The sequence below is a fragment of the Arthrobacter alpinus genome (genome assembly GCF_001445575.1).
Taxonomy (GTDB): Bacteria; Actinomycetota; Actinomycetes; order Actinomycetales; family Micrococcaceae; genus Specibacter; species Specibacter alpinus_C.
In genome coordinates this window covers 2536891-2765928 of the sequence record NZ_CP013200.1, presented here as the reverse complement: position 1 = coordinate 2765928, position 229038 = coordinate 2536891, and the positions used below count along the sequence as shown (strand labels likewise).

The following is a 229038-nucleotide window of genomic DNA, read 5'->3' as shown; positions in this document are numbered from 1 at the left end:
CGCTACCCATGGCAGCTATGAAAAACCACGCCACTAGGGCCACCAGAAGTACCTGATTCACCCGAACACCACTACGGCGTGCCGTTCACTTCAGGACGCCTCGTGTCCGCCAGGTTTTCCTGTTCAGTCCACATAGTGGATAGGGCTTGCGTTATGCCACTACACTAATTCGGTGCCTTCTTCTCAACCAGTTACCGTGTCCATTGCCCGAACCGTCCAGCACGGCTATCACCGCCAATTCGCTGCTTGGGCCTTGGCCGGACAAGAGCTTGCCAGAGAGTGGCCCGGGTACCTCGGATCGGGCTGGGTTCGCAACAACCTGAACTCCAATGAATGGCACGTCATGTACCGCTTTTCCGACGCGGAAACACTCCGAGCCTGGGATGACTCACATGAACGTAAGTGGTGGATTGACAGCAGTGGTGGACTCATGGAGATCACCAGAGTCGAGCATCGCACAGGCATCGAGGGGTGGTTTGACCAGCCCGGGGATGTTTCTATTACCGTTCCGGAAACAGTGGTGCCGCCCCGGTGGAAGCAAGCCGTGGGCATCTTCCTTCCGTTCTTCCCCATGAGCCTGCTGGCCAATATCCTGTTGCGCCCTGTGACCGGCGACTGGCCGCTGGCACTGGCTGTCTTGCTGAATGTAGGCATCCTGACGCCGATCATGACGTATTACATGCTGCCGCTGAGCACGCGCCTATTGCGGCCCTGGTTGCAGGCAGCTCGTAAAACTCGCCGTTGAGGTACGACGGCGTAACTCGCCTAGGCGGGCCGGTCTGTGCGGCCGACGCAAACCCCTAGCTGTACCCCAATTTCCGTACGATCACGGGAGTTATGCCCCGGCAAAAGGCCATGCTAACCTAGCAATATTCCACGGACCTCCCGGCGTAGTCTCTCGCCGGTTGCAGATAACGGGTGGAGACTTAGATCCGTTAGTTCCTTGAGGAGGAATACATGCATTTGACGCCCCGTGAGAGCGAAAAGCTCATGATCGTTGTCGCCGCAGACTTGGCCCGTCGCAGGCAGTCCCGGAACTTGAAACTCAACCATCCAGAATCGGTCGCCATCCTCACCTATGAGCTGATCGAAGGGGCCAGAGACGGACGCACAGTTGCCGATCTCATGAGCTGGGGGAGCAGCATCCTCACCCGTGACGACGTCATGGAAGGGGTGGCGGACATGATCAAGGATGTTCAGGTCGAGGCCACCTTCCCCGATGGCACCAAGCTCGTCACCGTGCACAACCCCATCCGCTAAATCCAAGGCCCCCAGAGGCGCCAAAAGGAGTGACTCCCGTGAAACCAGGAGAATACATTTTGCGTTCGGAGCCAGTGACGTGTAATGCCGGCACGGACGCCATTTCGCTTCAAATCATCAACCGCGGCGACCGGCCCATTCAGGTCGGCTCGCATTACCACTTCGCCGAAGTCAATGATGCCTTGGAATTCGATCGTGAAAGCGCCTATGGGTGCCGTCTGGACATACCGGCAGGCACGGCCGTCCGTTTTGAGCCCGGTGACGCCAAGACCGTGAACCTGATCCAGCTGGCCGGAACACGGGAAGTCTTCGGCTTCCGTGACCAGGTTAATGGGAAGCTCGACGGCGCAGACGCCCGCCCAGGTGCCGGGCAGGCCCCCGCCGCTGACACGGCGACAAAAGCAGCCGAAAAGGACGGACAATGAGCTTTGAACTGAGCCGCAAGCAGTATTCCGACCTTTACGGCCCCACCACCGGCGACGCTATCCGCCTCGCCGACACCGAATTGTTTCTAGAAATCGAGCATGACCACACCAGATATGGCGAGGAAGTGGTCTACGGCGGCGGCAAGGTCATCCGTGACGGCATGGGCCAAAACGGCCAGCGCACCCGGGATGAGGACATCCCCGACACCGTCATCACCAACATCATCGTGCTGGATTGGTCCGGCATCTACAAGGCCGATGTCGCCCTCCGCGACGGTCACATCTTCAAGATCGGCAAGGCCGGCAACCCGGACATCTCCGACGGCGTGAACATCACGATCGGCGTCGCCACCGACATCATCGCCGGTGAAGGCAAGATCATGACCGCCGGCGGCATCGACACGCACGTGCACTTCGTCAGCCCCGACCAGGTCCCCGTCGCCCTTGCCAGCGGCGTCACCACGCTGATCGGCGGCGGCACCGGCCCGTCCGAAGCCAGCAAGGCCACCACCGTCACGCCCGGAAAATGGCACATCTCCAAGATGCTGCAGGCCGTGGACAACATGCCCATCAACATCGGCCTGCTCGGCAAGGGCCATGCCAGCGCCCGCGAACCACTCGCGGAACAGGTACGCGCCGGCGTCATCGGCCTGAAAGTCCACGAGGACTGGGGCGCCACACACTCATCCATCGATATGTCGCTGCAGGTTGCCGACGAATTCGACGTCCAGGTCGCCATCCACTCCGACACCCTCAACGAATTCGGCTTCGTCGAGGACACCATCAAGGCCATCGCCGGGCGTGTCATTCACACCTTCCACACCGAAGGTGCCGGCGGCGGCCACGCGCCGGACATCATCAAGATCGCCAGCCTGCCCAACGTGCTCCCGGCGTCCACCAACCCCACGCTTCCCTTCACGGTCAACACCATCGACGAGCACCTGGACATGCTCATGGTCTGCCACCACCTCAGCCCCGACATCCCCGAGGACGTGGCCTTCGCAGACTCCCGTATCCGCAAGGAAACCATCGCCGCCGAGGACGTCCTGCACGACATGGGCATCTTCTCCATCACCTCCTCCGACTCCCAGGCCATGGGCCGCGTCGGCGAGGTGGTCCTGCGCACCTGGCAGGTGGCCGATGCCATGAAGCGCCAGCGCGGGAAGTTCGACGACGACCCCGAGGTCGGTGACAACGCCCGGCTTAAGCGTTACGTTGCGAAATACACGATCAACCCGGCCATCGCCCACGGCATCTCCGATTATGTTGGCAGCATCGAGGAAGGCAAATTTGCCGACCTCGTCATCTGGGAACCTGCGTTCTTCGGCGTGAAACCGGAGATGGTGATCAAGGGAGGCCAGATGGTCATGTCCATCATGGGGGACCCCAACGGGTCCATCCCCACCCCGCAGCCACGCACCTTCCGGCCCAATTTTGCAACCCTGGGCCGCGCCGTGCATTCCTCCTCCATCACGTTCATGTCCCAGGCTGCAGTCGACGCCGGGGTTCCGGCCGAGTTGGGCCTGGCGCACGAGGTGCGAGCCTGCCACGGCATCCGCAATCTCACCAAGGCGGACATGAAACTGAACGGCGAAACACCCGACATCCAGGTGGATCCCGAGACCTATGAGGTGCGTGTTGACGGCGAAGTCGTCACGGCCGAAGCCTCCAGCGTGCTGCCCATGGCCCAACGCTACTTCCTCTTTTAACAGGAGAACCATTGATTATTGACGCCATCCTTGGCAATAAGTTCGATCCCGCCACACAAACCTTCGACCCCTCCGTTTTGGAAAAACTGCATGAGGAACGCGTGGTGCTGCCCTCGGCCCTGCTGGTCAAGCGCATCCAACGCGTCACCACCGATCATGGCCGTGAGCTGGGCATCCGGCTGGCCGGCGAGACGACAGCAGACCTCCGCGACGGTGACGTCCTGTATGTGGACGAGACGGACGCCATCGTGATCTCCGTCGAGCACAGTGACGTTCTGGTAATCGCCCCGGAGTCCGTCAAGGAGATGGGCATCGTGGCGCACAACCTGGGCAACCGGCACATGCAGGCCCAGTTCTTCGGTGAGGACAGCGAATACGAAGCCCAGGTCATGGTCCTCGCCTACGACCACACGGTGGAGGACTACCTCAAACACGTGGGCGTGCCGTATTCGCGGCAGGAACGCGTCATGCCCGTGCCCTTTCGCCACGCAGAGCACACACACTAAGATGGCGCCCGCACCGAGTTACCTGTTGCCGCTGCTGCAGCTGAGCGATTCGGCGCTGCCCACCGGCGCGTTCAGCCACTCACTCGGCATGGAAACCCACCTCGATCGCGGGATTGTCCACGACGAGAACAGCTTCGCGAACTGGCTGACCCAGTTCATCCGGATCCAGCTCGTCCACTCCGACGGGCTCGCCATCCGCTTGGTCTACGATGCCGAAACCCAGGCAGAACTGTTCCGCGTGGACCGGGAACTGCACGCGGCGGCCCTGCCCCGGGAAATTCAGGAAGCGGGGGTGAAGATGGGTGCACGCATGCTCGATATCGCCGGCTCGGTCTTCCCGTGCGCGGAACTTGGGGACTATGCGGTGGCGGTCGGCTCGGGGGAGTGCGCCGGCCACCCGGCACTGGCGTTTGCCATCGCCGGGAAGAACCTGGGAGTGCCGCTGGAGGAACTGTTGAGCACGTACCTGTTTTCCACCGTGACGTCGCTGACGCAGAATGCGATCCGCGGTATTCCCCTCGGCCAGAGCGCCGGCCAGCGTGTCCTTGCCGCTGCGCACCATGAGGTGCGGGACGGCGTCGTTCTTATCCAGACGCTGGGACGCGAGGACTTCGGCGTCACAGCCCCCGGGCTAGAAATTGCCCAAATGCAACACGAGCGCCAACGCGCCCGCATGTTCATGTCATGACCCACACACTTTAGAAGGAGAAACCACATGAAGCCCATCAAGATTGGCATTGGCGGACCGGTCGGCGCCGGCAAGACGCAGCTCGTGGAGCGCCTGACCCGCGCCCTCGACGGGCAGATCTCAAGCGCTGCGATCACGAACGACATCTACACGATCGAGGACGCGAAGATCCTGGCAGCGAACGGCGTGCTTCCACTCGATAGGATCATCGGGATTGAGACCGGCGGCTGCCCGCACACTGCGATCCGTGAGGACACCTCGATGAACTCGGCGGCGGTGGAGGAGCTGGAGGCGCGGCATCCTGACCTTCAGGTTATTTTCATTGAATCGGGTGGCGACAACCTCTCGGCGACGTTCAGCCCCGAGTTGGTGGACTTTTCGATCTACATCATCGACGTGGCGCAGGGCGAGAAGATCCCGCGAAAGGCCGGGCAGGGCATGATCAAGGCGGACCTGTTCATCATCAACAAGACCGACCTGGCCCCCTACGTGGGCGCTGACCTGTCTGTGATGGAGGCCGATACCTTGGAGTTCCGCGGCCACAAGCCGTACTGCTTCACGAATCTGAAGACCGACGACGGCCTGGAACACGTCCTCAACTGGCTTAAGCGCGACGTGCTGATGCTTGACTTGGAAACCAGGTGACCGCAGCCGTCACCGTGGGGCGGTTGGCTGCGCCTCAGGAGTGGGCGGGGACTTTGTCGCTGGACATCGACCGGCGCGAAGGCCGCTCAATCGCGGTCAAGCAGTTTCACGACGGGGCGCTGCGGATCCTGCGCCCGCACTACCTGGATGAGTCCGGGCAGGTTTGCTACGTGGTCATCAACCCAGGTGGCGCATATTTGGGCGGGGACAAGTACCTCATCGAGGTCGCGGTGGCCGACGGGGCCGAGCTGCTGTTGACCACGCAGTCGGCCACGAAGGTGTACCGGACGCCGAATAATCGCGCCGAGCAGCACATGCGCGTTTTGTTGGGTGCCGGTTCACGCTTGGAGTTGCTGCCCGATCCGCTGATCGCCTATCGCGAGGCCACCTATGCCCAGGTGACGGCGGTGGACATGGACCCTACGGCGTCGCTGGTCATGGCCGAGGTGGTCACGCCCGGCTGGTCGCCGGACGGCAAGCTGTTCCGGTATGACGAGATCCGCATGCGCAATGAGATCTCCATCGGCGGCCGGTTGACGGTCCTGGACAATCTGCTGATTCGCCCCGGAAGCGGCTCGCCCGTTGACAGCACATGCTTCATGGCCGAGTACACGCACCTCGCCTCACTGCTGGTCATGGATGCGCGCGTGGACCAGGCGCTGGTGGATGAACTCCACGCGCTGCTCGCTCCTAAGAACGACGGCGGCCAGCTGGGACTGACGCTGCTGGACGGCCCGGGTCTGGCCTTGCGTGCCCTGTCCCACTCAACGGAACGACTGAACGAAATGCTGGCTGCCGCCGTCGATCTTCTGCGGAAGCGTTGGCACGGCCAAGAACCCCTGAACTTAAGGAAATACTAGTGCCCGCCGTTGCCCGCCTCGGATATCTGGAACGTGAGAAGCTTCCGGTCGCCCGCAGGATGGGCGCCACGTTCCTGGCAGTGGCCTTGCTGCACATCGTCGTGGCGGGGCTCGTGGCTTTTTCACTGTTGACAGATGTTCATCCGCTGGCCATCGGCCTGGTGATCACTGCATATCTGGCCGGCGTGAAGCACAGTTACGACTGGGACCACATCGCCGCAATCGACAACTCGAGCCGCAAGTTCGCCGCCCAGGGCAGGGGGCCGGTGAGCGTCGGCTTCGCGTTCAGCATGGGCCACAGCTCCGTGGTGTTGCTGGCGGGAGTCCTCGTTGTCAGCGGTGCCAGCATCATGGGTGCCGTGCTGCAGGACGGGTCGGCAGCAAACATGACCCTGGCCGTTTTTGGTGCGAGTGTTTCGGCGTTGTTTCTGTTGGCCATCGGGCTGTTCAACGGCGCTGCGTTCCTGAAGGCCAACGTCCTGTTCCGGCGTGTCAGTGGGGGAGGGGAGGTTGCGGATGATGAGCTAGCACCGACAGGCATGGTCGCACGCCTCATGGACAAGCCGCTGTCCAGGGTGAAGCGGCCCCGCGATATTTACGTGCTTGGCTTCCTGTTCGGACTGGGCTTCGACACCGCGTCCACCATCGCTTTCCTGCTGCTGACAGCCTCGGCCGCCCTGGCCGGCATATCCATTGCAGCCCTGATGGCATTGCCGCTGGCGTTCGCTGCCGCCATGACGTTGTGCGACACAGCCAACGGCATGGCAATGATGAAAATGTACCGCTCCGCCGTCATGAACCCAACCCGACGGATCGGCTTCAACATGGTCATCACCGGGCTGTCTTCCACCTCGGCCCTGTTCATTTCGGCCCTGACCATCGCGGGCATCATGCAAGACGTGCTAGGCCTGAAGGATCCGGTCTCAACGTGGCTCGCCAACCTGGATCTAGGCCATGCCGGCTTGCTGCTGGTGGGACTGTTCCTGGCCGTGTGGGGAATTGCGGCAATGGGCTGGCGGCGGGACAGGCACGACGGCGGATCCCACCGCACCACGTCCTCGCCAAAGTCATCGTCCGGGTCATCGCCAGAATCGTAGCGGTCGTCGTACCAAGACCGCTGTCACGACTCCTGCTCCGGCACCACATCCCAGGTCCCCTTGATCTCAGCCAATCCCACCATGAACTCGCATCCGGCAGCCTCTCCGGCGCGTCCCCGAGCGAAACCCCCAGCACCACGGCCATGGCAGTCCAGGAAAAGCGTGAAGTTCCCGATGTTGCGGGCATGACCTACAGCGAGGCATACAACGCACAGGTCAGCGAAGACTTCTTCGCCAAGCTGGTCGATGATACCGGCGTCGAGTGGACCACGGAAAAGCCTGGAGATTTATGCCGAGCCGGGCAACACGCACCACAACGCGGGATCCGGGCGCGTGCGGCCACAGGGAATGGGTGTTTGCTAATTTGGCCAAGGGCAGTGACTCCCACCACTAATTCATGGTTTGTGGAAAAACCCCGTCATAATGGAGTGTTGCCCTCAGATATTGGGCTCCAGACAACCATTCTCCGCCACCGCTCCGCCCCCACAGGTCTGGAACGAAGAAATTGACGTCGTCCTGACATCCCAGGGCACGCACCAGAAGGTCGCAAATGCAGCAGAAACACTGTTCTTCACCGTGGTCTAGGGCTCGCCGGGCCGGGCAGGACCACCCATGAGCAGGACCTCTGTCGATTCAGCGATTGCTTCCCACGGTCAGGCTGCCGTAACCGGCACCAAGCAAGAAGGGTCCGGCGCTGACAACGAGCTCAAGCGCGGCCTGAGCAGCCGTCACCTGCAGATGATTGCGATTGGTGGCGCTATTGGCACCGGCCTCTTCGTGGCCTCCGGTGGCACCATTGCTCAGGCCGGTCCCGGTGGAGCCCTACTGGCCTACATTCTGGTGGGCTTGATGGTCTTCTTGTTGATGCAGTCCTTGGGTGAGATGTCCGCCAAGATTCCTGTGGCGGGTTCATTCCAGACGTACGCCACTCGCTTTGTTTCACCATCATTCGGGTTCGCCGTTGGCTGGAACTACTGGTTCAACTGGGCCATTACCGTGGCCGCGGAACTAGTGGCCGCAGGCATCATCATGGACTTCTGGTTTCCAGGGGTTCCTGGTTGGCTCTGGGCCGGAGCTTTCCTGGTGCTACTCACCGCAGTAAACGCGCTTTCATCCAAGGCGTTCGGGGAAAGCGAGTTCTGGCTGTCCTCGATCAAGGTGGTTGCGGTAATCCTGTTCCTCATCGCCGGTGTCCTGATGATCTTTGGCATCCTGGGCGACGGCCACTCAGGAATGTCGAATTGGCAAAACGGTGAAGACGTATTCCACGGTGGCTGGGTGTCCATCATCTCCGTCTTCATGATCGCCGGGTTCTCCTTCCAAGGCACCGAGCTGGTGGGCGTGGCGGCAGGCGAAGCCAAAAACCCACGGCGCGAGGTCCCGCGCGCTATCCGCTCAGTCTTCTGGCGCATCATGATCTTCTACGTGGGCGCCATCTTTGTCATCGGCTGCCTGATCCCCTTTACCGACCCAAGCCTGCTGGCATCCGGGGAAGCAGACATTGCCGCCTCACCCTTCACCTTGGTCTTCGAACGGGCGGGCATTGCCTTCGCCGCAGCTGTGATGAACGCCGTGATTTTAACTGCCATTCTCTCGGCCGGTAACTCCGGGCTCTACGCCTCAACGCGCATGCTCTACGCCATGGCGCACGACGGCAAGGCCCCAAAGATCTTCGGCCGCACCAACTCCCGAGGCGTGCCGATGGCCGCACTGCTGGCCACGGCCGCCGTCGGACTCTTCGGTTTCCTGAGCGCGATCGTGGGCCAAGGTGCCGCATACTCGTGGCTGCTGAACGTCTCGGGACTGAGCGGATTCATTGTCTGGGCTGGCATCGCGGTCTCGCACTACCGCTTCCGGCGCGGATTCATTGCCCAAGGGAACAAGGTGAGCGATCTGCCGTACCGAGCCTCGTTCTTCCCCATTGGGCCCATCTTGGCGTTCACGGTGCTCATCTTGGTGATCGCCGGGCAGAACTACGAGGCGATTCTTGCTGGCCGGGGAGCGGAAGTCCTCTCGTCCTATATTGGCATCCCCATCTTTCTGGGCCTCTGGCTCATTCACCGATTCGTCAGCAAATCCAAAGTTGTGCCACTGCTGGAGATGGACCTTTCCGGCCCCAAGGATGTTGAGGAGAGCGCCGCTTAGCGGTGGCACCTTAACCTGCGCCGTCGTTTCCAAGTACGACGGCGTCACTAGGCGATGGCGTCAAACTCACCTTCAGTGATCGAGAATGCCGTCAGTCGGTGTAGGCGACGGCGTCAATACGCAGACAATTGGGAACTGACAGGTCCTAGAACCACCACTCGAGGTCACCGCACCACCGCTTTATGTAAGCCAACACTGCGGGTTTCCTCAGGGGTGAATAGGGGGATATCCCCATGGTGGCGCCCCGCCGGTAACCGTAGCGTTGAAGACATGGATATCCCCGCAATGAACCCGACGGCAGCGTGCAGTCATGACTGACTTTTTGATGGCAGCGGCAGGACAGCCGTGGGCCTACGTGGTGGTGGTGGTTTTTTGCCTGCTGGACGGCTTCTTCCCTCCCATTCCCAGCGAGACCCTGGTGGTTGGCGCAGCTGCCCTGGCTGTAAATCACGGGTGGTCTGCGCTTTCACTACTGGTTCTCACGGCTGCTGTCGGCGCATTTCTCGGCGACAATGTCGCCTACATGATCGGGCGCCATCTAGGAAAACACCGCTTTGCCTGGCTGCGCCGGCCGATGATGCAGCGTGCATTTGCCAAGGCGGAGACAGAGCTGGAACAACGGGCAGTTTCAATGATCTTGGTGGCAAGGTTCCTCCCCGTAGCCAGGGTTGCCGTCAATCTCACCGCCGGGGCTACTCGGTACAATCGACGTAGGTTTGTGGCAGTGTCGGCCCTCTCCGCAACGCTGTGGGCCATCTACTCAGTAGCTATTGGAGCGCTGGCTGGATCCTGGTTGCGTGAACACCCGCTGCTAGGTCTAATAGGAGCCATGCTCGTTGCCGGTCTGCTAGGAATCGTGCTCGATAAAACACTTGGTGCATTCCGGGCTCGTCGCGGCGCAACGAATTCCAAACCAGAACCAGAACCAGCCAGGAGTCTGGCAGCAGCTAATCTGCTGTAGACCTTTCCCGAAGAAGACTCGAGGGAGGCACCCAGGGCCCCTCACATGTAAAGATGGACGCAGCAGCGCACCCCGACCCAGCAATCCGCAGACGCCCTGGAGCCACATGATTACCACCCATCCCATCCCGGCCAGCTTTATTCGCGGCGCCCTCGAACTGGAGAGCACGGCGACGGGCACCATTGTCCATCGCCTACCTTCCAGCGCACGCGCCCAGGCCAACGGGGATCCACAGCTCCTCATGGTCGAGCAGCAGCCCTCCGGAGTGCGCATCGTCTTTCAGACTGCGTCTACCACCATCGAGCTAGACACCGTACGCTCGCGTACCAGTTATGCGGGAGCCCCGTCTCGACCCGATGGCGTCATTGAAATCGTGGTGGACGGCTCAGTCTTCGGAGAGTCCGTCACCAACGGCGGCATTCTGACAACCATTGACATGGCCACCGGAGTCCCCTCACGTGAACAGGGCCCCAGCTGCACGAGTAGCTTCACGAACCTGCCAGCGGGGCTAAAAAATATTGAACTCTGGCTACCCCACAATGAGGTCACTGAGCTCTTGGAGCTTCGCAGCGACGCACCCCTTCAACCACAGCCGGTCAGCGTTCGCCCCCAGTGGCTGCACCACGGCAGCTCCATCAGTCACGGCTCCAATGCCACGCGTCCGACGGCGATTTGGCCCGCTCTTGCTGCCCGCTTGGGTGGAATGGAACTGACAAATCTCGGTTTTGGTGGCAGCGCCCTGTTGGATCCTTTTACTGCACGCACTATGCGTGACACACCGGCTGATGCCATCAGTATCAAGATGGGCATCAACATAGTCAACCTTGACCTGATGCGGTTGCGCGCTTTCGGACCGGCCGTCCACGGATTCCTTGACACTCTCCGCGACGGGCATCCGGAGACGCCTTTGCTGGTGGTTTCGCCCGTCTTCTGTGGAATTCATGAGGACACTCCTGGCCCCGGGGCCTTCGACATGGCCGCCCTTGCCGAAGGAAAAATGCGTTTCATCGCCACCGGGGACCCGCTGGAAACTGCCGCCGGAAAGCTCACCTTGCGGATCATTCGGGACGAATTGGAGCGGATAGTCCGCGCACGCGCACAAAGCGATCCAAATCTGCATTTCCTCGACGGATTGGCACTCTATGGTGAGAGCGATGCCCAAACGCATCCTCTTTCAGATGCGCTCCATCCGGACAGTGAAACCCACCGCCTCATGGGTGAGCGCTTTGCACGCCTGGCGTTCCGTCCTGGCGCTCCGCTGGAGGCGCGCTAACACCAACAAAAAGCCCGGCCCGCCACCTATCAAGCAGGCGGCAGGCCGGGTTCAAAGTTCAAGGAGACAGCCCAAGCATTAGTGCATTGCGCTAGTAGCCTTTGCAGTGGTGGACGCAGGCTCCGAGGAGGATGCGTCGCGGGACTTGCCCATGAACGCGGCAATGACCGCGATGCCCAAGGCCACGCATCCGGCCACCATGAATCCATTGCTGAATCCGGCAGTCTGTGCGGCGATCGGATCCTTACCAGCTGCTGCAGCCGCCAACGTTCCGGCAGACATGACGCCCACCAGCAGCGCTGTACCGGCCGCCCCACCCAACTGTTGCAGCGTGGAGAGTAATGCTGATCCGTGCGAATGCAGCGAATGCGGCAGCGGGTTCAGTCCGGCAGTGAAGGCGGGCGTGAAGATGAAGGCCAGCGCCACCGACATGACCAGGTGCATGCCGATGATCATGGCGAGGGGAGTGGTCTCGTTCAGCTGGGTGTAGCCAAACAGGACGGCAGAGAGCAGCAAGCCACCGGGCATCAGCAGCGGTCGAGCCCCCACCTTGTCGAACAATTTGCCCACCCAAGGAGCCAGCACACCCATCAGTATGCCGCCGGGGAGCATCACCAATCCGGTGGTGAGTACATCCAAGCCTCGAACGTTTTGGAGGTACATGGGCAACAGGATGATGACGCCGAACAGGGCCAACATCGCCATGACCATCAAGGCTAGGGCGAGTGTGAACTGGCGCAGCAGGAACGGACGCATGTCCAAAAGCGCGCTGTCTGTGCGCTGGAGTCGCAGCTGAAGGATCACGAACGCAGCCAGCGAGACCAGCGATACGCCAAGTGCCACGAGCGCAATCAGGTGAGTGCCGGCGTCGGGCGATCCAATGCCGCTCAAGCCGTAGACCAGACCACCGAAGGCGGGAATGGAGATGAGCAGTGAGGTTACCGAGAGCTTTGAGTGGCTCCGCTCCCCACCTGTTGGGAGAAGTCGTGAACCCAGGATCAGGGCAAACACCGCGACGGGCAGCACCAGCAAGAAGATGAAGCGCCAAGACAGCGAATGCAAAATCAGTCCGGACAGCGTGGGCCCGATGGCGGGCGCTACCGAGATCACGATGGAGACGTTACCCATGATCGCGCCCCTGCGGTGCGAAGGTACCAGATCCAAAATGGTGGTCATGAGCAGCGGCATCATGATGGCGGTTCCCGATGCTTGGATGACGCGGGCCACCAGCAACACCTCAAAACCGGGAGCTAGTCCAGCGAGGAGTGTGCCCGCCGAGAACAGACCCATGGCCACCATGAAGACTGTGCGGATGGGCAGGCGTGTGAGGAGGTAGCCGGTGGTGGGAATCACCACAGCCATGGTCAGCATGAATGCCGTGGCGAGCCACTGGATCGCAGACGCCGATACCTGGAACTTGTCCATCAGTTCGGTCAGTGCAACGTTCATAATGGTTTCGTTGAGGATCACAACGAAGGCTGAAACGAGAAGGACGCCGATGGTGGTGCGGTCCCTGGCCGAGAGCCGATCAGGCGCTTCAGCGGTGGAAAGTGACATGGTGGGTCCTGGTCTATTTTGGTGCGGAAATGATGAGGGTGCCGTGACGGTTCGAGGCTGGCTATCAGCATAGAACACCGGCTCACTGGGGTAAGCGCCAATGTCAGGGCATCTATTCCCATGTATTCGCAGCTTTTCCCAGTTTCTCTTCAGCGGGATTGCTGAGTCCACCGGCTAGTGTTGTTCGAAAACCACCTAAGGAAGGCATGATGCGAGTAAACACCGTAAAAACATGGGCCTTGGCGGCCCTCCTGGGCACTAGCGCCGTCAACCACGTGAGGAATCCTGCGTTTTACTATCCTGTGGTTCCGCCTTCATTGTGCAGCGACAAGGGTGGAAGGCTCGGCGTCATGACACGCAAGCAATGGGTTCTGGCGTCGGCCGTCCCGGAGGCGCTGGCAGTAGTTGGATTGCTGATACCGCGTACCCGCAACGTCACAGCCATTGCCACGACGCTGATGTTTGTTGGATTCACCGCCGGCCACCTCACCGCGTTGCGGCGAGCATTTGGGCCGGAGGGAACATCTCAGACCAAGCGAATCCATGCCGTGAGGCTGCCGCTGCAGGTGCCGTTGATCGCCTGGGCTTGGAGCGTTCGCAAGCCCTGAGCCCCGCCCCATCAGCGCGCGTCGATCACGCCCACCTGGGCAGCACAAAAGCCGGGCCCCCTTCGGCTAGGGGTGCCCGGCTTCTGTGTGCTCGTACCTAGTGCTTGCTCAAGCGCCTTCTAGATCCGGCCACAATGACCAGACCTGCGAGAAGCGCAAGGAGCGCACCACCAATCATGAGCGTTGACTTAGCGCCAGTGCTGGCCAAGCCATCCTGATTGGTCCCGTGAGACGGTGTCGCGGACGACGCCGTTACTTGCGTAGGAGCAGCACCGTTCGTGCTGTCCGTGGCTGGGTCTGTAACGGCCGGTCCTGTTGTGGTGGCCGAGTCGCTTGGAGCCGTCGTTGCCGACGGACTCGTGGGGTCCGTGGTGGGATCCAGTGTTGGGTCCACCGTGGGGTCCGTGGTCGGGTCCGTGGTTGGCGCCGTCGTGGGATCCGTTGTTGGGTCCACCGTGGGGTCCGTGGTCGGAGCCAACGTTGCCGGGGGCGTGGTGACGGGTGCGGACGTTTCCGGGGCCGCTTCCTCGGCGATCATCAGGCTGGCGAAACCAGCCAAGGAACCATCGGCGATTTGAACACTCACCACGTGCTCGCCAGCGGTGAGTCCTGTGGGGACAATCAAGGGAGCTTCACCTGCGGCGTTGCTTCGCACCCAGCCGTTGGTGCTGGTCGCTGAGAAGGCCGCAGTGGCGCCGTCGTGAACTGCCAGCAGCAGCCAGGCGTTGGCCGGCAGGTTCTTCAGCGTGACGTACTCGCCGCCGTCGAACTCGGTGGCAGGAACTGCCAGGTCAACCGGTGATGTGGCTGGCAGTTGCGCCGGATCCACCAGCGCAGGCGCTGCTGCCGGAGCATCTGGAGCCGTTGTCCAGTTCACGCCGGTGGTCTTGAAGTGCGTCAAGTCCTGAAGTGCCATGCGTCCGCCAAGCTGACCCGCACGCTTGGTGAAGTCTGCGTAGCTGCGCTCACTTTGAGCAGACCAGCCCACTTCAGCCGTGGCGAGGCCACGAGGGTACTGGTATGTTTCCGTCTGTTCCATGCCACGGATCCATTCGCCCCACTGCACGGTTTCCACCCCGAGAATCCGGTCATCCATAACGCCGGGGAGATAATTTTCGGGGTTCCAGTCGTAGTGAGTTTCCAAGGTGCAGGGTCCGCCGCAGGCCCACGTGCCGCCTGCGCTCTGGGCATTGTCCTGCTTCTGCGGGATGTAGGTCTTCTCAGCCGGGGAGAGGATGGCTTTGAGATTGTTCGCCAAGATCTTGGTAGCCGTACTTTGCCGGTTGCCGGCCCAGTACTGGACGATGGAATCCTTGGGCAAGTTGGCCGAAGAGTATTCGTTCCAGCCAATGACCTGCTTATCCAAGCCATGTACCTGGTCAACAAAGGCATCCACCATGGTGACGTACTTGTCATGCGGGGTTACATGGGACTCGTCCCCACCAATGTGCAGGTAGGGACCGGGGGTCATGGCCGCCAGCTGTGTCAGGACCTCCTTGGTGAACTCGTACGTTGCGGCGTTGTCAGCGTCAAACGTGGTGCCGCCAACGTTTCCTGATCCTTGGTGGGGCGGAGTGTCGGTCCCCGGCGCCGGCTTGGGCGCTGAGCCTGCCGAGTTGAGCTGGGGAATGGCGTGCAGTGCGGCGTTGGTGTGGCCGGGCATGTCAATTTCAGGGACAACCACCATGCCGTTCTCGCCGGCGTAGCTCACAATCTCTTGGTAATCGGCCTTGGTGTAGAAGCCCGTGTGGCCCAGTTCCGTGCCCTGCATGACGCCGGCATCGTTGTAGGTCATGGCGGTCTTGCCGGAAATGTCCGTCAAGTCCGTGTATTTGATTCCCGAGGGATTCGCTGCCGGCTGGTCCATGGCGATGCGCCAGCCCTGGTCATCGGTTAAGTGAAGGTGCAGGCGGTTGAACTTGAACTGTGCCGCGTTGTCGATGTGTTCCTTCATTTCATCAACGGTGTAGAAGGAGCGGGCCACATCGATCTGGATGCCGCGGTACTCATAGCGGGGGTAGTCGCTGATGACCACGCCGTCCACGGTCCACGGTGTAGTGACCACTGCATCGGACTCGATCCACTGTGGAAACAGTTGGCGGAGGGTCTGGACGCCATTCAAGGCACCGGCAGCCGTGTTGGCCTCCACCCGGACCCCCGCGGCGTCAGCCTGGAGGGCGTAGCTCTCTGCCTTGTCCTCGGACAATCCCGGGGCAACAGTGACGGCAATATCATTCGCTATGGGAGTCCCGAACACCACGGGAAGGGCAAAGCCCGTGCTCTTGCGGGCTTTCTGGGCGAAGTACGTCGCTGCCGCAACAGCATCGCCCGTGGCCACAATGCGGCTTGACGGAGTCAGCCGGAAAGTGCCGTCAGCGGTCTGGGCGACGGCAGATGGCAAGGGCACCAGTGCCGGATTGGCGGGTACGGCCTGAACGGCCTTGTCATAGATTTCAAACTCGGATATGGAATAGCCAAAGGTCGCCCACTGGGAGGCCAACACGGCACGGACGAACTTGACGTTACTGGCGCCAACCTTGATTTCATCCACGCGCGCGGGGCCGGTGGAACTGGTTATGACCTTGACGTCTGTCCACGTGGTGCCGTCGACGGAGGTCTGCAGTGTGTAGTTCCTGGCCGCCCCGGCCGGCCACTGGATCTTCACGTTGTCAACGGGGCCCGCAGTAGCCAGCTCAACCTGGAACCAGCCAGCGTTTCCGGCGTTAGAGGACCACCGCGTGCCTACCTTTCCATCGATGGCGTTGGCCGCAACGTTGCCAGGGATTGCGGTTTCCACGCTGTGGGCCGTCGCCGTCCCCGTCAACGCCAGATTATTTGGCAGGGCCACGGGAGCCGGTGGCGGCACCACAATGGGTGCGGCCTGGGCCGGTGGGGCTGCCTGGGCTGTGAAGGCTGTTGGCAAAACTGCTGCGAACAGACCCAGCGCCGCAGCACAGGCGAGCCCGGCCGTCGTCGTTCTTCTTAGTGCTCTCAATCCATTACTCGCTTACTTCTCTTGGGACCGCAAGAGGCATCCGTATATGGGTGGGACTACGCAGTGATAAAACGTTCGACGGCGGTGGCCGGGCGGACCCGCTCGTGCTCGGGGATGTCGCCGGCGAAGGCGAGCCACTGGGCAAACTTGTCGCCGCGCTCCACGAGCTGCCGGTACATGGTCCGGCGCATGGTGCTGACCCGTTCGCGGTAGATCGGCACATTGATGACGTTGGTGAGCTCGTCCGGATCGGCGATCATGTCGTAGAACTCATCGATGCCTTCCGGGTTGGCAATGTATTTCACGTCCTTGTTACGGATCATTCGCTGGGCATAAGGGAAGTGGTGGCCGTGAAACTCGCACAGGATGTCCTCACGCCAGCCCTCAACATCCTCCCCGTGAGCCAAGGGGAGCAGGCTGCGGCCGTGGACACCCGATGCATCCGCCCCGGCAATCTCATGGAACGTGGCCGTGAAGTCCAGGAGGCTGATGAAGCGGTCCTCGCGCCGCTCCACCTCACCTGGCAGGGCAAGGATGGCCGGAATTCGGTAAATGTCTTCATACATGGCCGGCCCCTTGTCATTAAGCCGGTGGGCGCCGGTGAACTCGCCGTGATCAGCGGTGAACATGACTGCCGTGTTCTCCGTCAACCCCAATTCGTCCAGGACGTCCAGGATGCGGCCAATTTCGTGGTCGATCATGGACACGTAGCCCCAGTACACGGCCGTGAGCTTTTTCCACTCATCCACTGTGAAGCAGTCAGTTGACCAATATTCCGCATAGGCCTGCTGGACCATGGGCTTACCGTGGAAGGTCTCGGCAAAGGACCCTGGCAGTTCAATGGTGGAGGGGTCCACCATGTCGTACCACTGCTGGGGGATGAGGTACGGCAGGTGAGGGCCAAAGATGTGGCAGGAGAGGAAGAAGGGGGTGCTCTCATCCTTCAGCGCCCCCGCCGCGAACTCCCGAAGCTTGGCAATGGTTTGGTCTGCAAGGAAGGCCTCAAAGGTGGCCTCCGTTGGCTGATCGGTCACACCGGCAATCAGGTGCCCTTGGCTGCCGTCTGCCCTGGTGGTGTAAACAGGGCTGGAGATCCGGAAGTCGGGGAAGTCGTTGGCCGCCAGCCAGTCCTCGTAGCCCGGATCGTCAAAGACGTTCAAGGCGCCGGGGAGGTGAATGCCTTCAAAGCCGTAGTGCTCGGGACCGCGGTCCTTGCCCACGTGCCACTTGCCCACGTGGCCCAGCCGGTACCCCTGCTCCTGCAGGGCGACCGAAAAGGTTGGCAGTCCGTCGGGCAGTTCTTCCCGGTGGCCAGAGTTCCATTCGTAGTTGGCAAGCAGTCCGTGTTCAAACGGTTGCAGGCCTGTGAGCAGGCTGGCGCGCGCAGGTGTGCAAATGGCCGTGGGCGTATAAGCCCGGTCAAAGGTGGTGCCGCGTTCAGCCAACCTGTCGAGGTTGGGCGTGTGTAAGGAGGTGTTGCCGTAGCAACCAAGCGTGTCGATGCGCTGCTGGTCCGTCATGAGGAACAGCATGTTCTGACGCTTGATGGAGTGGTTCGACGTCGACATTGATACTTATACCGTCGGAGTGCTGACGAACAGCTCGGAGTTGTAGAACGTCTTGGGATCGGTGATGGCCTTGATTTTCTCGTCCTTCTTGAACTGCTCCTGCAGGCCGTTGAGCCAGGTGTAGACGGTTCCTTCAGAGGACAGAGTCTCCAGTTCCTTCGAGGTGAACAACTTGGCGACGCTGGCCTGAGCTGCCATGTCCTCGTCCTTGAGTTTGAGGAACTTGGCGGTCAGGGCAATGGTGGTGTCCTGGTTGGCGTGGCGGTAGTCATTGGCGCTCTTGACGACGGAGATGAAGCCCGTAGCTAGGGCCTTGTCCTTCGCGGCGCGTCCCGGTGAGGCCACAAAGGTCGAGGGGAAAGTGAAGGTATCGATGAAGTCTTCGTTGGAGAAGAGCTCCACCAGATCCGGCTGCCCCTTCTTGGCACTGTCAATCAGCGGGTACCAGAGGGCGGCGCCGTCGATCTGTCCTGCGGCGAAAGCAGCAACGATTGCCGGCGGTTCCATGGCCGTGACCTTGAAGTCCTCACGGGTGAGACCCTCCTTGGCCAGAGCCAAGCTGAAGAGCTGATCTCCGGAGGTGCCTGTGGGAACGGCTACCTTCTTACCCTTGAGCTCGGCCAGGGTCTTGATGCCGGGCTGGGCGATGATGCGGTCGGCGTTTGAAACGGAGTTCACGGCCCAGATCTCTGCCTTTCCGGAAGCGGGCAGCCACAGGGCGCCGGAACCGATGTAGACAACATCAACGTTGTTGGTGCCCAGTGCCTGGATAGCCAACGGGCCATTGGTGAAAGGCAGGTACTTGGGCTTCAAACCAGCCTTGGCCCAGTACCCTTCTTGATCGGCAACTGCCATCAGCGCTGCGCCGTTGTAGTCGGCAATGTAGCCAACGTTGATGTCAAGGAGGTCCTTGGCGGCACCTGCGGAGCCGACGTCTTCGGTCTTTGCGCCGCAGGCGGCCAAAAGTGAGATGGCTGCTGCACCCAGGGAAAGCTGGAGCACATTTCGGCGTGAAAAGTTGGTGGTCATGATTTCTCCTAGAAGAGTCTGGCCCAGATTTGGGCAATGATTTGGGCAGTGCATACGAAGGGAATCAGTGCATACGAAGGGAATTGGTACAAGTGGGGCGGCGCAAAGGCAGTCCCCCTAAGGGGCTACCGCTAGAAGTAAGGCGTCCTACTGGTGAGCTTCGGCAACGCCGGGCTGGTGGTAGACCGCTTCCCAGACCTGCGTCCGGAGATGGGCGAACTCATCCGAGAGCCGGATTTCTTCGGTCCGTGGGTAGGGCAGGTCAATTTTGATTTCCTTGAAAATGCGTCCTGGCCTTGCGGCCATAACGATCACCCGGGAAGCGAGGAAGACCGATTCGTCAACGTCGTGCGTGACAAACATGACCGTGCGGCGTTCCTTTGTCCACGTCTGGAGCAGCTGCTCTTGCATGTGGACTCGGGTCAGGGCATCAAGGGCACCAAAGGGCTCATCCATGAGCAGAATCTCCGGATTGACGGCGTAGGCGCGCGCAATGGCGCAACGCTGCTTCATGCCACCGGAGAGCTCTTTGGGAAGGGCTTCAGCGAAACGGTTGAGTCCCACCAGTTCAAGGTAATGATCAACTATCTCGCGGCGTTCCTTGGCCGGGATCTTCTTCAGCTCGAGACCGAACTCAACGTTCTTGCGAACGGTGAGCCACGGGAAGAGCGCGTATTGCTGGAAGATGACCCCGGTGCGAGTACTGGGGCCGTCAACTTCCCGGTCATCGACCATGACGCGGCCGCTGGTGGGGTCAAGGAGCCCAGCGGCGGCGTTGAGCATGGTTGATTTACCGCAGCCGGAGGGGCCCACCACGGTGACAAATTCGCCGTCGGCAATGTCAAGATTAACACCGTCCAATGCGGTGAAAGTGGTGCCGCTGAGTGTAAATTCCTGGCGCAAGTCCTCGAAGCGGATCATGGCCTTTTGTGTTGCAATTGTCATGGTTACTCCTTAGCGGCGTTCTTGCCAGCGGGTCAGGTGGGCTTCAATCATCAGCAAGAGGCGGTCCATGAGGAGGCCCAAGACACCGATAACCAGCACGTTCACCAGGATGGTGGGCATGTCGTAGAACTGCTGTGCTTGCTGCATGCGCATGCCCAAACCGTTGGGAGCGGCGAGGAGCTCAGCGGCCACAACGGTGGCCCAGCCGGCGCCGAGGCCAATGCGCATGCCCACCAGAATGAAGGGTGAGGATGCCGGGACCACAACGCGGCGGAAGATGACCAAGCTATTGGCGCCCAGGACGCGAGCTGCGTTGATGAGGGTCTTGTCGACGCTCACCACGCCTTGGTATGTGGAGATGACGCACGAGAGGAACGCGGCGAGGAAGATGACGAAGATCTTTGGCGTTTCACCGATACCCATGGTGACCATAACAAGTGGAAGCAGAGCCAGCGGGGGAATGGTTCGGAAGAATTGCACCCACGGCTCAATGATGGCGCGGCCCACTTGATACCAGCCCATGAGGAACCCAATGGGAATGGCCAGGAGGCTGCCCAGCAAGAAGCCGCTGAGCACACGGGCAAGAGAAGCACCAGTATCCTCCGCGAGAGTTCCGTCGGCGAGCAGCTCGCCACCACGGACCAGAACCTCAACGGGGCCGGGTAGTCCAACGAGTCCGGCAGCGGAAACAGCCGCCCACCCAACCACTCCGGCCGCTACTGAGGCGACGTTGATGGCGAGAAATGCCTTCCGGCCAAGCTTGCGCCCGCTTGGTTTGCTGGACTTCTTACTTGGTGCCAACGAGCTTGTTTGCAACGCGTCCTTACGCGTCGGTATGCCGCCAGCGGCAGGGGGAATTTCGTTCTGGACGATGGAGTCTTTTGGGGCCATGCGCCAAACTTATGGCATTCATCACATGCTGTCAAGAGTGTTTACATAAGTGCAATAAATCTGTGAGAGATTGTTGCTGTGCTGCATAATATCCGGGCAATATTAAGGCGGACGAACAGCAGGAGGGACAAGAGTGGGGAATTTGTTCTGCCATAGACATTTGGACAGGGGAAACTCGGGCAACGTAAGTTCGGGGGAGCGCAAACTCGGGCAGTGCAGCTATGAGCCAGTGCAGCTATCGGGCGGCGCCGAGAAGCCGACATTCAGAAGAATATCTGGCTGGCAGTGGGCCCAAGTAGCGAGTTGCTAGCCGACGGTGGCCATCGACCAGTGCTTCAAGGCCATCTGCGATGCGCCATCACTGCCAGCGCTAGGCGCAAAGGTGGCTGCACTAATCTCGGTACTCCGCGGCCCGAGGTCCAAGTTCTGCTCGGCGAGTGCTCGCCTGGCAGGTTCGAGGAGGAGTTCACCAAATTGCGAAAGTTCACCGGTGACGACCACGCGACGCGGATCCAGCAGTACGCAGGCACCCATCAAGGCCCTGGCTAGCAGCTCACCGGCCCAGGACACAACATTGATGGCAATTCCGTTGCCTTCCGCGGCTGCCTGCGCCATAGCCTCAATGGACTGGAATGACTGACCCCGATGGGCGGCTTCAACAAGAACATTGGCCTCGTTGATGAAGCTCTCCAGGCAACCATGACGGCCACACCAACAGACTGGTCCTGCAAAATCAACGCTGATGTGCCCCAATTCTCCTGCGATGCCATTGCCGCCTCGCATCAGCGATCCTTGGGAAACAATGGCGGAGCTAATACCCGCAGACAACACCACGTAGAGCAGGTCATCGCTACCCTTCCCATACGCCATGGCAGCCAGCCTGATGTTGTTGTCCCAAAGCATGGGGCCGGGGATCACCTCACGCAGTAACGTCAGGGAAGCTCCCTGCGGATCACTTTGCGGTTCCACCCCGTCTGCTAGTGAATTCGGGTTGGCATGTCGGCTGGCGATACCAACGGCCGTACCGATGACCGTCTCCGTATTGATCCGTCCGTCGGCGATTAGCCGCTTGAGCATGTCCGCTGCCATGGCAACTTTGTCGGGAAGTGACACCGAACTGGAAATTGCACTGAGCTCGCGCACCACTGTGGAACCGTCAAAGCCCGTGACAGAAATGCTGATTCGGCGTCGACCCAGTTCAATGCCCACGGCAGCACCGGCATTGGGGTTGAGGGAAAGGACCTTGGTGGGTCGGCCGCTGCGTCCCCGACCATGGAATTCCGGCTCACTCTCGGTCACCACGCCTCGGAGTCTCAAATCACTGACAATCGCCGAAAGGGTAGTCCGGGAGAGCTTCGTGTCGGTCTCAAGTTCGCGTCTAGTCCGGTTGCCATGGGCCGCCAATGACTCCAATACGCGCAGCTCATGTCGGCGCCGCACAGCCTGCAGCGCACTATCGTCCGGTGTAAGCATGTCCCCCTCATTCCCAGATTAAGTTGCCGGAACCAGACAGTTTTCTAGCCTGTAGTGACCATTATGCAACAGAGTATGACATTTATGTTCAGTCTATTGTCCTTATTGCTCCGCCGGGATAGCTTAGGGCCAGATCAGGTCTCTATTGACGCGCGGCCTTCACGAAATCGCGAATCAAGTGAACGTCCTTGACTCCGCGGCTCGATTCCACACCACTAGAGACGTCCACACCTGCGGGCTTCAGGGCACTGACGGCGGCGGCAACATTGTTGGGGTTGAGACCTCCGGCCAGGAGCCAGAATCCCTGAGGTGTTCCATCAGTGAGCACATCAGCATCAAAAGTGACCCCCGCCCCGGGTTCGACGGCGTCGAGCAGGAGTCGCTCGGAGTCCCAAGCATGCCTTTCATCGGCGGACAGGCCGTTGTAGGCGTCGGCGGAGAAGGCCCGTAGTGACCTAAAACCGGCTTCGTGTACCCAGGCCATGTCGGCCAGGCTCTCATCACCATGCAATTGCACGGTTGACACTGCCGCTTGTCTAGCCATCTCTAGGACGTCATCGATGGGCTGATTCCGGAATACCCCAACGGTTTCAATGCCCTGGGGCACTGCTGTTACTAGCTCGGCGACCAATTCCGGGGCGACGGTCCGCGGGCTTCCCGGTGCAAAGATGAATCCAACGGCGTCAGCACCAGCGTCCACAGCCGCAGCGATGGTTTCGGCCGTTTGCAGGCCACAAATCTTTACGTACATGCCTTGTATTATTCCTCTATCTGGCGTCAATGCCCTGAACTGCCCCTGAAGCCGATGATCCTGCTGCCATGCTAGCGCCCATGTTAACAGTCTTGTTCGCCCAAGGCGCCCTGATGGAACTCAAAGCTGGAATGGGAGAGAGCGGGCTCCCTCTGCAACGCCCCGCACTGATAGCAATCGTGAACTGGAAATAACCAGCAGCGCTTAGGAGAACACAGCGTCGGCAATGGCCCAGATGACGTATCCGCTGATGGGAACCAGCACCAGCCACTCCCGGACGGAGCCGGCATTTCCCAGAATGGGTATGGCGACGTTGCCACTGGGACGCCAGATGGAAGTCACCAAGGGGACCTTGCGCAGCCAACGCGGCGGCTTGATCTTTAGCGGCCACAAGAGGTTACACCCGCCGGTGGTGAGCATGTCGCCGAGAATATGTGCAGCCACGCCCAGACCCATAGCCAGCGGGAACCAATACTCATGCTGCGGCGCAAAGAGCATGACGAAAATACCGACGGCGATCCCCAGCACCCAGGGGAACTTACGCATGGTGTCCGGAATCATTTTCAGTACCTTGCCGGCAAAGGCTGCCAGTAATACCGCCAGCATTCCTGCGCCTGGGAACACGGTGCCGTAGCCGGGGAGTTCAACAGTCCACATTCCGGCCAGCGCAGCGATGGCGACAAAAACGGCCATACCAAGGATCGAATGGGTGCCGTGCCGGTGCCCGCCAGACATTTTGCCGATCTGGATACACAAGATGTTAGAGAGCGGCGGCAGCGAATGGGCGATGGTCGCGTGCCGGTGATCGGCGTCCGGTACCAGCGCAGCTCCTGCGGTCACCAGAGCCCCTGCCACCACGGAGGTGGGCGTCAGATCCATCAGCCCCATGCCAACTGTCAGTGTTTCCGGGAGCACTGGAATCAGCTGCGAGAGTTGGCCAAGTCCCACGTCGAACTGAGTGGTGAGGGCCAGCCAAACGGCAGCACCGGTGGCAGCGTGATGGGGTCCCATCATGAGGGCACGTCCTAGCATTTGTGGGGTCTTCGTTCTGACCCGCAATACGTGGACAAAACCTGCTGTAACAAGCCTATGCCTAGCCACTGACAAAGCTCGACGGCGTGCGGCCCCGGTCACATTTCTGCCGGGGTGCGCCACTGGCCACCGTGCAAGAATTGCTCCATGACCGAGCAGATAACCACAGCTGCGACCGAGTTCCCACGCTCAATCGGCCAACCTGCAATGAGGGCGCTGGCCGACGAGGGCATTACCACCTTTGCCCAGCTCACCACGCGCAGTTCCAAGGCGCTGCTGGCCTTGCATGGTGTGGGGCCCAAATCCATCCGGATATTGGGGGAGGAGCTGGCCACTCGAGGCCTCACATTTGCCAGCGATTAGGCCAGGTTTTTGGGTTACTTCTTAAGCTTCAGCAGCATTTCAACGGCCCCGGAATTCTCCACTTTGACGAAGCCCAGATTTGGGGCGTCAACACCGTAGTCGGAGAACGTGACAGGAATAGTGCCCTGGACCTCGACCCCGTCCGCCGTGGTCTGAACATTCAGCGCAACCTTGACGTCCCGGGTAACACCGGCGATCGAAAGCTGACCCGTTGCCTCGGTGGTTGCGGCGCCTCCGGCGACGGCGCCAATGTCCACGGGCGAGGTTAGCGCGAACGTCGAGGTGGGGAATTCGGAGGTTTTCAGGATTCCCTGAAATTGACTGTCCCGGCTGCTGTTGTCGGTGGTGACGTTGCCCATGTCCACCACGGCCGTTGCGGCGACCAGGCTGGTGCCATCAATGGTTGCCTGCCCCGATACGGCTCCTGTCCGGCCAACCACCGTCACGTCCTGGCCGTTAAGCACTTCCTTGACGCGGTAGCCCGCTTGCGAACCGTCCGAGATGTTCCAGGTGCCGGACAGCTCGGCGGCCGCCATGGTGCCAGCCGGTGTTGCCCCCGGGGTCGGCGATGACAGCGAGAGTTGGTCGGGGGCCTGTTCATTGCCAATCTTGGCGTAAATGGCACTACCGCCCCAGACCGCGCCAAGCGCCACCACCAACAAGATTCCAAAAATCATCAATTTTTTACGCATACCCAGCCCTTTGCGAAACGTTTGTCTAATGGCAAGGAACTATGCCCGAAGAAGCTGCCATTTTCCTGTGATGGCCCCCGAGAGTTCCTTTCGGACGCATGACGGCGACCTGCCGCCAAAAGGGTTCCCTCACCGTTCGGCCAGGAGTAGCGTTGGCACATGAGCCAGGAACCAGTTGAAGAACGCCCGGCACGCGATGGACGCACGGCCGGCAAGCACTCGTCGGTGGAGGACTTCATCAAGCTGATGGTGCCGGAACCAGACTTGCTGGAGGAAGAGACCACCCCGGATCCGGATGTTGAACCGCGTGAGACCGGGGCATAGCAACTCACGTGATATTGCAACTTAGTGATAAGGAATGCCCCATGAACTCCAGTGAGTGGCCGTTGGCTGCCGCCAGCATCCCGGACCCCGAAAATCCAACCCGGCATCCGGATCCGACCCAGCCGCCGAACCCGCCTGCTCCACCTGATCCTTACCGGCCGCCCGAGCCCAACGAGCCCTATCCGCAGCCAGCCCCTCCGGAACCTGTTTTCCCGCCAGATCCCATGAGCCCGCCGGTGCGGCCAACCCCGCGCGAGCCGCCGCACTTCTGACGGGAGAGCTGATCCACCCAGTTCCTGACACCTTGGCCGCGCCAGTAACATCACCGGCCCGGCCCTTGGCAGCCCGCCGGACATGGCCTGCCTGCAAATTCATGGCCAAAAATGGGGCATCCGCCCAATGCCCCCGCCTACGTGGCAGTGTGTTGTTCCGCCCCAGGACGGTTTGACCATTTACGCGGACTGAGTGCCTCCGGGCTGGATCCGGGTCAGTGCCTCCTGGCTGCGGCCGACGCCTACCAGACCTACCTCGAGCCGCGTCCCCAAAGACCCGCACTTCCGGCGGGCACCGCTGCTGCCCGGCTGCGTCCGGAGGTGTCGGCAGGCAGGCTGGCGGAGGCCGCGGTCGAAAGTGTCTTGGTGGCTGCCGGACAGCAGGAGGCACGACGGCGGATCCTGCCGTCCGCCTTGACGGCCAGAGACGTGGAGGTGCTGAGGTTACTCTGCCGTGGGTTGGACAACAGGGCCATTGCTGTGGCGCTGTTCATTGCGCCGAAAACGGCGCGGAACGATGTTGAGCACATTTATGAGAATACGGGAGTCTCCAACCGGGTCAGCGCCGTTTAGTCACCGGGCCGATTCTTGGTGTTGGAGAACATGGAGTGTGGCCGGGGGACTGCCACCCCGTCAACAGTGATGTCAACGGATTCGTTGTAGAACGCGATCCTGTCTTTGATGCGGCCCACAGCCGGGTAGGGGTCCGGGTATGACCAGGCCACGGATGGTGACCCCGGGGCATCCCAGTAGTCCTCGGCGTACCCCTTGTAGGGGCAGTGGCTGCGGTTGTTTCCGGTACTAAGCCGGTCAAGGCGCACGTCGGTGCGTGGCAGGTAATAGCGGGTGGGCAGGTAGGTCTCAAAGAGCAGAACCGGCTCAGTGCTGTCCGCCAGCAGCACGCCACCGAGCGAGACGGTGATGTGGCGGGAGCTGGGGAGGGCCTCAACACGCTTGTGGGGATCACGCGGGTGGCTGTGCACTTCCTCCTCTTCCTCGAGCCACTGGTCGAATGCATCCGGGGTCCAAGTGAACGTGATGCGTCCCTCGAGTTCCGGAGCGTCCCGGAACCAGGCAGCGTTCGGCAGCACTCGGCCCTCTGCGTGTACGTCAAACCATTGGGCCACGGGTCCCTTGGGACCGAAGAATCCAGGGCTGCCGGTGGGAACGTTGCTTGTTGGCACCAGTAGGTCCATCCGGACATCATCCGGGGCAAAGGCATAAACAGGTATGGGGAACTTCTGCTCCCAGAACAACATGGCTGCCGTGCTGTCCACCACGGTTATGCTGCCCACCATGGCGCGCACCCATTTGTCGCTGATTTCGGTTCGCATCCACAACACCTGAATTCTGCTACCTATGGATGAAGAAAAGTCTACGCCGGGTACTAAGGGCGCCATAGCGAAATCATGTTCGACTTCGCGTTCCTAGGATGTCTGGATCCGCAGGAGCACCATGCCAAGGAGGCAGGTGACACCGCTGAACCAGACATCGCCACGGCCGTCACCCCCTGCACGGTGCGGCCAGGTCAGGATGGGATAATTGACGTAGGCGGCCGCGGTTCGGCCGCAATTAACAATTTAAGGGAGCTAATGTCCACGCTCAAGCAACAACTCAAGAGCGACGTCGTCGCGCACATGAAAGCCGGCAACAAAGTTGCCCTGACCACTGTCCGAAACGTTCTCGGAGAGATTGAGACACGCGAAAAGGGCGGCAAGAACCCTGTTGAGTTTGATGATGCCCAGGTCATCACCTTGCTCCAAAAGGAAGCTGCCAAGCGCCATGACACCGCCGGAATTTACACCGAAGCTGGTGAGTCAGACAGAGCCGCGGCAGAACTAGCTGAAGCAGAAGTTATTGAGGCATACCTGCCCAAGGCACTGAATGCTGAAGAAGCTGCTGCAATTGTGGACCGCATCATCAGCGGCCTTGAGGCAGAGCAGGGCGAACTATCAATGCGCCAGATGGGCCTCGCCATGAAGCCGATAACGGCCGAAATTGCTGGCCGATTTGACGGCAAGGCTATCTCAGAAATGGTTCGCAAGCGCCTGCAATAGACCTCTCCGTACAGTTATCAACTGATGTCAATTTATCCGATCGGCTAATTACTGTTAGCCACTTGGGTAATTAAACATTCGCATGATTTATTATCTGGTAAACATCCTGATGGAGCGTCAATAGGATGTGGAGCCCTGCTCGCAGGCCCTCATCACGGGTACGCGAGGTCATCGACTATTAATGCCTGCACTACCTTCACATTGGAGGCCGTGCAGGCATTATTGCGATCTGAGCGGAATTTTCTCCCGCATTTTCGGAAAAAATTTAATACCGTTGGCTGTAATCTTTGAAACAGCTAGTTCGTGCGAGTAATATTGGCCAAGTTATCAGCAATGGGGGATAACTCAATTCAATTGACGGGTTATCCGCTTGGCGGCCCGTCCCTACGCACAAAGGGTCTCATGCCGCCATCATCACAGAACCTCAATAGGCCCCTGCCCCGGGCTCGCAGACGGGCTGCGCCAATACTGGGCACGGCTCTTCTTGTGGCTGTACTAGCCGCCGGATGCACACCTGGAAATGACGCCGCCGCCAGCACAATTTTCGCCTGTCTTGACACTGCCGGCACACTGACGCAGGTTGCGAGTGGCAAATCTTCTGGTGACTGTTCTGACGGCGCCGTGGCAGTCTCCTGGGGAACAAATGCGGCAGCGGCCGTTGACGGCAAGGATGGCGCTGCCGGTACGGACGGACAAGACGGCGCAAATGGCACTCCTGGCGCAACCGGCCCGGCCGGCGCTAAGGGTGCGGCCGGCGTAGAAGGATCCGCTGGCGCTGCTGGAAGTGCTGGCGCCAACGGCGCTGCCGGAGCCAACGGTTCCAAGGGCAACGCTGGGGCCGAAGGCGAACCCGGTGCGGCTGGCGCTGCCGGAGCCAATGGCACTCAAGGTATTGCGGGAGGCAAGGGCGCCACTGGCACAAATGGAGCTGCTGGAGCGAAAGGCGACGCCGGAGCTGCTGGACCTGCTGGAGCCACAGGCACGAAGGGGGACACCGGAACCAATGGCACAGATGGCGCTACCGGATCCATTGGAGCCACCGGCGAGAAGGGCGACACCGGCGCTGCAGGTGCCGCCGGAACCGACGGCTCAGATGGTGCTGCCGGAGCGAAAGGCGAAACTGGCGCCGTCGGACCTGCTGGAGCCACAGGCGCACAAGGTGAGACAGGCCTGCAGGGCGTCCAGGGAAACACCGGGGCCACGGGCGCAACAGGTGCTGCTGGCATTGACGGCAGCAATGGAAAGTCAGTTCTCAGCGGCACGGGTACGCCCGGCGCTGACACCGGATCAGATGGGGACTTCTATCTAGATCTTTCGAGCTACCAAATGTTCGGACCCAAAGCAGGATCCATCTGGCCGTCACGGAGCCAACCCCTTGTTGGCCCGGCAGGCCCCATGGGCCCCCAAGGCCTAGCTGGCGCCGTGGGCGCTACTGGGGAAAAGGGCAACCAAGGCGAACAAGGGTTTATCGGAGCCTCAGGGCTTCAGGGTTTTACTGGCGCAAACGGTACCAACGGAGCCCCGGGACCCCAAGGACCGCAGGGCGCGACGGGACCAATGGGTGCAGCTGGCCCAGCTGGTCCCGCGGGCAGCTCAGGAGCCACCGTGTTCCTCGGCTCTGCAAAGTTCATTGACGCCGCTGACACCACTGGTTTCCTAGCCCTCTCCGGCGGCTCAGCTGTGGTTCCGGCGTTCGCAGATGCTTCGACGATCATGCCGGCGACTGGAACGATCAGCCACCTCAATGTCCAGATCAGCACGGGCGCAAGTGTGAAGGTCACCGTTGTCATCAACGGCGTGCCTTCTGGGGCAAGTTGTGTGGTGACGGCTCCCGCCGTGTCCTGCACGAACCCGGATAGCACAGCGACAATTGCAAAAGATCTTCCCGTGGCGCTCAAAGTGGAAAACCTCAATGGCCAGCCTGTAAGGAATCTGCGCTACTCGATGGCTTTCCAAGGCACGGCCCCATGATCACGAAATCGCAGTTAAGTAGGCGCACGCTGCTGGCTGGGGGTGTGGGGACACTGGCCTTACTGGCTATTGCGCCGCAAATGTCCACAGCAAGCGCTCCGGGCCCGTACGATCTGGCGGCTTGGCTGCCGCTGTTAGGCACAGAAGTCACAGCCGACGGCGGCGCTGTCCTGCGGGTACGAACCGTGGAAGACTTGCGCACGCCAGAGCGGCCTGACGCTTTCGACAGCAACGCGGACCGGTTCCGACTGGTCTTCACCCTTGTCTCCGGGGAAATGACATCTGACTCGATCACCGTGCACCACCCGCAGGCAGGCGAGGTTTCCCTGCTGACCAACCAATTCCAGGACACAGCAGTGGCCTACATCGACCGCAGGGGCGCTTCATTGCTGCCCTTGCAGAATTAGAGACTCTTCATGGATCCATTTCTTGGCGAAATTCGCATGGTTGGTTTCAATTTCGATCCGCGAGGTTGGGCGTTTTGCAATGGGCAACTAATGGCCATTTCGCAGAACACCGCCCTCTTCTCACTTCTCGGGACCATGTATGGTGGCGACGGTCGGACCACGTTTGCACTTCCCGACCTGCGTGGCCGTGTCCCCGTCCATGCAGGTCAAGTCGCAGCCAACGGTCTCACCCGCCATGAGATTGGCGAGACGTTTGGCCAGGAGTATGTGACCCTGACCCCAGGCGAAATGCCCGCGCATGCCAATGGCCTCACTGCCATGGCCTCAGAACAGACCACTGACCGGCCGGGTGCCGGCCTGGCTCCCGCACCCGGCGGCTCGTACGGACCAATCACAAGCACAGTTCCTGGCCAGATGGTGGGTGGAAATCAGCCCCACCTGAACATTCAGCCCAGCCTAGGAGTGAACTTCGTCATTGCTGTGGAGGGCATCTTCCCGTCACGGAACTAGCCTTGCCCAGCAACGTGCGAGTTCGCCGCCCCACAGCCACGGATGCACCCTGGTTGCTGGAACTGTCTTCCGCAGCCGTACCGGGGCGCGAATTCCTGCCTCGGGAGCTGCTGGTTATGCAGGAACAGGCGCAACGCAGTCAGTGGTCCCAGCGATGGGGCAGTGGAGGGGAATCGCTTGTGGAGGTCGACGGCGTTCCTGCCGGCCGAGTGTGGGTGGCGTGGACGCCTTCGGCCCTGAGGATTGTTGAGCTAAGCGTGGCTCCTGCGTTTCGGAGGCATGGTCTGGCGCGCCGAATACTGGCGGATCTGTGCAGTGCTGCGGACACTAGTGGAAATGCTCTGGAGCTAGCAGTCGATGCCGAGAATGTTGTGGCTCGCCATCTCTATGAGAGTCTTGGTTTCCGGACTTGGAACAATCCAGTGCACCAGAACGTCTTTTCACTCACCATGAAACGTACGCCAAAAGAAACGACTACGCCTTGATTCAACTTAAGCAAGACAGCGATGGATACATCCGAATGAGCCGGCATTTCCCTGCCAAGACGCTTATTTCCATCACCTTCAACGATGGCACCACCGGCGAATACACCGGTCAGCGCCTGAACGTGCTTTACGACGAGGCCCTCGCGGCATTCCGGCTCGGAAACAACATGGATGCCAAGGGTTTTAATCGCAACGACCAGCGGATCCATCGGCGCAACGCCGTCGAGCATGTTCTCGTTGAAGCCGGCATGGCGCCGTAACACAGGAGCCCCGTTTCTCCATCATGTGGAGAAACGGGGCTCAGTCCGTAGGATTGAACCCACCAGGCGTGCCGTGGGTCTCAGCATGGCCGCCGCGAACCCCGAAAGGCGTCATGTCTGTATTGACCCTCATTCCCTTGTTCATTGGGCTCGGTGTGCTGGTGGTGCTCATCATCATCGGCGCCGTCATCTCCCGCATGGCACTGCACATTGCCAGTCCCGACCAGGCACTTGTCATTTCCTCCAAGGACAACAAGAGCCAGCCAGATCCCAGCAGCCAGCGCGTGGTGTTCGGCCGGATCTTCATCAATCCGTTCACCCAGCGTGCATACCCGCTCTCGCTCGCGTCACGGCAGGTGGCCCTGAAAATTGAGGCCATCTCGCAGAACGGCATCAAGCTTCACCTGACGGGTGTTGCGCAGGTTAAAGTTGGCGGCGACGCTGATTCTGTCCGAAAGGCAGCCCAGCGTTTCCTCAACCAGCAGGATGCCATCGACCATTACACTCAGGAAACCCTCTCGGGTTCACTGCGTTCCATCGTCGGAACACTGACGGTGGAGTCCATCATCAAGGACCGCGCCACCTTCGCCAAGAGCGTTAAGGAGGAGGCTGAGCACTCCATGCACAACCAGGGCCTGGAGATCGACACCTTCCAGATCCAGTCTGTGGACGACGACTCCGGTTACCTCATCAACCTTGGGCGTCCCGAGGCCGCCTTGGCCGAGAAAAACGCCAAGATTGCCGAAGCCCAGTTCCTGCAGGAAGCAGAGCAGGCCAAGGCCATTGCCGACGAGCAGGTAGCCCTGGCCCAGCAGCAGCTGATCATCAAGCGCGCTGAGCTTAAGGAAGAAGCCGACGCACGTCAGGCCCGCGCCGACGCCGCCGGCCCCCTTGCCGCCGCTGAGCAGCAGGAGCAGGTCATCATCCGTGACCAGCAGGTGGCCCTGCGCCGTGCCGAACTGCGTGAACGGGAGCTGGACACGGAAGTCCGCAAGCCCGCCGACGCCGAGAAGTACCGCCTTATCCAGCAGGCAGACGCCAAACTGGAGGAACGCCGTCGTGCTTCCGAGGCTGCCGAAATCGAAGCAACCGTTGACCTGGCCAAGCGCAAGCTGACAGCTGAGGGCGACAGGGTTGCCGCCGAGGCCGACGCCGCGGCATCCACGGCCCGAGGTAATGCCGAGGCGTCAGTGGTCGAAGCTCGTGGCCGCGCCGATGCAGCTGTCATCAAGTCGCGCGGTCAGGCCGAGGCCGAGTCCACCGAGGCGAAGGGTGTTGCAGAGGCTGCCGGTATTGCCGCCCAGGCTGAAGCTTACGAGAAATTCAATGAGGCCGCTATCCTCAGCAAGGTCCTGGAAGTTCTTCCCGCCATGGCCCGTGAGGTGGCAGCACCCATGGCAGCTATCAAGGAGATGACTGTCATCTCCAACGACGGCGCCAGCCAGTTGAGCAAAAACGTCTCCAATGGCGTCCAGCAGACAACGCAGCTGATCAAGGACTCTACTGGTTTGGACATCATTGGCTTGCTGCAGGGCATGGTCGGGGGAGCGTCCAAGGATTCCTCAGCCGGCGTTGCAAGTGGTCTTCTCAGCGCCGCCAACACGAGTCAGTCACGGTCCAGGCAGTCGGGTGCCGGGCAGTCAAACCACGTTGCCCCGGACCTGGATTCCGAGAACCTCTAGTCACCCTCCCAAACCCGTTTCACTAAAACTGGTTAAATCTAAATGGCGACACCACGGACTGATTGAGCAGCCGCGGTGTCGCCGTTTGTTTTTAGGTGATGACCCATCGTGTGCGGCGGCCATCATGGCCCCCGCTGTGGTCCTGATCCGCCAGCGTTATCCAAGTTCGGGGTAGTGGATGGCCGCCGTCTCCGGGTGGGCGCGCACCCAACCCTTGAGGACGTTGGAGCCGTACGAGGACAGCATGGGATTATCTGGATCGTCGCTGACTCCACGAGCCTCTGCCAAGAGAGCTGGCGGCAGCGGGACGGGTTCGATCACGGAATCCAGGCGTGGTGACCAGAAGAACGGCACCGAGTAGCGGTCCACGCCGGGCGGGGGAGCAGTCACACGGTGGATGGTGGCCATGAGGTATCCATTGGTGGCTACCTCGAGCATTTCACCGAGGTTCACCACGAGGGCGCCAGGAATGGGTTCCACCGGAATCCATTCCTCTTGTCCGTGCGGCTGAACTTCCAAGCCACCCACAGTGTCCTGCAATAGCAAGGTAACAAATCCGTAGTCGGCGTGCGCACCAACACCCTGGGTGCCAGCCTCGGGAACCTGACCGCCAACGTAGTGCACCAACTTGCCCATCCATGCTGGCGAAAAGGTAAACGGCTCGGCTAAGTAGTTCTCCGGCAGGCCCAGGGCGACGCTGATGCCCTCCAAAAGGTCAACGCCAATCCGCGCCATCAGCGCAGTCCACTGCAAAGCCCTGCGCTCTAGTTCGGGGTATTGATCCGGCCACTGGTTGTGCCCCTGCAAACGCAGAAAGAGCTGGTCATCCGGAACATCGATCAGGGGCTCGCGATCGGGGCCGAAGTCGATCTGCTCACGGGAGTCCGCACGGCCCCGGGTAATTTCCTTGCCCAGTCGCGTGTACCCGCGGAACTGGGCGGAGGTCCGGTTATCCAGCTCCAGCCGCTGCTCCAGCGGCAAGCGGAAGAACCCTGCCACCGTCTCCAATAATTCCTCAACTTGGCCATCAGCGGCGCCGTAATTGATGATCTGGAAGAAGCCCACATTGTGTGCAGCATCGCGCAGCGAGTCGATGAAATCCATGTTGAAGAAGCCGTCCGAGTTGCGGGCGGTGGAAAGGTCTAGAACCGGGACTGATGTGCGTGTTGTGCTCATGTCTCCAGCCTGAACTCTTCGAACTCAAAAGCGAAGTAATATTTCTAATTGTTGCGTCATAAACTTGCTTCATGCCAATCGTATGGATCTCAGATGTTCGGCAACATGGCTATCCACGACGTCTTGGGTGAATCAAATGCCCAATATTCGCCTTTTTGCTCCCTTTAGTTCTGTCAATTCCCAAAATCAGAACAATCAGAGCCCTATGGCTTCCCGTGGCACGGGACTTGCTGACACACACAGCCGGACCCCCTTGACAGCGGCTAGGCTCCTGTTATGACTGCTGACACCTCACTGCTCCATGATCTTCCCGCCCACACAGTACGCCGGGCCGTGGTCTCGGCCATGGCAAACAACGTGTACCTGATTACCTCCAAAACCACCGGCGCACAGATCCTCATTGACGCCGCGGATGACCTTCCGGCCATCAATGCCCTGCTTCAAGATGCAGCCGGCGACGCCGACGCCCCCACGTCGTTGGCCATGATCGCCACCACCCACCAGCACTGGGACCACGTCCGGGCACTGTCCGCCCTATGCGCCCAAACCGGCGTAGCCACGGCAGCTGGCGAGGACGACATTGCCGGTATTACCGAGCAGGCAGGAGTTCACACGGATCTTGCACTGGTCCATGGCGGGACACTCTCCGTTGCTGGCATTGAGCTGGAAACCGTGCACTTGCGCGGCCACACACCCGGCTCCATGGCCTACGTGCTGGCGCCGGCAGCGGATGTTTCAGCCATCATTTTCAGCGGTGATTCACTGTTTCCCGGCGGTGTTGGCAATACCGAAGAAGATCCAGCGCGGTTCGCCTCCCTCCTGAACGATGTCGAAGAGCGCCTGTTCAACGTCTATCCCGAGGACACATTGGTTTTACCGGGCCACGGCGACGGGACCACACTGGGCACCGAACGCCCATCCTTACCGCAGTGGCGTGAGCGCGGCTGGTAGCAGCCACCCATGCGCTTGATCATGCACCCTGCCACCTTCCAGGAGATAGGCTAGAGGCATGTACTTCATTGTTGTTAAATTCCAAGTAAAACCCGAAGCTACCGCAACGTTCATGGACCTTGTGACCCCCTACACCGAAGCAACACGCGCCGAATCCGGCAACCTCTGGTTCGATTGGTCACGCAGCGTGGTCGACCCGAACGAGTTTGTCCTCGTTGAAGCGTTCCTAGACGACGATGCCGCCGGCAAGCACGTCAACAGCGATCACTTCAAGAACGGCCTGGAAACCATGCGCCCGGCCCTCGTTTCCACCCCCAAGATCATCTCCCGCAAGGTTGATGGCAGCGATTGGGACGACATGGGCGAACTGCAGATCGGCTGATTTTCCATGTCAATTCCCGCCCCGGACCAAATCCCAGGCGGAGCCTTCAATATTGCCGCGATCGGGCAGGGGCTGGTCTTTGCCCAGTCACTGCCCGAACTGGCCCGCATCCTCATGGGCGTCGGGCCGCAGGGCGCCAGCCAAGACAAAGCCAGCCAAGGCAGTGCCGAGTCAGAGAGAGTCGAGCCAGAGAGTGTCGCCGCTGTGGTCCAGGCGCCTCCCGGAACCGGTAAAACCACGCTGGTGCCTCCCTTGGCAGCCAACGCCCTCGGCGCCACATCCACTCATCGAATTCTGGTGACCCAGCCTCGCCGAGTGGCCGTCCGTTCGGCGGCCCGGCGCCTGGCGTCCCTTGATGGCACTGCCCTAGGTAGCAAAGTTGGCTACACGGTGCGCGGTGAGAGCCACACCGGCGCCGAGACCATCATCGAATTCCTCACCCCTGGAATCCTCTTGCGCCGCCTCTTGCGCGACCCCGGGCTGGATGGTGTGGCCGCCGTGGTCCTTGATGAGGTCCACGAACGCGGCCTCGACACAGATATCCTGCTGGGGCTGCTGGGCGAAGTCCGGCAGTTGCGCAGCGACCTCACACTGATAGCCATGTCTGCCACCTTGGACGCTCCCCGCTTTGCCATTCTCTTGGCTGCGGACGACGCCGGGTCCCCGGCTCCCGTGGTTGACTGTCCCTCTGCCCTGTTCCCCCTGGAAATCAAGTGGGCACCACCAGCCCAGCCGCGCATGGACCAGCGTGGAATCACGCGCGCATTTTTGAACCACGTAGCCGATACCGCTGCCGCAGCCCACGCCGCAGCCGTCGGCACAGACCCCTCCGTTGACGCGCTGGTGTTTGCCCCCGGTGCCTGGGAGGTTTCCTATATTGCATCCCGGCTGCGCTCGGCGGCCCCAGATTCCGGGCCGGGGTCTTCCAGGCCGGCAGCAGAGGTTCTGGAACTGCACGGACAAGTCTCCGCCCGCGAGCAAGACCGCGCCGTATCTGCGCGCGAGCCCGGCGGGCTGCCGCGCATCATCGTCTCCACGTCCCTTGCGGAATCCTCATTGACGGTCCCCGGCGTCCGTTTGGTGGTGGATTCTGGCCTATCACGGGAACCCCGACGCGATAGTGTTCGGGGCATGAGCGGTCTGGTCACTGTCTCCACTTCGCGCGCCTCGGCAGAGCAGCGTGCTGGCCGTGCCGCTCGGCTCGGGCCCGGAACCGTTGTGCGCTGTTATGACCAAAAGACCTTCGCGGCAGCCCCAGCGCACCCCATGCCTGAAATTGCTGTTGCCGACCTCAGCGGGGCCGCCCTGCTGTTGGCCTGCTGGGGCGCACCCGGGGGAGCGGGTCTGCGTCTACCCGATGCGCCGCCTGCCCCCGCCATGGCCGCAGCCGTGGAAGTCCTGTCTGAGCTGGGCGCCCTCGATGCCACAGGTCACGCCACGGCGCTGGGCAGAACACTGGCTGACATTCCAGCTGACCCCCGTTTGGCACGTGCCCTGCTCGACGGCGCACCCGTGGTGGGTGCCAAGGTGGCCGCAGAAATTGTGGCCCTTGTTTCCGGTGATGGCAGGGCCCCCGGCGCCGATCTCACCGCGCTACTTTCCGCCATGCGCGCGGGCCGGGATCCGGGGGCGCGCCGTTGGTCCCAGGAAGTGCGCAGGCTTGAGCAGCTTGTCCGCAGAGACGCCCGCAGCGCCGCACACTCCACAACCAGCACAACTCTCACCACTGGCACTTCTCTTGGTTTGGGGTCGGCGACGGTGGGGCCAGCCGATGTGGTGGGGTTCGTCGTCGGACTCGCCTTCCCGGACCGGGTAGCCCGGCTGGTGGCTAACGCACCCGGACAGCAGTACCTGCTCTCATCCGGCACTCGTGCTGGCTTGCCGGCAGGTAGTCCATTGGCCGGTCACGAATGGTTGGCTGTCGCTGAGGTCTCCCGCGCTGAAGGTCGCGATGCTGCCGGTACCGGTGCCATCATCCGTTCCGCAGCACCCTTGGATCAGCACCATGCGGAGCGCGTCGGAGCACACATGCTCCAGGACTCGGTGGTTGCCACCTTCGGCAACGGCAAGGTGACTGCGCGGCGAGAACGTAGGCTCGGCGCCATCGTCTTACTGTCGACGCCCGCAAAGGCAACCCCTGAGCAGGGCCGGGAAGCAGTGGCGCACGCGCTGGCTCAGGACGGGCTCGGGCTGCTCAGATGGAGCGGATCCGCGGATGCGCTACGGCGACGCCTGGCGCTGCTGCATCGCGAGTTGGGGCAGCCATGGCCTGATGTCAGCGATGCTGCACTGCTGGCCACATTGCCACAATGGCTGGGGCCCGAACTGGAATCCGTCGCGGCCGGCAAAGCGCTTTCTGCACTGTCGCTCACCGATCCACTGCGCCGCCTGCTGCCTTGGCCCGAAGCCACCAGGCTGGCGGAGCTGGCGCCGGAAACTCTGGCCGTCCCCAGCGGCTCGAACATCCGGATTGATTACCCGGAAGTGTCCGACGGCGGCCCTCCCGTGGCCGCTGTTAAGCTGCAGGAATGCTTTGGGCTGGCCGAGACTCCCCGTTTGGTCAATGGCCGGGTTCGAGTGCTGTTCCATTTGCTCTCACCCGCCCGCAGACCGCTTGCCGTCACGGATGATCTGAGCTCATTCTGGAGCGGACCCTACTCCCAGGTCCGGGCAGAGATGCGCGGGCGCTACCCGAAGCATCCCTGGCCCGAGGATCCCTGGAGCGCGCCGGCCACAGCCAAACTCAAGAAGTGGATGTAGCCTCTACCGGCGGTGCAGCTCCCCTCGCGGGCAGTAAGATTTCTGCGGCCGCGGACGGCCTATGAAATCCATCCCCGCTCCGGGGAGCTGTACCGCCGGTCTTAGGGTCTGGGTTGCGCCTGGCTGGTCCCATTCGCTGTTGCCACTCGCCAGTTGTTGCTGGTGAGGTGCGAGCTGGCTTGGGCTCCCATTTCCGCCATTCCGCCGTCCACCTCCCAGCTGGCCCCGGTCACGTAACTTGCCGCGGGGGAGGCCAGGAAGACGATCACATTAGCCACTTCCTCGGCAGTGCCACCGTAACCCAGCGGGATTCCCGGGCGAGGGATCTGGTGCGGGTGCCGGGTTTCAGTTTCGGGAAGGTGCGTGGCGATCTCGCCCGGTGCCACGGCGTTGACGTTGATACCGTGGCCGGCAAGTTCCACAGCGAGCGTTTTGGTCAGACCATCCAAACCATATTTCGAAGCGCAATACGCCCCATACCCAAAACGTGGCTGGTGGGCATGAATGCTTGTCACCACCACAATCCGGCCACCGGCACCGCCTGCAATGAGAAGTTTCGCGGCTGCCTGCAGGCACAGGAAGGCCCCATTGAGATTGGTGTCCAGAATTCGCTGCCACTCGTGCAACTCGGTGTCTACCACCGATTTATTCAGCCCGATTCCTACGTTGTTCACGAACACACCCAGTGACCCCAACGACTCACTCAGGCCAGTGATTGCCGGTGCACAGCTGGCCGAATCAGTGGTGTCCAGCCACAGTAATACTCCACGCTGACCCAGATCCTCAATACTCTTGAGAGTATGAGCCGCGCCAGCTTCGTCGTCGTGCCATGTGAAGCCAACATCAAAACCGGCGCGGGCCAAGGCAATGGCTGTGGCCTTGCCGATGCCCCTGTCGGCGCCCGTGACAATCGCTGTGCGCGGATAGTCTGCCAGGGCGCCTTGGACAGGGGCTTGTCCTGGCACTACTTGGATGCCTTGGATGCTGCCGAGCGTTCGGTCTTGCTCCCTGCGGTGGTGAGGTCTCCGGCGTCGTCCTCTAGATGTGCACGCATGAACCACTGGAACAATTCCAACTTGGCGCACTGGCCGATGATCATGTCCTCGGTGATCGGGTCCAGATCACCAACTTCTGCAAGGACCTTGCGGTGGCTCTTCAGGAATCCGGTGTAGACAATGTCCAATGCCGCCAGATGAGCCGAGGTATGCGCACGCCCAATGGAGTAATCGTCCCAAGGGCGGGCGGTCACCAGCGCACCCGGGAGTCCGTTGGGGGAGACACCCAACGTGGCAATACGTTCAGCTGTTTCATCGATCATGGCCCGGACCAGGTCAATCTGCGGATCCAGCATCTCGTGGACGCTGATGAAATCCCTGCCAACCACGTTCCAGTGCGCGTGTTTGAGCGTCAATTGGAGATCATTCAGGGCATGTAGGCGCAACTGGAGCAAGGTGGCGACCTTGTGTCCGTCCTGCAGTGACATGCCTGGAACTGTGTATCCTGCGTGGGCTGTCCTCTTGGTGACCATTAAAACTCCCTCGAATCAGATGTGCTTGTGCTTGTTCCTATCAAGTTCAAACTGCATTTTCTTTCGTGCGTGGCGGGTTCGAAAATCGATCCGCCTAGCCACTCACAGGCTAACCACAAAGGGCCCGAAGTTCTAGAGCCACTGAGTTTTTGCGAGATTACTCGGAACAGCGTTTATTCGAAGCGGCTAGGATCGCCCATGCCGCGGCGAACCACTTCCGCGTAGCCGCTGGAGAAGTCCACCACTGTGGTGGGCTCGGCGCCGACATCACCGGAATCAATGACCGCATCCACCACGTGGTCCAACGCTTCCTTGATTTCCCAGCCTTGTGTGAGCGGCTCTTCCTCGTCGGGGAGCAGGAGTGTGCTGGAGAGCATGGGTTCACCGAGCTCTTCGAGGATGTCGTGGATCAAGCGGCTGTCAGGGATACGGACTCCCACTGTTCTCTTCTTCGGGTGTGCCAGCCGCTTGGGTACTTCCGGCGTGGCCGGCAGGATGAAGGTGTAGGGCCCAGGGGTGACTGCCTTGATGCTGCGGAAAATATCGTTGTCGACCATAACGAACTGGCCCAGCTGGGCAAAGTCCTTGCAGACCAGTGTGAAGTGGTGATGCTTATCCAGCTGGCGAATGGTCCGGATACGGTCCAGAGCCTCGCGGTTCCCCAGTTGCGCACCCAGTGCATAACAGGAATCCGTGGGGTAGGCGATCAGTCCGCCGGACTGCAGAATAGCCACGATCTGGCTGACGGAACGCGCCTGCGGATCGTGCGGGTGAATGTCGAAGAATTTAGCCATGACCCGAGCATACGACTCAACGGCCCGCGGCGCCGCCATTACTAAGGTTTCATGCGTCCACTTTCAGCTAACTCCCATTTTTTAGGAGGACGCTGGAGAATAACTGTGCCGCGGATCGTTGACTGAACCGGTTGACCGAGGCCCGGCGTAGTCCACACAGCAACAGCGCAAGCAGCTAACGAGGGGAATGCATATGGCCCAGGTCTCACCATCACGTCCCGGCCCCCAGAACGCGTCACACATGAAGGCACCAGTGAAGGGCGGCCAATTGGGATCGGGGATGGCTCTGGCCCAGTTGGGGCGCTACTTCCTTATTTGTGCCATTGCCGGGACCTTGGTGGCTGCCATGTTCATGCCAGCAGCAGCCATCGCCACCACGGCGATGCACAGCGCCGATGACTTCATTACCAACGCGCCACTGACACTGGACTTGGCAGCCCCTCCTCAGACCACCAAGATTCTGGCCGCCAACGGTGCCACGATCGCAACCTTGTACGCCCAGGACCGTCAGGTTGTCGATCTAAAAGCGATGTCGCCCTTTATCAAGGAAGGCATCGTCTCTATTGAGGACTCCCGGTTTTATGAGCATGGCGGCGTGGATCCCACGGGTATCCTCCGGGCTCTTGTGGCCACAGCCAACGGTGGCCGGCAGGGCGCATCTACCATCACTCAGCAGTATGTGAACAATGTGCTAATCGAACAGCTCGTTGCCGATGGCAAGACCGATCAAGCCAAATTCGGGATGGACAAGACCGTCGCTGACAAGGTCAATGAGATGCGTTTGGCCATCAGTGTAGAGAAGACCAAGTCCAAGGATGAGATCCTGGCGGGCTACCTCAACATCATCTACTTTGGAAACGGTGCGTACGGTATTGAAGCAGCAGCCAAACTGTACTTCAACACCACAGCCGCCAAACTGACTCTTCCGCAGGCCGCATCGTTGGCTGGCGTGGTCAATAATCCCAACTTTTACGATCCCATCACTCAGCCCGAAAACTTGGTAGACCGCCGCAACGACGTGCTGGCCAAGATGTTGGTACAAGGAAAAATCAGCCAAAAAGACCACGATGCCGCCGTCAAAACACCCATGACCCTGCACGTGACCAAGTCAGCCCAGGGGTGTGCTGCAGCGTCCATGGCCCCGTACTTCTGCGACTACGTACAGCAGCTGATCCTCAACGACAAGGCCTATGGCGCCACGGTGGAAGAACGCACCAAGATGCTTTACCAGGGCGGATTGACCATCAAAACCACTCTGGATCCGGAACTACAAAAGGTGGCCCAGGACCAGGTCAATGGCACCATCTCGGCGACGGACCCGCTCCAGCGTGGTGCCGCCGTGGTCAGTGTCCAGCCCGGCACCGGGAAGGTGCTCACCATGGCTCAAAACACCATCTACAACCCGACTGCCCAAGACGGAAACTACATGGGCAACTTTGCCCTACCCGTCAACGATGCCAACGGACAGTCCTTGCATGGTGCCGGCGGCTTCGCTATCGGTTCCACTTTCAAACCCTTCGTGTTTGCCGAGTGGCTCAACAGCGGCCACTCCATGATGACCTCCATCAACGGTGCCGTTCGGGAGTACCCTGCAGGATATCCGTGGAAGAACTCCTGCGGTTCAACCACCGGCTCCTATGACCCAAACGTGCCCGGCGAATCCTTACTCCCCAACGACGGACCCAATGACTACCATTCCATGACGGCATACCTTGGGTTGGCCACCTCCATCAACACGGTCACGTTCCAGACGGCCACGGCACTGGACTTCTGCAACATCCAGAAAATGGCCACGGCGGCAGGGGTCAAGGACGGGCACACCAACCTGCCGTATGACGTCTCCGACAGCTCCAGCCTGATCGGAACGCACGATGTGGCGCCCATCGACATGGCTACGGGGTTTGCCACCTTCGCCAACGGCGGCGTACGCTGCAGCCCCATTGCCCTGGCCTCCGTCACGGATGCGGCAGGAACCAAATACGACGTTCCCGGCGCCGATTGCCAGCGGGCGATGAGCCGGGAAGTTGCCGCCGGCGTGACCCACGCCCTGCAATACATGCTTACCAACGGTTCCGGCTACGCCATCCCCCTCAACAACAAGGACTCCTCCTTCGCCAAGACCGGAACCACCGACGGCAATATCCAGACCTGGACCATTGGCGCCAACTCTGGCATAGCCACGGCCGCCTGGTTTGGCAGTTACAAGGGCAACGACGACAAGTACATCAACCAAGACCTCACCGTCAACGGCGTCTACTACCCCAACATTGACGGAAACCAGCTGGCCGGCAGCAACTGGGCTGCCGTCATGAACCAGGCCGCCCAGAACCCGTCCCTGGCACCTCAACCTCTGGTGGAGCCGCCGGCAAGCATGCTGGCACCCACGGCACCGTACATAGCGGGCGTCAACGATCCGAAACCAGGCGATTTCTCGGTGCCTGTGCCGGACAATCAGCAACTGAATGAATCACCCGCCCAGCCTTTACAAGCGACCTTGCCCGCTCAGCCAGCTGAACCAGCTCCTGCGCCAACACCAGCGCCGGCACCTGCCGCAACAGTTGAACCGAGCAAGGCCGCGCCGGCACCCTAATGACGGCCCAGGCATGTCGTTGTTGCCTTCCGGCGTCCAACTACCTCAATTGAGTTTTCTAGGGTTGAATTGGGGCATCAGTAAGTGCCCGCAGCCGTAAGGAGAAACCGTGTCTGAAGCTACGTCCCAGGTCCGAATTGTTGTTGGTGTGGACGGCTCGGCCTCCTCCGTCAATGCGCTGAAGGAAGGCGTCAAGCTGGCGGCAGAATTGGGTGGGGTGGTAGATGCCGTCGCTGTCTGGGAACTGCCGGTAAAACATGTGGCCTATGCAGCCATGGGCATTGGTAGCTTTGAAGAGGGCGCTCAGAAGGTGCTCAACGATGCCTTGTTCCAGGCCTTCGGCGAGAACGTTCCCGCCACCGTTTCCGCCCGGCTCGTGCAGGGCACGGCAGCAAGCACGCTGTCCTCCGTGTCGGAGGGAGCGCGGTTGCTCGTCGTGGGACGGCGCGGCCACGGCGGCATCATGGGACTGCTGCTCGGATCGGTCAGTGCCGCCGTGGTGAACCAGTCACCCGTTCCCGTGCTGGTTGTTCAGTAGCCCTGCTCAGTAAGCCTGTTCAGTAGCCGGAACCACCCCCACCTCGCAGATAGCGCTCACCCGCGCTGATAGCGGCGAGCGGAGTCCTCCGCCGTCTTCAAAGCAGCCGCCAGCTCGCTGACGGCACGCTGGTAGTCCGCAACGCCGTCGTCCATCACGGCTGGACACCCAGTGCCCTGTACACGAGTGCCCGGTCCAAAAGTGCCCAGATCAAGGGCCTCCACTGCACGCTGCTGCAGCCGGGTTGCGGCATTAATCGCCCGGATGAGCGCGGAGGTCTGGGGAACGCTGACATCGCTCATGGTGGGGAAGTCGATGGCGGCACCCGGATCGAGTTCGTACCGACTCCATTGCGCAATCAGATTTTGGTGACGCTGAGCAATCGCGGTGACGGCGGCTGCCAGCTCGGCTCGGTGACTGGTGAGCGCGGCGATATCTGCAGTGCGGCGGCACACCACATGCGTGGCAATCGCAGTTCCGGCGGCCAGCAGAACCAGCGCACCGGAGAGGACCCTGCTGGTCATCGCCGGGATCAGCAGCATCGGCGCCAGAACACAGAGCCCCGTAAAGACGTACCAAAAGGTGGCATCGGGATCGTCGTGGCGGTGGGCGCGCGAACCGGCCAGCCCCACGGTAGCCACCGTGGTCACCACGACCAGCGCTGCAAGAACGAGGATCATCATTTCCATCGACCTCCCGGTGTGGTGCCCGCTACTGTTGGGTCAGCTTCGTCCCAACCGACCAGCCTGGCCGCTGACTGGACGTCCTGGCCAGACCATCTGAATATGGTCATACTCCATTTGAGGCCGGTTTCAGTCGTAGGTCAAGGGTGGCCGTGAATCACGAATCAGCACCTGCAGATATATAGGTAACGATTCTTCGTTCACCACCGGCCGCCATAACAGTTCAGCGGAATTTCTCGCCAAACCACTCAGTTGGACCTCGTAAGCGCTTAATGTGAAATTACCCAAATCTCGGGTAATTCGTCACTTTCAAAGAGGGTGTTTCCCATGAAATACATCAAAGCATGGCTGGCCGTTGTGGGGCTGCTGGCCGCATTCATTCTTGTCGCACCGGCGCCGGCGCAGGCAGCGCCATATTGCGGCATCACGTGGGGCTCGATGGCCAAAACGGCCGGCACTGGTTCCAGCGCCACGGTCAGTAACGTCCGTGCCGGAGCGCATGCGTGCTTCGACCGCATGGTGATCGATGTCAACGGCCACGCCAACGGCTACATTGTGCAGTACGTGTCTGTTGTTCAGCGTCCTGGCAGCGGTCAAGCTGTTCCCGTGCGCGGAGCGGCCGATCTTCAAGTCACCGTTCTGGCTCCCGCGTACACCAGCACTGGATCAGCTAGTTACAATCCCGCCAATCGGAATGAACTCTTCAACACGGCCGGTTACACTACCTTCCGGCAGGCAGCGCTGGCGGGCAGCTTCGAGGGGCGCACCACGATTGCCTTGGGCGTCCGGGCTCGGCTCCCGTTCACCGTGTTTGTCCTGGACGGGCCAGGTAACACTTCGCGCATCGTGATCGATGTGGCCCACCTCTGGTAGGCACTATCCGCCACTTTCCGTATTTCCTAGGTGCCGCCGTCGTACTTTTTCAAGTACGACGGCGGCACCTGGTTATCCCTCTCCACTCACCAACAATGATGCTTTCTTAGCATATATATTCGTGAAGTTTATCATATCTATTGCACACGCCATACATTAGTTCTAAAATTGTGGTATGGGCAATTCGATGGGATTCCCGATGAATCGGGAGAACGCATCCGCCACAGCAACTGTGGCGGACCTCATCGCCGGCCTCACCCTTCCCGTCATTGAACCACTGGCCTCTGACATTGAGCCCTTGCTCGGCTTGCCGCCACTGCCACCTCCGGAAAACTTAACTTTTCCGCACGCCGGCCCACACTCGGGAACCCAACTGGGATCACAGCGTGGATCGCAGATTGAGGGCGTCAGGGGATTGATGGACAGTTATGGTGACGCCATCGCGGCCATGCGCAGGCACCAGAATCAGTGCGCCGCCCATGTTGCCGTCCTGGTGGAACGCCTCGATTCCCTATCCGTAGTGGAGGGCGGGCTGGTGGCTCTTGATGTGTGGCAGAAGGGTGGGGCCTTGGCTCAGATTACCGCTGAACTGGCCATCATCCTCCACGTGGGTGAAGGCGCGGCCGGGAGGTTGATCGAACAGTCGGTGACACTGGTTCGGCAGCTACCGGCCACCATGGAGGTGCTGTCCGCCGGTGAGTTGTCATGGGAGCATGCTGTGATCATTGCCGAAGAGACCAGCTTGCTGCGCTCAGCCCATGTGGCTCAGGCAACCATCGATGCCTTCGAGCAGAGACTGCTGGAGCACGCTGCCAACAAGACGCCTCCAAGCTTTCGCTCCGCGGCCCGCAGATTGCGCGAACGCAGCTACCCGGAGACCATTACATCGCGTACCCGGCACGCCTTCGCCGAGCGAAGTTTGCGAGTCACACGCGGGCAGGACGGCATGTCATGGCTGAGTCTTTATGCACCGGCACCCACCATCGAAGCGATCTGGGATCAATGCCACTTCACGGCGCAGGCCGCCCGCGGTCCTCACGAGGGCCGTACGCAGACACAATTGCGTGCCGACGTGGCGGCCGCCCTGCTTTTGCGGCAGAGCATGGACCAAAACGGCATCCACAGTCCCGCCACTGTTCCTGTGCCTGCTCGTTCAGACGAGTCGGATGATCTGGCTGCCAGTGACAGTACTGACTCCAGAGTGAGGACCGAATGCGGCGAATCTGGCGGGGAACCCATCAACGAGTCCGGCAGTCCTGAACAGTACCCGTGGTATCTCCAGCCGGAACCTAATCCTTGCGGAGAGGGCGCGTTCCCCGATCCCAACCGCCGGGCAGCTAGCTTCAGTCCCTGTCAGATCCCAGATTTTGATGATCCCAACTACAACGACCCCGCTTTTCAGGAACCTGATCGCCGCAACCAGCCTGAGTGGAACGGCGCGGCCCATCTTCCGGCCTTGACTCCAGCTGGAACTAGTGCCAATACCGGGCTCTGGCCGAACAGCAGCAGCGCAAGCTTCTTAGGCGAGGTGACGGGGCGGCACAGAATGTTCGCCAATGACATGGGAACCTGGCCGCCCCTGCCACAAGTAACACCCATCGTGTTGATCCCTGCCCTGTCGCTCCTCGGGGGCACCAATGAACTCGCATGGATGGAAGGTGCCGGACCCATCAGCATGGAAGTTGCCAAACGCCTGGCCTCCCAGGCAAGCAGCATGCTCCGGGTTCTGGTTGACCCCATCAGCAATGAACCCCTCGACATTGCGCCAGACCGGTACCGGATTAGCCAAGCAATGCGGACGATGCTCCGTATTACGGAAGAATATTGCCAGTTCCCGGGATGTTTGGCCAAGGCCATCACGTGCGATGTTGACCATGTAAAAAGCTTCGAAACGGGTGGGCGGTCCATCTACAACAATCTAGAGAACCTGTGCTCGCACCATCATTTGCTCAAGCACTTCAAAGACGACAAAGATCGGCACGGGAAGCGGCGCTGCATCGATGAACCGGAGCGCCAAGACGTGCGGCTTCGTGGCTGGACGCCATGTGTGGAGAACGATGGCAGGGTTTCCTGGACCTCGCCCTCTGGCAGGTACTGCCCACCAAATCTGGAGGAAAAGCAGCCACCGGCCTACCCGAAATGGTTGAAGAAGCTGATAGCTCGCGCGGTGAACCGCCGCGGGCGGAGCCCGGAGTACGTGCCGGATCAACTGCGGGAAACCGAGTTGGCCCAAGCCTTTTCACTGGCTCTCGAAGAGGCCGTCGCCGCCGCCCTAGCCCGCGCAGCTGATGTCGAGGAGACTTGGGACCCCGACAATCTGCCCGAGCCGCCCGCACCGACGCCTTACGATGAGGAAGACGATGAGATCCGGACACAGATGGCCTTCGAAACCGCCCGCAGGAATCCGCATTTGGGGCTACCGTACGCCGCGTAGATCCTCGCTCCCCTCGACCAAAGTTGGGCTCGGGCACTGCAGGGTTCAGGCTCAGTAGGATTCAGACTCAGTAGGGTTCAGACTCTGCAGGGTTCAGGCTCTGCAGGATTCAGAGTCAGTACCGCTCGGGTTCCGTACCCAGCTGGAAGCGGAAGCCTCGAACACTATTCGGGACGATTTCAACGAATGTGTACTTCAAGGTTTGTAGCCACGGCGTGAGGGGGAGTTCGCTGACGGCGTCAATCTCCGTTTGCGATTCCAAGACACGGGCGGTGCCCTTGAGTACCACGCTCCACGCTTCATCCTCTGCCAAGCCATCAATCTCAAACGCCACGGAATCGTTGATGGTCAACTCGGCCAACTTAGTGCCAGGGTTGGTTCGCATCAGGAGTTTGCCGTCGTGGGCGAGGTAATTAATAGGGAAGATGTCGGGCTGGTTGCCCACGCTGAGGGCTAGCCTTCCAAAGCTCGTGTGTTCAAGGAAGCGCCAGGCTTCATCATCGCTCATGATCTGACCGGGTCTCTCGTCTGTACTCATGCTGTGATTATGCCCCATCGAGCGCACTAGTGGGCGTTCCCGCACTTTCGCGTAGGACGACTGCTCCGGTAACCCGTGATTCAAGGGCCGATTCCGGCGCCAATGCCAGCCCTGCCGCTAGGCGCCCCATTTCCTGAAGTGGCAGTTGGTAGGTGCTCAGCCCGGGGGAGTAGTCGCGCAGCGTCGGAATGTCATCGAAGCCTGCCACCTGCACATCATCCGGGACTCGCAATCCCCGGGAGCGCAAAGCAGTGATGGCACCTAGAGCCATGACATCGTTCGCCGCCAAGATGCACAGCGGCGATTCCGTTGACCTCGCTCCAGCGATGATCCCCAGAGTGTCGATGAACTCAAGCGTGGCATCGAAGCCACCCTGGCTCGAGAACTCGCCACCTACAACAGCCAACGGCTCTAGCCCGCGGCGCTCCAAAGCACTGGTGAATCCCTCAACTCGCGATCGTGCCGTGTTGCGTTCGTGAGGTCCGGACAATATGACAAAGCGGCTCAGTCCACTGGTCACCAAAGCATCCACCAGGTCACGGGCTCCTTCAAAGTTGCCCACCGTGAGAACCTTGGCTCCGGGGATTGAAGTGTCACCTAGAGTGACAACTTTTCCGCCGTTCTGGATGTAGCGCCCCAGATTCTTGGCAAGAACCGGGTCCTCCTCTAAGAACCGGGAAGTGGCCAGAATAATGGCATCGGTTCGGTAGGAGATAAAAGCTGTTACGGCAGCAAGTTCGGCACTGCGCGGCGTGCCATCTTCGCCACCGAGGTCGGTTCCAGCTAGTAGCACCTGATGCCGTGATTGGAGCGCTACCTCCTGCACTCCGTGGGCGATTGCCGAGAAGTAGGGATCAGCGATGTCGTGCACCACCAAGCCGACCAGACCTGTCGTCGAGCGTGCCAGTGCCTGAGCTTGGGCGTTAGCAACATAGCCCAGTTCTTCAGCGGCCGCCTTGACTCGTTCGGTGATATCGGGAGCTGGACTCCGTGCGGAACCGTTCAAAACTCGTGAAGCAGTGGCCAGCGACACGCCAGCATGGCGAGCAACTTCAGTGAGATTAACAGGCACAGCGGTTCCCTATTCCTTACATGTATTGACGCGGCGAAGATTTGACTGTCGAAAAGTTGTTGACCGTCCAACGTGTTGACTGCCCAAAGTATTGACGGCTCACATTCAGGACCGGCCAAAGTGAGCCGACCTTGTGAACTCGTTGACCCAATGATATGTTGAACCCACCTTGGAAAGCGCTTTCCAAGTTTCAGGCCACGCCGATCCCTCCGGCTCCCGTTATCGACACACCACTCAGGAGCAACACCATGACTCTTACCGCATCCACCGACCAGGCAGCTGCTGCAACCGCAGGCAACGACGCCGCCCGTCCTGAGCAAAACAGCACTGGACGCAACAGCACGGAGTCAGACAGCAAGCAGCGCGTCATCCGCATCGCCATGAACGGCATCACCGGCCGCATGGGCTACCGCCAGCACCTCCTGCGCTCCATCCTGCCCCTGCGCGATTCCGGCCTCACGCTGGAAGACGGCACCAAGGTGGCTATCGAGCCGATCCTTATTGGCCGCAACGAAGCAAAAGTACGTGAGCTGGCCGAGCTGCACAACGTTGAGCACTGGACCACAGACTTGGATGCGATTATCGCGGACCCCACGGTCGACGTCGTCTTTGACGCCTCCATGACCAGCCTGCGTGCCGCCACCTTGAAGAAGGCCATGGCGAACGGCAAACATATCTTCACAGAGAAGCCCACGGCTGAGACGCTCGAAGAGGCCATCGAACTGGCGCAGATCGGCAAGGACGCCGGCATTACCGCAGGGGTTGTGCATGACAAGCTGTACCTCCCGGGCCTGGTCAAGCTCCGCCGCCTAGTTGATGAAGGCTTCTTCGGACGTATCCTGTCCATCCGCGGCGAATTCGGCTACTGGGTATTCGAAGGCGACCACCAGTCCGCCCAGCGCCCGTCCTGGAACTACCGCAAGGAAGATGGCGGCGGCATGACCACCGATATGTTCTGCCACTGGAACTACGTTCTTGAAGGCATCATTGGGAAGGTCAAGAGTGTCAACGCCAAGACAGCCACGCACATCCCCGCCCGCTGGGACGAGGCAGGCAGCGAGTACAAGGCAACGGCCGACGACGCCGCGTACGGCATCTTCGAGTTGGAAACCCCGGCCGGCGAGCAAGTCATTGGCCAGATCAACTCCTCCTGGGCAGTGCGCGTCTACCGCGATGAGCTCGTGGAATTTCAGATCGATGGCACTCACGGTTCCGCCGTTGCCGGCCTGAACAAGTGCGTGGCTCAGCAGCGCGCCCACACACCCAAACCTGTGTGGAACCCGGATCTGCCCGTCACCGAATCCTTCCGCGACCAGTGGGCTGAGGTCCCCGCCAACGCCGAGCTGGATAACGGCTTCAAGCTCCAGTGGGAGGAATTCCTGCGCGATGTTGTTGCTGGCCGTGAACACCGCTTCGGCCTGCTCTCGGCAGCTCGTGGCGTGCAGCTTGCCGAGTTGGGCCTGCAGTCCTCCGCCGAGCGCCGCACCCTGGACATCCCGGAAATCGAGCTCTAATCATGACTCTTTCAATCACCCTTCCGCTGCCCACCGGTGAGCTCGAATCACTGGCGCTGAACCCGGCCGGCCCATGGCGCAAGCCCACTGCTTTGATCACGTCGCGCAAGGTCTACGCCGCCGCACACGTCACCCCGAAGGTCCTAGGCAAAAACGTTCCCGGCGCCCCGGCTGACATCGATTGGGATGCCACCTTGGCCTTCCGCCGCGAGCTGTGGAGCTGGGGTGTGGGCATTGCCGATGCCATGGACACCGCACAGCGCGGCATGGGCCTGGACTGGGCCGCCACCCAGGAACTCATCAACCGCTCGGCCACCGAGGCTGCAAAGATTGCGACGCCGGAGCGCACCGTGCGTGACCTGCTTGCTTGCGGGGCGGGAACAGACCAGCTGGACCCGGCCGACGTCGAGTCTGGCGAAGCAGGACTGGCAGCAGTGCTGGCCGCCTACCGTGAGCAGATCGCGGTCGTCGAGGCCTCCGGGGCGAAGGTCATCATCATGGCCTCGCGCGCTCTGGCCAAGGTTGCCAGCGGCCCCGAAGACTACCTGAGCCTCTACGGCACACTACTCACCGAGGTCAAGGAACCCGTAGTCCTGCATTGGCTCGGCCCAATGTTCGATCCTTCCTTGGCTGGCTACTGGGGAAGCGACAACGTCGCCGCAGCCACCGACACGTTCCAGCAGCTCATCGGGGCGCATGCCGCGAAGGTTGACGGCGTGAAAGTTTCCCTGCTCGACGCCGGACACGAAGTTGCGCTGCGGGCCAGCCTTCCCGAGGGCGTGCGCCTGTACACCGGCGACGATTTCAACTACCCCGAGCTCATTGCCGGCGATGGAGAGCACTACTCGGATGCGCTGTTGGGCATCTTTGCCGCCATTGCCCCTGCCGCGTCAACCGCCCTGCAGGAGTACGACGCCGCCCGGCCGGCCGTGGCGCGTGCCATCCTCGATTCCACGCGGGATCTTGGGCTGCACATCTTTGAGGCACCCACGTACTTCTACAAGACAGGTATCGCCTTCCTCGCCTGGTTGAACGGCTACCAGGCTGGCTTCCAGATGATTGGCGGTCTGCACTCCGGGCGCGACCTCAACCACCTGGTCAAGCTGTTCCGTCTGGCCAACACGGCGGGGCTGCTGCTTAATCCCGAGTTGGCAACAACACGCATGGCTGGTTACCTGAACGCTGCTGGCGTCGCATCGGCGGCCAGCGTGGAGTCTGCTGTTCTGGAAGGGGCCGGCGCATGAGCACCTTTGAAAAGCTGTCCATCAACACGGCCACCATCAAGAAGGCCTCACTTGCCGAAGCCCTCGACCTCAGCGTCGCGGCAGGCTTGAAGCACATTGGCCTGTGGCGCGACAAGGTGGCCGAAGTGGGCCTGGAAACAGCAGTCGAGATGGTCAAGGCGTCCGGCCTGCAGGTGTCCAGTCTGTGCCGCGGCGGCTTCCTGACCGCTGCCGACGGTGCCGGCCAAGCCGCTGCGCTTGCGGACAACAAGGCGGCCATTCTGGAGGCCAAGGCTCTGGGTACCACCGAGATCATCATGGTGGTGGGCGGCCTGCCTGACTTCAGCGTCTCGCCCGGTGCCGTGGACCGCGCCGCTGCTAGTGCCGCCGGTGACTCTGATGGCGAGGCAAGCGCCGTCGTCGGTGGCAAGGACATTGTCCTGGCCCGGCAACGCGTGGCCGAGCGTCTCGCCGAGCTGGTGCCGTTTGCTCTGGAACACGGTATCCGCCTGGTGCTGGAGCCGCTGCACCCCATGTACGCCGCGGACCGGGCGGTGCTCTCAACCCTGGGCCAGGCCCTGGACTTGGCGGCCACGCACCCGGTTGCGGCCGTCGGTGTCGTGGTGGACACCTTCCACGTGTGGTGGGATCCGTACCTTCAGCAGCAAATTGCGCGGGCAGGAGCAGAGGGCCGCATTGCCTCTTACCAGGTGTGTGATTTCAACTTGCCCATCGCCGCCGATGCGCTGCTGTCCCGCGGATTCATGGGCGACGGCGTGATTGACTTTGCCTCGATCGGTGCGTGGGTGGCCGAGGCAGGCTACACCGGCGTGGTGGAGGTGGAAATCTTCAACGAGGACATCTGGAACTTGCCGTATGCCGAGGTGGTTGACACCGTCAAAGCACGCTACGCCGAGCTCGTGGAGCCGCATCTGGGCGCGTAGCCATTGCCAAGGAAGCCGCGAATTTCCATGTGGGGCTGTTCCCGAATTCAAGCATCGCTGAGATTGCCCCGGGTACTCAGAGGCTCAGCGGCTCGGACGCTGCGGGAGCACAAAGAGCAATGAAGGCCATGATGGGCAAGAAGAAGCTCATCATCGCCGAGCTGCAGGCCGCGTACGACGGTTAAATGTATTTCAGGAACCGCTGCGGCGCGTCCATGAAGGATCGCCAGTTCCGCACGAGCTCAAGGTCTTCCCAGACGTTGGGCCGCAGACCCCACGGTCCCACCTCGTAAATATCCGCGCCCGGCAGGGACGCCAACATGGGGGAGTGCGTCGAGAGGATGACCTGAGAGTCCCCGCCGTCGACCAATTGCGTCAGCACGCTCAGCAGCGAGAGGCAGCCGGAAAAGGACAGCGCGGATTCGGGCTCGTCGAGGATCCACAGGCCACCGCCGCGGAAACGGTTGAGGATCAATTCCAGGAACGACTCGCCGTGCGACATGCCATGGTAGTCACTGTCGGGCCTGCCCATGGAGGGGTTGTCTGCCAGGTATGTGAAGAAGCCGTGCATGGTTTCTGCGCGCAGGAAGTAGCCGTACTTGCTGGATCCGGGGTTGCGGGTGAGTTTCAGGCCCGAGTGAAGATCGGATTCAGTAGTTCGGCTGTGGTGCATGGCTCCGGTAGACCCACCCTCAGAATTCACCCCGTACGCCATGGCGATTCCCTCAACCAGCGTTGATTTGCCGGAGCCGTTCTCGCCCACGAAGACGGTGACTGGGCCCAGATCAAGCCCCTCGCGCAGGATCTGCTGCACCGGGGCCATTGTTGCGGGCCATACATCTGGGTTCGGTGGGTTGAACGGGTCCACTCCCACGTGGGTTACCGGCGTCTGGCCAAACATCATGGGGCTGCCTCTTCCTTGGGTGTGGCTAGTCCTTCCACAAGCACGACGGCGGGTAGCTTGCACAGTTCTGTCGGCGCTGCTTTGCGGGTGGTGAGAACGGTGGCGTCGGCAAGGACTTCTGGCAACATCAGAGTTGTTTGATCAGCGCTTGTCATGGTGCCATCCTGCCAGCTGGTCTCTGGGATACTGGCCAACATGGCTGTCTCTTTTGAATGTGTTACCCATACTGCCCTTGGCATGGCTGAGCTGTTTGACCTGTCGCGGAACATTGACGCCCACACTGGATCGATGGCGCGTTCCAGGGAAACAGCAGTAGCCGGGGTGACATCTGGCTTGATTGGGCTAGGGCAGGAAGTCTCCTGGCGGGCATGGCACTTCGGGGTCCCGCTGCGCATGACCAGCCGGATCACCGCCATGGACGCACCTTCGCGATTTGTGGACGAACAGGTCAAGGGGCCGTTTCGGCATTTCCGGCACATCCACGATTTTCAGGAAGGCCCTGAAGGCACCATCATGACCGACAGGATCGGCTTTGCCGCACCCTTCGGCCCTGTGGGTCGCTTGGTAGAAAAGCTGGTTCTGGCCCGCTACCTGGAGAGACTCATCGAGACGCGAAATCAGTTCCTGGTGCAGAGCGCGTGAGTAACTACGCAGATGAGGCCGCCAGCAGGGTGCTGCGAACTGCCTCCCACCAGTGAATTCGAACATAGATTCGAACCGAGATTGTGCCCATGCCATCCTGCGGGCGTTTCAGCGCAGCGCTCGCAGATAGCGGCGTCGGACAAGCTTTTGGAATACCAGCAGAACAGGAAAGAGTATCCGCCACGGCTGTTGCGGAGCGGCGCGGGTGAGGGAACGGATGGTTAAGTACACCTCATCGCCAATGCGGTGGACGATGAACGCCTCCTCACCACTAACGGGGTGACCTGGCAGCGTGCGGTAGGAGAATCCGACCCTGTCAGCAGCAGCCACCACCGCCACCACCTCAACCGGTTCAACGACCTTCACTCCAAGGAAGCTTGCGGTGACGTTGACGCGTTCCCCTTCTGACACGGGTCCGGGCGTATCCACCGTGAATCCACTGCGGGTTTTCACCTTCCACCGCAGCACGTCAGCACCAACGCGCTGCCATAGCTCATCACCTGTTCCCAGCAGCGCCATCACGGACTGCCCCCGGAAGTCACCATGGCCCCAAGACCAGTCGCTTCGCGCCGGAGTGGTCAGGCTCTTGCGCCTGGATCCCTGCAACTTCCAGGCCGGACCTTCCTGGTCCTGCAACCACGTCTGGCCGGCCTCGGCCCCGGGAACCACATCGCGGAGCCAGTATGTGGCATCCGGATCCCAACCTGCCAGCACGGTGGAGAACGTACCGTCCACGGGGATCTCACAGCCGGCGGTGCTCAGGTATCCGCCCATGGTGAGGTGGACGGCGTCGTACTTGTCCTTGAGAAGCGCCCAGTCCGGGATCACCCATCTCCCATGCCGCCCCGTGGTGCGGTACCAATCGTGAAGTTTGGAGGCGGTGACCTCCAGGGACTGCTCGCGGCATAGCTGCGCCCACGCCTCAGGGGAATCGATCTCGTAGATCCGGAGATTGTCTGGCGCCTGCAGCCGCTGTGCAACAGCCTCCAACTGTCCGAATCCGTCCTCCACCAGCCAGAGCCCCGTAGGACCACGGCTGCCCAATGCGCGGGTGCTGTTGGTCAGGCCCGACGGCGGCCGAGACCACCACTCTCCGCTCCAGTTGGCAGTGGGGTCGGCGGGACGCTGGGTGGCGGCATCCGTTTCCTCCGCCATGATCGCTAGCCGCCACTGTGCAAGCGTGTCCACTGCTCTCTTGGCAGAGACCTGCGGGCGGGGATCCTCGTCAACGAACGTCACGGTCCACTGCTCGGCTACATTCAGGGGCGCCGTCCACCACGCAGCGAGCGGCGACGCCAACAAGTGTTCGGCTACACGATGCAGTGCGTGACGCACGGGTGCGCTCGCCGCCAAGACATCCTCGCCGTCCGGTTCTTGCCAATAGCGGGCTGAATTCACGGTGGCGGCGAGCGCCTGGAGCAGAGCAGCCTCGCTGAGGACAGGCAGCGGCAGTGCGTCAAGAAGCGCCGCAACATCGGCGGCTGTGGGGTTGGCCGGCGGGCAGGCAACCGCGCCGGGACCATAGTAGACGGCAGACTTGCCGTGGCCCGGATCCATGCCGTGAGACGCGTAGAACTTGGCGGAGTGGAAGTCGTTCCGGTCAGGGCCCGTTGCTGCTGCAGCGGCGGCCAGGTCAGCCAGCTCCAGGCACAGCCGCCTGCCACGGGGACCGGCAAGCAACGCGGCGGGGACCAGTGGTGCAGGGTCCGGTGCTGGCGGTTCTTGCACGGCGGGGTCCTGTGCTTCGGGCATCGGCGTCATGCGCCCACCCTACCGGCGAACGGCAGCGTGCCATGTTCCTCACCGGCGAAGAAGGCATTCCGGTACTGGGTAGGGGAGAGGGACGTGGTTTTCTTGAAGATTTCCCGGAAATTGGCGCCGCTGCCCAGACCGGACTCAGCTGCGATCCGTTCTACGGGCGCCGTTGTGGTCTCCAGCAATTCCTTGGCGCGTTCCACCCGCTGCATCGCCAGCCACTTCAGTGGCGTGATGCCAACATGCCCCTCAAATCGACGGGCCAGGGTCCTCCCGCTGATGGCTGTGGCCTCGGCAATGTCTGCGGCGGTGATGGGGTGGTGCATATTCTGGACGGCCCATTCCATGGCACGCGCCACGTCGGCTGGTCGGCTGGCGCTGCCGTGCGGCACCCGGTGCTCGATGAACTGGGACTGGGTGCCCTCGCGCCGCGGTGCGGCGACGGTTGCTTTTGCGGTTCGGTTTCCCGCGGCGGCGCCCCAATCACTTCGGACCAGATGCAGACAGAGGTCGATTCCCGCAGCCACGCCGGCCGAGGTCAACACCTGGCCGTTGTCCACGAACAGCACATTCTCATCCACCGCGACGCGTGGATACAGCAGGGCCAGGTCTGCTGTGGATTCCCAGTGAGTTGTTGCCGGGAGGCCGTCAAGAATTCCGGCCTGGGCCAGCGCAAAGGCTCCCGTGCAGATGGATACCATGCGCACCCCGCGTTTGTAAGCGGCCTTCAGTGCGGCCAGAACGTCGCCAGCAAGGGGCGCTCGGCACGTGGTGTAGCCGGGAATGATGACAGTGTGCACCTCCTCAAGGAGGTCAAGGCCCCTATCGGGGGTCACCGTGAACCCGCCACCTGCTGCCGCAACGGGAAGTCCTCCCGCTGAACAGCTCGCCACGTCGTAGAGACCTGCGGTGATCCGGCCCAGAATTTGGAGTGGGATGCCGAAGTCCAAGGCCAGCACATCCGGCAGAGCAAGGACCGCCACCTTAATGGGTTCTTGGCTATGTCCTCTGACGTGGACGGGAGTAACGGTATTCACGAAGGCCGTGGCTGGAAACTTGCGCATAGTGGCTATCCTGCCACTGTTGGGACATAGTTACTCAATGGAAGTGTGGAATCATGACGAAAACTGTTCCCCGATTCCGGGTCCTGCTCTTCCAGCTGATCGCCGCCCAAGCCTGCTACTACATGATTGTCAGCATTGACCTGACACTCACGGCCCTGGTCGGCATGGCGCTTGCCCCAACACCAGCGCTGACCACACTGCCGCTGAGCCTGATTGTCGTCGTCGGCACCGCTTGCTCATTTCTCGCCGGACACGCGGCATCACGTTATGGCTATCGCCCGGTCATGGTCGCGGGGGCGCTGACAGCAATCCTTGGAGGAGCGCTCGCCGCCCTGGCTGTGGCAAATCATTCATTCGCCCTGTTCTGCGTTGGCACGGCCCTGACAGGAGGTTATCGCGCCATCGGAGGCTTCCTGCGTTTCGTCGCCTCCGAATATGCCCCGCCGGCCAAACGTGAGCGTGCACTAGCGTGGGTCTTGTATGGCGGAGTCATAGCTGCCGCGCTGGGACCGTTCGCAGCAGTTGCCTCCTCCCGCGCGGTGACTGTGCCCTATGTTGGTTCATGCCTGCTCATCGCGGCATTGGGTGTCGTGGCCTTGATCCTGGCTGCGACGGTGCCTCCCGCAACGGCGGCAGGCACCGAGCTGAAAGTGTCAGCGATCCAGATCCGCGAGCGCATCGGCAAGCCGCAGTTCCTACAAGCAGTTCTGATGCTGTCCGGGTCGGGGCTCGTGATGACGCTTCTCATGGCGGCGGGCCCACTGGCCAGCGCCCATGCCGGTCATTCCGCTGAATTAGGCGCCTCAATGATCCAGTGGCACCTGGTGGGAATGTTCGCACCCTCAGCCGTGAGTGCACAGTTCCTCAAGCGGTGTGGCATGGGAGCCACCATCGCTCTCGGCGGGGTGGTCATGGCAAGTGGGTGTGCCATAGCCGTCTTCAGCGATACCGGCTGGGCACTAGTGCTGACCTTGGCCCTGGTGGGGGTGGGTTGGAACGTTCTGTTCGTCGCCGGATCAGCGATGTTATTGCGGTCTTACCCACAGGGCCGCGGCGCCAAACTGCAAGGCTTCACCGACGGCATTACCGCCGCACTTTCAGCTGGTGGCTCATTCGCCGCGGCGGGGCTACTCAACGGAGTGGGCTGGGGTGGAATTAGCCTGATCGCTTTCGTCATGACCATGAGCGTCCTTGCTGCAATGGGCTGGCTCGCCGTTCGCGCACGTGGTTCCCAAGCAGGTGCCGCCGACACGAGAATCACCGATGCTGCTCCGGACGCGGCACGCACCGAGGTTACTGCGCGATAGCTGAGCGTCGCGTTGGCCCTCCGTCGCATGAGGGCCCACCCAATGGCCATCCAACGTCAGTCAAGTTGCACCCGGCAGCTCTTGCCTGTCAGTTCACCGTTGAGGGTGAATTCTATGGTGAGATGCTTGACACCGGCAGGCGGTTCGGGAACGAACACCCAGGAGCCGTCCCATTCGCTGCCGGTCCCCGCCACCCGACCGGCCACCAAGAGGTATTCGGTGTCATGGTTGTCAGTGATATTCGCCTTGACCACACTGAGCACCACATCTCCGGGCATGACGGGCGGGCGTCCTACCTTGTCGGAGCCATGCATTTTCCGTTGTTCACCCCAGGCTTCCAGTGCCTTCATGTAGTTGACGTGCAACTCCATGGTCGCCGGACTGGTGACACAGGCCAGATGCACCCTGATGCCGCGTTCGCCGGGCGCGCGTTCGATGTGTTCCGGAATCTCAGCAGTAATTTCAACGCCGGCAAACCGCACATCAACACCTTCAGTGCTCGCAACTACCAGATCCCCGGGCGCCCACACGATTGTCGTCATGAAGCCAGACTAACCACGGAGCGCCCTGTAGCGGTAGGCCTAGGGCTTGGACGCCGCCCACGCGGTCCGGTGTCCGCGCACTACGAGGTCCCCGCGGCGCTCCAGGGATTCTGGACCGTTTCCCAGCAGCAATTCCAGTGAGGCGAGGTCGGACGGGGAAACGGCACCTGCCAGCGTGGGAGCGATCCGCCCCAGAAAGGCGCGCCCATAGCGGGCGGCGAGTTCCGGCGTCGCACTTCCGCGGGTGGGGAAGTGGCGGCGTTCGACGGCGAATCCGGCACGTTCCAGCCCTGCCGTCCACTCGGGGTACTGGTTCCAGCCATTGCTGGCCAGAGAGGCGTGCAGCCGGGATTCCAGGCCAGCCCCTACGGCGGATCCCTCCTGCAGGCGGTCGGGAAGGAAACTCGGGAGGCCGTCCATCTCGATAACGATCAGCAATCCGCCCGGGTTCAGGTTGGCGAACATCTCCGCCATGGTCCGCTCCGGATCGGCCAACTCATGGAGCGACGATGAAGCCCACATCAGATCTGCCGTTGCGCTCGCAGGCCACTCCTCATTCAAGTTAACCTGCAGTCCGGCGATGCGGCCGTCCAGTCCGCTGCCTGCCGCCGATTCGAGGGTCGTTGCCAGCATCTGGGCAGACATGTCCAGCGCCGTGACATGCGCTGCGGGGAATCGACGGGCCAGAGCAAGGGAGCCAACACCAGACCCGGAGCCAATGTCAAGGATGGTCTCCGGCTCGTGCACGGCAAGCTCCGCCGCCCACGCGGTGGCGTCCGCCAGATATGAGCCCAGGATGAGCGCGTCAAGATCCAACATCTGTGCCAGTTCGGCGTCGGTGGCGTGGGAGTGGCCCGGATCGTGGCTGTGTCCAGCATGCGCGTCGCCAGCGCGGCCGTGTTCACTGTGTAAGTGCCTACTGTGTGCCGGCTCGCTGTTTGATTGTTCGTGGTGGTGTGCGTGTTCAGTCATGCTTCCACGATAGTGGGGGCATGCGTAGGGCGCATATACTTTTGCGTATGACGCAAGAATCCGATGTAGACGCCCTCATTCGCCAGCGGATCCGCAGCATCCGCACCGCCCGAGGCTGGTCGCTGGAGAACCTCGCGGGCCGGTGCGCCCTGAGCCCGTCAACGCTGAGCCGGATTGAAACCGGCCACCGACGCATCGCGCTTGACCAACTGGTACCCATCGCCCGCGCCTTCGGGACCACCCTGGATGCCCTAGTCGAATCTGCCGGCGACGAGGACGTTGTCATTCGCCCCCAGCCCGGCCATTCCAGGGGGCTGACCACCTGGGTCCTGTCCACCGACGACGGCCTCCACGGAAAAACCGTCGCAAAAATGCGCATCACCACCGACCGACCGCCGGAGCGCGGTATCCACCCGGGCCGCGACTGGTTCACCGTACTCTCCGGCATCGTCCGCCTCGAGCTGGGGGAGCGAACCATCTTGGTTCACCCCGGCGAGGTGGCCGAGTTCTCCACCATGGTCCCGCACGCCATCTGCGCGCACGAAGGCCCCGTGGAGATCCTCAGCATTTTCAACCACGACGGCGGACTCGCCCACCTTCACGCCGGGGCACACCCAGGGGAGTAGTCGAGGGCGCATCCCCGCGTGTCATTCCCGACGGGCGGCTCAGCGTACCGGTAGCGCCCCGGCGTCGCTAGTTGGAGATGGTGCAGTGTGCTACATCGATAGTCAGCCGCAGCACCGGCGCATCGGCGCCCAGCTGGCCCTCTACCGTGCACACTTCCGGCGCTGCGATGCTGACCCATCCGTAAGGGACATTGTCAATGGTGACGGCGGATCCCACGGACACCTCCAGGGATTCGACCAGCCCACCATCGGGTCCCAGCACGTCAACGTGGTGGGAACTGCTTGGGGATCCAGGCGCCATGGCCCGGACTTCAACAACAACACTTCCGGTTTCAGCAACCGGGGCGCACCCGGCAAGGGCCGCTGCAACGATGACCAGAGCAGGGGCTGAGGCAAGAAATCGACGGTTCATAGTTGCAGCCTGCCATATGGAACGGGCAGATGATGAGCCACGGATCACTAGCTAGCTGCTGACGGGCGGCTGCTGCCTGCGTCGCCAACGGCGCGCCTCCCAGCACTCTTACATGACCGTCTCGCCGTCAATTCATTGTAATGATACATTGAGACAAACCTCGATCAAAGGACTGCCATGAGCTCTGAACTGACCTTCACATGGATCGCACTTGGGATTCTTGCCGTGACTGTTGCCGTCCGTGCCATCATCGTGCAAACCACCAAGAGCCAACAGCACCAAGTGTTTCTGTTCTGGCAGCGTGTCGGACTACCCATGGGCAGCCAGCGAGTTAACGATTCCCTTCGTCGGCGTCTCCACCGAAGCGCCAATGCGACGTTACTTGGGGGAGTCGCCGGTGGGATGCTTGCCGTTGGCATCTACGTGTTTACGCATACCTCAGGGTTGCCGTTCAATTTCATGTGGCTAGTTGCACTCCCTGCCGTGATCATAGGCGCGACGGTGCTCGATGTTGCCCTGACCGTCCGTGACTCTCTGTTTGGCCGGCAGCCAGATGCGCCGCGGATGGCACGGCTTGAGGCCGTGGGTCTTCGTAACTATATGAGCCCCAAGAGGCTTTATGCAGCACCGTTGCTTTTGGTGCTGGCGGCAGCCATGGCAGTAGCGGGTTTGGTACTGGGAGCCACCGGGGCGATTGACTCCGGAGCCTTCTTACGCGGCCCCGCGCTGCCATTCCTACTGGCAGCTGCCGTTGTCCTAGGGCTCTGCGTCGTCATGGCGCGCAAGATCCTGGAACAGCCTCAACCGGCCGCGGACACCCTCGAACTGGCCTGGGACGACGCCATCCGGGCCGATGTGCTCCGGAAGCTGGGCGTGCTGGCCTCCGTCATGGCCTGGCTGGCCGTGTCGGCAGCCGGCCTGGGCATTTTGGACGGCCTTGGCGCGACGGCGGCGGCAAACATGGGCACCGCCCTAGGGCAAATGTTGAGCACGTGGGGATACTTCGCCGTTATCCTGACATACACCCACGGAAGTTCACTCAGCTGGTTCCGGCAGCGGCTGTGGCCTAACTTCACCCTGGTGCCCGCGGGCCCCGCACCGGACACCGGCGGTCAGGAGCAAGGTCACACTGGCACTCAGGGCCAGGGCCAGGGCCAGGGCCAGGGCCAGTCATGATGCTGAGCGTCGATCCCCGATCGGCCGTTCCGCCCTTCGAACAAATCCGGGTGCAGGTACTGGCGCTCATCCACAGCGGGGCTCTCAAACCAGAGACCCGGTTGCCCACGGTGCGCAAACTTGCCGCCGATCTTGGTCTGGCCCCCAACACCGTGGCGCGCGCCTACCGGGAGCTGGAACTCAACGGAGCTATTGAAACACGGGGCCGCCACGGCACCTTTGTCTCCGCTCACGATGACCCCGTCCACCGGCAGGCACAAAAAGCGGCCGAGGAGTACGCCCACCAGATCCGCACCTTGGGACTGGGATATCAGGACGCTCACGCCTTTCTCACCACCGCGTTTGGCGTTAAAGCGCCAAGCTTGCCCATCGACGAATCTGGCGAGCGAGCCGAGCGACTCATTCACGGGTAAGGGAAATGACGTTCACCCTTTGTTTTCTCGGTGGACTTCCACCGTAGGTGAAGTGGCTGAAACCGCCACCTACGCTCGACGCAGAACGTAGCCTAAAAGGGGCGGCGAGCAGTGTGGAAGGCAGTAATGACGGAGAACAACAGCCAAGCCAAATTCAGCCGCAGAACAGCATTAGCGGCAGCGGGTACCTTGGGCGCGCTCGGACTCACCATCGCTACAAGCACTGCCGGCACGGCCGCGCCTGGCGCCAAGGCCCCCAAGCCAACGTTGACCTTCCGGGCCGACGGCACCTTCAAGGTGATCCAGTTCAACGACACCCAGGACGACGAGCAGACCGACCGTCGCACCATTGAATTGATGGAGCGGACCCTGGATTCGGAGAAGCCGGATTTTGTTGTCATCAACGGTGACGTCATCAATGGTGGGTGCGTGACTGAGCTGGAAGTCAAGCAGGCGCTGAACCACGTGGTTGCCCCCATGGAGAGCCGCAGCATTCCGTGGGCCGTGACCTTCGGCAACCATGACGAGGACTCCGCGGCCGCCACCGGCATGACCGAATCCAAGATGCTGAAATTCCTGCAGGACTACGCCTGCAACATCAACGCCGATTCCATCCCCGGCCTGACAGGCACCTCGAACACCCAGTTGCTGATCCAGTCTGCCAAGAGCCCTGCCAAGTCCAACGCCAAGAACCCCGCCTTCGGCCTGTGGCTCATCGACACCGGACGCTACGCGCCGGATTCAATCAACGGCCAGGACTTTGCCGAGTACCCGGACTGGGACTGGGTACGCATGGACCAGGTCAGCTGGTACCGCGAGCAGTCCATCGCCACGGAAAAGAAGTACGGCAAGAAAGTCCCCTCACTCATGTGGGGGCACATCGCCCTTCACGAGCACCGTGCCATGTGGTTTGCCAGCATCGATTCCCGCACCGAAGCAGATCATGCCCGTGCCCTGACCAAGCATAAGATTGTTGGCGAGCGCAACGAGGACGAGTGCCCCGGCCCCTTCAATTCCGGCCTGTTCAACGCTTTCCTGGAACGTGGTGACGTCAAGGGCTACTTTGTGGGCCATGACCACGTCAACACGTATGTGGGCAATTACTACGGGGTTGAGCTGGGCTATGGTCCCGGCAGCGGTTTTGGTGCCTACGGCCTCTCCGGTGCTGAGCGTAACCGGCTCCGTGGCGCCCGCGTCTTCGAACTCGACGAGAACCACCCCGAAATCTACAAAAACACCCGTCTAGTGTTCGCCAGTGACTTTGGCATTGATCTGAGCGCCAACCGTCAGATCACAGCCCCGGCGCAGCCCATCACGCAGGGCAAGCCCGGCAAGAAGTAGCGCGCAAGCCTGAACACCCGCCCATGATCCACGGCCATGGGCGGGAGTTTCGCGTTGGGGTTGGAGAGCGTAGGCTCGTGTACGGCAACGATTCAGCCCTGACTAGAGGATCACCATGACAACGCTTCCGCACCGCAACAAAACCGCCCTGGTGGTCATAGATGTCCAGAACGACGTCATGGTCGATGCGTACCAGCGGGCTCCGGTGGTGGCGAACATCCAGTCACTCGTGGGTGCGGCGCGTAACGCCGGAACGCAGATTCTCTGGGTCCAGCACAACGATGACGGCCTGCCCCAGGGATCCGAGGCATGGAAGTACATTCCCGAACTCGTCCGCCTCGAGAGCGAGCCGCTGGTGCACAAATCGTTCGGGGACTCCTTCGAAGGAACCGATTTGGAGGACATCCTGGCCAGCGGCCGAGTAGGCACCTTGGTTGTTGCCGGAGCCCAAACCGACGCCTGTATCCGTTCCACCATCCATGGCGCCTTCACTCGCGGCTACGACGTCACCCTCGTCAGCGATGCCCACACCACCTCGGACAACAGCGAATGGGGCGCGCCGCCGCCGGAACAGGTCATCGCGCACACCAACTTGTACTGGCAGCATCAAGACGCCCCGGGTCGCACAGCAGCCGTCGTCACTACCAGGGACGTGGACTTCACCTCCTAAGCACGACGCCGGACCCCGCCCGGGTGCCGCACCCGGGCATGGTGCCGGGCTGCAACGGACGGATCCCGTCGCGGGGTGTACCGGGTACCCCTTAAGATGGGCAGAATGGTGCACACCGCGCGTCGACCGCGCTCATTTTCACTCAGCAGGCCGGAACTGGCCCTGCTGGCCATCACGGCGTTGTGGGGCGGCACGTATCTTGTCATACATCTGGCCATGCGCTACAGCGGTCCCATGTTTTTTGTGGGCCTTCGCTTCGCCGTGGCTGGCCTCATTGCCTGCCTGATCTTCCGCCGTGCCCTCCGCGGCATGACCCGGGCCGATCTTGGCGCCGGAGCCGCAATCGGCGTCATGATCTTCTTTGGCTACGGACTCCAAACGGTCGGCCTGCAAACCATCAGCAGCAGCACCTCTGCGTTCCTCACGGCACTCTTCGTACCCATAGTGCCGTTCCTGCAATGGGCCGTATTCCGCAAGCGTCCGCACATCATGGCTTTCGCTGGGGCGGCTCTAGCCTTTGCGGGGCTGGTGCTGCTGGCCGGACCAGGAGCCTTCCAAGTGGGCCTCGGCACGGGCGAGCTGGTCACCCTGCTGAGCACTGTTGCCATCGCCGCGGAGATCGTGATGATTAGCCTTTTCGCCGCGAAAGTGAACCTGGGCCGGGTGACAGTGGTGCAGTTGCTGGTGTGCAGCGTTCTGGCCTTCGTTGCCATGCCCGCCACGGGCGAATCCATTCCCGCATTTTCGTGGGTGTGGCTCGCCGCCGGCGTCGGGCTCGGGCTGGCGAGCTGTGTCATCCAGCTAACCATGAATTGGGCGCAGAAATCGGTGGACCCCACACGCGCCACCATCATCTACACGGGCGAGCCTGTCTGGGCTGGCGTTATTGGGCGGATCGCGGGGGACCGGCTGCCGCCTCTGGCAGTGATAGGAGCAGTGCTGATTGTGCTCAGCGTGCTCGTCAGTGAACTCCGGCCGCTGGGACGGACGGCCTCCAAACACCCAAGCACCGCCGTCGTGCTGGAGCCTCCGGAAACGGGACAGTAACAGGACGGGGAACGGGACACCGGGATTGAATGCACTGTGGACCACTACGTCGCAGTAACCCGGGCCACGCAGGAGCCCATGATTCTGGCATAACAGCCTGCGGCACGCTGGTTTTGTCAGTCGTCGATGACCGCGGCACCTTGGCGGTTCAGCTCGGCAAGCCCGTCCCGCATGGCCTGCAATGTGGTGGGGGAGTGACCCTTCCAGTTGACGATTTCTCCGATGACCTTGACTGGTTCCCTGGTGCGGTAGGACCGGGTCGGGTTGCCAGGAAATTTCTTGTCCGTGACATTGAGGTCATCCTCCAGCGCACCCAGTGCCTCCACGATGTAGATCCGGCCGCAACCTTCGCCCATCGCGAGTTCGGCACCCCACGTGGCCGCATCCAAGGTCTCCGTGACGTAAATGTGGTTCGCAACCCTGCCGCCACCGAAATTTGAGCGGCGGCCCGGCTCCAGCAGGTCGCCTACAGTGAGAAACGCTTTTGTGCCGTGCAGCAGTCGCCCAGACCCATCCGCCTTGAATGGTTCCGGCTCACCCCAAGCCTCCGCCTCCGTCATGTCATCTCAGCCATGTTTATACCGGTCACAGGAACACCTGCCCGCTCATAGACCAGGGAGACGGCACCCTTGGGAAATGCTTTTGGCGGCTGCACGAGGTTGAAGGCGGCCGGGACACCGGTGCCGTCCGTGAACAGCCGTTTCCCGGATCCAAGGGTCAGGGGATAGAGGTAGAAGTTCAGCCTGTCTACGAGGTCTGCTGCAAGCAGCGAGCGGACCAAGTTGCCGCTGCCGATCACGTGCATGTCGTTGAATTGGCTCTTCAGTGCGGCCACCATGTCCATGGTCTGCAAGGCCGTTGTGCCTTCCCACTCGGGGTTGCTCCTTGTCCGTGAAACCAGAAACTTAGGCAGGGCGTTCAATTTTGCAGCAATGGGGTTACTGTTGCGCAGGGCCGGCCAGTAACCGGCAAAGATGTCATAGGTTGCGCGGCCCAGCAGCAGGGCATCCATCTGTTCGATGCCGGCGCCGATTGCCTCGCCGGATTCGGCATCGGTGTAGGCACCTTGCCACCCGCCGAGGTTAAATTCGCCGCTGCGGTCCTCGTCCGGTCCGCCCGGTCCCTGGTAAACGCCGTCGAGGGTTATGAACAAGTCCACGGAAATAAGGCCCATGGCGCACTCCTTGGTCCGGTAGCTGCTGCCCGTTGCCGAGTCTACTCCCGCGGGAAACGGTGCGGTAGTACTGGAGGTGTCAGCTGCTGACGGCGCGACTCAACTGGCCACGAAGTAGTTGCGCTTAATGCCTGCCGTTGCGTGCCCCCACTCGCTGGCACTGGCCCGCACCTGGTGGAGCGCAAAGGAACGGGCATCCTCGAACCGCTCGGAAACGTCCCACACCATGGGATCGGGAGTCTGTGTCACCTCGAAGGAAAGGCAGCCCGGCTCGGCACGCGTCAATTCAAGATGGCGGGGCAGGTGCACCACTACGGCGGCCAGCTGCTCTTCGCCTTCGCAGATCAATTGGCCGGTCAACACAGTGTTGTTCATGAACAAGATCCTGCCATGTGTGAACCATGGCGGCTGCCACTTCGTGTCCTGGATATGGAACCGCCCTGGTTTCACCAGTCAAGGAGCCTCCTCATGAAATCTCACACCAGACTTTGGATTGCCGTCAGCGCGTTGGCACTGGCGCTCCTCACTGCCTGTGGCAGTCCCGCCGCACCTGCAGCTTCAAACCCCGCCGCATCCGCCGGCGAACTGCACACGGCCAGCACGGCCTTAGGCACCATCGTGGTGGACGGTGCCGGAATGACTGTGTACTTCTTCGATCACGACACACCCCAGGAGAAGGCCAGCACCTGTTCCGGTCCCTGCGCCAGCCTGTGGCCGGCCGTCAGCACCAGTAGCGCTGCTCCCACCATCACGGGAGTCACCGGAACAGTCGGCACCATCACCGGGGTTGACGGCACCGCGCAAGTCACACTCAACGGGCTGCCGCTGTACACCTACGCTGCGGATAAGAGTCCCGGGGATACTTCGGGTCAGGGTTACGGCGGGATCTGGTGGGTTGTCGGGGCCGACGGCGCAAAAGTCACCGCTGCTCCTGCCTCCACTTCTGCACCAGCGCAGGGCGGCAGCGGTTACTGACGTCTTATCCCGTTTGTTTCCATTGAGAGGCGAACCGGCAAACCTCTACGGGGCCGCGCTAAGCAGCGTGGCCCCGCCGCTGTCCCGAATATCCAGCCGTGCGATGGACTGGGCGGGGGTGCCTGTCGACGCGGTGGGCGTTACCTCACTACCGGGGCCAGCAGTCCAACTGGCCACAGTGGTCTCCACACCGGAGGCCGAGACCATGACCAGCGAATAGTCCTGGCCCGCCGGATCACCCGCATACTGGGCTGCTGGAGCGTAGCGGCAGCGCCAGCTGATTTGCGTGCCCCAAGGATAACTGGACAGCGTCCCCGTCGCGGTAAGTCCCTGCGGGGACGTGCCGGCGAAGGTCAGCGAGACACTCGAGGAAGCACTGCTGACGGCGGACGGCGGGGGAGCGGTACTGGAGTTGAGCCCGGTGGTGATGGCCGCCGTCGTACCTGCCACAATGATGGCAGCAGCTGCCAAAGCCACCGTAAACCGGCGGCGACGCCGGGCCAGCTGGTCAGCCAGCCCGGCATAGAGCGGCACGTGTCCAGCCACGGCGGGTGCCACGGCGAAGGCTTCAGCGTTTTCCGCACCGTTGCGCGCCAGCAAAGTGGGGATCCCGGACAATGCTGCCACCTGGCGCTGGCACGACGAGCACGTGGAAAGGTGCTGCTCAAATTCACGGCGCTGGGCCGCTGGCAGTGAGCCGAGCACATAGGCTGCGTCCCAGAGCGCATAGGAATCGGATGTTTCCATCACCCGCTCACCCCTCTTTCTTCCAGCGCCAGACGCAGCGCCCGCAAGCCGTAGTGCAGCCGGGATTTGACGGTTCCCTCCGGGATTTCCAGTGCCGCCGCGATCTGCGCTGTATCCTTGCCACCGTAGTAGGCCTGCCGAATCACCTCCCGATGATCCATGCTGAGGGATTCCAGCGCGTCACCAACGAGCCACGCATCGAGAACCCTCTCGGTCTGGTCATCGTCGGGGGTTTCGGGCAGTTGGGCTGTGCCAAACTCGTGCCGGTGGCGGGCGCTGCGCCAATCGTCAATGACCAGGTTTCGGGCCACAGTGAACAGCCAGGCACGCAACGCATTGGGTTCCCGGGTCAAAACTTCCGGATGTTGCCAGGCACGCAGCAAGGTTTCCTGAACCACATCCTCTGCCTGCGCCCGGTCATGCACCAGCCGCATGACAAACCGCCACAGCAGCTGGGCATAGTCGCCGTGCAACTCTCGCAGTGCCTGCTGCTGGTCCACGTGCATCGACTCCTCCTGCCGCTAATACGCAGTATGGGCCCGGATGGTTCAGCTGGCCAGATATTGTTTATCGACGCAGTGTTTTGCTGTGGCGAGGCCTGAAGAGTCCGACGGCGGCCAGTGCGGCTGCCGCTGCTTGCGCAACTGCACTGAGCGACTTTTGGAAGAACCAGATGGGCTCATACATGGCCGGGAACGGGCCGAATGCCGGCACATTGACGTAGCGGTACAGCAAGACCGCCACGACACCGCCGGCGGCAACAATAAAGGCGGCCGCATAGGCCGGACGGCTGCCGCGAAGCAGAACGTAGAGTCCGGCAAGGATCGCAGCGGCGGCCTCTATCCGGAACAGATTGCCCTGGCCGATGCCTGCCGGGGCTGCACTCTGGTAGTAGGAAGCGAGCCGCAGATGGACCACTGCGTCAATGGCCAGAGCGGCGGAAATCAGCAACCGCAGTACGATGCCGAGAAGATCATGGCGTTGTGGGATCGATGCGCTCATGTGGTGCCCCATGCTTCCTCGAAGATACGACGCTGATTCTGTGCTGATACGGCAAAAGATGCCTTCATCCAGTAATACGTCAGTGGTGCGGGAATGGTTCACTGCGCACAGCGGAGGAACGGGCTCGCAGAGCACCCTGACCGCCTGGCCGCCGTTTGAGTCAAGAGTCACCTTTAGGATGTAGAAATGCTGAATCCTCCAGTTGCATTGTTGCCTGTCTATGAGACGTTCGACGGCGTTGCCCCCTCGTCAGTTTGGGTGGAGGTCGCTGCAATCTTCAGTTCAGCGTTCTCGGTTGCACCATATTTTGAGGACTCGGTTTCTCTTGCTGAGATAGTCAACTGGGGCCCGGACCTGCTTGCCCTTGGTGGCGGAAGGCTCTCGATAGCTCGCTGCGCGGAGAGAGCTGTTGGGTTCGCGCTGGTCCACGGACTTCAGGGCGACGACTCCTGGGAGGGGACTCTCTCATCAATGGTCACTACAGATCTTCGGATCACCAACATGGTCTCGGATCCGGGCAATACCGTGGTGGTGCATGAGCTAGCTGTCCACTCTGACTATCGGGGCCAGGGCATTGCGAGGTCCGCCCTAGCCTCGGCGCTCGAGCACCGTACCGAATTGAATGTTGTCCTGGGTGTCTATGAGCAGGCCGAGAAGGCGCGCCAAATGTACGCCCGGTGGGGGTATCAGGACCTCGGTGCCGTGCTCATCCACGATGGCACGGTCCGGATGCGAGTCCTCATTGCGGAGCTACACACTCAGACCGGATGAACGGGGAGCATTCACAAAAATCGCAGCAATCGACAGAATGAGCAATGCCCAAGTGGAACAAACCCACAAGAACATTCCACCGATATCGCCCGCCGCTGCCATGGAGCTTCCCATGGAGAGTAAAAGTCCACTGGCCACAGCGGAAAGTAGCCCGAGGATTGCTAGACCAATCAACAGAAAACGACTCACGCCGTCGCTCTTCTGCGGATTACTGCGAAGCCGCCACCAATAGCAAAGGGGCGTAGCTAGTGCAAAGACCATTGCCGCGGCATGGCCTAGCAAGTACAGCGAATCTACACGGGGAATCAAAAGTCCGCTGGCAATAGCCAATGCTACAAACACCGCTGGGATAACGCGCATAATGGATCATTCCTCAGTGTGGCTGTGATGTTGCACCGAACCTCAGGCCGGACGGAGCCCAGTACCGGACTCTACTGGAATGTCCTCATCTGATAAAATTCCGCCTATGCCCATCAAACTCGAGAACGTCGGCATCGCCGTAAGGGATCTGGAATCGACCATCGCCTTCTTTACGGACCTCGGGCTGACCCTGGTCGGCCGGGATACGGTCAGCGGAGAGTGGAGCGACACCGCCGTCGGACTGGATGGCAACCATGCCAAAATCGCGATGCTCCAAACACCCGATGGTACCGGTCGTCTTGAGCTCTTCGAATACCTTCACCCGGACGCCATCGAAACTGAACCCACCCTGCCCAATGAAATCGGCATGCACCGTGTTGCTTTCTCTGTTGACGATATCGACGTTGCGCTTAGAATCGCCGCAAGCCACGGCTGCTACCCACTTCGTGGCGTGGCCACCTACCAAGACGTCTACAAACTCAGTTACGTCCGTGGCCCCAGCGGCATCATCGTAATGCTCGCCGAGGATCTAAGAGGAGGCTAACGGTGATCGCAGGTAGTGTTTAGCTGTGTTTAGTTCGCGCCAGCTTAATGAAAATATCATCATGCGTTTGCTGCGCCCAGGAGATGCCTCAGCACTTACTTCTGCTTATGCGCGCAATCGTGAGTACTTGGCGCCGTGGGAGCCAGTCCGCCCGGAGGATTATTACACCGAGACGTGGCAGGCCGCGGATATCGCCCACCGCCTGGTTGCGGCAGAAACCGGAGCGGGGTATCCCCTTGGGCTGTTCGCTGGCGATGTGCTGGTGGGCCGGTTTAACTTGGCCGGAATCGTCCGCGGCCCATTTCAAAGTGCAGGGCTGGGCTACTGGGTGGACGGCCAATATGCAGGCCGTGGCCTGGCATCGGCTGCCGTCCGAGCGATCGTAGAAACAGCCCGTGCCGACCTCGGACTGCACCGAATAGAAGCGAGCACGCTCCTCCATAATGCGGGCTCACAACGCGTGCTCTTGAAAGCGGGATTCCAGCAAATCGGAATGGCTCCACGGTACTTGCAAATTGCCGGGGACTGGCAGGATCACAATCTCTACCAAGTCGTCCTCCACGACTAGAACCGGCCCAAACCCGCCCTTGTGCCTCCGAAGCTATTTCCAGTTATGGCCTGTCCGCAGATCAAATCCTCTGCGGGAATCCTGACACTGGCAGAATTCTGATTCCGGTTCGGATCAGTTGCCCAACAAGTTCTTCTTCATCGCGTAGTTGGTTAGCTGCACGCCGCCCATGACAGGATGTTGTTCCGCCTGGACAACGAACCCGAATCGCTCAAAAAAGGGCCGGGCCGTGATGCTGACATTGGCCGATAGTTCCGTCAGGAGCCCGGCACGGGCATGGGCCTCCACATGAGCGAGGAGGTGGCGTGCCACCCCGAGGCGTAGGAAGCGCGGCCCCACGAACATCATGTCGATATACCCCTGCAGATCTACGTCGGAGAAGCCGGCTGGCTCTTCATTCACAGTCGCCACGTAACTGTTGCGCTTTTGCATTGCGGCGTGCCACGTGGACAAGTCTCGGTCATCTGGCCGTGCCCACGCCTGAATCTGCTCCGGCGAGTAATCGGCCGACGCTGTCTCGGTCACTGCGGCGTGGAAGATGGACAAGGTGTCTGCCGCATCGGCGAGACTGTACGGACGAATGGCAATGACTGGCCTATTGGTGCTTGTTTTCTCGTCCACAGAACTAGCATCCCACCTCGACTGGCAAAGAGGGAGTGCGTGGCACTTTAGAAGGCGCGTCCGACGACGTTCACACGAGTTGTGGACTCCAGAGCGGCCCTGACCTGACCCACGGGTGTCGGGCATTGAACTGAGGAAAGCAGCTGATCGTCGGGTGTGCTCTGGTCCGCAAGATAGATGTGCGTGTAGCCCGCGGACTCAGGTTCAAACTTCCACGTCTCCGAGAGAGTACCTGCATCGGTGCAGCAAAACTCCCTCGTTGGCACGCTGATTCGCCCGTCAGCCTCGACCACCTATAGCTCCAGAGCTGCCATTCCGACGGTACGGGCAAGTCTTCGACGCCTTCGAGCAAGGTGCTTCCCACTCCGCGTCCTCACGAATCTGGATCCACTGCCAGGTAGAAGATTTCCAGGTATTCATTGAGTGGCGCAAAAAGCGTGAAACCCACGCAAGCGTCGCCTTGCTTGGCAAGGTGTAGCTTGGCACTCGCCACACTCAAACGCCCTTGAATCACGGAAATTTTATCCTCACCTGTTTCCGGCGTCGGACGTCGGTCGCGCAGTGCTGTGGCGCGCGCCCAAAGCAATGCGGCCTCCCTGACCGCATTGATTCACGGCTTACGGCCAGCGGCAATTCATCGTCCATGCCATTCAGCCGAACATCGTGCTGCAGCGTCCGCTACCCGTCTGCGGAGGCTGACCGGATCTGTTTACCGGGACGTAACTCTTGATTGCGATTCTTGAGTTCCACACTTGCGCGCCAGAATGGCAAGGACCAGTGCAGCAGCCAACGCCATGAATCCGGAAGTGGCCAATGGCCCGGCCAATCCGTCGCGGTACGCGAAGCCGTCCTCGATGGCGACCACATGGGATACAGCGTTTCCGATGACCACTGCGGGATACAGCGAAAGAACAGCGCCCACCCCGTAGGCGCAAAGAGCGCTTACCGGAATCCAAGCCGACCCTCGTAAGCAAAGCCAGACAGTGATGACGACTGCGCAGGACCATAGGACTAGAGCAAGGATATTGCCAAAATTCGACCCTGTCTGGAACAACATATAGGCAGTCCACGTGTCGACGCCGGCATTGCTCGGAGCAATCAGAAAAATTGAAATAAACCCAATTAACCAGGACACTCCACCCGCCGCAGGGATTGTCCATGACCACCGAGGATAGGCGGTTGTCGTCTGTGCCGGATGGCTGGGATTCTTCATGGCTCTCACACTAGCCCGAAAGGAAATCCGGGGGTATTAATGCTGGGGGAGTGGTGCCGGCCAAGTAATCCGGAAGGGTTGGAACAGAACGAATTAAGCCGCCGCCAGGACGTGCGGGCCGGCTCCGGCGCAGTTGGTCAACGTCAATCATGACTTTGCTGATGCCGTCGTCGGCGAGGAGCCAGTGAGGTTTTCGCCTGCGGCTGTCCTGCTCAGTCGATTTTTTGGGATGGCGAGGGAATTGGCGCTACCGGGTTCAGGCACTCTTCGCGGGAAGTCTGCCTGAACCGGTTGCCTTGCCCTTGGGGTGGTCAGGCTTGCAGGGGCTGGCCGTTCGGTGCTTCCAGCGTGAGCCTGTCAAGAGTGGGGCCCTGCGTGCCTGCGAGCCGAACGGCGGTTGCGCCCGCCCCATTGGCAATGATTTTTCCGCCCACGGACAGCGAGTCCACGGGGCCCTCGAGGTCCACGGTGGCCAGGCCGTCGCCGGCGGTGGAGATATCCGCGCCTATGCTCACGGAGCCGATGTGGCCGCTGGGCTTCACGCTCAGGGCAATCGCAGACAGCGGCATCAGCACTCCCTTGACCAGGCTTTCGCCGGTGCCGCCAGAAGTGGACAGGCTGCCCTTGATGGTCAGCTTGGGAAGCTCGCGGCTGACCTGGACACCCACTGATCCATCGCCCGTGGTGATTATGGAGTCGAAAACTGCTTCGTTCAGTGATCCGTCGTAGACGTTGAAGCCGCGGGCACCCAGTCCTGTGGTTTCGATGGGCGCCTCAACCGTCAGCACACCTATGTCGCCAAAATTGACGAATCCGATTCCGCTCGGTCCATGCGAGGTGACCTTCGCCTTGGCCGTCCAGTTCTCCACAGCACCCCAGTTGTCTAGGACCATGTCATTCTGGCCATACGTGGTGGTGGTCCCGAGGTTGACGACGTCGGCCACCTTGGCGCCGCTGATGACGAACACACCGCCGCTGATCACATCCGGAGTGCCCGGGGCAATCCCGCCGTCGGAGAAAACATCGCCCGTGGACAACAGCTCTACGGTGACGGTGCCGCCGTCGGCCATGCCTGCCGTGTCACCGTGGCCACCCACGAAAACACCGCCGCCGCGCACCGGAGTGGTTTCGCTGCCCGCGGAGATGTTCTCGAGCCGGGCTGTAAGCGCCACACCGGCGTCGGATTGGCGGTTCCACACGGTGAACGCGCCCTGCAGAGCCTCCACACCAAATCCGGTGGGCCTATCAGCCTGCCCGCGGGTGTCCGCCTCGGCGACGTGCACGCCGTCGGCCTCGATCCGGCCTGCACGGACATTGCCTTGTGCACACAGGTAGATCTGGCCATAGCTGGTGACGTTTCTCAGGCGCAACGTGCCCAGATCAGCCACGGCTGAATCGTTGTAGATGGCCAGTTCCTGCAAGGAGGTGCGGATGGTGACGTCCTCCACCGAGTTGTCGCTGCTGAGGCGCAGGCCCTTGCCACCAAACACCAGTTCACCCCCGCGCAATGAAACCCCGGGCGGCAGCGCCACTGACGGCATTCCCTTCAAGGTTCCAGAGACCTCGATCTGCTCGGCTCCGAAAGCCAGCGCCTCATTGAGCTGCGCAACATTCGATACCTTGGTCCAAGCCACAACACCACCACCCGTTCTGCGAAAACTTACCGGTCAACGTCAGCCATGACTGGCTCCGCTTTCGCATAATACTCCCCAAGGCTTGAAGGAAAACCTGATGCCAGGGGAACGGCCTGCTGAACCTTGGCTGAGCGGGCCGACATCATGGTTCGGTGGTCGCTGCGGAACTCTGCACGGTGTCAGAAAGGGCAAAAGTAGTCGGCTAGGATCTGTTGATTGCTACCCACATGACCCCCAATGTAAATTTCCAGTCCTCCTGGTTCGAGGCTGCCGTTGAATTTGATGGGGCCCACCAGGATGGTGGCGGACGTGAGGATTGGTCATTGGAAGACCTCCGGGATCCGCTGCACTTCGGCCGGTTCGTTGACGAACTTGTTACTGCCGCACTGCCCGAGAACCCGCGGAAACCTGGCTATGTGACGTGTACCTATCTGTGGATCGTTGAAGCAGATGTGGTGCTTGGTTTCCGGGCCACTATTGAAAAGAATGGTGGCGTCTACGAGGACAGCCGTAAAGGTAAGCGGCGCTATTGGATCAACCAACGACAAAATATTGGCATCCTCGGCCAAAATCGCTAATAATTCCCGGCAATAGAGCACCCACATAGCCCGGTCGGAACGCTCAAAAGAGTGTCAGAGCTGTCGGCTCCAAGCGACTTCACGTCTGAGCTGCCCAGTTTCAGTAAACAGTTTCACCTGGTGTGTTAAGGCCAGGGCAGCCGCAAGATCATTCGTGTCCGCTGGCGAGAACCCGAGCTTCTGCCAGAATGGGCCAGACCTGCGGCTAAACAGCCAGGCCCGTTTGGCGCCAGCCGCGGCAGCTGTTTCCATCGCGAATTGAGCGATTTCCAGCCCAATTCCTGCCCCGCGAAGTTCCGGATCGACGGCTACGCTTCGGATAAGGACATGATTGCCGTCGTCGCTGCTTTCATATCCGGTCATGGCGGCGATATGTCCCGACGTTTGATCCCGCAAGATCCACAAATGCACCGTGGCTGAATCGAGTCCACTCAACGTCAGGTCAGCGATACGCAGGAACTCTGAAATCTCGGTCAAATCGGTGTCGGTTGCTCGCGCAAGCTTGATCATGCCTCAACGGTATCCACCCGGTGTCGGAATCTCGAACTATGCAGGAAGCTGCTGCAATCGATCGGGTGTTCCTCATTCCATACAACCCGAACACACTACGCCCAGATTTCATGTAGGACGGTGACGACATACGGCACAGCGTTAGGATTCAAACGCCGACCAAACCTTGGGTGCTGCTATTCGTTATTGGGTTGGAGGATTCAGTTAGATCCGAGAAATTCAGGTGGCCACGCTGACCCGAATGCTGGGGGAGTGGTGGCGACCAAGTGATCCGAAAAGGCTGGGATGAGATACCTGGGACATCTGGGTCGAAGTCAAGGGACATCAGGTTGTCGCGTTCGCACCAGGATTCGAATTCGACGTGGCGTTGGATCGTGGTGCACCACCAGAGGCCCGCGAAATTGCGTTGGCCCTTGAACGCTGCGGGTGCTCGGATGGGCTCGGCACGTTTAAATGGGATCATTCAGCAATCAGCCAGTTGGGAGGTTGTTGAGGCGCTGGCGAATTGCTCCCTGAACATCAGGACGCCTGATGGAGCGTGGTACCCGGCGAGAGCGTCGGACGCCTCGGTTGAGCGTCCCATAGCGCTAATTTCAGTCCCGGTCACGCCTCAGTTGCGTCACTTTGGAGGAGACAGGACAGGACCCTGGAAGGCAGCCCCTTCCAGGGTTAAGATTCACTTTACTTGACATAATGTAGATTATCGGCGCATTGGCAGTATCTTAGAAAGTATCGGGTTTCCAGGCTTTTTCATTACTACTGGCCGCTACGCGTCGGTTCTGTGTGCGACAAGATTTCCCTGATGACGTCGGTCTTGGCGTCGGCGTAAGCGTTCATGTCTACCCAGTCGCGCCGTAACAATGCCTTTTTAGTTGACTCGTAGAGTTTTCTATCATTGTCGCTGCGACGGAGCTGGTCTCGAAACCGCAGCTTGTCTGCCGCATGCCCGTCTTCGGCTTCATTCACGTGGATGTGCACGTCCCTGGCAGGCGTCCGCAACAGACGATGCCCTGGCTCCCGAACGCGCATTTCGTATCCAGCAGAAACCAATTGCTTGACATAATGTTCCTCGTCGGTGATATCAGGAACGGTGATCAGGATGTCGATAACGTCTTTTGCAGCTAGGCCACGGACAGATGTTGAACCAACGTGGTCGATCGACACAGGAAGCCCGCCCAGCGACGACTCGATCTTGTTCCGCTCGACTTCATATCGGACCGGCCAGCATGGGTCATATGCCCGGAGTTCGAGCTTGCGGTATTCCACTCCCCCCATTAATTCCACTTCCGTGACGTCTTCCCGTCGCCTGGGGCGGCAGGCGGACATGAGTAGACCCACACCTCCCAAAAATTCCGTGGTGTGGAATTTTACGGCGGTCTCAGCCATCCGAAAACCCCATCGTGCATGCATGTCTATAGAGGCAAGATTGGCTGCATTAACAACGTAAGAGGCCGTCGAGGCGCGCTCCCAGATCCAGGCCAATCGTGTTTCAGTCAAGGCGGTGCCAATCCCCCGCCGCCGCCATTCGGGCTTCACGCTGACACCGCCCAAATAGTGCCCAGCCGGAGCCAGCTCGTCCGGCTGCGCCCAGAAATGGGTCTTGGCCCAGCCGACAATGACCCCATCGGCACATGCGACGACAACGAGCCGCGCCTCATCCGAAATCGCTGCGGCGAGGGGAAAGAGTCCCACAGAATCCTGCCCCGATTGCTCGTTGGTCTCAACTATCCGTGGAATATCGGCCACAACGGCTTGGCGAATGACCAACTGCCCGGGAGCGAGAGCGTCACCAAGCGACTTCCCATCTGGTTCATAGTTGACGAAATCTCCCTCTGGGCGGGGCATGTGATTCAACGGTCCGTTAGGCGCCAACATAGGCCGCCAGATGCTGGCCTGTCAGCGTCTCTTTCGATGCCACCAGATCTGCCGGCGTTCCCTCGAAAACGACAGTCCCGCCGTCGTGCCCGGCACCGGGTCCAATGTCAATGATCCAATCGGCGTGCGCCATGACGGCCTGGTGATGCTCAATCACAATGACCGATTTCCCCGACTCGACCAGCCGGTCCAGCAGCCCCAGAAGCTTCTCGACGTCGGCCAGGTGCAGGCCCGTGGTGGGTTCGTCCAGGACGTAGATGCCGCCCTTCTCCCCCAGATGCGTGGCCAACTTAATGCGCTGGCGCTCACCGCCGGAGAGGGTGGTGAGCGGCTGGCCGAGCTTGAGGTAACCCAGTCCGACGTCGGATAGGCGGGCGACAATCTTGTGCGCGGCAGGCAGCTTGGCATTACCTTCCGCAAAGTACTCCACTGACGCATCCACCGACATGGACAGGACCTCGCTGATGTTCTTCCGACCCAGGCGGTACTCGAGGACGGCGGCCTGGAAACGGCGGCCCTCGCATTCCTCGCAGACGGTGGAGACGCCGGCCATCATGCCAAGGTCGGTGTAGATGACGCCGGCGCCGTTGCAGGTGGGGCAGGCACCTTCGGAATTGGCGCTGAACAGGGCGGGCTTGACGCCGTTGGCCTTGGCGAAGGCCTTGCGGATGGGGTCCAACAGGCCCGTGTAGGTGGCGGGGTTACTGCGCCGGGAGCCAAGGATGGCTCCCTGGTCCACCGTAACAACGCCTTCGCGTCCGGAAACGGAGCCGTGGATGAGCGAGCTCTTGCCCGAACCGGCCACGCCCGTGATCACCGTCAGCATGCCCAGCGGAATGTCGACGTCCACATTCTTCAAGTTGTTCTCATTGGCCCCGCGCACCTCAAGCACACCGGTGTGCGCCCGGAACGAATCCTTCAGCGTCATACGGTCGTCCAGATGCTTGCCAGTCAACGTGCCACTGGCCCGCAACCCCTCGAGGCTGCCCTCGTAGACCACCTCACCGCCGTCGGACCCAGCCCGCGGGCCGAGGTCGATCACGTGGTCGGCAATCGCGATGGCCTCGGGCTTATGCTCCACAACCAGGACGGTGTTGCCCTTGTCGCGCAATTGCAGCAGGAGCTGGTTCATGCGGGCAATGTCGTGCGGGTGCAAGCCGATAGTGGGCTCGTCGAAGACATAGGTGATGTCTGTCAGGGAAGAACCCAGATGGCGGATCATCTTGGTCCGCTGAGCCTCACCGCCGGACAAGGTGCCGGAGGGGCGGTCCAGCGAAAGGTAGCCGAGCCCAATGTCCACGAAGGAGTCGAGGCTCTCCCCCAGCGACCCAAGCAGCGGCGCCACCGACGGCTCGTCCAAGGACCGCACCCAAGCGGCGAGATCGCTGATTTGCATGGCACAGGCATCGGCGATGCTCACGCCGTCGATCTTGGAATTGCGGGCATGTGCGGCCAGGCGGGTGCCGCTGCACTCAGGGCAGGTGGTGAAGACGACGGCGCGCTCCACGAAGGCGCGAATGTGCGGTTGCATGGCGTCCACATCCTTGGCCAGCATGGATTTTTGCATCTTCGGAATGATGCCCTCATACGTCAGATTGATGCCCTCAACCTTGATCTTGACAGGCTCCTTGTACAGAAGGTCATGGAGTTCCTTCTTCGTGAACTTGCCCAGCTTCTTGTCCATGTCAAAGAAACCGGAGCCCGAAAAGATGCGACCGTACCAACCGTCCATGCTGTAGTTGGGCACCAGGACGGCGCCTTCGGACAGGGACTTGGTGGAATCAAAGAGGGCGTCGAGGTTGAAGTCATTGACCTTGCCCATGCCTTCGCAGCGCGGACACATGCCGCCGGTGATGGAGAAGCTGCGCCGCTCCTTGATCTTCTCCCCCGCTTTTTCGATGGTCACGGCGCCGGCCCCTGAAATCGAAGCCACGTTGAACGAATAGGCCTGCGGCGAGCCGATGTACGGCTGCCCCAGCCGGCTGAAGACGATGCGCAGCATGGCGTTTGCATCGGTCACGGTCCCCACGGTGGAGCGCGGGTTGGCACCTATCCGCTCTTGGTCAACCAGGATCGCCGTGGTCAGCCCTTCTAAAACGTCCACGTCGGGGCGCGCCAGCGTAGGCATGAAGCCCTGGACAAACGCGCTGTAGGTTTCATTGATCATCCGCTGAGATTCGGCGGCAATGGTGCCAAAGACCAGCGAACTCTTGCCGGAACCGGAGACGCCTGTGAAGACCGTCAGACGGCGCTTGGGGATCTCGACGCTGATGTTCTTGAGGTTGTTAACCCGCGCACCCTGCACACGAATCAAGTCATGTTTGTCGGCTGCATGCTGCCCCGTGGTCCTGTAGTTCGCTTCAGCGTCGATGCTCATGGTGCCTCTTTCGTAGGTCTTCTTCGCAGTCCACTTTAGTGCCATGGTCGCATGCTGGAGGAGGCTTGCGTTCTTCATTCCTGCTCGATGCTTCTGGGAATCATTTTTCGAGCACGACGGCGGTCCCCCGCCACTCCCCCTTCGCCCTTGGTGGGCGACTGTGGACTTCAATCGAAGCGGACAAAGGACCTCAAGGTACCGCCGCCATGTGCGGCCGTTTCCTCGAATCCCAGCGTCTCGTAGAAGGCCTTCTGCCCGGGTTCATCATCGGTTAGCAGCATCTTTTGGCGCACTCCTCCATAGCCTTCCAAGGCGTTGAGTACCAGTGCCCGCCCAATTCCCTGCCGTTGGAAGTCCGGCCGCACCAGAAGGTCCTGCAGGTACCAAATGCTGGCGCCGTCGGAAATGACGCGGGCCAGGCCCACCAATTGATCCCCTGACCAGGCCGAGACAAGCTTTGAGGAACCGGCTACGGCAGCAACCAGCATTTCCGGGGACTGTGCGTAACTGCTCCAGCCCACCGATGCGTAAAGGGCCGTGAGCTTGGCGGTGTCCACTTGCCCGCCATCGCTGTACTCGATGTCTCCACACGCGATGTCACCGGCAAAGGTGTGGGGAAACGTTTTTCGCGTATTCACGTGTTGCGTGCTGTCAGTGTCGGCGGGGGTCGCGCAGAGGATTTTCTCCTCGGCGTTCTGGCTGAGATAGTGGGCGTCGCGTTCGTACATCTCGGCATCATCATTTAGTGCAGGCTTGCCGAGCTCCGCGGCCTTCTTGCGAGAGAAATCCGCCAGGTCCCACAACCTGATGATGGCAACCCGCAGCACGTCCTCCCAGCTGGCCTCGGAACCGTACGCGTCCAGAATGAGCTGAACGCGGGCCCGTGCCTGGTCCGTCCCGGGCGCGTTCGACGGCGTGTCCCGAGTCAGCGGAACCGCCCGGGTTGCAAAATAGGCCAGGTCCCACAGCCGCGGCCCGGGCGAACACATGTCAAAGTCGATGGCGCCGGTCATGCGGCCGCCATGGAAGACAAGGTTGTGGGGTGCAAAGTCGTTGTGGCAGATGACTTCGGCGGGAATTTTTGCCGGTGACTGCCACATCGCCCCGTCCATACCAAAGCCAACGCTGGCGTCGTGGAGTTGGCGGAGGCTGCGGGCTCCGTCGATGAGGACGGATTCGTGCCACACCCAGTCAGGCAACGGATACAGCGGCACCTCCCCCGCAACAAAGCTCAGCCGTTCCCTCCCACCCTCGATGGCGACAGGCCGTGGGATCCAGTCGATGCCCGCCCGGTCCAGATACTGCAAGTATCGGTGGACGGTTGGCGTCCAGGAGCCTGCCGTACGCAGGACGGTGTTGCCGTCGCGCTCCACGGAATTCATGTTTCCGCCGGACAGGGGCTCAGCCATTGCTTCCTCCTGGGCATAAAAAGGCCCGGGCCAGGTGTCCGGCCCGGGCTCCGAGCATACTATTTGGCGGGCTGCGCTGCTGCCGGGTTCTCGATCACGAACAGCTCACACCGGGCGTTGTAGTACTTTTTGGTCTGCCCTTGGTGTTCCATGCCAATGCGGCGGCACACACTTTGCGAGGCCTCGTTGACGGGGTTGGTCACCGCCACCACCTGCTCCAAGCCAGCGTCAAATGCGTGCTCGAGAACTGCCGTGGCCGCCTCGGAGGCAAACCCGCTGCCCCAGTGGTCCGGGTGGAAGTGCCAGCCAATTTCGACGTCGTCCGAGGCTTGCAGCGGTTCCTCGCCTGAGGCGGGAATTGGCTTGAGCAGCAACGCCCCCACGGGCAGTCCGTCCTCTTTGCGGGTCACGGCCCAAATCCCATGGACGGGGTGGTCCAAAGCCTTGAAACGCTCGAGCCGCTCGACTGCTTCGGAGCGGCTTTCCATCACGGCCGGCTCCGTGCCAATGAAGCGCTGCACCACCCAACGGGAGTAAAGATCGAAGACAAAGTCGACGTCGGAATCCTGCCATGGACGCAGGGCAAGGCGGTCGGTTTTGATTTCAACTGTCATTTGTTCATTATGCACGTTCAGCGGCGGCCCGCTCATGGGCCCCGGATTCCCGGGCGAGTTCCGCCGTAACAAATGTTTCCACGAACGCCGTCTGCACTTCACATGTGCCCGCTAAAACCCACCTGCTTCAGGGTCCAGCAGTGTGAGTTGTTCAGGTTAGGCGCTGTCAGCTCGGAGTCGCCTGCTATATACCTACAATGGCGTTCCGCCACGCTGAGCGTTGCGCTCCCCCGTCCGGGCCGTGCCCTGTTGGCACCAAGGGGGCCATGATCGGTGAACTGCTTCTCCGGTGGCGCCCCTAGTGCCGGCGCCTCCTGAAGTGACCCTCCACTAGCTTGCCGCGGCGTGTTTGTGGCTGGACCCAGACAGCACCACTGGCGGTGCTGGCTGCTCTGCCGGTGGCAGAGTTCGTATCGATAACGATGCCGGCCGCGGGGCGCAGCGCATCGGCACGTTGGCGATTCGGACCCTCGAAGGCCGATTCCATAAAGGCAATCTCCGCTCGATCAATCCCGCCAGACGCAACATCTTCCTGCCAGTGCGACACGGCCTCGTTGACCACATTGATGCGTTCAACGGCCTGGGCCTGGGTGAGCCTGAATTCATCTGCGGCGTCCACGAGCAGACGGATGTCGCGGTTGTCAGGATCATCCTGGGGCGTAAGCGGGGTACTGGAGCGACCTTGGCGTGCCGGGTTCACATCAAAGGAAGGAGACAATCGCCAACCAGTTTTGGTGTGCAGCAGACCATGATTTCGCATGTGATCGTCAATGTTGTTGACCATGGCCAGCATCGCTGCGCGCGTGAATAGTTCGGCCGCATCTTGATCCGGGCTGGCCGAAATGTGCGTGACACGCCTGGCCAGACTTGCATAATAGGGGTTCTCAAAATCCTGAATCGCAAAGGCATCTTTGAAGCTCATGTACGGAATACGGGAGCCATCATGCCGATCGAAACGATAGGTCAAAAACGCCGAGTGCCCAATCCCAAGAGAAACGATTGATGAGGGCTGAACCCTAATTCGTGCACGAGCCTGAAGTTTCATTGCCATAAGTTCCCACGCGGAGCCATCAATGTTGTCTGAGCCCCGGGGGAACTTCGCCATCAGCATCTCGCCACCCCCACCCCTCACCCACGCTTTAGGCTGAGCACCACCCGGGGACGAGCCAGCGCCGATGAGGCACGCCATCTCATGGTCAATCTCGCCGCTATCCGCGAACCGCTGTGCCGCTTTAGCAAGTGCCTGCAATTCATGGACGCTGGCACGTGCACCCTCACGGGCCAGGAACTTACCATCTCGTCGGAATCGAAGGGCACCCTGCCTAGTCTCATCATCAACCGCAAACAGCCGGTCAATCTCCGTCGGCCCGACAATGGGCTTGCCGGAATCTTTCGCCGCCATGCGGGCACGGGCGTCCAACAGGTCTCGGCCCCACTTGTCCGGGACCGCATCATCAAAGGCTAGAAAAGTGACCCGGTGAGGGGCTGGCGTGTGGGGATCCAGCTGCAGCGGCAAGTCCGGTGAAATGGCGAATCCTCTGCCGTCAGCAAGCCACTCATCCTGGTACGTGAAAGTCAGCGACGGTTTCTGTAAACCTGCCCGCACCTCCACCACCACGTTGCCTACATGCCTCTGGTCGATCCACACCTCCACACTCACTTAGTAGTCCTCTGCGCTCGCTTGCGCCCAAGCAGGTGCGCCCTCAACCTACCCAAATCGGTGCTCAGCGGGTCGGTTGCCTCGGTAATACGACCAGTCAAATTCAACACCTCTGTGACGGCTAAGAAGCTTCCCAGACGCACTCCTTTATCACCGCGTTCAACACGTCGCAATGTTGGGAGCGAAATGTTGGCCCGTTCGGCTACCAGTTCCTGGCTGAGCCCAAGCAAGATCCTCCACTGGCGCAAGTAATTGCCCACGGTCGACGCAGAGTTTTCGTCTATTGAGGATGTGAACTGCATAACCGTACTGATACTCCTATGTTGCTCTAAGACCCAGACGGACATGAGATCCGCTTCTACACCACGGAATCCCACAAGAAAGCACCAGAGGGACAGGTCTATATGGTGGACAACGCCCGGTCGTCACACAATCCCTCGACGACGAAGCAGCCGCCCGCGGATATGTAGTTTCAATCGCCAGATTGCATGGATGGGCGGCATCTGGCTCGTAAGGCCACGGATACGTTCAGCGTGTGCCAGCGGGCACTGTAAAAGGTCCCAACCACTCGCCACCGCACTGTGAGGTACATGATCCGAAGTTGTGTTCCGCATGACGATTGATCAACTGATATGTAGGAACGTTTGTCAAGTAGCAGGGGTGAGCTGCTCCCAACTTCTTTGTTGGGGGCCGCCGATGGGGTGCCGTCCGGGTGTGTTGGGCGTGCTGGCAAGTCTTGTATTCGACTGCAGTGTCAGAATGATATGCGCGGGTTGGTTATTATGCAGAATTCTGCATAATAACCAACCCGGACAAAATTAGGGTTGGCGAACGTATCTGGATTCCCGGCCCCCCTTTCCAAGACCATTACACTCCCGGACACCGTCCGATCAATCGCAGCGTACTACGGGCTGGATGCGCGGTTCCTCGCGCGGCTCCACGGCCTGAACGGCCCAGACGCCGAAATATTCGTCGGCAGGACTTTGGTCATCAAGCCCTGATTGCAGCAACCAACTTTCCGTACCAGGTTCCAGGCACCAGTCCCGTTTGCCGGCTCGACAAGTTCCGTCATCGGTTCTCGTCGGAACGGTCAAGTTTCGATGTGTTGAGATTGATGGCTACTGCAATCTCGAGGTTCAGGACCTCATTCACTTTTACATGCTGCAGAAAAAGGAGTGGCTACGACCCAGCTGTGAGGTCACAGTGTTGGTGTTGCTCTCGCGGCTGCCTTAGATTCACTGAACCAACAGCCCTGAACTCCGAACCGATGAGACGACGTCGAGGATCGATTGGGTCGTGATGGCCGCTCCCTCTTGCTCTGCAACGAGCGCTTCGTGGCTGGCCCAGTCAATGGTGCGATGAACGGTATTTGTTGACAGCTTGGCCAATGCGTCCTGTGCTGCCTGGTGTTTACTGTCGTTGCCGATGCCAGCTGTGAGGACAACCAGTGGTTTGTTGGCAAAGTCACGCAGGGACGCAGCTTCTATCATTGAGGTATTTGCTTGGACGTACTCATCGATCGTGCTTCGCAGGTTACCTGGGCTCGCGATGTTGGCGCTGACCTCGTCCTGCGACCGCGGCGGCAAGCTGCCGACCTCGAACGGGGCGTACAGGCGGCCCAGACCGAGTCGACCCGAGGTCGAGATCAGCGTCGATACACGGCCCAATGCGTCGTAGGAGCCAGGGACTCCAGACGGCGCTTCGGGATTGTCTGCCGGCGCTCGGTCCGTGGAATCAATTAACACCATGCCCGCGACCTCCTCCGGGTAGTGCGCGGCGAAAGTGAGGACATAGAGTCCGCCGAAGGAATGGCCAGCCAACACATACGGTCCGGGGACGTTCCCGCGCTTCAGCAGGGTATGGAGGTCCGTGGCTATCTGCGTGGCGTCTTGGGCGGTGTCAGCGGGCTCGCTCCACCCTCGGCCCGCGCGGTCGTAGACGCAGACCCGGGTGTCACCGGCCACGGCCGGCGCAATCCACCCGTGATTCGAAGACATTTCCCCTGCGCCCGGTTGAAGCACAACCGTGGGACTGCCCGAGCCCGTGCAATTCAGGTGCAGGCTGTATCCGCCGACGTCGATCAGCTGACCAGGCATCGGGTAGGCCTTGGCATCCGCCGCTGCACCCAGGGTCTGATAGACCCCACCGATCGAGGCAAGAGCCAACAACGCCATCACTGGGTAGAGCAGCCATCCTTTGCTCCAGCTGTGAAGCTGCCGACGGGCGCGTACGAACATCCAGATCACCAATGCCAGCAGGGCGGGGGCCACACCCAGCTGAGCACCCCATCCACCGGGGAGCCGAACCATATGAGGAGAAGACCGCTCACGCCCATGAACACTGCCGGAACTGCCGCCCATCGCTGTGGCTGCTCGGTGAATCGCACCGAGAGGATGGCCAACATTGCCCAGCCCAAGGCGAATCCGCAGAGGACTGCCCCAGTAACCTCGCTCTCCTGTGCCCGAATAAAGGGGGCTGCGACAAGGAGCAGAGCTGCGAGCAGCCCGGCGGCCAAGGACCCGGCCACCACCCAGCCGATGCGCCACCTCGCCCTGGGGTCTCGGCGGGAAGGATGTGCCGGGCTGTTGTTCTTAGGGTCAGAGCTCGGGGCGGGCCTCTTAGGGGTGATGGCCACGGTGGACTCGTTTCCGTCTAAAGCTGGCGTCGCGCGAGTACAGCCATCTGCACTAGTGGCACGTGCCGACATGTTGACTATAGACCCACTTCTCCCACTTTGTCAGTGGGTGAACCCAGACTGCTGGGGGCCGTCCCTCGTGCCCGGCCGGAGACTCCTAGCTATGACGCCTACGAGGCTTCTACAGGCAAATATCACAGGGATAACTTTGCAAAGAGCCTCGTCTTTGGCTGTAGACATCCAGGGACGCGACCTCCGATAGTTTTCAATGAACGAGGCCAAGCGTGGCCACTGCAACTGACTGCGAGGATGTTGAAACGACGTGTCGGTTCGCACCGGCATCCGCGACCGTGCGAGCAATCATCGACCGGCCGATTGGTGGATCGGCATGGCCGAGCGCGCATCCCCGACCACCACTGGCAAAGTCTCGATCTCGGGGCACACCGGCCCCTACTCTGGCCAAGGCGTCTGGCGCAAAATGGTGGAGACGGACGGTGGCGCGCATGTCCGGTTGAGGACCACTGATGAACCTACTTTCAAAGGTTTCGCAGTCAAACCCCGATAACGTCAAAGGCTTGGGCAGTGCCACTCATCTTTTACCCATCAAATTCAACCCAAGACTACGGCGATTGCTGATATGTCGTAGTTGCCAAAGAGGACGAAGAGTCCCGGGAATGCATGAATTTTGATAGCCAACGGCACCCCTCAGCATCCAGATCGTGAGATTCTCTTGGCCGCCGGTTCGAGTCCAGCCCTGGGTACTAAAGGGCCTCTGACATGCGGTTATGCCTCGCATGTCAAGGCCTGCGGGGGACAAAATTGCCACAACTCATCTCTTAATCATCTAATTCACCCGACTTTTCCTGAGTATCTGGTCATCTTTTTTCAGCACGTGATGCTCATCACTTTCAACATTCAGTCACAAAAATTGGCTAGATTCCGCGGTTCTCACTTTCCCGAACGCGGCCGGGTAGAGACTGGCAGCAATAGGACCTTCGATCGTCCCACTCACCATAGTCAATAGCCTCGAACGAAAAGCGCTGACACCCACCCCACACCCACGGATTTGCCACCCGCAACAGCGGAGCCTCAAGCAGTCTTGAAGAAGCGGAGCGCGCTGGCGGAAACCTTCTGCCGCGCCCGACATGCACCTGAAGTCGCGGTAAACGACTGTGCCGTGTGCCGCCCGCGCATCGGACGCATCATCGGACAGGGCAAACGGAACACTCTGTACGGCACCAGTTCAAAACCACTTGTGTAATTTTCAGAAGTCGAGTGCACAGATGTCACGAGTCGTGTTCACTGGTCTGATTTGTCAGAAGTGCTTTGCACAGAATTTCAAGATGCGTCAGCACAATCTGATCTGTCCCTGTGCGGAACCATCTGCGGCGCCCGGAGGATCCGAAATGGAACATTCACGCGTAGTACCGCGGTACCGCATGCACTTGCTGGGAAGTGTCCCCTGGACCGATGTTCGGGCATCGGGCAATCCGTAGCGTGAAAGGCAACGCAGGGTGCACACACGGTGGCAGCCCGCACGTACACAGAATCGAGACCCCGCTCATGCCTTCCCGCTCACGACGCCTGTTCCACGCCGCTCTATCGGTGGCATTATTCCTGACCGCTGTGGCTGCGCTGGCCTTCGCCGGCGTAGCGGTAGCTGATGCCCAAAGCCACGTTGCGCCGCCACAGCAGAACCTGCAAGGATTCCCGGTGAACCAGCCTTCGTCCTCCGGCGCGATCGTTGTCGCCGTTGTTCTGGGCTCGTCGGGCACCGTGGGGAGCGACGTTCTGGCTCCCTATGAGGTGTTTGCCAGCTCCCCGAAGTTCTCCGTCTACACAATTGCAGCGCAGTCAGCTCCTGTGCCAATTGACGGAGGTCCCGCGATAGTGCCCACGTACACGTTCGAGGACGTTCGATCGGGCAGGGCCCGGCAGCCGGACGTCGTCGTTGTCCCGGCCGTTGGCGCCCCGGAGGGGCCGGAGGAAGAGCCGATGCGGGAGTGGATCGTGGAGCAATCAGACCGCGGGGCCAGCATCCTGGGCGTCTGCAACGGATCGAACGTCCTGGCCGGGACCGGCATCCTCGACGGGCACAAGGCGACAGGGCACTGGTCACGTCTGGGTTCGCTGAAGAAGAGCCATCCCCAGGTCCAATGGGCGGAAGGCCTGCGATACGTTCAGGACGGCATGATCACCACCACAGCCGGTGTCACGTCCGGCATCCCGGGCTCGCTGAAAGTCATGGAGGACCTGGCCGGCGCTGACGAAGCCAAACGGGTCGGCCGCCTAATGAACTATCCGGGCTGGTCGCTCACCGCGTCAGCAGCAATACCTGTCCAGTCCTTCGCCGCCTCTGACATCCCCGTCGGGCTCAACGCCCTCGTCCCGTGGTTCCGGCCGACGATCGCCGTCGGGCTCTTCAATGGAGTAGGAGAAGCCGACGTCGCCAGCGCGTTCGAGGTCTACAACATGTCTTTCGCTGCCCGCGCCGTGCCGGTCGCCGCCACGGAGACGGTCACCACCAGACACGGTATGGTTCTCCTCACCGTCCCGGAAGCCCAGGCACCTCGGGTGGACAGGGTCATCGCCCCCGGCGCGGCCCGGGACAAGGACATCAACCCCCAGTTGAGGGACTGGGCCGCGTCCCGCAACGTGCCCGTCGATGCGTTTGCCGGCGCTGGCGGCGTGCTCGGCTTCGATGGAGCCCTTGAGTATCTGGCGCAGCATACCGACCGTGCCACCGCCGTGTCGGCAGCCAAGATGATCGACTATCCCACTGCGCATCTGGAGCTGCCGGCCGGTGGCACCTCTGTCCGGGTTCCGGTCCTGATCATGCTCGGCCTGCTGCTCGCTATACTCACCGGCGCCCTGCCGGCGCTCATTCGCACCGCCGTCCGGCGTCGGGCAGAGGGGCAGATGAAATGACCCGGTACATCCCAGATTTCCGTCAGCGCCCGCCCTCCTCCCTGGTCGGGGCCGCGCAGGCCCGAAAGATCCGGCCGGGATACGTCTACTTCGCCAAGCACCTCGGTGTGATGGTTGCGTTGATGTACGCGGGAATGTTCGTACTGGACCCCGTTTACGAGATGGCTGTGGCCCTTGCCGGAGTCGACGACCCGTGGGGCCAGCTGCCCGTCCTCTCGAACATCATCATGGCGTTGAACATGAGTGTGCCGATGGTCCTGTACATGCGCAACCGGCGCCACACCTGGCGGGCCATCGTAGAAATGTCGGCAGTGATGCTTCTTCCCGCAGCCCTGACCATGGTCCCCTACCTTCTGGGTGTTATGACAGCCGCGACACTGATGTCTCTCAGCCATGCAACAATGATCCCACTGATGGCGATCGCCATGATGCTCCGCTTTCGCGAATATGCAGGACACAGGCAAGGGCACGGATTGGCCGCCACCGCAAAGGAGAGTGGTTTGTAATGCCGTTGGATCAGCTTTCCGCGATACTCGCCTGCGCGCTTTTGGCAGGCTTGGCCGTCTTCCAGGGCGCTCTAATTGCCGGGGCTCCGCTCGGGCGGTTGGCGTGGGGCGGACAACACCGTATCCTCCCGGCCAACCTCAGAATCGGGAGTGCAGTCTCCATAGGCCTGTACGCCCTCTTCGCATATGCCGCGCTGGCCAAGGCCGGCTTGGCCCCGCCGTTGATAGGAGAATCCTTTACGTCCGTCACTATGTGGGTGATGACGGCATACTTCGCGCTAGGCGTCCTGATGAACGGCTTCTCCCGCAGCAAACCCGAACGCTTGGTCATGACCCCCGTTACAGCTGCCCTCGCCGCCCTCTACCTGATCCTTGCACTCCAATGATTTTCCGCGCTGGCACTACCCGTCACCCGCCAAGTGAAGACCGGAGGCCCTTTATGCACGTCACGACAGGTAGAGTCCCGGGCATGACCGGGACGGGAAACAGGGAGCGCCTGAAGGCGTCGGCGGAGCTGGCTTTACCGACGCCGGGTCCCCCGGACGAACCGATCCGGCAACGAAGATGGCGCTCCCGCCCGCGAATCACAGACCTCCTTGTCGCTGCCTTGTACGCAGGGCCGGCCCTGGCGGTGACCGTTGCCGTCTACGGCATCGACGGACTGGGGTTCGTTCTCCAGTTGCTCGCTGTGGTGGTCTCCGGCACGGCGCTGTTGTTCCGCCGGCGGGCTCCGATGTTTTCGTTGGCCGTCACGGCCGGGATCATGCTCATCACGTTCCCGGCGCCGGGGAGCTTCGCCGCGGTGGCGACAGCCATGGCACTGTACGCCGTCGCCGTCTACAGGTCGGCGCGGCACGCCGTCGTTGCCCTGCTGGGGACCGGCGGCGTCCTCTTTCTCGCCGCGGTCCTCCTGCCCGGGTCGTTGGTCGACCTTGGCCAAGCCGGCCAGGCAATTGCCGTTCTCGTGATCGCAGCATTGATCGGGTTCAACGTCCACTCGCGCCGCAGCTACGTGGCCGCCCTTATGGACCGTGCCGATCGGCTGGTGCGCGAACGGCAGCACTTGGCCAGCATTGCCGCTGCCGCTGAGCGCAACGCGATCGCCCGGGAGATGCACGACATCGTATCGCACGGGTTGGCGGTAATGATTTCCCTGGCACATGGTTCTGCAGAGATCGCCCCGATTGATCCTGCCCGCGCCGTAGACGCCATGCGCCAGGTCGCCGAGACGGGCCGCACGGCGGTGGCGGACATGCGCCGGATGCTCGGAGTCCTGACCGAAGGCAACACCGGGGAATCGGCCGGCGTCGTGGCGCCTGCGCCCGGGGTGGGGGACGTCCCGGCACTGCTGGAGCTTTTCCGTTCTACCGGCTTACCGGTGGTCCTGCAGTCGGTCGGTGTCCCTCCTGCCGACCCAGGAATCCAGTTGGCTATTTACCGGGTGATCCAGGAAGGGCTCACCAATGCGCTTAAGTACTCGAAAGCCGCAACAGCGGTCGCGGTCCGTGTGGAGTTCAGCACGCAGGCGATCATGGTTTCGGTGACCGACGACGGGCAACCAGAGGGCGTTCCTGCCGACGGTACCGGGCGTGGCATTGTGGGCATGCGTGAGCGCGTCGCACTGTATGGCGGCACGGTGCAGGCAGGTCCTCTGCCCGGCCGGGGATGGTCTGTGACCGCACACTTCCCGCCGCCGGAGGGAATCTCATGGAAACGGTAACTGTCCTGCCCCCGATCCGGGTGCTGCTCGTTGATGACCAGACCCTTGTCCGAACGGGATTCCGGATGGTGCTTGATGCCCACCCCGGGGTCGACGTCGTTGGCGAAGCCGCTGACGGCAGGTCTGGCATCGACATGTGTCGTACCCTGGCGCCGGACGTGGTGCTGATGGACGTTCGCATGCCCGGCATGGACGGCATCGCCGCGACCGAGTTGATCGCCGAGGAGTGCCCGCAGTCACGCGTCATTGTTCTCACCACCTTCGATCTCGACGAGTACGCCTTCGCGGCGCTCCGGGCCGGCGCCAGCGGCTTTCTACTCAAGGATGTGGGACCAGCTGAGCTGCTCGCGTCCATAAGGGCCGTCGCCGGAGGAGACGCCGCCATCTCCTCAAGGGTCAGCCGCAGGATGCTGGACCTCTTCAGCCAAAGGCTTCCCTCCGGTCCGCCCTCCGGGGGCGACGAAGCCGTCACGGCTCTCACCCCGAGGGAACGGGAAATCCTCACGGCCATCGCCGGCGGACTCACCAACACGGAGATCGCGGAACAAATGTTCGTGGCCGAATCAACCGTGAAAACCCACGTGGGCCGCATCCTGATGAAACTCGGCCTGCGCGACCGCGTGCACGCCGTCATCTTCGCCTACGAACACGGCCTGACCGGCCACCTCCCGCCCGGCTGACCATCGGATGACGGCGCGCCCCGGTAACCCTCACGGAGCCAACTGCCGCTGTTGATGACACCGGGTGGGCCGTCAAAGACAGCACAGGCCAGACTACGGTCCCCGGTGTGTGGATAGCCGGCAAAGTAGCCAATCCCCGCGCTCAGGTAATCACCGCAGCCGGAGAAGGATCCGCCGCGGCAATCAACGCCGACCTCGTCGAGCGCAACGTACTGGACTACGTCAAAGCCTTCAACCTGGGCTTCTAAACCCACTTTCTACTTCAACAAACCAACGCCAAGCAAAAAATGATTCTTAGGAGCACTCATGTCCAATCCCTCCACGACCACCCGCCCTGCGCCCCCGACAAAACACCAGCTGGCACTGATGATCTGGCTCGCCGTATTCCCGACTCTGACAGTGATCAATCTGGTGTTCGGCGAACTGCTGGCCACTCTCCACCCTGTAATGCGCACCTTCGTACTGGCAACGGTCGCCGTTCCCATCGTCATCTACGGGATCATGCCGCACCTTCACCGGGTGCGCGCCCGACTAGCCAACCGCGCCACCAGCTGACGGTGAGCCGTGCGGAGGTGCACGATTGTAGCCTGCGGGCATCTCTGGAGCGCCGCAGAAAACGGAAAAATCGTACGCTAAGGGCGAGTTGAATCAGGTAGCCACTGGATTGCAGCTTGCCAATGGAAGCCGTCCAGAGCCAGTCCGTAGCGGGAACCCTTGGCGGGACGGTGCTGGCAGGTGAAAATGGCCTCTCACCGCAAGGGGATGGCGGTGAGATCGGGGCGAGGTTGGTTTTCACTGCGAGGGGGATGGCGCGTGGATATTCGAGGTAGCACTGTTCACCGCATCGGCATGCAGTGCATTCGGTAAGTCTTGGGTGGAGACGCTGAGCCAATAAGACGTACAAAGTCGTCTGTAAAGGGACGGAAGCACCGGCGGTGGTCGGCGTGTTTGTCACCGAATCACTGGCCATGCGACTCAGGACGGGACGGAAACTTGGGTGTTCTGCTTAGGTACTTTCACTCCCCTGATCAGCAGGTACAAGACCATCCAGACCTCGGCAAGTGTGGTCGGAATGGCCACGAACGGGGTGAGCATTGTGCCGACCTCGGGCCACAGGAACGCGAAGGGCAGGTGGGCTAGGTTGGTGAAGCACGCGATCATCAGCAACACACCCAGCGCCTTGGGGAACATGCCCGAGGTGAACGCGAGGTAGCCCATCGGCAGCAACCAGAGGCCGAAGAAGACCTGTGCGATAAGGAACCCGGAGTGCTGGAGGTCCATCAGGAGCAGGACCAGAGCGTTTGCCCCGTCTGGGCCGAACGCGGTCGCATAAGAGGAGTCGGTGGCTAGCCTCAGTGCCGCAAGATGTGGTGCCAGGTTCAGGCACTGGATGGCAGCGCTGACTGCGGCGAAAATCACGATTGCTCGGGCCACGTTCTTGTTGACGCGTTGGAACAGCAGGCACAAGGCCATAGCGACCAGCAGCATGCAGGCGGATTGTGTCAGATCTGCCAGGAACCCGAGGCGGAACAGGCCCTCGTTGGCGGCAATGTTTTGGGCCGTGGCGGCTGCATCACCGGCTACGTACACTTTGGGATGCACTAATCCGACGGCGAAGCCGGAGAGGATAGCAACGGCGAGATAAAGAACCCCCCGCAATTCTTGCTAGACGTTGGGGCGTTTTCATGATGGCTTCCTTTTAGGATGGGACGGAAAGAGGCTTCGAGACCGTATCCACGCGCATCAAGTGGTGCATGGGAGAATTGGACCATGGCTCCCGATATCTTGTTGACACCGATATATTGGCTAGCTGAATGATGCTAGTGGTGCTTTTGGTCATCGGAACCTTTCCACAATTCCTGAATGGAGCCCAACGTCTGACTCGCCGTAGTCAGTAGTCAGTAGTCAGGCAATTGTTCGGAGGAACCGAATGATGGCGGCCGACGTGCGTTCCGGTTGCTGTGACTGCGGGTAATGGCCGGCATCCTCGATCATCACGGTAGCCCCGCCCAGGGTACGACTGATCCAGTCGGCCTCACCCTTCGGGTCTGGGAAGTCGGGGTCCCTCTCGCCCATGACAACGAGCGTGGGTGAAGTAACGGCAAGCAGGCTCGTACCTGCCTGCCTGTGATCCGTGCGGGTGGTCAGGCTGAATGCTCGTGCGTAGCCGGGGCGCTTGATGGACGTTATTACGGCGGCCAGGTAGTCAGCGAAGTCCGTCGGTCGGTTGCCAGCGTAGAGTTTCGGCAGGTAGGCCTTCCAGGCGGCTGCAGCCCATGGGCGCGCCATTAGCAGGCGCAGAACAAGTCGGGAGAACGCCGTGCTGGAGGCAGGCTGCCGCACGAATGGTCCAATGAGGACGAGACCGACGACGAGGTTCGGGGTCTCAGCTGCTACGATCACGGCGGCGCCCGCGCCCATTGAGTTCCCGACGATGACGGCCGGGGCTCCTAGCTTTTGCAGTAGCAAGGTTATGTCTGCCGCTGTCTCGACATCCCCGTAGGCAGGGAACGAGGGATCGCTGTCACCGTGCCCGCGTAAATCGACAGTAGCGACCGTGTAGCCGGCGCTCACGATTGCGGGTGTGAGAAACCGGTAGGCAGCCCGGAGGTCACCCATTCCGGGAACGAGCAGCACGAGGGGTCCCATGCCCTGGATGTCGTACGCGATCATTCCGCCTGGAACGGACAGATGCTGCGTCATGGGACCGTTGCTGGTACTGCCGGTGTTCACGGGAAGGGCTCCTGTACTACTCGTCCACCTGCGACCAGCAGCTTCCCCGGCCAACGGTGTGCGAAGGAGACCGTATCGCGACTGAACGCCGTCGGCAATGGCCGACGTCGGACTCCGACGAGCAACAGCACGATGACGACCCAAGGTAGGAGGCCTGCCACGCCTGCGCCTAGGGCTACCCACACGACGGCGAAGGCCAAAACCTTGGCAATCTCAACGAGACGCTGACCCTTGCCGCTTAAGGGATCGCTGATGCCTACCGTTGCTTGGATCGGGTCGGAACTCGGGGCTTGGTTGCCGGACATCAGTGCCACCGGTCACCCTCCGCCATCGCGTAGCGTTGCCATACGTAACGCCATGGAACGACGGCCAGGATGATGACGACCAGCGAGCAGTTGAAGATCACAGCGCCGGTAGCGTTGTCGACGTCGCCGGCGAGGACCGCAGGCAGGGCGACTACTGCGAGCCAGATGAGCTTCCAGACGCACTCGAACAGCAGGACGGGCAGCAACCGAACAGGGTAGCGCAGCCCGAGGAAGGCCAACAGGGACATAGCAGTGAGTAGGCAGGTGACCACGCCTTCGAACAGCGGCAGGGAGCTGGCATGCAGGAGCAGGGGCCACTTGACGATGACCAGGCCCACGCCCATAAAGAGGTAGCCGACGCGCATCAGGTTCATTCGAAAGTGCGATAGCTCCGGCATGGCAGATCCCACGCGGCTCGTGGCGGTGCGGGTGTTCATGGCTTCGCCGTTGCTTGGGTATTGGGATGATCGTGACGGGTTGGTGGGTAGTCAACGGTCAGCGGTGTGGGCTTGAAGCCCTTGACGATCAGCCAGATGCCGAGGGAGAGTTCGAACACGGCGACGGGCAGTGCGGCGAAAAGAGCAATTGACGACACCGCGGCATAGATGCCAAAGTAAATCGCGATGTCGGAGACCAGCAGCAGCGGGGCTCCGATGAATGCGATGATCGGGAAAAAGCGGGGCACCAAGGCCGAGCGGTACAGCACGTAACCCAGGAATAGGTCACATGCTACGGGCATCAGGCTCTGCGAGAGCAGGAACGTCCAAGTGTAGTTTGCCATCAGGCTGTGGGCCATTGTGGCAAGTGTCGCCGGGTCCGCGTTTGCCGTTCCCGCGACGTCGTTGCGCAGCGTGATGATCGAGAGCAGGCTGACGACGCTCACAAAGATGAGACAGGTTTCGATAAGTCGGGCGGCCACGAACCCCAGCGCGGCGGTTTGGCTGACCCGCTTTGCCACGGGGTATAGCACCACGGCGGTGCCGATGCCGGCTAGGCCGACGATGACCTCGGACAGGGCACCCCACTGCACCCCGGTGGTGCTGCCGGCGCCCAGAACGAAGGCGCCTGCATCATCCTTCACCGCCTTGTAAAGTGCCAAGGTGGGGATGGAAACGAACGTGATGACGTACAGCACGCCGACGGTCAGCGAGATCTTTCTTATCGGTGACATTCGGCGTCTCGAGCTTGACGGGCTGAGGGGCGAGGTGGTGTGGGTGTTGGTGGCCATGGTGTGCTCCTTCGAAGCTGGATTGGCCGGTTGAGAACTGTCGGGCGCGGCTGTGGGTGCGGGATCATGTCAGCTTGCTGGCAGTGGATCCGGTCCAAGGCCGATGGGTGCGTCCGCGGATTTTGACACGTCATTGCCGCCCATGTCGAGGCGGAGCGGCGGGTACTGGTCGGTCATCAGTGCTGCGTAGGCGCTGACGCGGAACACCCACCTGTTCAGTCCCATGATGATGTCGAATAGACCGCGGGGGTAGAGGCCAGCAAACAGCAAGACGATGCCGGCAATGCAGACCAGCAGACCGATCAGACCACTGCCGTAGGCCCAGGCGTTGTTATCACGCACCTGGCTGTACCCGGCGAAAGCAGCACCAGTGAAGACGCCGATGATCAGGTAGTGCGGCAGCGCGAGCAGCCACCACTTCACCAACACAAGCCCGCGTGAGAGCGACTGTGGATGCTCCACGGTCAGCCGTGCCGGGTAGTTCGGATCATCGGCCAGACTGAACGGCGGATAGCGGTCGGTACCCAGCGCACTGTAGGAGTAGTAGCCGACCCGCCAGCTCCAGCGCAGCACGCCGACATTGAAGTCAAAGATTCCCCGCGGGTACCGGCCCGTGACCAGGATCGTGAAGAACGCGACCACCGACAGCACAAGGAACGCGATCCACAGGAAGAACAGCACGATGACGTGCGGGATGACCAACAGCCACTTGAGGAGCCACAGCCAACGGCTCAGATGGTGGGAATACTCGCCGTCGAGAACGAGGGGGTAGGGGAACTGTCGCTCCATGAGAAGTCCTTCCATGCGCCGGGGTGCCAGCCACTTTCACGTGGGTGACGCCAGCGTCCCAAATGAGGTTTGCGTCTCCAATCCGTTCAGATCCGCGACGCATGTCGGCGGGGAAGCTTTTTAGCCGACATGAGCAAGGGTATGCCTGCTATAAAAGACATGTCAATGGATACATGTCCCTAATAGCAGATAGGATGGATAACATGACTAAATGGGGATTCATGACCAATCACCTGCATGCGCTCTACTGCGTCGCGCTCCACCCGGGCATCCGGATCCGTGAGATCGCAGACAGCGTGGGAGTCCAGGAGCGGGCGGCACACCGGATCGTGTCGGACTTGGTAGAGGGAGGTTACCTGACCCGCAGCCGGGTAGGCAGCCGCAACTTCTACGAGGTGAATCCGACCCTGCCACTCCGTCGGGAAGGTCTCGATGAAATCTCGGTCGGTGCGATTCTCGACGTCTTGTTCAAAGCTGAACAGAAGCGGTCCACCACGCCAAGGGCAGATGTTGAGGCGCCCAGTTAAGTTGACCCCAGCGCCAGCTGACGAAAACTGCCCACTCGACGCTGCCACCGTGAGGGCACTACTCGTAACATGTCTTGTTTGCGCTTCAGGGGACTGATTCCAGTCCGACCAAATCGGCGCTCACTTGCCAGAGGCGTTTTGCGACGGTATTGTCGTAGCTTTGTTGCGAGGATTTCTTGGGCTTGCTGTTGGCAAAGTAACAACCCGTCACCTGTTCCAATTCCTGCGCTGACGCAACATGGATAGACGTGGCCGCGCCTCTAGCAGGAGTCTTCATGAACGGCCGCATGACAGGCAGGAAAAGGCGTTGGACGGCGCCTGGGTCCTCAGCCCCAAACGCTGTACTGACCACTCCCGGGTGCAAAGCGTTGGCGGTGACCCGGCTACCTTGGAGTTTTTGTGCCAATTCGTGGGTAAAGAGGACGGTAGCGAGTTTGGATTGACTGTAGGCGCGCGCACCGGAATAGTCCCGTTCGCCTTGGAGGTCGTCGAAATCGACGCGCCCAGTGGCTTGCACGTGGGAGGACACAGTGACTATGCGCGACGGGGTACATTCCTTGAGCCGCCCCAGCAGCAGGTTGGTGAGCAGGAACGGCGCAAGGTAATTCAGGGCAAACGTCCGCTCCAGCCCGTCGGCGGTCACTTGCCGGGTATTCCAATAGCCGCCGACATTGTTGACGAGCACCTCAAGCCGGGGCAGCTGATGGAGGACTTCCCCAACCAGCCGCCGCACCTCCGTCTGGGAGGCCATGTCGGCGGCGAATCCGTCCACCTTTCCGTTTCCGGCGGCACGAATCTCCCGCACTGCCTTCTCAAGGCGTCCCGGGTCCCGCCCGGTAATGGCTACGTTTGCGCCCAGCTTGGCTAGGCCGACGGCGGTTGCCTTGCCGATGCCTCCGGTACCCCCGGTGACCAGGACGCTTCGCCCGGCCATGTCAGTCGTGCTTGTTCGCCTCATGTCCGTACTCGCTAACTTGTTGGCAGAAATGGTGAGGGCAATCCGTAGCTAATTGCCGCCGTCGTCGTTACCTGCACCATCCGGCGACTGCCCTGATCAGCGGACATTGGGGCATAGGCCATGGGAGAGAACCCCTTGAAGATGAGCCATAAACCCAACGTCACCTCAAGCCAACCTCCGGGGATTGAGAGGGCGAGGCTGATGGGAAGACCGGAAATCTCGGCGATTTCGCCAACCAACAGCAACGCGTAGCCCGCCAAACCCCATACCGAAAGGAATCGCGGAATGAGTCCGCTGCGTAGCAGCAGAGAGAACAGAAACATGCACCCCAAAGCCAGGGTCATTTCGGCGATCTGGTACGCCGTGGCGTTGGCCTGCACGGCGAGTGACCCGAGCCCGCCAGCCCACGCCTCTTGTCCGGCAATGGCGCCTTGGTGGGCGATGGGGCTGAGCATTAGCAGGCTCAGCACGCCCACGGTTAGGACGACCACCTCTACAATCATTGCGGCTAGGTAGGCGATCGCCGTTCTCCTGCCGTAACGCTCCAGGATCGGGAAAAATAGTACTGCCTTTCCGACATCCACGACGGTGTTCAACAACATCAGAAAAGCACCTATCACCAGGGGTGCCTGATGGGCGGCAATACTCGAGAGAAGGTCGGGAGCGCTGATCACCGACGAGACCAGCGCGAATCCCACCCCATAGGTGAGAAACCCGGCTAGGAAGAACGCGCCAATAAGGCGCGAGCTCACGGTGCGTGAGGCTATCCACGAGCCACCGGCAGCGACAGGTGAGACCAAATGCTCGCCGGACCCACCACCGGCTATTAGTGCTGCTCTTTTGCTCATTTCGATGCCTTCAGTGCCACAGTTCGGGAGATTCCGGGATGCCCGCCATCGGTGTATTCAAAGTGTGATGGCAACTTTTCCGCGTGCTTTGCCGCTTTCGAGGTAGCGCATGGCCTCCGCCGCCTCCTCCAGCGGGAAGGCCCTGTCCAGGCACGGCGTCACCTTGCCGGCATTGATGAGGCCGGTAATTTCTTCAAGGTCTGCTGCGCGTTGTTTGGCGGCGAACATGGTCAGCCGTTGGGATACCAGCGGCGATATGGCTAGGGCCCGCAGCTGGCGGCCCATTCCGGTGAAGTTGCCGCCCTGTTCGCCTCCTCCGACGACCGCCGTGCCGGTCGACGTGAGCGCGCGGCGAAGCCGGGATAGCGACGGATTTCCGGCGAAGTCTATGATCAGGTCATAATGCTGACTGCCGTCGGCGAAGTCCACCCGGGTGTAGTCGATCACCTTGTCGGCCCCGAGGGAGCCGACAAAGTCGATCTTTGCGGTACTGCAGGTGCCGGTGGCTTCGGCGCCAAAGGCCTTTGCTATTTGCACCGCATAGCTGCCCACACCGCCAGAAGCCCCGGTGACCAAGACCTTGTGTCCAGCTTGAACGCGCCCGACGTCGCGCAGCGCCTGCAACGCAGTGACCGCAGACACCGGGATGACGGCGGCCAGCTCAAAGGACAAGCCTGCCGGCTTCAAGGCCAGTTTGGCTTCCTTGGCTGCCGCGAACTCGGCAAACGATCCTTGGCCGAAGCCAAAGACGGCGTCGCCGACTGCGAACCGGGTCACTGCCGCACCGACCGCCACGACTGTCCCGGCGAGATCCAGACCCAACGTCGGGTTCTTTGGCTGACGGAGCCCGGTAACGAGCCGCATGGCGTACGGCCGGCCGCTCATCAAATGCCAAGTCCCGCGGTCCAGACCCGCGGCCTGGACCCGCACGAGCACTTCATCGTCCTTCACATCCGGGCGGTCAACGTGCGCCACATGGAGGACACCAGCATCGCCATAGCGCTCCCGCACGATGGCACGCATCGAAGCTTCGTCCCTTACCTGATGGTCAGAACCCTGACTGCTTTCCTCGTTCCCAGCATGGCTCATCACGATGGTTTCCTTTCAATCCATTTCGCACCTTACTTAGTAAGTCACTCTATCTTACGGCGTACGAAAATACGATAGTCTTGGTCCATGATCGTGGAAGAAATTGTTGAGCCGATCCGGGACCGTCCGCCGCTTAGTCGGGAACGGGTACTGGAAGGCGCTGTTCAGATCGCCGACCAGTCGGGCATCGCAACATTAACCATGCGCTCGCTCGCGCAGGCCCTGGGCGTCAAGCCAATGTCGCTTTACTACTACGTGGCCAATAAGGGCGAGATCCTTGACGCCATCATTGACATGGTTTTCAGTGAAATCGAGCTACCCTCCACCCGGGGTGGCTGGCAGTCCGAGATGCGCCGCCGCGCCGACTCCGTCCGCCAGGCACTGCGACGCCACCCGTGGGCCATCGGACTGCTGGAGTCCCGGACGTCCCCTGGCCCGGCAACGCTCCGCCACCATGACGCAACCCTTGGCGTGCTGCGACACGCAGGGTTTTCGGTGGCCCTGACGGCGCATGCTTACTCCCTGCTGGATAGCTACATCTACGGATTCGCCCTCCAGGAGGCCGCACTCCCCTTCAGCGGACCAGACACGGCTGCGGAAGTCGCTACGCCAATCGTGGAGCTGTTCCTCGCCGGCGAATACCCCCACATGGCTGAGATTGCCACCGAGCACATACTCAAACCCGGTTACGACTTCGGTGATGAGTTCGAGATTGGGCTCAACGTCATCTTGCAGGCCCTGACCCAGTGGCTTCCACTTGGCGAGAGCAATGACAGTGTCACTGATTGATACCACGGTGAAGATTCTGCGGCTGCGACACCCGCTGATGGCGGGGCGACTGCCTGAGACGGTTAATAGACCGACCAATCTATCAAGCGTAAAATGGTAGCCATTGGCTCGGGCCTGCACCCGATTGCGTGGCGCTGATGGACCTGATTTGGCAGATATGCGAAGGTGAAGCTGAACGACGTCAACAGATGCTGGATCGTCGCTCATCTTTTACCCATCTAATTCAACCGAAAACTACGGCGATTACTGACATATCGTGGGAGTCAAAAAGGGAGAAGATTCCCGAAAAGACACGAATTTTGATAGCCATCTGCACCCCGTGACATCCAGATGGCTAGATTCTCTTGGCCGCCGGTTCGAGTCCGGCCCGGTGCACAAAAGTGCCTCTGACCTGCGGTTATACCTCGCAGGTCAGAGGCACTCAAGGCCAACACCCCTTTTACTCCCCCAATTCGTCAAAATTTTCCGCCAATTTTACTCCCCCTTTTCAGCAGGACGGACTCCCCCTTTTCCCGTCCACAGACGCAAAGATTGCGAGATTCCGCGGATTTGGAACAACATAACACCTACGGGTTGGCGCGGATTAGTGTTGGGCCTCCGATCGCCGCATTTGGCAGGCTACTGCATTGCTGCTTGGGAAGAGGAAGCTGTCGCAAGCAGGGACTTTACTGGTCACGGACGGAATCGAAATAGGATCCTTCGATGCCTGCTCCGTCGCTTGCCATCTCTCGGAAGCGATTCCTCCAGCGAGTGGAACGGACGCAACTTTGAAGGCGTCGTGATCAGCGGAAGTCGCGACCACGCAACCAAACTTGACGGCGCAGTCCTAGACGTTGGCGCGTCCAACAAGATGCAACGCTTTGTGCGGGTGTCCATGCCTGCCATCTAGGGACCAGCTTCCACCTGCCTCAGCGACTCCTAAACTGGTGGATTTTTCGGTTCTCCTCGACTGCACCTTCCCCCCAATGAGCAAATTCCCTGTCTGTGACGCCTAAATCACAATTTCCACGCCTTGACGCAGATACCCCTAGGGGGTATATTTGGAGTGTTGTCAGTGAAGTAGTTTGTCGCCGCCGTTGATCTTTCCGGTCGCCACTGCCGTTCAACCCACAACGCACAATTCATCCTCTTTCTAAGGACTCATCCGATATGTGCGGAACCAACAACCGTGAAGACCTCAACCTGACGCCTACCCAGGACAGTTCCTGCGCGTGCTGCTCTACTCCGACAATTTCCGCCCAGCCATCCGAGGCATCAGGGACGGTATATGAGCTGGAAGGGCTGACCTGTGGGCATTGCGTCCAGACCGTGGAGGAGTCCGTCCGCGCCGTAGCCGGCGTAGATTCAGTGACCGTTACTCTGGTAGCAGGGTCCACCTCAACCCTGACAGTCGCCGGTCCGGCAACACAGGAAACAATACGCGCTGCCGTTGTGTCTGCAGGCTACACGGTCCTCTGAAGTTGGTTGACAACCACCATTCCAAGCCATCAGGGAGAGCCATGGAAACGCCCGAGAACAAGCTCAATCACGAACACCACACGATGACGCAGACACAGGCGCCCAGTATGGATCACTCGGCCATGGGACACGGGGGCATGGACCATGATGACCATGCCGTTCATACTGCAGGCCAGCATGCCGGGCACAGCACCGCCATGTTCAAGAACAGGTTCTGGCTGACCCTGATCCTCTCGATCCCGGTCGTATTCTTCAGCCCGATGGTTGGGCACCTGCTCGGATACACCCCGCCGCAGTTTACGGGTTCAACCTGGATTGCGCCGCTGCTGGGAACCGTCATTTTCTTCTATGGCGGCCAGCCGTTCCTCAAGGGCGGATGGCAGGAAATCAAGGCCAGACAGCCCGGCATGATGCTGCTGATCTCCATGGCCATCACCGTGGCCTTTATCGCCTCTTGGGTGACCAGTTTGGGCATCGGCGGCTTCGATTTGGATTTCTGGTGGGAACTGGCCCTGCTGGTCGCCATCATGCTGCTGGGACACTGGATTGAAATGCGGGCCCTCGGATCAGCACGCGGCGCCCTCGACGCGCTGGCCGCATTGCTGCCCGATGAAGCGGAACGGGTCATCGACGGCGGCACCGAGACCATCAGCATCACCGAACTCAGGACGAACGACGTCGTGCTGGTCCGCTCCGGTGCCCGGATGCCGGCCGACGGCACCATCACTGACGGCTCCGCCGAGATCGACGAATCCATGATCACCGGTGAATCCAAAACTGTCCCCCGCACGATTGGGGACCCGGTCGTGGCCGGGACCGTCGCCACCGACAACTCCTTGCGAGTCAAAGTCACAGCAGTTGGGGACGACACCGCCCTGGCGGGGATTCAGCGGCTCGTCGCGGAAGCACAGTCATCCACCTCCCGAGCCCAGGCCCTGGCCGATAAGGCGGCTGCGTTCCTGTTTTACTTTGCCGCAGGCGCCGGCGTCATTACCTTCATTGTCTGGTCACTGTTGGGCAGCATTCCCGACGCCGTCACCCGCACCGTGACCGTGCTGGTCATTGCCTGCCCGCACGCTTTGGGCTTGGCCATCCCCTTGGTCATCGCCATCTCCACCGAACGCGCGGCCCGGGCCGGTGTGTTGATCAAGAACCGCATGGCACTTGAGAGGATGCGCACCATCGACGTCGTCCTCTTCGACAAGACCGGAACACTCACCAAGGGCGAACCCGCCGTCACCGGCGTAGTAGCGGCCGACGGCGTCACAACGGATGAGCTGTTGGCCCTTGCCGCCGCTGTTGAATCGGATAGCGAACACCCGGTCGCCAGGGCGATCATCGCCGCTGCCAAACAATCCGGCTATCCGGCCGTGGCCGCGTCGGGTTTCCAGTCCCTGACCGGACGCGGCGTCCAGGCCGTCGTCAACGGAGTCAAGGCTGCAGTGGGCGGACCGGCCCTGCTCGCAGAACTCGGAGCATCAGAGCCCGCAGGCTTCATGGATACGACCGCGTCCTGGAAGGAACGTGGTGCATCCATTTTGCACGTGATCAGGGACGGATCCGTCATTGGTGCCGTCGCGCTGGAGGATGAAGTCCGTGAGGAGTCCCGCCAAGCCATTGCGGCCCTGCAAAACCGTGGCATCAAGGTCGCCATGATCACCGGGGACGCCCGCCAAGTCGCCACAGCCGTAGCTGCAGAGCTGCACATCGACGAGGTGTTCGCCGAGGTCCTGCCCCAGGACAAGGACCAGAAAGTCGCCGAGCTACAAGCCCGGGGGCTGAAGGTGGCCATGGTCGGCGACGGCGTCAACGACGCCCCTGCCCTGGCCCGGGCCGAGGTTGGCATCGCGATCGGTGCCGGCACCGATGTCGCCATGGAATCGGCCGGTGTGGTGCTCGCCGGCAACGACCCCCGGGCAGTGCTGTCCATGGTGGATCTCTCCCACGCCAGCTACCGCAAGATGTGGCAAAACCTGATCTGGGCCACCGGCTACAACATCATCTCTGTCCCCCTGGCCGCCGGGGTCCTGGCCTTCGCCGGAATCGTGCTCTCCCCCGCCGCCGGGGCGGTGTTGATGTCATTGTCCACGATTGTGGTGGCACTCAATGCCCAGCTGCTCCGCCGGCTCAAGCTCAACCCCGCCGACGTCCGATAATCGGCTCGCAGCAATCACCCAGATTGCCCCCGTACACTACACAACGATTTACGCAACCGATCTGATGGACAGAAAGGACCCCACAATGCGATTCCCCAATAACGCCCCCACTGCGGGAGCCTTTCTGCGCTGGGGCGGGTTGCTCGCCGTCGTGCTTGCCATTATTGGCGGCATCATGGGAATGCATGTGGTCAATGGTGCACCAGCAGTCGCCTCGGCACACTCCGGCATGAGTGCCGCGATGATGGAACAGGCCATGACCAAGCACTCAAGCAGCCCTGTCCACCTCGCTGCAGAAGCTGGCCACTCGACCAGTGCCTCCGCACTGGGACAAGTCAACGCCGCACCCGAATGCGAGTGCTCCTCCGATGGCTGCGCCGCCTCCATGGCAATGCACGGAGACTGCACGCCCACGGTGAGCCCCCCGGTGCTCAACCTTCCACTGCCGGGAACACTGAGCACCCATGCGCCCGGAACAGGATTCGCCGTCGCTCCGGGGCACAAATCGTCGGATCGCATTCCCGATCCTCCATCACTTGAGAAACTCTCGATCAGCAGAACGTAATCCGATGAATCCGCCCGTGGAACTTTCACGGGCACTCATTGACGCGCCCTCGAACGGGTGCGACTGCCAAAATTCGAAGAGTTTGAGTGAAGGACTGTTTTGTTATGAAGAAATCACTGATCGTTTCCGCCACCATTGTTGCCGCCATGATCGCCCTGGCCGGTTGTTCCACAGGGACTGACGGCGGGTCCATGCCCGGCATGGACCACGGCTCCACGGCCACATCAACGCAATCGTCAGTCACCGGCACTGATCACAATGCCGCTGACACGATGTTCGCCCAAATGATGATCCCCCACCACGTCCAAGCCGTGGAAATGAGCGACATCATGCTCACCAAGACCGACCTCGACGCCAAGATCACGGCACTGGCCGAAGAAATCAAGGCCGCCCAAGACCCGGAAATCGAGAAGATGACCACCTGGCTGACCGGGTGGTCCGAACCAACGGCCATGGCAGGTGGCCACTCGATGAACGGCATGATGACCTCGGCCGACTTGGACAAACTCAACGCCGCCGAGGGCCAGGAGGCGAGCAAGCTGTTCCTCACCCAGATGATCGCCCATCATGAAGGAGCCGTGGAGATGGCCCAAACCGAGGTCGCTGACGGCCATGACGCCGATGCTGTGGCCCTGGCCAAGAGCATCGTTTCCTCCCAGGAGACCGAGATCAAGGCCATGCAGGACCTGCTCGCCACCCTGTAGGTCCGGCTCAGTACTTATTTTGGTGGTGGATCTGAAAATCTTCGGATCCACCACCGGCCATCCCTTCTTCCCCCGTCTTCTTTGGAGTCCCCCTTGCAACCCCGCACTTCCCTTTTTCGTGCCCGCCGATCCGCCGCAGTCTCATTGTTGGCGCTCCCTCTGCTCCTGACAGGATGCGCCAGCACCGGGTCCCCAGCTGCGGAGCCAAGCCCGCAGACCTCGGCACTGAGCCATGTTCACGGCATCAGCATCGACCCGGAATCCTCGAGGATCCTGCTGGCCACCCACGATGGCTTGTATGACGCCACCAGTGATCCTGCCGTCAAGATCAGTGACACCACCATTGACCTGATGGGATTCACGGACACAGCCGAATCAAACGTTTTCTACGCTTCCGGCCACCCCGGCCCCGGGTCCCCGCTGCCGAACCCTGTCGGACTCATACGATCTGACGATGCCGGAAAGACCTGGGAGTCGGTCTCCAGGGCTGGCGAGTCCGACTTCCACGCACTCACCGTCAGCGGCCACACAATTGTGGCCTTCGACGGTCAACTGCGCACCAGCACCGACGGGAAGACCTGGACCACCTCAACGGCAACGTTTGTCCCAGCTGTCCTGGCCGGCAGCCCGGCCTCAACGGTCGTGCTGGCCACGACCGAGAAAGGGGTCCAGCGCTCCACCGATAGCGGAACAACCTGGCAAACGGTTCCGAAAAGCCCGATCATCCAATATGCAGCCATGGTCAGATCCGCCGGCACGGCCCCCACTGACGCCGTCGGCATCGCCCCGGACGGCAGCGTTTTCATCTCCCCCGACACCGGACTGACATGGACCATCGCGGGGCAGATCAATGGACAGATTGAAGCCCTCACCGCCATTGAAAGCGACACGGGCGAGCTAACGATCTGGGCAGCCACGACCACAGGCATCCAAGTCTCCACCGACGGCGGCGCAACCTTCCGCCCCTCCGCCACCTAGATTGACCAATTCCTCACCTTCGCAGCACCCGCGAGGGCGCTGCCGGCGACGAGTGACCCAAAAGTATCTTTCACAAATGCATTAGCCAGATCGGGCAACAAACGGGCGGATCACGTTTCCTACTGTTCGAGGCGCCAACTGTGATAAATTAGTGTCAACATGACCGGTTCCGCCCCTAGGGGTCCAGGGCCGGTCTTTACTTTTCACCGCCGATGAGGGTAATTGGATGGATCCGAAACCGCACGTAACCTATTTTGAACAACTGGACATCCTCAGGCGGCGAGGCATTCACATCGCCGACGATGCGTCAGGAATGGCACTTCTGCAGCGAGCCGGCTACTACACGCTCAGCGGCTATTCGTATTCATTTCGGGTGAAGGCACCCGACGGCTCCCGAACCGGTCACTTTCGCCCGGGAACGTCGCTAGTCCAGGTTCAGGCGCTGTGGGAGTTCGACAACCGGATCCGCTCATCCACCTTTGCGGTACTACAGCACGTGGAAACTTATCTTCGCGCCTTGATGGGGTATTCACTAGGCGCTGTTGACCCGTTGATTCATCGCAAGCAGGAACTCCTCTCGATCGACTGTCAAGGGCCATGAGTTTCTGCCCACCAGCGGTCAGGTTTTCTGCCCGCTGGTGGCCAGCAAAAGTGCCCGGATATGGCCATGAGATCTGCCCACAACTTTAGATTTGTGGTTGGCCATTCCGATCCAGTGTTTTAGCTCAGTTTCGTTACTCCCTTCCCCGCCAGGGCTTGGGTGAGCCTGACGGAGTCACCACTGGTCTGGCAGACATGGGCATGGTGCAGGAGCCGGTCAACTGTCGCTGTCGCCAGGGTTTTAGGCATGAGCTCGTCGAAGCCGGCCGGGTGCAGATTGGAAGAGATCGCGATGGAGCGTTTCTCGTAGGCGGCATCCACGACCCGGTAAAGTCCCTCGGAAGCATCAGTACCCACGGGCAACAAACCAATATCGTCAACCACCACCAAATCAGCGCGCAGCACCCGGGTGATAGCTCTAGTGACACTGTCATCGGTGCGGTGGGCGCGGATGAGCTGACCGAGGTCCTCGAGCCGGAACCACACCACACGTAAACCTTCTTCGACGGCTTGCTGGCCCAGGGCCTCGAGGAAGAACGTTTTCCCGGTACCGGAGGGCCCGCAAACGACAAGGTTTTCCCCACGCCTAATCCATTCCAGAGTCCGCAGGGCTTGCTGAGTCGGGGCCGGGATCGAGGAAGCGGCCGGGTCCCACACATCGAAAGTTTTCCCGGTCGGGAACCCGGCCGCCTTGCGCCGGGTGGCGAGCATCGAGGCGGCCCTGCCACGGATTTCCTCGGCAAAGAGGGCTTTGATGACCTCTACTGGTTCCCAGCGCTGGGCACGGGCGGTAGCGATGAGTTCCGGCGCCAAGGTGCGGGCGTGGGGCATCTTCAAGGAACGCATCATCGCCTCGAGGTCCTGTGGCAGTGCCGGGGCGGTGGTGTTGATCGGGTTCACTGCTTTACCTCACTGACGGTGGCGGTTGTTGTGGTGATCGCGGCCCAAGCGCCGGTGCCCTGAGTCAGGGAGGTGCCCTCGTTCGCGGTGTGGGTGGTGATGTTGGCCCGTCCTGCTTGCAGGATTGAGGAAAGATCTCCATGGGCGAACCGTCCATGAATCGCCGCAGTCCCTAGGGCCCGGTCAACATCAATGACACCGGCGATCTTCGCCAGAGAAACAGCCTCAGCCATTTTCACGTTGATCCGTTGAGTGCCAACCGCGGCTGCTTCCTTGAGCCAGGTAACGGCACCACCACCGATGGCCAGGAACTCCGCCTCGGCCCCGGTACGGGCCCTGGGTGTGTAATCGCCCGGGATCCTTTCCACATACCCGGGAAAGTGATCGTCATTGATTGCAGGGCTCCCTGGTCTGGCACTGCCGTGGCGGGCGACTTCCACCGGGCCATTCACGCCGTGGTGCACGATGACGACCTTTTCATCCGGGCCAGCCCCGTGGGAACGAACGAACACCCGCTGCCCCAACAGGTGGGACGGCACGGAATACATGGCGTTGTTGAACGTGACCATGGGCGTGTTCGGTGGCACGGTGCGTGCTAATCCAAAAGAGACCGTGTGGGCGTCATCGGGAACCCGATGCAGGCGCAACACCTCCTCAGCAAGCATCAACGCCGGTTTACGCTTGGTGCTGCGGTGCTCACGAGCATTGATGTGGGCCATGAACTCCTCACACGCGGCCTCCACCTCAGCGAAGGAACCATACGCCTCGCGCAGGTTCGTGTCCTTGGGCACGATGTCAGCCTTAGCGACCTTTACCGCGTTCTCCACCCCGCCCTTGGAAGCAGGATCCGCCGGCTGACACGTCAACACGGTCACCCCGTAGTAGCGGGCGAAATCCACGGTTTGCAGGTTTCTCACCGGTACCCCGGCCACGTGGGAGACAGTTACCGTCTTCTCGTTGTCAGTGAGGATATAAACCGGAGCCCCGCCAATAATGCGGAAACAGCGATCGAGAGCAGCGAACACAGATGGTGCTGTCCGGTCCCGTAGCGCGATGACGATCCGGAATCGTGACCAGGCCAGCCACGCCACGAACAACACCGTCTTCACACCATCGATGGAGGGGCCGTCGCCGAAATCGTACTGTAGCCAGCCGCCAGGTTCTGTGATCCAGGGGCGGTGCACGCGTACCCGGCCGAGCTTCCACGCGTCTTTGACTTGGGCTATCGCGCGGCGGGTGGAACGCTCCGACCCTTCGAAACCCATGCCTACCAGTTTCTGGTGGGCGACATCAGCCCGGATCCGGCCACGCGTCTTTTCTACGAGTTCCTCGATCTTGGGCAGGTACTCATCAGTGATCTTTTCCCTGGATACTGGTTCCGCCAAAGGCTTGCCGGCAGTGCGGGCGGCGACGTGCTTGGCTACGGTGTGGTGCGAACAACCCGCGAGGACTGCCGCGGCGCGAAACGACTTCGTAAGATCGTACGCTTCAAGAATTTCCATGATTTCTCCGTCAGACTTCATACAGAGCCTCTTCCTGGTGTGGTTTGGTGCGACTAGACACCGACATCAAACCCCAGGAAGGGGCTCCCGCCGTTAAGAACACGACGAGGCTAGTAAAAAGAGTGGGCAGATCTCATGGCCACCAATGGGCATTTCTGCTGGCCAGCAGTGGGCACTTTCGTGGCCGCCTATGGGCAGTTTTTCATGGCCGCTAACAATCGACCGCTCCCAGGATTATCCAAAATGGCTCGCCAAGCTTGACCGCCAAGTGGCAGACTCACGTGAAGAGTTCATCATTCACCATCGGAATAACCGCAACAGTGTCATCCCCGTCTGGGTTGCCGTTGACGTTCTCGACTGGGGCGGCCTCTCCTACCTTTTCAGCTTCGCCCCATTGAACGTGCGCGATGAAGTGGCCCAGCATTTCGGGCTCAATGCTGCACAACTGAAATCGTGGTTGCGCGCCTTGAACGTCGCACGCAACGTCTGCGCACACCACGGGCGCTTCTACAACCGCTATTACTCACTGACTCCCAAGCTTCCCGCTCGAGGACGCAGCGACTCACTGGATTTCATCGCACCGCTAAAAGACACAACCTTCGCGATGCTCACCCTGATTCAGCACCTGGCCTCTTTCACGCTTGGTGCGAACCCCCGCATACTACCTACGGCGTTGCGGTCGTTTCCCACGGAAAGTGGGATGACTCTTGGATCAACAGGGGCCCGAGAAGGCTGGGAATCACTTTCGCTATGGCACCCGTGAATTGATTGCGAGAAAACCCTGTCCCACAACGCCTGAATAGATAATTACTGACGTCGCTATTTGTCAAAGAAGAACCACCGATGACCCACCAGCGCACTCTCCCTTGATTCTCCTGTCCTGAGCCAAAATCCGCAGTCAATACACAACAACTACGACCCACACCCTCGGAGTAAAATGGCGAGTACGGACGGTGGCTCTGCTGCCACAGGATGTGGCGATCGATGAGCCTATTATCATCTGACTTCGCACTCCACATGAGCCTCCTAGAGACTCCCAAATCCGCACCACTCCCCTTTTACTCCCCCTTTTCAACCAAGAACTATGGCAGAGCACGACATGCCACGACCTTCGAAAACTATGAAGTACCCCGGAAACACGCGGATTTTGGCAGTCGACGGCAACTGGCAAAATCCAGATGGTTAGATTCTCTTGGTCGCTGGTTCGCTTCCAGTCCGGGGCACGACATGGCCCTGGCCTGCGGTTATGCCCCAAAAGTCAAGACCTTCGGGGGCTAAAATTGCCCCAACTCATCTTTTACTCATCTAATTTAAGAGACTTTTCCTGAGTTTCTGGTCATCATTTTCAGCACATGTCGCTCATCATTTTCAACATGCAGTCGCAAAAAAAAGCTAGATTCCACGATTCTCACTTTCCCGAACGCGGCCGGGCAGTTGCGGTCAACAATAGGGCCTTCGATCGCCGTACTCCCGGCACTGGGCAACTTCGGTGAGCAAGGAACCATCTGTAGTAACATGTGCTTTCTGGCCCGGCATCATCTACCTTCCAGCTCACGTAATTCGGCGATCATGCCTCCAGCCGGCAGCCCAATGACTGGCGACAGCATGCCCTTTCCTGCCGGACTTTCATCGCCGCAGCTCAACAGCCTCTCAGTAGCAAGCTATTGAGAGGTTTTCGGCGCGATGACTTTAGGGTGACCGAACACCGCTCCACTTCAACACAGGCGATCGCGGGATGACAACTCGGTCGCATGCCTCAAGAATCTTTTGCTTCTTGAGGCTGAACTTGGTCGAATTGGTGAAGTCCCGCGGAGTGACGTAACCGTTGTCCTTCAACATCAATTCCGGTGAATCTAGGCCTTAGTTGGTGGGCATGCCGTAGTGGTCTGCGATGAGTTCCACTGTGCGCGCTTGGGCACTGCGCGAATATCCCTGAACGACCAGCATCACCTCGTCGACACCGGTTTGTCCGTGAAGCTCCTCCAAGCCTTCCGCCACCTCGGCGGCGGTTCCATGAAGTGCCCGATCGGTGTATTCCTCAATGACCGATCGCTCCTGGGCGGAGCCCTGGAAGGCTTCGACTTGCTCGGGAGGAAGCAGTGAGAAGGACCTGCGCTGGAACATTCTCAGCATGGCCATGGCGGTGGAAGCCGACTGGCGCCGTGCCTCGGCGGGATCCTCATCAGCAACCGCCCCAACGCTGACCAGGCTGTATGGCTCCGCGAGGAACCGTGACGGGCGGAAGTTCTCGCGGTAGATCCGCATGGCATTCAAGACGTCGGCACTGCCAAACTGCAGAGCGAAGGCATACGGCCTACCGAGCCGGGCGGCGACTTGCGCGGAGTAGGTCGATGACCCCAGAATCCAGATATCAGCGCTCGTCTCCGACCGTGGGACCCGGTTCTGCTCTGCCTGCCACGGCCCCGGCACTGCCGGCACCTCCTTGTAGGGGTGATTTTGCGGGAAGTCATTTTCCAGGAATCCCACCAGTTCTGCGATTTGCTCAGGAAATTCATCGTTCCCCGCGTGGTGACGTCGCAGGGCCGCGGCGGTTGCTCCGTCAGTGCCTGGAGCACGCCCCAGACCGAGATCGATCCGTCCCGGGGCCAGCGCGTCGAGCATGCCGAACTGCTCGGCAACCACCAGAGGCACGTGGTTGGGCAGCATGATCCCGCCCGCCCCGAGCCTAATGCGCTCGGTCTCGCCGATGAGCCGAGCCACCATAAGCTGCGGGGAGGGAGTGGCGGCACCAGGCATCGCATGATGTTCGGACATCCAGAATCGCTGGAAACCGCGCCGGTCGGCCAGCTGCGCGAGTGCAATCATCTCCTCGAAAGTTTCCCCCACAGAGTGGCCAACTCCGGTGAATGAATTGTCGAGTACCGACAGAACGAAGGGGGCGGTGCCGGAAAGGCTTAGCTTGCTCATGAACTACCTCACTTATCACGGGATAATGTATTTTTTGACGTGATAATCCACTGTAGGTTCTTATCACGCCAAAGTGCAACTGATACCGTGAGTATTATGACAAAGGTCCCACTGCCTCCCGCCCCAGGCACCGTCGGGCATCCGTGCCTGGCGTTGGCCAATAGCATCGTCACGCTCCCGGGCGGGCAACGCGTCGATGAGCTCAACACCCCGGAAGATGCCACCGCATGGCTCATCATGCACGACCTCGCGCCCGTTGACACCGGACTGCTGGCCTATTGCCAACTCCAGCTCACGGACCTCAGAGAGAACCTCCGGAGGGTGCTTGAGTCGCACACCGAAGGCGTCGCGCCGAATGCCGAGCCACTGAGCGGCATTAACCGTGCCCTGACGGCAGTGCCCAGCGCCGCGTTACTGCAATACGACCCCGACAAAGGGTTGTTGCGGGTTGCGAACCACCCAACAAGCCAGCTCGTCAATCACGCAATGGCTCACATCGCCGAAGATGCCGCCGCCTTGTTGACCGGTGCGGATGCACACCGCATCGCACGCTGCGCAGCCGCACCGTGTGATCGGTTCATGGTTCGAACCCACGCAAGGCGCCAGTGGTGCTCAGAACGCTGCGGCGCCAGACAACGGGCCAATCGCGCCTATGCCCGCAAGCAAGAGAAGTCTCCCGCCGGTTGACCGGAGCGGTTCCATAGCCATTCCTGAATGGGCCTGGCGGAAACCAAAAGCTAGCGACTGGTGAAGCGGGTCCGATACGAGGTCGGGGTCGTGGCGTAGGCTGCGACGAAGTTCTGTCGAAAGGTCACCGGGCTGCCAAAACCGCACGATTCCGCAATGCGGGCGATACTCCAGCTCGTGGTTTCCAACAGCTGCCGGGCATCGTCGAGGCGACGACCCAGTACCCACCGCGCCGGGGAGAGCCCCGTGACTTCCTTGAACCTGCGGGTAAAATTCCGCTTGCTCATGGTGGCGTGGGCCGCCAAACCCTCGACCTCAAGGTCCTGGTCTAGGTTCGCCAGCGCCCACTCAATTGTCCTACCCAAGGGACCGTCAAGGTCAGGGTCCTGAAGTGGCCGGGCAATGTACTGAGCCTGATCGCCTTCACGATGCGGGGCGATGACAATATGACGCGCCACGGCCGCCGCGGCCACCGAACCCAGACGCGTTCGCACAATGTGCAGGCAAGCATCCAACGCAGAAGCAGTGCCTGCCGAGGTGAGTACATCACCGTGGTCGACATAGAGCGCGGAGTCGCCAAAATTCACGGCCTGGACCTTGACCGCCACGGCTTGGGCTGCACCCCAGTGCGTCACCGCCGTGCGTCCATCAAGGACACCGCTACACGCCACCGGATACGCACCAAGGCACAGGCCGGCAATCATAGCTCCCCGCTCGTGGGAATCTCGGACCAGTCGAAGCAGGGCGTCGGAAGGATCAGGCAACCCTGACAACCACGATGGAAAAACCACAAGGTCAGCATCATCGGCAACCTCCGGCCCGAAGACGTCCCCAATCACGTACCCTTCGGCACTGCGCACTGACTGGCCGACCTCGGTAAAAACCCTCGCCTCCCAGTCGTCGCCCAGACCCAGCCGCGCCACTTCGCCGAAGACAAGTAGCGGAGTCGCCAGGTGGAACATGGTCATGCCGTCGAAGGCGTGGATGGCAATCTTCATCTTGGCCCATTTCCATCGAGAGTGTGCATATACGCCACTCACTGTATCGGAGAGAGCGATGACATGCTGGAATCACCAACCAAATACAACGAATGGAGCCCACCATGGCTGAATTGCGCCGCGCTCTGGTTATTATCGACGCGCAAAACGATTATTTTGCAGATGAAGGACCATTGGCGATCCAGTACCCCGATCGCAACGAGTCCCTGGCAAACATCATCAAGGCCATCGATCTCGCCGAAGCTCAGGGGATGCTTGTTGCTGTAGTGCAGCACCAGTACCCGGCCGGAGCCCCGGTGTTCGCCGAGGGCTCCGAAGGCTGGAAGCTGCACCCGGAGGTCGCCGCCCGCCGCCAGGATTCGTGGAAGCACATCATCAAGGGCTACGCCAGCGTCTTCGCCGACACTGACTTCGAGGCCTGGCTGCGATCCAACGATGTCGAGGCCATCACCTTGGTCGGTTACATGACCAACAACTGTGACTTGGCCACCGCAGCGGCAGCCGAACCCTTGGGCATCGGAGTTGAAGTGCTCTCCGATGCCAGTGGCGCGGTCCACCTGGCGAATGAGGCGGGTCAGATCGGAGCGCAGGAGTTGCACGAGACGCTGATGGTCCTGCTGCACTCCAACTTTGCCACAGTTGCCAGCACGAACGACTGGGTGCAGGCCGTCACGTCAGGAACCACCGTGCCCAAGGGCGACTTGGGATCCTCGGCTGTGCAGGGCCGGGCAGCGTTCGCACCGTCCGCCTGATCATTCCGGATAGTTGCACAACAGTGAGGCCGATCGTGGCCTGACTGTTGGCTTTATGACTGAATTAGTACGTGGGGGATGTTTGACGTGGACGTAGTCGTCGTGGGCGCGGGTCTGGCCGGCCTCAGCGCTGCCCGGAAGTTGGTGGCGGCAGGGAAGACAGTGGCCGTGCTTGAGGCCCGTGACCGGGTGGCAGGCCGAACCATGGGCGGAATTCTTAGCAACGGAGTTCCTGTGGAGATGGGCGGCCAATGGGTGGGTCCTACGCAGGATGTGGTGCTTAGGCTCATCGAGGAACTGGGACTTGAGACTTTCCAGACCTTTGATCAAGGCGAAGCACTGACCGTGGTCGACGGGGACGTCGTTCGTTACTCGGACAGGACGTATGGACTACCACCCGAATCGGCCGTGGAGGCTGGTGGGCTCTGGGACCAGCTGGAAGCCTTAGCCTCAACGGTGGTGCTTGGTGAACCTTGGGAAACCGAGGGGGCCGCGGACTTGGACCGCCAGACCCTTGACTCCTGGCTAGTTTCCCACACGGAAGACAGCCTCGCTCGACGGTTCTTCCGGATCCTCGTTCCGGCGCTTTTCTCGGCTGAGTCTCCCGAACTTTCACTCCTGCACTTTCTGTTCTACGCCAAATCCGGGACCAGCCTGGATTCACTGATGAATACCACCGGAGGTGCCCAAGAAAGGCGCGTCGTCGGCGGAACTCACCTCATTTCTGAGCGGATGGCCACCGCACTAAGCGATGCGATACGGCTCAATAGCGTGGTCCGGACCATCCACCAAGACGGTACTGGAGCCGTCATCAAGTTCCACATCGGATACGACACGCCGTTCTGGCGCGACGACGGACTCAACGGCAGTGTGTGGAGTTTCGACGACGCTTTCAACGTCGTCTTGGATAACAGCCCGAATGACGGATCCTGCGGGTATTGGTCGGCTTCCTTGAAGGCTCCCACGCCCGCACCGCCAGTTTGTTGAGCGCAGAGGACCGCCGCCGGCTCGTCATCGCGACTTTGGTGAAGTACTTCGGAGCTCAGGCAGCAGAGCCCTTCGACATCGTTGAGCAGGACTGGACGGCCGAGGAATTCACCCGCGGCTGCTACGGCGGACGGCTTGGCGCTGGCGCCTAGACGCAGTACGGAAAGGCCCTCGCCGCTCCCGTGGACCGCATCCACTGGGCAGGCGCGGAAACCTCTGCAATCTGGAATGGCTATATGGACGGCGCGATCCGCTCCGGCCGCCGGGCAGCGGACGAAATCCTCCAAGACTTCTCATAACCATTGCAGTCGCCTCGCGCGCCACCTCCACGCATCGATCGGGCTGACTTGAAAAATTCCGGTGGCAGCCCGGGGCGTTTACTTCCCTTAAAGCCGGAAGGGGGCTCCACCAACAACCAATAACTCTCGTCGAATTTTCGTCTAGGTTTTCGCGACAGCAGACTGATCCAAGTCGACTGGGCCCATCCGATGCCACTGCGTATCCCCTATGCCGTTGCTTGTGTCACGTCTTGGCTGCATAGGTGCTTGGGAAGAGAGGGTGTCTATTTTCCCAGAATCAGATAATATTGGGAAAACAACACTTATGGATTCCAATGATGAGGCCGGTATGAACCAACCACGCAACTCAACCGACCGGGTTCAAAGCCCTTGGCCAGCCATTGATTTCGAGGAAGTTCAGTGGGTCGGCGCAGCCGATGCCAGCGCTTCCCGTCGTCAGCGGCTGATGGCCAGGGGCCCCTACCAAGCTGCCGTGGTGCAACCCATAGCCAGCAGCCAACCTTTCATCAGTAGTCCCGTGGCAGCACTAGCCGAAGAGGCAACAATCGACATGGTGCGGTTCGACCGCGACCTCGGTGAAGACGCCGCGCCCTTCGCAGCACTTCTGCTACGCAGCGAATCCGCGGCCAGCTCGGAAATTGAGAATCTCACGGCTGGCGCCAAAAGGATTGCGTTGGCGCAACTTGGGGATCACTCGAGCACGAATGCGTCGCTGATAGCCTCCAACGTCACCGCAATGCGAGCAGCCATCGACCTCTCAGACGACATCAGTCTGGACAATATCTTGTCCATGCATCGGGCCTTGCTGGAGGCGACTCATCCCGAAATCGCCGGCCGCCTGCGCACCCAAGCTGTCTGGATCGGCGGAAATTCACCCCACTCGGCAAGCTTTGTCCCGCCCCGGCATGAAACCGTCAAAGCATCCATGGCCGATCTGGTGGAGTTCATCCAGCGCGATGATATTCCCGTCCTGACCCAGGCGGCAATTGCCCATGCTCAGTTCGAGACGATCCACCCCTTCCCAGACGGCAATGGCCGTACCGGTCGTGCCATTGTTAGCGCCCTGCTGCGAAACAAGGGGGTCACCGAGAAGGTAACCATTCCCCTCTCCTCGGGCCTGCTGGCGAACACGAAATCCTACTTTGAAGCGCTGGGCTCATACCAGGGCGGCAACCCAGAAACGATAACCGAGATGTTCGCCGAGTCTACTTTTTCCGCCACGGACAACGGCAGGGCGTTGGCCGCAAGTATCCGCGATGCCCAGATAGGCATTTATGCGGCACTGCCACACAATCCAAGTGAAAGCCTGCGTTGGACGGTTGACCTACTGATGCGTGAGCCGGCACTGACGGCTGAGATGCTGATGGAGCTCACAGGCCAGTCCTCAAGCTCGGCCTATCGAAACATCTCGACTCTGGAATCACTCGGCGCCCTCAAGCCAAGCAGTCACATCAAGGGCCGCAAAGTATGGATAGCGCCGGCCATCATCGAGGCCCTAGACGAATTCGCGCTGCGCGCAGGAAAACGAGTCCGCGGTTAACCTGTTGATCCTCCCTCCCGTCAGAACATTGCTTACCCACACGGAATGACCGGTAGCGGCCATGAAACGTTGCCCGCAGGACAGGCCACGAGGGCGCTCATTGCATGAATTGAAGGGACCCTGGCAACACCCTGAAATCACCAAAGACCGCACACCAGCATGCCGTCCAACTAAATCCTCAGGCCTAAAATGGTAATCACGGACGGTAACATTCACTGCGCCGAGGAGGATTACTGATGAACCTGATTTCACAGATTTCGCGGTCAAGCCCCGATAACGTCAAAGGCCCCAGCGGTGTCACTCATCTTTTACCCATCTAATTCAAGCGAAAACAACGGCGATTGCTGACATATCGTGGGAGTCAAAAAGGGAGAAGATTCCCCAAAAGAAACGAATTTTGATAGCCATCAGCACCCCGTGACATCCAGATGGCTAGACTCTCTTGGCCGCCGGTTCGAGTCCGGCCCGGGGCACCAAATGTGGCTCTGACCTGCGGTTTTACAGTTTGAGCCAGAAGCGTTGAGAGGCCAAGTCACGCTTTACTCACGTTATTGCACAAAAAGTTGGTCACGGTTTTGGCTTGACTGTGGTCAAATTGGGTTCAATTTTCAGTCAAGTCTATCGACAGGCGGGCTTGAAAATCGCTGGATTCCGCGGTTTTTTCCGGTCTGGACGAGTTGAGAGCTTAGCGGCCATGATTTGGCCCTCCGATCGCCCTGCTCCCGGCACTCACGACCATCGGTTAGCCCGTACCTTCCCTTGAGACCGCAAGCATCCGGGCGCTGCAGACTCGATCTTCCAGCTCCCGCGATCGCCATCCCGCCGGCCAGACTCCCAGCCCGTCCCCAATGAAGGAACCTTCCCGGACACTGAAAAACCGTGACCGAATGAATAGCTCATAGAAGTCCGTCGCGCGGCGCTGACGATCCCTGCTACTCTTCCTCCAAGGGAATTGAGGCCATTACATGGGCATTCTGATCCGCGACGCGGAGAGCGGTTGGCGTGAGCCCGCCGGCATGGGCTACGAGAATGAAAATGCCCTACAGCTGATCTTGCACGCCCACCCAAACCTGGTGCCCGGCGTCTCCGAGCATGCCGTGGCGTGCCGTGAATTTCAGTCCGGTGCAGGTCGAGCGGACGTCGTCATCTTGGACACGCAGGGGAAGCTGACCCTCGTTGAATGCAAGCTGGCCGCGAATCCGCAGGTGCGACGCGAGGTGATTGGGCAAGTCCTCGACTACGCATCCAAGATGTGGCGGATGGACGTGGACGAGTTCGAGCGGGTATGGCGGCGCACCGACGGCGGCAGGGTCTCCCCGTTCGAGGAGCTGGACGACCAAGATGGCCGAATTAAGACTGCGGTGAAGGAGAACCTCGCATCCGGCCGGTTCAATCTTGTCCTCGCCGTCGACGATCTGAACGACGACGTCAAGCGGATCGTCGAGTTCCTCAACGCCGTAACCGTCCCCACAACCGGGGTAATCGTCGTCGAATTCGTGCATGCTCAGGATGGGGACGTCGAGATTCTCATCCCCACCGCGTACGGTGCCGATTTCGTCGAGGCGAAGGCCGCGGCGTCCGCCGCAAGCTTGCGGACCTGGGAAGAGGAAGATTTCCTGGCCTGGTGCGATGCATATGACCCGACGGCGACGCCGCTGATCTTCGAGTTTTTGGGCGCACTGCGCTCCGCCGGGTTCCAAATTGTCGGCGGCAGAGCACAAACCCCGTCCCTGAACTGCTCGATCAGCTCGCCTCGCGGCGTGAGATGGCCGGTGGCCCTATATACATCCGCCTCCGCGAAAGAGGCTTCGGCGAAGGTCGAAGTGAGGTTTCCCGACTTTCGAGGGCAGCCTGAAGTTCGGGAGGCACTCGCGCAGGGAGTGGAGGCGATCCCCGGAATCCCGATCCCAATGGACCTTGTCCGGCAGACCGACTTCAGACGGCGACCGAACATCCCCGCCCGAGACTTTACGGCCGAACAGCTGCGGGCGCTGCCGACGGCTGTGGCCGCCGCGATCCGAGGCTAAGCCCTCACCACCTTCCACGGTGCTGCAAGTCCGACTTGCCCTGGTCTGTCGACGCAGCTGGATTACGGCCGTCGTCGCACTAGAACACGCCAAGCTCACAGCGGCCTGATACATGTTCTCCACCGGAGATCTCTACCGCGACCTTGGCGCCGGCTACATCACCCGGAGCGACCCGGCCAAGGCCCATGCCCGTGCCCTGCCCTGCCCTGCCATCAGCCAACCAGAAGCCACCGGCTACCTCGTCTGTATTACCGAATCCGCCCCGACCAGCCAGACCGAAACACACCCAACGAGCAACCCACCATGCTCACTCACCCAATTTTCGTGTCAGATGCCGAGTAAACCTTGGGCAAACCCTTCCGATCCATGATTAGTATTTCCATGCCCAACCGTCGCCACCAGCAGGGTTGAAGACGATCGTTCCTGTCGGCGTTGTGACATCAAGTATCACAAGGCCTTTCAACTTCTCACCCGTCCCGAAGTAGTCAGGAATGAGCCGGCCCCTGTCCTGCAGGCAGTTGTTCGCAGCACTCGAGTCCACGCTGTTCATGCGTGTGCCGTCCGGTTCGTAGCCTCGCCAATAGTAGGATCCGAAGCTAATTTGGCCATCGACGCCATTGACCTCCAGCGGGCCGAAGAAGTTTGCATCAGTAGCGATCTCAAGTCCAACTGCAAGTGCCGTCCCGCTAGGCTTGGCTCCCGACATGTCGCATTCAATAGGTGCGATCGACGTGACTTTGAAGTGCAGCGTGATACCTGTGTCGTCATAGCCCCAACTGGATTCTTGGCCGACCTTTTTTATAAGTTCTCCACGAACGGTCACTGGGCGTGCCGGCGTCGGCGATACCGTCGGTGGCACGGCATCCGATTTGGACTGTACAACTGGTGTGGGAGCCGTCGCAGTCATTTCTGCCTCGGTTCGCACAGCCTCTGTAGACGACTGGGAACATCCGGCCAAAAGCAACGTCGCAGCGATCCCGATTGCCGCCACTTCATAAAGTTTCAATTTTCGCCCATAGCGCAAGTGATGAATCTTCAGGATATGTGAAACCACGACACTGCACCCTAAGGCTGGCCTCACTCTGCCTGTCCACGATTGCAGGTTGTTCGCGAATGAGGCTGTGGACTCATCACGGAACCTTTTTTTGCCTAGACGCCGACGTCGTTTGCCCCGGAGTGGACCAGCTGTTTTACGCGTTTTCGTGGCCCCAGTGTCGGTGGCGGCAGACATGATGGGGACATGCACTTTCCCATCCGCACTTCGCCCAGCGCCCACGCCGTGCCAAAAGGGCGCATCCCCTACGCTATTCAAGCACCCGTCCTGCTCCTTCATACCGTGCAGTCCGAAGCGGCTTTTGACGAACTTTGCTCGACGGGGCGGATCGTTCCCAACCCCGCGCTGGCAGCACCCACCAAGGAGGACGCCTACTCGTGGTTGTACCGCCAAATGAACAAACGCCTCCCCACCCGCGGGGACGGGGCCCTGTGGTTTTGGGCGAAGATCCGTCGACCTGACTTGATCTCCCAATGTGGCTGGGCAGACGGAGATGTACTCCTGACGTGCCACATTCCACGGGAACACGTGCTCCTGTCGCAATACGACGATTGGCATCAAGTGCTGAATCACTGCCCCGTTGCAGCGCCACGACCCCATGAGAACGACGATGCCTACCGTAAAAGGTTCGATGACCAGCTCGACGACTTTTTTGGCCGGGTATCGGCCGCAGGGCAGTGGGGCAACAGGGTCAGCGATTGGCCCGAGAACTTCCAACATGAAATTGAAATGACATGGGAACAAATCATGGAACCTGCCAATTACCCCAAGACCGTATATTGGCGGGCGACCACGCACGAACTCCGGGCCGAAAACGTCACCGAAGCAGTTCACCTCAAAAAATGAACCTCACTAAAAAAGCATGTACCACCGGCGACCATGGCCGGATGACGGGCCGAACCGAAACCACGTCCTGAACAACACGAATTGTCGAAGTACGATGGCGTACCGTTCACATCCAGTGACATGCCATCCACCATGTCGATGCACCTGCAAACGGCCACCAGACAGCAGCTCCGGCACTACGCTGCAGGTGCTCGTCACGTTTTACTCACGTTTTTAAACGAAAACCCATGCCAATTATTGGTATGCCAAAGGGGCCTAGTTGATCGGCACTCCCCCGGAAAGTGGCGGTTTTTGGCGTCGATTGAAGGCTGTTGGCATGAGACTCCTGAGTTTCTCTTGGCCGCCGGTTCGAGTCCGGCCCGGGGCACTAAAGGGCCTCTGAGCTGCGGTTTCATTTCACAGGCCAGAGCCACATAAGGCCAAAAAATGGCCTAGGTCATCGTTTACTCATCTAATTCAACAGAATTTTCCGGAACTTCTGGTCATCCTTTTCAGCACTTGACGCTCATCACTTTAAACATTCCGTCACCAAAATCAGCTAGATTCTGCAATTCTCACTTCCCTGAACCCGGCCGGGCAGTTACGTGTAGTTCCGGGCAACAATAGCGCCTTCGATCGCCGTACTACCGGTAGTGGCACGTCGAATGAGCTGGGAGCTTTCCCCGGGACGTCAGGCTGGCTGGCGTCGCAGCACCAGCATTCCAGCTCACACAATGTGGCAGTCGAGCGTGAAACCCACGACATATTGAAGGCCCTTGGAGAAATCCTTCATAACTACCGACGCAAACGCACGGCAGCGTAGGCGTCAACGGTGACGATGACGGTGAGCAAGAACCCAAGGAATCCCATGGCCATCGAGCCCTCGAATACTTCGCCAGGGTTTATCCCAGCAGTACTGAAGGCAGTACTGCTGATGTTTGCCGATGCCACGCCGATGACCACGGATCCAAGGGCTCCGCACAAACGCCACCGCATGGCTTCCTGCTAATCAACATCAATGCGTTCTTCACAGATGTGTGTGCAAAGGCTCCGAAGGGAATATGAGGTAGCTCCGACCCTATTCCATCGACGTAATCCGGCCTAGGCTTAAAAGACCCTATGACCGAAGGAGCAGGCCGTGGACCGTCAAGTTCCCCCACTAGATGGCGTGCATCACCTCAAACTCCCGGTCTGCGACCTCGAACGCAGCCGAGAATGGTTCCAGAGCCGGCTTGGCTACGTCACGGCGATGGAGTTCCGTGAGGACGGCAAAGTCATGGGCCTTGCCCTGAATCATGCTAATGGCGGCCCCCGGCTGGCGCTTCGACTGGATCCGACCAAAGCAGCCGCCTCTTCCGGGTTCGATTTCTTCTCCATCGGCGTTCCAACAAAGGACGCACTGGACCAGCTTTCCGAGCGGTTGACCGAATTGGGGGACACTCATTCGGGTGTTCAGGTCGCCTCCCTCGGGTGGATACTGCCTGGACTCTCAGACCCAGACGGACATGAGATCCGCTTCTACACCACGGAATCCCACAAAAAGGCACCAGAGGGACAGGTCTACATCGTGGACAAGGCACGGCCGTCAGGCGATCCCTCGACGACCAAGCAGCTGCCCGCGGTTTTGTAGTTTCCATCGTCAGATTGCATGGATGAGCGGCATTTGGCTCGTAGGTCCAAGGATATTTTCAGCGTATACCAGAGGGCAGTGTGAAAGGCTTCAGTGCGATTTCTAGGTTCCGTTGCACCATTGTCAGCTCCATAGAAACTGGCGTACCCGATACCGCTAACCCGGATTTGACGCCACGCCGACGCGGAGGAAATCAAATGAGGCAACGTATATGGCTACGCGGAGATTTTCTATGAGTCAACGCGTGGCCTTGTGGCGCTGTGTCTCCCGGCGTATGATCTGCGCAACACGAGTGCGGCCATCTCTGGTCGGGGCCGGCGGCTGCTGTGACGAGCAGGGGTACGAACGTGAAGATCTTATTGGCAAGCCAGGCGATTGCCGGGCATTTCAATCCCATGACCGGAATCGCCATGCGTCTGAAGGACTCCGGGCATGATGTTGCCTTTTATACGGAGAGCGTTTTCGCAGGGAAACTGGCTGAGCTGGGCATTGGTCATTTTCCCTTCGTCCGGGCGATCGAACACACCGCGGATAATCTCAACGAGCTGTATCCGCAGCGTGCAAAGCTCAAGGGTCCCATGGCGGCCCGCTTTGATGGTGAACGGATCTTCGCCAGCAACGTGACCAACTTTTTTGAGGACATTCGCGAGCTCCACGCCGGGTATGTGTTCGACGTTCTCGTCATGGACGCTTCCATGTATATCCAGCACCTCGTCTCTACCCTGATCCGCAAGCCGGTCGTCAGCTTCGTGGCCATAGGCAACATGGAAATCGACCCCTGGGTGCCGCCCTTGTTCTTTGGTTTCCTGCCGGCGCGCACCCCGCCGCAAAAGTTGTTGCAGGCGGGCGCCCGGCTGGTGTCCCAACAAGTGGTGACCAAGCCCGCACGAGACAGCTACGTCAAGCAGCTCGAACACTTCAGTCTCCACACCGCCACGGGTGGGCCCTTCACCGATGAGCCGTACCGGTGGTCCGACGCCGTGATCCAAACAGGCACCGCTTCCCTTGACTATCCGCGCAGCAAAGTCAATCCCAAGGTCCATTACGTCGGCGCCCTGCTTCCCTACCGGCGTGCCACGGCGGAAGCAGGTATCAAGCAGCTGGGCAGCTACGCCCGAACGGTGGTAGTGACCCAAGGGACCGTGGACAACAAGGACCCCAACAAGCTCATCATCCCCGCTATCGAAGCGCTCAAGGACCGGGACATGCTGGTGGTCGTGGCCACCGGCGGGGCCGGCACGGACGATCTCCGAGAACTGTACTCGGGGCCAAACGTTGTGGTGGAAGACTTCGTCGACTTTGAAACGGTCTTCCCTTCCACCGACGTATTCGTCACCAACGGCGGTTTCGGCGGCGTGCTGCTGAGTCTCTCTCATGGGGTGCCCGTGGTTTCCGCCGGCATCAATGAAGGCAAGAACGACGTCAATGCCCGGGTTGAGCACGCCGGGGTAGGAATAAACCTCCGGACCGAGTCGCCCTCCGCGGACGCCGTCGCGAAAGCGGTCGACACCATTTTGGCCGGCCCGGGCTGGCGCGAGCGAGCACAGGCCATACGCCGCGAATTTGAGACAGCAGACGGATGCGCCGCCGCTGCGGCCATCATCGAAAGGATCGCCACGGACGCTCCCGCACCAAGCTGAGCACTCCCGGGCGCCTCCCCACATGTATTCCCCACGAAGGTTCGGCTTGCGGGCACAATCCTCTCCCACCTCAGACCGTGGCCTCACTGGGGTTGGTCCCGGGAGCGAGGCTCATATCGCTCTGTGGAAGCGCTAGGCCTTCGTGCGTCGTGCTACCAGGTAGAGCGGGAAGAAGAACGCGAACAGCACCACGCAGAACGTGAACCAAGCTCGGGGTTCCTCAATGACAAGGCTGCCTATTTGGACGGAGACCGGATGGTTCTTCTGCGCCTGTGATCGCGCATCGAGGTAGACCCAGGCGTCTAGGACCGCCAAAACGGCAATCGCTATCACAGTGACACTCAGCCCTACGGCGACGTTGTTTTCCATGACCACGCTCTACCCTTTTCTCGGTTCTATTCTACATAGTCGACTTTCGGACCGGATTGTGGGCCGAACAGCCAACGGCCATGCCGGGACCTTTGAGGCTTCGAAAAATCCGCCATTTGCTGCTGCGATACACAGTGGCGCAGGCCAGGATTCGCGCGCACACCGCCAAAGCTGTCGCCGTGACGCCGACGGTGCCAAGCATAGGGTGATTTGCGGACCCGTAAGGCTTCGGCTCATGGGACTATCTGCCACAGGGAGAGTGTTGCAGAGCTCCGACGCCGTAAGGATCCGTGAGAATAGGGCCATGCCACACCTCAACGACATTGTGACGTTTCACGACCCACCCGTGCCAGAAGGGCAATCCCCCTATGTTCCTGGCGCCGGACCATCACTGAGTTTCGACATAGTCGATTCGAGTGATGCATGGCCCGGGCAATTCCAATTGCTCGCCAGGAAGATCGAGGATGCTCTGGGCTGGCGCGCACTGGTCATCGAACATGTTGGTTCGACCTCCGTACCAGGCCTCCCCGCCAAACCGATTATCGACATTGACCTGATCGTCGCCGACCCCAACGATGAGGCGCCATACGTTTCAGCACTCGAACGTGCAGGCTTCGAACTAAGGGTTCGGGAGCCTTGGTGGTTTGGACATCGCGTACTGCGCCTCTTGGAGCCAGCCTGCCATCTGCACGTTTTTGGCTATGACAGTCCCGAGGTAATCAAGCATCGCATCTTCCGCGACTGGCTTCGCGCCAATCCCGACGATCGCGTTCTCTACGCAGATACCAAGCGTGAGGCGGCAGCTTTGTCACGGGCTGCCGGCGAACATTCCATGCAATACAACGCCGGCAAGGAACTCGTCATCAAAGCAATTTACCGTAAAGCGTTCATTGCTACAGGTCTACTCAAGGCCTAGGAACGACCAGAAGGGGCACACTGCCCCGCTAAGCGTTCCCCAGCGGACAGCCTTCTTGATCTCGTTGCTTTTGATGCATTGGGCGATCCGACTGGCCAGTTCCGTACCGGCTTACGGGACAGTTTGCTCAAGCATATAGGCGATGCTTTTTAGGGATGGTCTGACGCTTTCGGCGGCCAAAGGGCAACTATTCTCGCTGACATCCGGGACCGTGACTGTTAACTTCATTGGGCGGTTGTCGCAGTCCCGTTTCATGGGAATCCCAGCGGCCGCTTTTCTGACTGAATCTGAGCCTTGCAACCTTGAGTGCCGGGACCAAAGCCTCTGCCTGTTGTTCAACACGCAGGCAACACTGGAAGAAAGGGAGAGTTGACCATGATGTACGGCTGGGATGGAAACGGGATCACCGGATGGATCGCCATGGCCCTAATGATGTTGTTGTTTTGGGGCGCCGTGGTCACTGTCGTGGTCCTTCTGGTTCGCAGCAACCACGAACCAAGTGGGGGCCGCTCCTACGGTCACGTGCCCGATGACGCAGAACGCATCCTCAACGAACGTTTCGCTCGCGGCGAGATCGATGAAACTGAACTCAACGCCCGGCGGACCGCCTTGAGGCGCCGCACATGAACAGGCTGTCGAGCAAGGCCATCGTCCTACTGGGGATCCTCGCCACCCTGGTCCTGACCGGCGCTTCCCTGGTCGTCATTGTACTCACGGGCATCGGCCCAAATCCTGGTGGCAATGGATTCCAGGGCGCCGTCCGATGCTCGGTTCCCGCATTGACGGGGACGCTCGTTAGTGTCACGGCAACGGATATGGGTGGCCCGATGATGGGCGGTTCCAGGGGGTGGGCGGTATGCGCCTGACCGCAGACCGAGCTACCGTCCAGCACGGGCAGGTGTCCTTCTTGGTCACCAATGCCGGTCGTTTCACGCACGAAATGGTCATCCTGACGCTGCCCGACACTCAAGTCGCTGGAACACTCGTCATTGGCGCAGACGGGAAGATCAATGAGGCCGGCAGCCTCGGGGCAGCCGCCTCAACCTGCGCTCAAGGTGAGGGTGAAGGCATTCTCCCCGGAAGCTCCAGCTGGGTCACGGTGTACCTTCCACCAGGCCGCTATGAACTGGCTTGCAACCAGCCCGGCCATTACGAGGCTGGCATGTACACGCAGCTGACTGTCACATAAGGAATGCCAACACCAACAACGGAGACCACTCCTGGATGCCTCCCGGAGGACGCGGGCTGCGTCGACCCAAGCAACGTGATCAACCCTGCTCAGTTCCGCAAGAAGTTCGTAAAACGTTCCCTTGCCGAACGAGTTGACGCTGCTTTTTCACGTCCTGGACCCGATGATTTGGCGCTCCCCACCGTCCCACCGGAAGCTTAAACCCGGCCATTGCCGAATCCCTTCTCGCGACGATGGCATGGGAACGGATGCCGTTTTTAGTCTGGCTCGTTAGTTCGTGAGGGACGACGCCGACGGAGAAGTAAGCCGATTAGATTTGCGAGAGCGAAACCGAAACACAGGACAACGAGAGTCACCTTTAGGGCCACCCAGACCGGTTGCGAAGCAGGATTGAACAGGGCGCTTGTGCCCAAGACAATCCCTAATACTAGATACCAGATGCGAGGGAAATCATTCTTAAAGAAGCCTGACCTTGCCATATTCGGATCCTACAGCCTCCCTACCAGCGGACGATATACATCGTCCCGCAAAGCGTTCCGCCTACGGGCAGACTTGGCAGCTACTGAGATCTGAGGCCGGTGCGAATACCGGCGCTACTCCGTCAGGCGTGCTTCGTAAGCTGCATTCCGCGATACATGGCTGAAACCGAGCTGCAGTAGAGGGAATGGTTTGGTGTAGCAGTACATCTCTATACCCGTTCCGTCTACTTCCCAATATGAGGTCGCCTCGTCGAATGGACGGACAGTCGCGTCCGATGGCTGTCCATACCGAGCAAGGAGCTGGGAGTAGATGAATCGATATCCGAGGACCGCACCCGTGTCGTGGCTATCTCGTACGTCGTAAACAAAGAAGCCAATGGAGAAGAGCTCGCCTTTGTACGACGACCAAGACGCGTCGGTGACAGCCAAGCCATCACTGAGGAGTTCGCCTCCCAGGTCTGCCGCAGAATCAGGGCCCGGTGAGTAGCCGTACCCCTTGCGGAACCCCTCTTGGCCTTCACCCTGGTGAAATCCCAGCCGCAGAAGATAGTCGGCTTGATCATCGTCTCTGTCGGGCCAACCCGATGTCACGATTTCGTCGATCAAAGCCACGAGCTTCTCCGGGCTTGGCACAAGCTTCATGTTCACGGCTTCGTCCATGTGCTCACGATACTTGTCGGACCGGCACGTGCAATAGTGAATATTCCAAACGAAAACAGTGCTTCCCTCCCAATGGGCTTGCATTCTCGGCAACCGTCCCAGATAGCGTTCCCGCTGCGGGCCGGCCTGGGGTGGCTTCTATTGGCAAGCCGCAGTTCAGTGGGTACCTGGCTCCACGCGCCCCTATCGTACGATTTTTTCCGTTTTCTGATTCTGGCCGCAATTTCATCTGGTGGTCTATTGCGGTTAGTTGGAAAGATTCGAGATTCGTCGGCATTGATGCAGGTCAGAGCCGTATTTCAGGTCTGGATTCCTTCTGGTGGGCGTCTCGGTTCGGAGTCCGCGTGGCGGTGGAAAGCCTTGTGACCTGCACCCTTGCAATCAGATTGCATCTGATGAAAGATATGTTCATCGGATGTAAGTGGTGGAGGGAGGTGGTTTTGGATGGTTGGGAACAGCTTTGCGCCGGGGGCTGTGGGTTTGCATCTGATCAGTGATCTGCCCTTGTTGCGGCCAGAGGAGCAGGTCTTTACGGCCATGCTTGACGGCTGGCGCAACCAGCAGTTGGCCCGCAACCTGGCGTTCTCCACGATCGAGGGCCGTGAGAAGGCGGTGCGGGCGTTTGTCCTCCACGCCGACGCTTTCCCGTGGTCTTGGACGCCGCAGATGGTTGATGAGTGGATGGGCGATTTGCGGTCGGTCCGGAACCTGCATCACTCCACGTTGCGGACCTACCAGGGGACCCTTCGCGCTTTCTGCGGGTTCGTGACCGACCCGGGCTATGGATGGGCTGCCATGTGCCAGGAGCGCTTCGGCACCCACCCGGTGCAGGTGATCCACGAGTGGAACGCAGCCGTGCATGTTCAGGAAGCCGAATCTGGCCCGATCAAGCGTGCCTTCACCCGCGATGAGCTGCAGGCGTTCTTCGATTATGCCGATGAACAGGTTGGGCGGGTGCGCGGTCGTGGACGCAAGGGCTGGATGCCGGCGTTCCGTGACGCGATGCTTTTCAAGACTGCCTACGCCTTCGGGCTGCGCCGCAACGAGGCGAGGATGCTTGATGTTGTCGATTTTGGCCGCAACCCCCGGGGCCCGGAGTTCGGGGACTACGGTGTCCTCTACATCCGCCACGGCAAGGCCATGAAGGGATCCCCACCCAAGCGCCGCAGCGTGCTGACGGTCTTTGACTGGTCGGTGGAGATCCTGCAACAGTGGACTGAAGAGGTCCGTCCCTTGTTCTCCACGGCCGACTCCGGGGCGCTGTGGCCTTCGGAACGTTCCCCACGGGTCGGATTTACCCAGATGAATACCCGCTTCGGTGCCTATCGGGACAGTCTTGGCCTAGATAAGGGTCTGGATTTCCATTCCTTTCGGCGCTCCTACGTCACGCACTTGATCGAGGACGGTTGGGATGCGAGGTTCGTTCAGGAGCAAGTCGGACACGAACACGCCTCCACGACCTCGATCTACACCTGTGTCTCGTCCGACTTCCGCACCAGAACGCTCCGTCGTGCTCTAGACGCCACACTTACTGCTGCCCTGCAGCTGGAAAGGAAACCGTAGTGAAACGCCAGGTAAGTTACCAATGGAGACTGCGGGAAGTCATGGCCACCCGGGGAATTTTCACCGCCACCGATCTATCCCCGCTGCTACTTCAGCGCGGCATCGAGCTGTCCTCGGTGCAGGTCTGGCGGCTGGTCACCCAGGTCCCGGAACGGCTCTCTCTTCCTGTTCTTGCCGCGCTCTGCGACATCCTAGATGTGACAGCTGCAGAGCTGATCGCCACCCGGGCAGAGGCCGTGGCTCCGCACCGCACGGCATCCGGTGGTGCCGAGGTCGTGGACCTCGCCGCCACTATCAGGCCCAAGCGTGCCAGGATCACCCCCGAACGGTGAGCCCGGCCTACGATAGCCGTGAAAAGTATGAGCGGTGGCATGTACGCACATGTGCTCGCTGTGGCCGACAGGCTGCCAAGGCAGCGAACTGGTCAGATGGGCCAATCTGTCGGAACTGCTTGGATAAGGCCACTCGCACCTACGGTCCCTGCCCCGGCTGCGGTACGGAGCGTCTGTTGCCGGGCCGGGACAGCGCTGGCGCGCCCGTTTGCCGGGATTGTGCAGGAATTACCCGCGATTTCTTCTGTGACCGTTGCCATTTTGAGGGACGTTTACTCGGTGGAAGACTGTGCGAACGTTGCACCCTCACTGACCGTCTGCGCTCACTGCTCGATGATGGGACCGGCCGGATCCATCCACCGCTGATCCCGCTGTTTGATCAGTTGCGGACTATGTCGAAGCCTGTCTTGGGGCTGAGCTGGCTCCAAAGTGCCCAGCCCAGCACGATGCTTAGAGATCTTGCCGCCGGGCGACTAGCCCTGACCCATGAAGCATTCCAGCAACTGCCCAATTGGAGAACGGCTGCCTACCTTCGCGATCTGCTCATGCAAAGCGGCGTCTTGCCCCTCAAAGACAGGCAACTCCTTCTCTTTGAACGATGGCTGGAGACCCATCTTGGAGCCATTGCCAATCCCGAACACGCCAAACTGCTGCGGCGTTTCGCCACCTGGCACCAACTGCGCAAACTACGGGCCAAAGCAGCCAAAGCCCCGCTGGGCGATTCGACAGCCCGGGAAGCCCACGAGCAACAGATCCAGGCCGTGGCGTTCCTGACCTGGCTCACACGCCGTGGCACAGCTGTCAACGACACCGGGCAAGCCGATCTGGACGCCTGGCAAAGCGAGAATTACTTCACGCGCCGGGCATCCCACGCCTTCCTGACCTGGTGCATGAACACCAGCAATATGCCCGCCCTGACCATCCATTCCCGTCAAACAACGCCCCAGGCGCCGATGAGTCAACACCACAGAATCAGCGCCATCCAACGCCTCCTCACCGAGGAGAGCATCCCGCTGCACGCCAGAATAGCGGGCCTGTTGGTCCTGCTCTACGCCCAACCGGCAACACGCATCGTTAGGCTCACGATCAGCGACATAATCGTTAACGGCGGCACCACGACAATCCGTTTCGGCGATCCGCCTACACCGGTACCTGTCCCGGTGGCCCGGCTCCTGCAGGACTACCTGACAAACCGCATCAACCTGGACGCGGCAACCAACCCAGGATCCCACTGGCTATTCCCCGGACAACGCGCCGGTCAACCCATTCACCCGGTCACCCTCCGGGCCTTCCTGCACAAACAAGGCATCCCACCCCAACGTGGACGAACCTCCGCACTACGACACTTGGTGTTCCAGGTCCCGGCCCCTGTCCTGGCCCAGGCACTTGGCTACCACCACACCAGCACCACCAGATTCGCCGCAGAAGCCGGATCGCCCTGGGCCGGCTACGCACCAGGGGACCATGGCAAACCAACCACACTCCAGCCCCAGAATCCGGACGAAAACAGGCCACCAGAATAACCGTCGCCTACGCTAGCCCCATCCTCGGCCGCAAGGGGCGGTAATCACCCGTGACACGGGAGTCCTGAAATTTAAGCTCAGAATTCCTCGGGAAGGACGGCATCTGTCATCCGTATGGCATAGACATCGAGTTCGGGGTCGGAGAGAAGTGCCTTGATGCATTCTGAGTTAGCCGCAACAAAAACGCTTCGTGCATATGTTCTGGCCGACCCACCATGCATGACCTTCGGGCCACCACCGCAACCGCCGGCGCCCACTTGAGCTGGCATCAACACTCTGAATACCCGACTCAATGCTTCCGGAATAGATATCCATCTGTCGATCAGGAGGCAAGGTAACGCGTGCGTCTTCCCGCCGGGCAGGCCCGCCATACCCTTACCAGCTGGCGAAATAGCAGGATTCTGGTGATTGCGTATGTTGGGCAAGCACTCCAGCTAAGACGGTCGTTACCGTGGGGTCTAGATCCCCCAGCGATGGTTACCAACCACCGTTCAGGAAGATGGCCCTCAGCAGCAGCACTAACTGTCTCGCCCCACCGCATCCACTCGTAGACCGGGGCGCCCACGGATGCGGCGGCAGTACTCCGCCGGATTCGTTCCTGAGGCCCGTCCAATCGATCCACAAGCACGGGATAAGTACCCGAACATAACCTCCATAACCAGGGGGAACGTACCCAATTACTGAGCGGCCGCCTGGGTCAAGAGAGTCCCTGAGTCAAAGCGCCGGTCAAAAGTCTTCCAAGAAGTGCAACATTGTCCGTCCTGCCATGGTCGCATTCTCGCAATCCTAGGTCGTCCCGGAAATGCCCACCCTCCCGGCAACCTGGGCGTATCAGCCCAGCGGGCCCCCTAGGTCCTACCGGGCAATTAGAGCTCAACGTACACCCATAAAATCGACAGCATCGTTAGGCTAAAGTCCATAAATATCCAAAATTGACATGCATGCACTGTCACATGTAGGAGCTGATAACTGAGAATTTGGCGGGACGCCTACCACTCGCTTTGCCAGCATTGTGCTAGCGTTTGTCTACGGTCATCACTGGTCGTTCAACTTGGGGGTAAGAATGAGAATACGAACAAAGACCGCGCTGTCTAGTCTAACTATCGCAGCCCTGCTTGCAGTTGGCGGAGCCACAGCATTCGCTTCGATCAACACGACAGAGTCCGACTTAACGAAAGTCAGTCCATCTGAAGTAAGTCACCCAGAGTGCTATGACAGTGCCAAGATGAATGACCCGAGTGATTTTTGCTATCAAACCATGGGCATATGGAATAGCACAGAAGCTACTGTTGAAGAAGTTCGCAGCCATGTCAGTCTCGAATCCATGGTGAAATCAGGTAGGACAGCAGCTCAGATCCAGAAATATTACCCGGAGTACAAAGAAACAGCGAAGTAACAATTGGCTAAGTGTTAATTAAAACGTAACGGTGCGATAATCCCACACGTACAAATTTAAATGGAAAAATTTGGGGAATAATTGAATATTTATCGCAGAGCAATGACAATCGCACTTACGACTGTTTTAGCTGCAGCGTTCCTAACTGCAGGGACAAGCGCCTCTCTGGCAGATTCGCCGGAGGCAGTCGTGGTTTCAAATACTTTTCAGGAAACCATCATTCCTGAAACCAGTGTTGTGGCCACCGATGACGAAGTACGACAGGTAATGACCGTCAAAAATCTGGTCGTCAGCGGACTGACACTTCCTCAGGTACAGAAGTATTATCCTGGAACAACCGAAGCGCAGATAACTGCCATTAAGAATGCCGAATTATCCAAACCTCAACTCTTCATAACACGTCCCTCGTGCAACAACGTAGATTTCTACAGCGTAGTCAGAGGTGCTGACAACTTTGAGTGGTGCTTCGCGAATGCCGGTTCTGTTAATGTCTCCCTAGGCGGAATTAGCAAAGTTTGTCCTGGAAACAATAAGGGACGAGTTCTATGGTCGTCCTACGGAGACTTGAGTACATACTATTGGAGTTATACACGAGGACCCGTTAATCCTCGCAACACTTGCTACAAATTCGATGGAGTTGTTGAAGTCTCGGTCGTTCAAATATTCTAATTTCAATAAGTGTTTAATTTGAGATAATTATTTACTCGGCTTATTAACCCGATTAGACAGTAATTATGGAGGCCGGCACCTTTTGGTGCCGGCCTCCTTTGTATGCAAAACTACGAAGAGCCATATATAGCCGTTCATATTCGAGCCTGCCCCCCACTCGTAAACCGAACGGGTTCTCAGCGGTAATGCCCTTTAACGCTCAGATGTTTTCGACCGAATCGCGTATCTTCAAGGCCTGATTGGTCATTCGCGGTGCTAAGGGGTCAGGTTCGGAAACCGAAGCAGGCAGCCACTGCTGGCATACGTAGCTGAGTCATCAGCACAACCACTGCATCAGCGAGTCACGGGAGGGTGCACTCGACTCTCGAAACCGATAAGCCTCTCCCCTGGGGTGTCATCTAGGCAGACCGGCCCACGAGATGTCTCCTTCGATACGGATCAACACCTATCAAATAGAAACCATGCAAGAAGAAAGCCCCGTGGCCGAGACCGCGCCACCATAGGAATACAGACCACACGAATAGCGGTCGCTACCAGTAGGCGACCCCCGGGTGCGCGGTGAGCTGCCGTGATCGCGAACATCACCCGAGGCAAGAACCCCTGGGACATTGGTGCCTACCTGCACGGGGTGGGCAAGGCGAATGAGCATGTCTATGAATTCGGGGGTGTCACCCGTCCTGGTGGCATCGTGACCGCTTCGAATCTCGGTATGGAGGGACATACCGAGCCCAGCCGGTGGGCGGGTGAGCTGCTCAAGGCCATGAACACCCGATCGGAGATCAAGAACCCGGTCTGGCACGTCTCGCTGCGCAACACCGACCAGGACCGGATCCTGTCCGATGCGGTGTGGGCCGACATGGGTCAGTCGTTCGCCGAAGCGATGGGCTTCGCCGAGCATCCGTGGGCGATGGTCCGCCACGGGGCGGACCACGTGCACCTGGTCGTCTCCCGCGTGAGCGATGCGGGCGAGGTCTGGCATGGCCGCAACGACCGCCGGGCCGCGCAGAGCGCCTGCACGCGGCTGGAGCTCGAGCACGGCTAGAGCAGGCTCCGCGGCGACGGGTTGAGCCGAAACTGTCGGTGATTGCCGAGCGTGAACAGGCCAGAGCCCAGGAGTTGGCCCTAGTGTCACACCGGGCTGTGCAAGAGGCTGAGCGCATCGCGGCGGAAAAGCTTCTGGAGGAGCATTTGAGGATTCACCGGGCGAGCTTCCCGTATCCGCCCATGACATGGGTGCCGGGTCAGGAAACGCAGCCCGTACGACGTGTTTTCAAGCAGCCGGAGATTGACCGGGACAAAGGAATCGAACGGTAGGCGGGAGCTGGTACTTCCAAATGGGAGAATTTTTGATCGCTCTTACACCGCCGGCCGCCCGCGAACCTTCAGACAGTTTTAGTCTTTGAATGGCTCCAGAGCCTATTCACACAAGGGTGCGTTGGCCGGTATTTCCATGGTTTCAAGAACCTTACCCGTAGCAGTATCGATCATCAAGGCGTGGTTCATCGGCCAGGACGGATCCACATTAACCTTGTAATCGACGCTCTCTGGTGCAACGGCCTCCGCTGTCCCGTCCGATGTCCTACGCATGGCATCAATGACCCGTCCTGTCTCCGAAACCACTGTCACGGTCTCCTGGGGCATCCCGGATACATTGCCGTCAACTGGGGTCGAATTCCAGATGGACTCGAATCCCCCTGTGCAGTTTTCACCCGGTGAAGAGGTGATGCCCCCTGCAGCTTCAGCTGATGCATTTGCCTGTGCCGAGCAACCAGTCAGTGCCATCACGGCCACTACTGCAGTCATTGCCAGAATATTTTTTGAATTCATTTCCCCCACTTTTACGCCCAGAAAGTTTCAAAAACCGAGCCTACCAAGACCTCAGCTTACCGAGTGACAACGATGATTAATAGCAATTGTGTTCAGCGATGGTTCCCCTACGGACATCCCCATCAACCTCGCTGCCGTTGATGCTGTGAGCAATCCGAACGGCCATTGAAGGACCGGCTTGCGGGACGGTTGGGCAGCTCTATTCGGGACACCCCTTCCGGACATCAGAGGGAGGGGCTTGCTGGTAGTATCCGATACTCGAGCAGTCCCTATTCTCGCTACAGAGGGTCTCCGCACCGCCTGATTGGTTATGAATCTTGGCCAGGAGCTAACTACTTGGAACTCAGCAAAACCACGATGTCCGATTGCCGATATTTAGAAGCAAGCGCATGCACATCGACGGCAATCTAAGCCAGGAGATATGAACCCTCTATACCTTTTACCCCTTTGTGTGGGCATCTTCTGGATGATGCATGCCACCTTGCGTCTTTCCGGTCGCAAGGAGGCAAAATACACCGCTTGGCTACTTCTGGCCGGCCTGCCCGTCATGGCCATTGCTTTTTTCCTGTCGGCCATGGCTGCGGATAAACCTGCCCCTTCCATGTGGGCGTCAGGGCATGTGGGGGATGGTGGATTCGGGGCAATGTTGTTCACAATGGAATGCCTTGGCCTGTGGATCCTTGCGGGCTCCGCCGAGATTGCTCTCACCCTCATCGCATTGCTGCGCGACAAGTCAATGAGTAAATAGGACGAGGGCCCCAACCGTCGGTGACATGGTTAATGACATCCTCAGACCCGTCCCAGCCAGGGTTCCCCCTGCGGGCATGGGGAGCGCTGTGCAAACGTCTTCTGAAATTCTGTGTAGAGCACTTCTGACAAAACGGACGAGTGAACACGACTCCTGTCATTTGTGCACTCGTCTTCTGAAAATGACACTCGCCGAGATCGGCGGCCCGCCCGAAATGCTGGCCCATGTCAGGCAGGGACGCTCGGTCATATCGAAAAGCGAGCGATGTGCTGGTGGCGAGCTGGCCGCTGGTGATGGCAGGCACAGCCGTCAGCCCGTGGCAATGCCACGGGTTACTCGGCGCCCAGGCTCACGTCGCCTCAAGCCCGCGCACGCTCCAGTCCGCGCAGTTCACGACCTGCCCGCCTTCAGCCGTGATCAGGATCAACGTCCTGCCTCCGCGCATCGTCGCCGTACCGCTGACGCGGAGGTCCAAGGGACGTCGCTCCAGAACCTCCCCGTCGTTGCTGAACCGGAGCAGGGAGTTCTTCCCCTCGAAAGTCTCGTGGACCGCGACCCAGGTCCCCGTCACCGGGTCGTGGAGGACGTGACGAATGAAGTCCTCAGCCACCCTCGCTCGTTCCCGCCCGTCGGAGTCGAGGATTCGTAAGAACCCGTTGTCGGTGACCGCCAGGTGCTCCCCGTCGCTAGCCGCGAACCAAACCGGACCCAGCCCGGTCGCAATCCGGGACCCCAGCGGATCCAGCGAACGATCCAGCAGGCGGCACCAACCGCCACCCACTCCAAGCGAGAGGTCCGAAGTCAGCGCGATCACCCTCAACACCCCGCGCAGGGAACGCACCTCCTCCCCGGTCGCTGCCTCCAGCACGCGGGTGGCCCTGCGGAGGTAAGTGACAACCACACGACCTCCAGCCAGGGCAGTCACGGCCTCTACGTTCGTGCGGCTGCGGTCCTGCCACAGCCGCTGTCCCGTTAGGTCGTACCCGCACACGCCGTGGCGCTCCCACGCGCCAGCCACCACCACGGAGCGCTCACCGGGCACCAGCGCCCCCCGCCAGACGCCACCGGAGCCCCAGACCGTCTCGAACGTGGCGCAACGCGCACCGCGCACCAGCGACCACACGTCCACGACTCCCTTGGGCTGGGCGGTGACCAGCAGGTCCTCTTCCCACGGTGGTGCGGCCACATCGCGAAGGTCGATCACCACGGAGCACCCCCTACGAGCTCACCGAATATCATGCCAAGGACTCTGCCAGTGGATCCGATAGCGGTCAAGTCCACGGAGGTGGTGCACGACGTTCCCCTGCGGGACACCGAACCGATCATTCCAAACTGCGAAGAACCTCCCCCAATGAGCTGAACTAAAAGCGCCGCAATCATGGCCGAGTATCAGCCCCAGCCACCTCCGCCTGGTACCGATCACGGAAAAGACGGGCATCCCCTCGACCCACGCCAGAGGCGTAAAATAGTGAGAACAGTTGACGGCAAACACTGCGCCATGGCAATCTCTGGCAAGCCAGTTTTCACGGTATTAGCCACCGAAGGCCAAAAGAACATCCGGAGCGAAAAGCACGCACTCCCCTTTTACTCCCCCTTTTCAACCAAGAACTACGGCAATCCACGACATGCCACGGCCTTCGGAAACAACGAATAACCCCGGAAACACGCGGATGTTGGCAAGCAACCACACCCACTAGGATCCAGATGGTGAGATTCTCTTGATCGCAGGCCCGAATAAGGATCAATACCCATTGCAGCAGCGGGGCCTTCGAAGGTCATCATCAGGGTCCACTACTAGGTTTGTTGGTCGGAAACAGGAAACCCCCAAGTCAGTAACGACTCAGAGCTTCTCTGCTTCAGCGAAAATTACTCGCGACCCTCGACAGGACCTTGCTCACGGCCCAAACCCTCCCCCGCATCCACCGGCAGGAATCGTGAGCTGTTGGTCGCGGCTCCGCTGGCGAATGCGAGCATCACCGCCCCTTCAAAACTGAGCGCAGTGTTGATTTTTTCAGCTCAGCAGCGGGAGACCGCTGGCATCTCAAGCACGGAAATGGCACTAAACATCCAAAACCTGGCGCAGCACACACTGCCAGATACCTCCGCCTGACCCGCCCCGAATTGCAGAGGATTCACTCCCGTGCCCCGCCAATTTTCCCCTCCTCGGTATACATACGCGTATGCGTCCGGAGCACGTCAACGTTTAGGAAGCCTGCGAGCGCTGAAGGCCACCGGGTAAGGGCTGGGCATGATTCATCCCCGGCGTCTCTAGCTAACTGATCATCATTGCAACGTCCTGTCGCTCGCTAGCGAGTAGGTCGCGGACGGCGCGTGTTACGTTGCGGAGCACGATCCCTCCTGGTGGCAGATGCATGTATCCGGAGAGACTCCTGAACTGCCCGCACCAGTCCAAGCGAGTATCCACATCGCTATGACCCGCAACTGATGGGGGGCGGATCACCAGTCTGCGCCGGTAATAGCCCTGAGCGGCGAGCGCATCCCCCAAGGCTTGACACAATGGGGACGGGGATCGGCACAAGTGCCTCCTCATCAGACAACACCATCAACTGACTCATTCAGCAGGCACAGGAGCGCGCGGCATGACATTGCACGGTACGGATATGCAGGGCTTCACCTTTACAACACCCATCGAGCCAGAGACAGCTGGGGTCCCCCATGTCTGAGCCGCTGACCATCGACGAGGCCTACCTGCGCGCCACCGTTACCGCGATCTTGACCTCCGATGAACTGCCCGCCATTGTGCAGGCCGGCCACCCCGTCTTGCGCGCCCGCGCCCTGCCCTTCACGGGCCAACTCACCGCTCCGGAGCTAGCCCGCCTCATCGAGATCATGACAGCTACCATGCATGCAGCGCCGGGCGTGGGACTGGCCGCACCGCAGCTGGGCATTCCGCTGCAACTTGCCGTGCTCGAAGATATATTCGAAGTTTCTCCTGAGAACGCCGCTGCCCGCGATCGTGAACCCCTGGAACGCTTCACGATCATCAACCCGCACTACGAGCCACTGGGCTCGGAGCTGGCCTCGCACTATGAAGGCTGCCTGTCCATGTCAGGCTGGCAGGCGGTTGTTGACCGGCCCGCCGCCGTTGCCTTGAAGTACGACGACGAACACGGCACCGCGCGCACCCGCCAGTTCTCGGGGTGGCAGGCACGCATTGTCCAACACGAGACCGATCACTTGTTCGGCACCCTCTATATAGACAAGGCCCATACTCGCTCGCTAGCCAGCAACGCCCAGTACAGCGAGTACTGGGCCAATCCTGACATTGCCGCGGCGAAGGCCGGGCTGCAGTTCTAAACTGGACAGCTGCAACGCAGGCAACCCCACGGCTCCGCCTCAACTGGTCCGCCTCAATTGCCCAGCCTGCGAGCGCCTAAGATGAGTCCATGGAAATCTCTGCTGTCAATGCCCTGCTGTGCCCCCATTGCGGATCGGAGTTCTACACCCCGGACGCTAACGCCACGTCGCTGGCGTGCACGTCCGGTCACAGCTTTGACATTGCCCGTCAGGGATACCTGAACCTGCTGACAGGTCACGGTACTAAATTTGTCCCTGATACCGCAGCTATGGTCTCCGCCCGCGATTCCTTCCTTGACGCCGGGCACTATGCACCGCTTGCCCAAGCGCTCGCAGAGACGGTCAAGGAGCTCGTGCCGGGCGCAGGCATGATTGTCGATGCGGGGACCGGCACCGGTTACTACCTGCAACAGGTACTGGCCGGATGTGCCGAGCATCAGGAGCAAGGGCTCACGCCTGCGGTCACCGCCGTAGGTATGGACATCTCCAAGTTCGCGCTACGCCGGGCCGCCCGGCGCAACCCGGCTGCGCTGAACATTGTGTGGGACCTGTGGCGCGAGCTGCCGCTGGGAGCCAACACGGCCGACGTCGTACTTGTGGTCTTCGCGCCGCGCAACGCCAGCGAGTTTGCGCGCATCCTCAAACCGGGCGGCACCCTCATAGTAGTCACCCCGCTGGCGAGCCATCTGGCCGAGATTGCCCAAGAGGCCGGCCTGCTGGGCATTCAAGAAGACAAGGAAGCGGCGCTCAGCCATTCACTTGAGGACCACTTCACTCCGGGGGGTAGCCGCGAGCTACTGGTCCCCTGCATCTTGGCCCTGCGGACATTGGCAACGTTGCCCTCATGGGACCGGCCGGTCATCACCTTGAGGCCGTGGAGCTCGGCGAGCGCTTGGCTCATCTCCCTGATGAGACGCTGGCCACGGCGGCGTTCCGGATTTCCACCTTCACGGCACGCCATCCCTAACGCTAACCCCTAGCGCTGAGGCTCGGCCAGCTCTACCTTGGTAGCACGCGGGCTCTTAGCGTGCAGGTCAACGCGCAGCCAGCGCAACGTCACCTGGGTCAGTGGCCCACACCCAAGGCGAAGGCGGCGGTACCGGCACCCACCACCCCGCCCAGCAGGAATCCGACCACCACAACAGACAGCTCTATACCCGTGCGGATGAGCCACACTGGTCGGCCGGTGACACGAACCAGACCCGTCATGAGCCCATCACGTGGCCCCGGGCCCAAGCCCGCCCCAATGTATAGCGCCGTTGCAAAAGCGAGCACAAACAAGCCAGCGGCAAAGGATAGGACTTGCAGGGCCAGGTGCTCGGCCTGCGGGATCAGGGTCAACCCCACATCGGCGAAGACGCCCACCAGGATGGCATTGGCAATGGTGCCCACACCCGGGCGCTGCTTCAACGGTATCCAGAACAGCAGAACCACACCGCTGATGATGATGGTGCACAGGCCAAAGGAAATACCCACTGTGCGGGAGAAGCCTTGGGCGAAGACATCCCACGGTGAGGCGCCAATGTTTCCGCGGATCATCAACGCGATGGCAAAGCCGTACAGCACCAGCCCTACGAAGAGCCGGACCAGCCGGACGGAGAGGTTTTCGCTAGTGATCAGAGACGTGAAGAATTGGCGCATAAGTCCATCATGAGAGAAAGTGGCCTTACAACATAGATCCAATTCAACTAATGTGGCCCCATGAATACTTTTGTCACCGGGCGCAGGCTGGCTCGCGAACTCGGCGAGTGGCGCAGCAACGCCCCCGCGTACCGGTCACTGGCAGAACGCATCCGGGTCCTCTTGATGGACGGGCGCCTATCCAGTGGCGCCAAACTCCCCGCAGAACGGGAACTGAGCCAGGCCCTGGACCTGAGCCGGACCACCGTGGCCGCAGCCTATTCAAAGCTGCGCGAGGACGGATTCCTGGACAGTGTTCGCGGTTCCGGCAGCACCTTGCGCCTGCCCGGCATGGAACGCGGCGAACACGGCCTGCACCCCGGCCTAACCTTGGACTTCACGAAGGCTACAACTCCTGCCTACCCCGGACTCCAAGCTGCCTACGCGAACGCTCTGAGCGAACTGCCCCGTTACCTATCCCACGACGGCTTTGACATGGTGGGTCTGCCAGATCTGCGCGAAGCCATTGCCCAAAGCTTCAGTGACAGAGGACTACCCACCTCCGCAGATCAGATCATGGTCACCGTGGGCGCTCAGCATGCCTTGAACCTGGTCGCCCGGACGCTGTACTCCCCCGGCGAACGCATCCTCGTGGAACAGCCCACATATCCGCACGCAGTGGACACGTTCACGTCCCTGGGCGCTCGCATACTGGCATTCCCCGTGCGGCAGGAGACCGGCTGGGATTTGCAGCAAGCACTCTTGCAAATCCGCCGCGCCGCCCCGAGCATGGCCTACCTGATGCCGGACTTCCACAACCCCACCGGGCTGAGCATGTCTATTGCCGACCGCGAATATTTGGCGGCAGCAGCAGACCGGGAAGGCACCGTTCTGGTAGTGGATGAGACAACGGCCCTGCTAGATATCAGCCGCGGTCCACTGCCACCCATGGCATCCTGCTCCCCCAACATCATCACCCTGGGGTCCTTGGGCAAGATTGCGTGGGGCGGGCTGCGGATTGGTTGGATCAGAAGCTCACGTGAGATGCAGGCCCGGCTCCTGCGCAACCGCCCGGCCGCGGACCTCGGCACCCCGCTCATGGAACAGCTGGCTGCCCTAGCCCTCATGAATGATCTGCCGTCCATGGCAGCAAGCCGCAGCCTGGACCTGCGGCGCGGCCGCGACACGCTGGTGCAGTTGCTCCGTGAGCACCTGCCGCAATGGCAGGTGGATGTCCCCGAGGGTGGCTTGTCGTTGTGGATCAACACCGAAACCATGTCCAGTTCTGCGCTGACGCTGGCCGCTCGCGCCGAAGGGCTGGGACTGGTTCCGGGTCCCCGGTTTGGCCTTGACGGAGCCTTTGAGCGTCATTTGCGGCTGCCCTTTTGTTACAGCAGCGAGCAATTGCGCGACGGCGTGCAGATCCTGAGCTCGCTGTCCGGACAGGTTGGTTCGGAACCACCACGAATGCCCCTTCAGGCAGTAATTTAGCCGGATTTTTTCAGCTCAACGTAGTAGGGTCATAGATACGAAATAAGTCCTAAGGGGGACTCAATGCTCGAATGGATCAATGACTTCGGCTGGATCATCTGGCTGACGGTTTTCCTGCTTCTGGCTGTCGCTGAAATGCTGACGTTGAATCTGTATTTCATCTTGATGTCCGTAGGAGCACTCGCCGCACTTGTGGCATTCCTGTTTGGCGCTGAGCTCTGGTTGCAGATTGTCATCTTCTGCGTCGTCGCCCTGGCCACAACAGTTCTCATAAGGCCGCTGGCCATGAGCCACCTGCATCGTGGCCCTGCCGATCAACTCTCCAACGTAGAGCGGCTCATTGGTCACTCTGCGGTGGTCTTGGAGACTGTTGGGACCGGCGGCGGACTGGTCAAGATTGGCGGAGACATCTGGACCGCCCGGATTGCCGGCGGTGCCGAGATTCCAGTCGGCGCCACGGTTGAAGTTGCCGCTATTGACGGGGCAACAGCCATCATCAACCACCCGGCCGCGCACAAGAGCACCGAAACACCCGCAACAACAGCCTAAGCACTTTCGGCACAAGGACCACACCGCGCCTACGCGGAGGAGCCATGCGCTGATACACGATTCTTAAACATAGAAAAGAGGGGATTTCATGGGAGACGGAGCCGGCGCCATAGTGTGGCTGTTTGTAATTCTTGTCCTACTGATATTTGTCGTCATTGTTCTGGTGCGCTCGGTGCGCATCATTCCGCAGGCTCGCGCCGGTGTGGTGGAGCGCCTGGGTAAATACCAGCGCACGCTCAATCCTGGCTTGACCATTTTGATCCCTTTTGTGGATCGCCTGCTGCCGCTGCTGGATCTGCGTGAGCAAGTTGTCTCTTTCCCTCCGCAGCCGGTTATTACCGAAGACAACCTGGTGGTATCCATTGACACCGTGGTTTACTTCCAGGTCACCGATCCCCGTGCGGCAACGTACGAGATCGCAAACTACATTCAGGCCGTTGAGCAGCTGACCACCACCACCCTGCGTAACGTTGTGGGTGGTTTGAACCTGGAAGAGGCGCTGACCTCACGTGACCAGATCAACGGTCAGCTCCGTGGCGTGCTCGATGAGGCCACCGGCCGCTGGGGCATCCGCGTTAGTCGTGTTGAGCTCAAGGCCATTGATCCGCCCCTGTCCATCCAGGATTCCATGGAAAAGCAGATGCGTGCCGAGCGTGACCGCCGTGCAGCCATCCTTACCGCCGAAGGTACCAAGCAGTCAGCTATTTTGACCGCTGAAGGTGAGCGACAGTCCTCGATCCTGAAGGCTGAGGGTGACGCCAAGGCGGCCATCCTGCGTGCCGACGGTGAGTCGCAGGCTATCCAGAAGGTCTTCGCCGCCATCCACAAGGGCAACCCGACGCAGAAGCTGCTGGCCTACCAGTACCTGCAGACCCTGCCCAAGATTGCTTCCGGAACCTCCAACAAGCTGTGGATCATTCCCAGCGAAGTGGGCGAGGCTTTGAAGGGAATTGGCAACGTTTTGGGTACCAGTACCCCTGACACGGACGAGACGCACGATCCTCTCGCAGGTGCCGGGCAATAACCCGCCACTGGCAATCGCCACCAACTGCATAGTCCACGCGGCCAATCACGTATAATAGGTGATTGGCCGCGTGGCGTTTGCCCGGCCAAAGCTTTTAGCATCGCACCCATCAGTGCAGGAACAACTGATGAGCGTGATGCGTTGAAACAACAGTAATCAACTTGAGGGAGAAGTCATGAGCGATCGCAGCTTGCGCGGCATGCGTCTGGGCGCACAAAGCATGGAGACGGAATCAGGTGTGGAGCCGGCTCCCCGCCAGCGCGTGGAGTACCGTTGCGCGGATGGCGAGCAGGTGTTCGTCATGTTCTCGTCCGAGGCTGATATCCCTGCCACCTGGATGTCCAAGACCGGCAAGGAAGCCCTGCTGGTCAACGGAGAGGCCCCCGACACGTCCAACGACAAGCCCATCCGTACCCACTGGGACATGCTGCTGGAACGGCGCACCCTTCCGGAGCTGGAAGTCATCTTGGCCGACCGCCTGACCATCCTGCGCGAAAAGCGCGGCGAAAAGGTCTAAGCCTGACGGCAGATGCAAAGCAGCCGCAGCACACAGAACGCCCCTGGGATCTTCCCAGGGGCGTTCTGTTATTAAGGACTGCGTTCTGGACAGTTGTGGCCTGCCCCGCGGCCAGATAGCTGGGGCCAGCCATCGAGTGTCCACTTAACGTACGGTTAGGATCCAAAAACGGTCCAAAGCGTACGTTAAGTGAACACTCGAGCGAGCGCTACGAGAAAAATCACGGCTGACCGTCCGGAATGGGGCTACTGAGCTGCGCCATAGGCCCGTAGGCTTGAAGGACTCCGCTGAGCTACTGGACCGCGGGACTGACTTGCGCGGCTAAACTGTCCGGCAGAACTGTACTGAGCCGTACTCGTGAACCCAGTTGCTACTTGTTGCGTCCGGTCAGCTTGTTCCAGCGGGCAGCCAGTCCCCACTTGGTGACGTTGATCATGGCTTCCTGGACAATGTTCCCGCTCATCTTGGACGCGCCAAATTCACGCTCTACGAAGGTGATGGGGACTTCCACAACCTTCATGCCCTTTTGGCAGACGCGCCACAGCATGTCCACCTGGAAGCCGTAGCCCACTGACTCTACGGAGTCGAAGTCCAGCGCCTCGAGGGTGCTGCGCCGGAAGGCACGGTACCCGCCGGTGACGTCGCGGATGGAGATGCCCAAAATGACGCGTGAGTACAGGCTGCCGCAGGTGGAGATCAGCTTGCGGTGCAGCGGCCAGTTGACCACTTTTCCACCGGGAACCCAGCGTGAACCAAGGACCAGGTCGGCGCCCTGATCAATGGCGTCCAAGAGCAACGGAAGCTGCTCGGGCTGGTGGGAGCCATCGGCATCCATCTCAACAAGCACGTCGTAGCCCGCAGCCAATCCCCAGGTGAAGCCAGCCAAGTATGCGGCACCAAGGCCTTCTTTGCCGGCGCGGTGAAGGACGTGAACCTGCGGATCATTGGCGGAAAATTCATCGGCCCAGCGGCCGGTCCCGTCGGGGCTGTTGTCATCGGCAACCAGCACATCCGAATGCGGCACGGCAGCACGCAGACGCGCCAACGTCTTGGGCAACGACTCAATCTCGTTGTAAGTAGGAATGATCGTCAGGACACGCAACAATTGGTGCCTTTCCGTAGTGAATGTAAAGGTGGAGGGCCCAGGCCAGCAGCGGCAATCAACTCACAGTGGCTAGGACAGTGGCTAGGCAGATAACGCCAAAAGTCCATTATAGGTGAGGGTGCCTGAGAAAAGATAAGTTCACGCGCCTTCGGACCAAAACAGCCCGCGCCAAGGCGCAGATCTGCTTTGTTTTCTACTGGCGCGTGAACTTATCCCAAGTGTCGGCAGAACAGACATCCGTACCGACCGGAAACCTCCCATGGGAGGTTCTCCGCTCCCCTAAAACTAATTGCCTTGGCCGAGCCTGTCAACACGGCTCTGACCAGCGGATATGGGTATCCGTGCAGGTCAGAAGAGTACCCGAGTCAGCAAAGAATTTATGGTTCAACCGCGAATTCAGACCCTTTGGATAACCCTTTCCGGCAAGCCTTCCGCGGCTCCTAGAGTGTGGGAGCCGCCGAGGGGAAATCTGCCGCTGCGTAGAGTTCCCGGCCCCTATGGACTGTCTGCAAGCAACGAGGGTCACTTCCAGTGTCCAGCGCCGGCAGCAGGGGCGTGCGCGCCCGCGGATCAGTTGACCACGACTGAACACGCTCATCAGCAACTTGGACCATGAGCTGCTCCACGTCCCAAACTGCGAAGCTGGCAGGTGCACCCGGACCCAACTGGCCGTGGAAGGGGTCAGCCGCCTTTGCCGCACGCCAGCCGGCGCGGGTGTGTCCAATAAAGGCCGCGCGGGCGGAGATACGGGCCTCGCGTGTGTGGTGATTCAGAGCTGCCCGAACACTGGCCCAGGGGTTCAGGGGCGTCACCGGGGTGTCTGAACCAAAGCACAGCGGGACACCGGCAGCGTAGAAACGTCCCAGAGGGTTCAGTTCACTGGCACGTTCAACTCCCAAGCGGCGGGCATACATACCATCTGCACCACCCCACTGAGCGTCGAAGGCGGGTTGCACGGAAACAGTGACTGAGTACTTTGCCAAGATCTCCATGGCCGCGTCATCTACCATTTCGGCATGTTCCAGCCGGTGGCCAGCGGCACGAATCAAATCGATGCCCACACGCTGGGCAGCTCGTTCCAGGCCTTCCACGGCAATGGCCATGGCACCGTCTCCAATGACATGGAAGCCACCGGTCAAGCCAAGTTCCGAGGTAGCGGCAAAGTGATCGGTCACTTGTTCTACCGTGAGGTGTGCCGTCCCAGAGGTTTCTGGTGCGTCGGCGTAAGGCTGACGCAACAATGCCGAGCGGGAACCCAGGGAGCCGTCAATGTTTATGTCACCTGCAAGGCCCAACACGTCGACGTCGAGACTTGCCAACAGTTCACGGGCCTCGGAGGCGCTGGAGACCAACTGCCCCCAGTAGGGCAGCACCTCAGGAAGCGCCTCGGTGGCGTCGGAGGCGCCCAGCGCCACCAGTGCAGCCAGGTCTGCGGGCGACCCAACATGAGGGGCCGCCATCTCGGCCAGAGCCACATAGCCGTTGGCAGCCGCGTGCCGAAGCGCCGTGCGCTGCACGGCCTCACGACGCTCCGGTGTCAAACTGCGGGCGGCATCACGAGCGGCACTATGGGCAGCACCGCTGACCAGGCCGTCTCCATCCCAGCCCGCAACGTTGGCTAGCGAGCACCGCAGGGCCAAGGCTGCTGACACCAATCCAGAGTGCACATCCACGCGGGCCAGGTAAACCTCGCGGCCGCTGGTGGCGTTATCCAACTCCACGGCGCTGGGCAAGCGGGTATCCTGCCACATCGAGTTATCCCAGCCATGTCCCAGCAGCACCCCATCGACCGCAGAGCCAGACGCTGCGGCCACCAGGTCCAGAACATCCTTGGCGGAACGGGCAGCGGCAAGGTCCACCGATTCCATAGCAAGTCCAGTCTCGGTGATGTGGGCATGGGAATCCACAAATCCCGGCGTCACGAGAGCACCAGCCAGGTCCACTTCGCGCATGCGTGAATCCAGCAGTGAGGTGGCGGCATGCTCGGAGCCCACCCAGGCCACCACGTCGCCATCCACCAGCATGGCAGTGGCTAGAGGATCTACGGCGCTGTATACCGAACCGTTGCGGTACAGGGTCAATGACATGGCTAGATGGTCCTTTCACAATGTCCACGAGGGACAGAATTCAACAAAATAATCCAACAAAAATGGTTGGCTAGTTCTCCACGGCGGTGTAAGCGACAACGCCGCGGCGCACCAACTCCACGGCCTTGCGGCACGTGCCAGTAAATCCGGGAGGAGCCGAAGGGACGGCGGAAAGCTGCCCCAACAAGTCGATGACCTGCTTGGTCCAGCGCACAAAGTCACCCGCGGCCAGGTCGGTGCCACTCAAGGCATCGTGCAGGCTGCGGCCTTGAGCCCACTTGTACATGGACCACACCAAGCCCATCTCGGGCTCACTGGTCAGCGGCAGCTTGTGCGATTCTTCGGCATCCTGCAGCCGGGACCACAGCACCACCACGTCCTCCACTGCCTGTTCCAGACTCACACTGGGCATGCGCGGGCGGGTCCCTTCGGCGTCGCGCTTGGATTGGTAGACCAAGGTGGTAACAAACGCGGCCAATTCCGGCGCGTCAAGATCGGCAAAGGATCCCTTGCGCAACGTCAGCGCAATGAGCAGATCCTTCTCCCCATAGACGCGGCGCAACCGTTGCCCGTCCTCGCTGGGGACCAGGTTTCCGGCCGGATCGGCCACCACGAATCCGTAGCTGGCCAGCAGGTCAATGACGCGGTCAAAGGTCCGGGCAATCGTGTTGGTGCGAGCCTGGATGGCCCGAACAATTCCGTCGGTTTCCTTACGCAGCGTCCACCAGCGCTCCGACCACCGCGCGTGATCCTCACGGTCACTGCAGCCATGGCAGGGGTGTGCGCGCAGGTTCCGGCGCAGCGTGGCGATCGCCTCGTCATCGGAGGCAACCGAGCCGGCCAGGGTGAATGCGCCCGATCGGCTGGGGAGCTGCACGGCAGGCTCGGCCAGTTTGGCTTCAACGGCCGCCAGGAGGTTCCGTTTGTCCTTGGGCACCTTCGGGTTGAAACCCTTGGCAACCCGAACCTGGCCCAACGTTTCCACCGGTCCACTCACATCATGCAGGCTCAGCCGCCGGTATTCCCTGTCCATGCCCAGCACGCCTGGCCGCGGAACCCGCGCCTTACTGTCGGCATCGAGTACGACGGCGTAACCGGGGTTACGCCCACCACTCACCATGATCACATCCCCAGTCCGCAGCGCCGCCATGGACTGCGCGATGGCGTCACGGCGTTGTTTAGCCTTGGACTTGGACGCGCCGGACTCGTGATCCGAGAGTTCCCGGCGCAGTTTTGCGTATTCGTTGAAGTCGCCCAGATGACACGTCATGGCTTTTTCGTAGCCAGTGAGTGATTCCTCCCGGGAACGAACTTGGCGCGCCAGGTCAACCACCGACCGGTCAGCCTGGAATTGGGCAAAGGAGGATTCCAAGATACTGCGTGTACGGGTGCGGCCAAATTGTGCGATGAGGTTGATGCTCATGTTGTATGTGGGGCGGAAGCTCGAGTTCAGCGGGTAGGTGCGCTTGGACGCTAAACCACCCACAGCAGTCGGGTCGGTGCCCGGCTGCCACAGCACTACGGCATGACCCTCAACATCGATTCCACGACGGCCGGCGCGGCCGGTCAGCTGCGTGTACTCCCCCGCGGTGATGCCCACATGGGCCTCACCGTTGTACTTCTCCAGCTTCTCCAGCACCACGGTGCGGGCTGGCATATTAATGCCTAGCGCCAGTGTTTCAGTGGCAAAGACAGCGCGAACAAGACCACTGACAAAGAGGTCCTCCACGACTTCCTTGAAGCTGGGCAGCATGCCTGCGTGATGGGCCGCCAGTCCGCGCAACAGTCCATCCCGCCAACCCCAGAAACCCAGCACGTCTTTGTCTGAGTCCGGAAGTTCCGCGCAAGCCTTATCTACCCGGTAGGCAATCTCGGCTTGTTCCTCCTGCGTGGTGAGCCAAAGCCCGGCAGCGGCGCACTGTTGTACTGCCGCGTCACACGCGGCCCGGGAAAAGATGAAAGTGATAGCCGGCAGGAGGTTCTGGCTTTCCAGCGCCCTGATAACTTGTGGTCTCGAGGCAGCGCGGGCCCAGCCTTGAGGACTGCTGTTGCGGGTGTCACGATCTTGATGGGAACCGTCTTGATAACCGCGGCCCCGAGAACCTCCGCCGCCCCGGCGGCCATGGCTTGTGCCGCGGCCGGTGCTGACCGATTCGCTGCGGGCCAACTTGAGCAGCTCGGCGTTAATCTTTGGGTTCTTAATGGCGGGATCTTGGTGTCTGAACGGCCAGTGTCTGGCGCAATTTCATCAAAGGCCACGTTCTCGGCGAAGAGGTCAACCAGATCCCGGCGCACCATCACGTGCTGCCACAGCGGAACGGGCCGATGTTCGGAGACGACAACCGCAGTGTCGCCGCGGACAGTGCCCAACCAGGCGCCGAATTCTTCTGCATTGGAGACGGTGGCACTGAGCGAAATGACGGCCACTTCGCTGGGGAGGTGGATGATGACTTCTTCCCAGACTGCACCGCGAAAACGGTCTGCCAGGTAGTGCACTTCATCCATGACCACATAGGCCAACCCGGTGAGAGTGTCCGAGTCCGCGTAGAGCATATTGCGGAGCACCTCTGTGGTCATGACGACCACCGGAGCCTCGGCGTTAATGCTGGTGTCGCCGGTCAGCAACCCTACATTTTCCGCACCATACTGGGCGGAGAATTCTTGAAATTTTTGATTGCTCAGAGCCTTGATGGGGGTGGTGTAGAACGCCTTGTTACCGCGTTGGAGTGCCAAGTACACGGCAAACTCGCCAACAATGGTTTTTCCGGCACCAGTTGGGGCGGCAACCAAAACACCGCGGCCGGCCTGGACGGCCCGGCACGCGGTGTCTTGAAAATCGTCGAGTTCAAAATTCAGGCCGTCCTTGAAGTCGCCAAGGTCGGAACTGCTGTCTTGAATCCGCTGCTTGGCTGCCAAGTAGCGTTCGGAAGGGCTTGGCATGTCAGAGGTGAGCATAGTACAAGCCTACGCCAGCCAAGAGACCTCTGCGCTCAGAGTATTTCCAGATCTGTTGAGGGTGTGGCCACATCAGCGTTGGCTTCAGATTCGACCACCTTTTTGGCGTCCTTGCGGTCCCTGCGCTTGTCATTGAGTATGCACAGGCCGATGGCGCCAAAGTACAGCACCAACAGTGGAGCGGCCAGGAAGAACATGCTCATGACGTCCGAACCAGGGGCTGCCATGGCCGCGACGATGGTGACACCCAATATGGTGAAGCGCCACGCCTTCAGGTAGGTCCGGCCACGAACCAGACCAATGGCATTGAGCGCAAACAACAGGACGGGGACCAGGAACGCGACGCCCATAAAGAGCATCAGCTGCAGCGCAAATTGCAGGTAATCGATGGCCTTCATGATGTTACTGCCGCCAGTGGGCGTAAACGCAGTCAGAGCCTTGACAATGTTGGGCCAAATGATCCAGCCAACAAAGATGCCAGCCAAAAACAGGGGCACCGAGGCAAACATGTAGGACAGCGTGTAACGACGTTCCTTCTTGGTCAGCCCTGGCGTGATGAACGCCCACAGCTGATAAATCCAGACCGGCGAAGCAATGATCAGACCAAGAATCAACGAGATTTGAATCTTTAGATCAAAGGAGGTTGTCACGCCTTCAAAGTTCAGTGATGCATTAATGCCACGGCTATAGCTGATATCACGCAGGGGCTGCGTGACCGCGTACATCAGCGGGTCGTACAGGATCCAGCCGATGACAATACCCGGAATCATGGCGAGGGCACTCTTGAAAAGCCGGTTCCTCGCCTCGATCAGGTGTGCTTTGAGCGGCATCCGTCCTTCTGGATTGGCTTTACGGCCTTTTGTAGCGCCCACCTGCTCAGCAACCTTTTCTATGACTGAGCGCCGGTACCGGTTCCGGTACCTTCGCCCGAGATGTTGCCCTGTGCCGGGTTGTTGACGATCTTGCCTTCAACAGGGGGCTCAGGAGCCACGGGGGCCGCAGGAGCTGTCGGTGCCGGGGCAGCTGGAGCAGCCGAAGCAGACTCCTGCTTGCCGTCGTTCTTCATTTCCTTGACCTCGGACTTGATGATCCGCATGGACTGACCCAGACTCCGAGCCATGCCTGGAAGCTTCGGGGCGGCGAAGAGCAAGATTGCCACGATGATGATGATGCCAAGAACCCACGGTTCCCTAAAAATTGCCACGGTGTTGCCTTTCCTTTTGGTTCATCCTACGTCTTGTAAAGCTTCGATGTCGCGCAAGGATTGGAGCTGTCCGCGTTCTTTCCTGCGGGCGACGCGCCGTTGAAGGCGGGCGAAACGCCGTTCTTCTTTGGCGGCTAAGTAATCATGCTTCATTTCTTCAGGTGTTGCAAAAACAGCAGCGCCCGGAACTACATTACGCGGTTCTGTGACGTGCTGCACTGTGGCGCGCTCCAGGCTTTCGTCCCAATAAGTGGCACGCTCGGCCGAGACATCACTGAAGGTACGCATCAGCGCAGAGGCTCCCCGCCAAAGCCTGAAACCTAAAAAGACCACGAAAAGTAGTGACAGCGCTGACAGCGCTATCCATATCAGAATCCAAGACCACCAAGGCATTTCTTGAGTCTATCCGCCCAGACTGGGAGTAGCCGGAACGTTTTCGCCGTAAGCGTCATAGCTCGCCGCCGATCCCTCAAGCCAGGCCGTCACCTGCTGGCGGACGGGCTCCGGGCCGGCCACATAAGCATGTCCGCCCAGCCGTGCCATGAGCGGCGCGAGGATGGAGGTGTCCCCCACCAGGAGGCGCAGGCCCACCACGCCGTCACCAAGGTCAAAAAGCTTGGCGTTGTAGGCAGGCGCCAACCTCCGAGCTGTGGTGGAGTCAGCAACGAGCTGAACCTGTTCGTCACCACTTCCGGGATCGTAGATACTTGTTCCGGGCATCCACCCCACCGATTCGCTGGGCACATACTCTTGGGTACCGCCGTCGTGCAGGTCCTTGATCCGATCAACCCTGAAGCTGCGCAGCTCCCCCGCCTTACGGCACCAAGCGCGCAAGTACCACGTTGTATCGACAGAGAATAGCCGCAGCGGTTCAACCGTGCGTTCGCTGAGTTCGTCGCGGTGGCGCACCAAGTACGTGATGGCGCACGCGCGGCCATGCTGGATGGCCCGTTGCAGCGCTGCTACGTTCTCCATCTCGGTGCCGGACACCAAGTGAAGTCCGACGGCGTCTGCCAGCCAGGCGTCCTTGCCCGCCACCGTGGCGAGAGACTTGATGGCCTGCTCGAGCGGGAGTTTGCGTTCGGGTGCGGGAATGGCCGCCAGAGCCTGCAAGCCGATCAGCACCGAACATGCTTCCTCCTGTGTCAAGCGCAGGGGGCTGGCCAATGTTTCGGCGTCCCTGATGAATACCTGGCCGGATTCGGTGGTGACGTCCATCAGGTCCCCGTGCAGGTAGCCGGGAAGACCTGTGACACTGAGCGTGTCCCGGTCTTTTTCCCACTGCTTGGCGCTGATGCCAAATTCGGCCATCACCTCAGCCTCTTCAACGCCAGGGTTGGTCACTAAATACGGAACCATGGACAGTAGCCGGACAAGCCGGTCCCGGGTATCTGCTTTGCGCGCGCCAAGGACTGGCAGTGTCTTTGTCCAGACCAGAGGCCCGGGTTGGGTCGTGGCAGCCCGGGCTGCACGATGCAGCCGGTCCGCCACGGCGTCATACAGTTCGGGCGGATCCACCACGAGGGCTTGGGCGCCCATGGTGGCAACTTCGTCGGCCATGAGCTCCGCATCCCGGTAGCTGGCGCTCAGAACATCCCAGCCGTCCCGGCGCCAGCCGGGTTCAGGGCTCATGGGCCGATGTGCCGCAGCCGCATCGGTGCGCAGCCAGTGGGCGGACCCGCTCGGTACGGCGATGCGGGCGCTATGCTCGTCTCCTGTGCCCAGCCGCGTCAGGACGTTCGTGATGCGGAAGTCCTCGCGACGTTCAAACCGCTCTTTGTCGTGAACGCGAACCTCTGAGGTAATACGGGACAAACGGAAATTGCGCTCCGCCTGCTTGTCCGTATCAAAGGCAGCCAGGTACCACTGCCCGTATTTGTTGCCAAGACCCAGCGGTTCCACGGTGCGTGTAGTGGTCGCTGAAGTGGCGGATTTGCGGTAGTCGAAGGTGACCGGGTGGTGGTTGCGCAGTGCTCCCCAGAGTGGCTCAAAGGCCGGCTCGGCTGTGCGAATGCGTGACTGCGAGGTGGTGTCATCCTCATACCAGCCAGTTCCGGTCCGGGCGGCAATCTTGCGCAGCGCAGACTGGGCCGGAGCACCAAGGGAAGCACCAGCCCACAAGTTGGCCGCAATGGCCAGCAGCGTCATAGCCGATTCATCCAAGCGAATTTCCGGGACCCCGTAGTCCTCCGGGCGAATGCGGTACAAGACCTGCTCCTGAGCATCATCTCCGGAAACCTCAGACTGCCTCAGCGGTATACCCAGCTCCAACAGGGTCTTCTTGTCCCGTTCAAACATCCGCTCAAACGACACTTGGTCCTGGGCGTCGCCGGAATAGCCGTTGATGGTGTCCCGAATGTGAGACTTGCTGTAGCCGCGACGGGTTCCCAAGAGGGCAATCACCAGGTTCAGGAGGCGCTCTGTGGCATCAATTTTTGTGGACACCTTGTCAGCGTACTAGGAGCCGGGGCAAGTTGTTGATTCATCTACTTCTCTGTGACGCACCTAGGTCAAAAGCGGTGAACGCAAACGCTGAGAACGCGGATGGCACTAAGCGGGCGTTAATGCAGTACGGTCCCGAGGCAGCTGCCTCGGGACCGTACTTGCAAAGGACTACTGGCTATCGAACCGCTACCAGGTCAACCACGAAGATCAGGGCTTCGTTGGGGCCAATGGCTCCACCGGCGCCGCGTGAGCCGTAGGCCAGCTCCGAGGGGATCTCAAGGCGACGGCGGCCGCCGACCTTCATGCCCAGCAAACCCTGGTCCCAGCCCTGGATGACCTGGCCAATGCCAGCCTTGAAGTCCAGCGGTGCGCCACGACCCCAGGAGGAATCGAATTCCTCGCCAGTGGAGAAGGCGACGCCCACGTAGTGGGTTGAGACCGTGCTGCCGCGCACTACTTCGGTTCCGGTGCCCTCGATCAGGTCCTCAATCACCAATTCAGTGGGGACGGCGTGTGCCGGGAATTCGATTTCCGGCTTGGTACGGTCAAAGTTGCGTGCTCCGAAAGACATGGTGCTCCTTGGGGTTGGTGTTGTTACTTCTTCGATTCAATCTTAACAACAAATACCAGTGGTCCAGCCGGCTTGCCCTTGGATGCTGCATTTTCGCCGTAGGCAAGGTCCGTCGGGATGCTCAGCAATACGGTGGAGCCCACTTTCTGGCCGGTCAAGCCCTTGGTCCAGCCCTCGATGACTTCCTTCAAATTGAAGGCGGAGGCTTCGCCGCGATCGTAGGCCGAGTCAAACTTCTTGCTGTCGGACCAGGTCCAGCCGGTGTAGAAGGCTGTGATGTCGTCGCTGTCTTTGAGAACTACGCCGGTACCCTCGGTGAGAACCTGCACGGTCAGACCGGCCGGGGCGTCATTCTTGGGGATGGTGATGGTGGGGACGCCCTTGGCATCAAACTTGGCCGTAGGCAACTTGCCAGCCTTTTCCAGTGCAGCCGTCTCCTCGGCACTCATGAGTTTCGACGGCGCGGGGGTGTCCTTGACTGAGGTGATCTGGAAAACGCTCAAGGTTGCGGGCTGCGCATCTTGCGCCGGAGCGGCTGTGGAGCCGGTAACTGCGGCGACGGCTGGGTTGGCGTAGGCCACGTAGGCGCCAACCTTGGCATTGGTGAAGATGGAATAGACCAGAGGGAACTGGGTCTTCATGACGTCGTTGAGCTGCACCGTCTCGCCGGTCGCCGCGGAGAAGTTCTCAACGAGAGTGGCTCCGGTTTTGGTGTCAAGGTTGATGCCACGGAATTCCATGGTCTGGCCGGTCTTGACCTGCGCACCGGTTCCGTCGGTGACGACGCGCATTGATTCAGCCTTGATGTCCAGAGGCTTGTCAAAGGTGACCTTGGGGGCCTTGTCCTTCCCCTGATCTACTGCCTTGACCGAGGCAAGCACTTCGGCATTGGCTGGCGGAATTGCAACAGAAGAGCTAGTTGATGCATCCGATGCGCCGGGGCTGGAGGCTTCCTGTGAACACGCGGTCACAATAAGCAGAAGAGGAAGAAGAAGCAGTGCAAGAAGTCGACGCACAGATACACTTTCGGTCGCTGGATGATTCATGTCAGGGCGCCGTAACTGCACGGAGCTGCTACGGCAAAATTCAGTGGGGCCAGTGTCCGATCCGGGGAGTAAATCATGTGATCGGAAACACGAGCGCGTCCAGCTTATCCGTTAAAGCTGAACGAAGGCTGGCCCTCACATGGCTATTCGCTTTGTAGCGAGGCAATCAGCTCGTCAACGCGCTCGTCAACGCTCTTGAAAGGGTCCTTGCACAGGATGGTCTGATGGGACCTGTCATTGAGCTTCAAATGCACCCAATCAACCGTGTAGTCACGCCCAGATTCTCTGGCAGCATTGACAAATTGCCCGCGTAAATGTGCCCGAGTAGTGCTCGGAGCAGTGTCGACGGCGGCACTAATCTCTGCTTCGGTGGCCACCTTCGCGGCAGCTCCTCTGCGTTCGAGCATGTTGAACAATCCGCGTTGCGGATCAATGTCGTGATAGCGCAAATCCAGCTGGGCAACTTCCGGTGACCCCCACGCCACGTTGTGCCGGTCCGCGTATGAAGTTATGAGTTTGGCCTTGATGGCCCAGTCAATTTCCGTGTCAATGCTCGAATAATTCTGGGCTTCGACGGCGTCCAGCGTCCGTTCCCACAGGTCCAGGATCTGCGGGACCAGACTGTTGTGTGCGCCATGGGAGCGGACAAAGCCACTGACCTTCTCCAGATAGTGCCGCTGGATGTCCAAGGCGGTCATGGTTCGGCCGTCAGCCATCTTCAGAGGATGGCTTCCGGTGATGTCATGAGAGATTTCACGAATACTGCGGATGGGATTCTCCAGGCGCATGTCGGTCATGATGGTCCCGGCTTCCACCATACGCAGAATCAAATCAAGGCTGCCCACCTTCAGCATGGTGGTGGTCTCCGACATGTTTGAATCACCCACAATCACGTGCAGGCGGCGGTACAGTTCCGCATCTGCGTGCGGTTCGTCCCTGGTGTTAATGATGGGCCGGGACCGGGTAGTGGCTGAGGAGACGCCTTCCCAAATGTGGTCAGCTCGCTGAGAGAACGCAAATTTACCGCCTTGTTGAGCGGGCAGCACCCGTCCCGCACCGGCAATGAGCTGCCGCGTTACCAGGAACGGGATGAGGATGTCCGCGAGCCGGTTGAACTCGCCTCTGCGTGTAATCAAGTAGTTCTCGTGGCTGCCGTAGGAGTTGCCGGCAGAATCAACATTGTTCTTGAACAAGAAGATCTTCCCGCCGTAGCCCTCTTGAGTCAGTTTCGCCTGGGCTTCTTGCACCAGATCGTGCAAGATGAGTTCCCCTGCCCTGTCCTGGGCAATCAACTGGGCGATGCCGTCACACTCGGCCGTAGCGTATTCCGGATGCGAGCCCACGTCCAGGTATAGCCGCGATCCGTTAGGCAGGAAAACGTTGGAGGAACGCCCCCAGCTGACCACCTTGCGGAACAAGTATCTGGCCACTTCCTCTGGGGTCAGCGGCCGGGATCCGGGCGCAGAATAGGTAACGCCAAATTCGGTTTCAATGCCAAAAATCCGCCGGTCCACCGTCTCAGGTCTCCTTTAAGTTGCTGTGGTCACGCACAGGCAGTGTTGATCAAATGCTGTGCAAGGTTAGTGCTGCGCAGAGTTAGTGTTGTGCTGGGTTAGTGCCGTGCAGGGTCAGTGCTGTGAAAATTAAGTGTTGCGTTGGTCAGGTGCTGCGAAGGTCAATTGCTGTGATGCTTGAGCGTTGGTGATCCGGGGGCAGTCCCTCTAGCCACTGGCCAGATGTGATTCCACATCGACACGGTCCAATCGCCGGAAGGCCCTGTGGGAACCACGCACTCTCGAGGCGCTGCGTTCGAGCACCGCAACTTCCAATCTGGCTGCGTCAAGGGGCGGAAAGTCAACCGCACCCACGGTACTACTCGCGGAATTGCCTGTGGCCCCAGCTGCTCCGGCTACAGCGGAGGCAGCCTTCCGAGGAGCGTCCAGCGCACTGACCGCCCAGCGCAGGGCCGAGGTCAGTTCCGCTCCGGGCATCCACAGCTTTTCTAATGCGTTCTGCACGGTATCGGCTTGTCCACCCATAGCCAGAAATCCTGTTTCGTCGGCAATGGAGCCATCAAAGTTCAGCCGGAAGATGTGGTCCCCAGATTCGGTCTCACCTACCTCGGCTACGGCCAACTCAACCTCGAACGGCTTTTGTTCAGCGGTAAAGACAGTGCCCAGACTTTGCGCGTAGACGCTGGCCAGTCCGCGTGCTGTCACGTCCACCCGATCGTAGGAGTAGCCGCGGACATCCGCGTAGCGCACTCCCGCCTGCCGCAGGCTTTCAAATTCGTTGTATTTGCCCACGGCGGCAAACGCAATGCGATCGTAAATCTCACCGATCTTGTGCAGCGTGGGCGAAGGGTTCTCGGCAACTAAGGCCATGCCGTCACGGTAGCTGAGTACCACCACGGACTTGCCCCGGGCGATGCCCTTGCGAGCAAAATCTGCCCGGTCCTTCATGACTTGTTCCGGGGATACATAGAATTGTTGCGACATGTCAGGCCTCCCGGCGTTCGGCGGATCGTCGCGAAAGAATCCCAGCCACCACGGTGGCCAACGTTTCTTGGGGAACCCGGGCTGCGCCGTCGTGCGTCACTGTGTAAATCACGGGCCACAGTTGCCTGATGAGGTCGGGGCCACCGGTGGCGGAGTCGTCGTCGGCAGCGTCGATCAGGGCCTCCACGGCCACCGCTACAGCCTCATCAGCTGAGAGCTCCGGGCGCCACAGCTTCTTCAATGCACCGCGAGCAAAGACCGATCCGGAACCCACACTGTGGTGTTCAAGCTCCTCGTACCGGCCGCCGGTGACATCATAGGAGAACAGCCGTCCGGCCGGTTCGCCACATTCAATTCCGGCAAATAACGGCACTACCGAGAGCCCCTGCAAGGCCATGGGGAGGTTGGCTCGGACCATGGCACCAAGACGGTTAGCCTTGCCCTCGAGGCTGAGCAGCGTGCCTTCGATTTTCTCGTAATGTTCCAACTCGACTTGGAACAGACGCACCATATCAATGGCAATTCCGGCCGTGCCAGCAATACCGAGCACGGAATATTTGTCCGCCGGAAAGACTTTTTCAATGTGCCGATTGGCAATCATGGAGCCCATGGTGGCGCGCCGGTCCCCCGCCATGAGTACCCCGCCGTGAAACGTCAGGGCCACAATGGTGGTGCCGTGAGGTGTGGCGGGCATACTGCCGGCGGGAAGCTCGCGCCCAAAAGGCAGGAGCCCTGGATGACTGCGACTCACATGGTCAAGGAACGACGACGAGGAGCCTTCACCTTCCAGCGCTGGAAATCCGCTGAACCCACTGTGACCGCTGCGACCGGTGCCAGCCATGGGCCCTACTGACCACCCTTTTGGACAAAACCGCGCACGAATTCTTCGGCGTTAACTTCCAGGACGCCGTCAATCTCGTCCAGGAGATCGTCCACTCCGGAGGTAGCGGCCTGGGCGGCGGCTGAGTCCGGGGCGGGCGTTGGTACGGGAAGCTCGTCGACGTGCTCTTCCTCCGTACGCGAGGAGACGTTTTTCTGTTCCTGAGAAGCCATGATGCATCCTTCTTAGCTGATTACCCGGGGCCTTGATCGGCACCTGCTTCCATCCTGCCACGGACCCGCTGAGATTGCGTGCAGTCAGCAGGCAGTGGTTCACGACGGTGCGGGAATCAGCACGAGGAGCTAGGAAGCTGCGATGACCTGATGTACCGCTGAGGCCAACTTCTTGGCCGCTGCCTCACTGCCGTCACCGCCAACTTGAACCACCGAGACTAACAGGCCGCCCTGCAGCGCCTCGACCGTCACGGTGTTGGTGGTGCCGGTCGGCATGTCCTGGCTGACCAGCATTCCCTTTTCCACCTCAGCAGATGTATCTACAGTGACCGACTTCATGGTGGTCTTTGTCAGTTCCTGGCCCTGCTTAAGCTGAGCAGCCGGAATCATGGTCAGCGGCTTGCCATCGGCATCCTTGAGGCCTTCCAAGATTGCAGTCAGCTGGGCCTCCGTGTACTCCTTGGCTACTCTCGCGTCGAAGCCTCCGGAGTTGCTGCTCCTCTGCAGGATGTCAGCGCCAAAAGCGCTGCCGCTGAAACAGCGATGAAAACGGAAGGGCGTGCAGAACTGAATGAAAAAGTCACAGTGCCAAAGCGCTCAGGAAATCAGCCAGCTCTGGGTTGCCGTCGAACAATTCACGCGTCAGTTGCTCAGTGCCCCGTAACGGCTCCTTCGTAGAGATTCGTTGCAGCCGGCGAAGCTGCGGCACCTCAAAGATGACCGAATCCCAACTGGCGCCCACCACGTTACGGCCAAAGGCCTGGATGCAGCGGCCCCGGAAGTACGCCCGAGTGTCCGCCGGGGGTTGCGTCATGGCAGCGATAATGGAGTCATCGCTCACCAAACGCTGGATGCGCCCGTGCTGCAGAAGCTTGTAATAGAGCCCCTTTTCAGGGCGAATATCAGACCATTGCAGATCGATCAGTCCCAAGCGAGGATCGTCCCACGACATGTTGTCCCGCGTGCGGTATTGCTGGAGCAGGTTCAGTTTTGCCACCCATTCAAGCTGACTGGCCAGGCTCATGGGATCCGTCCCCAGCGCTGTGAGAATTTCTTCCCATTTGGCCAGTACCAGAGCGGTGTGGCCGTCCCCGGTATCCGGATGGCTGGAGCCATTGGTGGCGCAGTGGGCCTTGGCGGCGAACAGGTACAGCCATTGCACGTCCAAGGCGCTGAGCAGCCTGCCATCAGCCAGCAGGTGCTTTTGCTGCAGTTCCCAGTCATGGCTGACGGCTCGCAGGGTCTCCACGGAGTCTGCAAACGCCAATTCCGGAGCAGTTCCGTGTTCAATCATGTCCAGTACCAGCGCCGTGGTGCCGAATTTGAGGAAGTTGGAAACCTGGCACAAATTAGCATCGCCAATGATCACATGCAGGCGCCGGTACTTCTCAGCTGTGGCGTGCGGCTCATCCCGGGTGTTGATAATGGGCCGGCGAATAGTGGTTTCGAGCCCCACCTCGGCTTCAAAGAAATCGGCCCGCTGGGTGATCTGAAATCCACTGCCGGACCCGTCTTGGCCCAGGCCAACACGGCCAGCCCCGCACATGATGGCTCGGGTGACAAAGAACGGTGTGAGTCCGGCGACGATGTCCTTGAAGGGGACGCTGCGCGGCATTAAATAATTTTCATGACTGCCGTAGGAGACGGACTTGTTGTCAGTGTTGTTCTTGTACAAATTGATGGCCGGCACCCCGGGTGTGGCCGCAATCCTGCGGACTGCTGCAAGGGCCACGAGATCGCCGGCAGCGTCCCAGCGCACAGCGTCGAGTGGGTTGGTGACCTCCGGCGAGGAATACTCGGGGTGTGCGTGGTCCACGTAGAGCCGCGCCCCATTACCCAGCACCATGTTCATCATCAGTGGTGCGGAGCTCTCGCGAACCTCCCCACCCTCCAAGGCAATTTGAGCGGCCGTCAGAATTGGTTCTGAGTCTGTGAGCTGGCTAGGATCGGCAACGGTGCGCGGCATGGACCAACCGCGCGCATCGGCCAGCGGGTCCTCGTCGGTGTAGTCCCAGCGAGTTTCCCCACCAGCTGACGCCCGGTGGTTGGTTTCACGCGAATAGGCGTGCACCACCTGGGTTGAGAGCCACGTGGCGTTGAATTCCTGGGCGCCTGGTGCGTGGATGCCGTATTCAGTTTCGGCACCCATGACGCGGATGGCACTCACAGGTACTGTCCCGTGTTGGGCAGCGTTTCTAGCGTCCGGCCAGGGATCTGGCCTTCCTTGCTCTGCACGATGGTGCGGATATAGGTGATCCGTTCACCCTTCTTACCGGAGATCCGAGCCCAGTCATCGGGGTTGGTGGTGTTGGGCATGTCCTCGTGCTCACGGAACTCATCCACCACGGCACGCAACATATGTTCAATCCGGATGCCCTTCTCACCGCTGGTCAACAGGTCCTTGATGGCGTATTTCTTGGCCCGGTCTACCACGTTTTGAATCACGGCACCGGAGTTGAAATCCTTGAAGTACAGCATCTCGGTATCACCGTTGGCATAAGTCACCTCAAGGAACTCATTGCCCTTGTCCGTTGCGTACATGGCCTCAACAGTGCGCTGAATCATGGCGTCGACGGTTTCCTGCAGACTTCCGTGATTCGCAGCAAGATCGTCGGCGTGGAAGGGCAGGGAGGTGGTGACATATTTTGTGAAAATGTCCGCCGCCGACTCCGCATCGGGGCGTTGAATCTTCACTTTGACGTCAAGACGCCCGGGCCGCAAGATAGCCGGATCAATCATGTCCTCACGGTTGGAAGCACCGATGACAATCACGTTATCCAGCCGTTCGACGCCGTCGATCTCGCTGAGCAGCTGTGGCACGATGGTGGTTTCCACATCTGATGAGACGCCCGTGCCACGGGTGCGGAAAAGTGAATCCATCTCGTCGAAGAACACCACCACGGCGCTGCCATCGGAAGCCTTTTCGCGGGCACGGCTGAAGATCAGGCGGATCTGGCGTTCAGTCTCACCCACGTACTTATCCAGCAGCTCCGGGCCCTTGATGTTCAAGAAGTAACTCTTTTGGTCCTTGACCCCGGAGCGTTCGGCGGCTCGTTGCGCCAGCGAGTTGGCCACGGCCTTGGCAATGAGCGTCTTGCCACAGCCGGGAGGGCCGTAGAGCAGGATGCCCTTGGGCGCCTTGAGTCCGTGTTCGCGGTACAAATCCGGATGGAGGAAGGGAAGTTCCACGGCGTCACGGATCTGCTCGATTTGTGAGGCCAGTCCCCCAATGTCGGAGTAAGAGATGTCTGGAACTTCCTCCAGTATCAGATTCTCTACCTCAGAACGCGGAATCTTTTCCAAGGCGTAACCGGTGCGGCCGTCCATGGTGAGTGCATCGCCCACCTTAACGGCTCCCTGCAGGGCGCCGGAGAGTCGCAGCACCCGCTCCTCATCAGCCCGGCCTACCACCATGGCCCGGTCGGTGCCGAGTAGTTCCTTGACGGTGACGAGCTCACCAACATCGGTGATACCCAAGGCCGCAATGACGGTGAAGGCCTCGTTGAGCAGGACTTCCTGCCCGGCGGAGAGATCATTCATGCGCAGCAGGGGGCTCAGCCCAACGCGCATCTTCCGCCCTGAGGCATACACATCCAGGCTCTCCGCTGTCACGGCGCTGCTGGCCCCGGCGGAGTAAGACGGACGGTTCAGCGAGACGATTGTCCCGAAACTGTAGGGAGGCTCGCCGTCGTGCTCCAAAGCGGAACGCAACTTAAGAATCTCCGTCTTGGCCGTTTCCAGCACAGCCACCAACTTGGAGTTGTTGGCCGTTGCCGAGGCCAGCTGGCGGTCCAGATTGCGGGCCTTGTCCCGGAGCACGTTGAGCTGGCGCTCCAAGACTGCCTGCTGGCCCGGACCAATTGAATACGCGGCACCGTGGGAGCCGGGCGCGGGAGTGCCCGCGGCTGGCGAGGTGCCAGCCTGCGGGTTTTCGGGTGTGGAGTGCGCTGAGTCGTTCATGACTTTGTATCCTTCCGCAGCGGATCCCGCCGCAACCGAGCCTGACCGGTAGTGCCGAGCATACTGCTACTACTCGCCGAAGCCGTCCTGGCGGGTTTCTGTTTCCTCTGACTGCTCTTGATTGCGTTTGGTCTGCACGGTGGAAGAGGCGTCACGTGCGGCGCGGCGCAGCTTCTTGTCCGAGACCGAACGCTCCCCCACAGCCGCCGGTGTCCACGCATCGAGGTCTTCCTGGGCAAAATCGGTTTTCGACGCGCGGCGCTTGGGCGTCATGCCGGTGACACCATCAGCAAGACGGCGGGTCACCATCAAGAAACCTGTGTGGGCCACCATGCGGTGGTCCGGGCGCACGGCCAGACCCTCAAGGTGCCAGCCGCGAACCATGGATTCCCAAGCGTCGGGCTCGGTGAAGCGGCCGTCGGCACGGATGGCCTCGGCGGTGCGGGACAGCTGGGTCACTGTGGCAACGTAGTTGATCCAGACACCGCCGGGCGCCAGGACGGTGGCGACCGCGTCAAGGCACTCCCAAGGAGCCAACATGTCCAGGACAACGCGGTCAACGCTGCCGGGCGCTTCCTGCTCAACAACCTGATCTTGGAAGTCGCCGAGGGAGATCTTCCAGGCCGGGTGCGGGCCGCCAAAGATGGTCTCGACGTTGCCGCGGGCAATGTCGGCGAATTCCTGACGGCGCTCGAAGGAGTGCAGGTAACCGTTATCGCCCACTGCACGCAGCAAGGAGATGGACAGTGCCCCGGAACCAACTCCGGCTTCGACCACGCGGGCACCGGGGAAGATGTCTCCCATGGTGATGATCTGGCCGGCATCCTTGGGGTACACCACGGCGGCACCGCGGGGCATCGACAGCACGAAATCAGAGAGTAGCGGGCGCAGGGCCTGGTACTGCTGGCCAACGTTGCTCTCCACCATGGAGCCTTCGGGCTGGCCGATGAGCAGATCGTGATTCAAGAAGCCCTTGTGCGTGTGGTAAGCCGTGCCCGGGGTCAAGGTGATGGTGTTCATCCGGCCACGCTCATCCGTGAGCTGCACGCGTTCGCCCGCCCGGAATGGACCGCGACGTGCGGCTGCACCGTGCGGTGACTGCGCTGCTTCTTGGGTTGATTCGGCTTGCTTCATGTGATTATTCCTCACGTTGGTGCTCAAAAAGTCAGCGGCTGGGCCGCATCAAGGCTATGTCAGAGCAATACTAAAAAAGAAAAGATTAGAGAGAAAAGCTGTGGTGACTGGGGTGTTAGCGTGACACTACTGCAGACCCTTGCCGGTCATGGCCGCTACCACTTTTGCCTGGCTGAGCAGTCCGGTGACCTTGCCGTCCACATTGATCACGGCATATTCGGTATCAGGCAGCTGGGCCAGATAGGACACCAGCTCGACGCCGGCAGCCGCGTCAGGAACGTAGGCTCCCTTGGATAGTGTGCGGGCCACGGCGCTTGCCGGTGTGATGAGGGCGGCCTGCGGCGGAACATGGGCCAAGGCGTACTCATCAACCACTGCAGCGGGGCGTCCATCCTGACCAAAAAGCACAATGGGTTCTTGCGGGAACTTCCCCCGCAGTGTCCACAGTTGCGCCACGGTGCATTCAATAGACGCGCTGACCGCTCGCGTTGCCAGGGAGCCGGCGCTAATGGCCGGCAGCCGCAGGCGCATGCTGGCTCCCTTGATGGACGCCGAGGCTCCCATCCACAAAAACCCTGCCAGCAAGACCACAATGAAGCTGGTGGTCAGATCTGGTTGCCGGCCCTGCAGATACGGCACCACCAGCATTACGGCAACAATAACCACCACAATGATCCGTCCTGCCCAACCAGCAGCAACAGTGCCCTTCTCCTGGCTGCCCGTGGATTTCCAAACAATGGATTCCACCAGGCGGCCGCCGTCTAGAGGGAGGCCGGGGAGGATGTTGAACGCACCGATGAGCAGATTGGCCCAGATGAAAATGTTGGCAAGCAGCAGCAAGATCACGCTCATGAGCGTTGTGGCTTCTGGGAGGATCAGCTTCACTAAAAAGCCCAGCCCGGCCAGGACAAAGTTAGCTATGGGTCCGGCAAACGCCACCACCAGTGCCTTGCCAGGCGTGGCCTTGCTGAAGTCAAATTCGGTGTGGCCACCCCAGAGGTTCAGGACAATCTTGTGGGTCTGCCAGCCGTACATTTTGGCTGTCATAGCGTGGGCCAGCTCATGGATAAACACCGAAAAAAGCAGCAGTAAGGCGTAGGCGAAGGCAACCAGATATGCGCGTCCGCCGAGCCCCGAAAAGTTGCTTTGCAGCTGCGGGCCAAAGATCATGACCGTAACAGCGGCAATAAAGAACCAGGAGTTGGCCAAAATGATGGGCGTTCCCCGAACTGACCCCAGCACCAGGCCCTCACGCCGGGTCTTCACGCCATTGGTAGAACCGCTCACAAAGCAGCCCCGACGGAGGCCGCGTGATCAGCGAGAACTGCTTGGACGTCGTCGTGCGTCTTGCCTAACAGGGTGTCCCACGTGGTGCGCCGGGCATCCTCGCCCAAGGGCACAGCGTTGGGGACGGCAATGGTGGCCATCCCCGAGGCCAGAGCCGAAGCTACGCCGGGGACGGAGTCTTCCAACGCCGCGCAGTGCAGGAGGGTGAGGTTGGGGTCGGTGAGCTGGAGTTTGTCCACAGCTACCAAATACGGTTCCGGGTGCGGCTTGCCGTGCGTGACTTCATCGCCGGTGACAAGGAATTCAAAGTACTCCTCATCGAGGGCACCCACAACTTCGGCGGCCAGCTGGCGCTCGCTCATGGTGACCAAGGCGCAGCGCACGTTATTGTGGCGCAGATCGGCCAGCAATTCCCGTGCACCAGGACGCCACGGCACCTCTTCGCGGATGCCGGCAATCACGGTGTTGGAGAGGTGGTCGATGATCTCGCGGACGGAAAGATCCACGCCGGCGCCCTGCAGAACCCGGGCGGAGTCATCCAGTGCATTGCCCACGAGCGTGAAGGCTTGCTCCTTGCTCCACTGCCCGCCATGAGCCTGAACCAGGGCTATTTCAGCGGCTATCCAATACGGTTCGGTGTCCACCAAGGTCCCGTCCATGTCCCATAGGACGGCTTTGAGCGGCAGGCTGTTGGACGTCTCTTGGTGGGCTGGCGCAGAAGTCGGTGAAATCATGCCACTAGTCTACGGGGCCAGAGCCATGGAACTGTTTTCCGTCCACTGCGCGTGGTGGGTGATGCCGCAAACACCGCGGAGCCGTAGGCTGAGAACTGTGAGCAGAATCAATGACGTTGACCCGCAGGAACCAGCAGCTTTTCTGGAAGCTGCCCCTGGCGAAGACCGTGTGACGGTCATGTTGGCCGCCTTTGAAGGCTGGAACGACGCCGGCGAGGCCGCCAGCGACGCGCTCAAATACCTGCACCGGCTGTGGGGCGCGAAGCGGGTTGGCGTGATTGAACCCGATGAGTATTACGACTTCCAATTCACCCGTCCCGAGGTTCGCCTGACGTCCACGGGCGGACACAAAATCAAGTGGCCTGTCACGAAGATCGCCAAGGCCTCCATCCCGGACAGCGCCATTGATGTGATCTTGGTCCATGGCATCGAACCGTCGTACCGCTGGCGCGCCTACACTGCCGAGCTGCTGGCCAAGGCCGCCGAGCTCAACGTCAACTATGTGGTGCTGGTGGGCGCACTTTTGGCTGATGTGCCACACTCGCGTCCCATGCCTGTCACTGCCACGTGCGACGACGAGGAACTCGCATCCCGCCTGAAATTGGAAGCCTCCCAATATGAAGGTCCCATTGGGATTGTGGGTGTCATCAATGAAGTGGCCCTGTTGGCCGGGCTGCCCACCATCTCGCTGTGGGCAGCCGTTCCGCACTATGTGGCGCAGGCGCCATCGCCCAAGGCCGAATTGGCGTTGCTGAACAGGATTGAAGACTTCCTGAAGATTTCTCTGCCCACCGCCAAGGTGGCTGATGACGCGCACGCTTGGGAGCGCGGCGTCAACGAGCTAGCAGCCGGTGACCCGGAAATTGCCGCCTATGTTCAGCAGCTAGAAGAAGCCAAGGACACAGCGGAGCTGCCCGAGGCTACTGGCGAATCCATTGCTCAAGAGTTTGAGCGTTACTTGCGCAAGCGCGGCAACGAACAGCCCTAGCGCTGGTTAGGCGGTGGACCAGCCTTCCCTCGGCTGCTTTCCGGCCCATCGGCCGCGGGCGGCCTCGGCCTCCCTGACGCAGCCTACGGAAACGCCGGCTCCACCGCCCGGCCCGGCTTTACAGTTCGATCCCGAGCAGTGCTTCTAGGGCGTCTGAGACGAGGGCCGTGTCCCGCTCTGATGCCGAACTGGCATCACTGACGGTGGACGTCCTGGCCCATTCGTCCACGGCGGCCAGAGCACGGGGAGCATCCAGGTCAGCAGACAGGGCTGCACGCAGTTCAGCCAGCAGCACCTTGCCGGAACCTTTAGCAGCCCGTGGGGCCGCCTTGCGCCAGCGCTCCAAACGATCCTGGGCTGATTCCAACTGCTCCTGCGTCCAGAACCAATCGCTGCGGTAGTGGTTGGCCAAGATGGTCAGGCGAATAGCTGCCGGGTCAACGCCGTCGGCACGCAATTTCGAGACCAGCACCAAGTTACCCAGTGACTTGCTCATTTTCTCGCCATCCAAACCAACCATGGCTGTGTGCACGTAGTGAGAAGCCATGGGTGTGTGGCTCAGGGCGTACGCGTGACCAGCACCCATCTCGTGGTGCGGGAAGACTAAGTCGCTGCCGCCGCCCTGGACAGTGAAGGGCGCAGGCAAGAAGCGCTGGGCGATCACTGTACATTCGATGTGCCAGCCGGGACGGCCAGCGCCCAAGGACGCCCCGTCCCATGACGGCTCGCCGTCACGGGCAACCCGCCACAGCAGAGCATCGAGCGGGTGGCGCTTACCCGGGCGAGCAGGATCGCCGCCGCGCTCGGCAAAGACGGGAAGCATGCCTTCCTGGCTCATGCCCGAAACCTGACCAAGCCACCATGGCGCCAAGGGTCCAGCGACCTTTTCGGCAGCCGAGGCGGCCTCGACAGAGAAGTAAATGTCGCCGTCGGGCGCTCCGTCGCTTCCCATCACCGGGTAGGCGATTCCTTCGGCCAACAGCTTTTCAATGTCGGGCACGATCCACTCAATGGCTTCAACTGCACCAATGTAGTGGTCAGGGGCAAGAACGTTCAGCGCTTCCATGTCTGCGTGGAACAACGCTGTTTGGGAGGCTGCAAGCTCTCGCCAGTCAACGCCGTCGCGGGTTGCGCGTTCCAGAAGCGGATCGTCAATGTCAGTGACGTTTTGCACGTAGCTGACGGTGCGATCGGCGTCGCGCCAAGCGCGGTTAAGCAGGTCGAAGGCCACATAGGTGGCGGCGTGACCCATGTGGGTGGCGTCGTAGGGGGTGATGCCGCAGACGTACATGCTGGCAGGGCCAGTGTCCGGCAGGGCTACCACTTTCTGCGCGGTGGTTTCATGCAGCGCTAGGGCACCCATGGTGCCGGGCAGCTGGGGCAGGGCGTGGGACTTCCAAGTTTTCACAGGGTCAAGCCTAACCGCCGAGGGACCCAAAGCGAGCGAAGCGAGGTTTGGGAGGCGGGCTAGGCGCTAACCGCCGAGGGGCCCAAAGCGAGCGAAGCGAGGTTTGGGAGGCGGGCTAGGCGCTAACCGCCGAGGGGCCCAAAGCGAGCGAAGCGAGGTTTGGGAGGCGGGCTAGGCGCTAACCGCCGAGGGGCCCAAAGCGAGCGAAGCGAGGTTTGGGAGGCGGGCTAGGCGCTAACCGCCGAGGGGCCCAAAGCGAGCGAAGCGAGGTTTGGGAGGCGGGCTAGGCGCTAACCGCCGAGGGGCCCAAAGCGAGCGAAGCGAGGTTTGGGAGGCGGGCTAGGCGGTAACCGCCGAGGGGCCCAAAGCGAGCGAAGCAAGGTTTGGGAGGCGGGCTAGGGCATAGAAAAGGCGCTGCCAGCAAGTTGGCAGCGCCTTTGGATGACGGGGGTTCTGGGCTACGGGGTGATGACGTTGGTCCCTAGAAGGATGTACAGCAGCAGACCCAAGCCGATGCGATACCAGACGAAGGGCCGGAAGCTCTTGGTGGAAATATATTTGAGGAACCAGCCGATGATGAGATATCCCACACCGAAGGCAACCGCCGTGGCCAGGATGGTTTCACCAATGCCGAAGGGACCAGCGGCACCTTCGTGCTTGGCAAAGATCTTGAACAGCTCGTAGAACCCACTGGCAAAGACTGCGGGGATGGCCAGCAGGAAGGCGTAGCGGGCGGCAGCTTCCCGGGTATAACCCATGAGCAGACCGGCTGTGATGGTGCCACCGGAGCGGGACACGCCGGGGATCAAGGCCAGCGCCTGGGCAAAGCCGTAGATGATGCCGTGCTTGAGGCTGAGGTCTTTTAGTTCACGTTTCTGGCTGGCCACGTGGTCAGCCACGGCAAGGATCAGGCCAAAGACAATGAGGGTTGTGGCAACGAGCCACAGGTTCCGGAGCGTGGATTCAATGTGGCTTTGAAACAGCACACCCAGCAGGGCAATGGGCAGGCTACCAATGATGACCAGCCAGCCCATGCGGACGTCTGGATCGGTGCGTGGCACCCGTCCCCGCAGCGATCCCCACCACGCTTTGATGATGCGGACAATATCGCGCCAGAAGTAGAGCAACACGGCCGTTTCCGTGCCAAGTTGACTGACAGCGGTAAATGCCGCACCGGGGTCTTCCCCTGAGGGCAAGAATTTACCGACGACAAAGAGATGGGCACTTGAAGAAATCGGGAGGAATTCAGTCAGGCCCTGGACAAGGCCTAAGAAGGCAGCTTCAAACCAGTTCACGGGTTTCAGCCTAAAGCATGTGTGGGGCGTCGGGGCCCAATATGCCAAGCGCCGCGCAAAACACGCAGGTAATTCCCCGTAAGCTTGCAGCTATGGAACAAAGATTCATGGGCACCAGCGGACTGCGCGTTTCTGCCTTGACCCTGGGGACAATGACCTGGGGAAACGAAACCAGCACTGACACGGCCCGGGCGCAAATGCGCGATTTCGTGGACGCCGGTGGCACCACGGTGGACACTGCCGTCAGTTACGTAGAGGGGCGCAGCGAAGCAATCCTGGGTGAACTGTTGGGGGATGTAGTTTCCCGCAGCGATGTGGTTCTAATCTCCAAAGCCGGTGTCAGCCATCGCAACGACAAGCGTATGGTTGACACGTCCCGGCGCGCCATGCTTGCCGGCTTGGATGCCTCACTGGCCCGTCTGGGCACGGACCATTTGGATTTGTGGCTGGCGCACGTGTGGGACGCCAATGTTCCCTTGGAAGAGACGCTGGGAGCCCTAGAATATGCCGTCAGTAGCGGCCGGGTTCGCTATGCAGGTGTCTCCAACTACAACGGATGGCAGCTGGCACGTGCAGCAACCCTGTCCGAGACCCCGCTGATTGCCAACCAGGTGGAGTACTCCTTGCTGGCACGCGAGGCAGAACGGGAGCTCGTCCCGGCAGCCGAGCATCTGGGTGCCGGTCTCTTGTGCTGGGCCCCCTTGGGCCGTGGTGTTTTGACAGGCAAGTACCGAGGTCAGATCCCCTCCGACTCACGCGGAGCCAGCACCACCATGGCTGGTTACGTTGAAAAGTATTTGGACGGACGCCCGACCCGCATCACCGAAGCCTTGATCACAGCAGCCAAGGGACTCGGGCGAACACCCCTAGATGTGGCCCTGAGTTGGCTCCTTGAACACCACGCTGTGGCCTCCGCCGTCATTGGTCCACGCACCCAAGAACAACTGGCTGACATTCTGACCTCTTCGCTTGATCCACTGCCTGAACAAATCGTGACAGTGCTCAACGAGGTTTCACAGCTGTCCTAATCCGCTTTAGATCACAAAAGCCCGCCGGGAAAATTCCCTGCGGGCTTTTTTATGACTCTTAGCAAAGCGCTGTGTTACTCAGCTGCGGTACTGACGTCTGAATCGACGGAATCGTCATCCGATTCGCCATCGTCTTCGTCATCAAAATCGCCCTCGTCACCGTCTTCACCGTAGATGACCAACGGTGTCACCTCATCAAAGGCATCAAAAAGGGCTTCTTCATAGGCTTCAAAGGCATCGATGATGCCCAAAAAGGTTGCTTCAACAATAGGGTCTTCCTCCCCGCGGCGAGCCGAAGCTGCCACCAAATGTTCTTCTAATGCGGTTGTGAGGGCACTCAGGGCTGCGCGGGGATCAATGCTCATGCGATTGACGGTACCAGTGTGCCCGGCAACTTGAAAGTCCTTCTCACGAGTATGAGAAATTCATAGAAAACACGGGTACCTTGGTGTGAAGAAGCACACCTTGAACGCCACCGGCAGTTGCGGTTGGCGGAAGCAATGTTGGTGTCGGTGGCGATGACTCACGGACACTGGCTTGGACAGAGAAGGACCACCTATGCGGGAGACCCTCACGCCAACGCAGTCAGGCCCAGGAGCACCTCTGCGTCAGTACGAATACTTAGAAATCACGGTTTCTCGTGACGAATCCGTCCCTACCGCCTATCAGCGGCTCCGCGAGCATGCCGAATACGGCAAGTGGGAGCTGGCCCGCAGCACCCTGTATATGGGCGGCCACCGCAAATACGTGATGCGCCGCAAAGTGCTGCGGGTCCAACGGACGCTGGAGATTTACTCCTGAACCTTTCGGCATGGCTGCCCTAGAGGTCCGTCCACTCCTGAACTTCCGTCCTTAACTCCAGTCTTCCCGTTCAGTCCTCCAGCGGCCCCAACCAAGCGCTGGCAATGGTGGCGTGCGCCGATTCATCGTCCGAGGGATGGAACATCCCCGCAAGTACGTCTCGGTATAACCGGCCCAGTTCGTTTCCTGCAAAGTAGCTACTGCCGCCGCTGACACGGATGATCAGATCCACTACCGTGCGAGCAGTTTCCGTGGCACGAACCTTCAGTCCCACCAGTTTCGGGAACCATTGGCTACCGTGATCAACCAGATTGTCCACGTCCCGAGCCACAACAACTAGTTGCGGGTACAGCCCATCCATGGCAAGGGCCGCATCGGCAATACGCCAGCGAATATCAGGATCCTGCGCATAGCTCTTGCCCGATTTCTTGGATCTGCGCTTATGAACAGTTGCCACCCCAATTGCCAGTGCCCGCTCCCCCAGCCCCGTGTAGACGGCGGCAAGCAACGTCTCAAAGCAGGCAAAGATGGAGAAGATCAAGGCGTCGGCTGTGGGTCCCACGGGTAGCTTCCGGAACACGCGCTCAGCCGAGGCCACCACGCCGTCGAGCACTGTCGTGTTCGACTGGCTGGCCCGCATGCCCAGGGTATTCCAATCGTCCAAGATGGTGTAGCCGGGCGTCTCGCGGGTGATGAAGGCATGTACCAGCACAGGCTCCTGTCCCGAAGTGTCCTTGCCAAAGATGCCCAGGCGCGTCCAGGCTGGCGAAAGCGATGTGAAGATCTTAGTGCCGGTGAAACTGTAGCTGCCGTCCCCCAGAGGAGCCGCCACAGTGTTGGAATCGAACAGCACCGAATCGTTGCCCGCCTCCGAGTTACCAAAGGCGAACACCTCCCCCGCCACAGCTTCTTCTAAGACAAAGTGCAAGGAATCGTCCCCGCGCTGCGCCAGCAGATGGGCGACGCCGGTCCACACTAGGTGCATGTTGATCGCCAACGCAGTAGCTGGGGCCGCCGTTGCCAACCTACGTTGCGCGGCGGCGACCTGTTCCAGACCAAAGCCGAGTCCGCCGTCGTCCTCGGAAGCAAACATGCGCAGGTACCCCAGCGACTTCAGCTCCGCGAGATCTTCGTGGAAGAACTCATTGCGCTCGTCATAGCCCTTGGCTCGGACACGGAAACGCTCGAGCAGTTCATCAGGGAGCAGCTCATTTAGCTCAACGCTCATGGCACACCGCCCATTAGTAGTTGCTCAGCAATCGATCCAGCACGCGGCTACCAAACTTCAGCGAGTCCACTGGAACACGCTCATCGACGCCATGGAACATGCCCGTGAAGTCCAACTCGGCCGGCAGCTGCAGCGGAGCAAATCCATAGCCGGTGATGCCCAGACGGCTCAGGGACTTATTGTCCGTGCCGCCAGATAACGTGTACGGCAACACGGTGGAACCCGGATCCTCAGTATGGAGTGAATCGATCATGGCGTCCACCAAATTGCCGGCAAAGGGAGTTTCCAGGGAGACGTCGTTGTGGATGGTGGAGATATCGATGCCATCGCCAGCCAATTCACGAACCAGCTCAAGAACGTGTTCGTGCTGACCCGGAAGCGTCCGAATATCAATCATGGCCTCGGCCGTGCCAGGAATTACATTGGCCTTGTAGCCACTCTTGAGATAGGTGGGGTTGGCCGTGTTTTGAAGTGTTGCACCAACGAATCGTGACACCGTACCGAGCTGGCTCAGCAGCGTCTGCGGGTTGGATTCGTCAAATTCGACGCCGGTCAGCTCGGACACGCCTTCAAGGAATGCCCGGGTGGTGTCCGTGTACTCAATGGGCCATTCGTGGTCACCGATCCGAGTCACTGCCCGGGCCAGCCGGGTTACCGCGTTATCGGTGTTGATGTGTGAACCGTGACCGGCGCGGCCATGCGCCGTCAACCGCAACCACGCCAGACCCTTCTCGGCCGTCTGCAACAGATAGGCCCGTTTGCCGTTGATCTCGGTGGAGAAGCCGCCCACCTCCGAGATGGCTTCGGTGGCACCTTCGAAGAGGTCTGGGCGGTTATCCACCGTCCAGCGGGCACCGTATGTTCCTCCGGCTTCTTCGTCGGCAAAGAAACCGAAGATAATGTCACGCTTGGGTTTGCGGCCGTCTCTGCCCATGGAGCGCATGACCGAAAGCATCATGGCGTCCATGTCCTTCATATCGACGGCGCCCCGGCCCCAGATCAAGCCGTCCTTTTCTTCACCACCAAAAGGATCGACACTCCAATCGCTGGCTTCTGCAGGAACAACGTCCAGGTGCCCATGCACGATCAGCGCGGGCAAGGTGGAATCGGTCCCTTCAATGCGAGTCACCACATTGGCGCGGCCGGGAGAAGACTCGTATACCTCGGGCGAATATCCAACCTCAGAAATCAACGCGGCCGTGTGCTCAGCTATGGCGCGCTCACCCGGGCCTTCGTTATCGGCATAGTTGCTGGTGTCGAAACGAATGAGATCGGCGCAGATGCCGGCAACTTCATCCTCGGGCCTGATGGTGTTCACGGGAAAACTCCTTAAGCTTTGGGGCGTTTTCTCCAGCCTACCTTTGCGCCCAATCGCGTGCTTTTTGGATGACAAATTTGGACCCCAGCCCTCGATTGGTGTTTCTGGCAAAAGTCATGCTATTGTTTTCATCGCTGCTGACGGAGACAACGATTCAACCGAGAGGATGAATTGCTCCGGACATCACCTGCGCGAGTGGCGGAATGGCAGACGCGCCAGCTTGAGGTGCTGGTCCTGGAAACGGGGTGAGGGTTCAAGTCCCTTCTCGCGCACGGTTAGACTCCCTGAGAACTTCGGTTCTCAGGGAGTCTTTTTTTATTTCACAGATAGGCCCTGTTTAGCTGGGGCTAGCGGGTTAGCGGCCAGAAGGGACGAGTGTGCGGAACGTCACCTCCTGGCTTTTCCACGCTAGCCCACCTTAAATGTCAGAGCCTCACCTTAGAGTGCCTATCAATGGACAGCCGGTTTTTCTTTGGCCCCAGCACAGCAGGTGCACACGGCCCACGGCGCCAGAGCAAAGGAGCGCTTCATCATGAAGACAGAGACGGAAGACGGCCGCCAGACCCCGGACGCTGGAGAGCCTAAGACAGCTGTGCAGCCAGAGAAAACGGCCAAAACCCTCAAACTCATCACCAAACTACTGGCCAAAGCGGAGAGCACGCCCTTCCCCGCCGAAGCTCAGGCATTTCAGGAGCATGCTGAGCGGCTCATGGTCCGCTACGGCATTGAACAGGCCAGCATTGACGCCGAGGCAGGTAAGTTGGGCAAGCCACAGGAACCCATTGTGGAGGAACAGGTTGAGTTTGGCGGACAATACCGGGTGGGTCAAGCACGCGGCTTCACCTCGATCGCCTTGGCGTTTAACACTGTCCGCGTGCTGCAGGCCAACTCCACCACGGCAAAGATCCTGTACCTGATTGGTGCCGAATCCGATGTTGCCCAAGTGCTACGGCTATTCGGCTCATTGCGGCTCCAACTTGAAGCCACCATGCGAGTCTGGTGGCTGAACTATCCCTATAAGGACTTCCTCTCCGCGCATGAGAAAACCTTGGAACGCCGGCAGTTCCAGTTGGGCTTTCTCCTCACTGTGGCCGACAGAATTGCCGCTATCTACAGCGACGAAGTTGCCTCCGGCGGCCCCGGCAATGAGCTGGTCTTGGCCAGCCGCCGGGATCGTGCGGATGAGCATGTCAACATGCTGTATCCGGTTCTTCGCGCCGCACGCCGACAGAGCATGTCGATGGGGTCAGCTACGGCTCATTCAGCCGGGAAATATGCCGGAACCATGGCGCGCGTCAGCAGTGAGGTGAATGCTGCGGCACGCCACTCATTGGACGTGTGATTCAGGTGCAGGGGAAGCGTGAGCGGCTAGGCTGATACTTCCACTCAGCACGCCGTTAGAACGCAGTAAGAAGGCTCAGTTCATCCATGAACCACACCAAATCAGCCAGGATTGCCGGGCTCATCGCGGCCGTTGCCGCAGTGGGCTTGGCGCTGACTCCATCACTGGTCCCACGACCTGCCCTCTTTCAGGGATTCTTGGCCGGTTTGAGCTTCGGTCTAGCGTACTTAGCGGCGTCTTGGCTATGGCGTACGGTGGCTGCTTTTATTGCCCGACGGCGGCAATCGTCCCCAGGTGCGCGACCACCAGCTGCAGTGTCGGCTGTTGCGTCAGCCTCAGATACTGCTGCTTCCGCAATGTCGACTCCCACCGGCACAGTGGCTGCCGCTTCAGGTCGCTCAGCACCGCCGTTGTGGGTTTGGCCAGCGGCTGGCGCCTTAGCCGGCATCTACGTTGCAGTGGTGGGCATTCTTGCCGTCCACTGGCAAAACGATGTTCGCGCCAAAGTAGAGATGGCTCCCGTGGATGGCTTGGAACTGGGCACGTTCTTCGTGGTCGCCTTACTAGTGGGTGCAATGGTTTTCGGCGTCCACCGAGGTTTACGGACGATGGCAGCGCTGGGCCGGCACTGGACTCAGCGCTTGCTTCAGAAGTCGAGTTCGAGTGAGAGCCTGCGGGCTTCTTTGCGTCCTGCCTCGCGGTTGCGCATCGTCACCGCTGGCGGACTGCTCACCGGGACACTCACAGTGGTGCTGGCCCTGACACTCCTAGTGTCTGGTGCGCTGTTGGGCACTGACCGCGTTTACTCCGCACGCAACGACACCACACCCGCAGGCATCACCGAACCTGCCTCGGAATTCCGATCTGCCGGCAGCCAATCCGCCGTTGAGTGGGAGAAGTTGGGCATGCAGGGCCGCGCCTTTGTAGGTGGCGGGCCCACGGCAGCCACCATTGAGGCTCTTACCCGGGCTCCGGCCAAGGAACCGGTGCGTGTCTATGTAGGATCCGTCCAAGCAGCCTCCATGGCGGACCGTGCAAAGGTAGCGGTGGCCGAACTCAAACGGACGGGCGCGTTTAGCCGCGGCACCCTCATGATTGCCAATCCCACAGGATCAGGCTGGCTGGAGCGCCAAGCCGTCGACTCACTGGAATACCTTCACGGTGGCGATACAGCCATAGTTTCCATGCAGTATTCCTACCAACCCAGCTGGGTATCGTTCCTCTTCCATCAGGATCTCCCCCGCGCCTCAGCCCAGGCACTGTACAAAGCAGTGAAGGCCGAATGGGATTCGATGCCGGAAGCCAAACGCCCCGAACTGCTGGTCTACGGGCTCAGCTTGGGCGCCTCGGGAATGCAATCCGCATTTGGCACAGTTGAGGAATTAACCAGCACCATTGACGGAGCGGTCTTTTCGGGGGCCCCGAACAACTCCCAGCCATGGGGTGAGCTGCAGGCCCAGCGCGATCCAGGCTCACCAGTGTGGCAGCCAGTGTTCGACGGCGGGCGGAACGTGCGCTGGCTGTCCAACAATGGCGACTTCGACAAGTTGACCCGAGCCTGGGAACCGGCCCGTGTGGCATATCTGCAACATGGAACCGACGCCGTAACCTGGTTGACTCCTGCGCTGATCTGGCAGAAGCCAGACTGGCTCGCAGGAAGCTCCGCCAACGGAGGCCGTGCCCCAGACGTCAGCGATTCCATGCGGTGGATACCCCTCATCACCTACTTGCAGGTGGCCTTTGACATGTTCATGGGCGAGGCTGTCCCCGCCAGCCATGGCCATAATTTTGGCGACGTGGCGGTCCAGGCCTGGAACGGGGTCTCCCCCAGCGGCCTGGACCAACCCGCACTGGACCGCATTCAAGCCGTCATCGCGGCCTACCCGTACGAAGAGTCAATGACGAACTAGGCTGCGCTCACTGTGCCGCTGAAATACCTTCGTGCACTGCGTGCATTCCACGCGGTGAACTCCGAACTTAGCCACACGCCGTCGATTGTCCTGTAGTCAAGGACCTCCAGGGACACGGCGGCTGGTAAGAACATGGGCGAATCAAAGCTGATGTCCCAGTTAAAGGAATGCGGCTTGGACTGCGGAACCGTGGCCAGAACACGAGAGGCTGCATACATGCCATGGGCGATGGAACGGCGCAGGCCCAACGCCTTCGCCGTCAACACGCTGAGGTGGATCGGGTTGAAATCCCCCGAGACCGCCGCATACGCGCGACCCGTATCAACGCCCAACTGCCACTGCGCCGTGGGCGTCGGCGGCACAAAGTCAATACGCTCCACGGCTGCCGTCGGTTTGTCCAGACCGGGCAGAAAAACGCCCTTGGCTAGGTAGGTAGAAACGCCACGCCACAACAACTCTGTGCCGTCAGCGTTATGAATTTCCGCCACGAGCTGCACCTGTGTACCGCTCCTGTGACCCACCAGATCACGTGCCCAAGCCCGCACGGACAGCTCATCAGTAAACAACACCGGAGCCATGTGCTCCACCTGATTGCGCAGGTGAATCATGCCCAGCAATGGCAACGGAAAATCATCCTGAACCATGACGGACATGGCCACAGGGAACGTTAAAGCGTGCAGATAGCCCGAAGGCAACAGATCACGGGCCGGTTCCCCCATTAAGTGCGCAAACTCCGTAACCTTGGTCAAATCAGCCCTTACGCCACGAACCTCAACAGCCCGGGAGGGCAGTGCTACGACAGGTTCGCTCCGCAGAACTTTGCCCTTGGCGGCCATGGCGGCAGCATTGACGTACAGCTTGGACAGCGACGGCATTTCGCTCAGCAGTGTTGGCTCGCTCATTGCCCCACCATATTCTGTCCGCACACCCTCAACACGTTTGCCGTGACACCGGCTGCCTGAGGCTGGGCGAAGAACGCAATGGCCTCGGCCACGTCGCTGGGCTTGCCGCCCTGTTGGAGGCTGTTCAGGCGCCGGGCCACTTCCCGTGTGGCGAAGGGGATCTTTGCCGTCATGTCAGTCTCAATAAAGCCAGGTGCGACGGCGTTGACGGTGCCACCGCGTTCACTGAGCAACGGCGCGGTGGAACGCACCATACCCATGACACCCGCCTTCGAGGCTGCGTAGTTGCTTTGCCCCCGGTTGCCAGCTATCCCACTGGTGGAGGCAACGCTGATGATGCGCGGGTTGTTGGCGAAATCGGTGCTAGCTAGGAATGCTTCATTCATGCGCAGCTGGGAGGCGATGTTGACGGCAATGACCGAATCCCATTTGGCGGCATCCATGTTGGCCAGGAGTTTATCGCGGGTGATGCCGGCGTTGTGCACCACAATGTCCAGCCGCCCATAGCGGGAGATGGCATGGTCAAGGATCCGCTCACCGGCGTCCAGGCTGGTGATGTCCAGCTGGAGTGCCGTGCCGTGGATTTCATTGGCGACGGCGGCTAGGTGATCGCCCGCTGCCGGCACGTCCACCACCAGAACAGTAGCTCCATCCCGGGCAAGTGTGCGGGCAATGGACGCACCAATTCCCCGGGCCGCACCTGTCACAACCGCCACGGAACCATTCAATGGCTTGTCCCAGTTCGGTTCCGTCGTTGAACCAACTGAGGACGCCGTGAGGAATTGTCCATCCACAAAGGCCGATCGGGCCGAGAGGAAGAAACGCAACGCCGAGACTGCGCTGGGTGCTTCCGCGGCAATGTCGTTAGCCAGCAGAATACCGTTGGCCGTGGCTCCGGCACGCAGTTCCTTGGCCAGTGAGCGCACAATCCCATCCACACCGTTTCTAGCTGCTGCCACTGCCGGCGCATCGCTGACCGATGCCACACGGGACACGGTGAGAACGCGGGCGTTCTTGTTCAAGTCACGCAGCGCCGCTCCCAGGGCAAGCATGGGAGCTGACAGCTGCTCCGGGTGTTCGATTTCATCTAGGACGGCCACAATGGCACCCAACTTTTCCTTGGGCGTTGCATGTCTGCGCACATCTTGGTGCCAATCGAGCAACACCTGAGCAACGGCGTCGGCCCCTGCTCCTTGCCCAAGGACCAGAATGGGCCCCTGCACCAGAGGACCATTGGGCGTGTAGCGGCGCAGCACGGCAGGCTGCGGCAGGCCCAGCCGCTTGGCCAAATCCTTGCCGAGTCCACGGCTGACAAACTCGGTGTACTTGTCAGTCTTTTCGTGCACCCCAGTTGATTTACTCTGGGTGTTCGGTTTGTTCTGCGGGCTCATGTTTCTACCTGCCTTCCAGGATGGCGACAACACCTTGGCCGCCGGCAGCGCAGACGGAGATGAGGCCGCGTGCCGGGCGGCCGTCAACGGGTCCGCGTTCGTGGAGCATCTTTGCCAGTGACGCAACGAGGCGTCCGCCAGTAGCGGCAAAGGGGTGACCGGCTGCCAATGAGGAACCGTTGACGTTGAGCTTGGCGCGGTCAATGGAACCGAAGGCGCCGTCCAAACCAAGACGGGTCTGCCCGAACTCTTCGTCTTCCCATGCCGCGAGCGTGCTGAGCACGGTGCCAGCAAAGGCTTCGTGGATTTCAAAGTAGTCAATGTCGGCCAGGGTGAGTCCGTTTCGGGCCAGCAAACGCGGGACGGCAAAGGCCGGGGCCATGAGCAGCCCGTCCTTGCCGTGGACAAAGTCAACGGCTGCAGCTTCGCCGTCAAGGACGTCCGCCAGTATGGGCAGGTCGCGGGCGGCGGCCCATTCCTCGGAGGCCAACAGCACAGTGGAAGCGCCATCGGTGAGGGGCGTGGAGTTTCCGGCCGTCATGGTGGCGGCGTCACCGAGCGACTTGCCGAAGGCTGGCTTGAGCTTGCCGAGCTTCTCCAAGCTGGAGTCGGCGCGCAGGTTGGAATCCCGGTTCAAGCCGCGGAACGGCGTAATGAGGTCATCGAAGAAGTGGCGATCGTAGGCGGCCGCAAGGTTTTTGTGGCTGGCCAGGGCAAGCTCGTCCTGAGCCTGACGGGTGATATTCCACTGGGCCGTGGTCAGCGCCTGGTGCTCACCCATGGAAAGTCCCGTGCGCGGCTCGCCGGTAGAAGGGGCATCCGGGGAAAGATCCTTGGGACGGATGCGGCTAATGATCTTTACTTTCTGGCCCATGGTCTTGGCCCGGTTAAGATCAAGCAGAATGGCTCGCAAACCTTCGCTGACGGCAATGGGTGCATCAGATGCAGAGTCCACGCCACCGGCAATGGCGGAGTCAATCTGACCCAACTTAATCTTGTTGGAAAGACCAATCACGGCTTCCATGCCCGTTGCGCAGGCTTGCTGGAGATCGTAGGCCGGGGTGGTTGCCGAGAGCGCCGAGCCGAGGACTGCTTCACGGGTGAGGTTGAAATCGCGAGAGTGCTTCAGGACTGCACCTGCGGCAACTTCACCAATTTCCTCATCGGCCAGACCGAATCGGGCCACGAGCCCGTCCAATGCTGCGGTCAACATGTCCTGATTGGAGGAGTGAGCATAGGCACCCCCGGAGCGTGCGAAGGGAATCCGGTTTCCACCAACAATGACTGCCTTGCGTGGGGCAGCAAATGAAGGGGCCGCTGCTTTGCCTGTGCTGGCAGTTGCGGCGTGTGCTTGCTGGTTACCTGATGCTGCTGCTTGTGGGGTTGTCATGAAGCTCTCTCCTTCGGGAACACCGATTGTTACTGATACCCAGCGTACCTGATACGCTGAGTATCGTGAACTCGTTACAGCATGGGTCGGCAGTGTCGGCCCCCTCCCCAATGCCCGGCGCCGACAAGGCGGCCGATCCCACCACCGACGGGCGCTCGGTGCGATGGGACACGCACCGTGAGGAACGCCGTCGGGCATTGATCAAAGCAACGCGCCGGGCCATCCATCGACTGGGACCAGACGCCTCGATGGAGGAGATCGCAGCCACAGCCGGAACGTCCAAGTCCGTGTTCTACCGGTACTTCGGCGACAAGTCCGGACTGCGCAATGCGGTGGGTTCGGTGGTCATCCGGCAGATGCAAGACACCCTGACGGCCGCTCGGCAAGGGGCCACCGATCCTCGCGAAGGCGTCACCGCGATGGTCTCGGCGTACCTGCACATGGCACAGACATCCCCGAATGTGTACTTTTTTGCCACGCTCCCGGCCGACGGCGAATCCCGCCAGTCGGGTGAATTGAGCGGCTTCTTCGACAGCATCACAGCCATGATCACCGAGCCACTGAGGCACCTGCTGGGCGATCCGGAATCGCCACTGGTGGGTTACTGGCCCCAGGCGGCGATCGGCATGGTCCGCACGGCAGGCGAATTGTGGCTCCGGAGCCCCGAAGATCCCAGCAAACCAGATTTCAACACCATGGCCGGACAGATTTCTGCCTGGCTATTCGACGGCGTGGGACAGTTTGTCTCCCCCGCCACCCCCGACCGTTCAGCAACCGCAGCAGAAGGAAAATCATGATTGACACAATGAACCCGCTGTCTCACACAGCCAGCCACGACGACGCCACCGTAGACGTCGCAGCGTTGGGTGAAGTCCTCTTGGGCCGATGGGCCGATGTCCGGCTGAAGGCCCGGGCGCTGGCGGGGCTGCCAGAACTGCACAAGATTGAAGGCCTAAGCCACACCGAACACCGCAAGCGGGTCTTTGCGCAACTGGGCATCCTCGTGAACAAGGAAGGTATTCACCGCGCCTTCCCCACCAGGCTTGGTGGCAGTGACGATCACGGCGGCAATGTTGCCGGCTTCGAGGAACTGGTCCTTGCTGATCCATCTCTGCAGATCAAGGGAGGGGTGCAGTGGGGCCTCTTCGGCTCCGCCGTGCTGCATTTGGGCAACCAGGAACACCAGGACAAGTGGCTCCCCGGCATCATGAACCTGGACATTCCCGGTTCATTTGCCATGACGGAGATTGGCCACGGCTCCGATGTTGCATCAATCGCCACCACGGCCACCTATGACGCGCAGTCAGAAGAGTTCGTCATCAATACCCCGTTCCAGGCAGCCTGGAAGGAATACATTGGCAACGCAGCAGTGGACGGGCTTGCCGCCGTGGTCTTTGCCCAGCTCATCACCAAGGGCGTGAACCACGGCGTCCACGCCTTCTACGTTGACCTCCGCGATCCGGCCACCAAGGAATTCTTGCCCGGCATTCAAGGCCGAGATGACAATATCAAGGGCGGCCTGAACGGCATCGACAACGGCCGCTTGGCCTTCGATCACGTCCGTATCCCCCGCACCAACCTGCTCAACCGCTACGGTGACGTGGCCGTTGACGGCAGCTACAGCTCGCCGATCGCCAGCCCCGGCCGGCGCTTCTTCACCATGCTGGGCACCTTGGTTCAGGGCCGCGTTTCCCTGGATGGCGCCGCAGTGGCCGCCTCCAAGGTCGCCCTGAAAATCGCCATTCAGTATGCCAGTGAGCGCCGTCAATTCAACGCCGCCTCGGATACCGAGGAAGTGGTGCTGCTGGATTACCAGCGTCATCAGCGCCGACTCCTACCCCTGCTGGCAACCACTTATGCAGCCGCCTTTGCGCATGAGGAACTGCTGGTGAAGTTCGACGACGTCTTCTCCGGCGCGCACGACACCGACGAGGACCGTCAGGACCTGGAAACTCTGGCTGCCGCGCTGAAGTCCCTGAGTACATGGCACGCCTTGGATACCCTGCAGGAATGCCGTGAGGCTTGTGGCGGTTCCGGTTTCATGGTGGAGAACCGATTCACGTCTCTGCGGGCAGACCTTGATGTGTACGCCACGTTTGAAGGCGACAACACCGTGCTCTTGCAGCTGGTGGCCAAGCGTCTACTGGGCGACTACAGCAAGGAATTCCGAAACTTGGACTTTGGTGTACTGGCGCGCTTTGTGGCCAACCAAGCCGCCGATCTGACCATCAACAAGACCGGTCTGCGCCAGGTTGCCCAGTTTGTGGCCGATACCGGATCCGCCCAGAAGTCTGCCAAGGCACTCAAGGATCAGGACACACAGCACCAAATGCTGGCCGAACGTGTCCAGACCATGGTGGCCGAGGTTGCCGCATCACTGAAGGAAGCTGCCAAGCTCCCCAAAGACAAGGGCGCCGAAGTATTCAACAACAACCAGAATGACCTCATTGAGGCTGCCCGCGCACATGCGGAATTGCTGCAGTGGGAGGCGTTCACGGCAGCTCTGGACCGGATTACCGATCCCGGCACCAAGCGCGTCATGACCCGCCTGCGGGATCTGTTTGGCTTGGGTCTCATTGAAAAGCACCTCTCCTGGTACTTGATGAACGGCCGCATTTCCATGATGCGAGCCCGCACCCTGTCCCCGTACATCAACCGGATACTCGGCAAATTGCGTCCCCACGCGCTGGATCTGGTGGATGCCTTTGGCTACGGCCCCGAACACTTGCGCGCCACCATCGCCACCGGCATTGAGCGTGAGCGCCAGGACGAGGCTCGCGACTACTACCGCAAGCTCCGCGCCAGCTCCGACGGTCCCATTGATGAAAAGGTCCTGATTCAGCAGGCAAAGGCCGCTTCCAAGAAGTAGTTTCACTGGAAGTTCGACGGCGGCACCCACCGTGGGTGCCGCCGTCGTGGGTTAAGGGGTGGGTGGGGAGGTCTGGTGTGGCTCCGATGTGGGGGCGGTGTGGCGGCGGGACGCCGCCGGTCAGCAGCCGATGCCGTTGGGGTTGACGATGCAGTCGTCGGCGTAGAGGTTGGTTTCGGCGCGCCAGACGGTGAGCGGTTGAGATGCTGAGGGGATGTTGCCTTGGCCGGGGATGGGTAGCTCGGGGCCGCCGTTGACGGTGTAGGTGCCGTTGAAGTGGGTGGTCAAGCCGATGGCTAGGCGACCGGTTTCGGTGTAGACGTGACTGGTTTGGGTTTGTTCGCCAATTCTGTCCTTGTTCAGGGGTGCCCCGTGGATTGGAGTAGGACCCCAGATAGTGCCGTCGCCGTAGTTCCAGGTGTAGGCGGCTGGAGTGGCGGTGATGGTGACTTTCTGGCCGATCATGGTGAGGTTGAAGGTTTGGGTATTGGCGTTGGCCCAGACGTTGGTTTCCTTGCCACGGAGCGTGTGCGGGCCCGGCTGGCTGCCGAATTCTGCGGGGACGATGGGGGTGCGTTGGAATTCGCGGGCGATCTGCCCGGCGATCTCAGCAAGCAGATCCCGCGGCTTCTCGCCAAAGACGCACTCTGGGCCGGAGAAGTAGAACCATTCCAACACTTGCTCCTTACTGTTAGCCCGGTACCAATAGATTGCGGTTCCGGGTTTCCCGTCAGCTCTTCCTTCACCCACAGAACAGGCAGGCATAACGACCGAGCAAGCAGGGAAAATGGTCACGTCACCGTCGGCACATGCAAGTCTGGCTTCATAGACATATTTGTCCTGTGCTCCCGTGCTTGGCGTTTTCGTATGCTCATTACCGGTTCCAGGGACGCTGACCCAGGCACCTGTATCGACGCCATTGCCTCTCCAATCCCCTTCAAAATCTGGCTGACCGGCTGCCCTTGATATGTCCGCAGCACTGATCCACCCACAGCAAAGTAGCACCGCGAGAACGGTTCGCAGGACTGTCGTGAATCTCATGACCCCGGGCTTCCCGCGAGGTGCTCAACCGTACGTGCCAGCCAATGGTCATCTTGGAAAACGCCAACCAGAATGTCGCCTTCAGCAATGCCGATTCCGAGGTCTTTGGAGAGCGACTTGTCGGCCTTGAAGTATTTGACTTGCTCCTGTCTCGCCATCACCGTCACCTGGTAGTCATCTTGAGCACTCAATACAAAGGATGCCTCCGGAGAGCCGAGCACCATTTTTCCGCCCGAAATCCATTTCCCCTCAGAATGGCCTGCAACAACCATCTTCGCGATTGACTGGCATGTCAGACAATTCGGCCCGCTGACGGCCATCATGGGTTCGGGATCGCCAGTTTCGAAGGCGTAACCGAGGGTTGAATACCAATATTTGGTAAAGGCTATGAGGCCCTCTTTGCTGAATTCCTTGGCCTTCTCTGGGAGGACGGGGACCGGGACATTCTCAGCGGGGCCTTTGTCCGTGGCCGGCTTGTAGACGGCGGCCGTGGAGGGTGCAGGAGCAGTCGTCGTAGCAGGTTCACTTGTTGCAGGCACTGAGACAGGCGGCGTCGTCCCCGCGGTTTTCGGCGACGACGAGCAGCCCGCCAGAGCGAGGGCCCCTGCCATCAAAAGCGCCAGTGTGGCCCTGTGCTTGCCGTGTTGTTCAACTGTGGTGTGGCGCATCGCCTATCCCCAAGTCTGCCGCGTGGCAGCGGTTTCCCCGTTGAAACCGTTGTGGCTGGCTTGGTTCCAAAATACAGGGCACCCGCAAAACATGCCACCACGTTATCCACACCCATCCACTAGGAACGCGCCCATGCTTCCTCCACAGGGCGTTCAAGTGGTTGCTTATGCCCAATTGGGTTGCTGCGCCTTTTGAGTGTCAAGGGGCCCAATTAGAATATATGTATGGATACAATGGCAGGGACGCCGGTTGAATCGGTTCCCTTTCCAGAGGCTTTGCGGGTTGGTGATCACGTCCACCAGCTCCTCAACCTCGTCCACGCCATGGCCGCCCAGGCTGCTGGTGCTAGTAGCGATACACCGGGAGCCGGGTCCACGTTTGGTGTGGATGTAGGCGCCATGTCTGATCGCGAGAGTCGCCAATGGTCCCAGGACTTGGAGAAGTTGCTGCGCTACGGGCATGCCCTAGCAGTACAGTCCGCCGGGGATCAGGACCAACGCGCAAGTGCTGGCAGGTACGCGGAGACCGGAGCAACAAGTTCGGTGGCATTGCTTGTCCAGTCGCTGCACCTCAGCGCCACCGAGGCCAGCCGCAGGATCCACCTGGCCAAGCAGGTATTACCTAACATCGACACCATCACCGGAGCCATCGCGCCCACCTCGCACCCCGCTCTGAGCCAGGCGTTATTCAACGGGACACTGTCTCAGGAACGCGCCCTGACTATCTCCCACTACTTGGAGGAAGCCACCCGGCTGGCCGGCAACGGACGCATCACCGAGGAAGAAAACACCGAAGTCGAAGAATTTCTGATCAACGCCGCCGCGTCCCAAGGACCAGACTCAATACGCCATCTAGGCAACCGAATCATGGCCAATCTTGACCCCGATGGAAACAAACCCAGCACGGCCGACCTGAAAGCCAAACAAGGCCTCTTCTTCCGTCAAGCCCGCCGTGGCCTCGTCTCCATCCACGGGGCCTGCACCATCGAACAGTACGAACAACTCATCGCCTTGATCGGCTTCACCACCAACCCCAACAAACACACCAACATCGACACTCTCAACAACGACTCCAACGACTCCAACGACTCCAACGACTCCAACGACGTACCTGACCAGGGCATGGACGCCAGCCCCCAAACAGACGTCGACGATGACTGCCACCGCACCGGTGATGGCAGCGCCGAAAACGTCACGGGCGGCACCAGCACCAGTGCTGGGCCAGAACCGCAATGCGTTGGGCAAAGCTCCCTGGTCGGTATGCTCCATGATGCCGCGACGCTCTTCAGCGCAGGCACCGGTGTCAGTGGCAGGGGCCCCGGTGGAAGTGACAGCAACGGCAACGCCCCGGCCCCAGATTCTGGCTCGGGCTCTTACTTTTACTCTGATTCTGATTCTGATTCTGATTCTGATCGACCCAGCAACCCACAAGTCTCATCACAGTCACCGTCGGACCCCGAGGACCTTGGAACAGCACAGCCGGGCCCGTGCTCAACAGAAACGTCGACCTCCCCGCCCGAAACAGCACCGCCACCGCTTAACCAAGAGTCCCCTGAATCTCCAGAATCAGCAGCCCAACCGCAAGCACCCACGCCCGGATCAACACATACCGTGCCTGAATTACTGGGCAACGGATGGCGACGCCGGCTAGAACCTTGGGAAGTACCGCCCCGCCCTCCAGAAGCACCCGAAAACGCGGTCCCACCCTGCTATCCCGGCGATCCTTGGTTCTGGTTCACCACCAAACCCACTACCACCGGCTGGAACCCCATTCCCACCACGGATGACTTCGCCACTTGGGAGCCCTACCCCGAAACTGAACTGGAGCGGGAATCCGACGCACCCGCGCCCGGGCGGGAGCCTGACGCGCCAGCGCCGGAACCTGCCCCTGCCCCTGCCACCGATCCAGGCCCAGAACCAGACCCGGGGCCAGAACCAAACGCCGAGGATGGCTTCGGTCCCGGCTGGGACAGCCGCGGACTCGACGAACCCGAGATGAACGACACCGGAGAAGACGAGGCAGAACCTTGGCCACACCTCGTCAACGGCATCACCGTCCCGGCGCCAGGGAGCGGCGAGCTCCCCAGAATCCCCGCACACGCTGACGGAAGCAACAGAACAGACGAACCAGACCTCTTCGACCCGATCGATCCCACCAGTACCGACCCAGCTGTGAAAGATACCCGCACCCACGGGCAAAAGCTCCTCGATGGTCTGATCTCCTGCGTAAAACTTGCAGCCCGCACCGGTCAACTCCCCCAAAACGGCGGGCTGAAAACACAACTCATCATCAGCTGCAGCGAAGAAGACCTCCATCGGACCAACGGCACTGGCACTGCCTACACGACCCACAGCGGCCCGGTCCCCCTGCACCTCTTCGACCAATCACTCTGTGATCCCGAAACCACTCGCTTCGTCTATGGCCAAGGACAAACCATCATTAATGCTGGCCGCACCCAACGCCTCTTCACACCCGCTCAACGCAAACTCCTGTACGCCCGTGACCTTGGCTGTTCTTTCCCCGACTGCAAAGCCCCCGCCACGTGGTGCGAAGCCCACCACATAATCCCCTGGCAAGAAGGCGGAGAAACCAACCTGAACAATGCCGCGCTCGTCTGCGAACCCCACCACACGCTGCTCCACCACAGCGACTGGCAACTCGCCCTCGTAAGCGGCACCCCCTGGTACACCCCGCCCTGGGCCATCGATCCCACCCAAACCAAACGCCGCAACCGCTTCCACCGCGGACTCACCAAAAACCAGTGACCACGGCGTACCTCGAACAACCCAAAGAGAGAGGCCCCGATCATAGGATCGGGGCCTCTCTCTAACTGCTGGACAATGAGAGTTAGAACTACGCTTGTGGAAGCACACTCTTGTATACATCGAGCGTCTGCTCAACAATCGATTCCCACGAGAAGTGGTCCTTGGCGCGTTGGCGCCCCTTCTCCCCCATGGCTCGTGCACGGGCAGGATCGTTGACAACCTCGATCATGGCCGCAGCAAAGTCGGCAACAAATTTCTCCGGGTCCAACGGGGTTCCGGTGCCGTCGCCAACCTGCTCGAGCGGAACCAGCAGGCCAGTCTCACCATGGGCCACAACTTCGGGGATGCCGCCGGTAGCACTGGCAACCACAGCAGCGCCGCACGCCATGGCTTCCAGATTCACAATGCCCAAGGGCTCGTAGATGGACGGGCAAGCGAACACTGTTGCATGGCTGAGGACCTGAATCAGCTCGGCCCGGGGCAGCATGCGCTCGATGACAATGACACCGTCGCGCTGGGCCTTCAAGCCTTCAATGAGCTCATTGACTTCAGCACCGAGCGCAGGAGTGTCAGCGGCACCGGCGCACAACACCAGCTGCACCTCGGGAGGCAACGCCGCGGCCGCCTTCAAAAGGTAAGGCACACCCTTCTGGCGCGTTACGCGACCCACCCAAACCACGCTGGGACGGTCCGGATCAATGCCAAGGGAACGGACGACGTCGTCCTTCTCATCCCGCTGCCATGCCTCGACGTCAATGCCGTTGTGAATGACCTTAACCTTGGCTGGATCCACGTCGGGGTAGCTGCGCAGAATGTCTTGGCGCATGCCGTCCGAGACGGCAATGATCGCGGCGGCAGCTTCATAGGCGGTCTTTTCGACCCATGAAGAAACAGCGTAGCCGCCGCCCAATTGCTCTGCTTTCCACGGGCGCAGGGGCTCCAGGCTGTGAGCGCTGAGCACATGCGGGATGCCGTGGAGCAAAGAGGCGATATGGCCAGCCATGTTCGCGTACCAGGTGTGTGAATGCACCACATCTGATCCCGCGATGGCCGAAACCACCTGCAAATCCACGCCCAATGTCTGCACGGCGGCATTGGCTTCTGAAAGCTCCGGGAGATTTTCATATGACGTCACATTTGCGCCATGAAAATCATTCTCCCGTTCCTTCCCAAATGCATGCACATGCAAATCTGCTTTAGCTGCCAAGACACGGCTGAGCTCGGCCACATGCACGCCGGCTCCTCCATAAATCTCGGGCGGAAACTCTTTTGTCACAATGTCGATACGCACACTCTCAAGGTAGTCTGTCGGGACACATTTGTTCTAGTGTGAAGTTGTTGTGACTCATACAAAGTCATCGCAAGGTGCACCATTCAAGCTGTCGGAGGTTGGTCATGTCAGTAAAGAAAGTTCTGGCGATCGTGTTAGCAGGCGGTGAGGGTAAAAGATTGATGCCCTTGACAGCAGACCGCGCAAAACCGGCTGTTCCTTTCGCCGGATTCCGTTTGGTCGATTTCGCTTTGTCTAACTTGGCGAATTCGGGTTATTTCAAAATTGTTGTGTTGACGCAATACAAATCCCACAGCCTAGACCGTCACATTTCAGAAACTTGGCGCATGTCCACGCAACTGGGCAACTACGTTGCCTCGGTGCCGGCACAGCAGCGCCGCGGCAAAAGCTGGTTCCTGGGCAGCGCCAACGCCATCTACCAGTCTCTAAACCTGATCGGCGATGCCGAGCCTGACATTGTGGTTGTGGTCGGTGCCGATCACGTTTACCGCATGGATTTTGAGCAGATGGTGCAAAGCCATATTGCCTCCGGTGCCCGCGCCACTGTTGCCGCGGTTCGCCAACCGTTGGAGCTCGCTGACCAATTTGGTGTCATTGAGATCGATGAGGCAGCGATCGACGGTGCGGTCGGCGCGCACAAGATTTCAGCTTTCGTTGAGAAACCGGAATCGACTCCGGGTCTGCCCGATGCACCTGATCAGTTCCTGGCTTCCATGGGAAATTATGTCTTTGATGCTGACGCCTTGGTCGAAGCTCTGGAGCAAGATGCCGTCAAGGAAGACACCAAGAATGACATGGGCGGGGACATCATCCCCTACTTCGTCAACCGTAACGAAGCGTTTGTCTACGATTTCTCCACGAATGACATCCCGGATGCCAACGACCGAGATCGCAATTACTGGCGTGATGTGGGGACCATCGATTCCTACTACGACGCTCATATGGATCTGATCTCGCCTGTTCCGATCTTCAACCTGTACAACCGGGCCTGGCCGATTTTCACACGGAACACCACCTCGCCGCCGGCAAAGTTTGTCCGTGGAGAGCACAACTCGGTAGGGACCGCGCTTGATTCCATCGTCGCCCCCGGCGTCGTGGTCTCGGGCGGCGTCGTAGAGAGCTCCGTGCTCTCCAATGACGTTTACGTTGCCGCAGGTGCCCGCGTTCAGAATTCTGTCCTCATGGACAAAGTCTCTGTTGGGGCAGGAGCCGTGGTACGCCGCGCCATCATCGATAAGAACGTCAAGATCCCGGCCGGCGCCACGATTGGTGTAGATCCGGAGCTGGACAGGGCACGCGGTTTCACCATCACTGAGTCAGGACTGACGGTGTTGAGCAAGGGCCAGATCGTTTCGCCTCCGGATGCCCGGGAGAAGGAACTTGCCCTAGCCGCAGCTGCGGAGATCCCCGAGGCGCTCGAATTGGCCATTGGTTTGGGCAAGGTAGCCAAGGAGACGGTCGACAAGGTAGTGGAGAACCAGATCTCGGCTATCAGCTCGGTCCCCAGCGGGTCAGCCACCAACGGCTCGGTCCCCAATGAGTCGAGCCCCGACGAGTCGAGCCCCAGCGGCTCGGCCACCAGCGGGTCAGTCGGTGACGGTAAAGAGGCTAACATTGTTGGGTGAGCGCCCCCGATCTAACCCCTGAAGAAATCCAAAATTGTCTCAAGGTTTTGGAGAACATCCATGTCTACGACGAAGAACATCCTGACTACGTTTCGGTTCGCCGAGCTACGGGCAAGATGTTCAAAGCCGTCAAGCGGCACCGTCGCAACGTCAAGCGTGATGCCATCAATGACGCCGACAAGGCCGTTATCGCGTTGACCGCCACGGCGGCACCGGACCGCATTGACGATGAGACCCGGGGGAACAAGCTCAAACCTTCAACGACAGGTGACACGGCGGGGACGCTGCAACGTTCCCGTCCGTGCTACATCTGCAAGCAGCACTACACGCAGGTGGATGCCTTCTACCACCAGCTGTGCCCCGACTGCGCTGCGTTTAACCATTCCAAACGCGATGCGCGCACTGACCTCAGCGGAAAACGCGCGCTGCTGACCGGCGGCCGGGCAAAGATCGGCATGTACATTGCCCTGCGTCTGCTTCGCGACGGCGCACACACTACTATCACCACACGCTTCCCCAAGGATGCGGCACGTCGCTTCGCCGCGATGGAGGACAGCAGCGAATGGCTCCACCGCCTCCGCGTGGTTGGAATCGATCTGCGTGACCCCACCCAGGTTGTGGCCTTGACGGACTCCCTGATCGAAGCCGGCCCGCTGGACATCATCATCAACAATGCCGCCCAGACAGTTCGCCGTTCCGGCAACGCTTACAAGCCCCTGGTTGATGCTGAGCTGGAAGAGCTGCCCACGGACTTGCCCATGCCTGAGCTGGTCACCTTTGGCCACGCTCACGACAAGCACCCGCTGGCCTTGGCCACGCAAATGATGGAACACCCCCAGATGGGCGGCAACGAAATCGCCGCACTCGCACTCTCCATGGGATCGGCGTCCTTGGAGCGCATTGAAGCCGGCACCGCCATTGATGCTGGTGGTCTGGTTCCCGATGTGGCCGCGCTCAACAGCTGGACCCAGGTGATTGATCAGGTAGATCCGCTGGAGATGCTTGAAGTTCAGCTCTGCAACGTCACTGCTCCGTTCCTGCTCGTTTCCCGTCTTCGCCCTGCCCTGCAGGCGTCCACAGCTGAGCGCAAGTACATTGTGAACGTCTCCGCCATGGAGGGCCAGTTCTCCCGCGCCTACAAAGGCCCCGGACACCCGCACACCAACATGGCCAAGGCCGCGCTGAACATGCTGACCCGCACCAGCGCCAAGGAAATGCTCGACACTGACGGCATCCTCATGACAGCCGTAGACACCGGCTGGATCACCGACGAACGCCCGCACTTCACCAAGGTGCGCCTGGCCGAAGAGGGCTTCCATGCTCCCTTGGACCTGGTGGATGGCGCCGCGCGCGTTTACGATCCCATCGTCATGGGTGAATCCGGCGAAGACCAGTACGGGGTCTTCCTGAAGGACTACAAACCCAGCCCGTGGTAAAGCACGACGGCGGCGGGCCGGCTTTCGCATCATCGCTGCGAACACTGGGGCCGGGACTGGCGGCCGCACTCGCGGCAGTAGCTGTTTCCCTTCTGGTCCATGCCCTGGTGCCGATGTTGCCTGCCATGACTGTCGCCGTCGTTCTGGGCATTGCTGCCGTCAACGTGCCCGGCTCCTCGGCCTGGTGCCAAGGCCCGTGGCGCGCGGGGCTGAACTTTGCTGGGAAACATCTGATGCGAGTTGGCATCGTTTTTCTCGGTCTCAAGCTCAGCATGGCCGACATTATGGATCTGGGCTGGACTAGCGTGGCTCTGGTGGTGGCAGTGGTACTGCTGAGTTTTGCCGGCACCTACGCGTTGGGGAAGCTGTTCCGACTCGAGAGCGAAACGTCACTGTTGATTGCCACCGGCTTTTCAATTTGTGGCGCCTCAGCTATTGGAGCCATGGCGGCCGTCAAGGGCACCAAACACGAGGACACAGTACTTCCTGTGGCTCTCGTGACCCTGTGCGGGACGCTTGCCATTGGCGTGCTTCCGCTTCTCATGCACCCACTGGGCCTATCTCCCCTGCAGTTTGGTCAGTGGGTAGGGGCGGGCGTACACGACGTAGGGCAGGTAGTGGCCACCGCACAAACCGCCGGAAGCGTTGCGCTCAGTGCAGCCGTGGTCATTAAGTTGACGCGTGTGGTGCTGCTGGCTCCCATTGTTGGTGTAGCCGGAACAATGGAACGGCGCCGCCACAAGAATCTAGCCAGTACGGGCAAGTTTCCGCCGGTCATCCCCCTGTTCGTGGTGGGCTTCTTGCTGCTGGCTGCCCTGCGCAGTACGGGGTGGCTGCCGGAGATGGTCATTGAAGGCGGTGCCCTGGCACAGGATATTGCCCTCGGCGCTGCGCTCTTTGGCCTGGGTTCCAGCGTCCAGGTCCGGGAACTTCTGCAGACCGGGCTCCGCGCCACCATCATGGCCATGTGCGCCTGGGTACTCATCGCCTCGCTGGCCCTGGGTGCCGTGCATCTAATGACCCCCTGATCTGCTTTTGCTGCCCGTGCATGATTGAATCAAAGGGTGCCGAATTTCAATCTTTCTCGCAGCGAAGCTGCCACTCGCAAATCTTTCCTCACGGTCCACAGCTACGACGTAGATCTCGATCTGAGCGGGGCCGAGGACCCGTCAGTTCCCGGTTTCAGTAGCCGCAGCACCATCGTCTTCGCCGCGGATCGATCCGTGCCCGCTTCGGAGCAGACGTTCCTAGACTTTATGGGTCTGAGCGTTGAATCAGTGGTCTTGAATGGACAGCCGCTGGAGATTGCGGAGGTAGTGGATGGTGCACGGATTCACCTGCCCGGCCTGGCTGCCCAGAACACAGTTGTTGTCACTGCCACGTCCGCCTATTCCACCAGTGGCGAGGGCCTGCACCGATTTGTGGATCCCGCAGACGGCTTGACCTATACGTACACCCAATACGAACCCGCCGACGCCCGCCGCGTCTTCGCCAACTTTGAGCAGCCAGACCTCAAAGCACCCTTCACCTTCCACGTGAATGCCCCGGCCCATTGGACTGTGGCCTCCAACCAGTCAGTGACCACTAAGGAGCCGGTATCCCAGCCATCTGAACTTGGCGGCCCCGGGCTCACCCGCTGGAACTTTGCCCCAACGCTGCCCATCTCCACTTACATCACTACAGTGTTGGCTGGACCCTATTTCAAAGCCGAAGACCAGTTCTCCATGGTCTTTAGTGCCGATGGCGATCACGCAGGTCAGGAACTGACGATCCCCTTGGCCGCTTATTGCCGGGCCTCACTAGCCCCCCATTTTGACGCCGATGAGATTTTCAAGGTCACCAAGGCTGGGCTGCAGTATTTCAACGAGCTCTTCGACTACCCGTACCCGTTCGGCAAGTATGATCAGGCGTTTGTGCCCGAATACAACCTGGGCGCCATGGAGAATCCGGGCTTGGTGACCTTCACCGAGGCCTACTTGCATGCTTCCCGAGCCACAGACACCGCCTACCAGCAACGCGCCAACACCATCATGCACGAGATGGCACACATGTGGTTTGGGGATCTGGTCACCATGGGCTGGTGGGACGATCTCTGGCTGAAGGAATCCTTCGCCGACTTCATGGGCCACCTGGCCGTGGCCGAAGCCACCGAGTGGGGCGAAAAGTCTTGGACCATGTTCGCCAGCCGCCGCAAGGCGTGGGCTTACACGCAGGATCAGTTGCCCACTACGCACCCGATCGTTGCCGATATTCCCGATCTGGAGGCAGCCAAGGCCAACTTTGACGGCATCACCTACGCCAAGGGCGCCTCCGTGCTCAAGCAGTTGGTGGCCTATGTTGGCAAGGATGCGTTCATCGCCGGCTCCCGGGAGTACTTCCGGAACCACGAATACTCCAACACCTCGCTGAAGGATCTGCTGGAACCGCTGAGCAAGGCCTCGGGCCGCGAGCTCGACGACTGGGCCAGCAAGTGGCTAGGCACCTCCGGCATGTCCACGCTGCTGCCGGATCTGGACATTGACAAGGGCGCGGTCTCCTCCTTGACCATCAAGCATTCGTCCTTGGATCCTGTCACCGGCAGCACGGCTCTGCGCCCGCACCGCTTGGGGGTTGGCTTCTTCACGTACGACGCCGGAGCCTTGGTCAAGAGCCAATCGTTTACTGTGGATGTGGTTCGGGAAGATACGGTCGTGGCCGAGGCTGTGGGCTCCCCTATCCCCGATCTAGTTCTGGTCAACGATCAGGATCTTAGCTACGCCAAGGTTCGCCTGGATGCCGGGTCCATGAGCACCGCGCTGGCGAGCGTTGGCCGCATTGTTGATCCGCTGGCTCGCAGCCTGGTGTGGTCGGCGTTGTGGAACGCTACGCGTGATGGCATGCTCCCCGCAACCGTTTACTTGCGCACCGTGGCGACCCACGCCGGCGGCGAAGCTGACACCAGCTTGCTGCAGACCTTGGCGGATAACGCTCTGCACGCCTTGGCCTACTACTGCCCCGCCGCGGACCGTGCCGCTACGGCGGAACTGTTGCTGGCCGGCGTCGAACATCATCTCCGCCAGGCAGAGCCGGGCAGCGACGAACAACTGGTCTGGGCACGTACCCTGGCGCTCTTGGGTAGAGGCAGCGACGCTGTCAATGCCCGGAGCCGGGAACTTCTAGCCGGTAGCAATGTGCCGGACGGACTCGTGGTCGATGGGAGCCTGCGTTGGCTGCTGTGGCAGCAGCTGGCCGCACGAGGGGCAGCTACTATGGCCGAACTCGATGCCGAGTTGGCGGCCGACACCACGGCCGAGCACCGTGCAAACCACTGCACGGCTGTGGCAGCCCTGCCTGAGCCCGCATTGAAGCAGCAGCGCTGGGCCGAAGCGGTGGAGGAGAGCGATCTGAGCAACCAGTTGCTCAGCGCCACGATCGCCGGGTTCATGGTGGGCAGCCAGGAACTGCTGGCGCCATATACCGAGCGCTATTTCGAAGCCATTGAGCCGATCTGGAACTCGCGTAGCTTGGAAATTGCCGGGCGCATTGTCCGCGGACTGTTCCCGGCGCACCAGGATCTGCTCGCTGGGCTCGAACCCGAGCACCATCCGGTGGTGCACCGCACGGACCAGTGGCTAACCGAGCACCCGGACTCAGCTAGGGGTCTGCGCCGCATGGTGATTGAGCAGCGCGATCACCTGCTGCGGGCGTTGCGGGCACAGGCCGGGAGTGCCCCATCTGGAAGTGCACCGTCTGGGAGTGCTCCGTCTGGGGCGTAAGGCTAGCCACCGGAATAAGTTGTCGCTTCAACTAGTTGGCATGGAGTATGGCCTCCCCAAAAAATACCGCTAGCCTGCACCCAAAGCCGCACCGGACCTTGTTTATTGCCCTTGCTTCAGCCTTGATACTGGTTCTCGCCGGGGCGGGGATTTGGTGGGGCGTGAAAGCGGCTTCCTCGGATACTCCGACGGGGGTTTCTGGAGACAGCCCGACTGCTGGGGCAACGGTGGCTGCCCTAACTGCGCGCACCCACATGGGCGCCATCGAGTTGCGCACCGCAGCACTGGCTCCCATGCGGGAGTTCTATGTGGGTGCTGTGGGTCTTGAGGTGCTCGGAGAATCCGCCGAGCACCTCAGCCTGGGCAACAAGGGGGTGGAGCTACTGTCAATCACCCGTGCGGACGGTCTTGCCGCCGATGCCCCCACGGCGGCCGGGCTGTACCATTCGGCGATCCTCTACCCCAACGAACAATCCCTCGCTCAGACACTACTGAACGTGGTGACCGAAGCTCCGCAGAGCTATGCCGGCAGTGCGGACCATGCAGTGAGCCTGGCGTTCTACTTCTCGGATCCGGACGGCAATGGCCTAGAGCTTTATGCCGACACTCCCAAAGATGAGTGGGTCTGGAAGGACGGGCTGGTCCAGATGGGCTCAGCGGCGCTGGACCCCAACGCGTTCCTCAATGAACACCTAGGTAAAGCTGCCGCCGAGGCAGCGGCAACCGTCGGCCACGTACACCTGCGCGTCGGAGATCTGCAGCAGGCCCGCACGTTCTACGCCGACACGCTTGGCTTCGCCGTCACCGCCGAGGCTGACGGGGCACTTTTCTACGCGGCTGGCGGATATCACCACCACCTGGCAACAAATACCTGGAACAGTGCCGGTGCCGCGCCTCGCGCCGCAACCTCGGGCTTGGGCAGCTTCACCGTTCATCTCGGAGACGAGGCGGCATTGCTGGCCGTGGCACAGCGCTTGAGCGATGCCGGGCTCACTTTCACGCAGGATGCTTCCCTCATCACTGTCAATGATCCCTGGGGAAATACGGTGCGGTTGCTCGCCTAAGAGCCCGGGAGTTGGGCTCCTCGGAGCACCCACCGCACCCAGGTAAAGGTCATCCCCAAAAAGACTGCCAACCATGCTGCCACGGCCACCCAGGTGGCCACATGACCAACCCAGGCTACGAGCGGCATCTGGTTTTCGGTGCCGAACCTGTAGGTCGCCACGGCAAACATGCCCAGCGGGAACACCACCGACCACAGGGAGGTGGAGTAGTTGAGGGGTTCACGGCGCACCACATGTCGCCAGAAACCAAAAGCCACTAATAGCGGAACCCACCACATTCCAAAGGCCCACAGCAAATAGCTGATGCCACCCACGGTAGGGCCAGCCAAATGAACCACCGGAACATCGCCTGGCAGGTGCAGGATCATAGATCCAGCGAGAACCGTGATGGCGGTGGCACCCATGAAAATCCAGTTGGTGGGCACAATGCCACCCTGGTTTTCGCCGCCAGTGAGCAGGCGCAGCATGACCAACGTTGTCAGGGTTAGGTAGAGCATGATGCCAATGCCCCAGAACGCCACCGCAGCATCGCTAAGGAGGCGCATTTGACTGCCTCCTGTGGCGAGGGATGCTGCGGCCATCGACAGGGACTGAGTGGACACCACCCACAGAAACCAGGTCCCATCCACCGGCAAGAGCCGCGGCCGGCGCGTCTCGCCTATTTCAGTGCGCAGCATCATAGACAAAGGAACGCCGTAGGCCAAAAACAGCCACAGCGGGATGCTCATGGCTGCCATAATCCACGTGAGGAATGGTGCCACCGGATGGAAGCCAATGCCCACCACATTGATGGCCGCCACCAAGGTGAGATATCCAAAGCCCCTGTGCGGGTTGCGGAAATCGGCGACCACGTGGGTAGTGTGGACCACCAGCCGGCCCAGCAGCCCCACCATCAGCACCACGAGGCCGGCGACAGCGATCCACAGCAGAGCCCACGCAGACCGGGTCCAGCGGGCATCAAAGAGCGCTGCGGAAACAATGCCCGTAGCCATAACAAAAGCAAAGGAGGCCGGCGGCTGATTGGGCCAGCCCTTCCTGATGCGTGAGGTGCCGTGGGCTAAGGGGTTCATGGCACGCGGTGCAGCCATTCTTCCGTGCCAAACTTCGATTCAACCCGGCGCTGCGCCTCGGCTAGTTCCGCGTCGGTTAGTGTCGCCATATGCGCGTCATAACGGGCAGCAAACGTGTCAGACATGCGGTCCAAAATTTCCTGTCGGCTCATGCCGCTTTGCCGTCGTAGCGGATCCACGCGCTTCTTGGCCGAACGTGTGCCCTTATCGGAGAGCTTTTCCTTGCCGATGCGGAGCACTTCAACCATTTTGTCGGCGTCAATGTCGTAGCTCATGGTCACGTGGTGCACCATGGCGCCGTTACTCAGACGCTTTTGGGCTGCCCCACCAATCTTTCCCTTGTCTGTGGCAATGTCATTGAGCGGAATGTAGAACGCTTCAATTCCCATGGACTCCAGAGCCGCCAGCACCCAGGTATCAAGGAATTTGTAGGAGTCCTCAAAGTTCAGCCCGTCCACCAACGTCTGCGGCACGTACAAGGAGTAGGTAATGCAGTTGCCTGCCTCCATGAACATGGCACCGCCACCAGTAACACGGCGCACAACCTTGATGCCGTACTTTTCAACACCAGCTGGCTCGAGTTCGTTGCGTACGGACTGGAAGCTACCAATGACCACAGACGGCTCGTCCCAGTCCCAAAAACGCAGGGTGGGGTTCCGGCGCCCTGCCCCAACTTCTTCCACGAGAACCTCATCCAGGGCCACGTTGAGGGCTGTGGGCAGCACCGTCGGGGCAATGATGTCCCACTTGTGGTCAATCCAGCTGCTTGCCTTGGCCAGGGCACGGCGGACGGTAATGGCAACCGCCTGTGCGGAGAAACCAAACAACACCGCATCCTGCGGCAAAGTAGCCGTGATGGCATCTGCCATTCCTTCTGCCGGCAGGTTGGCGGACAGTCCGTTCAGTGCCGCATTAATGTCATCGAGCGCCTCATCGGGCTCGAGGAAGAAATCACCACTGACATGCACATCATGAAGCAACCCGTCCGTGACAGAGCAATCGACCACCACCAGCTTGCCGCCGTGGACCTTATATTCACCATGCAATTCAGAAGCCATAAGTACATCATCCCCGGGTCCTCCCACAGCTCGCAAACTCGCCGCGGGTCCCTCGGACCCGTGGGCCCAAAAAAGCACAGTCCTCCCCACCCCAGAAAACTCGCCGCGGGAATGTACAGCTTTAAACAACAGCAGGGCCCGCACCAATCGGTGCGAGCCCTGCTAAAGAAACTGGGGAAAGAAGTATTACTTCTTGCCGAAGCCCGAGAAGCGAGCGTTGAAGCGCTCGACGCGACCGGCGCTGTCCATGATGCGCTGCTTGCCCGTGTAGAACGGGTGCGACTCTGAGGAGATTTCAACGTCGATGATGGGGTAGGTGTTGCCATCTTCCCATTCGATGGTCTTCTTGGACGTTGCGGTTGAACGCGTCAGGAACTTGGTCTCGGAAGCCAGGTCGTTGAAAACTACGGCTTCGTACTTCGGGTGGATGTTCTGCTTCACAATGAACCTCAGAGTGTAATTGCCTGGATTTTGCCAGACAGATGAATGTTATGGTCACGAGGACCAGCTAGAAACTTTACCGGTTCCAGCCCATTTCACCAAGCCCGATCCGTCAACGCAGCCAGCGCACTGTTGGCGTGAACATCCATATTGGTTTCACTGGAGATTTGGAAGCGCAGGATCTGGGCGGAATCGACAATGAACGTGGCTCTTTTGGTGGGAAGTGACTTTGCCAACAGTCGACGTCGGACACCAAACAAATCTGCCACCGCACCATCCCGGTCACTCAGGAGCGGGTAGGTGAAATTGTTTTTCGTGGCAAAGTTGAGCTGCTTGGCTACGGAATCGGTGCTGATGCCCACCATGGCCGCTCCTGCAGCTGTGAATTCTGCCTGCAAATCGCGGAAGTGGCAGGCTTCCTTGGTGCAACCGCCGCTGCTTGCCAGGGGGTAGAAGAAAATCACCAACGGGCCATTGGCGGTTAGCTCGCTCAGACTCCGCGTAACTCCGTGCTGATCGAGCAGGGAAAAATCGGCCACTTTCTCATCAATTTTCATGCTTCCACATTACTCGCGGCTGAGCCGATCAACACATGAAACACCGAGGGACACTGACACATACCGACAGATACTGACGGACACTGATTTAGTGGCGCGGATCGGTCGCAAAGAAGGCAACGGCACTGGCTGCTGCAACATTGAGCGAATCCACGCCGTCGGCCATGGGGATCATGACGGCTAGATCCGTCTGCGCCAAGGTTCGGGCGCTGAGGCCGTCACCTTCGGTTCCGAGAATGAGCGCCAACTTCTGATCGTTACGTGCGGCGAGTTCTTTAATAGTCAACGAATCCTCCACGAGGGCCAGGGCCGCCGTCGTAAATCCGGCGTCATGGAGCACTTGGATACCTTCTGGCCATTGGGGCAACCGAGCCCACGGGACCTGAAAGACGGTGCCCATGCTGACGCGGATGCTACGGCGGTACAAGGGATCGGCGCAGCGCGGGGTCACCAGGACGGCGTCAACACCCAGGGCGGCAGCGGAGCGGAAGACAGCACCAATGTTCGTATGGTCCACAATGTCTTCAAGGACAGCGATGCGGCGGGAGTTGGCCAAGAGCTCTGACAGGTCCGCCGGTTCGGGGCGGTGCATGGCTGCCATGGCGCCCCGGTGCAGGTTGAAGCCGATGATCTTCTCAAGGATTTCGGCCGTGCCCACGTATACCGGAATATGATCGTAATCAGCCAGAATGCTGGCCAAATCCGGCAGCCACCGTTCGGTCATGAAGAAGGATCTCGGCTGATGCCCCGAGGCCAGGGCACGGCGAATGACCTTCAAGCTTTCAGCGATAAACAGGCCTTCGGCCGGCTCCTTGACCTTGCGCAATTGCACATCCGTCAGGGACAGGTAATCGCTGACGCGCGGATCCGCAGCGTCGTCGATATGGATGATCATGCCACCACCAATTTCTGAATCATGAAGAAGAGGGCCACCAGGCCTAAGATCACAATGACGGTGCGCAACACCACGGGAGGGAGTTTGCGGCCAATGCGGGCACCGAGGAAACCACCGGCCAGCGAGCTCACGGCAATCAACGCCACCACCTGCCAGATGATCTTTTCCGGTGCAAAGATCAGGTATGAGATAGCCGCAACGACGTTGACGCTCAGAGCGAGAACGTTTTTGACGGCGTTGGCGTTTTGCAAGGTGCCAGACATGAAGATGCCCAAAATCGCCACAAGCAGCACACCCTGGGCGGCCACAAAGTAGCCGCCGTAGACGCCGGTCAAAAATACCAGAAGCATCATAATGGTCTCGTGAGAACGGCTCGATGTAGCGGATTCGCGGCGTTTCTTGATCACGGCTTGGAGTCGCGGCTGGAAGATCACCAGGGTCAGGGCCAAAACAATGAGCGCCGGGGCCACCAATGCAAACACTGTCTCAGGCAGGTGCAAGAGCAAATACGCACCCGTCATTCCGCCGAGCAACGACGCCGGCATGAGGCGGGCTAAGTTGCGGCCCATCCCACGCAGCTCACGCCGGTAGCCCCATGTTCCGGAAACTCCACCGGCGATCAAACCCATGGCGTTGCTGACCACGGCCATGACAGGGGCAATCCCCAGCGCGATCAGGATAGGGAAGGTGACCAACGTGCCGGAACCAACCACGGTGTTGATGGTTCCGGCCCACAGACCGCCCAGCAGGATGAAGAAAGATTCAAGCACATTCACTGCTGGGTGTGGTCCTTAGCAAAATTGACGAAAAAAGAAGTTCTGTGGCTAAGAAGTACCTCGCCTATTAGTACCGCGGCGGTTAGTGCCGCGCCGTTGCCGTGTACCGTCCGGCGGTGTTTGTCACGGTCAGGGGCAGACCGAAGGTCTTGCTGAGGTTCTCTTCGGTCAGGACCTCTGCGAGGGGGCCCTGAGCCACCACACCGCCATCCCGCAGCAACATGGCATGCGTGAAGCCCGGGGAATCTCTTCGAGGTGATGGGTGACCAGCACAGTGCTTGGAGCCATCGGATCGGCGGCCAATTCGCTCAGGCGCTTGACGAGCCCCTCACGTCCGGCCAAGTCCAGGCCGGCGCCTGGCTCATCTAAGAGCAGCAGCTCAGGATCACTCATGAGGGCTCGCGCGATCTGCACACGCTTGCGTTCGCCCTCGCTCAGAGACGCGAAGGGGCGGTTGAAGAAGGTGGAGACTCCCCACTCTTCCAACAGCCCAAAGGCGCGGCGTTCGTCGTCGCGCTCGTAATCCTCACGCCAGCGGCCGGTGACGCCGTAAGAGGCAGTCACCACAACATTAAGAACTTTTTCGTGCTCCGGAATCTGGTGGGCCAACGCGGCCGAGGCGACGCCAATGCGGGGCCGTAGCTCAAAGACGTCGACGGCGCCCATGACCTCATCCAGGATGCCCGCCACGCCGCGGGTGGGGTGTAGGCGCGCGCCTGCGATCTGCAACAGGGTGCTCTTGCCCGCGCCGTTGGGGCCAAGCACAACCCAACGCTCGCCCTCGGTGACATGCCAATCGACGTTGTCCAACAGTGTCTTGGTGCCGCGGACTACGCTGACACCTGCCAAACCCAAAACTTCACTCATAAACAATGAGCCTAGGGCACACAAGGCAGCCAGCGCTAACCGAAGCAGCCAGCTCACGCTCCGGGTAGGCGGTCACAGGTGCTGATTGGCTAGACTACTTTTCATGCCCTCCACATTTACAGCAGTCAGCTATGGCCAAACGCTCTCCCCCGCAGCTCTGGACAAGGTTCGTTCCGTCCTGACCGCACACGGCTACCGCATTGCCAGTGAACGTACCGAAAGTCATCCGGGATTCGACGCCGCCGTGCTGGAGCTGGGCTCTCTGGAACCTAGTGGGACCAGTGATGCCCAAGCAGCGGCACGCATTGCACGCCTGCGCGCGGATCTGGGCGAGGCAGCGCAAGAGGGCGTCTGCACAGCCATTGTTCCGGACACGCTGCGTGAAGCGGAACGCAAGTTCATCATCATGGATGTCGATTCCACACTCATCCAGCAAGAAGTCATCGAGCTGTTGGCCGCCTATGCCGGGACCGAGGCGGAAGTTGCCAAAGTCACTGAGGCGGCCATGCGCGGAGAACTGGATTTTGCGCAGAGCCTGCACCACAGAGTAGCCACCTTGGCAGGGCTGCCGGAGAGCGTGCTGTCCGAGGTGGGAGCCAAAATCAAGATGTCGGTGGGCGCCGAGCGGCTCGTGGCCACCGCGAAAGCCGCCGGACATGTGGTGTGCGCAGTCTCAGGTGGCTTCTCTCAAATCTTGTCCCCGCTGGCCGAACGTCTGGGCTTGGATCATGCTCTGGCCAACGACCTGGAGATCGTTGATGGGCACTTGACCGGGAAGGTCAGCGGCGCCGTGGTGGACCGCGCCGTCAAAGCTGTGCAGCTTCGCACGTGGTGCGCCGAGGCTGGCATTGCCGAAACTGCCACGATGGCCATTGGCGACGGCGCTAACGATCTTGACATGATGGCAGCGGCAACGCTGGGCGTGGCCTTCAACGCCAAGCCTGCCGTGCGAGCCGCGGCCGATGCGCAGATCAACATCCCCAACCTCGATGTGGCGCTGGTTTTAGCCAACATTTAGCAATCAGCGTGTAGTACCAACACAACAGCGGTCCCGTAGCGTGAGCTACGGGACCGCTGAGTTTAAGCTGATTTCACTACAGGCTGTCCGGAAGATCCGGAAGATCCGGGAGGCTTGCGGCCTACTTGAAGTAGTCGGCGCCACCCACGTATTCGGTGTGACCTGAGGGAACCTCGGCGGATGCCATCTTGGCAATCTCAGCGGCAAATTCAGCCACGGAGTACAGCTTGCCGGCCTCGGCGCGGCGGGCTTCAATGGCTCCCGGATTGGCGCGGTCCAGCAGAGTTGCCGTCACGGTGCCTTCAATCATGTCGCCGGAGACAACCACCAAGGAGATGTCCTCTGCGGCGAGGTTCGGGATCAAGGCCCGCAGAGCATCTTCGCCGGCACGCTTGCTCTTGGCTACCGGCAAGTACTCCGGCATAGTGGCCACAGTTTCAATGAAGTGCGCCTGGTGGCTTGTGACAAACACCACGCGCGAGCCGGCGGGCATCACCGGCATGGCAGCGTTGAGCAGGTTGACCTGGGCGTCGCGGTTGAGCTGCAGGGCGTAGTTCTCTGCCATGCCGCTTTCCATGCCGCCGGATGCGTTCAGGACTACCAAGTCCAGCGAACCGAAGTTCTCCAGGGCCGCGCTGACCAGAGCCTGCACGCCTTCCTGAGTGGTCAAGTCTGCGCCTACGGCAACTGCGCGGCCACCGGCCTCCACAATCTGGGCCACAACCTTGTTGGCGCGCGGTGCCTTCTGGCGGTAGTTCACTACCACTGCCGCACCTTCGGCAGCCAGGAACTTGGCTACATCAGCACCCACTCCACGTGAGGATCCGGTGACAATAGCTGTCTTTCCGTCAAGCTTTCCCATAAACAATTCCTTCGTTTCTTATCAATGTTCCACGCGCCAGGTGACATTTTCACTCATCTGATGCGGGCAGTCTTATATCGAATCCTAATGGCGCGCCGACGTACCGCCGAGTACACCGGCCTGACACACGCCCGGGGCACACCGCCGTCGAACTTTAGTGGCCCATGCCCAATCCGCCATCAACGGGGATGACAGCACCGGAGATGTAGGCGGCCTCATCGCTGGAAATCCAACGAACCACGTTGGCTACTTCCTCTGCCGAGGCAAAGCGCCCGGCCGGGATGGTGGAGAGGTATTGCTTCTGGGTGGCCTCGGGCAGCTCAGCGGTCATGTCGGTGCTGATGAAGCCAGGGGCCACAACGTTGGCGGTGATGCCGCGTGAGCCCAGTTCACGGGTCAGCGAGCGGGCAATGCCCACCAAGCCGGCTTTGGAGGCGGCGTAGTTGATCTGGCCCGGGGAACCGTACAGGCCCACCACGGAGGAAATCAGCACCACGCGGCCCTTGCGCATGCGAATCATGCCCTTGGATGCGCGCTTGATGACGCGGAATGCGCCCGTGAGGTTCGTGTCGACGACGGACGTGAAGTCCTCTTCGCTCATGCGCATCAGCAGGGTGTCCTTGGTGATGCCGGCGTTGGCTACCAGCACCTCCACGGGGCCGTGTGCAGCCTCAACTTCGGTGAATGCGGCATCGATGGACGCCGCATCTGTCACGTCAGCCTGAACGCCGAGGATCCCTTCGGGCAGTTCGGAAGCGCTACGGAAAGTCACGGCGACCTTGTCTCCGTTGGCCAGAAATGCCTTGGCGATGGCCAGACCGATGCCCCTGTTGCCACCCGTGACCAAAACACTGCGGGCCTGCTTCTCGGCGCCTACCGATGCACTCATGTATTCCTCCTGGAAGTTTTTTCTTTTCAACTCGGTGATAAAGCGGTGAACTGAGGCGAGCCAAAGTCCGTGCCGCACCGCGAGCTGCACTTTAGTTAACGAATCCTACTGGGAAAGCAGCCCCGGCTCACACTTGGGCTTTTGGTTGAACACTTCTGCAGTGAGAGAATAGAAGCGTCCCTTGGAGTGTGATGAAAGAGCAATCAGCTACGCCGAATCTCGGTGCAGGCCGGCGCGCTAAGTTCAACAGCGGCGAGCCTGAGTCCCCCGTTCTATCCATAACTAACGCCGCAGTTCCGCATAGCGAGGACATGCGTCACAGGATGAAGCAGTACGCCCTTACCATGGGTATTCGCATGGTCTGTCTGGCACTGATCTTTGTGGTCGACGGATGGTTCAAGATCATCCCCGTGGTGGGCGCAGTGGTGCTGCCATGGGTTGCCGTCATTATTGCCAACGGTGGCGCGGATATCACCAAGCAGGAATCCGTGGAGCTGCTCGATGCGGCACCGCTGTATGCCCTCAATGGCCATGAAAAAGGGATGGACGACGCCGATGCCTCCACCCCTGAATTCCTCACCGGCGAGATCGTCCCCGAGCCTGAGGACGCCGAAGGTACAGTTGCCGACGCACCTGACACCGAGAAGAAGCTCTAATGAACATCTTTGATCTTTTGGGCGCCGAATCGGCCGCTGAGCCGCCCGCAGCGCAGACACCCATTTGTTCCCGCAAGGGTTGCCGCGAAAACGCCACTACCCAGCTGCTGTGGAACAATCCCAAGATTCACACAGCGGAGCGTCGTAAGATCTGGTTGGCTTGCTCCGAACATGTCGCTTGGCTCGAAGATTATCTCCAAAGCCGTTCGCTGTGGAAAGAGACGCTTCCGCTTGAGGCAATGCCGCCAGCGGACCCACACTCGAGCCCTAAGGATTCGCTCTAGTTCATGAAGACGTACAAATTTCTGTTCTCCAGTAAGTGGCTGGGCTATTTTGTCGTGGCGCTCATCTTCGCCCTTGCCTGTGTGGCCTTGGGCAACTGGCAGATGAACCGACGTAACGCAGTGGTGGAGAACATTCACAAGATTCAGCAAAACTATGCTGGCACCGTCGTGGACTACGCAGATATAGCCGCCAACTTTGATGAGCTGGACCCCGCCAAAGAGTGGACGCAGGTTCGCCTTAAGGGACATATCAAACAGCGGACCAGCGAGTAGTCCGCAACCGGCCCCTCAACGGTGGTCCCGGCTATGAGGTGCTCGTTCCGCTGACACTGGAAAATGGTGACACCGTCATCATTGACCGCGGCTGGTTGCCGATTGGCAACAAGGAAGCCGGTCACCCGGACACGGTTCCGCAGCCGGAAGCTGGCACCGTTGAGGTCGTCGCCCGGCTCAAGCCGGCCGAACCCACGCTTGACCGTGGCGCCCCTGTAGGGCAACTGGCGTCCATTGATTTGAAGGCCTATGCAGCGCAGCTGGACTACCCGATCAAAACCGGATCTTATGGGCAATTGGCCACCGAATCCCCCGCTGCCGCCGTGAATCCGGTTCCCTTCCCGGCCCCTTCCATCGATGAGGGTTCACACCTGAGTTATGCCCTGCAGTGGATAGCTTTTGGCATCCTGGCCTTTGTGGGCTTCGGCTACGCCGCGAAAATGCAACGCCGTAACGACGACTTCGACGCTTTGGAAGCCGCCGAGTCTGGGGTTCCCGTTGAGGAACTCTACGGCCACGGATCAGCGTTCCACCCACGACGTCACGCCAAGGTTCGCAAGCCCGGAGCCAAGCCAACAGCAGAAGAAGCTGAAGACGCGCTTCTGGACTCTCAGGGATTCTGATGGTGGACCCTGCAGGGAATCAAGCAGGCAATCACGTACTGGATCCCTTGGTTGAGAACGTCCGGGGTGCTTTGCTGGCTGCTGGCTTGCCGGACACCGTGATCATTGTGCCGGACTCCGTTGCCACAGCTGCCACGGCTGCGGCCGTGCTGGGGTGCGATGTTGGCGCTATTGCCAACAGCCTGATCTTTGCGTGCGGCGGCGAACCCCTGCTGATCCTTGCCAGCGGCGGAGCAAAGGTGGATACCAAGAAGGTTGCGCGCGATCACGGCCTGCCTAAGATCAGCCGCGCCACCCCGGACTTTGTCCTCGAGCACGCGGGCCAGCCCGTTGGCGGCGTGGCGCCGCTAGGGCATCCCTCCCCCATCCGCACCTTCCTCGACACGGACTTGTTGGGATTCCCCCTCTTGTGGGCCGGCGCGGGCAGCCACCAAGCCATGCTGTCCATTAGCTACCGGGATCTACTTGTTACCACAGGAGCAACGGAAACAGCCGTACGCTAGTCCCCACTCACCGGCCCAGCAAATCGCTGGCGCGATTTCCTGGGAACCTGGTGAGCGTGGGCCCAACCACATCCTCCCTGACTTCTGCCAAACCTTCTTCGCTCGGGCGCACATGCAAGAACGGCGGGAGGCTCCCTTAATTTCTTAGGGAACCTCCCGCCGTCGTACTTAAGCCGGTAAAACTAGGCCATCGTAATGAGATCCAGGTAGTCCGGACTCCACAGGTCTTCGTCACCGTCGGGCAGCAGCACTACTCGCTCGGGGTCCAGGGCCGCAACAGCACCCTCATCGTGACTGACCAAAACTACGGCACCGGTGTAGTTCTTCAGCGCGCCAAGGATCTCCGCGCGGCTGGCGGGGTCCAAGTTGTTAGTGGGCTCATCAAGCAGCAGCACGTTGGCACTGGACGCAACAATCGTGGCCAAGGCCAGGCGGGTCTTCTCGCCACCGGAGAGAACCCCGGCAGGCTTGTTGACGTCGTCCCCGGAGAACAGGAACGAACCAAGAATTCCGCGAACCTCGGCATCATTCATATCCCCGGCAGCAGAACGCATGTTCTCCAGAACCGTGCGGGAAACGTCCAGGGTGTCATGTTCCTGGGCGTAGTAGCCAATCTTCAGGCCGTGACCGGGGATGATCTTGCCCGTGTCAGGCTGAGAGACGCCAGCAAGCATGCGTAGCAGCGTGGTTTTACCGGCACCGTTGAGGCCCAAGATGACAACCTTGGATCCGCGGTCGATCGCCAGGCTGACGTCCATGAAAATTTCCAGAGAGCCGTAAGACTTGCTCAGCCCTCAGCCATCAGCGGGGTCTTGCCACACGGTGAGGGATCAGGGAAGCGCAGGGCGGCAACCTTGTCATTGGCACGGACCTCTTCAAGTCCGGCCAGCAAGCGCTCGGCACGCTTGGCCATGTTCTGTGCAGCAACGGCCTTGGTGGCCTTGGCGCGCATTTTGTTGGCCTGCTCCATGAGCACGCCGGCCTTCTTCTCAGCGTTGGCGCGTTCGCGGCGTCGTGCGCGTTCATCGGTTTCACGCTGAGCCAAGTACTTCTTGTATCCCAAGTTGTACTGGTCGATCGTGGCGCGGTTGGCGTCGAGGTGGTAAACCTTGTTCACGGTGGCGTCCAGGAGCTCCACATCGTGGCTGATCACAATCAACCCACCGGTGTGACTCTTGAGGAAGTCCCGCAACCAGGCGACGGAATCCGCGTCCAAGTGGTTAGTGGGCTCATCGAGCAGCATGGTCTTCGCGCCGGAGAACAGGATCCGGGCCAGTTCCACACGGCGGCGCTGACCACCGGAGAGAGTCTTCAAAGGCTGGTTGAGGATGCGCTCGGGCAGGGCGAGGTTTGAGGAGATCGCAGCGGCCTCAGCTTCAGCGGCGTATCCGCCGTGGGCCAGGAATTCCGCCTCGAGGCGGTCATAGCGGCGCATGGCTTTGTCGCGAATGTTGTTGTCTTCGCTGGCCATGTCATTCTCGGCCTTGCGGAGCTTGGCGATGACCTTATCCAGATCACGGGCCGCCAGAATGCGGTCCTTAGCGAGCTGCTCCATGTCCGGGGTCCGGGGGTCCTGAGGCAGGTAGCCGATCTCGCCTGTGCGGGTGACCTTGCCACCGGCAGGCAGTCCTTCACCGGCCAGGACACGGGTCAGAGTGGTCTTGCCAGCACCGTTACGGCCCACCAAGCCGATCTTGTCGCCGCTGTCGATGCGGAATGATACTTCGTCCATGAGCAATCGAGCTCCAGCACGTAACTCAAGGTCTTGGACCGATATCAACGTAGTAACCTTTCACAGTAAGTGGATAAGTGCCGCGAAACGATTTCTCCCCACAATGGAGGAGACCTGCGTTGTACAACCTATCCAGTCTAACGAGGTTCCGGGAGACAAAATCTCCCCTGCAGCAAAACTTTATGGAAAGGCCCCAAAATGACTTCTTCAACGCCGAAGAATGAGACGTTGACCACAGGAAATCATCCTCCTATCACCTCCGCTGGCGTGCCCGCTACTCGCTCACCGCGCAGGCGCTGGGGCGCCATGGACCTCTCCCTCATTGCTGTTTTCGCCGCTCTCATGGCCGCCTCAGTCGCCGTTCCAGGTATCAATGTGGGACCTTTCGGAGTGGCCATCACCTTGCAGACACTCGTAGTGGCCCTGTGTGGTCTGGTCCTTGGCTTTTCTCGCGGAACCGCGGCAGTAGGGCTCTACGTGTTGCTGGGCTTGATTGGCCTGCCCATCTTCAGTGGTTTCCGTGCCGGGCCGGCCGTGCTGGCAAGCCCGTCGGCTGGCTACATTGTGGGCTTCATCTTTGGTGCCGCCGTTATTGGCCTGCTGGCAACGTTGGCTGTTCGCAGCCGGTGGCGCCCCGCGGCTTTGTTCGCAGCGGCGATGGCTGGAACCGTGGTGATCCACGCCTTTGGCATTGTGGGCTTTGTCATGAAGGGCATGAGCTGGCCGACTGCCATGGCGGCCGATGTCCTCTACCTTCCGGGCGACATCATCAAGAACGTTCTTGCCGTAATCATTGCCCTGAGCCTGCACCGGGCATTCCCTGACCTTTTGGTCCGCCGCCAACGGTGATTGATTCCTCACACCGCGGCATTGTTCTGACCCAAGCTGGGGTCACCCTTCCGCCAGCAGATCCCCGCACACAGCAAGCAAAACAAATTCTGGCGCCCCTGTCTCTAACGTTGAGCGAACAAAGAATCGCCGTCATTGGTGCGAACGGCTCCGGCAAGTCCACCTTGTTACGGCTCCTCAATGGTCTGCTCCTGCCCACCACCGGAACGGTGAGCGTGAATGGCCGCAGCACCCACACTGATGCGCCCGCCGTTCGCCGCAGCGTGGGCTTTGTCTTCACCGATCCCCTGTCGCAGCTGGTCATGCCCACTCCACAGGAAGACCTTGAGCTGTCCTTGCGCCGGCAGAAGCTGGGCAAGAAGGAGCGTCGGGATAAGGCCCTCGCCATCTTGGGTAGCTACGGGCTGGAGCATCTAGCTCAGAGCAGTATCTATGAGTTGTCTGGTGGCGAACGGCAGCTGACAGCGCTGGCCACCGTCTTGGCCGTTGACCCGGATATTCTGGTGCTCGATGAGCCGTCCACGCTGCTCGATCTGCGCAACACCCGCCAGCTCATGCAGCGTCTCACGGCCCTGCCCCAGCAAGTCATCATGTCCACCCACGATCTCTCCCTGGCAGCCAGCTTTGACCGAGCCTTGGTCATCGATCAAGGCCAGGTAGCGTTCGACGGCGATCCGCACCAGGCCATTGCGGCTTACCGGGAGTTGGCGGGTTAGTGCGCGGCCACGCTTTCATGGTTGCCGGGTATGTCCCCGGCGCCTCGCTCATCCACCGCACGCCACTGGCGCTGAAGGCAGCGCTTTTGTTTGCCGTTGCTGTGCTCTGCCTGGCCTCGCCGTTGATTTCGGTCATGGTGGGTGCGCTCACCACCACGGCAACCGTGGTCTTGGTGGTAGCCGCCCATTGTGTTGCGGGCTTGTCCTGGCAACGGATGTGGCGTGCTGTGCGAATGATGCTGATCTTCTTGGTGCTTATTGCGGCGTATCAGTGGTGGCAGCACGGAGCGTTGACGGCGTGGCAGGTCATTGCCGCCATTGTGGCCACGGTGCTAGCTTCCAATGTTCTGACTGCCACCACGCCTGTGGACGAGCTCTTGGACGGGCTGGCCGCTCTGGTCAGGCCCCTGCAGCGCTTCGGCGCCGATCCGGAACGTTTCTCGCTCACAGTTGCCTTGATGCTGCGCAGCATCCCGTTTGTTATTGGCGCCTTTGCCGATGTTCGAGACGCAGCCCGTGCCCGCGGCCTGGAACGTAATTTGCTGGCCCGGTCACTGCCTGTGGTCATCGCTACTGTGGGGTATGCCCGGGCCACCGGTGAGGCGCTGGCGGCACGTGGCCTCGGCGATCCCGAGCCAAAAGATGCCGAGCCAAAGAATTTGGAGCACGACGGCGGATCCCTCCCCTAACGCCGTCGGAAGCGTGCCGCGGAGAAGTGGATGAACTTAGCCTTCCACCAGTTTTGGCCAGTTGCTCGCGAAGTAGCTCACGAACGTCTCCGCGAGTTTCTCCGAGCGGAGGTGGTCCCGCGTCACGGGGAAGGACTGTTCCGTGGCGGGGCAGGTCCAGGAAGTGCTCCAGGAGTGTTCGGCTGCCTTCAGGAGTATGAGCGGGAAGTTTGGCAACGTCCCACAATGACAAGTCGAGGATGGTGATGTCTCCGCTGGCGAAGAGCTCACCGACGAGCTGGACCCTGTCCTCAAAGACCAAACCGTAACGTTCCGCTGACAGTCGAAGCCCACTATGAAAGTGCGGACCGCCGCGTTCCCGGCGCGCGGGGACCACCTGTTGAACCTCATCTGTCGTCATGCCTCGCACGCCGGTCTGGGCATCATCCCACGGCCCCACGACCTCGAGACCGGACAGCGTTTTCTCCGCGCGCACGCCTCCGTGATGGGCCTGCACCGAGGACCGCGCACCGGTAGCAGAAACGCCGGCGGGCAAGGCGTTCCCGCCCGGGAAGGTGTTCATCGGAGCAGATACCAAGCGGACCAGGCTTACCCTGCCCTGCCTCGTGAACATAGGCGGCCGCAGTCTGCAAGAGGCCGACCCCGCCTTCGGCGCGAGCCATCAGCCACCTGAGCTCCTCCTCTGAGAGAGTCCCATCGAGATTGCTCTACTGATTAGTCATGGGCGCCAGGACCAGACGATGAGGCAGAGAGCACCCCTAAATTGACGTCATGTAGCCTCCAATATCCTGTCCTTGCGGGGCCAACTGATCTCGCGAATGGGAACATGTTGATATGGAAAATTTCATGCGCTCACTGGCCAATGAGATTCTCAGCGTATTGGCCCGGGTCGCCGCTTAGCAGCAGTCGATGGCATTGATGGCAGTGGCAAAACTTCCTTCACCGCCAAGCTAGTGGTTGAAGTACATAACCGACCCGTGATTGTTATCCACACCGACAACTGCCTGAACCCTTCCGCCGTCAGGCATGCCAAAGGGCGTACGTCACCAGAGGGTTTCTGGGCGGACACCTACAACTACGCAGCGTTACGTGATCAGGTGCTCGTGCCCCTTGGTCCCACGGGTGATGGATGCTACTCGCCGTCGTCTTATGACTCACGGGCAGACCCAAGCGAACCAGCCCCCTATGTTCAGGCACCAAAGGATGCACTTGTCATTGTGGAAGGCATGTTCCTGCACCGCGATGGACTGGCACCTTACTGGGATACGTCGGTGGGCAACGTCTGAACTTCCAAGCAGCTCGTCCGTGGGGACGTGCCACGTTCGTGGTGGAAACCACAGATTTCTCGTCACCGAAGGTGATGCGTCCTTACGTGTCTGCTTCCACCGTATTTTGGCCTCAGAGTGAGGAGACGGCTAAATGAGAGGTATGGCTGTGACATGGAATTCCAGAGCAAGTGACTCCCCTGACGCGCATTGGATGGCGGAATTGCGGGCCGAAGTCATGCGTGCCGACCTTGAACGGCTTGGTCGCTATGACGCGGTAAGAGTTCGTCAACGTTTCCTCGATGCCTTCATCCCCGAGCACAAACGAGTCATTGTTGCTGCCAGTCAAGACATCGGGCTGGTGGCAATGCACCCAGAGACCGATGCGGTGTGGCTGGAGTATTTCTACATCGCCCCTGAATACCAGGGCCTGGGTATCGGTCGTGACGTTCTGACCCGCGTCATGGAAGTGGAGCAGCTGACAAAACCCCTCCGCTTAAACGTGCTCCAAGGCAGCCCGGCCCCTGACGTCGATCGAGCAATCTCTCATTGACATTGCTCGCGAGACAATCGACGCAACCACTGATGCCGGTCCTGGCGAAGACGGTGTGCACACTCGGAGCCGCCCGCGCCGCTGGGGCATTCGAGCTGAGCCACACTGTGGCAGTTGGAAATCATGGCCGTGGCGTGAAGAGCCCGTGCGGACGCGATCGGAAGATTCTTGCCGAGTACGACCCACAAATACGCGTGGTCATGGATTCACCGCAAGGATTAGTGAGCGTGCTAGCTTCCGATCTTTTACCCTTCGCCTATGACTACCGTGCCGAACAATCCTGACGGCCAGCCTTTCGCAGAAGGATCCCAGCGGGCAGGCACCTTACTCAGGCCCAGCCGCCGGTTCATTCCGTTTTCTGTGGCGCTTTCAGGCTTACAGCTTGGAAGTGCGCAGCAAGTCCAATGCCTCCGGCCACACTGATCATGGCGAACGCATCCCGGCCAGCAGTTCGGCCAGCACCCGCAGCTCCCACCTCGCGCTGCACTTGGGCGAGCAGCCGCGTCACCAACACAGCCCCGGACGCACCGTACGGGTGCCCCAAAGCCAACGCCCCGCCGTCGTGGTTGAAGAGGCCGGGATCGAGGTCGAGGATGTCCGCCACAGCCAGCACTTGGGAGGAAAAGGCCTCATTGAACTCGATGAGAGAGTCCCGAACCTGAGCGATCTGCATTCCATTTCGGGTCAGCAGCGATTCCATGGCGTGCGCTGCACCCACCCCGAGCAGATTGGGATCATTGCCCGCAACAGCGCTGGCACGAAACGCCAATACAGTTCCGGGACCACCTTCCAGAGTCTTCGCCATCGCCCGGGCCCGAGTCAGCGAAGTAACGACAGTCATCGCCGCCCCATCGCTAAACGGACACGAATTGCCAGCAGTCACGGTACCACCTGGAACAAATGCCGGAGGGAAGCGTGCCATGAGGCCCGCGCTGAGCTTGGGCCGTGGTCCCTGATCTTCAGCGAGGCCAGCGAACGGCAGCAACTCCCCGGCAAAGGCACCATTGCGCTGTGCGTTGAGCGCCCTGGCATGGCTGGCCCTGGCATAATCGTCCTGACGTTCGCGGGTGATGCCATAGTGGCGTGCCACGTTTTCAGCTGCTACGCCTGCGTCGGGATCGCCTGTTTCGAGCGGAGCAAATTGTGCCCTGTCGAAGAACTCCAAGGAGCCGTCAGCGGCCTTGTGCGCGCGGGCCGGAGCTGTGCTGATGCTCTCCACTCCCCCGGCCAAATAGAGCTCACCGGCGCCAGCCTGCACCAATCTGGCGGCCAGAATGATCGCTTCGAGGCCCGATCCGCACTGCCGATCAACGCTCAGTCCCGGAACCTGATCGGGCAATCCGGCCGTCAGGGCGGCTAGCCTCGCCACATTGCCACCGCCCCCGGTGGCATTGCCCACGATGACGTCATCGATGTCTGCCGGGTTAATACCCGAGGCCGCAACGAGATGCTCAATCACGGCGGCAGCCAGCTCATGTGCTCTGTGATGCTTGTAGGCGCCGCCGGCCTTGGCCGTGGGCAGCCGCTTAGCCATAAATACCACCGCGATGGTGTCAGGGTTGTGGGCTCCAGTTTCAATACCTATTGCATCAGCAGCTAATAGTTCACCAGCGGCGTTGGACACGGGGGTCTCCTTTCACAATCCACTGGATCAGTACTGCCCTGCTGATTTTGCCGCTCCCCGTCAAAGGAAGTTCGGCCAGCTCGTAGTAGTGCGACGGACGGTGGCTTGCTGGCAGCCCCGCAGCACCGGTGCGCAGGATGGCCACTGCATCATCAATGGTGCCACCGTGGTTCCTACCCGAACCGTGTGCAGCCGGGCGAAAAGCTGCAATGACCAGGTGGCCCCGCACGGGATCGGGAAGTCCTGCAACAATGACGTCCAGCTCTGTGGAGCTGCTGCGCCCGGTCCGCCGGAGCGCCTGTTCGACGGCGTGCGGGTAGACGTTGGCACCGGAACACAGGATCATGTCACTGGCACGGCCCGCTAGGTGAAGGACTCCATGCTGATCGAGGCTGCCCTGATCATGCACGGTGTACCAGCCGCCGGTCCCTAGCTCAGAAAACGCCAGACCGTCCTCACCCCAGGCGTAACCGCTGCACACATAGGGGCTCTTGACGCAGACGCTTCCCAGTTCCCCCGCACGCACCGGCCTGCCCCGCCCATCACGAATACTCAGTTGCACACCGGGAAAAGCGCGCCCCACGCCGTCGGAATCACGTGGACTAACAGCTGGCTCCAAGGTTGTGGCAGCGACAAATCCCAGCTCCGCTGCGCCGTAGTACTGGTGGATCACGGCGTTCGGTGCCCAGTGCTGTGCCAAGGCAGCCGTTGCACCGGTCAGCGCGGAGCCGGCGCAAACAATACTGGTGATGCCCGGGCTAGCTGCCCGGTAGCCACGCCGCGACGAGCCAGCAGCTCCAGGACCGTGGGCACCAGCACCAGCCTATTGACGTGGTGGGCTGACACTGCGGCCAGTGCCGTATCAGGGCCGAAATCCGGGAGCGCAATAAAAGTTCCACCAGCAAAAATGGTCTCACCCAGCGCGTAGAGATTCATGCTCGCGGCCATGGGACCCGGTGCCAGCGTGACCGTCGCGGGAGTGAGCCCGAAATGCTCCGTGCTGCGAATAAACGATTCGTGCCACGATTCCGCGCTCCGGGTGAAGGCCTTGGGCAGTCCGCTGGTGCCGGAGGAAAGCCCCAGTAGGAACGGCGGAATTATCTGATCGTGGGTCCTAGCCCACTTCTGGGCGGTGGCTGTCAGTTGTTTGCGCAGCTCCTGCGGCCAGCTGGCATCCACCACCATGGCTGTTTTGTGTTGGCGTATGGCGGCACAAAACTGGACGGCCAAGTTCACGCCTGCGGGTTCATCGATGACGGCGATCGCTCCAGTGCCGGATTCACATCCGCTACCGGACAAGGTTGCGGCAGTTTCAGCTGCCGCGAGCAGGCTGGCGTAGTCAAAGTGCTGGGCACCAACAATGACGGCAGGGCGAGATCCGGTGGTCTTGGCCCAGTGCTGGAGTTTATCTATGAACGGCATTGCCTTCATCGTAGAGGAGATGGTGAGCTAGAGAAATCCGTCAGCTGCCAGTGTGCTTTCCCACAGGGGGCTGCAGTGGCGGTACCCTAAAGCCATGACTTTTAATGAAGGCGCGCGGCTTGACCCCTCGCAAGCGGAAGACCGTAGAGGCCGTGGCAGTATGGGCCGCGGTGGCAAGATGGGATTGGGGCTCGGCGGCGGCATCGTGGTGCTGATTGGAGCCCTGCTGGGGATCAATCCCGATCTTTTGAGCTCAATGCTGGGAGACACCGGCGAACAACCGGCCATTGAGCAGTCGGGTGGCTCAGCATTGGAGAACTGCCAAACGGGAGCGGACGCCAATGCCAACCTGGACTGCCGCATCCTCGGAACGGCCAACGCACTCAACAGCTTCTGGCCTGGCTACCTCAACCAATATGGTGTGAAGTACTCAGTACCCAAAACCGTGATCTTCACCGGGAGCGTGGACACCGCCTGTGGTGCGGCCACTTCAGCTGTTGGCCCGTTCTACTGCCCCGGCGACAACAAGGCGTACTTTGATCCGGACTTCTTTGCCCAGCTGGAAACCCAGTTCGGTTCCTCCGGCGGACCGCTGGCCCAGGAATATGTGGTGGCTCACGAGTTTGGTCACCATGTTCAAGACTTGGCCGGGACCATTGGCAAGGCCCAGCAGGGTCCCAAGGGAGCCCAATCGGCGTCCGTGCGCACAGAACTTCAGGCTGATTGCTACGCCGGAATCTGGATGCGGTACGCCTCCACCAAGCCAGCACCAGGAAGCAGCCAACCGTTCCTGAAGCCGCTTGCACAAAGCGATCTCAACGATGCCCTGTCTGCGGCTTCCTCCGTGGGCGACGACAGGATCCAGAAGGCCGCCACCGGCAGGACCAATCCGGAATCGTGGACACACGGTTCAAGCGAGCAGCGCCAAAAGTGGCTGTATAAGGGCTATCAAAGTGCCGATCTGGCCGCATGCGACACCTTTGCGGTACCCACGGTCTGAGCAGCGTTAATGCCAGACGCGCGCTACGGTTCCCGGAGCGGGGATGGATTTCAAAGGTCGCTTAGCGACCGAGGAAATCTTACTGCCCGCGAGGGAACTGTAGCGCGCGTCTTACGTGGTGACTAGATGTTGAAGCCGAGGGCACGCATCTGGTCGCGACCGTCGTCTGTGATCCGCTCGGGACCCCACGGCGGCATCCATACCCAGTTGATGCGCCACTCGTCCACGATCGGACCCAGAGAGTTCTCCACCTGTTCCTCGATGACGTCCTGCAGCGGGCAAGCCGCTGTGGTCAGCGTCATGTCCAAGAGCAAAGCACCGTCGTCGCCATAACGCATGCCGTACAGCAGGCCCAGATCGACGATGTTGACGCCGAGCTCCGGGTCAATGACGTCCTTGAGCGCTTCCTCAACGTCTTCGAGGTCAGTTTGTCCAGCAGCAAGGGCTGCACTTGATTCGCTGATATCAGTCATGATTCCTTCTTAGCGATGGTTAGGCTGTTGCCGATTCTGCAACCAGGTAGCGGTCGTAGCCTTCTGCTTCCAGACGGTCAGCAAGCTCTGCGCCGCCCTGTTCGGCGATGGCGCCGTCAACAAATACGTGCACAAACTGCGGCTTGATGTAGCGCAGGATGCGGGTGTAGTGGGTGATGAGCAGCGTGCCCAAGCCACCTTCCTCGATGGAACGGTTCACGCCTTCGGAAACAACCTTCAGGGCGTCAACGTCAAGACCTGAATCGGTCTCGTCGAGGATAGCGAACTTGGGACGCAAGAGCTCCAGCTGGAGGATTTCGTGGCGCTTCTTCTCGCCACCGGAGAAACCTTCGTTGACATTGCGCTCAGCGAACTCGGGCTCGATGCGCAGCTGGGCCATGGCAGCCTTGACGTCCTTGGTCCAGGTACGCAGCTTGGGGGCTTCGCCGTCAATGGCGGTCTTGGCGGTGCGCAGGAAGTTGGTCATGGTGACACCGGGGATTTCTACCGGGTACTGCATGGCCAGGAACAGTCCTGCGCGGGCGCGCTGGTCAACGGTCATCGCCAGGACGTCTTCGCCGTCGAGGGTGATGGACCCGCTGTCAACCGTGTAGCGGGGGTGGCCAGCAATGGTGGAGGCCAGAGTTGACTTGCCGGAGCCGTTAGGGCCCATGATGGCGTGAGTCTCACCGGTGTTGATGGTCAGGCTGACACCCTTGAGGATCGGCTTGATGCCCTGTTCCGTCTCGATGCTGACGTGCAGGTCCTTGATTTCCAGAGTAGACATACTCTATTTTCTCCTAAAAAGTTTGTGTGCGGGCCGCGGCGCTACTGCGCGCTGACGCCGTTAAGAATGTTGGTGACGTCCACATAGACGTCGCTGCCGTGAATGCTCAGGGCAAAGACGGGCACGGGCTCAAATGCGGGCAATGTCAGAGGTTGACCTGTGGATAGGTCAAAGGAGCTGCCATGTGCCCAGCATTCGATGGTGCCGTCCTCCACGTCGCCTTCGCTGAGGGAGATTTCCGCGTGTGAGCAGGTATCCCCAATAGCGTGAAGTTCCCCGTAGGAGTCCCTCACAATGGCAATGGGGTAGTCATCAACCTCAACAAGCAAGGATGACTTCACCTGGACATCGTCGGCTTGGCAGACAACAACGCCGGCGGGCGTGGAGGAATCAGTCACTGTGGAGTCGCCGCCAATTCGCGTTCCACGGACTCGCGCAGACGCTCTTCGAGGGCAGGAACCTGGATGTGCTGGATGACCTCGTTCAAGAAGCCACGCACCACCAGGCGTCGGGCAACGCTTTCTTCGATGCCGCGAGCCTGCAAGTAGAACAACTGCTCATCATCGAAACGGCCAGTGGCGCTTGCGTGCCCTGCCCCTTCAATCATGCCTGTCTCAATTTCTAGGTTGGGCACCGAATCCGCACGCGCACCCTGGGTCAGGATGAGGTTGCGGTTCATCTCGTAGGTGTCAGTGCCCTCAGCCTGCTTACGGATCAGCACATCGCCAATCCAGACAGCGTGGGCGTTATCGCCCTGCAGGGCACCCTTGTAGGTGACGCGTGACTTGCAGTTCTTCGTGGAGTGATCCACAAACAAGCGCTGTTCAAGGTGCTGTCCGGCGTCGGCGAAGTACAGACCGTACATCTCAACATCGGCACCCGTACCGCTGTAACGCGCGGCCGGGGTGGTGCGAAGCAGGTCGCCACCGAGGTTGATGACAACGTGCTTGATCTTGGCGTCGCGGCCAACCAGGAGGTGCTGCGCACTGGCGTGCACGGCGTCGTCATCCCAGTCCTGGATGCTGACAACCGTCAGGTTGGCACCGTCCTCAACAAGGATTTCAATGTTCTCGCTCAGCACGGCGGTGCCGCGGTGATCCAAGACAACAACGCCAGTGGCGAACTTCTTGGCAATAACGACGACGTGCGAAGCTGCGGGGGCATCGCCCTGACCGGTGAGGGTCAAGGTGGTGACGTTGTCTGCGTTGCCAGCGAATTCTGCCGGCAAGGTGACAATGGTGGCTTCACTGAAGTTTTCCCATGCGGCAGCAGCCACACGGTCTTCCGGGATGCCTGCGGTACCGATGCGTGCGTCATCGCGCCCCACGGTCTCAACCGTGACGCCGTCGGGCGCCGACACCTCAACCAACGGTGCGGGACCGTTGAGCTCGACACCCTTGATGCCTACACGGTCCAGACCGCGCAGACGCTTCAGCGGGGTGAAGCGCCACTCTTCTTCCCGGCCGGTAATGGCCGGGAAGTCGGCAAGGTTGTAGGAGGTCAGGCGGCCGGCGCGTGAGCTGTCCGGGACGCCAATGCCGCCACCGTGGCTGTCGCCGCCGTGGCTGTGGGCCTTGGCGGCGCTACCGCCGAGGGGACCTGACTCGGGGTTGATCTCGGAGAGGCTTTCGCCTTCTTCGGTCATGCCCTTGATGAAGTCCTGCGACCAAACTTTTGAATCTGTTGCGTGTTCTTGCGTGAGCTCGGTCATTTAGCCGACGGCCCCTTCCATCTGCAGTTCGATCAGGCGGTTCAATTCGAGTGCGTATTCCATGGGCAATTCCTTGGCGATCGGCTCGATGAAACCGCGCACAATCATGGCCATTGCCTCGTCCTCGGGCATGCCGCGGGACTGCAGGTAGAACAGCTGCTCTTCGCTGACCTTGGACACGGTGGCCTCGTGGCCCATGGAGACATCGTCTTCACGAACGTCCACGTAGGGGTAAGTGTCCGAGCGGGAGATGTTGTCCACCAGCAGCGCGTCGCAACGAACCGTGTTGGCCGAGTGCGTGGCACCTTCACGGATCTGGACCAGACCGCGGTACGCGGCACGTCCGCCACCTCGAGCTACAGACTTCGAGATGATCGAGGACTGCGTGTTCGGGGCAATGTGGACCATCTTGGATCCGGTGTCCTGGTGCTGACCTTCACCGGCAAAAGCAACCGAGAGCGTCTCACCCTTGGCGTGCTCGCCCACGAGGTAGACGGCCGGGTACTTCATGGTGACCTTGGAACCGATGTTGCCATCGACCCACTCCATGGTGGCGCCCTCGTGTGCAATGGCGCGCTTGGTCACCAAGTTGTACACGTTGTTGGACCAGTTTTGGATGGTGGTGTAGCGAACGCGGGCGTTCTTCTTGACCACAATTTCCACAACAGCCGAGTGCAGTGAATCCGAAGTGTAAATCGGAGCCGTGCAACCTTCGATGTAGTGCACGTAGCTGCCTTCATCGGCAATGATGAGCGTGCGCTCAAACTGGCCCATGTTCTCGGTGTTAATACGGAAGTAGGCCTGCAGCGGGATTTCCACGTGGACGCCCTTGGGGACGTAGACGAAGGAGCCACCGGACCAGACGGCCGTGTTCAGCGAGGCGAACTTGTTATCGCCCACAGGAATCATGGTGCCGAAGTATTCCTGGAAGATCTCCGGGTATTCGCGCAGTGCGGTGTCGGTGTCGGTGAAGATAACGCCCTGGGCTTCCAGGTCCTCACGGATCTGGTGGTACACAACCTCGGACTCATACTGGGCGGTCACGCCACCCACCAAGCGGTTACGCTCAGCCTCGGGGATACCCAGCTTCTCGTAAGTATTGCGGATGTCTTCGGGGAGTTCTTCCCAAGATCCGGCCTGCTTCTCCGTGGAACGCACAAAGTACTTGATGTTATCGAAGTCAATGCCGGAGAGGTCTGCACCCCAGGTGGGCATGGGCTTGCGGTCGAAGTACTTCAGGCCCTTGAGACGCATGTCCAGCATCCACTGCGGTTCGTTCTTCTTGGCGGAGATGTCGCGAACGACCTCTTCGCTCAGGCCGCGGCGGGCATTGTCGCTGGCCGCGTTTTTATCTGACCAGCCAAAGGCATAATTGCCTAGGCCCTCCAGTTCGGGGTTCCTCTCGAGGATGTCGTGGTTGGTGGCATCTGCCACGTCACCATTGGCGCGAACATCCTGCGCTAATTGATCCGTCATCACGGCCTTTCTTGCTGATGGTTGGAAACTGAGCTCACGGGGTTGTGGGGACCGGCTGGCATGACTGCCAGTTTGCGGACCACCGCCCGCCCCGTAGGTACATGTGTGGTGCAAACGTGTCCACCACTTGCCATGGTGGAGAGTCTGCGAACATCGACGCCAATCAACCGGGAGAAAACTTCGGTCTCGGCATCGCAGAATTGAGGAAAGGAACTGGCAAGTTCCTGTATGGGACAGTGCCCTTGGCATAACTGTTCGGCGGCCATGGATGTTCCGCTGTTGAGCGAATTAGATGTGGCTACGAACCTGTCGGCGTTTAGCGCTGTGGCCAAAACCTTGGATCGGGCGGCTACATCTTCGCCAGCGGCATCAACAAGAGGCTGGTATTTGGCCTCCATGAGGGCAAAGCGGCGTTGTGCAAACTCCACGACTCCGGCGTCACCTCGAATACCTGAAATTTCATTCAGGGCCTGCGTGGCAATCTGCAGGTAGTCGTCGCCAATTTCGGTTTGGCCTCGCTTAGAGACAACGTACCGACGCGCGGGACGCCCGGCCCCGCTTTTGGCATTGCTGACCAGCTTGACTTCAATGAGGCCTTCCTTGGTCAGTGAATCTAGGTGACGGCGCACGGCGGCAGGAGTCAGCCCCAACAGTTCACCCAGCTGGGCAGCACTAATGGGCCCATGTTCCAGCACGGCCGTCAAGACACGGTCTCGGGTACGCTCATCAGGCTCCACACCCGTGGGGTGCACGGACGTTGTTTGCTGACTCATTAACACCTCCACACAGTCAAAAAATACGCACAACATTAGACAACACAATTATGTCGTAATTGGGCGCGTATTGCCACTAAGGCGAGCCTACCCACAGCCCCGCATGAGCCCATGAGACTTGCAGCACCGGCGGCACCCTGCGGCCCCCGGTAAAACTCCCAAGTGGCTCGCGTACAATGGCCGCGTGACAAAGACACTTTCCCCTGCCCTGGAAATTTCCGGGCTCATCAAGGACGTGGGGCCCTTGCCGGCATTGGATGGCCGGATGAAACGCGTGGTATCCAACATTAGCCTGACGGCTCACTTTGGTCAGGTAACGGCCCTCTTGGGTGCCAATGGCGCCGGTAAAACCACCACCATCGAATGCGCCCAGGGCCTACAAACCCGCACCGGCGGCAGTATTTCGCTCCTGGGTCAGGATCCGGAAAAAGCCGACGCCGCACTGCGCTCCCGGGTGGGTGTCATGCTGCAGGACGGCGGACTGCCACCGGCGGCCCGCCCCATTGCGCTGCTCCGCCATGTTGCGGGCTTGTACCAAAACCCTCTCTCCGTGGACGCCCTGGTAGAGCGGCTCGGCATCAACGAGTTCTCCGACACAAACATTCGCCGCCTTTCCGGTGGTCAGAAGCAGCGCGTGGCACTGGCCGCGAGTCTGCTGGGCAACCCGGAGGTACTGTTTCTCGATGAACCCAGCGCCGGCCTGGACCCGCAGTCGCGCATCATGGTTTTTGAGCTGATCCGGGAACTGCGCGACGCCGGCAAGGCCATCATCCTCACCACGCACCTACTCGATGATGCCCAGCGGCTTGCCGACTACGTCTACATTGTGGACAAGGGTGAATCTGTGGCTGCCGGCACTGTTCAGGAACTCCTCGAGACGTCCACGGCGGCTATGGAGCACCGCGCCATGACGTTCGAGGCCGCACCTGCTTTGGACGTGTCCGCTCTGCTACGCCCCGGGCTTGACTGCACCGAGACCCGTCCCGGCAGTTACGTTTTAACCGGCCCCTTGGAACCAGGCGATCTTGCCCGCTTTGGTACGTGGTGTGAACGAATGCGTGTCATGCCTACCTCAGTACACCTGGCATCCAAGTCCCTTGAGGACGTATTCCTTGCCATTTCCGACGGCGCCGCAACAGTTGCCCGTGTTTCCTCCGATCGCAACTCTCACAGCACGGTGATTTCATGAGCACCCTTTTCCATAACGCCCCGCCGGCACACGCGGCGAGTTTGACGCGACGAATTTTGAACCAGGGCAAGTATGAGGCAGCCACCATGCTGCGCAACGGCGAACAGCTGGTGCTCATGATAGTCATGCCACTGCTGGGCCTGATTGCTCTGGTAGCTACTCCCCTGCTCGATGACATGGGTCACTCCCGTGTTGCCATTGCAACCCCGGGCATTCTTGCCCTATGTGCGCTATCAACGGCGTTCACCGGACAGGGCATTGCCACGGGATTTGACCGGCGTTATGGGGTGCTGCGCTTCATGTCCACTACACCGCTGGGCAGGGGAGGATTGATCGCTGGCAAAGTCATCGCCGTGCTGGCCGCTTTGGCGCTGCAGGTGGTGCTGATCTCCACCGTGGCCGCATTCATGGGTTGGCGCCCACCGGTGGCTGGCGTGCTGCTGGGCATCCCGCTGCTCATTTTGGGGGCTGCCGCATTCACAGCAATTGGCTTGCTGATTGCCGGCACCGTGCGTCCTGAAGCGACCTTGGCCATCACCAACCTGGGCTGGATCCTGTTCGCAGCTGTGGGCGGGATTGTGCTGCCGGCCGGTAAGTTCTCGAGCGCCCTCGAGGCCTACGTGCAGTGGCTGCCCTCCGGCGCTCTCGGAAACTTGATGCGCGCTGCCCTGATTGAAAGCCGCCTCGATGTGTGGGGGCTCATTATTTTGCTGGCGTGGGGCGTGGCTGCCGCCATTGCCGCCGTCAAATGGTTCAAATGGAATTGAAAGGCGACACCGAAGTGAGTCAAAGCAGTACCGCAGTAGCCCTGCGCAACTTTGCCCAGAAATTGCCCACGACCATCACCCCCGCCATCAAGCGCCTCAGCATCGCCTCCTTGATCGGCCAAGGCATCTTGATCATCTCCGGTGGTGTGGTGCGAGTTACCGGCTCGGGGCTGGGTTGCCCGACCTGGCCCAAGTGCACGGCGGAGTCCTTGACGAATACGCCCGCGATGGGCATCCACGGAGTCATTGAATTCGTCAACCGCACGCTCACTTTTGGACTCGCCGCCGTCGCTTTGGTCCTGCTGATCTTGCTCTGGAACCTGCGCCACGAACGTAAGGATCTATTCTGGTTGGCGTTTGGCCTGCTCGCCGTCATCCCCGCCCAAGCCATTATTGGCGGTATCACAGTGCTCTCGGGCCTGAACCCTTATGTTGTGAGCCTGCACTTCCTGGTCTCTGCCGCGCTGGTGGTGGTCTCCATGCTGATGGTCAACAGGACCTACGGCCGTACGGGTGCTTCGGGACCCAATGACGTTCCGCGCGCCA

General features: G+C 60.4%; 223 protein-coding genes, 1 tRNA gene and 6 pseudogenes (1 of these 230 only partly in view). 117 read left to right on the top strand and 113 right to left on the bottom strand.

The window, feature by feature from the left end:
* Positions 1–172 precede the first annotated feature (172 nt).
* The 12 genes from AS189_RS12270 to AS189_RS12215 all read left to right on the top strand — a co-directional run bounded on the left by AS189_RS12270 (position 173) and on the right by AS189_RS12215 (position 11569).
* A complete protein-coding gene (locus AS189_RS12270; protein ID WP_062289331.1) occupies positions 173–745 on the top strand; it encodes an antibiotic biosynthesis monooxygenase in 573 nt (190 codons plus the stop codon).
* A gap of 212 nt (positions 746–957) precedes the next feature.
* Positions 958–1260 (top strand): urease subunit gamma, encoded by a 303-nt coding sequence (locus AS189_RS12265; RefSeq protein WP_062289327.1) that lies wholly within the window; start codon positions 958–960, stop codon positions 1258–1260.
* A 38-nt stretch (positions 1261–1298) separates the two neighbouring features.
* Positions 1299–1685 carry an urease subunit beta gene (locus tag AS189_RS12260; RefSeq protein ID WP_062289324.1) on the top strand — a complete coding sequence of 129 codons (387 nt, stop codon included), beginning with the start codon at positions 1299–1301 and terminating at the stop codon, positions 1683–1685.
* On the top strand, positions 1682–3394 hold the full coding sequence (ureC, locus tag AS189_RS12255) for an urease subunit alpha (protein WP_062289320.1): 1713 nt from the start codon (positions 1682–1684) through the stop codon (positions 3392–3394). Before AS189_RS12260 ends, ureC begins: the two co-directional genes overlap by 4 nt.
* Positions 3395–3405: 11 nt before the next feature.
* The gene (ureE, locus tag AS189_RS12250) at positions 3406–3900 is read left to right on the top strand and encodes an urease accessory protein UreE (RefSeq protein WP_062289317.1); all 495 of its coding nucleotides are present in this window, start codon (positions 3406–3408) and stop codon (positions 3898–3900) included.
* A gap of 1 nt (position 3901) precedes the next feature.
* Positions 3902–4588 (top strand): urease accessory protein UreF, encoded by a 687-nt coding sequence (locus tag AS189_RS12245; protein WP_062289314.1) that lies wholly within the window; start codon positions 3902–3904, stop codon positions 4586–4588.
* Positions 4589–4615: 27 nt separating this feature from the next.
* The gene (gene ureG / locus AS189_RS12240; protein ID WP_062289311.1) at positions 4616–5233 is read left to right on the top strand and encodes an urease accessory protein UreG; all 618 of its coding nucleotides are present in this window, start codon (positions 4616–4618) and stop codon (positions 5231–5233) included.
* Positions 5230–6093, top strand: coding sequence for an urease accessory protein UreD (locus AS189_RS12235; RefSeq protein WP_062289308.1), 864 nt, complete (start codon positions 5230–5232; stop codon positions 6091–6093). The genes ureG and AS189_RS12235 overlap by 4 nt, the downstream gene beginning before the upstream one ends.
* Positions 6093–7190 (top strand): HoxN/HupN/NixA family nickel/cobalt transporter, encoded by a 1098-nt coding sequence (locus AS189_RS12230; RefSeq protein WP_062289304.1) that lies wholly within the window; start codon positions 6093–6095, stop codon positions 7188–7190. Before AS189_RS12235 ends, AS189_RS12230 begins: the two co-directional genes overlap by 1 nt.
* A 612-nt stretch (positions 7191–7802) precedes the next feature.
* Positions 7803–9335: an amino acid permease gene (locus AS189_RS12225; RefSeq protein ID WP_082634265.1), complete on the top strand. Its 1533-nt coding sequence runs from the start codon at positions 7803–7805 to the stop codon at positions 9333–9335.
* A gap of 310 nt (positions 9336–9645) precedes the next feature.
* Positions 9646–10296 (top strand): DedA family protein, encoded by a 651-nt coding sequence (locus tag AS189_RS12220; RefSeq protein WP_062289301.1) that lies wholly within the window; start codon positions 9646–9648, stop codon positions 10294–10296.
* Between the two features lie 106 nt (positions 10297–10402).
* Complete coding sequence (locus tag AS189_RS12215) at positions 10403–11569, top strand: SGNH/GDSL hydrolase family protein (RefSeq protein ID WP_062289297.1); 1167 nt, start codon at positions 10403–10405, stop codon at positions 11567–11569.
* 78 nt (positions 11570–11647) lie between these two features.
* On the opposite strand, the gene AS189_RS12210 is transcribed toward AS189_RS12215, so the two are convergent.
* A complete protein-coding gene (locus AS189_RS12210; protein WP_062289293.1) occupies positions 11648–13126 on the bottom strand; it encodes an MDR family MFS transporter in 1479 nt (492 codons plus the stop codon).
* Positions 13127–13332: 206 nt separating this feature from the next.
* Between AS189_RS12210 and AS189_RS12205 the strand changes: the two genes are divergently transcribed.
* The gene (locus AS189_RS12205; protein ID WP_062289291.1) at positions 13333–13734 is read left to right on the top strand and encodes a DoxX family protein; all 402 of its coding nucleotides are present in this window, start codon (positions 13333–13335) and stop codon (positions 13732–13734) included.
* A 97-nt stretch (positions 13735–13831) separates the two neighbouring features.
* On the opposite strand, the gene AS189_RS12200 is transcribed toward AS189_RS12205, so the two are convergent.
* From AS189_RS12200 to AS189_RS12165, 8 genes are all read right to left on the bottom strand, one after another.
* Complete coding sequence (locus tag AS189_RS12200; protein ID WP_082634264.1) at positions 13832–16729, bottom strand: family 20 glycosylhydrolase; 2898 nt, start codon at positions 16727–16729, stop codon at positions 13832–13834.
* A 56-nt stretch (positions 16730–16785) separates the two neighbouring features.
* The gene (locus tag AS189_RS12195; RefSeq protein WP_062289285.1) at positions 16786–18297 is read right to left on the bottom strand and encodes a sulfatase-like hydrolase/transferase; all 1512 of its coding nucleotides are present in this window, start codon (positions 18295–18297) and stop codon (positions 16786–16788) included.
* Positions 18298–18303: 6 nt separating this feature from the next.
* Positions 18304–19326: an aliphatic sulfonate ABC transporter substrate-binding protein gene (locus AS189_RS12190; RefSeq protein WP_062289261.1), complete on the bottom strand. Its 1023-nt coding sequence runs from the start codon at positions 19324–19326 to the stop codon at positions 18304–18306.
* Positions 19327–19473: 147 nt separating this feature from the next.
* The gene (locus AS189_RS12185) at positions 19474–20271 is read right to left on the bottom strand and encodes an ABC transporter ATP-binding protein (RefSeq protein ID WP_062289258.1); all 798 of its coding nucleotides are present in this window, start codon (positions 20269–20271) and stop codon (positions 19474–19476) included.
* Positions 20272–20280: 9 nt separating this feature from the next.
* Positions 20281–21162: an ABC transporter permease gene (locus AS189_RS12180; RefSeq protein ID WP_082634263.1), complete on the bottom strand. Its 882-nt coding sequence runs from the start codon at positions 21160–21162 to the stop codon at positions 20281–20283.
* 306 nt (positions 21163–21468) lie between these two features.
* Positions 21469–22635, bottom strand: coding sequence for an ROK family transcriptional regulator (locus AS189_RS12175; RefSeq protein WP_062289255.1), 1167 nt, complete (start codon positions 22633–22635; stop codon positions 21469–21471).
* 142 nt (positions 22636–22777) lie between these two features.
* Positions 22778–23386, bottom strand: a complete 609-nt coding sequence (locus tag AS189_RS12170; RefSeq protein ID WP_062289252.1) for a phosphoribosylanthranilate isomerase — start codon at positions 23384–23386, stop codon at positions 22778–22780.
* A gap of 204 nt (positions 23387–23590) precedes the next feature.
* Complete coding sequence (locus tag AS189_RS12165) at positions 23591–24400, bottom strand: metal-dependent hydrolase (protein WP_062289249.1); 810 nt, start codon at positions 24398–24400, stop codon at positions 23591–23593.
* A gap of 165 nt (positions 24401–24565) precedes the next feature.
* Between AS189_RS12165 and AS189_RS12160 the strand changes: the two genes are divergently transcribed.
* Positions 24566–24781, top strand: a complete 216-nt coding sequence (locus tag AS189_RS12160) for a hypothetical protein (RefSeq protein WP_062289245.1) — start codon at positions 24566–24568, stop codon at positions 24779–24781.
* A gap of 14 nt (positions 24782–24795) precedes the next feature.
* On the opposite strand, the gene AS189_RS12155 is transcribed toward AS189_RS12160, so the two are convergent.
* Positions 24796–25473 carry a YceI family protein gene (locus AS189_RS12155; protein WP_062289242.1) on the bottom strand — a complete coding sequence of 226 codons (678 nt, stop codon included), beginning with the start codon at positions 25471–25473 and terminating at the stop codon, positions 24796–24798.
* A gap of 159 nt (positions 25474–25632) precedes the next feature.
* Here AS189_RS12155 and AS189_RS20260 point away from each other — a divergent pair, with 159 nt between their 5' ends.
* The 3 genes from AS189_RS20260 (at position 25633) to AS189_RS12145 (ending at position 26642) form a co-directional block, all read left to right on the top strand.
* Complete coding sequence (locus AS189_RS20260; protein ID WP_160320829.1) at positions 25633–25797, top strand: hypothetical protein; 165 nt, start codon at positions 25633–25635, stop codon at positions 25795–25797.
* A 41-nt stretch (positions 25798–25838) separates the two neighbouring features.
* Positions 25839–26069 carry a hypothetical protein gene (locus tag AS189_RS12150; protein WP_062289239.1) on the top strand — a complete coding sequence of 77 codons (231 nt, stop codon included), beginning with the start codon at positions 25839–25841 and terminating at the stop codon, positions 26067–26069.
* A gap of 111 nt (positions 26070–26180) precedes the next feature.
* Positions 26181–26642 (top strand): helix-turn-helix transcriptional regulator, encoded by a 462-nt coding sequence (locus AS189_RS12145; RefSeq protein WP_062289236.1) that lies wholly within the window; start codon positions 26181–26183, stop codon positions 26640–26642.
* On the opposite strand, the gene AS189_RS12140 is transcribed toward AS189_RS12145, so the two are convergent.
* Positions 26639–27403 carry a DUF427 domain-containing protein gene (locus AS189_RS12140; RefSeq protein WP_062289233.1) on the bottom strand — a complete coding sequence of 255 codons (765 nt, stop codon included), beginning with the start codon at positions 27401–27403 and terminating at the stop codon, positions 26639–26641. The two genes, AS189_RS12145 and AS189_RS12140, sit on opposite strands and share 4 nt — an antisense overlap.
* Positions 27404–27661: 258 nt before the next feature.
* Here AS189_RS12140 and AS189_RS12135 point away from each other — a divergent pair, with 258 nt between their 5' ends.
* The 7 genes from AS189_RS12135 (at position 27662) to AS189_RS12110 (ending at position 33441) form a co-directional block, all read left to right on the top strand.
* Positions 27662–28126 (top strand): GatB/YqeY domain-containing protein, encoded by a 465-nt coding sequence (locus AS189_RS12135; protein WP_062293571.1) that lies wholly within the window; start codon positions 27662–27664, stop codon positions 28124–28126.
* A gap of 621 nt (positions 28127–28747) precedes the next feature.
* On the top strand, positions 28748–30097 hold the full coding sequence (locus AS189_RS20775) for a hypothetical protein (protein WP_160320828.1): 1350 nt from the start codon (positions 28748–28750) through the stop codon (positions 30095–30097).
* Positions 30094–30504: a hypothetical protein gene (locus AS189_RS12125; RefSeq protein ID WP_062289228.1), complete on the top strand. Its 411-nt coding sequence runs from the start codon at positions 30094–30096 to the stop codon at positions 30502–30504. The genes AS189_RS20775 and AS189_RS12125 overlap by 4 nt, the downstream gene beginning before the upstream one ends.
* Before the next feature lie 9 nt (positions 30505–30513).
* On the top strand, positions 30514–31014 hold the full coding sequence (locus AS189_RS12120; protein WP_062289225.1) for a phage tail protein: 501 nt from the start codon (positions 30514–30516) through the stop codon (positions 31012–31014).
* A 116-nt stretch (positions 31015–31130) separates the two neighbouring features.
* A complete protein-coding gene (locus AS189_RS21255; RefSeq protein WP_424581569.1) occupies positions 31131–31499 on the top strand; it encodes a GNAT family N-acetyltransferase in 369 nt (122 codons plus the stop codon).
* Between the two features lie 35 nt (positions 31500–31534).
* Positions 31535–31759, top strand: coding sequence for a hypothetical protein (locus tag AS189_RS12115; protein WP_237759834.1), 225 nt, complete (start codon positions 31535–31537; stop codon positions 31757–31759).
* A gap of 113 nt (positions 31760–31872) precedes the next feature.
* Positions 31873–33441: a flotillin family protein gene (locus AS189_RS12110; RefSeq protein WP_062289223.1), complete on the top strand. Its 1569-nt coding sequence runs from the start codon at positions 31873–31875 to the stop codon at positions 33439–33441.
* Between the two features lie 156 nt (positions 33442–33597).
* Here AS189_RS12110 and AS189_RS12105 read toward each other — a convergent pair whose 3' ends face one another.
* Entirely contained in the window at positions 33598–34617 is a 1020-nt protein-coding gene (locus AS189_RS12105; protein ID WP_062289219.1) for an isopenicillin N synthase family dioxygenase, read from the bottom strand.
* 276 nt (positions 34618–34893) lie between these two features.
* On the opposite strand from AS189_RS12105, the gene AS189_RS12100 reads away from it, so the two are divergent.
* Genes AS189_RS12100 through hrpB form a run of 3 tightly spaced genes read left to right on the top strand, consistent with a single transcriptional unit; the run spans position 34894 to position 38710 of the window.
* Positions 34894–35568 carry an MBL fold metallo-hydrolase gene (locus tag AS189_RS12100; protein ID WP_062289216.1) on the top strand — a complete coding sequence of 225 codons (675 nt, stop codon included), beginning with the start codon at positions 34894–34896 and terminating at the stop codon, positions 35566–35568.
* 58 nt (positions 35569–35626) lie between these two features.
* A complete protein-coding gene (locus AS189_RS12095) occupies positions 35627–35950 on the top strand; it encodes a putative quinol monooxygenase (protein ID WP_062289213.1) in 324 nt (107 codons plus the stop codon).
* 6 nt (positions 35951–35956) lie between these two features.
* Positions 35957–38710 carry an ATP-dependent helicase HrpB gene (hrpB, locus tag AS189_RS12090; RefSeq protein ID WP_062289210.1) on the top strand — a complete coding sequence of 918 codons (2754 nt, stop codon included), beginning with the start codon at positions 35957–35959 and terminating at the stop codon, positions 38708–38710.
* A 101-nt stretch (positions 38711–38811) separates the two neighbouring features.
* Here the strand turns inward: hrpB and AS189_RS12085 are convergent, their stop codons facing one another.
* The 3 genes from AS189_RS12085 to AS189_RS12075 all read right to left on the bottom strand — a co-directional run bounded on the left by AS189_RS12085 (position 38812) and on the right by AS189_RS12075 (position 41032).
* The gene (locus AS189_RS12085) at positions 38812–39675 is read right to left on the bottom strand and encodes an SDR family oxidoreductase (protein WP_062289207.1); all 864 of its coding nucleotides are present in this window, start codon (positions 39673–39675) and stop codon (positions 38812–38814) included.
* Positions 39675–40238 carry a Dps family protein gene (locus AS189_RS12080; RefSeq protein ID WP_062289204.1) on the bottom strand — a complete coding sequence of 188 codons (564 nt, stop codon included), beginning with the start codon at positions 40236–40238 and terminating at the stop codon, positions 39675–39677. Before AS189_RS12080 ends, AS189_RS12085 begins: the two co-directional genes overlap by 1 nt.
* A 173-nt stretch (positions 40239–40411) precedes the next feature.
* Complete coding sequence (locus tag AS189_RS12075; protein ID WP_062293563.1) at positions 40412–41032, bottom strand: L-threonylcarbamoyladenylate synthase; 621 nt, start codon at positions 41030–41032, stop codon at positions 40412–40414.
* Between the two features lie 241 nt (positions 41033–41273).
* Here AS189_RS12075 and AS189_RS12070 point away from each other — a divergent pair, with 241 nt between their 5' ends.
* Positions 41274–43622 (top strand): transglycosylase domain-containing protein, encoded by a 2349-nt coding sequence (locus AS189_RS12070; protein WP_237759833.1) that lies wholly within the window; start codon positions 41274–41276, stop codon positions 43620–43622.
* 109 nt (positions 43623–43731) lie between these two features.
* Positions 43732–44160 carry a universal stress protein gene (locus AS189_RS12065; protein ID WP_062289200.1) on the top strand — a complete coding sequence of 143 codons (429 nt, stop codon included), beginning with the start codon at positions 43732–43734 and terminating at the stop codon, positions 44158–44160.
* 56 nt (positions 44161–44216) lie between these two features.
* Here the strand turns inward: AS189_RS12065 and AS189_RS12060 are convergent, their stop codons facing one another.
* Entirely contained in the window at positions 44217–44849 is a 633-nt protein-coding gene (locus AS189_RS12060; RefSeq protein ID WP_129587261.1) for a hypothetical protein, read from the bottom strand.
* A 321-nt stretch (positions 44850–45170) separates the two neighbouring features.
* Between AS189_RS12060 and AS189_RS12055 the strand changes: the two genes are divergently transcribed.
* Together AS189_RS12055 and AS189_RS12050 are read left to right on the top strand one after the other, a co-directional pair.
* Positions 45171–45716 carry an AMIN-like domain-containing (lipo)protein gene (locus AS189_RS12055; protein WP_062289195.1) on the top strand — a complete coding sequence of 182 codons (546 nt, stop codon included), beginning with the start codon at positions 45171–45173 and terminating at the stop codon, positions 45714–45716.
* A 175-nt stretch (positions 45717–45891) separates the two neighbouring features.
* Positions 45892–48150 carry an HNH endonuclease signature motif containing protein gene (locus AS189_RS12050; RefSeq protein WP_082634259.1) on the top strand — a complete coding sequence of 753 codons (2259 nt, stop codon included), beginning with the start codon at positions 45892–45894 and terminating at the stop codon, positions 48148–48150.
* Between the two features lie 115 nt (positions 48151–48265).
* Here AS189_RS12050 and AS189_RS12045 read toward each other — a convergent pair whose 3' ends face one another.
* Together AS189_RS12045 and AS189_RS12040 are read right to left on the bottom strand one after the other, a co-directional pair.
* The gene (locus AS189_RS12045; RefSeq protein ID WP_129587260.1) at positions 48266–48688 is read right to left on the bottom strand and encodes a pyridoxamine 5'-phosphate oxidase family protein; all 423 of its coding nucleotides are present in this window, start codon (positions 48686–48688) and stop codon (positions 48266–48268) included.
* A gap of 7 nt (positions 48689–48695) precedes the next feature.
* Positions 48696–49760 (bottom strand): LacI family DNA-binding transcriptional regulator, encoded by a 1065-nt coding sequence (locus tag AS189_RS12040; RefSeq protein WP_062289184.1) that lies wholly within the window; start codon positions 49758–49760, stop codon positions 48696–48698.
* 380 nt (positions 49761–50140) lie between these two features.
* Between AS189_RS12040 and AS189_RS12035 the strand changes: the two genes are divergently transcribed.
* Genes AS189_RS12035 through AS189_RS20770 form a run of 4 tightly spaced genes read left to right on the top strand, consistent with a single transcriptional unit; the run spans position 50141 to position 53626 of the window.
* The gene (locus AS189_RS12035; protein ID WP_062293561.1) at positions 50141–51274 is read left to right on the top strand and encodes a Gfo/Idh/MocA family protein; all 1134 of its coding nucleotides are present in this window, start codon (positions 50141–50143) and stop codon (positions 51272–51274) included.
* 2 nt (positions 51275–51276) lie between these two features.
* On the top strand, positions 51277–52518 hold the full coding sequence (locus tag AS189_RS12030; RefSeq protein WP_062289181.1) for a dihydrodipicolinate synthase family protein: 1242 nt from the start codon (positions 51277–51279) through the stop codon (positions 52516–52518).
* The gene (locus AS189_RS12025) at positions 52515–53441 is read left to right on the top strand and encodes a sugar phosphate isomerase/epimerase family protein (protein ID WP_062289177.1); all 927 of its coding nucleotides are present in this window, start codon (positions 52515–52517) and stop codon (positions 53439–53441) included. Before AS189_RS12030 ends, AS189_RS12025 begins: the two co-directional genes overlap by 4 nt.
* 29 nt (positions 53442–53470) lie before the next feature.
* A complete protein-coding gene (locus tag AS189_RS20770) occupies positions 53471–53626 on the top strand; it encodes a hypothetical protein (RefSeq protein ID WP_237759832.1) in 156 nt (51 codons plus the stop codon).
* On the opposite strand, the gene AS189_RS12020 is transcribed toward AS189_RS20770, so the two are convergent.
* Together AS189_RS12020 and AS189_RS20255 are read right to left on the bottom strand one after the other, a co-directional pair.
* The gene (locus tag AS189_RS12020; protein ID WP_062289175.1) at positions 53623–54345 is read right to left on the bottom strand and encodes an AAA family ATPase; all 723 of its coding nucleotides are present in this window, start codon (positions 54343–54345) and stop codon (positions 53623–53625) included. The genes AS189_RS20770 and AS189_RS12020 overlap by 4 nt on opposite strands.
* Positions 54342–54500, bottom strand: a complete 159-nt coding sequence (locus tag AS189_RS20255) for a hypothetical protein (RefSeq protein WP_160320827.1) — start codon at positions 54498–54500, stop codon at positions 54342–54344. Before AS189_RS20255 ends, AS189_RS12020 begins: the two co-directional genes overlap by 4 nt.
* A gap of 40 nt (positions 54501–54540) precedes the next feature.
* Between AS189_RS20255 and AS189_RS12010 the strand changes: the two genes are divergently transcribed.
* On the top strand, positions 54541–54987 hold the full coding sequence (locus tag AS189_RS12010) for an SRPBCC family protein (RefSeq protein ID WP_062289168.1): 447 nt from the start codon (positions 54541–54543) through the stop codon (positions 54985–54987).
* A 108-nt stretch (positions 54988–55095) separates the two neighbouring features.
* Here the strand turns inward: AS189_RS12010 and AS189_RS20765 are convergent, their stop codons facing one another.
* Positions 55096–56748, bottom strand: coding sequence for a DUF1990 family protein (locus tag AS189_RS20765; protein WP_237759831.1), 1653 nt, complete (start codon positions 56746–56748; stop codon positions 55096–55098).
* Positions 56745–57806 (bottom strand): GlxA family transcriptional regulator, encoded by a 1062-nt coding sequence (locus AS189_RS12000; RefSeq protein ID WP_062289162.1) that lies wholly within the window; start codon positions 57804–57806, stop codon positions 56745–56747. Before AS189_RS12000 ends, AS189_RS20765 begins: the two co-directional genes overlap by 4 nt.
* A gap of 53 nt (positions 57807–57859) precedes the next feature.
* Between AS189_RS12000 and AS189_RS11995 the strand changes: the two genes are divergently transcribed.
* A complete protein-coding gene (locus AS189_RS11995; RefSeq protein ID WP_062289158.1) occupies positions 57860–59113 on the top strand; it encodes an MFS transporter in 1254 nt (417 codons plus the stop codon).
* A 56-nt stretch (positions 59114–59169) separates the two neighbouring features.
* On the opposite strand, the gene AS189_RS11990 is transcribed toward AS189_RS11995, so the two are convergent.
* The gene (locus AS189_RS11990; protein WP_129587259.1) at positions 59170–59655 is read right to left on the bottom strand and encodes a hypothetical protein; all 486 of its coding nucleotides are present in this window, start codon (positions 59653–59655) and stop codon (positions 59170–59172) included.
* A gap of 39 nt (positions 59656–59694) precedes the next feature.
* Entirely contained in the window at positions 59695–60627 is a 933-nt protein-coding gene (locus AS189_RS11985; RefSeq protein WP_062289151.1) for a class I SAM-dependent methyltransferase, read from the bottom strand.
* 47 nt (positions 60628–60674) lie between these two features.
* On the opposite strand from AS189_RS11985, the gene AS189_RS11980 reads away from it, so the two are divergent.
* Positions 60675–61253: a helix-turn-helix domain-containing protein gene (locus tag AS189_RS11980; protein WP_062289147.1), complete on the top strand. Its 579-nt coding sequence runs from the start codon at positions 60675–60677 to the stop codon at positions 61251–61253.
* 67 nt (positions 61254–61320) lie between these two features.
* Here the strand turns inward: AS189_RS11980 and AS189_RS11975 are convergent, their stop codons facing one another.
* A complete protein-coding gene (locus tag AS189_RS11975; protein WP_062289144.1) occupies positions 61321–61665 on the bottom strand; it encodes a hypothetical protein in 345 nt (114 codons plus the stop codon).
* Positions 61666–61842: 177 nt separating this feature from the next.
* Between AS189_RS11975 and AS189_RS11970 the strand changes: the two genes are divergently transcribed.
* From AS189_RS11970 to AS189_RS11950, 5 genes are all read left to right on the top strand, one after another.
* The gene (locus AS189_RS11970; RefSeq protein ID WP_062289141.1) at positions 61843–62841 is read left to right on the top strand and encodes a hypothetical protein; all 999 of its coding nucleotides are present in this window, start codon (positions 61843–61845) and stop codon (positions 62839–62841) included.
* Positions 62838–63254 carry a GntR family transcriptional regulator gene (locus AS189_RS11965; RefSeq protein WP_062289138.1) on the top strand — a complete coding sequence of 139 codons (417 nt, stop codon included), beginning with the start codon at positions 62838–62840 and terminating at the stop codon, positions 63252–63254. The genes AS189_RS11970 and AS189_RS11965 overlap by 4 nt, the downstream gene beginning before the upstream one ends.
* Positions 63255–63380: 126 nt before the next feature.
* Positions 63381–64595 carry a metallophosphoesterase family protein gene (locus AS189_RS11960; protein ID WP_062289135.1) on the top strand — a complete coding sequence of 405 codons (1215 nt, stop codon included), beginning with the start codon at positions 63381–63383 and terminating at the stop codon, positions 64593–64595.
* A 115-nt stretch (positions 64596–64710) separates the two neighbouring features.
* Positions 64711–65265 (top strand): cysteine hydrolase family protein, encoded by a 555-nt coding sequence (locus AS189_RS11955; RefSeq protein ID WP_062289132.1) that lies wholly within the window; start codon positions 64711–64713, stop codon positions 65263–65265.
* Between the two features lie 105 nt (positions 65266–65370).
* Positions 65371–66312, top strand: a complete 942-nt coding sequence (locus AS189_RS11950) for a DMT family transporter (RefSeq protein ID WP_062289129.1) — start codon at positions 65371–65373, stop codon at positions 66310–66312.
* Between the two features lie 116 nt (positions 66313–66428).
* On the opposite strand, the gene arr is transcribed toward AS189_RS11950, so the two are convergent.
* From arr to AS189_RS11935, 3 genes are all read right to left on the bottom strand, one after another.
* Positions 66429–66872 carry an NAD(+)--rifampin ADP-ribosyltransferase gene (gene arr / locus AS189_RS11945; RefSeq protein ID WP_062289126.1) on the bottom strand — a complete coding sequence of 148 codons (444 nt, stop codon included), beginning with the start codon at positions 66870–66872 and terminating at the stop codon, positions 66429–66431.
* On the bottom strand, positions 66869–67486 hold the full coding sequence (locus tag AS189_RS11940; RefSeq protein ID WP_062289123.1) for a dihydrofolate reductase family protein: 618 nt from the start codon (positions 67484–67486) through the stop codon (positions 66869–66871). The genes arr and AS189_RS11940 overlap by 4 nt, the downstream gene beginning before the upstream one ends.
* A 99-nt stretch (positions 67487–67585) precedes the next feature.
* On the bottom strand, positions 67586–67861 hold the full coding sequence (locus AS189_RS11935; protein ID WP_062289120.1) for a putative quinol monooxygenase: 276 nt from the start codon (positions 67859–67861) through the stop codon (positions 67586–67588).
* A 93-nt stretch (positions 67862–67954) separates the two neighbouring features.
* On the opposite strand from AS189_RS11935, the gene AS189_RS11930 reads away from it, so the two are divergent.
* Positions 67955–68461 carry a COG4315 family predicted lipoprotein gene (locus AS189_RS11930; protein ID WP_062289117.1) on the top strand — a complete coding sequence of 169 codons (507 nt, stop codon included), beginning with the start codon at positions 67955–67957 and terminating at the stop codon, positions 68459–68461.
* A 45-nt stretch (positions 68462–68506) separates the two neighbouring features.
* On the opposite strand, the gene AS189_RS11925 is transcribed toward AS189_RS11930, so the two are convergent.
* The 3 genes from AS189_RS11925 to AS189_RS11915 all read right to left on the bottom strand — a co-directional run bounded on the left by AS189_RS11925 (position 68507) and on the right by AS189_RS11915 (position 70210).
* A complete protein-coding gene (locus tag AS189_RS11925) occupies positions 68507–69208 on the bottom strand; it encodes an anti-sigma factor family protein (RefSeq protein WP_062289114.1) in 702 nt (233 codons plus the stop codon).
* Positions 69208–69714 (bottom strand): sigma-70 family RNA polymerase sigma factor, encoded by a 507-nt coding sequence (locus AS189_RS11920; RefSeq protein ID WP_062289111.1) that lies wholly within the window; start codon positions 69712–69714, stop codon positions 69208–69210. The genes AS189_RS11925 and AS189_RS11920 overlap by 1 nt, the downstream gene beginning before the upstream one ends.
* Positions 69715–69775: 61 nt before the next feature.
* Complete coding sequence (locus tag AS189_RS11915; protein WP_062289108.1) at positions 69776–70210, bottom strand: hypothetical protein; 435 nt, start codon at positions 70208–70210, stop codon at positions 69776–69778.
* Positions 70211–70396: 186 nt separating this feature from the next.
* On the opposite strand from AS189_RS11915, the gene AS189_RS11910 reads away from it, so the two are divergent.
* Entirely contained in the window at positions 70397–70981 is a 585-nt protein-coding gene (locus AS189_RS11910) for a GNAT family N-acetyltransferase (protein WP_062289105.1), read from the top strand.
* Here AS189_RS11910 and AS189_RS11905 read toward each other — a convergent pair.
* Positions 70961–71341, bottom strand: a complete 381-nt coding sequence (locus tag AS189_RS11905; protein ID WP_062289102.1) for a hypothetical protein — start codon at positions 71339–71341, stop codon at positions 70961–70963. The genes AS189_RS11910 and AS189_RS11905 overlap by 21 nt on opposite strands.
* A 106-nt stretch (positions 71342–71447) precedes the next feature.
* Between AS189_RS11905 and AS189_RS11900 the strand changes: the two genes are divergently transcribed.
* Positions 71448–71885 (top strand): VOC family protein, encoded by a 438-nt coding sequence (locus AS189_RS11900; protein ID WP_062289098.1) that lies wholly within the window; start codon positions 71448–71450, stop codon positions 71883–71885.
* Between the two features lie 61 nt (positions 71886–71946).
* The gene (locus AS189_RS11895) at positions 71947–72453 is read left to right on the top strand and encodes a GNAT family N-acetyltransferase (RefSeq protein ID WP_062289095.1); all 507 of its coding nucleotides are present in this window, start codon (positions 71947–71949) and stop codon (positions 72451–72453) included.
* 114 nt (positions 72454–72567) lie between these two features.
* Here the strand turns inward: AS189_RS11895 and AS189_RS11890 are convergent, their stop codons facing one another.
* The 4 genes from AS189_RS11890 to AS189_RS11870 all read right to left on the bottom strand — a co-directional run bounded on the left by AS189_RS11890 (position 72568) and on the right by AS189_RS11870 (position 75921).
* The gene (locus AS189_RS11890) at positions 72568–73074 is read right to left on the bottom strand and encodes a GNAT family N-acetyltransferase (protein ID WP_062289091.1); all 507 of its coding nucleotides are present in this window, start codon (positions 73072–73074) and stop codon (positions 72568–72570) included.
* Between the two features lie 373 nt (positions 73075–73447).
* The gene (locus AS189_RS11880; RefSeq protein WP_062289085.1) at positions 73448–73660 is read right to left on the bottom strand and encodes a hypothetical protein; all 213 of its coding nucleotides are present in this window, start codon (positions 73658–73660) and stop codon (positions 73448–73450) included.
* A gap of 123 nt (positions 73661–73783) precedes the next feature.
* Complete coding sequence (locus tag AS189_RS19955; RefSeq protein ID WP_129587258.1) at positions 73784–74287, bottom strand: hypothetical protein; 504 nt, start codon at positions 74285–74287, stop codon at positions 73784–73786.
* A gap of 311 nt (positions 74288–74598) precedes the next feature.
* On the bottom strand, positions 74599–75921 hold the full coding sequence (locus AS189_RS11870; RefSeq protein WP_062289078.1) for a hypothetical protein: 1323 nt from the start codon (positions 75919–75921) through the stop codon (positions 74599–74601).
* Positions 75922–76148: 227 nt separating this feature from the next.
* Between AS189_RS11870 and AS189_RS11865 the strand changes: the two genes are divergently transcribed.
* Positions 76149–76499 carry a hypothetical protein gene (locus tag AS189_RS11865; RefSeq protein ID WP_062289075.1) on the top strand — a complete coding sequence of 117 codons (351 nt, stop codon included), beginning with the start codon at positions 76149–76151 and terminating at the stop codon, positions 76497–76499.
* Between the two features lie 54 nt (positions 76500–76553).
* Here AS189_RS11865 and AS189_RS11860 read toward each other — a convergent pair whose 3' ends face one another.
* The 8 genes from AS189_RS11860 to AS189_RS11825 form a co-directional block, all read right to left on the bottom strand.
* Positions 76554–77009 (bottom strand): GNAT family N-acetyltransferase, encoded by a 456-nt coding sequence (locus AS189_RS11860; protein ID WP_062289073.1) that lies wholly within the window; start codon positions 77007–77009, stop codon positions 76554–76556.
* Between the two features lie 756 nt (positions 77010–77765).
* On the bottom strand, positions 77766–78854 hold the full coding sequence (locus AS189_RS19430; protein WP_082634257.1) for a bifunctional GNAT family N-acetyltransferase/GrpB family protein: 1089 nt from the start codon (positions 78852–78854) through the stop codon (positions 77766–77768).
* Between the two features lie 16 nt (positions 78855–78870).
* The gene (locus AS189_RS11850; protein WP_062293554.1) at positions 78871–81261 is read right to left on the bottom strand and encodes an ATP-binding cassette domain-containing protein; all 2391 of its coding nucleotides are present in this window, start codon (positions 81259–81261) and stop codon (positions 78871–78873) included.
* 167 nt (positions 81262–81428) lie between these two features.
* Positions 81429–82670, bottom strand: a complete 1242-nt coding sequence (locus AS189_RS20760) for a GNAT family N-acetyltransferase (protein ID WP_237759830.1) — start codon at positions 82668–82670, stop codon at positions 81429–81431.
* A gap of 59 nt (positions 82671–82729) precedes the next feature.
* Positions 82730–83284, bottom strand: a complete 555-nt coding sequence (locus AS189_RS11840) for a GNAT family N-acetyltransferase (protein ID WP_062289069.1) — start codon at positions 83282–83284, stop codon at positions 82730–82732.
* Positions 83285–83582: 298 nt separating this feature from the next.
* Complete coding sequence (locus AS189_RS11835) at positions 83583–84944, bottom strand: type II toxin-antitoxin system HipA family toxin (protein WP_062289066.1); 1362 nt, start codon at positions 84942–84944, stop codon at positions 83583–83585.
* The gene (locus tag AS189_RS21250) at positions 84941–85246 is read right to left on the bottom strand and encodes a helix-turn-helix domain-containing protein (RefSeq protein ID WP_062289064.1); all 306 of its coding nucleotides are present in this window, start codon (positions 85244–85246) and stop codon (positions 84941–84943) included. The genes AS189_RS11835 and AS189_RS21250 overlap by 4 nt, the downstream gene beginning before the upstream one ends.
* A gap of 933 nt (positions 85247–86179) precedes the next feature.
* Positions 86180–87253, bottom strand: coding sequence for an alpha/beta fold hydrolase (locus tag AS189_RS11825; protein WP_202814090.1), 1074 nt, complete (start codon positions 87251–87253; stop codon positions 86180–86182).
* A gap of 1889 nt (positions 87254–89142) precedes the next feature.
* Between AS189_RS11825 and AS189_RS11810 the strand changes: the two genes are divergently transcribed.
* From AS189_RS11810 to AS189_RS11785, 7 genes are all read left to right on the top strand, one after another.
* Positions 89143–90507, top strand: a complete 1365-nt coding sequence (locus AS189_RS11810; RefSeq protein ID WP_062289053.1) for a DJ-1/PfpI family protein — start codon at positions 89143–89145, stop codon at positions 90505–90507.
* Entirely contained in the window at positions 90504–91013 is a 510-nt protein-coding gene (locus AS189_RS11805; protein WP_062289051.1) for a hypothetical protein, read from the top strand. The genes AS189_RS11810 and AS189_RS11805 overlap by 4 nt, the downstream gene beginning before the upstream one ends.
* Entirely contained in the window at positions 91013–91399 is a 387-nt protein-coding gene (locus tag AS189_RS11800) for a hypothetical protein (protein WP_202814089.1), read from the top strand. The genes AS189_RS11805 and AS189_RS11800 overlap by 1 nt, the downstream gene beginning before the upstream one ends.
* An 83-nt stretch (positions 91400–91482) precedes the next feature.
* Positions 91483–92733 carry a sensor histidine kinase gene (locus tag AS189_RS11795; RefSeq protein WP_062289048.1) on the top strand — a complete coding sequence of 417 codons (1251 nt, stop codon included), beginning with the start codon at positions 91483–91485 and terminating at the stop codon, positions 92731–92733.
* The gene (locus tag AS189_RS11790; protein ID WP_062289045.1) at positions 92721–93413 is read left to right on the top strand and encodes a response regulator; all 693 of its coding nucleotides are present in this window, start codon (positions 92721–92723) and stop codon (positions 93411–93413) included. Before AS189_RS11795 ends, AS189_RS11790 begins: the two co-directional genes overlap by 13 nt.
* A 107-nt stretch (positions 93414–93520) precedes the next feature.
* Positions 93521–93661, top strand: coding sequence for a hypothetical protein (locus AS189_RS19425; RefSeq protein WP_202814088.1), 141 nt, complete (start codon positions 93521–93523; stop codon positions 93659–93661).
* Positions 93662–93719: 58 nt separating this feature from the next.
* The gene (locus AS189_RS11785) at positions 93720–93968 is read left to right on the top strand and encodes a hypothetical protein (protein ID WP_062289042.1); all 249 of its coding nucleotides are present in this window, start codon (positions 93720–93722) and stop codon (positions 93966–93968) included.
* A gap of 420 nt (positions 93969–94388) precedes the next feature.
* On the opposite strand, the gene AS189_RS11780 is transcribed toward AS189_RS11785, so the two are convergent.
* The 6 genes from AS189_RS11780 to AS189_RS11755 form a co-directional block, all read right to left on the bottom strand.
* Positions 94389–95072, bottom strand: coding sequence for a DUF4386 domain-containing protein (locus tag AS189_RS11780; protein ID WP_062289039.1), 684 nt, complete (start codon positions 95070–95072; stop codon positions 94389–94391).
* Between the two features lie 246 nt (positions 95073–95318).
* A complete protein-coding gene (locus tag AS189_RS11775) occupies positions 95319–96146 on the bottom strand; it encodes an alpha/beta fold hydrolase (RefSeq protein WP_237759828.1) in 828 nt (275 codons plus the stop codon).
* On the bottom strand, positions 96143–96460 hold the full coding sequence (locus AS189_RS11770; RefSeq protein ID WP_062289036.1) for a hypothetical protein: 318 nt from the start codon (positions 96458–96460) through the stop codon (positions 96143–96145). The genes AS189_RS11775 and AS189_RS11770 overlap by 4 nt, the downstream gene beginning before the upstream one ends.
* Positions 96451–96849, bottom strand: coding sequence for a hypothetical protein (locus AS189_RS11765; RefSeq protein ID WP_129587255.1), 399 nt, complete (start codon positions 96847–96849; stop codon positions 96451–96453). Before AS189_RS11765 ends, AS189_RS11770 begins: the two co-directional genes overlap by 10 nt.
* Positions 96850–96884: 35 nt before the next feature.
* A complete protein-coding gene (locus AS189_RS11760) occupies positions 96885–97679 on the bottom strand; it encodes a DUF4386 domain-containing protein (protein ID WP_062289031.1) in 795 nt (264 codons plus the stop codon).
* Positions 97680–97748: 69 nt separating this feature from the next.
* Entirely contained in the window at positions 97749–98468 is a 720-nt protein-coding gene (locus AS189_RS11755) for a DUF4389 domain-containing protein (RefSeq protein ID WP_062289028.1), read from the bottom strand.
* A gap of 203 nt (positions 98469–98671) precedes the next feature.
* Here AS189_RS11755 and AS189_RS11750 point away from each other — a divergent pair, with 203 nt between their 5' ends.
* A complete protein-coding gene (locus tag AS189_RS11750; protein ID WP_237759827.1) occupies positions 98672–98995 on the top strand; it encodes a helix-turn-helix transcriptional regulator in 324 nt (107 codons plus the stop codon).
* Positions 98996–99080: 85 nt separating this feature from the next.
* Here AS189_RS11750 and AS189_RS11745 read toward each other — a convergent pair whose 3' ends face one another.
* Genes AS189_RS11745 through AS189_RS11735 form a run of 3 tightly spaced genes read right to left on the bottom strand, consistent with a single transcriptional unit; the run spans position 99081 to position 101890 of the window.
* A complete protein-coding gene (locus AS189_RS11745; RefSeq protein ID WP_237759826.1) occupies positions 99081–99953 on the bottom strand; it encodes an SDR family oxidoreductase in 873 nt (290 codons plus the stop codon).
* Positions 99954–99964: 11 nt separating this feature from the next.
* Entirely contained in the window at positions 99965–100801 is an 837-nt protein-coding gene (locus tag AS189_RS11740; protein ID WP_062289023.1) for a DUF4386 domain-containing protein, read from the bottom strand.
* A gap of 57 nt (positions 100802–100858) precedes the next feature.
* Positions 100859–101890: an NAD(P)-dependent alcohol dehydrogenase gene (locus tag AS189_RS11735; protein ID WP_237759825.1), complete on the bottom strand. Its 1032-nt coding sequence runs from the start codon at positions 101888–101890 to the stop codon at positions 100859–100861.
* A gap of 87 nt (positions 101891–101977) precedes the next feature.
* On the opposite strand from AS189_RS11735, the gene AS189_RS11730 reads away from it, so the two are divergent.
* The 7 genes from AS189_RS11730 (at position 101978) to AS189_RS11705 (ending at position 109141) form a co-directional block, all read left to right on the top strand.
* Positions 101978–102679 (top strand): TetR/AcrR family transcriptional regulator, encoded by a 702-nt coding sequence (locus AS189_RS11730; RefSeq protein ID WP_062289020.1) that lies wholly within the window; start codon positions 101978–101980, stop codon positions 102677–102679.
* A 1149-nt stretch (positions 102680–103828) separates the two neighbouring features.
* Positions 103829–104137 (top strand): heavy-metal-associated domain-containing protein, encoded by a 309-nt coding sequence (locus AS189_RS21245; protein WP_082634253.1) that lies wholly within the window; start codon positions 103829–103831, stop codon positions 104135–104137.
* Positions 104138–104178: 41 nt separating this feature from the next.
* Positions 104179–106293 carry a copper-translocating P-type ATPase gene (locus tag AS189_RS11725; protein ID WP_062289016.1) on the top strand — a complete coding sequence of 705 codons (2115 nt, stop codon included), beginning with the start codon at positions 104179–104181 and terminating at the stop codon, positions 106291–106293.
* Between the two features lie 85 nt (positions 106294–106378).
* Complete coding sequence (locus tag AS189_RS11720) at positions 106379–106858, top strand: DUF6153 family protein (RefSeq protein WP_062289013.1); 480 nt, start codon at positions 106379–106381, stop codon at positions 106856–106858.
* A 104-nt stretch (positions 106859–106962) separates the two neighbouring features.
* Positions 106963–107562: a DUF305 domain-containing protein gene (locus tag AS189_RS11715; protein ID WP_062289010.1), complete on the top strand. Its 600-nt coding sequence runs from the start codon at positions 106963–106965 to the stop codon at positions 107560–107562.
* Between the two features lie 93 nt (positions 107563–107655).
* Positions 107656–108540 (top strand): F510_1955 family glycosylhydrolase, encoded by an 885-nt coding sequence (locus tag AS189_RS11710; RefSeq protein ID WP_062289007.1) that lies wholly within the window; start codon positions 107656–107658, stop codon positions 108538–108540.
* Between the two features lie 226 nt (positions 108541–108766).
* The gene (locus AS189_RS11705) at positions 108767–109141 is read left to right on the top strand and encodes an Abi family protein (RefSeq protein WP_062289004.1); all 375 of its coding nucleotides are present in this window, start codon (positions 108767–108769) and stop codon (positions 109139–109141) included.
* Positions 109142–109260: 119 nt separating this feature from the next.
* Here AS189_RS11705 and istB read toward each other — a convergent pair whose 3' ends face one another.
* Both istB and istA read right to left on the bottom strand, forming a co-directional pair.
* On the bottom strand, positions 109261–110040 hold the full coding sequence (gene istB / locus AS189_RS11700) for an IS21-like element helper ATPase IstB (RefSeq protein ID WP_272946725.1): 780 nt from the start codon (positions 110038–110040) through the stop codon (positions 109261–109263).
* Complete coding sequence (gene istA, locus AS189_RS11695) at positions 110037–111563, bottom strand: IS21 family transposase (RefSeq protein ID WP_062286435.1); 1527 nt, start codon at positions 111561–111563, stop codon at positions 110037–110039. The genes istB and istA overlap by 4 nt, the downstream gene beginning before the upstream one ends.
* 124 nt (positions 111564–111687) lie before the next feature.
* On the opposite strand from istA, the gene AS189_RS11690 reads away from it, so the two are divergent.
* Positions 111688–112305 (top strand): Abi family protein, encoded by a 618-nt coding sequence (locus tag AS189_RS11690; RefSeq protein WP_062289001.1) that lies wholly within the window; start codon positions 111688–111690, stop codon positions 112303–112305.
* 1097 nt (positions 112306–113402) lie between these two features.
* Here the strand turns inward: AS189_RS11690 and AS189_RS11685 are convergent.
* The gene (locus AS189_RS11685; protein WP_062288999.1) at positions 113403–114470 is read right to left on the bottom strand and encodes an LLM class flavin-dependent oxidoreductase; all 1068 of its coding nucleotides are present in this window, start codon (positions 114468–114470) and stop codon (positions 113403–113405) included.
* A 96-nt stretch (positions 114471–114566) separates the two neighbouring features.
* Between AS189_RS11685 and AS189_RS11680 the strand changes: the two genes are divergently transcribed.
* Positions 114567–115157, top strand: a complete 591-nt coding sequence (locus tag AS189_RS11680) for a CGNR zinc finger domain-containing protein (protein WP_062288996.1) — start codon at positions 114567–114569, stop codon at positions 115155–115157.
* A 50-nt stretch (positions 115158–115207) separates the two neighbouring features.
* Here the strand turns inward: AS189_RS11680 and AS189_RS11675 are convergent, their stop codons facing one another.
* Positions 115208–116155, bottom strand: a complete 948-nt coding sequence (locus AS189_RS11675; RefSeq protein ID WP_062288993.1) for a GlxA family transcriptional regulator — start codon at positions 116153–116155, stop codon at positions 115208–115210.
* A 104-nt stretch (positions 116156–116259) separates the two neighbouring features.
* Between AS189_RS11675 and AS189_RS11670 the strand changes: the two genes are divergently transcribed.
* From AS189_RS11670 to AS189_RS11650, 5 genes and pseudogenes are all read left to right on the top strand, one after another.
* Positions 116260–116907: an isochorismatase family protein gene (locus AS189_RS11670; RefSeq protein WP_062288991.1), complete on the top strand. Its 648-nt coding sequence runs from the start codon at positions 116260–116262 to the stop codon at positions 116905–116907.
* 87 nt (positions 116908–116994) lie between these two features.
* Positions 116995–117894, top strand: a complete 900-nt coding sequence (locus AS189_RS11665) for a flavin monoamine oxidase family protein (RefSeq protein ID WP_160320825.1) — start codon at positions 116995–116997, stop codon at positions 117892–117894.
* Positions 117846–118193: pseudogene (locus tag AS189_RS20755) on the top strand (flavin monoamine oxidase family protein). Before AS189_RS11665 ends, AS189_RS20755 begins: the two are co-directional and overlap by 49 nt.
* 304 nt (positions 118194–118497) lie before the next feature.
* Positions 118498–119733: a Fic family protein gene (locus tag AS189_RS11655; protein ID WP_193393483.1), complete on the top strand. Its 1236-nt coding sequence runs from the start codon at positions 118498–118500 to the stop codon at positions 119731–119733.
* A gap of 965 nt (positions 119734–120698) precedes the next feature.
* Positions 120699–121760 (top strand): hypothetical protein, encoded by a 1062-nt coding sequence (locus tag AS189_RS11650; RefSeq protein WP_062288982.1) that lies wholly within the window; start codon positions 120699–120701, stop codon positions 121758–121760.
* Positions 121761–122130: 370 nt separating this feature from the next.
* Here AS189_RS11650 and AS189_RS19930 read toward each other — a convergent pair whose 3' ends face one another.
* Positions 122131–122814 (bottom strand): hypothetical protein, encoded by a 684-nt coding sequence (locus AS189_RS19930; RefSeq protein ID WP_129587253.1) that lies wholly within the window; start codon positions 122812–122814, stop codon positions 122131–122133.
* A gap of 186 nt (positions 122815–123000) precedes the next feature.
* On the opposite strand from AS189_RS19930, the gene AS189_RS11640 reads away from it, so the two are divergent.
* Positions 123001–123660 (top strand): DUF3841 domain-containing protein, encoded by a 660-nt coding sequence (locus AS189_RS11640; RefSeq protein WP_062288976.1) that lies wholly within the window; start codon positions 123001–123003, stop codon positions 123658–123660.
* Positions 123661–124434: 774 nt separating this feature from the next.
* On the opposite strand, the gene AS189_RS11635 is transcribed toward AS189_RS11640, so the two are convergent.
* Entirely contained in the window at positions 124435–124635 is a 201-nt protein-coding gene (locus AS189_RS11635) for a hypothetical protein (RefSeq protein WP_062288973.1), read from the bottom strand.
* Positions 124636–124777: 142 nt separating this feature from the next.
* On the opposite strand from AS189_RS11635, the gene AS189_RS11630 reads away from it, so the two are divergent.
* Together AS189_RS11630 and AS189_RS11625 are read left to right on the top strand one after the other, a co-directional pair.
* Positions 124778–125269, top strand: coding sequence for a VOC family protein (locus AS189_RS11630; RefSeq protein WP_193393482.1), 492 nt, complete (start codon positions 124778–124780; stop codon positions 125267–125269).
* Positions 125270–125616: 347 nt separating this feature from the next.
* The gene (locus tag AS189_RS11625) at positions 125617–126909 is read left to right on the top strand and encodes a glycosyltransferase (RefSeq protein WP_062288970.1); all 1293 of its coding nucleotides are present in this window, start codon (positions 125617–125619) and stop codon (positions 126907–126909) included.
* 132 nt (positions 126910–127041) lie between these two features.
* Here the strand turns inward: AS189_RS11625 and AS189_RS11620 are convergent, their stop codons facing one another.
* The gene (locus AS189_RS11620; RefSeq protein ID WP_062288969.1) at positions 127042–127278 is read right to left on the bottom strand and encodes a hypothetical protein; all 237 of its coding nucleotides are present in this window, start codon (positions 127276–127278) and stop codon (positions 127042–127044) included.
* A gap of 304 nt (positions 127279–127582) precedes the next feature.
* Between AS189_RS11620 and AS189_RS11615 the strand changes: the two genes are divergently transcribed.
* From AS189_RS11615 to AS189_RS20745, 4 genes are all read left to right on the top strand, one after another.
* On the top strand, positions 127583–128194 hold the full coding sequence (locus AS189_RS11615; RefSeq protein WP_062288966.1) for a GrpB family protein: 612 nt from the start codon (positions 127583–127585) through the stop codon (positions 128192–128194).
* A gap of 375 nt (positions 128195–128569) precedes the next feature.
* The gene (locus AS189_RS11605; RefSeq protein WP_193393481.1) at positions 128570–128821 is read left to right on the top strand and encodes an SHOCT domain-containing protein; all 252 of its coding nucleotides are present in this window, start codon (positions 128570–128572) and stop codon (positions 128819–128821) included.
* Complete coding sequence (locus tag AS189_RS20750; RefSeq protein WP_062288959.1) at positions 128818–129060, top strand: hypothetical protein; 243 nt, start codon at positions 128818–128820, stop codon at positions 129058–129060. The genes AS189_RS11605 and AS189_RS20750 overlap by 4 nt, the downstream gene beginning before the upstream one ends.
* Entirely contained in the window at positions 129051–129383 is a 333-nt protein-coding gene (locus AS189_RS20745) for a sulfocyanin-like copper-binding protein (RefSeq protein WP_062288955.1), read from the top strand. Before AS189_RS20750 ends, AS189_RS20745 begins: the two co-directional genes overlap by 10 nt.
* 593 nt (positions 129384–129976) lie before the next feature.
* On the opposite strand, the gene AS189_RS11590 is transcribed toward AS189_RS20745, so the two are convergent.
* On the bottom strand, positions 129977–130510 hold the full coding sequence (locus tag AS189_RS11590; protein WP_129587252.1) for a hypothetical protein: 534 nt from the start codon (positions 130508–130510) through the stop codon (positions 129977–129979).
* 456 nt (positions 130511–130966) lie between these two features.
* Here AS189_RS11590 and AS189_RS11585 point away from each other — a divergent pair, with 456 nt between their 5' ends.
* The 5 genes from AS189_RS11585 to AS189_RS11565 all read left to right on the top strand — a co-directional run bounded on the left by AS189_RS11585 (position 130967) and on the right by AS189_RS11565 (position 137047).
* A complete protein-coding gene (locus AS189_RS11585; protein WP_062288949.1) occupies positions 130967–132085 on the top strand; it encodes a tyrosine-type recombinase/integrase in 1119 nt (372 codons plus the stop codon).
* Complete coding sequence (locus AS189_RS11580) at positions 132085–132417, top strand: helix-turn-helix domain-containing protein (protein WP_202814085.1); 333 nt, start codon at positions 132085–132087, stop codon at positions 132415–132417. Before AS189_RS11585 ends, AS189_RS11580 begins: the two co-directional genes overlap by 1 nt.
* A gap of 392 nt (positions 132418–132809) precedes the next feature.
* Positions 132810–133940 carry a hypothetical protein gene (locus AS189_RS11575; RefSeq protein WP_062288946.1) on the top strand — a complete coding sequence of 377 codons (1131 nt, stop codon included), beginning with the start codon at positions 132810–132812 and terminating at the stop codon, positions 133938–133940.
* Between the two features lie 1498 nt (positions 133941–135438).
* Entirely contained in the window at positions 135439–136005 is a 567-nt protein-coding gene (locus AS189_RS19925) for a hypothetical protein (RefSeq protein WP_129587251.1), read from the top strand.
* A 568-nt stretch (positions 136006–136573) separates the two neighbouring features.
* Complete coding sequence (locus tag AS189_RS11565) at positions 136574–137047, top strand: relaxase/mobilization nuclease domain-containing protein (RefSeq protein ID WP_062288938.1); 474 nt, start codon at positions 136574–136576, stop codon at positions 137045–137047.
* Positions 137048–137421: 374 nt separating this feature from the next.
* Here AS189_RS11565 and AS189_RS11555 read toward each other — a convergent pair whose 3' ends face one another.
* Positions 137422–137832 (bottom strand): hypothetical protein, encoded by a 411-nt coding sequence (locus AS189_RS11555; RefSeq protein ID WP_129587250.1) that lies wholly within the window; start codon positions 137830–137832, stop codon positions 137422–137424.
* Between the two features lie 421 nt (positions 137833–138253).
* Here AS189_RS11555 and AS189_RS11550 point away from each other — a divergent pair, with 421 nt between their 5' ends.
* Positions 138254–138580: a hypothetical protein gene (locus AS189_RS11550; RefSeq protein ID WP_129587249.1), complete on the top strand. Its 327-nt coding sequence runs from the start codon at positions 138254–138256 to the stop codon at positions 138578–138580.
* 349 nt (positions 138581–138929) lie between these two features.
* Here the strand turns inward: AS189_RS11550 and AS189_RS11545 are convergent, their stop codons facing one another.
* The gene (locus AS189_RS11545; protein WP_129587248.1) at positions 138930–139787 is read right to left on the bottom strand and encodes a hypothetical protein; all 858 of its coding nucleotides are present in this window, start codon (positions 139785–139787) and stop codon (positions 138930–138932) included.
* 1469 nt (positions 139788–141256) lie between these two features.
* Here AS189_RS11545 and AS189_RS11540 point away from each other — a divergent pair.
* Positions 141257–141898, top strand: coding sequence for a peptide deformylase (locus AS189_RS11540; RefSeq protein WP_062288921.1), 642 nt, complete (start codon positions 141257–141259; stop codon positions 141896–141898).
* 89 nt (positions 141899–141987) lie between these two features.
* The gene (locus AS189_RS11535; protein ID WP_062288918.1) at positions 141988–142878 is read left to right on the top strand and encodes a putative RNA methyltransferase; all 891 of its coding nucleotides are present in this window, start codon (positions 141988–141990) and stop codon (positions 142876–142878) included.
* Between the two features lie 85 nt (positions 142879–142963).
* Here the strand turns inward: AS189_RS11535 and AS189_RS11530 are convergent, their stop codons facing one another.
* Complete coding sequence (locus AS189_RS11530) at positions 142964–143539, bottom strand: YczE/YyaS/YitT family protein (protein ID WP_062288915.1); 576 nt, start codon at positions 143537–143539, stop codon at positions 142964–142966.
* A gap of 60 nt (positions 143540–143599) precedes the next feature.
* Between AS189_RS11530 and AS189_RS11525 the strand changes: the two genes are divergently transcribed.
* The 4 genes from AS189_RS11525 (at position 143600) to AS189_RS11510 (ending at position 147099) form a co-directional block, all read left to right on the top strand.
* Positions 143600–145009, top strand: a complete 1410-nt coding sequence (locus AS189_RS11525) for a PLP-dependent aminotransferase family protein (RefSeq protein WP_062288911.1) — start codon at positions 143600–143602, stop codon at positions 145007–145009.
* Positions 145010–145072: 63 nt separating this feature from the next.
* Positions 145073–145558 (top strand): NfeD family protein, encoded by a 486-nt coding sequence (locus AS189_RS11520; RefSeq protein WP_062288908.1) that lies wholly within the window; start codon positions 145073–145075, stop codon positions 145556–145558.
* Between the two features lie 88 nt (positions 145559–145646).
* Positions 145647–146582 carry an SPFH domain-containing protein gene (locus tag AS189_RS11515; RefSeq protein WP_062288905.1) on the top strand — a complete coding sequence of 312 codons (936 nt, stop codon included), beginning with the start codon at positions 145647–145649 and terminating at the stop codon, positions 146580–146582.
* A gap of 175 nt (positions 146583–146757) precedes the next feature.
* A complete protein-coding gene (locus AS189_RS11510; protein ID WP_062288904.1) occupies positions 146758–147099 on the top strand; it encodes an RNA polymerase-binding protein RbpA in 342 nt (113 codons plus the stop codon).
* 370 nt (positions 147100–147469) lie between these two features.
* Here the strand turns inward: AS189_RS11510 and AS189_RS11505 are convergent, their stop codons facing one another.
* From AS189_RS11505 to AS189_RS11415, 19 genes and pseudogenes are all read right to left on the bottom strand, one after another.
* Entirely contained in the window at positions 147470–148201 is a 732-nt protein-coding gene (locus AS189_RS11505; RefSeq protein WP_062293529.1) for a polyprenol monophosphomannose synthase, read from the bottom strand.
* Positions 148202–148644: 443 nt separating this feature from the next.
* On the bottom strand, positions 148645–150291 hold the full coding sequence (locus tag AS189_RS11500; protein WP_062288901.1) for an amidohydrolase: 1647 nt from the start codon (positions 150289–150291) through the stop codon (positions 148645–148647).
* A gap of 70 nt (positions 150292–150361) precedes the next feature.
* Positions 150362–153246 (bottom strand): annotated as a pseudogene (locus tag AS189_RS20385) (DEAD/DEAH box helicase).
* A 35-nt stretch (positions 153247–153281) separates the two neighbouring features.
* Positions 153282–154076, bottom strand: a complete 795-nt coding sequence (gene tatC / locus AS189_RS11490) for a twin-arginine translocase subunit TatC (protein WP_062288898.1) — start codon at positions 154074–154076, stop codon at positions 153282–153284.
* Between the two features lie 59 nt (positions 154077–154135).
* Positions 154136–154450 (bottom strand): Sec-independent protein translocase subunit TatA, encoded by a 315-nt coding sequence (tatA, locus tag AS189_RS11485; protein ID WP_062288895.1) that lies wholly within the window; start codon positions 154448–154450, stop codon positions 154136–154138.
* Between the two features lie 21 nt (positions 154451–154471).
* On the bottom strand, positions 154472–154843 hold the full coding sequence (locus tag AS189_RS11480; RefSeq protein ID WP_062288893.1) for a hypothetical protein: 372 nt from the start codon (positions 154841–154843) through the stop codon (positions 154472–154474).
* Positions 154844–154852: 9 nt separating this feature from the next.
* Positions 154853–156895 carry a helix-turn-helix transcriptional regulator gene (locus AS189_RS11475; protein ID WP_062288890.1) on the bottom strand — a complete coding sequence of 681 codons (2043 nt, stop codon included), beginning with the start codon at positions 156893–156895 and terminating at the stop codon, positions 154853–154855.
* Between the two features lie 175 nt (positions 156896–157070).
* Positions 157071–157466 carry an FKBP-type peptidyl-prolyl cis-trans isomerase gene (locus tag AS189_RS11470; RefSeq protein ID WP_062288887.1) on the bottom strand — a complete coding sequence of 132 codons (396 nt, stop codon included), beginning with the start codon at positions 157464–157466 and terminating at the stop codon, positions 157071–157073.
* Positions 157467–157489: 23 nt separating this feature from the next.
* Complete coding sequence (locus tag AS189_RS11465; RefSeq protein WP_160320823.1) at positions 157490–158347, bottom strand: FKBP-type peptidyl-prolyl cis-trans isomerase; 858 nt, start codon at positions 158345–158347, stop codon at positions 157490–157492.
* 308 nt (positions 158348–158655) lie between these two features.
* Entirely contained in the window at positions 158656–160026 is a 1371-nt protein-coding gene (pafA, locus tag AS189_RS11460; RefSeq protein ID WP_062288880.1) for a Pup--protein ligase, read from the bottom strand.
* A gap of 207 nt (positions 160027–160233) precedes the next feature.
* Positions 160234–161010, bottom strand: a complete 777-nt coding sequence (gene prcA / locus AS189_RS11455; RefSeq protein WP_062288877.1) for a proteasome subunit alpha — start codon at positions 161008–161010, stop codon at positions 160234–160236.
* A gap of 1 nt (position 161011) precedes the next feature.
* Positions 161012–161761, bottom strand: coding sequence for a proteasome subunit beta (gene prcB, locus AS189_RS11450; RefSeq protein WP_424581566.1), 750 nt, complete (start codon positions 161759–161761; stop codon positions 161012–161014).
* 95 nt (positions 161762–161856) lie between these two features.
* Positions 161857–162063, bottom strand: a complete 207-nt coding sequence (locus AS189_RS11445) for a ubiquitin-like protein Pup (protein ID WP_062288874.1) — start codon at positions 162061–162063, stop codon at positions 161857–161859.
* A 129-nt stretch (positions 162064–162192) separates the two neighbouring features.
* On the bottom strand, positions 162193–162492 hold the full coding sequence (locus AS189_RS11440; protein ID WP_062288870.1) for a hypothetical protein: 300 nt from the start codon (positions 162490–162492) through the stop codon (positions 162193–162195).
* Between the two features lie 151 nt (positions 162493–162643).
* Complete coding sequence (gene dop, locus AS189_RS11435) at positions 162644–164212, bottom strand: depupylase/deamidase Dop (protein ID WP_062293523.1); 1569 nt, start codon at positions 164210–164212, stop codon at positions 162644–162646.
* Between the two features lie 14 nt (positions 164213–164226).
* On the bottom strand, positions 164227–166023 hold the full coding sequence (arc, locus tag AS189_RS11430) for a proteasome ATPase (protein WP_082634250.1): 1797 nt from the start codon (positions 166021–166023) through the stop codon (positions 164227–164229).
* A gap of 69 nt (positions 166024–166092) precedes the next feature.
* On the bottom strand, positions 166093–167157 hold the full coding sequence (locus AS189_RS11425; protein ID WP_062288867.1) for a tRNA (adenine-N1)-methyltransferase: 1065 nt from the start codon (positions 167155–167157) through the stop codon (positions 166093–166095).
* A 126-nt stretch (positions 167158–167283) separates the two neighbouring features.
* The gene (locus AS189_RS11420) at positions 167284–168444 is read right to left on the bottom strand and encodes a site-2 protease family protein (RefSeq protein ID WP_062288864.1); all 1161 of its coding nucleotides are present in this window, start codon (positions 168442–168444) and stop codon (positions 167284–167286) included.
* On the bottom strand, positions 168441–169178 hold the full coding sequence (locus AS189_RS11415) for an HAD family hydrolase (RefSeq protein ID WP_082634249.1): 738 nt from the start codon (positions 169176–169178) through the stop codon (positions 168441–168443). Before AS189_RS11415 ends, AS189_RS11420 begins: the two co-directional genes overlap by 4 nt.
* A 97-nt stretch (positions 169179–169275) precedes the next feature.
* Between AS189_RS11415 and AS189_RS11410 the strand changes: the two genes are divergently transcribed.
* Positions 169276–170166: a PAC2 family protein gene (locus AS189_RS11410; protein WP_424580480.1), complete on the top strand. Its 891-nt coding sequence runs from the start codon at positions 169276–169278 to the stop codon at positions 170164–170166.
* Between the two features lie 118 nt (positions 170167–170284).
* Here AS189_RS11410 and mshC read toward each other — a convergent pair whose 3' ends face one another.
* Both mshC and AS189_RS11400 read right to left on the bottom strand, forming a co-directional pair.
* Positions 170285–171574, bottom strand: a complete 1290-nt coding sequence (gene mshC, locus AS189_RS11405) for a cysteine--1-D-myo-inosityl 2-amino-2-deoxy-alpha-D-glucopyranoside ligase (RefSeq protein WP_062288858.1) — start codon at positions 171572–171574, stop codon at positions 170285–170287.
* A 458-nt stretch (positions 171575–172032) separates the two neighbouring features.
* The gene (locus AS189_RS11400; protein WP_062288855.1) at positions 172033–172869 is read right to left on the bottom strand and encodes an undecaprenyl-diphosphate phosphatase; all 837 of its coding nucleotides are present in this window, start codon (positions 172867–172869) and stop codon (positions 172033–172035) included.
* 92 nt (positions 172870–172961) lie between these two features.
* On the opposite strand from AS189_RS11400, the gene AS189_RS11395 reads away from it, so the two are divergent.
* Positions 172962–173897 carry an aldo/keto reductase gene (locus AS189_RS11395; RefSeq protein ID WP_062288848.1) on the top strand — a complete coding sequence of 312 codons (936 nt, stop codon included), beginning with the start codon at positions 172962–172964 and terminating at the stop codon, positions 173895–173897.
* Positions 173898–173971: 74 nt separating this feature from the next.
* On the opposite strand, the gene AS189_RS11390 is transcribed toward AS189_RS11395, so the two are convergent.
* Positions 173972–174262: a hypothetical protein gene (locus AS189_RS11390; RefSeq protein ID WP_062288847.1), complete on the bottom strand. Its 291-nt coding sequence runs from the start codon at positions 174260–174262 to the stop codon at positions 173972–173974.
* 193 nt (positions 174263–174455) lie between these two features.
* On the opposite strand from AS189_RS11390, the gene AS189_RS11385 reads away from it, so the two are divergent.
* Entirely contained in the window at positions 174456–174698 is a 243-nt protein-coding gene (locus tag AS189_RS11385; protein ID WP_062288844.1) for a DUF5703 family protein, read from the top strand.
* A gap of 70 nt (positions 174699–174768) precedes the next feature.
* Here the strand turns inward: AS189_RS11385 and AS189_RS11380 are convergent, their stop codons facing one another.
* Positions 174769–175926 carry an acyl-CoA dehydrogenase family protein gene (locus tag AS189_RS11380; RefSeq protein ID WP_062288841.1) on the bottom strand — a complete coding sequence of 386 codons (1158 nt, stop codon included), beginning with the start codon at positions 175924–175926 and terminating at the stop codon, positions 174769–174771.
* A 13-nt stretch (positions 175927–175939) separates the two neighbouring features.
* Positions 175940–177244: a M20/M25/M40 family metallo-hydrolase gene (locus tag AS189_RS11375; RefSeq protein ID WP_062288838.1), complete on the bottom strand. Its 1305-nt coding sequence runs from the start codon at positions 177242–177244 to the stop codon at positions 175940–175942.
* A gap of 189 nt (positions 177245–177433) precedes the next feature.
* Here AS189_RS11375 and AS189_RS11370 point away from each other — a divergent pair.
* The 3 genes from AS189_RS11370 (at position 177434) to AS189_RS11360 (ending at position 180496) form a co-directional block, all read left to right on the top strand.
* Positions 177434–177516: transfer RNA gene (locus tag AS189_RS11370), tRNA-Leu, on the top strand.
* 260 nt (positions 177517–177776) lie between these two features.
* Positions 177777–178586, top strand: coding sequence for a DUF2786 domain-containing protein (locus AS189_RS11365; RefSeq protein ID WP_062288835.1), 810 nt, complete (start codon positions 177777–177779; stop codon positions 178584–178586).
* 86 nt (positions 178587–178672) lie between these two features.
* Positions 178673–180496, top strand: a complete 1824-nt coding sequence (locus AS189_RS11360; protein WP_062288832.1) for an alpha/beta-hydrolase family protein — start codon at positions 178673–178675, stop codon at positions 180494–180496.
* Here the strand turns inward: AS189_RS11360 and AS189_RS11355 are convergent.
* The 3 genes from AS189_RS11355 to AS189_RS11345 are packed head-to-tail and all read right to left on the bottom strand — an operon-like array spanning position 180493 to position 184179.
* Positions 180493–181398 (bottom strand): MaoC/PaaZ C-terminal domain-containing protein, encoded by a 906-nt coding sequence (locus AS189_RS11355; RefSeq protein WP_062288829.1) that lies wholly within the window; start codon positions 181396–181398, stop codon positions 180493–180495. The two genes, AS189_RS11360 and AS189_RS11355, sit on opposite strands and share 4 nt — an antisense overlap.
* Positions 181395–182789: a 3-oxoacyl-ACP reductase gene (locus AS189_RS11350; protein ID WP_062288826.1), complete on the bottom strand. Its 1395-nt coding sequence runs from the start codon at positions 182787–182789 to the stop codon at positions 181395–181397. Before AS189_RS11350 ends, AS189_RS11355 begins: the two co-directional genes overlap by 4 nt.
* A gap of 4 nt (positions 182790–182793) precedes the next feature.
* Positions 182794–184179, bottom strand: coding sequence for an acetyl-CoA C-acetyltransferase (locus AS189_RS11345; RefSeq protein WP_062288823.1), 1386 nt, complete (start codon positions 184177–184179; stop codon positions 182794–182796).
* 65 nt (positions 184180–184244) lie between these two features.
* Here AS189_RS11345 and AS189_RS11340 point away from each other — a divergent pair, with 65 nt between their 5' ends.
* Together AS189_RS11340 and AS189_RS11335 are read left to right on the top strand one after the other, a co-directional pair.
* Positions 184245–184976: a TetR/AcrR family transcriptional regulator gene (locus AS189_RS11340; protein WP_237759824.1), complete on the top strand. Its 732-nt coding sequence runs from the start codon at positions 184245–184247 to the stop codon at positions 184974–184976.
* The gene (locus AS189_RS11335; protein ID WP_062288818.1) at positions 184973–187048 is read left to right on the top strand and encodes an acyl-CoA dehydrogenase; all 2076 of its coding nucleotides are present in this window, start codon (positions 184973–184975) and stop codon (positions 187046–187048) included. Before AS189_RS11340 ends, AS189_RS11335 begins: the two co-directional genes overlap by 4 nt.
* A 120-nt stretch (positions 187049–187168) precedes the next feature.
* On the opposite strand, the gene AS189_RS11330 is transcribed toward AS189_RS11335, so the two are convergent.
* Both AS189_RS11330 and AS189_RS11325 read right to left on the bottom strand, forming a co-directional pair.
* Positions 187169–187726 (bottom strand): hypothetical protein, encoded by a 558-nt coding sequence (locus AS189_RS11330; RefSeq protein WP_082634247.1) that lies wholly within the window; start codon positions 187724–187726, stop codon positions 187169–187171.
* 359 nt (positions 187727–188085) lie between these two features.
* Complete coding sequence (locus AS189_RS11325; protein ID WP_062288815.1) at positions 188086–188757, bottom strand: DUF6318 family protein; 672 nt, start codon at positions 188755–188757, stop codon at positions 188086–188088.
* Positions 188758–188982: 225 nt separating this feature from the next.
* Between AS189_RS11325 and AS189_RS11320 the strand changes: the two genes are divergently transcribed.
* Positions 188983–191523, top strand: coding sequence for an HNH endonuclease signature motif containing protein (locus AS189_RS11320; RefSeq protein WP_082634246.1), 2541 nt, complete (start codon positions 188983–188985; stop codon positions 191521–191523).
* A gap of 88 nt (positions 191524–191611) precedes the next feature.
* Here AS189_RS11320 and glgA read toward each other — a convergent pair whose 3' ends face one another.
* A complete protein-coding gene (glgA, locus tag AS189_RS11315) occupies positions 191612–192814 on the bottom strand; it encodes a glycogen synthase (protein WP_062288809.1) in 1203 nt (400 codons plus the stop codon).
* Between the two features lie 98 nt (positions 192815–192912).
* Here glgA and glgC point away from each other — a divergent pair.
* From glgC to AS189_RS11290, 5 genes and pseudogenes are all read left to right on the top strand, one after another.
* Positions 192913–194209: pseudogene (gene glgC, locus AS189_RS11310) on the top strand (glucose-1-phosphate adenylyltransferase); the annotation flags it as partial.
* Between the two features lie 226 nt (positions 194210–194435).
* Entirely contained in the window at positions 194436–195875 is a 1440-nt protein-coding gene (locus tag AS189_RS11305) for an SDR family NAD(P)-dependent oxidoreductase (protein WP_062288804.1), read from the top strand.
* The gene (locus AS189_RS11300; protein WP_193393479.1) at positions 195869–196903 is read left to right on the top strand and encodes a YeiH family protein; all 1035 of its coding nucleotides are present in this window, start codon (positions 195869–195871) and stop codon (positions 196901–196903) included. The genes AS189_RS11305 and AS189_RS11300 overlap by 7 nt, the downstream gene beginning before the upstream one ends.
* A 36-nt stretch (positions 196904–196939) precedes the next feature.
* On the top strand, positions 196940–199630 hold the full coding sequence (pepN, locus tag AS189_RS11295) for an aminopeptidase N (RefSeq protein ID WP_062288801.1): 2691 nt from the start codon (positions 196940–196942) through the stop codon (positions 199628–199630).
* Positions 199631–199677: 47 nt separating this feature from the next.
* Positions 199678–200694: a VOC family protein gene (locus AS189_RS11290; protein ID WP_082634244.1), complete on the top strand. Its 1017-nt coding sequence runs from the start codon at positions 199678–199680 to the stop codon at positions 200692–200694.
* Here the strand turns inward: AS189_RS11290 and AS189_RS11285 are convergent.
* The 7 genes and pseudogenes from AS189_RS11285 to AS189_RS11255 form a co-directional block, all read right to left on the bottom strand.
* Complete coding sequence (locus tag AS189_RS11285; protein WP_062288798.1) at positions 200691–201782, bottom strand: tellurite resistance/C4-dicarboxylate transporter family protein; 1092 nt, start codon at positions 201780–201782, stop codon at positions 200691–200693. The two genes, AS189_RS11290 and AS189_RS11285, sit on opposite strands and share 4 nt — an antisense overlap.
* Positions 201761–202822, bottom strand: a complete 1062-nt coding sequence (locus AS189_RS11280; protein WP_082634243.1) for a lipoate--protein ligase family protein — start codon at positions 202820–202822, stop codon at positions 201761–201763. The genes AS189_RS11285 and AS189_RS11280 overlap by 22 nt, the downstream gene beginning before the upstream one ends.
* 186 nt (positions 202823–203008) lie before the next feature.
* Complete coding sequence (locus AS189_RS11275; protein ID WP_062288789.1) at positions 203009–203263, bottom strand: type B 50S ribosomal protein L31; 255 nt, start codon at positions 203261–203263, stop codon at positions 203009–203011.
* A 95-nt stretch (positions 203264–203358) separates the two neighbouring features.
* Positions 203359–203820, bottom strand: a complete 462-nt coding sequence (locus AS189_RS11270) for a peroxiredoxin (protein ID WP_062288787.1) — start codon at positions 203818–203820, stop codon at positions 203359–203361.
* 88 nt (positions 203821–203908) lie between these two features.
* Complete coding sequence (locus AS189_RS11265) at positions 203909–204715, bottom strand: TrmH family RNA methyltransferase (protein WP_062288785.1); 807 nt, start codon at positions 204713–204715, stop codon at positions 203909–203911.
* Positions 204712–205491, bottom strand: coding sequence for a sulfite exporter TauE/SafE family protein (locus tag AS189_RS11260; protein WP_062288782.1), 780 nt, complete (start codon positions 205489–205491; stop codon positions 204712–204714). The genes AS189_RS11265 and AS189_RS11260 overlap by 4 nt, the downstream gene beginning before the upstream one ends.
* Before the next feature lie 82 nt (positions 205492–205573).
* Positions 205574–206358, bottom strand: a pseudogene (locus AS189_RS11255) (ABC transporter ATP-binding protein).
* Between the two features lie 103 nt (positions 206359–206461).
* On the opposite strand from AS189_RS11255, the gene serB reads away from it, so the two are divergent.
* Positions 206462–207376, top strand: a complete 915-nt coding sequence (gene serB / locus AS189_RS11250; protein ID WP_062288780.1) for a phosphoserine phosphatase SerB — start codon at positions 206462–206464, stop codon at positions 207374–207376.
* Between the two features lie 121 nt (positions 207377–207497).
* Here serB and AS189_RS11245 read toward each other — a convergent pair whose 3' ends face one another.
* Together AS189_RS11245 and AS189_RS11240 are read right to left on the bottom strand one after the other, a co-directional pair.
* Positions 207498–208238, bottom strand: a complete 741-nt coding sequence (locus AS189_RS11245; protein WP_062288778.1) for an SDR family oxidoreductase — start codon at positions 208236–208238, stop codon at positions 207498–207500.
* Positions 208239–208392: 154 nt separating this feature from the next.
* The gene (locus AS189_RS11240; protein WP_062288775.1) at positions 208393–209127 is read right to left on the bottom strand and encodes a beta-ketoacyl-ACP reductase; all 735 of its coding nucleotides are present in this window, start codon (positions 209125–209127) and stop codon (positions 208393–208395) included.
* A gap of 191 nt (positions 209128–209318) precedes the next feature.
* Between AS189_RS11240 and AS189_RS11235 the strand changes: the two genes are divergently transcribed.
* The 4 genes and pseudogenes from AS189_RS11235 (at position 209319) to AS189_RS11220 (ending at position 211466) form a co-directional block, all read left to right on the top strand.
* Positions 209319–209783, top strand: a complete 465-nt coding sequence (locus tag AS189_RS11235; protein ID WP_062288773.1) for a DUF3099 domain-containing protein — start codon at positions 209319–209321, stop codon at positions 209781–209783.
* Positions 209783–210067, top strand: a complete 285-nt coding sequence (locus AS189_RS11230) for a hypothetical protein (RefSeq protein ID WP_062288770.1) — start codon at positions 209783–209785, stop codon at positions 210065–210067. Before AS189_RS11235 ends, AS189_RS11230 begins: the two co-directional genes overlap by 1 nt.
* 3 nt (positions 210068–210070) lie before the next feature.
* Positions 210071–210963, top strand: a pseudogene (locus AS189_RS11225) (SURF1 family protein).
* The gene (locus AS189_RS11220) at positions 210963–211466 is read left to right on the top strand and encodes a YbaK/EbsC family protein (protein WP_062288767.1); all 504 of its coding nucleotides are present in this window, start codon (positions 210963–210965) and stop codon (positions 211464–211466) included. Before AS189_RS11225 ends, AS189_RS11220 begins: the two are co-directional and overlap by 1 nt.
* A gap of 182 nt (positions 211467–211648) precedes the next feature.
* Here the strand turns inward: AS189_RS11220 and AS189_RS11215 are convergent.
* Positions 211649–213246 (bottom strand): annotated as a pseudogene (locus AS189_RS11215) (ABC-F family ATP-binding cassette domain-containing protein).
* Between the two features lie 150 nt (positions 213247–213396).
* On the opposite strand from AS189_RS11215, the gene AS189_RS11210 reads away from it, so the two are divergent.
* The 5 genes from AS189_RS11210 to AS189_RS11190 all read left to right on the top strand — a co-directional run bounded on the left by AS189_RS11210 (position 213397) and on the right by AS189_RS11190 (position 217270).
* Positions 213397–214047 (top strand): biotin transporter BioY, encoded by a 651-nt coding sequence (locus AS189_RS11210; RefSeq protein ID WP_082634242.1) that lies wholly within the window; start codon positions 213397–213399, stop codon positions 214045–214047.
* Between the two features lie 20 nt (positions 214048–214067).
* Positions 214068–214763, top strand: coding sequence for an energy-coupling factor ABC transporter ATP-binding protein (locus AS189_RS11205; protein WP_062293500.1), 696 nt, complete (start codon positions 214068–214070; stop codon positions 214761–214763).
* The gene (locus AS189_RS11200; RefSeq protein WP_062288764.1) at positions 214763–215452 is read left to right on the top strand and encodes an energy-coupling factor transporter transmembrane component T family protein; all 690 of its coding nucleotides are present in this window, start codon (positions 214763–214765) and stop codon (positions 215450–215452) included. Before AS189_RS11205 ends, AS189_RS11200 begins: the two co-directional genes overlap by 1 nt.
* A 977-nt stretch (positions 215453–216429) precedes the next feature.
* Entirely contained in the window at positions 216430–216738 is a 309-nt protein-coding gene (locus tag AS189_RS20490; protein WP_062288760.1) for a hypothetical protein, read from the top strand.
* A 148-nt stretch (positions 216739–216886) separates the two neighbouring features.
* Positions 216887–217270: a GNAT family N-acetyltransferase gene (locus tag AS189_RS11190; RefSeq protein WP_202814084.1), complete on the top strand. Its 384-nt coding sequence runs from the start codon at positions 216887–216889 to the stop codon at positions 217268–217270.
* 346 nt (positions 217271–217616) lie between these two features.
* Here the strand turns inward: AS189_RS11190 and AS189_RS11180 are convergent, their stop codons facing one another.
* From AS189_RS11180 to AS189_RS21010, 3 genes are read right to left on the bottom strand one after another with little or no spacing between them, the layout of a single operon-like run.
* Entirely contained in the window at positions 217617–218894 is a 1278-nt protein-coding gene (locus tag AS189_RS11180; RefSeq protein ID WP_237759823.1) for a thiolase family protein, read from the bottom strand.
* Positions 218875–219594, bottom strand: coding sequence for a class I adenylate-forming enzyme family protein (locus AS189_RS21015; RefSeq protein ID WP_062288751.1), 720 nt, complete (start codon positions 219592–219594; stop codon positions 218875–218877). The genes AS189_RS11180 and AS189_RS21015 overlap by 20 nt, the downstream gene beginning before the upstream one ends.
* A gap of 17 nt (positions 219595–219611) precedes the next feature.
* Positions 219612–220316 (bottom strand): AMP-binding protein, encoded by a 705-nt coding sequence (locus AS189_RS21010; protein ID WP_062288749.1) that lies wholly within the window; start codon positions 220314–220316, stop codon positions 219612–219614.
* Between the two features lie 94 nt (positions 220317–220410).
* On the opposite strand from AS189_RS21010, the gene ypfJ reads away from it, so the two are divergent.
* Positions 220411–221316: a KPN_02809 family neutral zinc metallopeptidase gene (gene ypfJ, locus AS189_RS11165; protein WP_062288746.1), complete on the top strand. Its 906-nt coding sequence runs from the start codon at positions 220411–220413 to the stop codon at positions 221314–221316.
* A 122-nt stretch (positions 221317–221438) separates the two neighbouring features.
* On the opposite strand, the gene AS189_RS11160 is transcribed toward ypfJ, so the two are convergent.
* From AS189_RS11160 to AS189_RS11135, 6 genes are read right to left on the bottom strand one after another with little or no spacing between them, the layout of a single operon-like run.
* Positions 221439–221789 (bottom strand): metal-sulfur cluster assembly factor, encoded by a 351-nt coding sequence (locus AS189_RS11160; protein WP_062288743.1) that lies wholly within the window; start codon positions 221787–221789, stop codon positions 221439–221441.
* 19 nt (positions 221790–221808) lie between these two features.
* Positions 221809–222576: a Fe-S cluster assembly ATPase SufC gene (gene sufC / locus AS189_RS11155; protein WP_062288740.1), complete on the bottom strand. Its 768-nt coding sequence runs from the start codon at positions 222574–222576 to the stop codon at positions 221809–221811.
* 41 nt (positions 222577–222617) lie between these two features.
* Positions 222618–222974, bottom strand: a complete 357-nt coding sequence (locus AS189_RS11150) for a non-heme iron oxygenase ferredoxin subunit (RefSeq protein ID WP_062288736.1) — start codon at positions 222972–222974, stop codon at positions 222618–222620.
* Positions 222971–224287: a Fe-S cluster assembly protein SufD gene (sufD, locus tag AS189_RS11145; protein ID WP_062288734.1), complete on the bottom strand. Its 1317-nt coding sequence runs from the start codon at positions 224285–224287 to the stop codon at positions 222971–222973. Before sufD ends, AS189_RS11150 begins: the two co-directional genes overlap by 4 nt.
* Positions 224288–225763 (bottom strand): Fe-S cluster assembly protein SufB, encoded by a 1476-nt coding sequence (gene sufB / locus AS189_RS11140; protein ID WP_062288731.1) that lies wholly within the window; start codon positions 225761–225763, stop codon positions 224288–224290.
* Positions 225763–226536 (bottom strand): helix-turn-helix transcriptional regulator, encoded by a 774-nt coding sequence (locus tag AS189_RS11135; protein ID WP_062288728.1) that lies wholly within the window; start codon positions 226534–226536, stop codon positions 225763–225765. The genes sufB and AS189_RS11135 overlap by 1 nt, the downstream gene beginning before the upstream one ends.
* A 184-nt stretch (positions 226537–226720) precedes the next feature.
* On the opposite strand from AS189_RS11135, the gene AS189_RS11130 reads away from it, so the two are divergent.
* The 3 genes in view from AS189_RS11130 to AS189_RS11120 are tightly spaced (at most 14 nt apart) and all read left to right on the top strand, a layout consistent with a single transcriptional unit that may run on beyond the window.
* Positions 226721–227725, top strand: coding sequence for an ABC transporter ATP-binding protein (locus AS189_RS11130; protein WP_062293495.1), 1005 nt, complete (start codon positions 226721–226723; stop codon positions 227723–227725).
* Positions 227722–228492: an ABC transporter permease gene (locus tag AS189_RS11125; RefSeq protein WP_062288725.1), complete on the top strand. Its 771-nt coding sequence runs from the start codon at positions 227722–227724 to the stop codon at positions 228490–228492. Before AS189_RS11130 ends, AS189_RS11125 begins: the two co-directional genes overlap by 4 nt.
* Positions 228493–228506: 14 nt before the next feature.
* Positions 228507–229038 carry the 5' portion of a COX15/CtaA family protein gene (locus tag AS189_RS11120; RefSeq protein ID WP_062293492.1) on the top strand. The gene runs 425 nt beyond the window's last position, so 532 of the gene's 957 nt are visible here — the first part of the coding sequence; it begins with the start codon at positions 228507–228509; its stop codon lies beyond the right edge, outside the window.

Excerpts from the sequence above, each read along its gene's own strand:
- AS189_RS12265 (WP_062289327.1), top strand. The coding sequence starts at position 958 with ATGCATTTGACGCCCCGTGAGAGCGAAAAGCTCATGATCGTTGTCGCC.
- ureC (WP_062289320.1), top strand. The coding sequence starts at position 1,682 with ATGAGCTTTGAACTGAGCCGCAAGCAGTATTCCGACCTTTACGGCCCC.
- AS189_RS12245 (WP_062289314.1), top strand. The coding sequence starts at position 3,902 with ATGGCGCCCGCACCGAGTTACCTGTTGCCGCTGCTGCAGCTGAGCGAT.
- ureG (WP_062289311.1), top strand. The coding sequence starts at position 4,616 with ATGAAGCCCATCAAGATTGGCATTGGCGGACCGGTCGGCGCCGGCAAG.
- AS189_RS12225 (WP_082634265.1), top strand. The coding sequence starts at position 7,803 with ATGAGCAGGACCTCTGTCGATTCAGCGATTGCTTCCCACGGTCAGGCT.
- AS189_RS12220 (WP_062289301.1), top strand. The coding sequence starts at position 9,646 with ATGACTGACTTTTTGATGGCAGCGGCAGGACAGCCGTGGGCCTACGTG.
- AS189_RS12215 (WP_062289297.1), top strand. The coding sequence starts at position 10,403 with ATGATTACCACCCATCCCATCCCGGCCAGCTTTATTCGCGGCGCCCTC.
- AS189_RS12210 (WP_062289293.1), bottom strand. The coding sequence starts at position 13,126 with ATGTCACTTTCCACCGCTGAAGCGCCTGATCGGCTCTCGGCCAGGGAC.
- AS189_RS12205 (WP_062289291.1), top strand. The coding sequence starts at position 13,333 with ATGATGCGAGTAAACACCGTAAAAACATGGGCCTTGGCGGCCCTCCTG.
- AS189_RS12195 (WP_062289285.1), bottom strand. The coding sequence starts at position 18,297 with ATGTCGACGTCGAACCACTCCATCAAGCGTCAGAACATGCTGTTCCTC.
- AS189_RS12190 (WP_062289261.1), bottom strand. The coding sequence starts at position 19,326 with ATGACCACCAACTTTTCACGCCGAAATGTGCTCCAGCTTTCCCTGGGT.
- AS189_RS12185 (WP_062289258.1), bottom strand. The coding sequence starts at position 20,271 with ATGACAATTGCAACACAAAAGGCCATGATCCGCTTCGAGGACTTGCGC.
- AS189_RS12180 (WP_082634263.1), bottom strand. The coding sequence starts at position 21,162 with ATGGCCCCAAAAGACTCCATCGTCCAGAACGAAATTCCCCCTGCCGCT.
- AS189_RS12175 (WP_062289255.1), bottom strand. The coding sequence starts at position 22,635 with ATGCTTACACCGGACGATAGTGCGCTGCAGGCTGTGCGGCGCCGACAT.
- AS189_RS12170 (WP_062289252.1), bottom strand. The coding sequence starts at position 23,386 with ATGTACGTAAAGATTTGTGGCCTGCAAACGGCCGAAACCATCGCTGCG.
- AS189_RS12165 (WP_062289249.1), bottom strand. The coding sequence starts at position 24,400 with ATGATGGGACCCCATCACGCTGCCACCGGTGCTGCCGTTTGGCTGGCC.
- AS189_RS12160 (WP_062289245.1), top strand. The coding sequence starts at position 24,566 with ATGACCGAGCAGATAACCACAGCTGCGACCGAGTTCCCACGCTCAATC.
- AS189_RS12155 (WP_062289242.1), bottom strand. The coding sequence starts at position 25,473 with ATGCGTAAAAAATTGATGATTTTTGGAATCTTGTTGGTGGTGGCGCTT.
- AS189_RS20260 (WP_160320829.1), top strand. The coding sequence starts at position 25,633 with ATGAGCCAGGAACCAGTTGAAGAACGCCCGGCACGCGATGGACGCACG.
- AS189_RS12150 (WP_062289239.1), top strand. The coding sequence starts at position 25,839 with ATGAACTCCAGTGAGTGGCCGTTGGCTGCCGCCAGCATCCCGGACCCC.
- AS189_RS12145 (WP_062289236.1), top strand. The coding sequence starts at position 26,181 with ATGGGGCATCCGCCCAATGCCCCCGCCTACGTGGCAGTGTGTTGTTCC.
- AS189_RS12140 (WP_062289233.1), bottom strand. The coding sequence starts at position 27,403 with ATGCGAACCGAAATCAGCGACAAATGGGTGCGCGCCATGGTGGGCAGC.
- AS189_RS12135 (WP_062293571.1), top strand. The coding sequence starts at position 27,662 with ATGTCCACGCTCAAGCAACAACTCAAGAGCGACGTCGTCGCGCACATG.
- AS189_RS12125 (WP_062289228.1), top strand. The coding sequence starts at position 30,094 with ATGATCACGAAATCGCAGTTAAGTAGGCGCACGCTGCTGGCTGGGGGT.
- AS189_RS12120 (WP_062289225.1), top strand. The coding sequence starts at position 30,514 with ATGGATCCATTTCTTGGCGAAATTCGCATGGTTGGTTTCAATTTCGAT.
- AS189_RS21255 (WP_424581569.1), top strand. The coding sequence starts at position 31,131 with ATGCAGGAACAGGCGCAACGCAGTCAGTGGTCCCAGCGATGGGGCAGT.
- AS189_RS12115 (WP_237759834.1), top strand. The coding sequence starts at position 31,535 with ATGAGCCGGCATTTCCCTGCCAAGACGCTTATTTCCATCACCTTCAAC.
- AS189_RS12110 (WP_062289223.1), top strand. The coding sequence starts at position 31,873 with ATGTCTGTATTGACCCTCATTCCCTTGTTCATTGGGCTCGGTGTGCTG.
- AS189_RS12105 (WP_062289219.1), bottom strand. The coding sequence starts at position 34,617 with ATGAGCACAACACGCACATCAGTCCCGGTTCTAGACCTTTCCACCGCC.
- AS189_RS12100 (WP_062289216.1), top strand. The coding sequence starts at position 34,894 with ATGACTGCTGACACCTCACTGCTCCATGATCTTCCCGCCCACACAGTA.
- AS189_RS12095 (WP_062289213.1), top strand. The coding sequence starts at position 35,627 with ATGTACTTCATTGTTGTTAAATTCCAAGTAAAACCCGAAGCTACCGCA.
- hrpB (WP_062289210.1), top strand. The coding sequence starts at position 35,957 with ATGTCAATTCCCGCCCCGGACCAAATCCCAGGCGGAGCCTTCAATATT.
- AS189_RS12080 (WP_062289204.1), bottom strand. The coding sequence starts at position 40,238 with ATGGTCACCAAGAGGACAGCCCACGCAGGATACACAGTTCCAGGCATG.
- AS189_RS12075 (WP_062293563.1), bottom strand. The coding sequence starts at position 41,032 with ATGGCTAAATTCTTCGACATTCACCCGCACGATCCGCAGGCGCGTTCC.
- AS189_RS12070 (WP_237759833.1), top strand. The coding sequence starts at position 41,274 with ATGAAGGCACCAGTGAAGGGCGGCCAATTGGGATCGGGGATGGCTCTG.
- AS189_RS12060 (WP_129587261.1), bottom strand. The coding sequence starts at position 44,849 with ATGGAAATGATGATCCTCGTTCTTGCAGCGCTGGTCGTGGTGACCACG.
- AS189_RS12055 (WP_062289195.1), top strand. The coding sequence starts at position 45,171 with ATGAAATACATCAAAGCATGGCTGGCCGTTGTGGGGCTGCTGGCCGCA.
- AS189_RS12050 (WP_082634259.1), top strand. The coding sequence starts at position 45,892 with ATGGGCAATTCGATGGGATTCCCGATGAATCGGGAGAACGCATCCGCC.
- AS189_RS12045 (WP_129587260.1), bottom strand. The coding sequence starts at position 48,688 with ATGAGTACAGACGAGAGACCCGGTCAGATCATGAGCGATGATGAAGCC.
- AS189_RS12035 (WP_062293561.1), top strand. The coding sequence starts at position 50,141 with ATGAACGGCATCACCGGCCGCATGGGCTACCGCCAGCACCTCCTGCGC.
- AS189_RS12030 (WP_062289181.1), top strand. The coding sequence starts at position 51,277 with ATGACTCTTTCAATCACCCTTCCGCTGCCCACCGGTGAGCTCGAATCA.
- AS189_RS12025 (WP_062289177.1), top strand. The coding sequence starts at position 52,515 with ATGAGCACCTTTGAAAAGCTGTCCATCAACACGGCCACCATCAAGAAG.
- AS189_RS12020 (WP_062289175.1), bottom strand. The coding sequence starts at position 54,345 with ATGATGTTTGGCCAGACGCCGGTAACCCACGTGGGAGTGGACCCGTTC.
- AS189_RS20255 (WP_160320827.1), bottom strand. The coding sequence starts at position 54,500 with ATGACAAGCGCTGATCAAACAACTCTGATGTTGCCAGAAGTCCTTGCC.
- AS189_RS12010 (WP_062289168.1), top strand. The coding sequence starts at position 54,541 with ATGGCTGTCTCTTTTGAATGTGTTACCCATACTGCCCTTGGCATGGCT.
- AS189_RS20765 (WP_237759831.1), bottom strand. The coding sequence starts at position 56,748 with ATGACGCCGATGCCCGAAGCACAGGACCCCGCCGTGCAAGAACCGCCA.
- AS189_RS12000 (WP_062289162.1), bottom strand. The coding sequence starts at position 57,806 with ATGCGCAAGTTTCCAGCCACGGCCTTCGTGAATACCGTTACTCCCGTC.
- AS189_RS11995 (WP_062289158.1), top strand. The coding sequence starts at position 57,860 with ATGACGAAAACTGTTCCCCGATTCCGGGTCCTGCTCTTCCAGCTGATC.
- AS189_RS11990 (WP_129587259.1), bottom strand. The coding sequence starts at position 59,655 with ATGACGACAATCGTGTGGGCGCCCGGGGATCTGGTAGTTGCGAGCACT.
- AS189_RS11985 (WP_062289151.1), bottom strand. The coding sequence starts at position 60,627 with ATGACTGAACACGCACACCACCACGAACAATCAAACAGCGAGCCGGCA.
- AS189_RS11980 (WP_062289147.1), top strand. The coding sequence starts at position 60,675 with ATGACGCAAGAATCCGATGTAGACGCCCTCATTCGCCAGCGGATCCGC.
- AS189_RS11975 (WP_062289144.1), bottom strand. The coding sequence starts at position 61,665 with ATGAACCGTCGATTTCTTGCCTCAGCCCCTGCTCTGGTCATCGTTGCA.
- AS189_RS11970 (WP_062289141.1), top strand. The coding sequence starts at position 61,843 with ATGAGCTCTGAACTGACCTTCACATGGATCGCACTTGGGATTCTTGCC.
- AS189_RS11965 (WP_062289138.1), top strand. The coding sequence starts at position 62,838 with ATGATGCTGAGCGTCGATCCCCGATCGGCCGTTCCGCCCTTCGAACAA.
- AS189_RS11960 (WP_062289135.1), top strand. The coding sequence starts at position 63,381 with ATGACGGAGAACAACAGCCAAGCCAAATTCAGCCGCAGAACAGCATTA.
- AS189_RS11955 (WP_062289132.1), top strand. The coding sequence starts at position 64,711 with ATGACAACGCTTCCGCACCGCAACAAAACCGCCCTGGTGGTCATAGAT.
- AS189_RS11950 (WP_062289129.1), top strand. The coding sequence starts at position 65,371 with ATGGTGCACACCGCGCGTCGACCGCGCTCATTTTCACTCAGCAGGCCG.
- arr (WP_062289126.1), bottom strand. The coding sequence starts at position 66,872 with ATGACGGAGGCGGAGGCTTGGGGTGAGCCGGAACCATTCAAGGCGGAT.
- AS189_RS11940 (WP_062289123.1), bottom strand. The coding sequence starts at position 67,486 with ATGGGCCTTATTTCCGTGGACTTGTTCATAACCCTCGACGGCGTTTAC.
- AS189_RS11935 (WP_062289120.1), bottom strand. The coding sequence starts at position 67,861 with ATGAACAACACTGTGTTGACCGGCCAATTGATCTGCGAAGGCGAAGAG.
- AS189_RS11930 (WP_062289117.1), top strand. The coding sequence starts at position 67,955 with ATGAAATCTCACACCAGACTTTGGATTGCCGTCAGCGCGTTGGCACTG.
- AS189_RS11925 (WP_062289114.1), bottom strand. The coding sequence starts at position 69,208 with ATGGAAACATCCGATTCCTATGCGCTCTGGGACGCAGCCTATGTGCTC.
- AS189_RS11920 (WP_062289111.1), bottom strand. The coding sequence starts at position 69,714 with ATGCACGTGGACCAGCAGCAGGCACTGCGAGAGTTGCACGGCGACTAT.
- AS189_RS11915 (WP_062289108.1), bottom strand. The coding sequence starts at position 70,210 with ATGAGCGCATCGATCCCACAACGCCATGATCTTCTCGGCATCGTACTG.
- AS189_RS11910 (WP_062289105.1), top strand. The coding sequence starts at position 70,397 with ATGCTGAATCCTCCAGTTGCATTGTTGCCTGTCTATGAGACGTTCGAC.
- AS189_RS11905 (WP_062289102.1), bottom strand. The coding sequence starts at position 71,341 with ATGCGCGTTATCCCAGCGGTGTTTGTAGCATTGGCTATTGCCAGCGGA.
- AS189_RS11900 (WP_062289098.1), top strand. The coding sequence starts at position 71,448 with ATGCCCATCAAACTCGAGAACGTCGGCATCGCCGTAAGGGATCTGGAA.
- AS189_RS11895 (WP_062289095.1), top strand. The coding sequence starts at position 71,947 with ATGCGTTTGCTGCGCCCAGGAGATGCCTCAGCACTTACTTCTGCTTAT.
- AS189_RS19955 (WP_129587258.1), bottom strand. The coding sequence starts at position 74,287 with ATGAAGAATCCCAGCCATCCGGCACAGACGACAACCGCCTATCCTCGG.
- AS189_RS11865 (WP_062289075.1), top strand. The coding sequence starts at position 76,149 with ATGACCCCCAATGTAAATTTCCAGTCCTCCTGGTTCGAGGCTGCCGTT.
- AS189_RS11860 (WP_062289073.1), bottom strand. The coding sequence starts at position 77,009 with ATGATCAAGCTTGCGCGAGCAACCGACACCGATTTGACCGAGATTTCA.
- AS189_RS19430 (WP_082634257.1), bottom strand. The coding sequence starts at position 78,854 with ATGCCCCGCCCAGAGGGAGATTTCGTCAACTATGAACCAGATGGGAAG.
- AS189_RS11850 (WP_062293554.1), bottom strand. The coding sequence starts at position 81,261 with ATGAGCATCGACGCTGAAGCGAACTACAGGACCACGGGGCAGCATGCA.
- AS189_RS20760 (WP_237759830.1), bottom strand. The coding sequence starts at position 82,670 with ATGGCTGAGCCCCTGTCCGGCGGAAACATGAATTCCGTGGAGCGCGAC.
- AS189_RS11840 (WP_062289069.1), bottom strand. The coding sequence starts at position 83,284 with ATGACAGTTGAAATCAAAACCGACCGCCTTGCCCTGCGTCCATGGCAG.
- AS189_RS21250 (WP_062289064.1), bottom strand. The coding sequence starts at position 85,246 with ATGCAGTTCACATCCTCAATAGACGAAAACTCTGCGTCGACCGTGGGC.
- AS189_RS11825 (WP_202814090.1), bottom strand. The coding sequence starts at position 87,253 with ATGGTTCGGCTCCCCGGTGGATGGGGTGCTCAGCTGGGTGTGGCCCCC.
- AS189_RS11810 (WP_062289053.1), top strand. The coding sequence starts at position 89,143 with ATGCCTTCCCGCTCACGACGCCTGTTCCACGCCGCTCTATCGGTGGCA.
- AS189_RS11805 (WP_062289051.1), top strand. The coding sequence starts at position 90,504 with ATGACCCGGTACATCCCAGATTTCCGTCAGCGCCCGCCCTCCTCCCTG.
- AS189_RS11800 (WP_202814089.1), top strand. The coding sequence starts at position 91,013 with ATGCCGTTGGATCAGCTTTCCGCGATACTCGCCTGCGCGCTTTTGGCA.
- AS189_RS11795 (WP_062289048.1), top strand. The coding sequence starts at position 91,483 with ATGACCGGGACGGGAAACAGGGAGCGCCTGAAGGCGTCGGCGGAGCTG.
- AS189_RS11790 (WP_062289045.1), top strand. The coding sequence starts at position 92,721 with ATGGAAACGGTAACTGTCCTGCCCCCGATCCGGGTGCTGCTCGTTGAT.
- AS189_RS11785 (WP_062289042.1), top strand. The coding sequence starts at position 93,720 with ATGTCCAATCCCTCCACGACCACCCGCCCTGCGCCCCCGACAAAACAC.
- AS189_RS11765 (WP_129587255.1), bottom strand. The coding sequence starts at position 96,849 with ATGCCGGAGCTATCGCACTTTCGAATGAACCTGATGCGCGTCGGCTAC.
- AS189_RS11760 (WP_062289031.1), bottom strand. The coding sequence starts at position 97,679 with ATGGCCACCAACACCCACACCACCTCGCCCCTCAGCCCGTCAAGCTCG.
- AS189_RS11755 (WP_062289028.1), bottom strand. The coding sequence starts at position 98,468 with ATGGAGCGACAGTTCCCCTACCCCCTCGTTCTCGACGGCGAGTATTCC.
- AS189_RS11750 (WP_237759827.1), top strand. The coding sequence starts at position 98,672 with ATGACTAAATGGGGATTCATGACCAATCACCTGCATGCGCTCTACTGC.
- AS189_RS11745 (WP_237759826.1), bottom strand. The coding sequence starts at position 99,953 with ATGAGGCGAACAAGCACGACTGACATGGCCGGGCGAAGCGTCCTGGTC.
- AS189_RS11740 (WP_062289023.1), bottom strand. The coding sequence starts at position 100,801 with ATGAGCAAAAGAGCAGCACTAATAGCCGGTGGTGGGTCCGGCGAGCAT.
- AS189_RS11735 (WP_237759825.1), bottom strand. The coding sequence starts at position 101,890 with ATGAGCCATGCTGGGAACGAGGAAAGCAGTCAGGGTTCTGACCATCAG.
- AS189_RS11730 (WP_062289020.1), top strand. The coding sequence starts at position 101,978 with ATGATCGTGGAAGAAATTGTTGAGCCGATCCGGGACCGTCCGCCGCTT.
- AS189_RS21245 (WP_082634253.1), top strand. The coding sequence starts at position 103,829 with ATGTGCGGAACCAACAACCGTGAAGACCTCAACCTGACGCCTACCCAG.
- AS189_RS11725 (WP_062289016.1), top strand. The coding sequence starts at position 104,179 with ATGGAAACGCCCGAGAACAAGCTCAATCACGAACACCACACGATGACG.
- AS189_RS11720 (WP_062289013.1), top strand. The coding sequence starts at position 106,379 with ATGCGATTCCCCAATAACGCCCCCACTGCGGGAGCCTTTCTGCGCTGG.
- AS189_RS11715 (WP_062289010.1), top strand. The coding sequence starts at position 106,963 with ATGAAGAAATCACTGATCGTTTCCGCCACCATTGTTGCCGCCATGATC.
- AS189_RS11705 (WP_062289004.1), top strand. The coding sequence starts at position 108,767 with ATGGATCCGAAACCGCACGTAACCTATTTTGAACAACTGGACATCCTC.
- istA (WP_062286435.1), bottom strand. The coding sequence starts at position 111,563 with ATGAAGTCTGACGGAGAAATCATGGAAATTCTTGAAGCGTACGATCTT.
- AS189_RS11690 (WP_062289001.1), top strand. The coding sequence starts at position 111,688 with ATGGGCATTTCTGCTGGCCAGCAGTGGGCACTTTCGTGGCCGCCTATG.
- AS189_RS11685 (WP_062288999.1), bottom strand. The coding sequence starts at position 114,470 with ATGAGCAAGCTAAGCCTTTCCGGCACCGCCCCCTTCGTTCTGTCGGTA.
- AS189_RS11680 (WP_062288996.1), top strand. The coding sequence starts at position 114,567 with ATGACAAAGGTCCCACTGCCTCCCGCCCCAGGCACCGTCGGGCATCCG.
- AS189_RS11675 (WP_062288993.1), bottom strand. The coding sequence starts at position 116,155 with ATGAAGATTGCCATCCACGCCTTCGACGGCATGACCATGTTCCACCTG.
- AS189_RS11670 (WP_062288991.1), top strand. The coding sequence starts at position 116,260 with ATGGCTGAATTGCGCCGCGCTCTGGTTATTATCGACGCGCAAAACGAT.
- AS189_RS11655 (WP_193393483.1), top strand. The coding sequence starts at position 118,498 with ATGGATTCCAATGATGAGGCCGGTATGAACCAACCACGCAACTCAACC.
- AS189_RS11650 (WP_062288982.1), top strand. The coding sequence starts at position 120,699 with ATGGGCATTCTGATCCGCGACGCGGAGAGCGGTTGGCGTGAGCCCGCC.
- AS189_RS11640 (WP_062288976.1), top strand. The coding sequence starts at position 123,001 with ATGCACTTTCCCATCCGCACTTCGCCCAGCGCCCACGCCGTGCCAAAA.
- AS189_RS11635 (WP_062288973.1), bottom strand. The coding sequence starts at position 124,635 with ATGCGGTGGCGTTTGTGCGGAGCCCTTGGATCCGTGGTCATCGGCGTG.
- AS189_RS11620 (WP_062288969.1), bottom strand. The coding sequence starts at position 127,278 with ATGGAAAACAACGTCGCCGTAGGGCTGAGTGTCACTGTGATAGCGATT.
- AS189_RS11615 (WP_062288966.1), top strand. The coding sequence starts at position 127,583 with ATGCCACACCTCAACGACATTGTGACGTTTCACGACCCACCCGTGCCA.
- AS189_RS11605 (WP_193393481.1), top strand. The coding sequence starts at position 128,570 with ATGATGTACGGCTGGGATGGAAACGGGATCACCGGATGGATCGCCATG.
- AS189_RS20750 (WP_062288959.1), top strand. The coding sequence starts at position 128,818 with ATGAACAGGCTGTCGAGCAAGGCCATCGTCCTACTGGGGATCCTCGCC.
- AS189_RS20745 (WP_062288955.1), top strand. The coding sequence starts at position 129,051 with ATGCGCCTGACCGCAGACCGAGCTACCGTCCAGCACGGGCAGGTGTCC.
- AS189_RS11585 (WP_062288949.1), top strand. The coding sequence starts at position 130,967 with ATGGTTGGGAACAGCTTTGCGCCGGGGGCTGTGGGTTTGCATCTGATC.
- AS189_RS11575 (WP_062288946.1), top strand. The coding sequence starts at position 132,810 with ATGTCGAAGCCTGTCTTGGGGCTGAGCTGGCTCCAAAGTGCCCAGCCC.
- AS189_RS19925 (WP_129587251.1), top strand. The coding sequence starts at position 135,439 with ATGACAATCGCACTTACGACTGTTTTAGCTGCAGCGTTCCTAACTGCA.
- AS189_RS11555 (WP_129587250.1), bottom strand. The coding sequence starts at position 137,832 with ATGAATTCAAAAAATATTCTGGCAATGACTGCAGTAGTGGCCGTGATG.
- AS189_RS11550 (WP_129587249.1), top strand. The coding sequence starts at position 138,254 with ATGAACCCTCTATACCTTTTACCCCTTTGTGTGGGCATCTTCTGGATG.
- AS189_RS11540 (WP_062288921.1), top strand. The coding sequence starts at position 141,257 with ATGTCTGAGCCGCTGACCATCGACGAGGCCTACCTGCGCGCCACCGTT.
- AS189_RS11535 (WP_062288918.1), top strand. The coding sequence starts at position 141,988 with ATGGAAATCTCTGCTGTCAATGCCCTGCTGTGCCCCCATTGCGGATCG.
- AS189_RS11530 (WP_062288915.1), bottom strand. The coding sequence starts at position 143,539 with ATGCGCCAATTCTTCACGTCTCTGATCACTAGCGAAAACCTCTCCGTC.
- AS189_RS11525 (WP_062288911.1), top strand. The coding sequence starts at position 143,600 with ATGAATACTTTTGTCACCGGGCGCAGGCTGGCTCGCGAACTCGGCGAG.
- AS189_RS11520 (WP_062288908.1), top strand. The coding sequence starts at position 145,073 with ATGCTCGAATGGATCAATGACTTCGGCTGGATCATCTGGCTGACGGTT.
- AS189_RS11515 (WP_062288905.1), top strand. The coding sequence starts at position 145,647 with ATGGGAGACGGAGCCGGCGCCATAGTGTGGCTGTTTGTAATTCTTGTC.
- AS189_RS11510 (WP_062288904.1), top strand. The coding sequence starts at position 146,758 with ATGAGCGATCGCAGCTTGCGCGGCATGCGTCTGGGCGCACAAAGCATG.
- AS189_RS11500 (WP_062288901.1), bottom strand. The coding sequence starts at position 150,291 with ATGTCATTGACCCTGTACCGCAACGGTTCGGTATACAGCGCCGTAGAT.
- tatC (WP_062288898.1), bottom strand. The coding sequence starts at position 154,076 with ATGCCGCTCAAAGCACACCTGATCGAGGCGAGGAACCGGCTTTTCAAG.
- AS189_RS11480 (WP_062288893.1), bottom strand. The coding sequence starts at position 154,843 with ATGCCTTGGTGGTCTTGGATTCTGATATGGATAGCGCTGTCAGCGCTG.
- AS189_RS11470 (WP_062288887.1), bottom strand. The coding sequence starts at position 157,466 with ATGTCTTTCGGAGCACGCAACTTTGACCGTACCAAGCCGGAAATCGAA.
- prcA (WP_062288877.1), bottom strand. The coding sequence starts at position 161,010 with ATGTCGCAACAATTCTATGTATCCCCGGAACAAGTCATGAAGGACCGG.
- AS189_RS11445 (WP_062288874.1), bottom strand. The coding sequence starts at position 162,063 with ATGGCTTCTCAGGAACAGAAAAACGTCTCCTCGCGTACGGAGGAAGAG.
- dop (WP_062293523.1), bottom strand. The coding sequence starts at position 164,212 with ATGGGTGCCGAAACTGAATACGGCATCCACGCACCAGGCGCCCAGGAA.
- arc (WP_082634250.1), bottom strand. The coding sequence starts at position 166,023 with ATGAACGACTCAGCGCACTCCACACCCGAAAACCCGCAGGCTGGCACC.
- AS189_RS11425 (WP_062288867.1), bottom strand. The coding sequence starts at position 167,157 with ATGAAGCAAGCCGAATCAACCCAAGAAGCAGCGCAGTCACCGCACGGT.
- AS189_RS11415 (WP_082634249.1), bottom strand. The coding sequence starts at position 169,178 with ATGATTTCACCGACTTCTGCGCCAGCCCACCAAGAGACGTCCAACAGC.
- AS189_RS11395 (WP_062288848.1), top strand. The coding sequence starts at position 172,962 with ATGGAACAAAGATTCATGGGCACCAGCGGACTGCGCGTTTCTGCCTTG.
- AS189_RS11390 (WP_062288847.1), bottom strand. The coding sequence starts at position 174,262 with ATGAGCATTGATCCCCGCGCAGCCCTGAGTGCCCTCACAACCGCATTA.
- AS189_RS11385 (WP_062288844.1), top strand. The coding sequence starts at position 174,456 with ATGCGGGAGACCCTCACGCCAACGCAGTCAGGCCCAGGAGCACCTCTG.
- AS189_RS11380 (WP_062288841.1), bottom strand. The coding sequence starts at position 175,926 with ATGAGCGTTGAGCTAAATGAGCTGCTCCCTGATGAACTGCTCGAGCGT.
- AS189_RS11365 (WP_062288835.1), top strand. The coding sequence starts at position 177,777 with ATGAAGACAGAGACGGAAGACGGCCGCCAGACCCCGGACGCTGGAGAG.
- AS189_RS11360 (WP_062288832.1), top strand. The coding sequence starts at position 178,673 with ATGAACCACACCAAATCAGCCAGGATTGCCGGGCTCATCGCGGCCGTT.
- AS189_RS11355 (WP_062288829.1), bottom strand. The coding sequence starts at position 181,398 with ATGAGCGAGCCAACACTGCTGAGCGAAATGCCGTCGCTGTCCAAGCTG.
- AS189_RS11350 (WP_062288826.1), bottom strand. The coding sequence starts at position 182,789 with ATGAGCCCGCAGAACAAACCGAACACCCAGAGTAAATCAACTGGGGTG.
- AS189_RS11345 (WP_062288823.1), bottom strand. The coding sequence starts at position 184,179 with ATGACAACCCCACAAGCAGCAGCATCAGGTAACCAGCAAGCACACGCC.
- AS189_RS11335 (WP_062288818.1), top strand. The coding sequence starts at position 184,973 with ATGATTGACACAATGAACCCGCTGTCTCACACAGCCAGCCACGACGAC.
- AS189_RS11325 (WP_062288815.1), bottom strand. The coding sequence starts at position 188,757 with ATGCGCCACACCACAGTTGAACAACACGGCAAGCACAGGGCCACACTG.
- AS189_RS11320 (WP_082634246.1), top strand. The coding sequence starts at position 188,983 with ATGGATACAATGGCAGGGACGCCGGTTGAATCGGTTCCCTTTCCAGAG.
- AS189_RS11290 (WP_082634244.1), top strand. The coding sequence starts at position 199,678 with ATGGCCTCCCCAAAAAATACCGCTAGCCTGCACCCAAAGCCGCACCGG.
- AS189_RS11285 (WP_062288798.1), bottom strand. The coding sequence starts at position 201,782 with ATGGCTGCACCGCGTGCCATGAACCCCTTAGCCCACGGCACCTCACGC.
- AS189_RS11280 (WP_082634243.1), bottom strand. The coding sequence starts at position 202,822 with ATGGCTTCTGAATTGCATGGTGAATATAAGGTCCACGGCGGCAAGCTG.
- AS189_RS11270 (WP_062288787.1), bottom strand. The coding sequence starts at position 203,820 with ATGAAAATTGATGAGAAAGTGGCCGATTTTTCCCTGCTCGATCAGCAC.
- AS189_RS11265 (WP_062288785.1), bottom strand. The coding sequence starts at position 204,715 with ATGATCATCCATATCGACGACGCTGCGGATCCGCGCGTCAGCGATTAC.
- serB (WP_062288780.1), top strand. The coding sequence starts at position 206,462 with ATGCCCTCCACATTTACAGCAGTCAGCTATGGCCAAACGCTCTCCCCC.
- AS189_RS11245 (WP_062288778.1), bottom strand. The coding sequence starts at position 208,238 with ATGGGAAAGCTTGACGGAAAGACAGCTATTGTCACCGGATCCTCACGT.
- AS189_RS11240 (WP_062288775.1), bottom strand. The coding sequence starts at position 209,127 with ATGAGTGCATCGGTAGGCGCCGAGAAGCAGGCCCGCAGTGTTTTGGTC.
- AS189_RS11235 (WP_062288773.1), top strand. The coding sequence starts at position 209,319 with ATGAAAGAGCAATCAGCTACGCCGAATCTCGGTGCAGGCCGGCGCGCT.
- AS189_RS11230 (WP_062288770.1), top strand. The coding sequence starts at position 209,783 with ATGAACATCTTTGATCTTTTGGGCGCCGAATCGGCCGCTGAGCCGCCC.
- AS189_RS11220 (WP_062288767.1), top strand. The coding sequence starts at position 210,963 with ATGGTGGACCCTGCAGGGAATCAAGCAGGCAATCACGTACTGGATCCC.
- AS189_RS11210 (WP_082634242.1), top strand. The coding sequence starts at position 213,397 with ATGACTTCTTCAACGCCGAAGAATGAGACGTTGACCACAGGAAATCAT.
- AS189_RS21010 (WP_062288749.1), bottom strand. The coding sequence starts at position 220,316 with ATGCCGTTCATAGATAAACTCCAGCACTGGGCCAAGACCACCGGATCT.
- ypfJ (WP_062288746.1), top strand. The coding sequence starts at position 220,411 with ATGACTTTTAATGAAGGCGCGCGGCTTGACCCCTCGCAAGCGGAAGAC.
- AS189_RS11160 (WP_062288743.1), bottom strand. The coding sequence starts at position 221,789 with ATGACTGATATCAGCGAATCAAGTGCAGCCCTTGCTGCTGGACAAACT.
- sufC (WP_062288740.1), bottom strand. The coding sequence starts at position 222,576 with ATGTCTACTCTGGAAATCAAGGACCTGCACGTCAGCATCGAGACGGAA.
- sufD (WP_062288734.1), bottom strand. The coding sequence starts at position 224,287 with ATGACCGAGCTCACGCAAGAACACGCAACAGATTCAAAAGTTTGGTCG.
- sufB (WP_062288731.1), bottom strand. The coding sequence starts at position 225,763 with ATGACGGATCAATTAGCGCAGGATGTTCGCGCCAATGGTGACGTGGCA.
- AS189_RS11135 (WP_062288728.1), bottom strand. The coding sequence starts at position 226,536 with ATGAGTCAGCAAACAACGTCCGTGCACCCCACGGGTGTGGAGCCTGAT.
- AS189_RS11125 (WP_062288725.1), top strand. The coding sequence starts at position 227,722 with ATGAGCACCCTTTTCCATAACGCCCCGCCGGCACACGCGGCGAGTTTG.